Below are 230686 nucleotides of genomic sequence, written 5' to 3'. Positions count from 1 at the left end.
ATAGGCATCACGCCAAACGGGTAGGTCAGCCAATACAGATGTATGGAAACCATGCCCAATTTCATGTGCAATCGTTGCAGAATCATTGACTGATCCGGTAAATGTTGTAATGATTCTTGATTCATGAATATCAGGTACACTTTCCATCCAAGCCCCTGGTGTTTTGCCAGGACGGTTTTCAGCTTCAATCCATTGATTTTCAAAAGCGTGTTGCGCAAAAGCAGCCATTTTGGGTGAGTACTTACCAAAATTTTTAATAATAAAAGCAGCAGTTTCATCATAGGTCGTTGTTGTTGGCTTGTAGTTACCTAATTTTGTTATTGGTGCTGCTTGATCTTGCCAACCAATTTTTTCTAACCCCATTAATTGTGCTTTACGATCAAAATAGTTTGCAAACATATCTTTATTATCATCAACAACTTGCCACATCGTTGTCAGTGTATCACGTGACATTCGGTTTAATTCAAGGGGCTGTTCAAGAAAATCATGATAACCATGGGCTTTTTGTTCAGTCAAACGTGCGCCGGCAAGATGATTCAATGTATCAGCAGCCAAGTTTTCAGCACGACCCCACATGTTTTCATATTGATGCATGATATTAGCGCGGATATTGTTATTAGGATAATCATCGATTCGATTTAAGGCTTGTCCAGCAGATAAGGTTTGTTGTTGACCGTTTTCATCTATATAAGCCATTGTTAGACCAGCACTGATTGTATCGTAGTGCTCGGACCAAGCATTGAGGCCGTCTAAACGTAAGTGATTCAATAATGATTCAGTTTGATCATCTAATAAACGATCAGCTTGTTGGCGCAATTCAGTTAAATAAAATGCAACCGGCGCAACTGATTTTTCGGCTAACGCTGTTGCAAAATCTTCATCTGAGAATGTCGTTAATAATTTAGTAAAAGCATTCAACGGTGTTTGATAAGCAACAGCTAATTGTGCAACTTTATTTTGATACGAACGATATTCTGGATTTGTATAATCGGCAGCAGATAAGGCATTTACGAATAAACTAGCTGTTTGAAGACCTGAATCAATCACTTGATTATCAGCAACTAGCTTGGCGAATTTTTGATATTTGCTGTCGCTTTGTTGCTCGTAATGAGCAATGTTTGTACGTAGGTCAGTAATTTGCTGGCTTAACAAAGTTAGTTTATCGGCGAATTGTGGTGAGTGAATACCACCAGGGTAAATGGGATCTAAATCCCAGTTTAATGAATAGGTCATCTTAATACTCCATTATCTCATATTGTTCTAATCATTTTAGCATAACTCAATTAGATTATAAATGAACACGGATAAGCTGGCTATTAGATAATAGTTATCGTCCATACAAGATTAGTTCTACGAAAAATAAAGAGTGAGGATTAACTATTGAATAATGGAATAATGAATCTCTGATTGGCAAATCTGAGAATGAGTTAACGAAAATGAGTCGAATTGGTAAAATCACTAACAACAACAACAACAACAGCAGCAGCTTTGTTTATCTGGTATGAATCCTTATGCTATAATATTTTGAGTAAGTTTCGTAGGTATAGGGTAAGGTAAAAATGGCAAAACAACATAAAAAATGGACGACAAGACGAAAAGTGTGGACAACACTTGCCACGTTGATTGTGGTAATTGGTGCAGCCATTTTAGGCGCTGGTGGTTATTTCTTTCATGTGGCTGAAGTACGAGCAAAAAAAGACTTTGTCGGTAGTGGGTTAGTTAATCAGGACAATCCGTTATATTCGCAACAACAAAAGTGGTTGGCAGCGGACACAAGAACGTGGCATTTACAGGCAAAAGATGGGACAAAGTTAGTTGGTCATTATTTACCAGCTGCAAAACCAACAACCAAAACAGTCATTGTTATTCATGGATTTGGTGTGGATCATCGTGCGATGGCACCTTATGGTGAAATGTTTCATCGTTTTGGTTACAATGTGTTGATGCCTGATGATCGTGCTGCTGGACAATCTGGTGGTAAATATATTGGTTTTGGTTACTTAGATGCAAAAGATTATCAAGAATGGATCCAACAAGTTCTAAAAAAGAACGGTCAAAGTAGTCGCATCCTGATCATGGGGGCCTCAATGGGGGCTGCAACAACGATGATGTTATCGGGGATGAATCCGCCAAAACAAGTTGAAGCATATATTGAAGACTCAGGTTATACATCGGTTTCAGATGAATTACATTATGAAGCTGGTCATATGTACGGGTTACCAAAATGGCTAAGTAATATTTTAATTCCAGTCGTATCAGGCTATTCAAAAGTGTTTGCAGGTTATAGTTATGCGCAGGCTGATGCTGAAAAATTATTGGCAAAGAATACGCGTCCAATGTTATTCATTCATGGTAGTAATGATAAATTTGTGCCAACAAAATTTATGCAACCTGTTTATGAAGCTAGTAATGGTCCCAAAGAAAAGTACTTAGTGCCTGGTGCCTCACATGTTGAATCATATCGCACGAACCCAGCAAAATATGAGGCAACAGTACAAAAATTTTTACATCAGTATTTTAAATAATAATGAACGAGAAAGGAAAATGATGGCTGAACATTATTACACGGAAAATCCAACAACAGCACATGATGAGCATACGTGGACATTTTCTTTATTTGATCAATTGTTAACATTTACGACAGATACGGGCGTCTTTTCAAGAACCACAGTTGATTACGGGACACGTACCATGTTATCGGCTTTTCATCAATCGTTGCCAGCTGGAAAAATTTTAGACTTAGGTGCTGGGTATGGACCTGTTGCCATTAGTCTTGCAAAGGTGATGACTGAACGAACTTTTGTTGCAGCAGAAATTAATCAGCGTGCAGTTGACTTAATTAAGCGGAATGCACAAAGTAATCATGTCGCAGACCAGATTACTGTCGTGCAATCTGATCGTTATGAAAATATCCATGATAAATTTGCGGCGATTTTAACAAACCCACCAGTCCGAGCGGGGAAGCAAATTGTGACAGATATGATTGCGGGTGCCGTTGATCATCTTGTTGATGGCGGTACTTTAACCGTTGTTTTGCAAAAAAAGCAGGGTGCACCATCTGCAAAGAAATTAATGGCCGAATTATTTGGTAATGTGCAAATTATTGCCAAAGATAAAGGGTATTATATTTTGGAAAGTGTGTATGGTAACACAATTGACGAATGATCAAATCAATTATTTTATGGGACTAGCATTAGCTGAAGCACGTAAGGCAGCTAGTATTGGTGAAGTGCCAATTGGGGCAGTTGTTGTGCAAGATGGTCAGGTGATTAGTCGGGCGTTTAATTTGCGAGAACACTTTCAAGATGGTAGTCAACATGCTGAATATCAAGCGATTATTGAGGCTAATCGTCAATTACATTCATGGCGATTACCAAAGGCACAGTTATTTGTCACGTTAGAACCATGCATTATGTGTGCAGGTTTAATTCAACAGACTCGACTGATGGATGTTTATTATGGGGCTGATGATCCTAAAGCTGGTGGTGTGACATCAATGTACGAATTATTGACAGATAGTCGATTAAATCACCAGGTTAATGTACATGCTGGTGTACGAGCATCGGAAGCTAGTGCACTATTAAAACAATTTTTTAAAACTGTACGCGAACGAAAAAAGGCGGTTAAGCGTGCACAACGATTTGCTGAGGAAAAGACTGGTCAAAATGAAAAAGACTTGTTATAATGTAATTTGTGGGGCAAGTGTGCACTTCGAATCGTGTCAGGGTCGGAAGGCAGCAGCACTAAGGAGATCGTGCATTGTGCTTCACTTCTTAAGCATTTTATCAGAGGTTAGAACACATCGTTCTGACCTCTTTTTTTGAAATGTCAACTGTTATCAATTTGTATTTTCTGATATTATTGGTAAGGATAGTTACAAATAAATTAATAAAAAATAAATGATGAGAAAGGGGTCCCAAATCATGGCATATCAAGCGTTATATCGGACATGGCGTCCACAGAAATTTAGCGATATGATTGGTCAGGAAATTGTGACAAAGACATTGAAAAATGCCATTATTACTGGACAAACGACTCATGCGTATTTGTTTAGTGGACCCAGGGGAACAGGGAAGACTTCAGCGGCTAAAATTTTTGCGAAAGCGATTAATTGTTTGCATCCAGTGGATGGCGAACCAGATGGCATCTGTGAAATTTGTCAGGCAGCTGATGAAGGAACATTAGGTGATATCATCGAATTAGATGCGGCCTCGAATAATGGTGTGGATGAGATTCGTGAGATTCGTGAAGATGTGACTTATGCACCAACACGAGCAAAGTATAAAGTTTATATCATCGATGAGGTTCACATGTTATCAACTGGTGCGTTCAATGCCTTACTAAAAACATTGGAAGAGCCACCAGCAAATGTCATCTTTATTCTGGCAACAACGGAGCCACAAAAAATTCCGGCTACGATTATTTCACGTACACAACGTTTTGATTTTAAACGGATCAATGCGCAATCAGCCTACGAACGAATGGTTTATATTTTAGATCAACGTGGTAATACGTATGATGAAGCAGCACTTAAAGTGATTGCCAATGCTGCTGATGGGGGGATGCGTGATGCCTTGAGTATTTTGGATCAAGCACTATCGTTTGGCGATGGTCATGTGACCCTTGAAAATGCTTTGTTAGTCACAGGATCAGTGACACAAACACTGTTGGGAGAATATGTGCAATCGGTTGTTAAACAAGATACAAAAAGAGCCTTAGCAAAACTTTCTGAAGTTTTAGATGCAGGTAAAGATGCCAATCGCTTTGTTGAAGATTTGATTAGTTATGCCCGTGATTTGTTGTTGTATACTGAAGCACCAGAATTAGTGACGTTGGTACCCGATGAAACATTTACATCATTGGCTAAAGAACAATCAGCAACGAGTTGGTATCGGATGATTGATACACTAAATGAAACGCAACAACAATTGCGCTATACGAATCGACCAGCTATTTATTTGGAAGTGTTGACAGTGAAATTAAGTCAACCAATGACGCAGTCTGCAATAGTGACAACGAATCAGCAACCTCATGTGGCAAAACCACAAAATCAAACTGGAACATCGGTACAAACCAACACATCGGTTGAATCGGTAACAGCTCTTACTAATGCTCAAGCAACAACACAGCAACCAACAGCACCAAAACAACCAGTTGCGCAAAGGACACGGATCGCACCACAAGTCAGTGATGATCAAGCAGCGGTATTTACAGTTTTGGGCGAGGCGACTCGTGGTGATTTAAATCGTGTCACCACAATTTGGGCTGATATGATCAATATGTTGCCAGTACCTGAGCAAGCGATGTTGAATGTTGCTCGCCCAATTGCAGCTTCCAGTGATGGATTAGTGGTTGCTTTTGATTTTGATGTTATTCGTGTCAATGCCATGCATAAAGCAGATCTGCTACAAACGATGGTCACTCAAATACGCGAATTGACACAAGCTCAAAATGAACGACAATTGGTATTTATTACGGCTGATAGTTGGCCACAATTGCGTGCGAAGTTTGTGGCTCAGTTGCCAAAGCATCAGCAAACAACAACGCCGCCAATTAATCCTGAAGTCGAGGAAACTGAGGATCCACAGGTAGATAATGCTGTAGCAGAAGCAAGAAAAATTTTTGATGCAGACATTGTTGAAGAAATTGATGATTAAAATAAATGAAATGAGGAAAAATTAATGTTCGGTGGACAAAATATGCAACAAATGATGAAACAAGCTAAGAAGATGCAAAAGCAGATGGAGGATGAGCAAGCTGCTATTGCAAAGACTGATTATGTTGGTCATGCACCTTCTGATTTGGTTTTAGCAACTTTTAATGGTGATCGTGAGTTAAAAGATTTGCAAATTAAAGCTGATATCGTTGATCCAGATGATGTTGATAGCTTATCAGATATGGTCATTGTTGCAGTTAATGATGCCATGAAGCAAATTGAACAGGATCAACAAAAACGTTTGGGCCAATTTGCACCAAAAGGTATGTTTTAAAATGAAGTAGAAAGAAGGCGGTTGTATGCAGTATCCAGAACCAATTGCAAAATTAATTGATAGTTATACAAAATTACCAGGTATTGGAATCAAGACTGCAACACGATTAGCGTTTTATACGATTGATATGCCAGAAGAAGAAGTGACCAGTTTTGCCCAAGCGTTGATTTCCGCAAAGCGTGATTTACAGTATTGTTCGATCTGTGGCAATTTGACTGAAACGGATCCATGCGTGATTTGTTCAGATGATAGTCGTGATCAAAGTCAGGTATTAGTGGTAGCTGAAGTGAAAGATTTGATGGCTATTGAAAATACTGGTGAGTATCGAGGCTTATATCACGTGTTGCATGGGGTTCTATCACCGCTTGAAGGGAAAGGGCCAGATGATATCAATATTGAATCACTTGTTAACCGTCTTCAAAAAGATGAGACTATTCAAGAAGTAATCGTTGCAACGAATGCAAATGCTGAAGGTGAAGCAACGGCGATGTATTTATCGCGTTTATTGAAGCCAGCTGGACTAAAAGTCTCACGTTTAGCAACAGGATTATCTGTTGGTAGTGATATTGACTATGCCGATCAAATTACTTTAATTAAGGCAGTTGAAGGAAGGACGCAGTTATAATGTTCAAATTACACAGGAAGCGTTCGTCATTTAACAAGCAAGCTTATGATGAACGTTTATCAAAAGCGATCGAACGGGCAAAATATGACTATGAAAAAGCACGTTTGTCTGAAAATGCTATGTTTGAAAGCGATATTGCACCAAGAATGATAAAAGCTGAAACAGCTCGTGCGAAACAAAAATATTTCTTTTTATTACGAGCTGCCCGACAACGTGGTATGAAAGGCCATTGGTCAACAGCATTTGTTCATCCAGAATAATGTAAAATGTATATAAAAAGACGATTTTGTTAGTTAATTATTAAATAAGAGGTCGAAACTATTTTGTATCGGCTTCTTTTTGGTATAATGAGAAACATAGAATGATTAGAAAGCGGTGAATACATGCCAGGGAGATTTATTACATTCGAGGGACCCGATGGTGCGGGAAAAACATCGGTGTTACGAGCAATCATAAATCGATTGACGCCGTTACTTGGAGACAAATTGATATTGACTAGAGAACCAGGTGGTAAGGATAGTTCCGTTGCAGAAGCCATTCGTGATTTGGTATTGGATCCAAATTTACCGACTATGGATGCATGGACGGAAGCCCTATTATATGCGGCATCAAGACGACAACATCTGGTTGATACGATTTTACCAGCACTTGCTGCTGATAAAGTCATTATCAGTGATCGATATGTTGATAGTTCAATTGCCTATCAAGGTGGGGGTCGTCAACTTGGTATTGACGCTGTCACGAAAATTAATGAGTTTGCGATTAATGGCCTGATGCCAACTGCGACGGTATACTTAGACATTCGCCCAGAAGTAGGGTTACAACGGATTCAAGAAAATCGTCAAAACGAAATTAATCGTTTAGATGTTGAAACATTGTCATTTCATCAACGAGTGACAGATGCGTATCATCAATTAGCAAAACAATACCCAAAACGTTTTCTAATCATTAATGCTGAACAAGATTTGGCAGACGTTATTACAGACACATGGACAGCACTACGACCAGTACTTGGTATACAGAACGAGGAGGATTCCACATTATGAAAATGATTATTGCGATTGTACAAGATAAAGATGCGAATAAACTAGGTGGTAAATTTGTGAAAGCAAATATTCGTGCAACACGACTGGCAACATCTGGTGGATTCTTACGTTCAGGTAACACAACATTTATGATTGGTATTGAAGATGATCGTGTGCAAGAGGTGCTAGACCTTATCCATGATACGTCACATACGCGTAAGCAATTCATGACACCAGCAGTTAGTCTTGATGTTTCAATGGAATCAACAGCTGCAACGCCAATGGAAGTCCAAGTTGGTGGCGCAACAGTCTTTGTTCAAGATGTTGAACAATTTCATCGTTTTTAAGAGGTGCTCATGAACGCCAAAGAATTAATTGCGCGCGTTATGGCTTTACAGCCTCAGTTGATTGCGCAACTACAAAAGGCGTTAGCAAGCCATCAGCTTGCTCACGCTTTTTTATTTACTGGACCAGCTGGTCGTGGCCAAGAATTGGTTGCTGACTGGCTAGCGATGCGTTTGATGTGTCAACATGTAACAGCTGATGGTCAACCAGATGGTCATTGTGATCAATGCCAACGTATTGCGAAGCATGAACATCCAGATGTTATTGAAGTACAGCCAGATGGTAAAAGCATCAAAGTTGATCAAGTACGTTTTTTGAAAGATGAATTTAGTAAGACTGCGGTTGAAGGTCATCAAAAAATATTTATTATTGCTGGTGCTGATACAATGACAACTGGTGCTGCGAATGGGTTACTAAAATTTATTGAAGAGCCTGCAGCTGGTCAGACAGCCATTTTAATTGCTGAAAATCGTGCGCAAATCTTACCAACGATTATTTCCCGAACACAGGTTGTGGCATTTTCAGCAACCGGGCAAACACAGTTTAAAGATGAGCTTCTTGCAATGGGGTACCAAGAAAGTCAAGTATCATTAGTACAAGCTTTAACCGATAGTTCAACAATAGCTCAGGACTGGTTAGTTGATGATTGGTTTACTCAAGCAACGCGAGCAATTGCAGAATTAGTCACGGCTATTTTAAAAAATTCTGATCAAGCATTTACATTAGTGCACACTACCTTTATGCCCTTGGCGAATGACCCAACCAGGCATCAGGTGCTATTAATGATGTTTGCGCAAGCATGGCGTGACATTCTATTAACTAAAGCAACGGGTCAGACACACAATCATTTTTCACAAGATTGGACTGGAGCAGCCCAACGTTATCAGACTGATGTTATTTTGGCAGTCGTCCGTATTGTGTTAAAGGCATCACAACGGTTGCAAAAGAATATTAATTTCCAAACGACATTAGAAGCCACGATATTAGAAAGTCAATTTAAGTTAGCAGGTTTATCATGAAACAACAGAAAAGTTTTGGGACACAAACAACGGGTACTTTGTACTTAGTACCAACACCAATTGGCAATTTAGGTGATATGACACATCGATCAATCCAAGTGATGCAAATGGTAGCGCTGATTGCTGCGGAAGATACACGTCATACGCAACAGTTATTGAATCAATTTGATATCACAACGAAACAAATTTCGTTTCATGAACATAACAAAGAGACTCGGATACCAGAATTGATTGCACGATTACAAGCTGGTGATAGTATTGCTCAAGTATCAGATGCAGGGATGCCATCAATTTCTGATCCAGGTCATGAACTTGTTAAGGCAGCTATTTTAGCAGATATACCAGTCGTACCGATCCCAGGTGCTAGTGCAGGCATTACCGCATTGATTGCTTCTGGTCTAACGCCCCAACCTTTTTTGTTTTATGGTTTTTTACCGCGTAAACCAAAAGAGCAGCAACAAATATTGCAAACACTAAAAATGCATCAAGAAACAATGATTTTTTATGAAGCACCACATCGACTAGCAAAGACGTTACAATCCGTTGAAAAATCCTTTGGACCTGAGCGCCAAATCGTTTTAGCACGTGAATTAACGAAACGCTATGAAGAATTTTTACGTGGTACGGTGTCAGAATTAGCCAATTGGGCAACGACGCATGAAGTTCGCGGTGAATTCGTCATGCTTGTTAGTGGTAATGATCAAGTTGCTGAATTAGTCGATGAAGACCCATTGGCCGCATTGTCGCCCATTGAAGCAGTCCAAGCGTTAATAACGACGGGGTTAAAACCCACAGCAGCAATTAAGCAAATTGCAAAGCAACGATCACTTGATCGTCAAACACTTTATTTAGAATATCAAGGAGAAAAGAATTAATGGCTGTAGAATTTCGTATGCCACATGATGTGGTTTACTATGAAGCAGATGTAACTGGTAAATTGAGCCTGCCAATGATTTTTAATTTGGCAATTTTAAGTTCAACGCAACAATCAATTGATTTAAACATCGGTCCCGACTATACCCACGAAAAAGGATTAGGTTGGATCGTTTTACAACAAGAAGTTAAAATCAAGCGTCGTCCTAAAGATGGTGAAAAAATCATTTTGACCACAAAAGCAAAACAATTTAATCCTTTTTTTGCAAAGCGTGAGTATCGTTTGCTTGATCAAGTAGGCCAAGATTTAGTCGTGATGGACAGCTTGTTTTCAATGATTGATATGAACAAACGAAAATTAGCACGTATTCCTAAGGATATGTCTGAGGCATATCAACCTGAACATGTGCGCAAAATTCCACGTTCAACAGAAGTTATTGCTTTTGATGACACAAAAGCACCAGATTATGAGCAAGAATACGTTGTACGTTATCTAGATATTGATTCTAACCAACATGTTAATAATTCGAAATATGCTGATTGGATGACTGATGTGTTACCAGGGTCATTTTTAAAAACGCATGAACCAACTGCAATGAATATTAAATATGAACACGAAGTTTTGCCAGGTAATAAAATAAAGTCAGAAGTACAATTTGCTGATAATATGACAAAGCATCGGATTTGGTTTGGTGATGTGCTTTCAGCAGAAGCAGTGATTGAGTGGACGTTAGCAAAAAATTAAGCTAAACTAAGAGTAATTAAGACGATAAGGAGAATTGAAATGTCTGTATTAGTACTTGGGGGAGCTGGCTATATTGGTTCTCATATGGTTGCAACATTGTTAGCAGATCATCGGGATGTTGTCGTTGTTGATAATTTGTTAACAGGACATCGTGCGGCAGTGCCAGAAGGGGTGCCATTCTACGAAGTTGATATTCGTGATAAAGCAGCATTGTCAGAAGTTTTTGAAAAAGAAAATATTGAACAAGTGGTGCATTTTGCCGCATCATCAATTGTGCCAGAATCAGTTGAAAAGCCATTAATGTATTTTGATAATAACGTTTACGGTATGATCAATTTGCTTGAAGTGATGTTAGACTTTGACGTCAAGCAAATTGTTTTCTCATCAACGGCAGCTACATATGGTGTTGCAAAGGAAAATCCAATCAAGGAAACGACACCACAAAATCCAATTAATCCTTATGGTGAGTCAAAACTCCAAATGGAACATATTATGAAGTGGGCTGACCAAGCTTATGGTTTGAAGTGGGTCGCATTACGATATTTCAATGTTGCTGGTGCAAAGGCGGATGGTTCAATTGGTGAAGATCACCCAACTGAAACGCATTTAGTACCAATTATTTTACAAACAGCATTGGGTCAACGTGAAAAAATTATGATGTTTGGTGATGACTATAACACGCCAGACGGATTCAATGTGCGTGACTATGTGCATGTGATGGACTTGGCAGATGCCCATGTATTAGCACTGGATTACTTGGCAAAAGGTAATGAGTCTAATCAATTTAACTTAGGTTCAGCCAATGGCTTTTCAGTAAAGCAAATGGTTGAAGCTGCTCGTGAAGCAACTGGTCAACCAATTCCTGCAGAAGTTGGTCCACGTCGCGCCGGTGATCCTGATTCATTAGTGGCTTCATCTGCTAAAGCACGTGAAGTACTTGGTTGGGAACCAAAGTACGATGATGTTAAGGAAATTATTAGTACGGCTTGGAACTGGCTTCAAAAGCATCCAAACGGCTATGCCGATCGTTAAATATAATCAAAGAATCCATGTGATGTTGACTTGAAAATTTAGGTTATTGGTCAAATTGTACTGATAGCAGAATTATTTAATTAAATAGCTTAAACATTAAGCAGCTGAATTTTTCATAAATTTAGTTGCTTTTTGTCTGTAGCTTTGCGAATAAAAACTATCTTTGAAGGCAATTAATATGCGCAAACGAAACATTTTAAAGTTTCGAAAACCATAGGCAGTCCGTTTAATGGCTTTAATTTTGTTATTAGCCCCTTCAACGGGACCGTTTGAGAACGGGTAAATAAAACTGTTTTTAATTTCTGGTAGGTGCTTACGCAAGGTCCGTTGGGCCTTTTTCATAGTTTCTGGCAAATGTTGGAAACGAGTTTCTTGCGTATTTGTTGTAACAGCTATTTGCAGTTGTTCAAAATCTTTATATCGTACGGCGTAAAGGATGTCTTGATAAAAATTATAAGCTGAACGTAGCTCTGGTGATAAGGTTAATAATCGATCGATGACCTCTTGATCGGTTAAATAAGCATAACGATAGTTTCGACGCTTTCGAAAATCAGTATAATTCAAAGTGGTTTCATCTTTCAAAAGCAGTTTCCAATATCGCTTTAACTGGCGATAAGCTCGTGAATCTGTACCATAGGATTTCATCGTTTGGATACGTGTTTGGTTTAATGCACGGTAAACTTGTGTGACAACATGAAATCTGTCGGCGATGATTTGAGCGTGTGGAAACAAGTCATGAATTATATTGCGATAAGGACTAAATAAATCAACGGTAATGGTTTTAACAGCAGCACGCGCTGCTGCTGAATATTGCTCAAAGTAATGGCGAAGACTATGATCGCCACGTTCACGCATGATATCTAATACGCGGTAGGTTGTACTGTCCATTAAAATCATGCTCATACCACTATTTTCCGCAAAGTTACCAGACTTAAAATCATCAAAAGCAATATGCTGAGGTAGATAATGAAAACTTGTTTTGTTGTAAGTAAAGAGTCCTTGCGCTTGACGCATCACAGTGTGTGATGAAATGTTATAGGCTTGGGCGATATGTTTTTGGCTAACATTTTCACTTAACTCCATGGCAGCTGCTTGTTTAACATTCGTCATGATATGATCACCTGATTTAATATCAGAAAATTCAGCTAGTGCTGTTCGATGACATTGTGGGCAGATGTATTTTTGTTTGCGAATCGCTAGCTGATTAAATATATTGGCAGCACGAGAGGCGATATGTTGGACGAATTTCATGCCATTCTTATTCATTAAACAAGCACAATGTGGACAATAATTATCATAAGATAATTTCAAATGCCAAATTTGTTGTCGAACGCCATTTTTTAAGACCGTGGTCATCACCTCCGAGGCTTGATCATCTAATTCAATACGTGTGTCTTTAATTCCGAGTAAAATCTTGATATACTTATCCATGTTAGAGGTCCTTTCAAAGGGATTTTGTGAGACAGACTAGTGGCTGCTGGTCTGTTTTTTTGTGTTTATAAATGAATTATACAAAAACAACAAAAAAAGCACTAATGACTAATCTGTCAGATTAGCTATCAGTACCAAATATTGTAGAACCAAAATTTATTCAAGTTGCTGAGCAGGGGTTCTTTTTGTTTGGATTCAAACGATTAAATCTGTTGTTCTGATGAATTTGCGGTAAAATAAGTAATAGTATTCTACAAATAGAGGAGTCAGGTGATATGAAGACCATTGCTTTTGATACAAGCAATCAACCCTTAAGTGTGGCATTATTTGAAAATGATCAATTAATTGACCAACGTGAAACCAATGTGCGTCGTAACCATTCAACACAATTATTACCTTTTATTGATGAATTAATGAAGCAAGCTCATTGGACACCACAGGATTTAGACAATGTCATTGTTAGTCAAGGACCCGGTTCGTATACCGGTTTGCGAATTGCCGTAACAACTGCTAAGACACTCGCTTTTACGCTACGATTATCATTAACAGGTATTTCGAGCTTAGCGTTATTAGCAACCAATGTACAGGAAAATCACGTAACAATTGTGCCAATCATGGATGCTCGTAATCAAAATATTTATGCGGCCCAATACCAATGGCAGGATGAACACTTAGTTACGCTTCAAGCAGATAGTCATATGAATATTGAGTCCCTATATGCGGCGTTGGCAAAAACAACGCAGCCAATTATTTTTGTTGGGGAATGGCAACGTTTTGAAGAACAATTACGGACATTGTTACCGCAAGCAACTTTTGCAAAGGATAATTTACCACATGCAGCTAATTGTTTACGATTAGCAAAAGATGGTCAAACGTTGACTGATATGGCGGATATTCATCAATTTGTGCCAAATTACCATCGACTATCGCAGGCGGAGGCAGATTGGGCAAAACTGCATCCAGAAGATCGAGGTGGACATGCCTATGTGGAAAAAGTTTAGTCAATGGGCACATTGGTTAGGAAAATCGTTACCAGAAGAGGTACAACGCCATCAAACAATCGTTATCAAAGGGCTCGAATTTGACTTAATGCCAGCCAAGAAACAAGATTTAGAGGATATGGTCGCACTTGAGCAAGCGGCATATGATGGTCATGTTTTGTGGCCATTAGAAGCGTTTGCCGAAGAATTACATCGGACGCGTGACCGTCTCTATATAGTTGTACGCCAACCAGAAACTGGTTCTTTGGTTGCGTTAGTTGGGGCAGCTTTTCGACCGGGTATTCATGAAGTACATATTACAAACATCATGGTTGTACCACATTGGCAAGGACGTGGTATTGGCACATTTTTGGTAACCTACATGATGACCATTGCCCAACAAATTAATTTTCATCGTATTTCATTAGAAGTACGCGTCTCAAATAAACGTGCGCAGGCATTATATGAACGATTAGGCTTTCAAGTTATTCGTCGTAAAGTACATTATTATGGTGAAAATGGTGAGGATGCTTTTGATATGGCACAAATATTAGGAGACCAAATCAATCATGAACTTCTTATCTAAAGATGATATGACAGCTGAGCAATTGTATCAGGTAGCAAATAATGCTTACCAAGCTGGCTCACCTTGGCAATTGCGAACATTTGAAAAAGATTTAGCAAATGAATACACGCATTATATTGGTTTAGTTGTTGAGAATCAATTAATTGGGTTTGCAGGGGGCGTTTACCTAGATAATGTATTGGATATCAGTAATGTGGCCATTGTAAAAACACAACAAGGTCACCATTTTGGGGGACGCTTATTACAAGCTTGGTTTGATGAATTTCCTGATGAGACAACAGTATTATTAGAAGTTCGGACTGGTAATTTTGCTGCAAAACATCTTTATCAGCGATTTGGGTTTAAAATCTATCGTCAACGGCGGGCATATTATAAACAGCCGGTTGAAGATGCTGATTTAATGATGCAACAATTACCAGTCACGTTAAAGGAGTAAAAAATGACAGAAACACGATATATCATGGCGTTTGAATCAAGTGCTGATGAAACAAGTGTTGCCATAATTAAAAATGGTGTTGAAATCATTAGTTTAGAGACAGCGACACAGATAAAAAGTCATCAACGTTTTGGTGGTATTGTACCAGAAGTTGCTAGTCGTCATCATATTGAACAGGTTACTATTTTAGCGGACGCTGCACTAACTGATGCTAACTTAACTTATGACGATTTAACAGCGATTGGTGTGACGCAGGGACCAGGCTTGGTTGGAGCATTATTGGTCGGTGTGACTGCTGCGAAAACAATTGCGTGGGCACATCAATTGCCACTAGTGCCTGTCTTACATTTAGCGGGTCATATCAGCGCTGCAAATTTTGTAGAGCCGATTCAATATCCAGCATTGGCATTGATGGTTTCTGGTGGACATACAGAATTAGTGCTCATGCCACATGAGTATGAGTATGTCGTGATTGGTGATACGCGTGATGACGCAGCTGGCGAAAGTTATGATAAAGTTGGTCGGACAATGGGCTTAAAGTATCCAGCTGGTAAAACATTGGATGAGATGGCACATCGTGGTCAGCCAAACTATCAGTTACCAAGAGCATTGATTAACGATGATGCTTATGATTTTTCCTTTTCAGGATTGAAAAGTGCTGTCATTAATTTATTGCATAATGCGGATCAGCGTGGTGAATCAGTTGATCATGATGATCTGGCGGCTTCGTTTCAAGCAGCGGTCGTTGAAGTATTAGTCACAAAAACTGCGCGTGCATTAGATTATTATCCAGTGAAGTCATTTATCGTTGCTGGTGGTGTTGCTGCAAATCATGGTTTACGTGATGCATTAGCAAATATGATGGCAAAGCGTCCAGAAATAATGTTTATCCCTGTACCAATTAAGTTGGCTGGTGATAATGCGGCGATGATTGGTGCAGCAGTTGATATTGCGTATCGTCATGGTAAACGTGGTGATTGGACATTAAATGCGGACCCGGCACTTGAATTTGATTATGCTGAAGATGAATAATGAAAAGGACGCCCTTTATAAAAAGAGCGTCCTTTTTTGTGATTTTCTACTATATAAATAGTTAATTAATTTGCACGTTCTAATAGTGCTTCACTAATGGCAATTAATGTATCCTTTGCTTCACTATCGGGCAGTTTGTCTAAATAATCTAATGCGACAGTTGTATAGTCACTCGCAAGATTTGCAGCCTCGTCCACAGCACCAGTTGCCACAACTAAATCACGTAGTTGTAAGGCCTCTTCGTTAGTGATGAGTTCTTGCTTAGCTAAGAGTGCTTGGATATCATCATTATCTTGCATCGCAATGATGAGTGGTGCTGAATAAACGCCTTCGCGAACATCTTGTAAGGTTGGCTTACCGAGGTCTTGGTTGGTTGCTTGATAATCTAAAATATCATCCAATATTTGGAACGCCATCCCAACGTTAAAAGCAAATTCAGTGACAAGATCAACAAATTCTTCAGGGGCATCACCATTAGTTGCACCAAGTTGTGCTGATAAAACAAACAAGGCTGCTGTCTTGCCAGCAATTTGTTCTTTATAGTCAGCAAGGGTCGTGTGTCGATCATAGTGATTCGTTCGTTGTGTTAACTCACCAGTTAAAATATCATCTAATAATTTTGTTGCTTGGCGAACGATCGACATATCATCAGTATGATAAGCCAATGTTCTAAACGTGGCAGCAAAAAGGTAGTCACCAGCGTAGGCAGCAATGTCTTTACCAAAGCGTGCTTGGATACTTGGCGCATGGCGTCGTTCAGGAGAATCATCAATAATATCATCATGAACCAACGTTGCTGTGTGAAGCATCTCAACAGCTGCTGCAATATGGTTCAAATTTGACGTATTACCTGGATAGAATTGACCGATAATAACTGCGAAGGCTGGACGTAACATTTTGCCGCCGCCTCTGAACATATCCAATAATGCTTGTTCAACTTCCGCATCATTTGCATGCAGCGAATTTTGAATAATTAACAACACATCTTGGAGTTCCTTTTTAATTATTGGATAATTATCCCACATAGGGTGAATTTGCATAAGTGATTGTTTCATTAATTTGGAATTCCTTAAATCTACTATATTGTAAAACATAAATTGACATAACATCTTTTAAACTAATTTCTATTATATATTAAAAAAAGGTAATCGACAGGCAATTTTTCATCTATAAAAAATAATTAACAAATACAAGTGTTTATATTGGCAATTATTTTGAAAATTGTGTATGATAATAAACGTTGTGATGCAAAGTGCAGTAAAAAATATTTCAATGAATTGCGATAAAGTGCTTGCTTATCAAGTATGACTGCTGTATCATAAACAAGTACGCTAAAAGAAGGACAACATAACTGTGTCCCTCTGTTAGTGTGCGTTGACGAGCAATGATGTGGGAGGTTGCGACACACCCGGCAGCATTGCCACGAGGCCCATTGCCATGGAGCCTTGTGGGGCGTGTCGGTAGTTTCCACGGAGTTAGTTTCATATTCCAATATGGACGAAGGGAGAATTTATATCATGGCAAATAAGAAGATTCGTATCCGTTTAAAGGCTTACGAGCATAAGATTTTGGATTCATCAGCTGAAAAGATTGTTGAAACCGCAAAGCGTACAGGTGCTGAAATTTCAGGTCCTATTCCATTGCCAACAGAACGTACGATTTACACAGTTTTGAGTTCACCTCACAAGCACAAGGATGCACGTGAGCAATTCGAATTGCGTACACACAAGCGTTTGATTGACATCATGAACCCAACTGCTAAGACAGTCGATGCATTGTCAAAGTTGGAGTTGCCAAGCGGTGTTGATATCGAAATTAAGTTGTAATTCTTATAGCTTAGATTATAGATAATAAACTTGCCTGGTTATGCATCTAACTAACCGAAAATTAGATTTACTATTTGAAAAGGAGATAGTCATGACTACTAAGGGTATCTTAGGCCGCAAAGTCGGCATGACTCAGGTATTTACTGAGACTGGTGAACTTATCCCTGTAACAGTTATTGAAGCTACGCCAAACGTTGTTCTTCAAGTTAAGACATTGGAAAATGACGGTTACAGCGCAATTCAATTGGGTTACCAAGATAAGCGCCAAGTTTTGAGCAACAAACCTGAGCAAGGTCACGTTGCCAAAGCAAACACGACCCCTAAGCGCTACATTCGTGAAATCCGCGATGCTGAGGGAGAATTCAATGTTGGGGATGAAGTTAAGGTTGACATTTTCGCTGCTGGCGAAGCTGTTGATGTAACTGGAATCACAAAGGGTCATGGTTACCAAGGTAACATCAAGAAGGATGGCCAATCTCGTGGACCTATGGCTCACGGATCTCGTTATCACCGTCGTCCTGGTTCATTGGGTGCCATTATTAACCGTGTATTCAAAGGTAAGAAGTTGCCTGGACGCATGGGTAACAATAAGCGTACTGTACAAAACTTGCAAGTTGTTCGCGTTGATGTAGAAAATAACGTGATCTTGGTTAAGGGTAATGTTCCTGGTGCCAACAAGTCACTTGTTACTGTAAAGTACTCAAAGAAAGCTAAGTAATAAGGACGAAGGGAGGAAAATAACATGACTAAGGTTGCTTTGTTTAAGCAAGACGGTTCAAATGCTGGTGATATTGAATTAAATGATTCAGTATTCGGTGTTGAGCCAAACAACAATGTCATTACGGATGCCGTATTGATGCAACGCGCTTCAATGCGTCAAGGAACTCACGCCGTAAAGAACCGTTCAGCGGTTTCTGGTGGTGGAAAGAAGCCTTGGCGTCAAAAGGGAACGGGTCGTGCCCGTCAAGGATCAATTCGTTCACCACAATGGCGTGGTGGTGGAATTGTCTTCGGACCTACACCACGTTCATATGCCTACAAGATGCCTAAGAAGGCTTACCGTTTGGCATTGAAGTCAGTGTTGTCACAAAAGGTTTTGGATTCATCATTGGTCGTTGTTGATGCATTGTCATTTGACGCACCAAAGACAAAAGAATTTAAGGCAGTTTTGAACAACTTAAACGTAAATGAAAAGACGTTGGTTGTCTTGGACGATGATAATGCTAATGCAGCATTAGCAGCACGTAACTTAGAAAACGTGACTGTTATGACTGCTAAGGGTGTTAACGTGCTTGACGTAATCAACAACGATAAGTTGGTTGTTGTACAATCAGCTTTGGCACAAGTTGAGGAGGTTTTGGCATAATGGACGCACGCGATATCATTTTGCGCCCGGTCATCACTGAACAAACGATGAACGTTTTAGATGAGAAGCGTTACACGTTTGAAGTTGATGTTCGCGCCACTAAGCCACAAATTAAGCGCGCTGTTGAAGAAATTTTTGACGTTAAAGTTGAAAAAATCAACACAGCAAACGTACGTGGTAAGTTGAAGCGTCAAGGACGCTTTGCTGGTTACACTAAGAAGCGTAAGAAGGCAACTGTTAAGTTGTCTGCCGCTTCAAAGGACATTCAATTGTTCAACGAAAACTAATTAGGAGGAAATTAGCGTGGCTATCAAGAAGTACAAGCCAACCTCTAACGGTCGTCGTAACATGACGTCTTCAGATTTTTCTGAAATCACTAAGACGACGCCTGAAAAGAGCTTGTTGGAATCAAAGTCAAACACTGGTGCTCGTAATTCATACGGTCACATGACTGTACGCCACCGTGGTGGTGGACATAAGCGCCAATATCGTATTATCGACTTCAAGCGTACTAAGGATGATGTACCAGCTAAGGTTGTTGCGATCGAATACGATCCTAACCGTACTGCAAACATCGCTTTGCTACAATACACTGATGGTACTAAGGCATATATCTTGGCACCTAAGGGCTTGGAAGTTGGTATGACAGTTCAATCTGGAAAAGATGCTGATATTAAAGTAGGTAATGCTCTACCATTGGCAAATATTCCTGATGGAACTCAAATCCACAATATTGAATTGAAGCCAGGTCATGGTGGACAATTAGTTCGCTCAGCCGGAGCTTCAGCTCAAGTTTTGGGTAAGGAAGGAAAGTACGTACTAGTTCGCCTACAATCTGGTGAAGTACGTATGATCCTAGCCGTAAATCGTGCCACAGTTGGTGTTGTTGGAAACGAACAACACTCATTGATTAACTGGGGTAAAGCTGGTCGTCGTCGTTGGAAGGGTCAACGTCCACACGTTCGTGGTTCTGTTATGAATCCTAACGATCACCCTCATGGAGGTGGTGAAGGAAAGGCTCCTATCGGACGTCCATCACCATTGTCACCATGGGGTAAGAAGACAGCTGGTAAGAAGACTCGTAACGTTAAGGCTCGTTCATCGAAGTTTATCGTTCGTGGTCGTAAGAACAAATAAAATATAGTATCCAGCTATTATAAGTTTTTAAAAAACGAGAGGAGGACCTCGAAATGGGTCGTAGCCTAAAAAAAGGGCCATTTGCTGATGCTTCTTTGTTAAAGAAGGTTGAAGCTGCTAACGCTTCAGACAAGCATACTGTCATCAAGACTTGGTCACGTCGCTCAACGATTTTCCCTAGCTTCATTGGATTAACTTTTGCAGTTTACGATGGTCGTAAGCATATGCCAGTCTTAGTACAAGAAGACATGGTTGGTCACAAGCTCGGAGAGTTCGTTCCTACGCGTACGTTCCGCGGACACGCAGCAGACGATAAAGCAACTAAGCGTAAGTAATTAGGAGGACAATACAATGGCTGAACAAATCACGTCAGCACGCGCCACGGCCAAAATCGTTCGTGTCGCTCCACGTAAGGTCCGCCTAGTGCTTGACCAAGTTCGTGGTAAGTCTGTGGCAGAAGCATTTGCAATTTTGCAATTTATGCCTAACCACAGCTCAGAAGATGTATATAAAGTGTTGAACTCAGCAGTAGCAAACGCTGAGAACAACTTCTCATTAGATCGCGAAGATTTGGTAGTTACTGAAGCCTTTGCAAACGAAGGACCAACGTTAAAGCGTTTCCGTCCACGTGCCAAGGGATCAGCTTCACCAATCAACAAGCGTACAAGCCACATTACAATTGTGGTAAAAGAAAAGTAAGGAGGATTGAGTCATGGGTCACAAAATTAACCCAACTGGTATGCGTGTCGGCATCATCCGCGACTGGGATGCAAAATGGTACGCTAACAAGAAGGACTTCGCAACAACTTTGCATGAAGATTTAAAGTTGCGTGAGTACATCGAAGCTAAGTTGGCCGAAGCATCAATTTCACGTGTTGAAATTGAACGTACTGCTAACCGTGTTAATATCTCAATCCACACTGCTAAGCCAGGTATGGTTATTGGTAAAGGTGGATCTGAAGTTGATGCATTGCGTAACGAACTTGCTAAGATCGTTGCCAAAGGTGAACGTGTTCACATCAACATCATTGAGATTAAGAAGCCTGATTTGGACGCCCACTTGGTAGGCTCACAAATTGCAGCAGATTTGGTTCGCCGTGTGGCTTTCCGTCGTGCAATGCGTAGTGCTATCCAACGTGCAATGCGTGCTGGTGCCAAGGGTATCAAGACACAAGTTTCTGGACGTTTGAACGGTGCAGATATGGCTCGTATTGAGCAATATACAGAGGGTACAGTGCCTTTGCACACATTGCGTGCAGACATTGACTACTCATGGGATGAGGCAACAACTACTTATGGTCAAATCGGAGTTAAGACTTGGATTTACCGTGGTGATATCTTGCCAGAGAAAAAGTCAGTAAAGAAGCAAGGAGGCGAGTAACATGCTAGTTCCAAAGCGTGTAAAGTACCGTCGACCACATCGCGGTAAGATGCGTGGTGAGGCTAAAGGTGGTAAGACAGTAGCTTTTGGAGATTTCGGTTTACAAGCTACTGAATCACACTGGATTACAAACCGTCAAATCGAGGCTGCTCGTATTGCTATGACGCGTTACATGAAGCGTGGTGGTAAAGTATGGATCAAGATTTTTCCACACTTGTCATACACTTCAAAGGGTGTTGGTGTTCGTATGGGTAACGGAAAAGGTACCCCAGAAGGCTGGGTAGCACCTGTTAAGCGCGGCAAGGTATTATTTGAAGTTGCCGGTGTTCCCGAAGAGGTTGCCCGTGAAGCCTTGCGTCTCGCATCTAACAAGTTGCCAGTCAAGACGAAAATCTTGGCTCGTCAAGTGGAGGGTGAATAATGAAGATCAAGGATCAACAAAACGAAATCAAGGGTCTCAGCCAAGCTGAGCTGGTTGCCAAGGAAAAGAGCTACAAGGAAGAGTTATTCAACTTGCGTTTCCAATTAGCTACAGGTCAACTTGAGAACACGGCTCGATTGTCAGAAGTACGTAAGCAAATCGCCCGTATTAAGACGATCATTCGTCAACAAGAATTGAACAAGTAGACTAAGAGAGGAGACCGTTCGTTATGACTGAAGCTCGTAACACACGTAAGGTTTACCAAGGCCGCGTGGTTTCAGATAAGATGGATAAGACAATTACTGTTGCCATTAACACTTACAAGAACCACCCAGTTTATGGTAAGCGTGTTAAGTACACGAAGAAGTTTAAGGCTCACGATGAGAACAACGAAGCTAAAGCAGGTGATTTGGTACGTATCATGGAGACACGTCCAACGTCAGCTACAAAGCGCTTCCGTTTGGTAGAAATCGTCGAGAAGGCCGTTATTATCTAATCGTTTAATCTCGAATCTTACCAATAACGGAAGGAGGACAAAATCGTGATTCAACAAGAAAGTCGTTTAAAGGTTGCTGATAACTCAGGGGCACGTGAGATCTTGACTATCAAGGTATTGGGTGGATCTGGTCGTAAGTTCGCCGGAATCGGTGACATGATCGTTGCAACTGTTAAGCAAGCTATTCCTGGTGGAAATGTTAAGAAGGGTGACGTTGTTAAAGCCGTTATCGTTCGTACTGCTGCTAGTACTCACCGCGCTGATGGTTCATACATCAGTTTCGATGAAAACGCTGCTGTTATCGTTAAAGATGACAAGAGTCCTGTAGGTACACGTATCTTCGGACCTGTTGCGCGTGAATTGCGTGACAATGATTACATGCGTATTGTGTCATTGGCACCTGAAGTATTGTAATTACCATCATTAAATCAAGGAGGAAGCCTCGCATGTTTGTGAAGACTGGTGACAAGGTTAAGGTTATCGCCGGCAAGGACAAGGGTAAGGAAGGCGTAGTTGTTAAGACTATTTCATCACAAGACCGTGTCGTTGTTGAAGGTGTCAATATGGTTAAGAAGCACCAAAAGCCTAATAACCAATACCCACAAGGTGGAATTGTTGAGCTTGAAGCTCCAATCCACGTTTCAAACGTACAATTGCTTGACCCTTCTACTAACGAACCAACAAAAATTGGTTACAAAGTTGAAGATGGTAAGAAGGTACGTTTTGCTAAGAAGTCTGGAAAGACTTTGGCATAATTTTCTAGGTGAAAGGAGGAAATCATTATCATGGCAAATCGCTTGAAGGAAAAGTACGTCAATGAAGTTACACCTTCATTGGTCGAGAAGTTTGAGTACTCATCAATCATGCAAGCACCTAAGATCGAAAAGATCGTGCTTAACATGGGTGTTGGTGACGCTGTTTCAAACTCAAAGAACTTGGATGAAGCTGTTGCTGAATTGGAATTGATTGCTGGTCAAAAGCCAGTTATCACTCGTGCAAAGAAGTCAATCGCTGGCTTCCGTTTGCGTGAGGGTATGGCAATCGGTACAAAGGTTACTTTGCGTGGTGAACGTATGTACGACTTCTTAGACAAGTTGATCAACGTTTCATTGCCACGTGTTCGTGACTTCCGTGGAGTTTCACCAAAGGCCTTTGATGGCCGTGGAAACTACACGTTAGGAGTACGTGAGCAACTTATTTTCCCAGAAATTGATTATGATAAGGTTAATCGTGTCCGTGGTTTGGATATCGTTCTTGTAACGACAGCCAACACTGACGAAGAAGCTCGTGAATTGCTTACTCAAATGGGTATGCCTTTCTCAAAGTAATCAACACTGATTTACAGTAATTAATAATAGGAGGCAAATATCAATGTCAATGACTGACCCAATTGCAGATTTTTTGACACGCATTCGTAATGCGAACATGGTTCGCCACGACTCAGTTGAAGTTCCTGCATCAAAGATCAAGAAGGACATCGCCGAGATCTTGAAGAATGAAGGCTTTGTTCGTGACGTTGAATACATTGAAGATGATAAGCAAGGTATCATCCGTGTTTTCCTTAAGTATTCTGCTGACAAAACTCGCGTAATCACAGGTTTGAAGCGTATTTCAAAGCCAGGTCTACGTACTTATGTTAAGTCAGATGATGTACCTAAGGTATTAAACGGTTTGGGTATTGCAATCATCTCAACTTCTGAAGGTGTTATCACCGATAAAGAAGCTCGCGCCAAGAAGATTGGTGGCGAGGTATTGGCTTACGTCTGGTAAAAACAAAATTTAAATAAGGAGGTGTCAACCAATGAGTCGTATTGGTAATAAGGCCGTAACATTGCCAGCAGGCGTTGAAGTATCACGCGAAGGTGACGTTGTTACTGTTAAAGGACCTAAAGGTGAGCTATCTCGTACAGTTGCTCACGAAATCAATTTGACTGTTGATGGAACTGAGGTTTCATTCACTCGCCCATCTGATGATGGTCGTATGAAGGCACTTCACGGCACTACTCGTTCTATTGTTAACAACATGGTCGAGGGTGTTTCAAATGGTTTCAAGAAGACCTTGAAGCTAGTTGGTGTTGGATACCGTGCTTCAAAACAAGGCGATAAGCTTGTTTTGAACGTTGGTTACTCACATCCAGTAGAATTTGAAGCTCGTGAAGGATTAACTGTTGAAGTTCCTGACGCAACGACAATTACAGTTGCTGGAATCAGCAAGCAATTTGTTGGTGATTTCGCTGCTGAGATCCGTGCCGTACGTGCACCTGAACCATACAAGGGTAAGGGTATTCGTTACGAAGGTGAATACGTTGCACGTAAGGAAGGTAAGACTGGTAAGTAAGCTTAAGCCTTGTGCTTAAAATCGTAAGCAACGTTGCGATTTACTTATGAGTATATCTTTCGAATAATAAAAAAAGAGGTTACGAACATGATTACGAAGTCAGACAAGAACAAAGTGCGTCAACATCGACACACTCGCGTTCGTGGCAAGATTTCTGGTACTGCTGAGCGCCCACGCTTGAACGTTTACCGTTCTAACAAGAACATCTACGCGCAATTAATTGATGACGTAGCGGGTGTGACGCTTGCTAGTGCCTCAACATTGGATAAGTCAATTGAGGCTGCTCCAAAAACTGAACAGGCAGCTAAAGTTGGTGCTTTAATCGCAGAGCGTGCGAAAGCAGCTAACGTTGAAGGTGTTGTATTTGATCGTGGTGGTTACTTGTACCATGGTCGTGTACAAGCTTTGGCCGAAGCAGCTCGTGAAGCTGGCTTGAAGTTCTAAGGGAAGGAGGAAAGAAAACATGGCATTTATCGATGCAAATAAGCTCGGTGAGCTTGAAGAAAACGTTGTAGCCATCAACCGTGTTACCAAGGTTGTTAAAGGTGGACGCCGTTTGCGTTTCGCTGCTTTGGTAGTTGTTGGTGACCGTGACGGACATGTTGGTTTTGGTACTGGTAAAGCGCAAGAAGTTCCTGAAGCAATCCGTAAGGCTGCTGAAGACGCAAAGCGCAACATTATTAGTGTACCTACGGTTGGTACAACCCTTCCTCACTCTACATTGGGTGTCTACGCTGGTGGTCGCATCTTATTGAAGCCCGCCGTTGAAGGATCTGGAGTAGCAGCTGGTGGTGCTGCTCGTGCCGTTTTGGAATTGGCTGGTGTTGCTGACGTGACTGCAAAGTCATTAGGTTCAGCTACCCCAATTAACGTTGTACGCGCAACTTTCGATGCAATCAACTCATTGAAGAACGCTGAAGAAGTTGCTGAATTGCGTCAGGTCTCATTAGAGCACTTGGCAGATTAAGGAGGCAGAATATGGCTGAACAAGTTAAAATTACTCTTGTAAAGAGTGCTGCCCACCGTTTGCCAAAGCAACGTGCAATTGTGAAGGCCCTTGGTTTAAACAAGGTGCAATCATCAGTTGTATTGCCTGACAACGCAGCAACGCGTGGTGCAGTGTTCAAGATTGCTCACTTGGTTACTGTTGAAGTAGTTAAGTAAGAGCTTAATAATTAGATTGCATTGAAGGAGGTAAAACCCTAATGAAGCTAAATGAACTCCAAGTAGCTGAAGGTTCACGTAACGTCCGCAACCGTGTTGGACGTGGTGAGTCATCAGGTAATGGTAAGACTGCTGGTCGTGGTCAAAAAGGTCAAAAGGCTCGTGGTAAGACACGTCTAGGTTTCGAAGGTGGACAAATGCCATTGTTCCGTCGTATGCCAAAGCGTGGTTTCACGAACATTAACCGTAAGGAGTATGCTGTTGTCAACCTTGATATGTTGAACCGTTTTGATAATGGTACTGAAGTTTCACCAGCATTGTTGGTTGAGTCTGGTATCGTAAAGAACGAACTAAATGGTGTTAAGATCTTGGCAAATGGTCAACTAGAGAAGTCTTTGACTGTTAAGGCTAACAAGTTCTCAGCAGCAGCAACCGCAGCAATCGAAGCTGCTGGTGGTAAAGCTGAGGTGATCTAATGCTGAAAACCGTGCTCGATTCATTAAAAGAAAAAGATATTCGTAAGAAATTGTTTTTTACTTTATGGATTTTAATTGTTTACCGATTGGGTGCCTACATTACTGTGCCGGGAATTAATACGGCAGCGCTAACTGAGGTAGCAAATTCTGGGCTCGGCAGCATTTTGAATATGTTTAGCGGTGGTGGACTAACAAATTACTCATTATTTGCAATGGGAGTTTCACCATACGTTACTGCTCAAATCGTGGTACAGCTCCTACAGATGGATATTGTGCCACGATTTGTTGAATGGTCGAAACAAGGGGAAGTTGGTCGACGTAAGTTGAACCAAGTAACCCGGTGGTTGACCATTGTCCTAGCGTTTGTCCAATCAATTGGAATAACAGCTGGATTTAATCAACTGAGTCAAGTTAATTTGGTTAAAACACCAAATACAGAGACTTATTTGTTAATTGGTTTTATTCTAACGGCGGGTACAATGTTATCAGTCTGGTTAGGTGAAATGATTACAGAACGTGGTCTTGGGCAAGGTGTCTCAATGTTGATTTTTGCTGGTATAATTGCGCGTTTGCCAGCAGGTATTTACAAATTATTCAAGGAACACATTTTACAAGGTGACGACCCAGCGCGTGGGTGGGCATTCTTTATTGGTATCATGTTGATTTTCGTGATTGTTATTGCGTTTGTTACGTGGTTCAATCAAGCAATTCGAAAGGTACCAATGCAATATACACGTCGTTCTGTAGGTTCAGGAAATTCATCTTACTTACCACTACGTATTAATATTGCTGGTGTGATTCCTGTTATTTTCGCCTCATCACTACTTGTGACGCCACAAACTATTTTGCAGGCGTTTGCAACAAAGTTTGCTGATGCAGGTTGGTATAATACTGTTATGCAGTACCTTTCAATTCAAACGATGCAAGGTGGTATTGTGTACACACTATTAATTGTCTTGTTTACATTCTTTTATGCATTTGTTCAGGTTAATCCTGAAAAAGTGCAAGAGAATCTACAGAAGCAAGGTAGTTATATCGTAGGCGTCTGGCCTGGTCCATCAACTGAAAAGTGGATGTCAGGTCTGCTGATGCGTTTGTCAGTGGTCGGCGCATTGTTCCTAGGATTTGTCGCTTTAGCACCAATCCTAGCAACGCATATCCTTGGGTTGGATAGTAACCTTGCAATGTCAGGAACATCGATCTTAATTGTCATTGGTGTGGCAATTGACCTGATTCGCCAACTTGAAGGATTGATGATGAAGCGGCAGTATGTTGGATTTATTCGAGAAGGAGTCGTAGCAAAATGAGTTTGAACATCATGTTGTTGGGTTTGCCAGGTGTTGGTAAAGGAACCCAGGCTGCAAAGATCGTAGAGATGTACAACTTGCCACACATCAGTACGGGTGATATGTTCCGTGCGGCAATGGCCAACGAAACTGAACTTGGTATGAAGGCAAAGTCTTTCATGGATGCTGGTGATTTGGTCCCAGACGAGGTGACAAATGGTATTGTTGCTGAGCGGTTAGCAGAAGAAGATACGAAGCCAGGATTCATTTTAGATGGATTCCCTCGTAACTTAGAACAAGCTAAAGCATTGGAAGATATGTTAAGTAAGGAAGGACGTTCATTGGACGCTGTTCTTTACTTTACTGCTGATACACAAGTTTTGGTTGATCGTATGATGGCCCGTGGACGCGCTGATGATACGCCTGAAGTGATCAAAAATCGCTTAGACGTTAATGGAAAACTTACTGAGCCTATCGCTGAGTTTTATGACCAAAAAGGCATTTTAAACAAAATTGATGGTGCACGTGAGTTAGATATCGTGTTCGCAGATGTAAAGAAGTTACTTGATAGTTTGAAGAACGGCTAATTATGACGTAGATTTGTCTCTTTTCAAGGCAAATCTATCGTGTTATAATAACTTGTTACGTTCTCCAATGTCACAACTAAGGAGGCAGCAACGTGGCCAGTGATGTTATTGAAATTTCTGGTGTGGTAAAGGAAACTTTGCCTAATGCCATGTTTACCGTTGAACTGGAAAACGGCGCAGACATCTTAGCACACGTTTCTGGTAAGATTCGGAAGAATTTCATTCGTATTTTACCTGGGGATCGTGTAACAGTTGAGATGTCGCCATATGATTTGACGAAGGGCCGTATTACATACAGGTTTAAGTAAGCAGATCATACAAAAAATTCAAGGAGGTAAATATCATGAAGGTTCGTCCATCAGTTAAGCGTATGTGCGACAGCTGTAAAGTTGTCAAGCGTAATGGTCGTGTAATGGTGATTTGCTCTGCAAACCCAAAGCACAAGCAACGTCAAGGTAAGTAATGCTTACTTGGCGTAAAAATTAATTTATTATATAGAAAAAGGAGGTAATCGTAATGGCTCGTATTGCTGGTGTTGATTTGCCTCGCGATAAGCGTATCGTGATCGCATTAACATATGTATATGGAATCGGTAATTCTACTGCTCAAAAGATTTTGGCAGAAGCAAAAGTTTCTGAAGATGTCCGTGTTCGTGACCTAACTCCAGACCAAGAAGATGCTATCCGTGCCGTCGTTGATGGTGTTAAGGTAGAAGGTGACTTGCGTCGTGAAGTTTCAATGAATATTAAGTCTTTGCAAGAAATTAACTCATACCGTGGTATCCGTCACCGTAAGGGCTTGCCTGTTCGTGGACAACACACGAAGAACAATGCTCGTACTCGTAAGGGCCCAGCTGTTTCAATTGCTGGTAAGAAGAAGTAATTAAAAATTAAGTAGAAAGGAGATAACTTGATTATGGCAGGTCGTACTAATCGTAAGCGTCGTGTACGTAAGAATGTTGAGTCTGGTGTCGCACATATCCACGCAACATTTAACAACACGATCGTAATGATCACCGACGTTCAAGGAAATGCTGTTGCTTGGTCATCAGCTGGTGCACTTGGTTTCAAGGGTAGCCGTAAGTCAACGCCATTTGCTGCTCAAATGGCTGCTGAGGCTGCTGCCAAGAGCGCAATGGAAAATGGCATGAAGACTGTTGAGGTAACTGTTAAGGGACCTGGTTCAGGTCGTGAGGCTGCTATCCGTTCGTTAGCCGCTGCAGGTTTGGAAGTTTCATCTATTAAAGATGTTACTCCTGTACCTCACAACGGTTCACGTCCACCAAAGCGTCGTCGTGTCTAATTGCCGGTTGCAAATAGTGCACAACATGCTTTGAAAGGGGTAACAAACAGTATGCTTGAATTCGAAAATCCTAAGATTATGCTGGTTGAAGAGGATAGCAATTACGGTAAGTTTGTGGTTGAGCCGCTTGAACGTGGTTACGGAACTACTTTGGGTAACTCACTACGCCGTGTATTGTTGTCTTCATTGCCTGGTGCGGCAATCAATTCAGTACAGATTGATGGCGTTTTGCATGAATTTTCAACGGTCGAAGGTGTCGTTGAAGATGTTACGCAAATCATTTTAAACCTTAAAAAGGTTTCAATGCGCATCGACAGTGATGATGAAAAAACACTCGAAGTTAACGTAACCGGTCCCGCTGATGTGACGGCCGGTGATATAGCTGGTGATAGCGATGTGGAAATCTTGAATAAAGATCTTCATATTGCAACTGTTGCGGCTGGGGCTACCTTGCATATGACTTTGACGGCTGTTCGTGGTCGTGGTTATGTTTCAGGGGACCAGAATAAGGAATTGCATGATGAAATGCCTATTGGCGTTCTAGCAATTGATTCAATCTTTACCCCAATCGAACGCGTAAACTATCAAGTTGAAAACACTCGTGTTGGTCAACGTGATGACTTTGATAAATTAACTTTGGATGTTTGGACTGATGGTTCATTGACAGCTACTGAAGCTGTTTCTTTGGCTGCTCGTATTATGTCTGATCATTTGAATGCCTTTATTGATATGTCTGAACGCGCAATTACTGCACAAGTGATGGCAGACAAAGAAGAAGAGCCAACAACAAAACATGCAGATACACCAATTGAAGAGTTGGATCTGTCTGTTCGTTCTTATAATTGTCTCAAAAGGGCCGGGATTAACTCTGTGCAGGAGTTAACTGAGCGTACGGAGACACAAATGATGTCTGTTCGTAACCTCGGTCGGAAATCACTTGACGAAATCCAAGACAAGCTTAAGTTGCTCGGTTTAGGGTTCCGCAAGGAAGATTAGATTAAACGATAGAATACCAAGTAAAGGAGGACACACTCATGGGATACCGTAAGTTGGGACGTAACAGTGCACAACGTAAGGCTTTGTTGCGTGACTTGACAACTGATCTATTGATCAACGGTCGTATTACGACAACTGAAGCCCGTGCAAAGGAAGTTCGTCGTACTGCTGATAAGATGATTACATTGGGTAAGCATGGTGATTTATCATCACGCCGTAAGGCAGCTGCTTTCTTGCGTAACGTCATTGCAGATGTAAAAACAACTGATGATAACAAAGTACAAGTTGAAACAGCTTTGCAACACCTATTCAACGATGTTGCACCACGCTTTGAGGGTCGTGCCGGTGGTTACACTCGCATTTTGAAGACGACTCAACGTCGTGGAGACGCTGCTCCAATGGTTATCTTGGAATTGGTTGACTAATTTCATTGGTTAATTAATAAACACAATGAGATCTCTCATGTTATAAGGTATAAACTGCTAAGATGATGGCAATGGCCAAGTCTAGGTTGAAAGGCATTCGTGTCGCGCCTATAACGTGTGAGGTTTTTTTGTGCTTTTTTTTGCTTATATAGGGTAATTCCGATACGTCATATAAGCTATCAAAGTGCAAAAAGGACGATTGTATGAGCTATGAGATTGATTTTAAAAATGTGACAACAGTTGGGTTAGCAGAGGACTACCTATCACTAAAGAATTAACTGGTACGATGCGAGGTAGTTCTTTTAAGTTGCATAAAGGATGGTTATAAAAAAAGTCACGCAATGTTGGCATCCAAATTGAAGTGCCCCATAATTGTTAGACATAAAAATCTAACGATTATGGGGTATTTTTTATGACTAAATATTCAACTGATTTTAAAATTAATGCTGTGCAGCGTTACTTTGAGGAAAATCTTTCATTAAATGCACTTGCAGCAGAACTACACATGCCGGACGAGACTATACTTAGAAGATGGGTAATTACTGCACAGAAACAAGGTATTAGCGCATTAGCAGTTAAGCATCATAAAAGTAGTTATAACTTAGAATTCAAGTTAAAAGTGGTAGAATACTATCAAACTCACGATATGGGAATTAGTAAGGTTGCCGCTGTTTTTAACATATCAGATTCACAAGTCTATAGTTGGGATAGCGCTTTTAAACTAGGCGGGTTAGCTGCATTAATTCCTCGTCAAAAAGGCAGGTCTAGCTTAATGAAAAAGAAACCAGTCAAGTCTACACAGCCGTCAACACTGCCACTAAGTGAAAAACAAGCTTATGAAGAAGAAATATTACGTTTAAAAGCACAATTATTTCGAACAGAAATGGAACGAGATATATTAAAAAAATTGCCACCCCGGTCGGATCTCTCTCAAACAAAGCCAAAACACTAGCAGTTGATTTTGTCCGGGGAGATCGTAAGAATAGGTGCACAGTTAATGATTTACTAACATTTTTTAATTTGAAACGTGCGACTTATTATGATGAAAGAAAACGATTATTAAAGGCTGACAAGTATTTACGAATTAAAAGGATGATTCAAAATATTTTTACATCTAGTCACGTAGTCACGAAACCTACGGATATCGACGTATTTATTGCCAGCTTTTAAAGCAAGGAATTAAAATTTCCGCTAATACTGTACTGAAATTGATGCATGAACTGGGAATAAAAAATCATATCTATCATCGGCATACTAGTTCATATAGTTCATACAGGGGAAACGTTGGTATGAAAGCCCCTAATTTTTTAAAACAAACTTTTAATGCCACTCAGCCTTATACCGTCATTCATACGGATGTGACCCAAGTGCGGTTGACCAACCAACATTGGGCTTATATTTCAGCGATGACAGATGAAGCAACCAAGGAAGTGTTGGCGTTACAGATTAGTGCGCACCCAGATAAACAATTAATTATGAAAACAATTGACCAATTGTGTGTTCATTTACCAACTGGTACAAAGCCAATTATTCATTCTGATCAAGGCTGGCATTATCAACAGAAAGCTTATCAAGCAAAGCTAAAGACTATGCACTTTATTCCCAGCATGTCACGTAAAGGAAATTGTTTGGACAATGCGCCCATTGAAAGCTTTTTTAATCTGTTAAAACGGGAAAGTCTTAACCAACAACCTATTAAAGATATGGCAGAATTGCGCGTTATTGTCGATAAATATGTTCACTGGTTTAACCATAAGCGTATTTCATTGAAAACAAAAGGCCTGTCTCCGGTTGCATATCGGAAACAGGTCTTAGGTAATTAAAATTTATTTAAATGTCTAACTTTTTTGTGGCACTTCAAATTTTGGATTAAAGGTTGCGTGACTTTTTTATTTGGTTCTACAATATTTGGTACTGATAGCTAATCTGACAGATTAGTCATTAGTGCTTTTTTTGTTGTTTTTGTATAATTCATTTATAAACACAAAAAAACAGACCAGCAGCCACTAGTCTGTCTCACAAAATCCCTTTGAAAGGACCTCTAACATGGATAAGTATATCAAGATTTTACTCGGAATTAAAGACACACGTATTGAATTAGATGATCAAGCCTCGGAGGTGATGACCACGGTCTTAAAAAATGGCGTTCGACAACAAATTTGGCATTTGAAATTATCTTATGATAATTATTGTCCACATTGTGCTTGTTTAATGAATAAGAATGGCATGAAATTCGTCCAACATATCGCCTCTCGTGCTGCCAATATATTTAATCAGCTAGCGATTCGCAAACAAAAATACATCTGCCCACAATGTCATCGAACAGCACTAGCTGAATTTTCTGATATTAAATCAGGTGATCATATCATGACGAATGTTAAACAAGCAGCTGCCATGGAGTTAAGTGAAAATGTTAGCCAAAAACATATCGCCCAAGCCTATAACATTTCATCACACACTGTGATGCGTCAAGCGCAAGGACTCTTTACTTACAACAAAACAAGTTTTCATTATCTACCTCAGCATATTGCTTTTGATGATTTTAAGTCTGGTAACTTTGCGGAAAATAGTGGTATGAGCATGATTTTAATGGACAGTACAACCTACCGCGTATTAGATATCATGCGTGAACGTGGCGATCATAGTCTTCGCCATTACTTTGAGCAATATTCAGCAGCAGCGCGTGCTGCTGTTAAAACCATTACCGTTGATTTATTTAGTCCTTATCGCAATATAATTCATGACTTGTTTCCACACGCTCAAATCATCGCCGACAGATTTCATGTTGTCACACAAGTTTACCGTGCATTAAACCAAACACGTATCCAAACGATGAAATCCTATGGTACAGATTCACGAGCTTATCGCCAGTTAAAGCGATATTGGAAACTGCTTTTGAAAGATGAAACCACTTTGAATTATACTGATTTTCGAAAGCGTCGAAACTATCGTTATGCTTATTTAACCGATCAAGAGGTCATCGATCGATTATTAACCTTATCACCAGAGCTACGTTCAGCTTATAATTTTTATCAAGACATCCTTTACGCCGTACGATATAAAGATTTTGAACAACTGCAAATAGCTGTTACAACAAATACGCAAGAAACTCGTTTCCAACATTTGCCAGAAACTATGAAAAAGGCCCAACGGACCTTGCGTAAGCACCTACCAGAAATTAAAAACAGTTTTATTTACCCGTTCTCAAACGGTCCCGTTGAAGGGGCTAATAACAAAATTAAAGCCATTAAACGGACTGCCTATGGTTTTCGAAACTTTAAAATGTTTCGTTTGCGCATATTAATTGCCTTCAAAGATAGTTTTTATTCGCAAAGCTACAGACAAAAAGCAACTAAATTTATGAAAAATTCAGCTGCTTAATGTTTAAGCTATTTAATTAAATAATTCTGCTATCAGTACAATTTGACCAATAACCTTTTATTTAAGCAACTTGTTTTCTTCGTAGTAAATATTTTCTCAGTTCATTTAACAGAATCAATGGTAATGGCAATGCGATTAAGTAAAGCCAATCTCGTACGATTAGTGGTGTCGTGCCAAAAACAGACTGTAGGAGTGGAACGTAACATACAGCAATAAACAACAGTGCTTCGAAGACAATACCGGCATAAACTAAACCATTAGACCAGAAATTGTGGTGTGGATAGAATAGTGAGTTTAAGTCATAACGACAATTTAGCACAACTGCCATTTGGCAGAAGATAATGGTTCCCAAGGTTAGTGTCGTTGCCTGACGATAGTCAAAACCAGTAGCCACTAAGTTATTAAAAGTATGACCATTTAGATAATTACTAAAGAAGAATGCACCAGCTGACAAAATTGAGCTGAGGGCGCCATACCAGGCGAATGCTTTGAGAATGGTATTTTTAGTAATTAAATGTTCGGTCTTTTTTCTTGGATGTTGCAACATCACAGAGGATTCTGTTGGCTCGCGCCCTAGTCCCAAGGCCGGAATCATGTCTGTTCCGAGGTCAATTAATAAGATTTGCATGACAGTTAGCGCTAGTGGAATCTTTCCACCACTTAGTAGAAACAAAATCGATGGAAATGCTTCGGGAACATTTGAGCTTAAAATATACAGTAAGAACTTTCGAATATTACTGTAGACACCACGTCCCGCTTTAATAGCGGCAACGATGGATGCAAAATTATCGTCAGTTAGAATGACGTCAGCTGCTTCCTTGGCAACATCGGTACCAGATCTACCCATGGCAATGCCGATATCTGCGCGTTTCAGTGCAGGAGCGTCATTAACACCATCCCCAGTCACAGCAACGACATGGTCCATTTCTTGTAAACAAGCAATGATGCGATATTTTTGTTCTGAAGCCATACGGGCAAATAACACATCATCCTTTAAGGCAAGTTTCAATTCTTCATCAGATAGGGTTGTTAATTCACTACCAGTAATGACGCGTATTTTAGCATGATGTGAAACAATACCAATTTTACGGGCGATTGATTCAGCAGTAATACCATTATCACCAGTAATCATAATAACTTTAATGTGTGCGCGATGACAATCAGCAATAGCTTGAATCACTTGATCTCTTGGCGGATCAAACATGGCTGATAAACCAATAAACGTCATCTCTTGTTCTGCGGTTTTAAAATCAGTTGATTCATCAAGGTGACGACCCGAAACTGCTAAAACACGCAGTGCTTGAGAGGCATAGCCGTCGTTAGCGGCCATAATTTTTTGACGTACGTCATCAGTTAGTGGTTTAATTTCCATGTCGTTAGTTAAGTAGGTTGTACAGAGATCTAAAACTTTATTTGGTGCGCCTTTACTGTAAATGTTAAATGGCTCTGATGTTTGAGACTGTACTTTCACGGTCATCATTTTACGATTAGAATCAAAAGGTAATTCATCAACTTTTTTGTAGTTTTGACGAATGTCTTTGACAGGTAATCCGCCTTTTTGGGCAACGACTTCTAAGCAAGCTTCGGTGGGGTCACCAATAATTTGAAAGGTGTGATCAGAATTTTCTTTGATCATGGCATTATCTGTTAGTAAACCACCAAGTAATAGTTCATTTAGAATTGGGTTATCACTGCCTTTAACAGCTGTCCCACCACTGTAGATGTGACCATTCGGTTGGTATCCTTCACCAGTCACATGGTATGAATCAATACTTGTCCAGAGGTGAGCAACAGTCATGGCGTTTTGCGTGAGGGTACCAGTTTTATCAGAACAAATAACGGTAGCGGACCCAAGGGTTTCTACACTTGCTAATTTTTTAATCAAGGCGTGCTCGCGAGCCATGTTAGAAACAGCACCAGCTAAGGACAGTGTCACCGTGGGTAGTAATCCTTCAGGAATGAAAGCAACGATCATACCTAAGGCAAAGATGAATGAAGCCACAATCGGATAGTGAACGAAGAAGACGGCACAACAGAAAAAGATGATACCGATACCAACAGCTAACAATGAAAGTTGTTTGGTCAAAATGTTTAATTCTTTTTGTAGGGGGCTGAGTTTCTCGTGCACGGTTTGTGTTAATCGGGCAATTTTACCAAATTCTGTATTCATACCAGTTGTTACAACAACACCACGACCATGTCCTTGCATCAATGAGGTACCCATATAGACCATATTGCGAATGGCGGGATGATTGGAAATATCCGGTACCGTGGCTGTGTTTTTTGAAACAGGGTTTACTTCACCGGTTAGGGTCGATTGATCAACACGCATGCCAGTGGCATCAAGCAAACGGATATCAGCGGGGATACGATCACCTTCATTTAAAATGACGATGTCACCAGGAACGAGTTGTTCAGTGGGCACCGTTTTTTGTTGACCATTTCTTAGGACTAAAGTTTCTGTCGTCATTAGTTTATTTAGTGCAGCAGTAGCTTTACCAGCTTGAAACTCTTGCCAAAAGCTAAATACACCATTGATCAAATTAACGAGCCAAATGGCAATGCCTAATTCGGTCAAGCCAGCGACAAAGGCAATACCACCAGCAATCCAAAGTAATATGGCCATCATACTGGTGAAGTTTTGTAAGAATGTAATGATGAGTGGTGTTTGGTGTGCTTTTTCAAGAATATTCGGGCCGTATTGTTCTTGACGTTGTTTAACATCTTCATTGGTTAGACCATTGGCACTTGAAAGTAGTACGCTCAAAACCTTATCAGCATTACTTTTCAAAATTTCATCTAAATTAAAATCTACCTGCATAAGTCTCACCTTCTTAGTAAAGATAAATGAACAAAAATAATAGATGATATACGCTTTCGAGTTCATTATAATGCCAAAGTGTGTAAAAAGTTAATATGAATTTTGCAGAATCACATTAATTGTGCAAAGATGAACAAAACAAACAAATAATGACTTACGAACTGATAACGCTAGTATATACTAAAAAAGTTGTTTCAATGGGAAAAATGCAACAAAAACATCAAGTGAACACGACCGGTATGACAATACATCTAGCACCAAGTAACTCCACGTCAGATCGTATTTTGATTAATGGTCGTTATTTTCAATATCGAGGTATTGATTTAAATTTAGGGGATACCGTACGTATTCGACAACAAGTTGGTAATTTTGTTATTGTCGACAAAACATTGGGAAATTTATTATGCAATCAACAGATAAAAGTTAGGCATGAGATATAAGACGAGATGTGTTAATTGATGATAACAAAGCACAAGCTGAAACAGCTTTGCAACACTTGTTTAACGATGTTGCACCACGCTTTGAGAATCGCGCCTATAAAGTGTGAGGTTTTTTGCTATATTAGTAATCATTGCCTGTCAATTTTAAAAAAGTACCTAAGTTGTTAGAATATGAGCAAGGGTCGCATTAAATAATTTACGCGTGAGTACTGCTGGTATATACTAAAATAAAAGTTTATTTTGGGGGTAATAGCATGGCAAAGAAACGCAATACGAATACAACAGGAATGACAATTCATTTAACACCAAGTAATTTTACGTTAGATCGTATTTTGATTAATGGACGTTATTTTGAATATCGCGGTGTTGATTTAAAGATGGGGGATACTGTTCGTATTCGACAACAATTAGGTAAGTATGTGGTTGTTAATAAAGAACATACGATTGGCAAGAATTACTATGCAATATAATTTTGATAATCGTTTATTGCATACGACCATAAAATTATCAGAGAAAAATTTTTCAGATAATTTTATTCGTTTAAATGGGATTTATTACCAAGTAAAATCAAAACAAGATTTGAGTTGGGGCGATGAGGTAATGGTAATTGCTATTCAAGGGAACACGGTGTATTTAGAGAAGGGGCTAACGGATGACGATATTATCTAGCATTATCTTTTTGATTATATTTATTTTTATTATGTATGTCTTATTTTCAAGTATTCGTATCATTCCACAAAATATGGTAGGTATGGTATCGGTCTTAGGAAAATACAAGAATCAGATTACGCCAGGTATCCATTTTACTATGCCAGTGATTACACATGTTGATAAGGTTGACTTAGCACAAGTCCCACTTAGTTTAAGTGAACAAAGTGTTATTTCACAAGACAATGCGGAGGTTATTATTTCTCTGTCAATGAACTATCATGTGACAAATCCATATAAATTTACCTTTGAAAATGCAGATTCAGTTAAGTCGATGGTGCAACAATCGCGAGCACATCTTCGTGGTATTATCGGTACCATGGATTTGAATGATGTTTTGAACGGGACGGAACGTATTAATGCAGCACTTAGTCGTGAGTTAGGTTCAATTACTGACGCATATGGTGTTAATGTCGACCGTATTAATATAGATACGATTCAGCCAACGCCTGAAATTCAAGAATCTATGAATAAGCAGATTAATGCAACACGAGAACGTGAAGCTGCAATTGCAAAAGCTGAAGGAGAAGCTCGCTCAATTGAATTGACAACAAAGGCACAAAACGATGCTTTAGTTACGACTGCCGAAGCAAAAGCAAAGGCTGTGCGTTTGGCAGCTGATGCAGAAGCCTACCGTATTCAAATTGCTAATGATGCATTGGAAAAGGTTGATAATAATTACCTTGTTGCGCAAAATATTGATGCTTTTCGTGAAGTTGCGAAGGGTGATACAAATACGGTTGTCGTACCTAATACGGCAATTGATGCGTTAGGTAATTTAACGATTGCAAAAGAAATGTTACAAACAAAACCAATAAAGTAATAGCTATCATATAAAATTACAGTCAATAATGAAATTGTTGTCTATAAAAAGATCGTCAATCTAACGAGACTGACGATTTTTTTATTGTCATATGATATTATTTTGGTCGCATAATGTTAATTATGACGAGCATGTTTTGCTAAAAGATCACCAACAAATTGAATGATAACAATGAATAGCAAAATAATAATTGTTGCTAACCACATCACATCATTTTGGAAACGTTGGTAACCAGTAACGATGGCAGTTGTTCCAAGACCGCCAGCACCGATAGCACCAGCCATAGCAGTTAAACCAACTAAACTAATCAACGTCACTGTTGAAACACGGATTAATTCAGCGCGCCCTTCACGAAGATAAACATCAGTAATGATATCCCAATTCGTTGCACCAAATGATCGTGCGGCCTCTACCTTACCACTTTCAACACCAAGTAAGGCAACTTGTACTTGCCGGGCGTAGAAAGGAAAGACACCTAGTGACAGGGGAACAAGGGCAGCAGTTGTACCAATCGTTGTACCGACAATCAATTGTGTTAGGGGTGAGAAGGCAACAACCATGATAATAAACGGAATCGCACGACCAACAGAAACAACTTTATCTAAAATTTGAAAGACAGTCCGGTTAGGTGCAATGCCATCATCAGATGTTAAGACTAAACCAACACCGAATAAAAGACCGATAATACCACCAATGATAGCAGCACCGACTGTCATGTAGATGGTCTGCCAAATTGCAATACCCCAGCCATAGTCACCAGACCAGCCAAGTGCATAAACATTTGGTAAATGTTCTTCAATCCATCCAATCATTAATTCGCACCTCCTTGTAGTTCAGTGATTGCAACGCCATGATCTGTGAAACTAGCCTTTGCTGTTGCACGTTGCGATTCTGTTCCTTTAAAAATGGCAATTGCAATACCAACGGGCGTTTGTGTTAGTATTTCCATATTTGAATATAGAATATTTGTTGTGACACCATAATCGGCATAAATCGTTGAGAGTAATGGTTGGGCAGTATCCGCACCAACATAGCTGATTTTGATTAGTTCTTCATCATCAGATAGCGGTTGTGCTGACAATAGTTCATTAACTTTGATAATGGCTTCATCTAAGTTCGTTGCCGTATTGATAAAGTCTTTGGTCAATTGTTGTTGTGGGTTAGTAAAGATTTCTAGTAATGAGCCGCGTTCAATAATCGTACCATTTTCCATAACTGCTACTTTATTAGCAGCTTCTTTAATGGCTTGCATTTCGTGCGTAATGAGGACGATCGTTAGTCCTAATTCTTGATTTAACTTCTTTAGCAGAGCCAAGATTTGATTAGTTGTTCTAGGATCCAAAGCGGATGTTGCTTCATCAGAAATCAAAATCTCAGGATCATTTGCTAAAGCACGAGCAATGGCAACACGTTGTTTTTGACCACCTGATAATTGACTAGGATAGTTTTCTGCTCGGTCATCTAAGCCAACTAACGTCAATAATTTGTTGACTTTTTCTTTTTTGTCACTTTTTGACAAATCAGAATGCTTTAATGGTTGCGCAACATTCCCATAGATTGTCAGCTCATTCATCAAGTTAAAATGTTGAAAAATCATACCGATCTTTTTACGTTGGTCACGTAATGCTTTAGGTGATAGTGATAACATATCTGTTCCGTTGACAGTTACTGAACCACTTGTTGGACGTTGCAATAAGTTAATTGTCCGTACGAGTGTTGACTTACCAGCACCGGAATAACCGACAATCCCATAAATGTCCCCTTTTTCAACATCAAGCGATTCATTTTGGACAGCGACAATTTCACGTTTTTTCTGTTTAAACGTCACGTTAATATCTTTTAATGAAATAACAGCCATATTCTTCTCCTACTTTTGATATGTATTGAGAGGTCAGTGGTAACCTGGCACTCTCATAATAATGGTCGTGGCTTACTTTAACTTGATGTCCCAAGCAGGAATTTCGGCCTTACCCCAAGTATCCTTTAGATACTTTTTTGTTTGCTTGCTTTGGTAAGTTTTAACAACTTCTTTATATTCTTTCTTGTTTGCATCATTCTTACGAGCGGCAATAATGTTGATCCATTGCTTTGTCTTCTTGTTGATTGGCTCAACATAGATGGCAGAATTCAACTTTAACTTTGCCTCCTGGGCAAAATTGGTGTTGATGACCGCACCGTCAGTTGACTTTAGAGCAGATGGTCCTTGATCAGCAGCAACTTCCTTTAGCTTTAGATTCAACTTATTTGACTTAATATCTTTAATTGTTGGGAGACTGACATTCTTCTTCAAGGTGATCAATCCAGCTGATTGTAGTAATGTTAAGGCACGTGCTTCATTAGTACCATCGTTTGGTACGGCAATTGTATCACCCTTTTTAAAGTCTTTGACATCTTTGTACTTTTCTGAGTAAAGACGAATAGGGGTAATGAATGTCTTACCAATAGGCTTCAACTTGTTACCATTTGACTTATTCCAATTATTTAAGAAGTAGATGTGTTGGAACGCGTTCAAATCTAATGAACCATCAGCAACAGCTTTGTTTGGTTGGTTGTAGTCAGTGAACACCTTTGTTTTAACCGTCAAATTATATTTTTTTTGTGTTGTTTTGTTAATTTGATCCCATAATTTCTTATCACTTGTACCGACAATACCAACAGTCACTGTTTTTTTTGATGCGGCATTTGCTGTTATTGGTGCTAATGTGCCTGCTGCAAATGTACTAATTGCCAAAACGGCACCAATCTTTAACCCTTTACGCATAAGACTAACTCTCCTCATTTTATATAAAAATATGATTACCAAAGTGGTTGCAAGTATGTCAGAAAAAATAGGAATAAAAAAACTCGTCCCTATCTTGATTATGTGTATAATCTGATAGAAACGAGTCTCGTGTTACCATTCTACTTTATTTTAATCATTACTAATTAAAACCTTAGCAACGAGCGGGCAGTGAGCGATATGATGCTATGCCGATTCGTGTGTCTATTAACGTAGACCATTCCGTCGCTAATTTATAGACTTGCTACTCATTAACGCCAATCACAGGCCATTTTCAATCAACGTGTTTTCGAACAGCTCCCACCAAATACTGTCTCTCTAAACGATACACAATCAATTTACTTTCCTGATCAACTTGTTTATCTTTTCTGAAATACTTATTCGTATTTTAGATGATGTTATTAGAGCTGTCAACACTTTTTCTAAAGTTTTCTTCATGAATAATTAAAATAATAACAACAAGTACAAATAATGGTGCTATAAATAGGGCAGCTTGGTTAAATAAGTGGATTGCAAAATAAGCAATGATTGCTGAAAAGAAGAATGCTAAAATAACTGGTGCGACCCGACCAGCACGTTGTAGCGCTGTTGAGTCATGATATAACCAACCATTAGTTAAACCACTACCAAGTGTCCGTAAATTACCAGTACTCAAAATTGTCATATAAGGCATACCATGAATTTTATTAAAGGTATCTGCTTGAATGGCCATAAAGAAAGCTAATAAAGGTAAAATAATATTTGCTGAAAATGAATCGTACTCTAAAATAGCAATTAAAAATAGGCCCAAGCATTCAACGAGTAAGGCAATTAGCGTATGCGAGTATCGACGTTGATTTGCGAAAGCTTTTAAAATTTGATTACTTGCAGCACCCAGTAAAAAAGCAAAGACAGGCCAAAAATAAATAAACGCATGCGCCCATTTACCACCAGCAATATTTAAGCCGACTTGTAAAATATTACCACTTTGAAAACTAGCAAAACGCATGTCATGGGCAGAAAAAGTATATGAATCAATAAAACCGGCAGTCGCAGCAAGTAACATACCTGCGCGACGTGATTCTTTCATCGGATATGACCGATTAAGCATGGGATTGTATCCTTTCATGAGGTATTCTATTAAATATTTAATCAGTATACCACCTGTTAGAAATATAGAGCTGACTTTACACCCTTTAATTTGTGGTAAAATATTAATTAATAAAGAGATGAGGAGTAATTTGTTATGGCTTTAGCATATCCAGATGATAGCTTGGCACTACACACTGATGCATACCAATTATCAATGATGCAAACCTATTTTATGAAGGGTATCCATGAGCGTAAAGCAGTTTACGAAATGTATTTTCGTAAGATGCCTTTCGAAAATGGTTATGCAGTTTTTGCAGGTCTAGAACGGTTAGTTGATTTTTTGAATGACTTACATTTTTCTGACAGTGATCTTGACTATTTACATGCAACAGGAGAATTTAACGACGAATTTCTAAATTATTTGAAAAATTGGCGTTTTAAAGGGACAGTGCGGACACCGCATGAAGGAGATGTTGTTTTCAATAACGAACCAATTGTGCAAGTTGAAGCGACTGTTTTTGATGCCCAGTTAATTGAAACGCCATTATTAAATATTGTTAACTATCAAACATTAATTGCAACTAAGGCATCACGTATTCGTTCCGTGGTTGGTGATCAAACATTGATGGAATTTGGTTCACGTCGTGCGCAAGAAATGGATGCTGCGATTTGGGGAACTCGTGCCGCCTATATTGGTGGTTTTAATGCGACATCAAATGTGCGTGCAGGTAAGTTATTTGGAATTCCAATTTCAGGCACCCATGCACACAGTTTGGTACAAGTTTATCGTAACGATTATGAAGCCTTTAAAGCATATGCTGAAACGCATCACGATGTTGTCTTCTTGGTCGATACTTATGATACCCTAAGATCAGGTGTGCCAGCGGCAATTCGAGTTGCCAAAGAAATGGGTGACAAAATTAACTTTATTGGTGTGCGCATTGATTCAGGTGATTTAGCATATGTCTCAAAGGGTGTTCGCAAGATGCTTGATGAAGCTGGTTTTCCAAATGCATCAATTGTGGCTTCTAACGATTTGGATGAATCAACCATTAAGAGTTTGAAATTTCAAGATGCAAAGATCGATACTTGGGGTATTGGTACAAAATTAATTACAGCCTACGATCAAGCTGCTCTAGGTGGTGTTTATAAAGTCGTGTCAATTGAAGATGAAAATGGTGAGATGACCGATACCATTAAAATTTCAGGTAGTGCTGAAAAAATTTCAACACCTGGTCAAAAGCAAGTTTGGCGTATTACACGTAATTCTGATGGTAAATCACAAGGTGATTATGTGGCTTTGTGGGAAGAAAATCCACAAAACTTACCAGAAGGTTTATATATGTTCCATCCAAGTTATCCATATTTGAATAAAACGGTTGTTGACTATACTGCGCGACCAATTTTGCAAGATATCTTTGTTGACGGTGAGTTAGTTTATCAATTGCCAGCCTTAGATGATGTGCGTGCATTTGCAAAACGGCACATTGATTCATTATATTCAGAATATCGACGAGATATGAATCCACAAGAATATCCAGTTGATTTATCACAAGCAGCGTGGGATCATAAAATGAATCTGATTAAGGAAACACGTGATTACGTTGATCAAATCAATCCAACAGAATAAAGTTTTACGTTTCATAAGGAGGTTTTTTTATGCGACCATTGCAAGAAAAAATTATTAAAACGCTTGGTGTTCAACCAACAATTAATCCAGCATCTGAGATCAAACGATCGGTCACTTTATTAAAGGATTATCTTAAAGCAACAGGGCTAAAGTCCCTTGTGCTAGGTATTTCCGGTGGTCAAGATTCAGCACTTGCTGGTAAATTAGCGCAATTTGCTGTAGAGCAGTTACGTGAGGAAACGGGTGATGGTGAGTATCAATTTATTGCGATGCGCTTACCATACAATGAACAGTCTGATGAGTCAGATGCGCTAGCAGCCATTAAGTGGCAGGAAGCTGATAAAACAGTGACAGTCAACATTCAGGAATCAGTGCTAGGTGTTGTACACCAATTAGAAGCAGCTGGTGTTCACGTCACTGATTTTAATAAGGGTAATATCAAAGCTCGTGAACGGATGATTGCGCAATATGGTGTGGCAGCTGCCTATAAGGGTGTGGTCATTGGGACTGATCATGCTGCTGAAGCATTGGCTGGTTTTTATACGAAGTTTGGGGATGGTGCGGCTGATGTGACACCGTTGTACCGTCTGAACAAGCGTCAGGGTAAGCAACTATTAGCTTATCTTGGTGCACCAACGCGTCTTTATGAGAAAGTACCAACGGCTGATTTAGAAGAAGATCGCCCAGCATTGCCAGATGAACTCGCATTAGGTGTAACCTATGAAGCGATTGATGACTATTTGGAAGGTAAAACAGTTTCTGAAGCAGATGCTCAACAAATTGAGCGTCTATTTACATCAACGGAACACAAACGTCGTCAACCGGTCACTGTTTTTGATGAATGGTGGCGCTAATTAAAAAAATGACAGTCTGATAATTATGTCAATGAGGTGGATACCTCGTACCATGACATATTGTCGGACTGTCATTTTTATTGGAAATTATTTTGCTGCCCAATCAATAGTGGGTTGTGTCTGTAAAATTTGGTCAATTTGCTTTAATTCTGCCTCGCTAAAAGTCAAGTTATCAAGGGCTTTAACATTATCAACCAATTGTTCTGGCCGACTAGCGCCAACAATGACACTTGCAATTTCTGGTTCACGTAAATCCCAAGCTAAGGCCATTTCAGATAGCGTTTGCTGGCGCGCTTTTGCCACGTCATTTAGTCGTTGTACGGTTTGAATCGTTGCAGCAACTTGTTGTGAATGTAAGAAAGGACTGCTTGTTTTGGCAGCTCGTGAATTTTCAGGAATACCATGCAAGTACTTGTCTGTTAATAATCCTTGTGATAGTGGGCTGAAAACAGCCGCAGCTTTACCTGCTTGCCGTAAAACAGGGAGAAGATCTGTTTCAATACCACGATTGAACATGTTATAGCGTGGTTGATGGACGATAAAGGGTGTTTGTAAGTCATTGAAGATATCTAGAATGGCTTGTGTTTGATTACCAGAATAATTGGAAATACCAATATAGAGAGCTTTACCGGATTTAACTAATTGATCAAGGGCTAACGCTGTTTCTTCAACGGGTGTTTTTGGATCTGGTCGGTGCGAATAGAAAATATCAACATAGTCTAATTTTAAACGATGTAAACTTTGATCAGCGCTTGCAATGATGCTTTTCTTAGATCCCCAATTACCATAAGGACCTGGCCACATGTCATAACCAGCTTTACTGGCAATGACCATTTCATCACGGTACGCATGCATGTCACCATGTATGATCTGGCCAAAATTCTTTTCAGCACTACCTGGAATAGGACCATAATTATTAGCGAGATCATAATAAGTTATCCCTAAATCGAATGCCTGATGAATGATTGCTTGTTGATTTTCAAAAGGATCAACACTGCCAAAATTATGCCAAAGGCCCAAACCTAGCGCTGATAATTTTAAACCACTTTTGCCAACTCGGTTGTAAATCATGTGGTCATAGCGCGTTTTCTTTGCTTGATACATGTGTGAGAATCCTCCTAATTAAATGTTTGATGTATCCGTTTTCATTGTAGCGGTTAATCATCACTGTGTCCAAATTAGTTGACTGCTATTTTATGTTAAAATGTAAAAGATAACTCATTGTTTTAAAAAGAAAGGGACACGCATATGATTAAAATGTTTAATACGATGACACTGGCTAAGGAACCATTCCAGCCAATACATGAAGATACAATCAACATGTATGTCTGTGGTCCCACTGTATACAATTATATACACATCGGGAATGCGCGTTCAGCGATTGCTTTTGATACGATTCGTCGATATTTTGAGTATCGTGGTTATAAAGTCAATTATGTGTCAAATTTTACAGATGTTGACGATAAGATGATTAAAGCAGCTGATGAACAGGGCATCACTGTCTCTGAATTAGCAGATAAATACATTGCCGCTTTTAATGAAGATACAGCAGCATTAAATATTAAACCAGCAACAGTGCGGCCACGTGCAACTGAGCATATTCCAGAAATTATTGATTTTGTCGCTGACTTGATTGCGAAGGGTTATGCCTATGAATCAGCAGGTGATGTTTATTATCGTGCAAAAAAGTTTAAAAACTATGGTGCGTTAGCGCATCAAGACTTAGATGAAATGACGTCTAATGCAGCTGGCCGTTTGGATGATACCGAATTGGCTCGTAAAGAAGATCCTATGGATTTTGCAGTATGGAAAAGTGAAAATGGTGACGGGGCCATTTCATGGGAGTCACCATGGGGCAAGGGTCGCCCAGGATGGCATATCGAGTGCTCGGTGATGTCAACGAAATACTTAGGTAATCATTTTGATATTCATGGTGGTGGGATTGATTTAGCATTTCCACATCATACAAATGAAATTGCGCAAAGTGAAGTGCATACGGGTGAAAAATTTGTGAACGAATGGTTACATAATGGTTTTGTGACTGTTGGAGATGAGAATGAAAAAATGTCTAAGTCATTAGGTAATTTTGTGACGGTGCATGATTTATTACAACAAATTGATGATCCTATGGTATTACGCTTTTTTATGACGTCTACGCAATATCGACGTGCCATTGCATATTCAGATGATCATATGTCACAAGCAGCACAAAATTTGGCCCGTATTCGTACGGGATATCGAAACTTACAATTCCGTTTGGCAACAGCAGGTGTTGGTGATGATCAAACCATTGCTAATCAGGTTAAGACGTGTGTTGACCAGTTTGAAACGGCTATGGATGATGATTTTAATACACCGAATGCTTTAACAGCCATTTACGAGTTAGTCGATTTAGCAAATCAATATGCACAGGAAGAAATTGTATATCAAACATCTGCTAAGCTGATTTTGGATACTTTGGCAACTTTGATGAGCATCTTTGGTGTTGATGGTTTAGCACAAGATGAGTTGCTAGCAACGGATGTAGAAACGTTAATTAATGAACGTCATGAAGCACGAGCAAATAAGAATTTTGCACGCTCAGATGAGATTCGTGATATGCTTGCTGAGCAAGGGATTATCTTAGAAGATACGCCTCAAGGGACACGTTGGCACCGTCATTAGTTATTGATGATAAAAACAAAGAAATCTAATTTTATGGTTGACAGGCTAGTGAATAAGATTTAGCATAGCCATATCGACTGAGAAGAGATGGGTGTAACAAAATCATGTTTTAGAGAGTTAGTGGTTGGTGTAAACTAACAGATTGATTGTTGCCAGATGGTCTTGGAGTCATCATGACATGAGCAAATGACAAGTGCCATTCGGGGAACGTCCGTTAAAGCGTTTAGAGGATAAGTGAAACTTATTAAACTCGGGTGGTAACACGTGGTAACGTCCTGTAATCAGTGATGATTGCGGGACGTTTTTGTTTGATGTCGGCTGGTTAAATTTTAGGAAAGTACTAACGAGGAGGATTTTAACATGGCAGAAGTTGAGAGTTTTACATTAGATCACACAAAGGTACATGCACCATATGTACGTAAGATTGAAACACAACAAGGACCAAATGGGGGACAGATCGTAAATTATGATTTACGTTTGACACAACCTAATGAGACAGCAATTGAAACAGCAGGAATTCATACGTTAGAACATTTGTTTGCTAGTCTAGTACGTGATGAATTAGATGGTATCATTGATATTTCACCATTCGGTTGCCGCACGGGCTTTCACATCATTAGCTGGGTAGATTACTCACCAACTCAAGTTGCTGAAACATTTACCCGTGTATTACGTAAAATTCGTGATGAAATAACTTGGGATGATGTGCCAGCTACGACCGCTACAGAATGTGGTAACTTTAAGGACCATAGTTTGCATTCAGCAAAAGAGTGGGCCAACATTATTTTGTCACAAGGCTTTTCTGACGATCCTTATGTCCGTCATGTGGTTGAAGCTTAACAGTAAATAGAATCATTTATAAAAGTTGGTCAATACCTGGTATGTTGGGTGTTTATCAACTTTTTTAAGTATTGATCAAATGCAATTCAAGACCTTTAAGCTGAAAAAAGTTAGCATAAAGCATATAATATTAAAAAATTAGTAGTTTCTAATCGTTATTTTGATTTACTAGTTAAGAACGGGGGAAATGTGATGCCAAAAATTAGTGACGTTTTTCAAGAATACGGCTTTAAGGATGATCGTTTAACTTTACTAGCAGGGCCGTGTGCCATTGAATCATATGAAACATGTGCAACAGTTGCCGAGGAACTAAAGCAGATTACGGATGAACTAGGGATTAATTATGTTTTTAAGTCATCATTTGATAAGGCAAATCGTAGTGCGATTTCATCTGATCGTGGTGCAGGGATGAAAAATGGACTTAAAGTGCTACGTGAAATTAAAGAGACGTATCACGTCCCAATTGTGACAGATGTCCACGAATCTTATCAATGTGCGCCAGTTGCTGAGGTTGCTGATGTGCTACAGATTCCAGCTTACTTGAGTCGTCAGACTGATTTATTGTTAGCTGCTGCTAAGACCGGTCGCGTAGTAAATATTAAGAAAGCTCAGTTTATGGCACCCGAAGATATTCAGAGTGCAGTGAATAAGGTTGCTTCACAAGATAATGAGCATATTTTAGTTACTGAGCGTGGTACGATGTTTGGTTACCATCAATTAGTAGTTGATATGACGAGTTTAATCCAAATGCGTGAAACTGGTTATCCAGTCATTTACGATGCAACCCACTCAGTTCAAATTCCAAGTGGCTATGGTAATCATTCTGGTGGTAATCGTGATTACGTCTTTCCACTCATGCGTGCTGCGTTGTCAATTGGTATTGATGGTATCTTTGCGGAAGTGCACCCAAATCCACCCGAGGCAATCTCAGATCAAGATAGTCAACTTTATCTATCAAAGGCACGACCAATCTTAGAAGAAGCCAACAAATTATTCCAACAACAACTTGAGAATAAGGCGGTGTATGCGGATGAAAACTTATTATAAAGATGCGAAACAGACGTTTAATACAGAAATAGCAGCTTTAGAAAAAGTGCGTGATGCCTTAGATGATAGTTTTGATCAAGTTGTGACAAAAATTCTTCAGACCACGGGTCGATTGATTTTTATTGCAATCGGTAAGTCAGGTATCATTGCTGAGAAAATTGCGGCTTCGTTCTCTTCTATTGGGACACCCAGTTTCTTTATCGATGCAGGAAATGCTTTCCACGGTGATTTAGGACGTGTTGCTGCTGATGACTTGGTATTCTTTGTGTCAAATAGTGGTGAGACAGAAGAAGTTCTCCAAACATTTTTTGCACTGCAACAAATTCACGGTAAAGATTTACAAACAGTGGCGTTAACTGGTGATGCTGAATCAACACTTGCAAAGCAAGCGCTGTACCCACTAATTGTTGATGTTGCTGTTGAAGCTGACATAACGAAATTAGCACCCACAAGTTCGACAACAGCAACATTAGTCGTTGGAGATGCGTTATTGATTGCGATTGAAAAAGAAAAGAAGTTTACTCGTGATGACTTTGCATTGTATCATCCAGGTGGTTCAATTGGTAAATTGTTAATGCAGAATGTTAAAAATGTTATGCATACCAATATTCCATATGTGCAAACAGATACCCCAATCAATGATGTTATTTATCGGATCAGTGATTTTGGTATTGGTATGACGTTGGTAAAGGATGCTGATGAGCGCGTTATTGGGATTGTGACTGATGGTGATATTCGTAAGAAAATTTTGAATATTACAAAGGTCAAGTCATCGACTGCTGCGGATTATATGACCAAGGGCTTTATTAGTATTAATGTGAATAAGCGTAATAGTACTGCCTGGAAGAAAATGGCTTCGCATAATATTTCAAACTTAGTTGTTGAAGATGGTGATGAAGTCGTGGGTGTGTTAACGATTCATGATGTCCTCGATGAATAAATTAAAAATTTTTTTGCGTGTCATAGCAATACGTTAAACGATTTAACCAAAATATTTTAATAAGTAAACTGTTTACCAAGTGTGATGAACATGCTATATTAATGTTAATCATTAATAACCTTTAAATGTAGTCCAGTGAGGCTATCCAAGGTCATGTTAGTTGGTAAACAATTAGAAACAGGATAATTGTATAACCATTAAAAGAACAAGCCTTATGAATCACTGGATTCATAAGGCTTTTTTGTGTCAGCATCAGGTTAGGAGATCGTTATGCAACATTTTGTGAATCTAAATGATTTATCAACAACAACCATTATGTCACTCATCAAGACAAGCTTAGCTTATAAAACAGGGCAAAAACAAGTGCCACAACAGAAGCGCATGGTGGCTAATTTGTTTTTTGAGAACTCAACACGAACGGCTAGTAGTTTTCAAATGGCTGAAGCAAAAATGGGTTGGCAAAATATTTATGTTAATCCACAAACTAGTTCTACTCAAAAAGGGGAGACACTAAGCGACACGTTAAAAACACTTGGTGCCATTGGTGTACAAGTTGTGGTCCTTCGTCATAGTCAAAATAACTGGTATGCACCATTAATTGCCGAACAATCAGAACTAATGCCCCAGTTAGTGAATGCTGGGGATGGTAGTGGACAGCATCCATCACAAAGTTTACTAGATTTAATGACAATCTATGAACAATTTGGTCATTTTAAAGATTTAAAGATACGCATTGTCGGCGACTTGTCTCATTCACGAGTAGCACGTTCAAATGCTGAAATCCTTCATCGCCTTGGCGCAAAAATTAGTTTTGCGGGACCTAAAACATGGTATCCAACCGACTTTAATCAATTTGGTTCTTATCAGCCAGTTGATCAGGAACTGGAACAGTTAGATGTTCTGATGTTATTACGCGTACAACATGAACGATTGACGACAGGCGATACGCAACATTTTTCAACAAAGGATTACCATCAACAATTTGGGCTCACGCATGCACGCTATGCTAAGTTAAAAAAGACAGCGATTGTGATGCATCCAGCACCAGTTAATCGTGGTGTAGAAATTACCGATGAGTTGGTTGAAGCAAAGAAATCACGCATTTTTACACAAATGGCCAATGGTGTATATGCCCGAATGGCACTCTTAACAGCATTAATTGAGGAGAAATAACATGGGGCGATTATTAATTAAAAATGCACAGCACTTAATTCATGATAATCAATTAGTGATGCAGGATATTTTGATTGTGGATGGCAAAATTAGCGACATGGCCGATAACATTGTGGCAGCAGCTGACCGAATCATTAATGCGAATGGCGCCTTTGTCTCACCAGGACTCGTTGATGTGCACGTGCATTTTCGTGAACCAGGGTTTGCTTACAAGGAGACAGTTGCAACAGGGACACGAGCTGCTGCCCGCGGGGGTTTTACAACTGTTTTGGCAATGCCTAACTTAGATCCAGTACCAGCAACACCTGCAGCGTTTAATCAAGTTAAGGCAAATAATGATGCGAATAGTCTGGTACATCTGTATCAATATGCGGCTATTTCAGCAGGATTAACAGCAGCTGAAGTGAGTGATATGACAGCGTTAACTGAAGCGGGTGCCGTTGCTTTTACCAATGATGGTAAAGGGGTGCAGACAGCAGCAACAATGTTAGCCGCTATGAAAGCAGCCGTAAAAGTGCACCGACCATTAGTTGCTCACGTAGAAGATGAATCACTAGTTAATGGGGGTGTAATGAATTTAGGTCAACGGTCAGCTGAATTAGGCTTACCGGGCATCGACCCATTAGCAGAATCAGCGCAACTAGCGCGCGATTTAGTCTTGGCACAGGCAACAGGGGTGCATTATCATGTGGCTCATATTTCAACGAAAACGTCTGTTGAGCTTGTTCGCTTTGCAAAATCACAAGGGGTTCATGTGACGGCTGAGGTATCACCACATCATTTATTGTTAGACGAAACCCATATTACGGGTGATGATGCTTATTTTAAGATGAATCCACCTCTGCGAACACCTCATGATCGCATGGCACTGATTGCTGGGTTGTTAGACGGCACGATTGATATGATTGCAACAGATCATGCCCCCCACAGTATTGCCGAAAAACAACGTTCATTCATTGGTGCAGCGTTTGGCATTACTGGTATTGAGACAAGTTTTCAACTGATGTACACGCATTTGGTCAAATCGGGCATTGCAACACTTGAGCAGTTAATGAATTGGATGATTATTCAACCAAGTCAAGCCTTTCATTTACCTAATCCCCAACAACTTGTGGTCGGTGCACCAGCAGATTTGGCATTGTTCGACTTAACAACCGCCCACACAATTACTGCTGATGAATTTGCTTCAAAGGGCGTGAACACACCGTTTATTGGCGCAACTGTTTATGGGCAAACGATGTTGACTGTGGTTGACGGTACGATTGTTTATGAAGCATAGGAGGAAGTTATGCAACGCTATCTTGTTTTAGAAAATGGCTCAGTTTATACCGGTGAAAGTTTTGGTTCAGACAAGGCTGTGACAGGTGAAATTGTTTTTAATACGGGGATGACTGGTTATCAAGAATCATTGACCGATATTTCTTATTTTGGTCAAATTTTAATGTTTACATACCCATTGATTGGTAACTATGGCATCAATCGTGATGATTATGAATCACTAAAGCCAACCGCAACAGCGATTGTTGCCCATGAAATTGCTCGGCGACCATCAAACTGGCGTCAACAAATGTCAATTGCTGAATGGGCAGAAAAAATGGATTTACCAGGAATTACGAATATCGATACGCGTGCGTTAACTAAGGAAATTCGTGAACATGGGGTGATGAAAGCAGCAATTGTTGATGAAATAACGACAGAGACAGTCGCCCAGTTACAGGATATTCAACCAGTGACGAACGAAGTTGCAAGAATGACAACGAAGACAACCTATGTTAATCCAACAGAAGGGTTATCAATTGCCTTAATTGATTTTGGCTTAAAAAATTCAATCCTACGTTCACTTGCGAAACGCGGTGTCAATGTCATGGTGTTCCCAGCAGATGTTGACGCACAAACGATTTTAGACATGGCACCAGATGGTGTTTTGTTATCAAATGGTCCTGGCAATCCAGAATCGGTGGCTCATATTTTGCCTGTTATTCGTGAATTAGAAATGCAATTGCCTTTAATGGGTATTTGCTTAGGTCATCAATTATTTGCCCTCGCAAATGGCGCTGAAACGTATAAATTGAAGTTTGGCCATCGTGGCTTTAATCATGCTGTTCGAAACCTCGTGAAAGATCAAATTGATTTTACGTCACAAAATCATGGTTATGCTGTATCGGCAGAATCAATTATTGGGACAGATTTAGAGATAACGCATGAGGAAATTAATGATCATACGGTTGAAGGACTGCGCTTGAAGCATTTACCGGCCTTTTCAGTGCAATTCCATCCGGATGCAGCACCTGGTCCCCATGACGCTGAATACTTATTTGATGATTTTCTCGCAATGGTCGTTGCTAACAAGAAAGGACAAAAACAACATGCCTAGACGAACAGATATTCATAAAATTTTGGTGATTGGTTCAGGGCCAATTGTTATTGGTCAGGCTGCTGAATTTGATTATTCGGGGACTCAGGCCGCAATGTCCTTAAAAGAAGAGGGTTATGAAGTTGTCTTAGTGAACTCAAATCCAGCAACCATTATGACGGATAGTGAAATTGCTGATGAAGTCTATATTGAACCTTTGTCATTAGAATTTTTATCACGAATTCTGCGTAAAGAACGACCAGATGCTATTTTACCAACCTTGGGTGGCCAAACTGGTTTAAACCTGGCAAAGGAATTAGCCGAAGTAGGTATCTTAGATGAACTTGGTATTATTTTGTTAGGCACGAAATTATCGGCAATTGAAGAGGCTGAAGATCGCGAAGCATTTAAAAATTTGATGACGCGTTTGGATGAACCAGTGCCAGAATCAATGATTGCCGTTACTGTTGAACAGGCATTATCATTTGCTGAAACGAATGGTTATCCTGTGATTGTACGTCCAGCATACACATTAGGTGGTACGGGTGGTGGTATTGCCAATGATGAAGCTGAATTAAAAGCGATTACAACTAATGGTCTTGAATTGTCTCCTGTAACACAAGTGTTGATTGAGCAATCCATCGCTGGTTATAAAGAAATTGAATTTGAAGTTATGCGTGATGCTGCGGATAATGCCTTGATTGTGGCATCAATGGAAAATTTTGATCCTGTCGGTATTCATACAGGGGATTCGATTGTTGTTGCGCCTGTTCAAACGTTGTCTGATCGCGAATTACAAATGATGCGTGATGCTGCTTTGAAAATTATCCGTGCTTTAAAGATTGAAGGTGGCGTCAACATTCAAATGGCACTTGATCCGGATTCATTCAATTATGACATTATTGAAGTCAATCCTCGTGTATCACGGTCATCAGCACTGGCATCAAAGGCAACAGGTTATCCAATTGCTAAAATGGCTGCTAAGATTGCAGTGGGCTTGACATTAGACGAAATTATTAATCCAGTGACAGGGACAACTAAAGCAGCTTTTGAACCGGCGTTAGATTATGTTGTTGTCAAAATACCACGTTGGCCATTTGATAAATTTGCAACAGCAGATCGTCGCCTTGGTACACAAATGAAGGCAACAGGCGAAGTAATGGCCATCGGACGAAACATTGAGGAAGCGATGAATAAAGCGATCCGTTCGTTAGAAATTGGGGCGATTGGTTTACGTGATATTCATTTTGCTGACATACCAACTGAAAAATTGTTTGCTGATTTAATGCCAGCTCGTGATGATCGTTTGTTCATGATTGGTGAGTTGCTACGTCGTGGTGTTTCAGTAGATGAGATTCATGATCGGACTAAGATAGATTATTTCTTCTTGGATAAAGTATTACACCTGATTGAGATTGAACAAGCATTAGCACAACATGTGGGCGATGAACAAGTACTACAATTGGCAAAGCAAAATGGTTTTGCTGATCAAACCATTGCTGATATTTGGCACTGGACCACGGAACAAGTGGTCTCACGACGAATAGCAGCCGCTATTCAGCCTGTTTATAAGATGGTTGATACGGTTGCAGCTGAATTTGCTTCACAAACACCGTACTATTATGCAACTTATGAAACTGAGAATGAGTCGGTTGTTTCCAATAAACAAAGTATTTTGGTACTTGGTTCAGGACCAATTCGGATTGGGCAAGGTGTTGAATTTGACTATGCGACAGTGCATGCAGTGAAAGCCATTCAAGCTGCTGGTTATGAAGCAATTATTATGAATTCTAATCCGGAAACAGTTTCTACTGACTTTTCAGTATCTGACAAATTATATTTTGAACCATTAACTTTGGAAGATGTGCTGAATGTGATTCACTTAGAACAACCTCTTGGTGTTGTTGTCCAATTTGGTGGTCAAACAGCGATTAATTTAGCTGAACCATTGGCCAAAGCAGGTGTCAATATTTTAGGTACGAGCGTTACAAATTTGAATCGTGCAGAGGACCGTGAGGAATTTGATCAAGTCATTAAACAACTCACGCTTGCTCAACCTGTTGGTCAAACAGCAACGACGATTGCAGGGGCGTTACAAGCCGCAACAGAGATTGGTTATCCAGTTTTAGTTAGACCATCTTATGTGCTTGGTGGTCGCGCGATGGAAATCGTCAACAATGCCGATGAATTGCAGGATTATATGGGTCGTGCAGTGCAAGTTTCCCACGACCATCCAGTACTGATTGATTCGTATTTGGTAGGGTCTGAAGCAGAGGTCGATGTCTTGTCAGATGGTAAGACAGTCGTCATACCAGGAATTATGGAACATATTGAACGGGCTGGTGTGCATTCTGGTGATTCCATGTCTGTTTATCCAAGTCAGACGTTATCTGACAAAGTGAAACAAGAAATTATCGCAGCATCTATTGCCCTAGCGCAGAGTCTCAACACGATTGGATTAATGAATGTGCAGTTCGTTATTCATGAAGATACAGCTTATGTGATTGAAGTTAATCCACGTGCTTCACGAACAGTGCCTTTCATTTCAAAAGTGACACATTTGCAATTAGCACAATTAGCAACACGGGTGATGTTGGGTGAAAAACTAACCACAATGGGCTTTGAAACAGGTCTTGTTCCTGAGCCGAAGATGGTGTACGTGAAATCACCAATCTTTTCGTTTACAAAATTGCCCGCAGTGGACTCACTCTTAGGTCCAGAAATGAAATCAACGGGTGAAGTGATGGGTTCGGATAAGACTTTTGAAAAAGCTTTGTATAAGGCCTTTGTTGCTTCAAATATTAAAATCCCACATGCAGGAAATGTGCTATTTACGATTGCAGATGAAGATAAAGTTGAAGCACTGGCCTTAGCAAAACGTTTCAATGAATTGGGTTTCCAATTATTTGCGACAGCGGGGACGGGAAAATACTTTATGCAGCATGGACTACATGTGCAAGTGCTAGATAAAATCAGCGAGACTGATCACAATGCCGTTACTGCATTAAGCCAAGGCATGTTGCAACTCGTTGTTAATTCGACCCATCAAGATGTGGTTACAGTCAACGATAGTCGTTTGATTCGTAATGCTGCGATTGAAAATGCTGTGCCATTGTTTACAGCATTTGATACAGTGAAGGCATTGTTAAGCGTGTTGGAATCACAGGCATTTACAATTACCCCTGCATAGAATAGTAAAAAATTTTGTTGTCCCAATTTTATAGTGCTTATATAAGGAGATTTAACTGATGAATGACGAACGATACGCAGTGACATTACCAGGTTTGACGCTTAAAAATCCATTTATGCCAGCATCAGGTTCATTTTATTACGGATTGGACCATTTGGATGATTTTGATTTAAATGAACTAGGTGCATTGGTTCTAAAAACAACGACTGTTAAGCCTCGAAAAGGTAATCCACAACCTTGGATTATCAATACTAAAGCTGGTGTGTTGAATTCAGTTGGTTTAGCTAATCCAGGTATTGAAAAAGTCGTTTCAGACTTTATACCAGCATTAACAGATAAACTACCAGATCTACCCAAAATGCTATCGATTTCTGGTGCAACTGTTGGTGAATTTGTGCAGTTAGCAGAAACGATTGATGAATTACCAGCCATTCATGCGATCGAGTTAAATTTGTCATGTCCAAATGTTGATGAGGGTGGTCGTGCTTTTGGTGTGACTGAGGCAGGTGTTGTATCAGTGATTGCGGCAGTAAGATCAGTTACTGACAAAGCCATTTACGCAAAGTTATCACCGAATGTAACTGATATTAAGCCGCTAGCATTAGCGGCTGAAAAGGCGGGTGCTGATGGATTAACGATGATCAATACTTTGGTTGGCATGAGTTTGGATTTAACGACACGTTCAGCACGTTTATATCGTGGTAAAGGTGGCTTATCAGGAACGGCAATCCATCCTCTTGCCGTTGCATTAATTTGGGAAGCTGCTTCGGTTGTCAATATTCCAATTATCGGGGTTGGTGGTGTCTTAACCATTGATGATGCGCTTGAATTAATGTTAGCGGGTGCATCAGCTGTTCAAGTTGGTATTGGTAACAAAACTGACCCACAGTTCTTACAAAAATTAATCCAAGCGCTACCAGACGCACTTGACAAGTATCATTTTGATAAGGTCAGTGATGTCACAGGAGCATTACGCAAATTGCCAACTAGTGAATCTGAATAGACACAATTAAGTGAGGGATAGGTATGAATGATCAAGAACCAATCTTTATTGCATTAGATTTTCCAGATGCTAAAGTTGCCTGGCGTTTTTTGAAGTCATTTCCAAAAAAACAACCGTTAGCATTGAAAGTCGGCATGGAATTATTTTATCGGGAAGGGCCACGATTCGTTTTGGATTTAAAAGAACAAGGCTACACGGTTTTTCTTGATTTAAAATTGTACGATATTCCACATACTGTTGGTCAAGCAACCAAAAATTTGGCGCAACTTGGCATTGATTATTTAACATTACATGCAGCTGGTGGTGAACGCATGTTAGCAGCGGCTAAAGAAGCGACGTTATTGACGCATAGTCATGTGAAGCTATTGGCAATTACACAATTAACGTCATTTACAGCAGCTGAATTACAAAAGACGCAACAGTTAGCAGTGTCTTTGAATGATTCAGTGATTCATTTGGCAAAATTAGCTGCGAAATCGGGTATGGCAGGTGTGATTTCATCAGCCTATGAAAGTGAAGCCATTCATTTAGCAACGGATGAGACATTTCTGTCAATTACACCAGGTATTCGACTATTAGGAGATGATAAAGGTGATCAAAGTCGTGTGATGACACCAGCACAAGCACGCCACCGTGGGGCCAATGGCATTGTTGTTGGTCGTTCGATTACTCAAGCAGTGAATCCAGTTAATACTTATCAACAGGTTATGAAAGAATTTTATGAGGGATAAAACATGGTAAATTATCAAAATGACGTCGCGGCTGCATTGTTAGAGGTTGGAGCAGTAAAATTACAACCTAACGATCCGTTTACTTGGGCATCTGGTATAAAAAGTCCAATTTACACTGATAATCGCAAAACAATTTCATTTCCAAAAGCACGTCGTATCATTATTGCTGGTCTAGTGGCATTGATCAAAAAAAATTATCCGGACGTTGCTGTTATTGGCGGCGTTGCGACAGCTGGCATCCCACATGCGGCGTGGGTCGCTGAGGCATTAGCGTTACCAATGATTTATGTTCGCTCAAAGCCTAAAGATCATGGGACAGGTAAACAAATTGAGGGTTCGTTGACTGCTGGGCAAAAAGTTGTGCTTATCGATGACTTAATTTCAACAGGTGGCTCAGTATTAGGTGCGGTTGAAGCAACACGTGTCGCAGGTGGTGATGTCCTCGGTGTTGTTTCTATTTTTTCTTATGAATTGCCAGTAGCAGCAAAGAATTTTGCAGCAGCTCAAACAACATTTTCATCATTGACCAATTTTTCTAGTTTACTGCAAGTTGCACAACAACAAGGTAAAATTACGCCTGCTGAATTAAAGTTGATTAGAAAATGGCACCAAACTCTGGTATAACACGTGCTATCTTGATGAGTTTGTATCCATTTTCAGCACATAAAATGTTATGATAGGAAACATGAATGAAAAGATAAATTATGAACAACTTAATGGACTTGATTTGGCCTACTATGGGGATGCTGTCTATGAAGTTTATATTCGACAACACCTATTAGCAAAAGGTATTACAAAGCCTGCCAAGTTACAACGTGAATCAAAGAAATATGTTTCAGCCAAGGCACATGCCGCATTATATGCGTTAATTGAAGCAGAAGGGATTTATACTGAGACAGAATATCAGTATTTTAAACGTGGCCGTAATGCAAATTCGCATACCAAGGCCAAAAATACGGATGTGGTGACTTATCGTATTTCAACCGGTTTTGAAGCCGTGATTGGTTATCTTGGTGCAAGTGAACAAACAGCACGTTTGGAAGAACTTATTGCATGGATTTATGAACAAGTAGAAAGTGGGCGAACAGTTAATCATGGGACAACGAAATAATAGGCAACAAACAAATCACCGACCAAAGCACCAACGTGATAGTCAATCACATGAACAACAAGATGATGATCAAGTTGAATTTGTGTATGGTCATCATGCCGCTGTGGAAGCTTTAAAAGGTCGAACTGAGATTAATAAAGTTTGGTTGCAAAATGGTTTAGCTGATAAGGTTCGTCATGAAATCACAACGTTAGCGAAGAAAAAAGGATTAGTTATTCAAGAAACACCCAAAGCAAAACTTGATGAATTAACGAATGGTGAAAATCATCAAGGGGTTGTGTTATCAATTGCAGCATATGCATATGCAACGATTGATGATTTATTTGCGAAAGCTGCTGAAAAAGATGAAGCACCTTTTTTCTTAGTCCTTGATTCTATTGAAGATCCACACAACTTAGGTTCAATCATGCGAACGGCAGATGCTGCTGGTGTTCATGGTATCATTATTCCAAAACGGCGAGCTGTACAATTAACCTCAGTCGTTGCTAAAACGTCAACTGGCGCAATTGAGCACGTACCAGTCGCTCGTGTGACGAATTTAGTACAAACTGTTGCGCAATTAAAAGAGCGTGGTGTTTGGATTTTTGGTACTGATATGGATGGACAAGATTACCGTCGTTGGAATGCTCAAGGCGCAACAGCACTGATTATTGGTAATGAAGGCAAGGGTATTTCAACACTATTAAAGAAGTCTGTTGATGAAACCTTAACGATTCCGATGATTGGACATGTACAAAGTTTGAATGCTTCTGTTGCAGCTAGTTTGCTTATTTATCAAGGTTATAATAGTCGCCACCCATTGTCATAATTGCGTATGTTAAGACAGCATATTGGTTAGTTAACTAGCCTATTTGTTACAAATAAACATGGCAAAACAATGATTTGTTAGTATCCTTTTCTTACACTAATAAGGAAGGTGAACCATGTGCGTAAAAATCGAGCAAGTTTAATTCCATTAGCCCAAGCAGGTGATGACATCGCATTTCAAACGATTTTATGTGAATTTGAGGGATTGATTTGGAAGACTTATCAACAACAACGGTCACGACAACAGCCACTTGACTGGCGTCATGAATGTGGTGTTGTCCTTCATAAGACCTTACGTCTGTTACATAACCAAACATGGGCCGCATTGACATTGTATTACAAACAAGCGCTTCAAACGCATATCGTGCAATTATGGCGGTGTGAGTATCGGGTGTTAGATTTTCAAATTCCTGTGATGACTGATGACGTGTTGCCATATGTTGATCAACAAGCATGTGAACAATTTGTAACGAAGCAACAAGGATTGGCTAGTTTTATTTTAGAATGGTATGTCACGTTACCTGCTAAGGAACGTGAATTAGTGTTATTATTAGTACGTGGTTATGGTATGACAGAAGCGGCTCGACGAATCAAACGATCACGTTCTTGGTGTTATGGTATTCGTCGTAAATGGCAACAACTGTATGCATTAGAAATGAAAAATAACTAGTCGTTTCATCATAAAAGTGATACACTTTAAGTTACGAAAATAGAAATTAGGAAGAGCGGTGGCGCCAGATGGCAGTAAAGAAAGTCGCTTTAGCATGTAGTGTTTGTGGTTCACGAAATTATATGGTCGTTAAAAAGCCAACGCGCGTTGAACGACTACAGGTAAAAAAGTTTTGTAAGTATTGCGGTAATCACACGTTACATCGTGAAACAATGTAGGATAGCTAACAGAGGGTTACAGATGAAGTTTATAAAAAGTGTTATTAAAGAAATGCATACCGTTACTTGGCCAACATTTCGCGAAAATGTTCATAATACAACCATTGTTGTGGTTACCGGTCTAGCCTTTGCCTTGATATTTGGTGCAGCTGATTGGATATTCGAACAAGGGATTACTTGGTTGTCTAAGTAATGAAAATGCGCTATACTAAAGCTATTAATTGACAAGTAAAGCCCTCACTGATGAGGGTTTTTAATTTACAAAAATTTAGGTCAAACAGTCTGAGGAGGCAATCATGGCAACTGAGTCATTCGATAAGCAATGGTACGTTTTGCACACATATGCAGGATACGAGAATCGTGTGAAATCAAATTTGGAATCACGTATTGAAACAATGGGTATGACGGATTATATCTTCCGTGTCTTGGTACCAGAACAAGAAGTCGAAGTTGAAAAAGATGGCGAGACGAAGATCGTTAAAGAAAATGATTTTCCGGGTTATGCTTTAGTTGAAATGATTATGACCGATGAAGCTTGGTATGTTGTTCGTAATACACCAGGTGTGACTGGCTTTTTGGGATCTCACGGTGGTGGTTCAAAACCAGTGCCTTTGTTGCCAGAAGAAGTTGATGATATGTTAGCTCGTATGAATTTGGTTGAACGTAAGGTTGAACATTTGGATGTGACGATTGGTGATTCAGTTGATGTTATTTCAGGTAGCTTTGCCGGTCAAGAAGGCGAAGTCACAGCGATTGATGATGAACATCAAGAAGTTACTGTCTTAATGAACATGTTTGGTCGTGATACACCAACCCAGATTTCATTTAACGATATCAAGCCAGTGAAATAAAAATAAATGATGAAACTTGAACACTTAGCTTGCCAAGGGCTAGGTGTTTTGTTATTATAATACAGTATGTGTCATCATCAGATGCATATGTGGGAGGCGTAAATCGAAACGCGCCATTTACACCACAAACACGAAGGAGGAAACAATCGTGGCTAAGAAAGTTTCAAGTATTGTTAAGTTGCAGATTCCAGCCGGTAAGGCAACACCTGCACCTCCAGTTGGACCTGCTTTGGGTCAAGCTGGTGTTAACATCATGGGATTCGCAAAGGAGTTTAATGCTCGTACCGCTGATCAAGGTGGTTTGCTAATTCCTGTAGTTATTACTGTGTATGAAGATCGTTCATTCGAGTTCGTTACTAAGACGCCACCAGCAGCTGTTCTTTTGAAGAAGGCCGCTGGTGTTGAAAAGGGTTCTGGTGAGCCTAACACGAAGAAGGTCGCTACAGTTACTGCAGCACAAGTACGTGAGATTGCAGAAACTAAGATGCAAGATCTAAACGCAGCTGACGTAGACGCAGCTGTTCGCATGATTGAAGGTACTGCTCGTTCAATGGGCTTCACTGTTGAAGGCTAATTTAACAAGTAACGTACGGATCGCATAGGAAACTAAGCAAGATCAAGCGGGAGGTCAGTGACCATTTGACCGCATTTGCAAGGAGGAATAGCTACCATGGCTAAGTATGGTAAGAATTATTTAGCAGCTGCTGAAAAAGTTGACAGTGCTAAGTTATACACTGTTGAAGAAGCTGCTGCATTGGTGAAGAAAATTGACTTTGCCAAGTTTGATGCAACTGTTGAAATTGCATTTAATCTAAACGTTGATACGCGTCAAGCTGATCAACAATTACGTGGTGCCGTTGTTTTGCCTAACGGTACTGGTAAGGACCAAACTGTTGTGGTCTTTGCACAAGGTGATAAGGCGAAAGAAGCTGAAGAAGCAGGTGCTGATGTTGTTGGTGCCGCTGACTTAGTACAACGTATCCAGGGTGGCTGGTTAGACTTTGATGTTGCTGTTGCAACACCAGATATGATGGCACAAGTTGGACGTGTTGGACGTGTCTTGGGACCTAAGGGCTTGATGCCTAACCCTAAGACGGGTACTGTAACGTTTGACGTTGCAAAAGCCGTTTCAGAAGCAAAGTCAGGTAAGGTTACTTACCGTACTGACCGTGACGGAAACGTTGCTGTCCCAGTTGGTAAAGTATCATTTGATGCTGACAAGTTAGCAGGAAACATCAAGGCATTGTCTAATGTTATCTTGCGTTCACGTCCAGCCGCTGTTAAGGGAACATACGTACAACACGTATCAATTGCTTCAACATTTGGTCCTGCTGTGAACATCGATGTTGCCTCACTATAATTAGTTCATTCTAAAATAGTGTGCGTTAATATTGACACTTTCTCGACTACCTGATAAAGTAGTTTGAGTAATAAAACGATTCTACCTAAGACGCAGGTGTCGCAAGACTTAATATCCCGCCGAGGAAGTGAAAAACGCGTAAGCGACTTTTGACCCCCGGTGCCGCATGTACTAGGGGTCTTTTGGTGAGAATCAAAATCTAAACAGGAGGAACATTACACCATGAGTGAAGCAACCATTGCTATTAAAGCACAACAAGTTTCTGAAGTTGCTGACAAGTTCAAGAACGCAACGTCTGCCCTAGTTGCTGACGTTCGTGGCTTGACTGTTGAGGAATCAAACAAGTTACGTGCTGAATTACGTGGAGAAGGTGTTGAGCTACGTGTTATCAAGAACAAAGTCTTGGTTCGCGCTGCTGAAGCTGCTGATTTGAGTGAGTTGAACGACCTATTTGCTGGTCCTTCAGCAATCGCCTTTTCAAATGACGATGCAATCGCACCTGCACGCGTATTGAAGAAATATGCTGATGATATCGACGCCTTGGAAATCAAGGGTGGATTCATCGATGGTAATATCGTGTCTATTGATGAAATCAATAAATATGCGTCATTACCAGATCGCGACGGTTTGCTATCAATGTTGTTGTCAACATTGCAAGCACCTGTTCGCAACTTTGCCTATGCAGTTAAGGCTGTATCTGATGCAAAGGAAGAAGCTGAAGCCTAAGCGTCTTGCTTAGATTCGCATCTTAACTTCGGGCATTTGCCCACAAATTAATTGCAAATAACGCAAATATAAAGAGGAGATTATTTATCATGGCATTTGATAAGGATTCAATCATTGCTTCATTGAAGGAAGCTACGATCATGGACTTGGCTGACTTGGTTTCAGCTATTGAAGAAGAGTTTGGTGTTTCAGCCGCTGCTCCTGTTGCAGCAGCTGGTGCAGCTGGTGGTGACGCCGCTGCTAAGACTGAATTCGACGTTGAGTTGACTTCAGCAGGTACTGCTAAGGTTAAGGTTATCAAGGCAGTTCGTGAAGCAACTGGCTTGGGCTTGAAGGACGCTAAGGGTCTTGTTGACGATGCACCTTCAGTTATCAAGGAAGGTCTTTCAGAAGACGATGCTAACGAATTGAAGGCAAAGCTTGAAGAAGCTGGTGCCGTTGTAACTGTAAAGTAATTCAGTTCATTAGACAATAGTCAGAAATGACACAAAAAGCGACTTGTGTATGCAAGTCGCTTTTTTGTGTCATTTTGATTTTGCATTAATTAAGTTAGCAAGAATGAAAGCTGTCAATTACAAAATATCATTAAAAAAACTTTTGTCACATATGTTAATCGTGAGCGATTTCGCTAGGTATTGTTATTGTATGACGAGAGATAGTCGTGTTTAGCATGCCGATACGAGTTATTTAGGAAATAACGTTTTTTTGTTAAATAGTTTAGATAATTAATTAACATGATTGACTAAAACTTGTCGTATACTGTTATTTATGAATAATAAAAAACAAAGCGAGCAACGTTCACGTCAGAAGAACACAAAAACTAAAAAAATAAAACGATTATTATTAATTATTGTTACTATCTTACTAATAAGTATGATGGTCATTATTGGGGCATATCATAAGCAAATTATCAAAACCATTTCACCCACGATCAACCAAGCGAATCATGAAAAAAATTTAACGGCAGCTTGGCAAGAAACACTCAATGAAAGTGGGACAAATGTTGACATTGCGGTTTATGATGAACAGAATAAAAAATTGATCACAACACGGCAAAGTGATCGCAAAACTTTTCCAACTGCCAGTATTATCAAAGTTTCGGTATTAGGTAATTTATTAAGCCAACATGAAACAGAGGGGACACCCCTGTCAGATGATGAACAAGATCAAGCATCTCTAATGATTGAACAAAGTGATAACGATGCCACTACAAGTTTGTTGTATCAAATGGGCGGGTATGATGCACCAGATACGTTATTTGATCAATTAGGTATGAACCATTCAAAAATGAATGTTGAAGCGTGGGGTAGTTCAACAACGACAGCTACTGACCAAGTGACCTTATTACGGAATATTTTTTATGATAGTCAAATCTTTTCGCCAGATTCACAAAAATATGCCCGTAAATTAATGCGCCATGTTGAATCGGACCAACGATGGGGTATTTCAGCAGGTGTACCAAAGAATGCTCAAATTGCCTTAAAAAACGGCTGGTTACCTGATGACGATGATGATTGGATCGTTAATAGTATTGGTCATGTGAAAAATGATCATGCAAATTATGTTATTGCAGTGTTGACGAATGGGTCAGATACTGAAGATGATGGGATTGATTTGATTGAAAAATTATCAAAGCAGACATATCACGAATTAGCAGAATGATGCTTAAATTTTTAACGATGCAAAGCCACTAGATGTTGAAAAAATCTAGTGGTTTTTTATTTTGCTTTTATAAAATAAGTCAGTCGTAAAAGTTTTCTTTACATAATTGATATCAGTTTACAGTTATTTTTCATTTAAGAAAATATATTGATTAGTTTCATGAAATTTATTATGATAAATAAGTTGTTTTGAGAAAACAAAATATTTCAATCAACAAAAATATTTTATGAAATAGGAGACATATTTATGCTGCAAATCAACGACTTGACAGTCGCCTACAGCAATGTGCCTGTCTTTAAAGATTTATCTGTTGCTTTTTCATCAGGTAAAATCACTGGAATTATTGGTCCAAATGGTGCCGGAAAGTCAACACTGATCAAAGGTGCTTTAGGATTAGTTCGCCGTTCGGGAAATGCGACATTAGATGGTGTTGCCATTAATCAGGTTCGTTCGAAGATTGCTTATGTTGAACAACGTGCCGCCTTAGACTTAACCTTTCCGATCAGCGTTTTTGAGGTAGTTCTAACAGGGACGTACGGTAAGTTAGGATTATTCAAAAGCCCTGGTCATCAGGAAAAAGCGTTAGCCAAAGAAGCATTGGCACAAGTGAATTTGTCAGAATTCATTAATCGCCAAATTGGTGAATTATCGGGTGGTCAATTACAACGTGTGTTCGTTGCACGTGCGATTGTGCAACAGGCAGATGTGGTTATTTTAGATGAACCTTTTGTCGGTATTGATATGAAATCTGAAGAGGAAATCATGAATGTTTTACGTGGTTGGCGAAATGAAGGGAAAACGATCATTGTTGTTCATCATGATTTGAATAAAGTAGCTGCTTACTTTGATGATTTACTCATAATGAACCATGGTATGATTGCTCACGGTCCGGTTGCAACGGTTTATACTCAGGAAAATGTGCAACAAGCATTTTCAGCTGATTTAAGTGCCGTGCTGTTTAACAAGATGGCAGGTGCTTAATATGGCAAGTTTCGTAGAATTTATACATGCTTTAGGACATTACAATTTCTTACAAAGTGCTTTGATGGCTGCTATTATGGTTGGCATCATGTCAGGTATTATTGGTAGTTTTATTATTTTACGCGGGATGTCATTAATGGGTGATGCTATTTCACATTCTGTTCTGCCTGGGGTGGCTGTTGCTTACATGTTAGGTATCAATTTATTGATCGGGGCAACAGTATTTGGTGTTATCGCAGCTTTATTAATTGGTTTTGTGGCTTCAAATAGTAAGTTAAAAAATGATACAGCAATTGGTATTGTCTTTTCAGCATTTTTTGCCCTAGGATTCATCTTGATTTCAATGGCTGAATCATCAACGAACTTACATCATATTTTATTTGGCAATGTGTTAGCTGTATCAGACTCAGATTTGATTTCAACAGTCATTGTCTTAACGATTGTTGTGCTCTTCGTTGTTGCGTTATTCAAAGAATTACAAATCACATCATTTGATGAAGTTTTTGCGAAGTCATATGGTTTGAATACGAGCGTTATTCATTATGGTTTAATGATTATTTTGACATTAGTAACTGTATCAGCCTTGCAAACCGTGGGGATTATTTTAATTGTGGCGATGTTGATTACGCCGGCAGCCACAGCTTTCTTGTGGACAAATCGTTTGGTGTATATGTTGTTTTTGTCTTCTACCATTGGCGCAGTGGCATCAATCGTTGGTTTGTATTTGTCATACACGATGAATTGGGCATCTGGTCCAGCAATCGTACTCGTGGCTGCAATTATTTTCTTGATTTCATTCGTTGTTGCCCCAAAGCAAGGGTTTATTGCCAAATTAGGAGTTAAATATGTTAAAGAAGATTAGTATTACCTTAGCTGCCCTTATTTTGATCGGTGGTAGTGTGATTTGGTTTGTTAAGAGTCGCGGTGAGCAATCAACGATAAAGGGTCAGCAACTACGTATCGTTACAACTAATTCAATCTTAGAAGATATGGTTGAGCAAGTAGGTGGTAAGGATGTGAAAGTTTATAGTATTGTAAAACGTGGTACGGATCCTCATGAATATGATCCAACGACTAACGATATTGCAGCTGCAACAGAAGCAGATGTATTGTTCCATAACGGATTGAACTTAGAAACTGGTGGTAGTGGTTGGTTTAATAAGCTGACAAAAACAGCAAATAAACGTGATGATAAGGAAGTTTTTGCTGCATCAAAGCACGTGAAACCAATGTATTTAACGGCAGCTGGTAAAGAAAAGGAAACTGATCCACACGCTTGGTTAGACTTAAGTAATGGTGTGAAATATGTCCAAATGATTAGTCATGTGCTACAGGAAAAGGATCCAAAACATGCTAAAACTTATCAAAAACGAACAAATGCTTATGTGAAGAAACTACGAACATTGCACCAGGAAGCACAAAATAAGTTCGCTGATATTCCGGCAAAGCAACGCTTGCTTGTGACATCAGAAGGAGCCTTTAAGTACTTTTCGAAGGCATACGGTATTACCCCAGCATTTATTTGGGAAATCAATACAGAAGCTCAAGGAACACCTGAACAAATGAAACAAGTACTGGCAAAAATTGCGCAATCAGATGTTAAATCATTGTTTGTTGAAAGTTCGGTATCACCAAAGTCGATGAAGCAAGTTTCAAAGGAAACAGGCTTACCAATTTATTCAAAAATTTATACAGATTCTTTGGCCAAGAAAGGGACGCAAGGAGACACATACTACAGCATGGTGAAGTGGAATATTGATAAAATTCACGATGGCATGTTAGCAAAATAATTTATTGAAAGCGTATTTACAAGATTGATCTTAGTAAATACGCTTTTTACTGTATATTTATCCGATATTTATGATATTTTGATGATTATTTTCCTAAAAAATTGCTATAATGGAAGTGGCGAAACATTCTTATTAAAACGCTTTCATTTAACGTTTTGGGTAACTATGTTTACAAAGAAGAAATTCAACGATACAATATATCATTGGAATTATAAATTTTATTTGTTTTGTAGGAATTTTATTGAGGAGAACTTGGTATGTCTAGTAAAAATATCATTGTCGTAGGAGCGGGATTTTCTGGTGTATTTACTGCGCGTAAATTAGCTAAGAAATTAAAGAACACCGATTATCAAATCGTCTTGATTGATCGTCATTCATTTATGACTTATATGACGGAGTTGCATGAAGTTGCAACGAAGCGTGTTGAGCCAAAGCACGTCCAATTTGATTTGGGAACTTTGTTTAAGCACCAATCAAATGTAAAAATTGTCACTGCAAATGTTGAAGATATTGATAAGACGGCCAAGGTAATTAAGACTTCCGAAGGTGAATTTACGTATGAGAAGTTAGTTATCGCAACTGGTGGTACCACAAACACATTTGGTACACCTGGTGTTGAAGAATATGGGTACACCTTGTGGTCATTCGAAGAAGCCGTTAAGTTACGTGCACACATTGAAGAAACAATTCGTGAAGGTGCGATGGAGTCAGATCCAGCTTTGCGTGCAGCAAAGCTAACGATTGCAATTGTTGGATCAGGATTTACGGGTGTTGAGTTAGCTGGTGAATTGATTGATCAACGTCGTGAATTGGCACGCGCCAACAACTTGGACGAATCAGAAATTAAATTGGAAGTTATCGAAGCAGCGCCAACTATTTTGAACATGTTATCAGACCGTAAGTTAGCTGATAAGGGTGAGCAATACATGATCAATCATGGTATTAACTTGCGTAAGTCAGCAGGAGTCGTTGAAGTTAAAGAACATGCTGCTGTCTTGAAGGACGGTACTGAGGTGCCAACTGAGACTTTGGTATGGACTGCTGGTGTTAAGGCTAAGCCACAAGGTGCAAAGTGGGGCTTGCAACAAGGCCCTGGTGGTCGTTTCTTAGCTGATGAGTATTCACGTGCCCTAGGCGAGACAGATATTTATGTGGCTGGTGATGTGGCCGCTTATCAAGAGCCTGCCTTAGCAGACCCTGATAACCCACGTGCCGGTTGGACCCCACAAACAGTTGAAGGTGGTGAATCAGCTGCTAATACTGTTGTTCCTAACGTGGTCTATGATGTAACCGGTCAAACTGGTGATCGTCATGAATTTAAGGGTCACTACCAAGGTTATGCCGTTTCAATTGGTTCACACTACACAGTTGGTGTGGTACAACAAATTGGTAATATGAAGATTGGTAAAGAAGGTCTACCAGTTACTGGTTTCATTGGTAATATGTTCAAGCACATTATCAATTTCTACTTCTTTATGCAAATTACAAGTGGTTACCACATGTTCCAATATACATTGGATGAATTCTTCCGGACACCAAATGATCGTAACCCATTCTTTGGTTGGACATCACGTGTTGGTAACGTTTTGTGGTCAGTACCTTTGCGTATTGTCATGGGCATGACGTGGATTTCAGTGGGAGCAACCATCGGTGGTGGTGCTGGTATGTTAGCCGCTATCATTGGTTGGTTACTAGTCTTTGGTTTGTTGACATCATGGGCAGCCTTTGTTGGATTCATTTTTGGTTTGGTCATGGTCTTTGCTGGTACTGGTGTCAGTGTTGCCGCATTGTTACTACCATTTGCTTCACTAGCTTTGATGAACGGCGCTGGTCGCACAATTGGTTTGGATTACTGGGTAACACCACTTCTAGAGCGTACACTTGGTAAGTCATGGTACGGTAAGGCACGTTCACATTATAACGACATGCACAAATAATATATTAAAGAAATAAAAAATTACTGATGACTTTGCTAAAAAGTCACCAGTAATTTTTTTACGATTATTTTGGTTGATGTTGGGATGCATAAAATGCCGCAATCACACCGTGAGCAACACCAACATTGATTGAACGCACACTACCATATTGCGGAATGTAAACCATGGCATCGGCCGCAGCAATTAGCTCATCTGCTAAGCCTAGCTTTTCCTCACCAAATAAAAAGGCTGATTTTGCTGGGAAATGCATCTCATATAGTGATTGTGGTTCGTATCCTGGCGTGTTATCAACGGCATAAATGGTATAACCTTGTTTATGTAGTTGTGCAAAGATTGCTGGATAATCGGTGATGCGATGATGTTCAATATGTTCATAATTCTGTGTACCTAAGGAACCACGGCGATCCCATTTTTTAATGCCTTCTTTGGCATCAGGAATAGCTGGGTTTTCAGGATTTAAGAAAATCAATTTACGCATGCCAAATGCATTGCTGTTACGAACGGCAGATGCTTTGTTAAAGTCATGACTTAAATTTTGCATAATGGAAATCATATCACCACGGTGCATATCTAATGCAGTCCGAATTTCATCATCAGTTTTTCCTTTATAAAAATCAGTCACGTTACGGTAATCTGCGGAACGTGTTAAATCAATATCTGACATAAAAACTCCTTATTGATCAACTAGTGAATGACTAGCAAAAAGCGAATATAGTATGTTTTTATTCTAGCTGGGGGAATACAACGTGTCAAACGGGGTAAACACTGATAAAATAAGATGAATTGAACATTTCACAGCATATTGACCATTAATTTGTTATGATTATAGTTATGAGAAAATACAAAGGGGGCGCAGACATGACGCCAATTATTTCGTTGTCGCATGTGACTTACGCATATCCAAATAGTGATGTACCTGCCTTACGTGATTTGTCATTGACAATCAATCAAGGTGAGTGGGTGGCGATTATCGGACACAATGGTTCTGGTAAATCAACATTTGCAAAATTATTAAACTACTTATTAGCACCAACAGCTGGTGAAATTAAAATTAATGATGTGATTGCTAATGAAGAAAACATGTGGACGATTCGTGACATGGTTGGCATGGTTTTTCAAAATCCGGATAATCAATTTGTTGGGGCAACTGTTGCGGATGATGTCGCATTTGGGATGGAAAATCGTGGGGTGCCACGTGATGAAATGATAAAACGAGTGGATGCAGCGCTGGCAGAAGTTCAGATGAAGCCATTTGCTGATCGTGAACCAGCGCGTCTCTCTGGTGGACAAAAGCAACGTGTCGCGATTGCTTCCGTATTGGCGCTACAACCTAAAATTTTAATTTTAGATGAAGCAACAGCAATGCTTGATCCAAATGGGCGTCGTGAGATGTTAGCTTTAGTACGTGAGTTGAAAGAGCGTATGGGTGATGATTTAACAGTTATTTCGATTACACATGATATTGATGAGGCAGCGAGTGCCGATCGGGTCATCGTTATTAATGATGGCGAGCTCGTTGAAACAGGGTTACCAGCGGAAATTTTTGCAAATGCTGCACAATTACGTCGCTTTGGCTTGGCGGTGCCGTTTGCTGAACAATTAAAAGAACAATTACGTGAACGTGGTATTACCGTGCCAAATGAGTATTTGACAACAGAAGGGTTGGTGACATGGTTATGGCAATCAATTTCGACCAAGTAGGATTTACATATCAGCCTAATACACCATTTGCGACCCCTGGCTTGCATGATGTCTCGTTTGAAATGCCTGAGGGTAAATTTACGGCAGTGATTGGGCACACTGGTTCTGGTAAATCAACAATGGTACAACATTTAGATGGCTTGGTGTTACCAACGACAGGTCAGGTAACGGTTGGTAAGCAAGTTGTGACAGCTGATACAAAATTGAAAGAACTAAATAATATGCGAGCACATATTGGGTTAGTGTTTCAATTTCCAGAAGCCCAATTATTTGAACAAACTGTTATAAAAGACGTTATGTTTGGTCCTAAAAATTTTGGTGCATCTGAAGAAGTTGCTCGTGCTGCTGCTGAAGTGGCTTTGGAAAAAGTTGGTATTGCTTCTGAACTATATGAACGTTCACCGTTTGAATTATCAGGTGGTCAGATGCGGCGGGTTGCTATCGCTGGCGTTCTTGCTATGGAGCCAGATTTATTGATTTTGGACGAACCGACTGCTGGCTTAGATCCACAAGGACAACGAGAATTAATGACCTTGTTCACAGATTTACAGCATGAACGACAAATCACAGTTGTTTTGATTACTCATCAAATGGAATATGTGGCACAGTATGCTGACCATGTTGTGGTTTTTGAACACGGCACAGTGGTCAAATCAGGGACACCGACAGAAATCTTTGCTGATGAACAGTGGTTACACGAGAAACAATTAGATGTACCTGCAGCAAAGCAATTTGCAGATGCATTAGCGACAAAGGGTATTGTATTACATGATGTCTTAGATATTAATCAATTAGCAGATCAGTTAGCGGTACAATTAAGCAAGGAGGTGGATAATGTTCAGTAATATGATTATTGGGCGTTATATGCCTGGACATTCGTGGATTCATCGGCTTGATGCCCGTACAAAATTGGTGTTGAGCATTGCTTTTATCTTTGTGGTCTTCTTTGCAAATAATGTCATTGGCTATCTTTTAGCCGCAATATTTACCTTATTGGCTATTATGCTAACAGGACTCGGCGTAGGGGTGTTTCTACGAGGAGTACGTCCATTGATTTTATTGATGCTGATTACTACGTTATTGCAACTATTCTTCGTGCAAACTGGGGATGTGTTGGTTCATTGGGCGTTTATAACGATCACAACAGACGGTGTTATCAACAGTATTGTGGTATTTGTCCGTTTTATGTTGATTATTATGTTTTCAACGATCTTGACCTTGACCACGCAACCTTTGGCAGTAGCTGATGGGATGGAAAGTTTGTTAAAACCCTTTAAAAAAATTGGGTTACCAGTTTCTGAATTGGCGCTAATGCTATCAATTGCTTTACGATTTGTGCCAACATTGATGGACGAAGCACAAAGTATTATGAATGCGCAACGTGCACGTGGTGTGCGATTTAATGAAGGCGGTCTGATGGCACGTATAAAGTCATTTGTGCCATTATTGATTCCATTATTTGTGAATGCGATTAAACGGGCAATTGAGCTGGGAGATGCAATGGAAGCGCGTGGTTATCGTGGTGGTGACCAACGAACAAAATATCGCGTGTTAACATGGCATACGCAAGATACGATTGCTATTATTGGATTTATCATCTTTACTGTTGCTTTGATTGCAACACGTTGGATGATGTAGAAAGGATTTTAAACATGCCACGTTATAAAGCAACCATTGCTTATGATGGGACGGACTTCTTTGGCTGGCAGGTCCAACCAAATAAAAGGACAGTACAGGCTGAAATGGAATTAGTCGTTAATAAAATGGCAAAACATCCTGCTGAACATATTCGAGTACAAGGTTCTGGCAGAACTGATGCCCGTGTGCATGCAAAAGGTCAAGTCGCTCATTTTGATTTACCATTTGATATTCCAGCTGATGCTGTACGTAAGGGTTTGTCAACGATGTTGCCCTATGATATTGGCATTAAAAAAGTTGAAAAGGTTAGTGATGATTTTCATGCACAATTCAATGCGCATGATAAAACATACTTTTATCGTTTTTCAACGAGTGAATATATTGACCCATTTAAACGTAACTACACAGGTCATTGGCATCGGCGTTTAAAGCCGGAACTCATGCAACAAGCGATTGGTGACTATGTTGGTGAACACGACTGGTTGAGTTTTGTCGCTTCAGGTTATCAACAAAAAACGACCGTTCGCACAGTTTATTCAGCAAAAATGTGGGTCAAACCAGAGATTGAAGAAATTTGGTTTGAATTTTCAGGTAATGGCTTTTTGTATAATCAAATTCGTATCATGGTTGGTGTTTTATTAGAGATTGGTAATGGTGTGCGACCAGTAAATGACATTCAACGGTTATTTGCGGTTAAAGATCGGCAACAGGCCCAATTCACAGCACCTGCCCAAGGCTTATATTTAATGGATGTTAAATATTAAAAAAGATGAAAGATGTCAAGGACATTTCATTGACTATTCTCAAAAAACAAGATAAGATAGAACTCGGTATTGTTTACCAACCACAAATGGGAATGTCCTGGTACGACTTTTTAATTATTGGTAAAGTAAACAAACAGAAAACTGGAGGAAATTTTCCATGCGTACAACTTATATGGCAAAGCCAGGTGAGATCGATCGCAAGTGGTACGTCGTTGATGCAACTGATATTGCATTGGGACGTTTGTCAACTGTCGTAGCATCAATCTTGCGTGGTAAGAACAAGCCAACTTACACACCAAACATCGATACTGGTGATAACGTTATCGTTATCAATGCTGGTAAAGTCGCTTTAACTGGTAAGAAGGCCACTGATAAGATTTATTACCACCACTCAAATCACCCAGGTGGTTTGAAGATGCGTCAAGCAGGTGACTTGCGCGAGAAGAACCCACAACGTTTGATCGAACTTTCAGTTCAAGGTATGTTGCCAAAGGGTACTCTTGGTCACCAACAAGCTTTGAAGCTACATGTGTTTGCTGGTTCAGAGCACACACACGCAGCTCAAAACCCTGAAGTGTTGGATATCACCAACCTTATTTAATTTAACGAAAGGAGAATAGTTTAATCATGGCTCAAGTACAATACTCTGGAACTGGCCGTCGTAAGAACTCTGTTGCCCGTGTACGTTTAGTACCTGGTAATGGTGCAATCACGATCAATGGTCGTTCAGCAGAACAATACATTCCTTTCGCTAACTTGCGTGAGGTTATGGTGCAACCATTTAACGTCACTGAAACTCTAGGAAACTATGATGTTTTGGTTAATGTTGATGGTGGTGGTTTCTCAGGTCAAGCTGGTGCAATCCGTCACGGTATCGCCCGTGCCCTATTGACTGTTGATCCTGACTTCCGCGCTTCATTAAAGAAGGCTGGTCTACTTACTCGTGACCCTCGTAAGAAGGAACGTAAGAAGCCAGGTCTTAAGAAAGCTCGTAAGGCTTCACAATTCTCAAAGCGTTAATATTTACTATTACACTTTGCTGGGTTGTTAAAGATCCAAATACAAAAATGACTCCCAAGTTGGTTTTATCCAGCTTGGGAGTTTTTTGTATTGAAAATAATTAATGCTTCATCATGTGTGAAATCATGTTGATAATTTAAGATACTCCCAAAGCAACATATTGTTGCTTTGTATATTTTTTTGTTTTGCGATAATTAAATTATGGAACTACATAATTTAATAAAAATAAAAAGAGAAAAATTGGGATTAACTCAAGATGATATTGCATCTAAATTAAACGTCACAAGACAGGCAGTACAAAATTGGGAAAACGGTAAAAGAGCGATTTCTAATGATTTATTAGCAAAATATTTTGAAATATTAGACTTCAATGCTGAAGAAATATTAACAATATTTGGTTTTTTAACTGATGATAATTTAGAAATACAAGCAATTGATTATTCTACAGAAGGGATAAAAGATTTCCAAAGTCAAGCATCCAATTCAATGCTAACTAAATTTCCAACATTGTATTTAGGGGTTGGAAAAAAGAAAAATGAACATAACAATAAAACGAAACAATTGGCATATGTTGGTGAAGCTAACTCAATTGTCAGAAGGACAAATGAGCATTTAAACGCACCAAATGATAAATTGAACGCTATTAAAATTGATTCAGACAATCAAAAAGAAACACTATATATTATTGGTCATTCAAAATTTAATAAATCGGCTACTTTAGAATTAGAACAAATGTTTATGGATTCATTATTAGGGGATGAAAAATTTTCTAAAATTTACAATGGCCGTAATAATGGGTTATCCGCAGATTTTTATGAACGAAATGCGTATCGTCAGGGCGTATTTCCTGAAATTTGGAAACGACTATACAAAAAGGATGTTGTTTCAAGTTTGGAGGAAGTTCATAATTCTGCTTTATTTGCTAATAGTCCGTTTAAGTCATTGAGTAATAAGCAACTAAAAGCTAAAGAAATCATTGATGAAAAAATAGAAACAACTTTAGCAAATACGCAAGAAAATGCGGTTATAAAGATAGAGGGACTAGCAGGGTCTGGTAAAACAGTTTTAATGTCAAAGCTGTTTTATGATCTTTGGAAAAAGTCGACCGAAGATGTAGCCAATCATAAATCTGTGAGTTTGTTAGTACGTCATGAGCAGCAGCTTCGTGTGTATAAACAAATTGCTAAAAAGTTGAATATGGATAAAGATACTGTTATGGCTGTGCCAACTTTCATAAATAAAGGTCAAAAGGTAGATGTTTTATTAGTTGATGAAGCTCATTTATTATGGAGTGGAAATTATAGTCGAGTTAATAAGAAGAAATGGGAACCTGAATTGCAAGCCTTGCATAAATTAGCTAAGGTTTTGGTTCTAATATATGATCCAAATCAATTAACTTCTGCAAGATCTAAAATTTTTGACAATCCCCAATTGGAAAATATCATTAATGGAAAAGATACAATTACTGTTAGTTTGGATGAACAATGGCGAATTAATGCCAGTGAACAAACAGTTGCTTGGATTGAAGACTTTGCACATGGGAATGCTAATTCATTAGTAAATTTACCAGAAGATGATAAGTATGATATTCAATTTTTTGATAATGCAGCGAATTTTAAACAAGCTATTGAAATTAAAAACTTAAAATATGGGTTAAGTCGAATTGTTGCAACTTATGATTGGAAATATGCTCAAAAAGGTAAACCAAATAATGGTGAAAGATATTTTAATGTAACTTTTGGAAATGTTGTTATGCCTTGGAACTTAGAACTACCAGAGGTTCAAAAGAATCAACAAGAAGGTATACCTTGGCAAGAAATATCAGATAGTATTGGTGAAGTTGGTAGTGATTTTACGGTTCAAGGAATAGATTTGAATTACGTAGGTGTAGTCTTAGGGCCATCTGTTGTATGGAATAAAACAACAAATTCATTAGATATTGATGCTAATAAATCAAAAGATAAACAAAAAATGCGTAAAATCGATGGCACATATAATACTAAAGAGAATAAAAAATATTTGAAAAATGTTGTTAATGTGTTATTAACTCGTGGGGTACATGGTTTATATGTTTATGCGGTTAATGATGAGTTGAGAGAAAAGTTAATATCGTTAACAAAATAAGGTATACAATATAAATACTATTATTTAGAAAACGAGATGAATTTATGAAAGATATACGTAACTATTTTTCTGAACTAAATGAAACACAAAGAGATGTTTTAGAGTGGTTTTACAATAATCATAATACAGTACAAACGTTACCAACGAATTCAAAAACTGATATAGGTAATCAAATAGTCAGTCCAGCAGCGGGCATATTTAAACCTAAAAACACTAATTTCGTTATATCTGTAAAACAAACACTCAATGGTCCATATAAAGATTCAAATATAATTAAAAATAAAAAAGGAACGGGACTCTTTTTTTATCATCAAAAATCTGAAAGTAAGATTGATTCAGCGGACATTCACAGTATCTATTATGAGAAAAATAATGTAACAGAAAATATAGCATTAATGAATAATAAAAATAAAAATATACCAATTGGTGTTGTGATACAACAAAAAGAGAAAAAAGGAACTAGAAATGCATATAGATTTTTAATTGGTATGGTTTTATATTGGTATGAAGGATTTTTTATTATTCAGATTGCTAATAGCAATAAATTAATTAGCACTGATACAACTCTACAAGAAATAAGGAATTATTTGTATTCAGAGGATGATAATTCATTTAGTAAAGAATTGAACTTTAGTAATATTGTGGATGCAAGGGAAAAACAAAAAAGATCAATAGTAATTCGTCAAGGACAAACGACATTTCGTAATGAATTGCTTGATGCGTATAATAAAACATGTGCAATATCTGGTATTGATGTGGAACCAGTGTTGGAAGCAGCGCACATTTTTCCATATATGGGTACAGAAACAAATGTGGTTAATAATGGTCTTTTATTACGAAGTGATTTGCATTTGTTGTTTGATAAAAAACTAATTCGCATTAATAATAAATATATTGTTGAATTGTCACCGAATTTAAAAAATACAGTATACAGTAAATTTGATGGTGTAACATTGAATTTGCCGCATGATGTAAAAGATTATCCTGATAAAAAAGCATTGGCAAATCATTATGATTCTTGTGAATTTTAATAAAAATAACTATTTATTGTTTCCCTTGCAAAACCCCACCAAATCGAGTACCATTTTTATTAAATAACAATTAAAAATATACGTTGAAGAGTAGAGTAATTTTTAACTAACTTGTACAGAGAAGGTTGGTTGTTGAGAAAACCACAAGTGAGTGAAAACGAAAATGAACTTGGAGTACTAATAGTTATGCAAGTAGCTATTACGGATAGACACGTTATCGTCATAACTTATAAAGTATATAAGTTGCTAAGGTACTTTTTGTGAGAAAAGTACAAATTTAAGGTGGTACAGTGAAGCTTTCACCCTTTTGTTCAAAGGGCGTGGAAGCTTTTTCTATTGTTTTTAATTATCAATATTAGGGGATGTATTTTATCATGGAAAAAGCAGAGAAAATCAAAATTTTACAAGATTTAGTTACTATTAATACAGTCAATGGTCATGAAATTGTAGTTGCAAAGTATTTACAGAAGTTATTGGAAAATCATGGTATTGTAGCCAGCGTTGATGAATTTGATAATAATCGGGCGAACTTACAAGCATCAATTGGTAATCAAATTGCTGATGCTAAGATACTGGTTTTTTCAGGACATCAAGATACGGTATCAATTGATGACGAATCAGCATGGGAACATGGACCATTTGAAGCTTATATTGATGGTGATAAGTTGTATGGTCGTGGTGCAGCGGACATGAAAAGTGGTCTTGCTGCTGAAGTGATTGCATTAATCGAACTGCATGAAAATCCTGACGTAAATTTGAATGGTACGCTACGCTTGATTGTGACAGCAGGTGAAGAGTATGGTGCACAAGGGGCATATCGTTTAAATGAGCAACACGCAATTGATGATGCAGATGCCTTGGTAATTGGTGAAGCAACGGACGGACAAATTATTTATGCACATTCAGGCAGTTTTAATTATCGTATCAAGAGTTCTGGTAAAGCAGCACATAGTTCAACACCTGATCGTGGTATCAACGCTATCCAGGGATTAGTAAACTATATTAACGTAGAAAAAGATTTATTTAATGATGCACCAGAAGATCCGTATCTAGGTAAAGTACAGCATAGTATTACTGTTATTCGTGGGGGTGAACAGGTTAATACAATCCCTGCACAAGCTGAATTACAGGGAAATATTCGACCAACAGAAGCGTTTAATAATGCGAAAGTTATTTCGCGTATTCAAACAACAATTGATCAGTTGAATAAATTATATGATGCCAAACTTGAATTAGAAATTATTCATAATTTTGAGGCGGTTGAAACACAAAAAGATAACGATTTTGTCCAAATTGTGCAACAAGCAGCACAGACGGCTTTTGACGATCGACAAGTGGGATTAACCATTATGAATGGTGCGACTGACGCAAGTGTCTTTGTGAAAAATAATGTTGGCCTACCAACGGTGATTCTTGGACCTGATGGAGATACGGTCACTCATCAGTTGAATGAGTATACAACGATTAGTAGTTATTTGCGCTTGATTGATGCTTATCAAGGAATTGCTCGTAATTTTTTGAAGTAAATGAATGAGTAGATTCTTTATGGCAGGTGCTTTTATTCACCATTTTTTATATAATGAATTGATTAATATTAGAAACAGGTGGATTTTTTGATAAAGAAACATATTAGAAAACCAATTCGGTTTGGGTTTATTTTGGGGATTATTATTAGTCTTTTGGTAGCATGTGGTGTTGTGTTGATTTCACATCAAGTGAGTAACCAACATAGTAAAAACGAGTTAACACCTCAGACGAAAACGGTATCTCAGAAGACTTTAACTGTCAGATCTTTGACAAAAGAGAAGAAAATAGTCATGGTCAATTTAGGGTTATCTGAAATTTTAAATGAGAAACGGGCGACAAAGTTATTTGGTCAAAATATTTTTGGTACGAATCGTCAAAAAATTATGCAAGCTTCGTTTGACGCCGAATTAGGTGTAGATGGTAAGCATGTTAAAATAACAGCAATCGGTAATAATACTTATAAAATAGCGATTAAAAAGTTTATTTTTATTGGTTACAATAATCCTAAGTTTAAAGTATTGGACGAACATAATGGTATCTTTAGTTCATTTACGACGAATATTAGTGAAACAGATATGATTAATAAAGTATTAGATACAAAATCAAAACAGAAATATGTTGTTAAATATAATGATTTGTTGAAGCAATCAACCAAGGAATTCTATCAAAATATTGTTACTACAACCAACCCAAAAGCGAAGTTAATATTTGAATTTCCTAAAAAGTAATTAATAGGTGAATATGATTTAAATGGTTTATACTGTAGTTGTGGAGGGATAGTATGACTTGGAATAAAGAACAATTAGCATATTTTAAAGATCATGATGATTTTCATATTGCACCATTCCGTGCTAACGGGGTAGCAGGAACACCGACTTGGATTTGGTCTGTTGTTGTGGATGGACGTTTATTTGTTCGCGCTTATAATGGTGCAAATTCATCATGGTATCAGAGTGCAATGGCGCAGCAAGAAGGAAATATTGTATCAAATGAGGAACGTTTGGATGTTACTTTTCAATCAGAAAATGATCCAGCAGTTTTGGATAAAATTGACGAGGCATATCATTTAAAGTACGATCCTAGTCCATATGTTGCACCAATGCTTACAGAAAAAACAAGACATGCAACGGTTGAAGTTTTGCCTAAGTAAAAAATGGCTATATGTAGAATCGCTTGTTAAATAAATTTTTAAGTGTCACCCGGTAGTTAAAGTAAACATTTAACTGCTGGGTATTTTTGTAGTGGTAAAGTTCAATATAAGATAAGCATTGCACTGAAAATACGGCTTATTGATGTGTTATTTGCAATATGAGTTAATTTATTAGTTATTTTGAAAATGTTGGCGGCAATAAAGCGCTTTTTAAAATTACTATAATCATTTGTTAATAAAAATCAGGGATGACTATTTTTTATAAGCTTTATGCTTGTTTAATTTTTAAGTGCAATATATACTTTAACTAATTACTTTATAATCAAATTTTAATTTTATAATAAAGTAACCTACAAAATGACGTTTTTATAGCGGGATACATAAAGGGGTAAGTTCATGACAACAAAATATTTCGGGATGAAATCTGCGGTGGCAGTGTCCATTTTGATTGGTGGTATTGGCGTTACCAGTCAAACTGTGCATGCAAAAACATCTCAGGTTATTAGTACATATTCAAACACTGAAATTTCATCATTGGATACAGCTAAAGCAACTGAGACCAATGCATTTACACAATTAGATAATGTCACAGAAGGTTTGTATGTTTATGATAGCAATGGGAACCCAAAAAAGGCTTTAGCACAGAATACGAAGATTTCGGCTGATAAAAAAACTTATACAATTGATATTCGTCAAGGGGCTAAATGGAGTAATGGTGATACGATTACTGCTAATGATTTTGTTTATGCCTGGCGACGTGCAGTTAATCCCAAAACAGCGAGTGAGTATGCATACTTGTTCGACAATATTGAGAATGCTAAAGACATTGAAAACGGGACAAAAGATCCTAGTGAATTAGGAGTCAAAGCAACTGGTAAGTATCAGTTACAAATTCAGCTAGTGGCACCTCAATCATATTTCAAAATGATTCTGGCACGAGAAACGTTAGCACCATTGAATCAAAAGTTTGTGGAACAACAAGGTAGTAAGTATGGTACTTCTTCAAAGACGACGTTGTACAACGGTCCTTTTGTCAGCAAGGGTTGGTCAGGCTCAACAACGCAATGGACATTGAACAAAAATCCATATTACTGGGACAAGAAGCATGTTAAGTTAAGTAAGATTAATTATTCGGTGATTAAGGATCCGTCAACAGCATATAATTTGTATCAAACAAAGAAGTTAGATCAAATGACTTTGATTGGAGAACAAGCGCAAAAACTATCAAAACATAAAGATGTTGTTAAACGTCAATTAGCAGCAACTTCTTATTTGCAATACAATTTAAAGAGTAACTCTGGTGTCTCAAATACCAAAATTCGTCAGGCTATTTCGCTATCAATTAACCGTAAGCAATTAACAACACGTATTTTGAAGAATGGATCACAACCCGCAAATGGCTTTGTTCCTAGAAAGTTAGCGACTGATCCTAAGACCAATAAGGACTTTTACCAAGTATCAAAGGTTGCTAATACGACAAATTACAATCCAAAATTAGCTAAGAAGTTATTCGCGCAAGGATTGAAAGAATTAGGTAAGGATAAACTCAATGTGAAAATTATTACATCTGATGTGAGTTCATCTGAGCAAGTTGCCGTCTTTGTACAAGATCAATTAAAGAAAAATTTGCCTAAGTTACATGTTACTTTGCAAAAGGTACCAGCAAAGAGTCGTATTGAAACAGTTAATGCGGGCAATTACGATATTTCATTCCAAGGCTGGTCAGCTGACTTTGCAGATCCATATACTTTCTTGCAAATCTTCCCAAGTGATAGTGCGCAAAATCACACGGGTTGGTCAAACAAGGTTTATGATCAAGCAATTACAGATTCTCTAAATAAGGATGCTGCAAACAAGCAAGCACGTTTTGATGATTTGGTAACGGCTGAAAAAGAGTTGATGAAGAGTCAAGTGGTGACACCAATCTATCAAAGCAATACTGAAGATTTGGTAAATTCACATCTGAAGGGTATTTCTTATAATCGAATTAATGGACATTACAGCTATAAGACAGCTTATCTCAAATAATTAGCGGACAATAATTTTAATAAAAGGAGTGAATATAGTGAAAGAAGCAGCAGAGATTGAACTTATTAAAGATTTTTCAAATTTAAATGGTGTGCCAGGATTTGAAACTGAAGTTGCCCAATATTTTGAAAAGCGAGCAACGCCGTATGGAAAAGTTACGCGTGATGGTATCTTCAACAGTTATGTTGATCGTCCTGAAAATACGGGTAACAAACCGGTGGTACAAATTGATGCACACGCGGATTCGGTTGGCTTTATTGTACAAGCGATTCGTCCAAACGGGTTAATCAAGTTTGTGACATTAGGCGGTTGGGCACCAACTAATGTGCCAACGACACGCGTACGTGTACGTAATAAGGATGGTCAGTATATTAAAGGAGTTGTTGCTAGTAAGCCACCTCACTTTATGACTGAAGAAGAAAAGAAACAAGTGCCAAAGATTGCTGAAATGTCGATTGATGTCGGTACAACTAGTCGTGAAGAAACAATCCGTGATTTTAAGATCAATACAGGATGTCCAATTTTCCCTGATGTTGATTGTGAGTATTACCCAGCAACACGTCTGTTTTTTGGGAAAGACTTTGATAATCGTGTCGGCTCAGCTGCTTTAGTAGATGTTTTAGATCAAATTCATGATGATAACCTTAATGTTGATGTGGCTGTTGCTTTGTCAACTCAAGAAGAAGTTGGGACACGTGGTGCTAAAGTTACTGCCAATAAAATATCACCGGATTTAGCTATTGTTTTTGAGGGATGCCCGTGTGATGATACATTCGAAGAAGATTGGTTAATTCAAACAGGATTGAAGCGCGGTCCAATGCTAAGAGATATGGATACATCATTTATTGCTAATCCATTATTCGAGGAATATGCTGCTAAAATTGCTGATGAACATCATATACCATACACACGTTCTGTCAGGACCGGTGGTGGTGTCAACGGGGCACCTATTCAATACTGGAATGGGGCACCAACGATTGTCATTGGGATTCCAGTTCGTTATGAACATACAGCCTATAACTGGACATCTTTAGATGATTTCCAACATGCCGTTGCTTTAACAGTTGAAATTCTAAAAGATTTAGATGCTGCCAAGATTGCCAAATTCTTTGGTTGATTGTTAAAAAAGCGGTGGATCAATAACTAAAAATTAAATCGAGGATTCAAAAAAAGCTATCTCTATTTCAGATGAAAGGAGATAGCTTTTTTGCGTGTTGTTGGTTAAATCATTTACAAAATTTTTGCTGGCACGACGATTTTCTGATTGTCGATAGTTTCATGATTTAATTGTTTGAACATTAATTCAGCGGAAATGCTCCCCATGAGAAACGGATTTTGTGTAATTAATTTTGAATCTGGATTAATTGCATGGGCGGTATTCGTATCAGCAAATCCTGTAACTGTCACATTTTTATTATCAATCAGACCGTCAAATGTTAATAATGGTACAAATTCTAAGAACCAACGTTCCTTTAACGAGAAAATCAAAGTCTTCTCGTTATTTTTTTTAATCAATGTTTGAATTTCTTTATAAATTTTCTTTTTATTATAAGAATCTTCAGGTATTTCAACCATATCAATATTAGGCATGACGGACTGAATACCAAGAAAACGGTCTCGTCGGGTTGAAATGCTATCAATAGGTGATGTTAAAACAATGACATGTGAATACCCTTCATCTTTAAACATTTGTGTAGCAGTTTTCGCACTTTCAAAGTTATCAGTTAATACTTGGGGCCAGATAGATGTATCAAGATTGCGATCTACAATGACGATCGGTGTATCAGTATACATTTCAGAAAAAATATGTGACATGGTTGTGACATTTGGTTGGAAAATAATACCATCAAAATTATATGTACTGGTTGTTTTAATTATCTGGCTTTCCTTTTCATTACTCGCATTACTATCAAAAAGTACGGCTATATATCCTTTAGATTCTAAGAACGAGCTAGCTCCTTTAAATAATTCTGTTGAGAAGTAGTCATCAATATTTGACACGATGACGGCAATTAACTTACTTGAATTGGTCACCATTTGTCGGGCAGCAGCGTTTGGGATATAGTGTAATTTTTCAATTGCTTTTTTGATTGTTAAGGCTGTACCATTGGACATTTTATCTAAATTGCCATTTAAGAATCGTGAAACAGTCGTGGTAGATACACCTGCCAAATGAGCGACGTCTTTCATATTCGCTTTTCTTTTCTTTTTTTCGTCGACCATCGTTTTCCTCCATTACCTTTATTAAACGTTATTATAAATCAATTATAAAATACGGTCTAAAAAGATGTTTTTAATGATATAAAGATATCACAATTTATAGCAATGTTGTGAGAAAAATATACTTTTTTTTTAAACGTAAAAGTATTGAAAAAAGATGAAACAATTGTATCTATCCTGAATATAGTACGCCTTACTAGGGTAACGCTACACCAAAATAAATATTTTTCAATTAATTTAACGATAAATTGCTTTTTTAAAGCTAATAAAGCGCTTGCAAAAATTAGGGGTAGCGTTTAACATAGTGGTTGTGGGAAAACGTTACACCATTAAAAGGGGAGGAATAGTATATGGCATGATGAATTAACTTACTTAATAGTGAATGAGGGTTAGAAGATAAATTTATATTAGTTAAATAGACGATAATGGGGGTTATCATGACAGTAATTTTAAATACATGGATTTTTGAAAAAGACGTTAAGCAAGGTGTTAGCCAAGTACAACTTGTTGATCGTGTTAAGGCATTAGGTGCTGATGGTATTGAAGTTCGGCGTGAATACTTCAAAGATTTAGACAAAGAACTTGCACAAGTTGGGGAAAGTGCTCGTGAAGCTGGTCTGATCGTTAACTACAGTGTCCCAGATGTTGTCTTTTCTGAAGATGGTTCTGTTAATCCAAAGTTAATGGACTACTTCAAAGAAGGTGAAATTCTAGGTATTTCAAAGATTAAATTTAACACAGGCCATTTTGATAAGTTTGATGGTGATTTACAAGCAGCCTTTCGTAAGTTCCCATTAAATAAGATCGAAATGAATGTTGAAAATGACCAAACGATTCTGAGTGGTAAAGTTGCACCAATTAAGACGTTCTTAGATGCAGCTCATAAAGTTGGTTATACAGGTATTGGTTATGTTTATGATCTTGGTAATTGGGCATTTACGCATGGTGATGCCATTGCGAGTGCGGATGCGTTACGTGAATCAACAAATTATATTCATTTAAAGAATACAGTTAATGTTGATGGTGAATTAAGCACTTCAGATGATTTAGATAAGGGGATTTACGATTGGCGTGACATTTTGACACACTTACCACATAATGTGTCATTTGCTTTGGAATATCCAATGGATACAGATGAACAAATCAAGCAACAAATTCAGTTATTGAAAGCCGAGATAGGTGATTAAAATGAGTTCAACTATCATTTCAATACTATTATTAATATCTTTTGCAATCTTTATTTTCTACATTTTAAAAGGTGGAAACTTAGTCATTGGATTCTTTGTCATGGCTATCCTGTGGTCAATTATTGGTTTGGTACCATTTAATACAGCCATTCAAAAAGTTTTTGCTGAACCAGCATTGAATTATGGCCCAACGATTATTTATATCGTATTTGGTTCATGGTTTGGTCGCGTATTGGTTGATAGTGGGATTGCACCTGCTATTTCTGAAGCAACTAATAAGGTAGGGAAAAAGAAACCATTAATTGCAGCAATTCTAGTTATTATCGTAACCGCCTTTATCTTCGTTAGTGCTTACGGTGTTGGCTCTGTTATTGCAATTGGTGTTATCTTGCTACCAATTCTATTATCTGTTGGTGTGCCTCGTGAAATTGCCTTGACAGCTTTCTCATTGGCAATTGGGGCACCAATGTATGTCAACGTGGTTTTGTATAACCAAATTAAAGCATTCTTCCCCCATGCAGTTTATGGTGGTAAATACTTACAATTTGGATGGACTGCTGCATTAGTCCAATTGGCGATTGTTATTATTTTCTTAGTTTTGATGAGAAAGAAGTTTAAGCCACAAAATGCAGAGGAAAACTTAAAGATTATCGGTGCTAACTTCAGTGAAAGTGGCGAGACGGTTAAGAAAGTGCCTTATATCGCTTACATTGTGCCAGTTATTCCAGTTGCAATGAACATGTTATTCAAGTGGGATGCGATTCCATCACTTGTCCTATCTGTTATCGTTGCCATGCTCTTAACTGGTAAGATGAAGAGCTATAAGGAAACGGTCAACTTCATTAATAGTACTGTTGCACAAGCAATTAGTGATATTTCAGGTTTGATTATTTTCTTAATGGCCTTGATTATGTTCAGTGGTGCTGCAACATTAAATGCACAACACTTCGAACCATTATTTAATGCTATTTTGCCACATAGTCATTTGATTTTGGCCATCGCACTTGGTGTATTAGCACCATTAGCTTTGTTCCGTGGCCCATTACATGTTTGGGGTGCCGGTGCAGCAACAGCAGCCGTTTTGTCAGGTACCGGATTATTCAATGATGCATTCTTACTACCATTGCTTTACGTACCAACTTTGATGGCTGTTTCAACAGATATCACACAATCATGGAACGTTTGGGGATTAGATTACATGAAGGTTAAGTCGAAGGACTTCTTGAAGTATGGTGTTCCAGTGATGTGGCTAGTTTCAATCATCAACGAAGTGCTAGTATACGTATTCTTTGGTTAATTAAAATAAAAAAGAGGGAAAAAAGATGAGTGAGTTTATTACAATTGGAGAACCATTAGTGACATTTGCGTCAAAGGATGCAGATATTTCATTGGCTGATGCAATTAATTTTCATAAAATTATGGGGGGTGCTGAATTAAATGTCGCTATTGGCGTTTCGCGTTTGGGGCATAGTTCAGAATATATTTCACAAGTGGGTGCAGATCCATTTGGACAATTTGTGAAGAAAACAATATTGAGTCATAATGTTGGTACGACTTATATTTCTGAAGATGCTGACCATTTTACTGGTCACCAATTAAAGCAATTAGTCACACACGGTGATCCAGCAACTTTTAATTATCGTAAAGACTCTGCGGCATGCCATTTAACAGAAGCAGTCATTGATCAAGTTGATTTATCTGATGTGAAAATTGCACACATGTCAGGAATTTTCCCTGCCATTTCAGATATTGCTGAAAATACATTCCGGACATTGTTTAAGCGACTTATTGATAAGAATATTTTGACAACGTTTGATCCTAATCTACGACCAACGCTTTGGTCATCAAAAGAAAAAATGATTTCAACAATCAATGAGTTGGCTGGTATGGCAGATATTGTCTTACCAGGTATGGAAGAAGGAAAGATTTTGATGGGCTCAGATGATCCTGAAAAGATTGCTGACTTTTACTTACAAGGTGAGCGTACTAAGACCGTTATTGTTAAAATTGGACCTGCTGGTGCATATGTTAAGACACAAGATGGTGAAAGTTATACTGTCAAAGGATTTAAAGTTGAAAAAGTAGTCGACACCGTTGGCGCAGGCGATGGCTTTGCATTAGGTGTGATTACAGCCTTATTGGAAGGAAAGTCACTAAAGGCTGCTGTGTTACGTGGTAATGCAGTCGGCGCATTACAAGTTCAAACGCTTGGCGATAATGATGGCTATCCAACACCAGTTGGCTTAAAAGAATTTTATATTAAAGAAGGAGTATCCGAAGAGTAATGAAGTTACAAGTAGCGATTGATAGAGTGTCACTTGAAGAAGCAATGGCAATTGCCCATCGTTTGGATGGTAAAGTAGATATTATCGAATTAGGAACTTCTATCGTAAAAGATTATGGGTTAGAAGCACTTAAGAAAAATGCCTTTCATCTTGAAAAATCCGAACTTCTGATCGATTTGAAAACAATTGATGAAGGAGAATATGAATTTAAAAAAGGCTTTGAAACAACAGCTGACATTTTAACGGTCATGGGTAGTTCCTCAAATGGCACATTAAATCAAACCTATCAAATTGCACAAGATGCGAAAAAAGATATTTTTATTGATTTAATGGAAATCAATGATGATAGATTAAATGATATGCCCGAATTACCAAACGCTATTTTTGGATTGCATCATGCAAAAGATTCTGGTGAATCATTTGATGCGGTTGATACGATCAAACAATTTCATGAAAAGCACTCACAGATTAAACGGATAGCTGTTGCAGGGGGCATTGATATTGAACAAGCTAGCAAAATTGCCGCACAGGGCATTGCAGATATAATCATTGTCGGTAGTAAAATTGCTGGGACGTCTGATCCAGTTAATGCAGCACAAAAATTTATGGAGGCAATTAAATGAAGTTGATCGAAGAAGTTGTTAGTGAAGTTACTGAAGTGATGTCATTAGTTGATGAACACCAATTAGAACAGGCTGAAAAATTAATTGATAAGAACAAACGTATCTTTATTTTAGGGGCTGGACGTTCTGGACTAATGGCTAAAGGTTTTGCAATGCGCTTGATGCATATTGGTTACACTGTGTTTGTTATTGGTGAAACAATTACACCATCCATTCAAGCTGGTGATGTTTTAGTGTCAGTGTCTGGATCTGGGAAAACAGGTAGTGTTTTGAATCCTAGTAAAAAAGCAAAAGAAACTGGCGCAACTTTAATTGCCGTGACAAGTGACCATCAATCACCTTTGGGTCAGATTGGGGATGCAACAATCGTTGTACCTGGCGCAACCAAAACAGGTGATGGTGTGAAATCAATTCAGTTATTAAGTACGTTATTTGACCAGAGTGTTCACATTACATTAGATATTTTATGTTTAATGATTAGCCGACGTGATCATATTTCTAATGATTCTGCTAAAGCGACTCATAGTAACATGGAATAGTAAGATAAGAGGGGAGTGTCATGCAAAAAGTTGAAACATTATCACGTTTGGGGACCGCTGGTGTCGTATCAGTGGTGCGTGGTGAAACAAAAGAAATGGCGTATAAAACAGCGTTAGCATGTATAAAAGGTGGCGTTAAAGCGATTGAATTAACATTCACAGCACCTGCAGCTGATGAGTTAATTAAGCAAATCAATGAAGAATTTGCTGATGATCCAGAGGTAATTGTTGGTGCTGGGACAGTACTTGATGCGATTACTGCGAGAGTTGCTATTATGGCAGGGGCAAAATTCATTGTTAGTCCTGCATTTGATCGTGATACAGCATTCATTTGTAATGAATACCAGATACCATATTTGCCAGGTTGTATGACTATTAACGAGATTCAAACGGCTTTGCGTTATGGCGCTGATGTTGTAAAAGTCTTTCCTGGTAGTTCTGTCGGTAAAGGCTTTGTCAAAGCAATTAAAGCACCATTACCATTTGTTAATGTGATGCCAACTGGAGGTGTTAACTTGAATAATATGCACGAATGGTTTGAGTTAGGCGTTGTCGCAGTTGGTGCTGGTAGTGATTTGACTGGTGCGGCAGCAACTGGTGATTTTGATAGTGTGACGGCACGTGCCAAAGCATACCATAAAGAATATTTACGTATTAAAAATTAAATAAAATAATTTTCCAGATAAATAAATAAAGAAACAAAACTCCTGGATTTGATTTAACCCGTATCGTTACACCAAATCTAGGAGTTTTTCTTGTTTAAATTAGTTATTTTTTGGCATTCTTATGCTTCTGGAAGATGGTTGTACGAATATCTGTCAGTACTTGGTTCGCTTTTGAACCAAAGTGTTGGGCAGTCAAAGTATACAAACAATCATTAATTGCTAATTGTGAAGTAAGTGATAACAATGCTTCACTACGATACTTTGAATCTTCGGAAATCGAGAAGAATTTAACTTCTCCATAATCAGCCAATGGTGATTCAGGAAAACTGGTGATGACAATCATGGGCACTTCTTGCGCCCGTAATGTATCTGCTAATAATAATGTATCGGTATCATCACCTGTATGTGAAATAATAACAGCACAATCATGAGACGACATGCGAGCGGCTTGCATTAATGCCATATGATATTCACTATCATGAATGACATTGATTGGTACTCGTAGAAATTTATGATAAGCATCTAGTGCTGCAATATTTGAACCACCAAGGCCAAAGAATCCTAGTGTTTGTGATTGTGTGATCAGTGTGACAGCTTTACTCAAATCAGATTCAGCCATTAACTCGAACGTGTTATTTAATGATTTGATATTTGCTTGCAGTGTTTTTTTAGCAACAGTCTTAGGTGAGTCATCATCTTGAATGTCTGAAAGAGCGTACTTTTCATTCAATTCATTTGCAACTGACCATTTTAACTGAGCAAGGTTAGTATAGCCTAATTGTTGTGGTAAACGTGATACTGTGGCGATAGAGACATCACATTCTTTGGCAATTTGATTAACCGTTTTTGAACTGAAATTGGTTCCTTTTTTAAGGATATAATCGACAACTTTTTTACTTTGTTCACCTAAACTAGGGTAAATATTAGTGATTCTTTTTTTAACATTTGATGGCATAAGTATTCCTCTATTAAATTTTCACAATGTAAGGTAACTTTACCATAAATTTGTCAAGTTTGTAAAAATTTCATCATTGCAATGTAAGCGTTTTCGTTTATAATAGTATATGTAAAAACAAATCAAATAAATAGCTATAAAAATGATTGTAATTTACAGAAAGGAAGTGTTTTTATTGGTAGACGTTAAAATATTAAATAATGAAATTCAGTTAAAAGTTAATGCAACAGACTGGCAAGATGCCATTCAGGTTGCAGCGGCACCACTACTTAATGAAGGAAAAATTCATCAAGGGTATGTTGACGATATGATTAATTCGGTTAAGTCCTTAGGACCATATATCGTTATTGCGCCGGGGTTAGCATTAGGTCATGCACGACCATCTGAAGATGTACAAGAAACTTCATTTGCGATTGCAACATTAGATAAACCAGTGAAGTTTGGTAACAAAGATAATGACCCGGTTGATATTATTGTTATTTTAGCTTCTAAAACAGGTACCGATCACTTAGAACTATTACAAAAATTGGTTAAGTTTTTTGGTGAAGAGGACAACTTACAATTATTACGTCAAGCTCACACGGTTGAAGAAGCAAATCAGATTTCTAATTCAATTAATGGAGGGTAAATACTAATGCAAGTTATAAATTTTATTGTTTATCAGTTTTTAAGCAATGAGACAATTTTTCTAGGACTCGTTGCACTGATTGGACTACTTTTACAAAAGAAAAAGTTCCCACAAGTTATTGATGGTACTGTTAAGACTGTGATTGGGTTAACAGTCTTATCTTCCGGAGCTGGTATTCTAATTTCTTCACTATCACCAGTTGTCACAACATTAAATAAGACACTACATGTTAAAGGTGTTTTGCCAACAAACGATGCGGTCTTTGGTGTTGTTTTAAACTTTAGTTCGATTGCTAAGGGAACGGTCATCACTTTCCTACTAGCATTCTTCTTACATTTGTTACTCGTACGTATTACACCACAAAAGGATTTTAAAAATGCTTACTTAACAGCACATTTGATGTTGTATCATGCAGCATTTATGAATGTGACGTTACCAGTTGTTTTGCACACAAAGTTCTTTGGTACGGTGTTAGTTGGAACGATTCTTAATGCACTTTATTACACGTATTCACCAGCTATTCCACGTAAGTTAGCACGTAATTGGATGCACGATGTTTCAACTTTAGGATTTATGGATCAAGTTGGTTCACTTTTGGCCCACTTCATTGGTAAGTGGTTTGGAAGTAGTGATCCTTCACAAGATGCCGATAACATGAAGTTACCAAAGTGGGCATCAATGTTCCGTGATAATACCATTGTTTTGTTCTTCTTGATGCCAATTATTTTTGTTGGTATTGGATTGGCTGTTGGTAAGTCAGGTATTCAACACTTGGCTGGTACTGGTGCTGATGCAACTAATTGGATCTTATGGTTGATCTTACAAGGATTTACGTTTACTGCTGGTATTGTTATCTTGCTATCTGGTGTACGTATGTTCATTGGTTCAATTGTCCCAGCCTTCAAAGGTATTTCTGATAAGTTCTTACCAGGTGCTATTCCTGCCTTAGACGCACCAACAATTTTCCCATACTCACCAATGGGTGGTATGTTTGGATTCCTAGGCTCAACAATTGGCTGTATCATTGTCACTTTCGCAACGATTATCTTCCATTCACCAGTCATTGTCTTTCCAAGTCCAATTATTATGTACTTTGATGGTAATGTTATGGGTGTGTTTGGTAATAAAGCTGGTGGTTGGCGTGGTGCCTTAGCCGCTGGATTCTTTACTGGTATTATCTCATCAGCGGCTGTTATCCTATTCTATCCATTGACTGGTGCCGTTTATGGTAGTGGTTTGACTTGGTCAAATATTGATTACGCTGTTGTTTGGATGCCATTGATGTACTTGCTAAAGTTCCTACGTGGTTTGGTGCTAGGCATTTTCTAATGACTCATTATCAGTATTTTGTTAATTAATAAAAAATATATCAATCTATGGAGGATTTAATCATGAAAATTATTGCAGTATGTGGTTTAGGTGTTGGTTCAAGTGTTATCGCAAAGATGAATATTGAAAGTATTCTGTCCGAAGAAGGTCGTGATGAAATTGATGTTGATACGATTGATCTAGGTTCAGTTAGAAGTGCACCTGCTGATATTTACGTGACAACTCGTGAATTATTCGATGAGTTCCCAGAAGATTTAAAGGATAAAACGATTGTTTTGACAAACTTTGTGGACAAAAACAATATTAAGGAAAATATTGATCCAAGAATTACAGAACTTGAGGGAAAGTAATTAGTAATCAGTAGATAGGAGATGCCAATAGAAAATGACGCGAAAAGTTGATGAAATAACAGAAGACACTTGGGAAAAAGAGATTTTTCCGGAATGGGGTTCATGGCTAAATGAAGAGATTGAACAAACTCATGTTGAAAAGGGTAAATTCAATATGTGGTGGCTATCTAATATGGGACTTTGGATTAAGTCTGATGAACAAACTAATTTGGTAATTGATTTATGGAGTGGTACTGGTAAGCAAACACATCATAAGCCAGATATGTCACCTCGTCATCAATGGTCAAGATTAACTGGCGGTCGAAAGATTCAACCAAATCTTCGGGCAACACCAATTGTTATTAATCCTTTTAGAATCAAACATTTAGATGCCTTTTTAGTCACTCATTTTCACCATGATCATATTGATGAGAATGTTGCAGCTGCTGTTCTAAATAATGTCGAAGAAGAGGTACCATTTATTGGACCAAAGTATGTTGTTCAGCAGTGGATTGATTGGGGTGTTCCAAAGGATCGTTGCATCATTGTCAAGCCTGGTGATAAGCTCAAAATTAAAGATATCGAGATTTTTGTCACAGATTCATTTGATCGGTCAATCTTAATTACAGATCCAGATACTGATGAAACGGATATTCCTGCTGATGATCAAGTACCAGAAATGGATGATCGTTCGGTGAACTATGTGATTAAGACAACAGCTGGCACCATTTATGATGCAGCAGATTCACATTATTCAGCCTATTTTGCAAAGCATGGTCAAGACTTTGATATTGATGTTGCAACAGTTGCCTATGGTGAGAATCCAATTGGTGTCCAGGATAAAATGACGTCAGTAGATGTGCTGCGAACAGCTGAGGCACTACAAACAAAAGTTATTATTCCATTGCATTGGGATATCTGGTCAAATATGTTAGGAGATCCTTATGAAATTGAATTATTGTGGAAGTATCGTAAAGATAAATTGCAGTATCAATTTAATCCAATGACTTGGTTACCAGGTGGAAAGTTTACTTATCCAGATGATATTGGTAAGTTACAGTACTATCATCCACGTGGATTCGATGATCGTTATGCTAACGAAGTCAATGTACCATACAGGTCATTCTTATAAATTAATAAATACAGTACTAGATGAGTTTCTTTTTAGATGGCCTCAGAGGGTTTCGTGCTATAGTAAAAATTAATAAATGGAGGTTTGAAAAATCATGAAATTACAAGTTGCCATTGATCGTGTCTCATTATCTCAAGCAATCCAGTTATCAAAGCAATTAGATGGGTTAGTTGATATTATCGAATTAGGAACATCAATTGTGAAAGACTATGGTTTAGAAGCACTTAAAAAAGAGCATTTTCAATTAAAAAAGTCAGCACTATTAGTTGATTTAAAAACAATTGATGAAGGTGAATATGAATTTAAAAAGGGATTTGAAACGACTGCTGATATCTTAACAGTTATGGGTAGCGCATCTCGTGGGACAATAGAACAAACTTACGCTGTTGCCCAAGATGCTCATAAAGACATCTTTATTGATTTAACAGAAGTTGATGATCAACGCATTAGTCAAATAACAGATTTACAGTCAGCTATTTTTGGTATACATCACTCTAGAGATGCAGGGACTGACTTTAATGCGGTCGCACGAATTAAACATTTTCATGAACAGTTTCCAACGATTCAACGCATTGCTGTCGCTGGAGGAATTGATTTAAAACAAGCACAATTAATTGCACAACAGGGAATCGTTGAAACAATTATTGTCGGTGGTAAAATTACAACAGCTGATGACCCAGTGGCCATGGCGGAACAGTTTATGTCGGTTATTAAGTAAATATTCATAGCATAAAATGACGAATCAAGATGTTATCAACTTGATTCGTCATTTTTTATCGCCTGAAAGAAAGCGCTTTCTTTTTAATTAACGCAATGTTATAATTAACTCATTCGAATGAGTGTGAAAGAAAGGAGATTTGGGATGACATAGTAAAAGTTTAAGTTGAAAGGAAACGGGATGATGGTCATCGTTTATTGGATGAACGTCGTGACAGTATTTTTGGGAGGATCTGGGATGTCAAGTGAACAACGTGAACGACAACAGCAAAAACAAGCATTGAGTGTGAAGAGTATGGCGTTTAATCGTTTCTTGATATTCCGCTATGTAACGGCTGGCTTTTTTTTCGCTAATCTTTATTGGATGGTGTTGTTATTTGGGTCATCTGGTTGGTATTGGTTATTACCAGCAATATTATTCATTATTGATATTGCGATTAGTGTTGAACAAACACGGAAATATTGGCAACCAGATCATTCACTGACAATAACAAAAATTGGTTATTGGACACAGTTGGCATGCAATGTGGTGTTACTAGGTGCAACATTAGCGGGGGCGAGTCACCCATTTTATCCATTCATTAATGCACAAAGTCAATCCGCAATCTTAATGACATTATTCATCGGCATTATTTTTTGTATTTTACTTGAGCGACGGGCATGGTTAATTAGCCGTGATCAAGACCGTTACTTGCAACGTTTGCTAGATTTTAAAGCAAGTTTACAATAAAAGAAAAGAGAACATATTATGGACAATACTGATAACAAGATGTTTCAGTTCCTAAGCAAGCATCTAATGGGACCTATGGGTAAATTAGCTCAGTTCCGTATTGTACGAGGTGTTATGGCAGCTGGAATGGCATCGATACCGTTTACAATTGTTGGTTCAATGTTTTTGATTGTAAGTGTTATTCCACAAAGTTTTCCAGCTTTATCAGGTATTTGGGCAGCTTCGTTTGACAAAATTACGAATTTATATATGATTGCTAATACGGCAACGATGGGAATTTTAGCACTTTATTTTTGTTTGGTTTTCGGTTATGAATATACCCGTATTCAGGCACAAGAAGAAAAAGTTAATGTTAATCCGTTGAATGGTGCTTTGTTATCAATGATGGCTTTCTTCATGTGTGTCCCTGAATTGCTATTCAAAGATGGCACAATAAGTTTGATTAACATTGTAACAAAAGATCAAAAGATTATTGATGGCTGGGAGATGGGTGGTGGCGTCACTCGTTTAGGAACGACCGGTATTTTTACGGCAATCATCATGGGCATTATCGCAGTTAAAATTTACACGTACTGTGTTAAGAAAAATTGGACGATCAAGATGCCTGAAACAGTACCAGTGGGTGTCATTAATTCATTCGTTGCTTTGATTCCCACGGCCTTGATTGCTTTAACCGTTATCATTATTAATGGTGCTTTGGTGTTCTTACATACAGATATCTTTAAAGTTATTGCCGTGCCGTTTGGCTTTGTTACTAACCTAACTAATACTTGGGTAGGTCTGTTGGTGGTTTATTTTATCATGCACGCTTTGTGGATTGTTGGTATTCACGGTGCCACAATTGTGACATCATTTCTAACACCAATTGTGTTGTCAAATATGGCTGCTAATCAAGCAGGGGCTAATCTACCATTTGCAGGCGAATTTAACAATTCATTCGTTACAATTGGTGGATCAGGTGCAACTTTGGGGATGGTTATTTTTATTGCCTTTTTTGCTAAGTCAGCGCAACTGGGTGCGCTAGGTAAAGCAGCAATTGTGCCTGCATTCTTTAATATTAATGAGCCCATTTTGTTTGGTATGCCAGTGGTCTATAATCCATACACGGCAATACCGTTTTTCTTAGCACCAATGGCATCAATGTCAGTGGCCTACTTTGCCATTAAGTTACACATGGTTAATCCACCAATTGCTCAAGTCGCTTGGCCAACACCTGGTGGATTATCAGGATTCATTGGATCAGGTGGTGATTGGCGTGCCGCTGTTTTAGGTGTTGTCTGTGCTGTCGTTGCTTTCTTAATTTGGTATCCATTTATTAAGTTTTATGATGGTAAATTAGCTCATGACGAACAGGTTGTACCAGCAGCATAAAAAACTGGAGGATAAATCAATGAGTACTTTTTCAAAAGATTTTTTGTGGGGCGGTGCTGTCGCTGCTCATCAATTCGAAGGTGGTTGGCAATCTGATGGTAAAGGCGTTAGTTTAGCTGATGTTATGACAGCAGGAGATAATCACACAGTTCGCCATATTACTGATGGTGTTTTATCTGGTGAGAATTATCCAAATCATGAGGCCATTGACTTTTATCATCATTACAAAGAAGATGTGAAGTTGTTTTCTGAATTGGGATTAAAGGCGTTTCGTACTAGTATTGCTTGGACTCGTATTTTTCCAAATGGGGATGAAGATGAGCCTAATGAGGCAGGTCTAAAGTTTTATGATGATTTATTTGATGAATTAATCAAATATGGCATTGAACCAGTCATTACGTTATCTCACTTTGAAATGCCTTACTATTTGGTAACAGAATATGGTGCCTGGCGTAATCGTAAAATGATTGATTTCTTTACAAAATTTGCTCGAGTGGTCTTTGAACGTTATCAAGATAAAGTTAAGTATTGGATGACGTTTAATGAAATTAATAATCAATCAGCCATGTTAAATAACTGGGCATTGTTCACGAATTCTGGTTTAGTTGCAAAACCAGGCGAAAATATTGAGCAATTAATGTATCAAGCGAGTCATTATGAAGTTGTTGCAAGTGCGCTAGCTGTCCAAATTGGTCATGAAATTAATCCTAATTTTCAAATTGGTGCGATGCTTGCTTTGGGACCCGCTTATGCCGCTAGTCCTGATCCAAATGATGCGATGAAAGCGCTAAGAGAAATGCAAGTTAACACTTGGTACGCTGACGTCCAGTGCAAAGGAAAGTATCCCGCTTGGTTGAAAAAATATTTTGCCCGTCAAAATTATAATTTAGATATTACCCTGGCCGATGAAGATATTTTAAAAGCAGGAACTGTTGATTATATTGGCTTTTCTTATTATGCATCACATGTGGTGCAAGCAGTTGAGAATGAATCTGAAGATTTTACAACGCGTGATGAGCACACCGAAATCCCTAATCCAACATTGTCAGCATCTGACTGGGGTTGGATGATCGACCCAATTGGTCTACGTTATGTGTTGAATTGGTTAACTGAACGTTATGATTTGCCATTATTTATCGTTGAGAATGGGCTAGGAGCGTTTGATAAAGTTGAGGACGGGCAAATTCATGATGATTATCGTATTTCATATTTGCGTGAGCATATTCAAGAAATGGCTAAAGCAGTTAATATCGATGGGGTTAACTTAATGGGATACACCCCATGGGGGTTCATTGACTTAGTTTCGGCTGGTACTGGTCAAATGGATAAACGTTACGGTATGATTTACGTTGATAAAAATGATGCTGGTGAAGGTACGTTGAAACGATTAAAAAAAGATTCGTTCTATTGGTTCAATCAAGTCATTACATCAAATGGTGATGACCTATCATAAATATTTTTGAAGGGCTTGTTATATGTCTCATGGCATGAACAAGTCTTTTGTTTTACGTCGAATTCAGGCATAATGAAAGTAGTAAGAGGATGTTAAATATTTGTGAGTTAGGCTGTTAATCAGTGAAAGAGGCATACCATGGGACAACGAGCAAGCTCATCGGCTATTGATACATTAGTAAAGAAAATTATCACAGAGATTCAGGAGCAAACGATTGGTGACGAGGCTCATAAATTGCCATCAGAACCGGATTTAATGTCACGTTATGCAGTGACAAGATACACTTTAAGACAAGCACTAAAAAAATTAAGTAATATGGGATACACTTTTCAAGCGCATGGTATCGGAACATTTGTGCGACCACGTGCAGATCGTCATGCTATTTCTTTGCAAAATATGGTAGGAATGACTGATGAAGTTGCGCGTCAAGGTAGAAAATTAACGACATTGCATGCAACTATACACCCTACAACAGCAGCAAATGTTAATTTTTTACCATTAGGGACAAAATTAGCAGAGAAAACACCACTTTGGGCAGTCCATCGGCTACGTTACGCAGATGATGATCCGTTTATGTATGAGCAATCATATTATTTACGTCAGCATGTTGCTGAAATACCAGAAGAAGCTCTTTATGGGTCATTGTTTAAATTCATTGAAAATGATGATAATTTAAAATTAGGATTTCAGGATTCAACAATTGAAGCAGAAAAAATGACTGCAGATATGGCAAAGTTTTTTAAAAAAGATGAGGCAGCGCCAGCTTTAAATGTTTACGATGAAACTTATTTAAGCGCAGGTCAACTAGTTGCCTTTTCAAAACTAACTTACGATGCTGATTTGACAAAATTATTTATGTTTAAAAAATTGTAAATATTCAGTGAACACAAAATAACCGTTTCTTTCATGATTTAGAGAAACGGTTATTTTTTAGTATTTATCTAATAAATCCATTGCAGTTTGTTTATCAGTAATTAAAACATTTGCATAATGGCCACTTAAGGCACCGTGGATAGAAATGAGTTTCTTTTTTGCACCAGCGACTAAAATGGAATACTCCTTTTGACGTAAATGCTCTAAATCAATGCCAGTTGTTCGACTATTAAGGGCTGGATTAATGATATGACCATCCTTATCAATAAAGCGGGATACAATATCACCTACTGCAGAATGACGTAGTGCAGTAATTTCTTGTTCGCTTAAATAACCAAGGCTGAATAATTGTGTGTGGTCTTGAACAGTACCCGTTGTATAAATTGCAATATTACTTTGTATACCAGTTTCATAAATTTGATGAATAAATTTATCTTTAATGACAATATCCTTGGTGATGGCATTATCTAAAAAGGTAGGCAAGGGGAGGCTAATGGTATTCGTATGGAATGCTTGTGCGAATTTTTGATTAATGTCATTTGCATAATCACTCAAATATGATTCAGACATACTGCCTTTTAATTGGACAACTTTAATATTATTGTGTTCATTTGGTATTAAATGGTTGGCAACCGCAGTTAATGTGTGTCCCCAACTAATGCCAATAATATCGTTATCTTTCACAATTTTATTTAAATAACTTGCTGTCAATTTTCCGAGTTTATCGTTAATGATTTGGGAGTCGTCAACAAAATTTTCAGCAATTAGAACATCATTTAGTTGATATTTTTTTTTAAGTTGTGTTTGTAACAAATTCAAATCTTGTTTTGGGTCATTTATTTTAATTTGGACCATACCGTTTTCTTTTGCATAAGTTAATAAACGCGAAATCGTTGGTCGTGAAATGTTTAATTTTTTAGCAATGTCGTTCTGACTAAGGCCATCTTCGTAGTACAAATGACAAATTTCGAGTGCAATTTTATTTTTATTGGTAGTTGCTGTATTGACCATATAGTGTAATAACTCCCCTGTTTGATTTATGTAAATTATATCACAATTTAAAAGGCCTCCTTAGAAGTGTGAACATAATTTCAAATAAACTGTTTACATTTGTTCAGCATTCGGCTACAATGAGTTTGTTCATGAATAATAAAAATTATTAAAGAGGTTATTTAGAAATGAACTTAAATCAGTATTTTGATCACACAACGTTAAAACCTGATGCATCACAACAGGACATTGATCAAGTCATTAGAGAAGCGAGTGACAACCATTTTTCTTCGGGAGTTGTTACGCCAAAATGGATGTCATATGTTAGTCAGCAACTTTTATTATCAACAGTCAAAACGAATTGCATGACTGGTATGCCATGGGGAGAAAATTCGACTATCGAAAAGCTTGTTGAGGCAAATGTTGCCATTGGCGTTGAAAGTTTGGGGACTAGTGCAAGTATGGCAATTATTGGTAAACCATCATTAGGGTCGGTCAAACGACCTTTTAATTTTAATTAATAAGTAAGCGCTTGCACTTGCTTGAGGTGTATTATCAATTTTTGCGATATTGGTAAAAGTAGGATTTAACTTTTAAGGAGAAATTTTCATGGCAGACAGAACGACAGTTAATATTTTATGGTTTGATGAATTACATCGGTCTGATGTTGATTTAGTTGGTGGGAAATCAGCTTCACTTGGTGAATTAACTTCAGCAACAAAAATACCAGTACCTTATGGATTTGCAACAACAACCCATGCTTATCGTGACTTTATGATAAGAACTGGTATTAATCGTGAAATTAAAACACTTTTAAATCAAATTCATGATTATGAAAATGCAAATGAATTGCATGACGTTTGTGCAAAAATACGTCAACTAATCATTGGTAGTGATATGCCGACAGATTTAGCAGCTGAAATTAAACAGGCGTATGAAGACTTAGCGAAAAAAATTGGTGTCGTCAATCCTTTTGTTGCAATTCGTTCTAGTGCAACAGCGGAAGATTTACCAGATGCATCATTTGCTGGACAGCAAGAATCGTACCTTAACATTCAAGGATCAGATGATGTTGTCCAAAAAATTAAAGAATGCTATGCCTCATTATTTACTGATCGAGCAACTTATTACCGCCATAAGCAAAATTTTCCACATGAACAAGTTGCACTATCGGCTACCATTCAAATGATGGTTTTTTCTAAGGCTTCAGGCGTTATGTTTTCAATTAACGTGGGTAATGGAGATGATACGAAAATTATTATTGACAGTATTTGGGGACTTGGTGAGTACTTAGTGCAAGGAACAGTGACGCCTGATGACTTCATTGTTGATAAGGAGACACTAAAAATTGTCTCTAAAGATATTACGACAAAAAATATTGCGCTAAAGCGTCTACCAGATGGTGGTGTCACAGAACAACTGGTGCCAGATAAACAGATAAATGCGCCGTCATTAACTGATGAACAAGTTGTTGAACTAGCAAGATACGCAAAAATAATTGAAAATCACTATGGCTGTTATATGGATATGGAGTTTGCGCTTGATGAAAGAACAGACAAATTATGGCTCGTTCAAGCACGTCCAGAAACAGTTTGGTCACAAAAAAATAAAAAATTAGCAAATAAAAAAGAGGTAAAAACCATGACAACTGATCAAAAGATGACTGTTCTTGTTAAAGGATTACCAGCTAGCCCTGGGACAGCAAGTGGTATAGTGCATGTCATTGAAAATACAGAAGATATCGATCAATTTAAAGAAGGTGAGATATTAGTGACAAGTATGACTTCGCCAGATTGGGTACCGGTTATGAAAAAAGCACGCGCAATTATTACAAATAATGGTGGACGTACTTGTCATGCGGCTATTGTCTCTCGTGAAATGCAGATACCATGTATTGTTGGTACTGCTAGTCGTGGTGTTGCAGCAATGGACGTTTTGAAGTCAGGTGATACGATTACTGTAGATGCAAAAAATGGTATTGTGTATGCCGGTGAGGAGTCATCAATTTTGACTTCAAATACACAGAAAACAGCAATAAATAATAATACACCAGCGTCTACGGCATATTTTGCACCAACAGCGACAAGGGTCATGATGAATCTTGGCGACCCGGATCTCATTGAAAAATATGAACATTTACCAGTTGATGGGGTTGGTTTGATGCGGGAAGAGTTTATTTGGACAAGTTATATTCATGAACATCCACTTCACTTGATTAAGCACGGACAATCTGAAAAGGCAATTGATATGTTAGCTAATGGTATCAGTAAAGTGGCTCGTGCAATGAGCCCACGGCCTGTTGTTTTAAGATTATCTGACTTTAAGTCAACTGAATACCGTCATTTAAAAGGTGGCGAAGAATTTGAGCCGCATGAACCAGCAGATTTGTTAGGTTGGCGTGGTGCATCACGTTATTATGATCCAACGTTTATTGAAGCATTTAAATTGGAATTGGCAGCCGTTAAAAAAGTACGCGAAGAATTTGGGTTAACGAATTTGAATGTCATGTTGCCATTTGTTAGAACGGTGTCTGAAGCACAAAAGGTAACAGATATTATGGCAAAATCTGGTTTGGTTCGTTCGGCAGATTTTAAAATTTATATGATGGCTGAAATACCATCAAATATTATTTTGGCTGATCAGTTTAATCAGTTTATTGATGGTTACTCAATTGGATCAAATGATTTAACGATGCTATTATTGGGGTTAGATCGCAACAATGATACGGTATCATCGTTGTTTGATGAACGAAATTTGGCAGTAAAGCGTGCCATTGCCCATCTGATTAAGACAGCACATCAAGATGGCAAAACAGTATCAATTTGTGGTCAGGCACCTTCTCAGTACCCAGAATTTACAGATTTCTTAATTCAACAAGGAATTGATTATGTTTCTGTTAATCCAGATATGGTCAAAGCAACAAAGCAAAATGTTGCGCATTTTGAACAACGCATTCTACTGGATAAAGCGACTGGTAATGGGCGACAAGAACAAACCAATTATCAATGGTAATAACGATTTCAGTTTATTCTTGAATAGACGATGATTTCACAACACCTACAATCAAAGACATGACATAAACTTTCCAACTAAAATAAAAGGGGCTGAGAGATATGTCGTTATAATCAGCTGAAAAAGGCGCTAATCTATCAATTTTGATTGGTAGATTAGCGCCTTTAAACGTGTTCCAAAAGACTGAAGCCTTTGTACTGGTCCCCGTCAAGTTGACGGTAAAAATAATATAAGAATTAGTTAGGCGATTACTTCACCATAAATGGCTATATTCCGGAATTCTTCCGGAGTATGGCCATTTATTATTTCCGATCGTCTAACTTTGTTAAAGTAATCAATTCCTCGTTTAATTGCTTCAATTGCTTCTTGTAATGTGTCGCTGTGTTGTTTATCCCACCATTCAACTTTGAAATCATTCCAAAATTTCTCAATAATTGCGTTGTCATAGGGCGTTCCAGGCCGAGACATACTACGTTGTGCATGATGTTGACTCAAGATGTTTTTAAAAGCCCATGATGTATAAGCTGTTCCGCGATCAGAGTGCACTAAAACATTCGCTGGATTACCTGCGAATTGATAAGCTCTTTGAAGGGTTTGTACAGCTGATTGACTAGTCTCTGTTTTACTAACGTTAAACGATAAAACATATGTACCGTATAAATCAACGACTGCAGATAATCTTAATGTTTTTTCTAAATGTTCTCCAAATCTTAATTCAGTCATATCTGTTGCCCATTTTTGATTAGGCAATATTGTTTTAAAGTTCTGGTTCATTAGATTATCAATAATAAACTGTTCATTAGCTTTAATACGATTGTGACGTTTCTTGCGAATATCTGCACGGATATTTAAATAATGCATAAGTCGACGAACACGTTTATGATTTACACGATGATTGATTTCTTTATCCATGTTAAGGTACATCGTCATGCGTTTAACCCCTAAATTATGATGATGTTGCTTGTCTAACTTCTGTATTTTAATTTTCAATAATTCATTGAATTGATCATTAATCGATTTTTGTCGTTTCAACCACTTATAATAAGCCTGAAAAGATACGCCACTAAATTTAACTAATAGGCGGATCGGATATTCTCTTGGATTCTCTTCATGCATTATTTTAATGGTCTGGAACGCAACTTCATGGATAACACGACTAGTTATTACCTGCCTTTCTTGAGATTTTCTAGAAATTTTTTTGCGAATACTGCCTGTGCTTTGCTTGCTTTTAATTCTGCCTTTAATCGTTTATTTTCAAGTAACACTTTATCCATATCTGATAATTCGTTCTGCGATTTTTTTCGACCTCTACCATCTTTTAAAGCCTCAAAACCATTTTGATCAACTTTTAAAACCCACGTACGAACTTGTTGATAACTGACATCAAATTTTTGAGCAGTTTTCTGATAATCTCGATTATTTTCAATGGCATAAGTTGCGATTTTAACACGGTCTTCAAATGTTAGTTTTCGTGATGTCATAGGAATTCTCCTTGTATACCCGACTGAACGGGACGGTACTTTATTCCCATTATACTTTGAAACCCAATCACGTACTTGAGTAGAACTACGTACGCCGAATTTTATTGCCAATTGCTCCATTGAGCCAGCACCTTGTAAATAAGCTTGTACAACTTTACGTCTAAAGGCGGGTTTATATTTTTGACGTGTCTTTGGCGGACATAGTCCGTCGATACCATAATTATTATACAAATCTAACCATCGTTTGATGGACATATTATTTAAATGATGTTCTCTTTGAAACCTTCGTTCCGTTTGTCCTGATTCAAGGAATTCTTGTATTAATTCATATTTTTCCATTGCTGTAAATTTTATATTTGCCATAAAAAAGTCCCCTAAAGATTTATGAAAGAAATTTATATTATTTCTTTCGTCAACCTCTAGGAGACTATAGCACTTACTGTAACAACATCTTTTGTCACACTCTCTTGTTCTCTTGTCTTAAATAATCTTACCGTCGTAGATACGCGTTGCAATACTCATGAAATCAAATGTTGCTAATTCATCTGTTGAACGGACGTATGAAGCTGGTCCAATGGCAGGCATCAAATTGATTGGCTTATTGATCCAGTCACCATCAAAGAATGCAACTGATGGACGCCCTAAGGCATTAGCGTAGCCTAATTCAAAGGCAGTACCACTGTCTTCATTACCAGCAGTGATAATACCTAAAGTAACATCTGTATTTTGAATTGCAGTGATATCAGCGTTGTAAGTTGCGACAGCCCAAGTATAATCAGGATCAAAATCGCCATTCTCATCAAATGCTTGGCCACCAAATTGATTTAGTAAGGGAACATGTACATAGCTAATTGTCGAGTTATTGTTTAATGCTTGATAAGCAGCTAATAACATCTCAATTTGACGATCAGAAAACCAGCCAGCTCCTAAGTAAATTGACTTGGCACCAGGAACTTTTGTGATAGTTGATGATGCTTTTTTTATATCTTCTAGTTGTTTAATTAATTCATCCATACTTAGCATAATGATACTCCCAAAAATTTATTTCATATGACTACTATTATGACATGTTAGACAGGTAAATAGGAATACAAAAGAGAAATTTAATTGTTTTCGATGAACCGTGGCATTATCTTGTCAATGTTATGAGATTATTTACCAAACAACTAAGAAAAATTTACGCAATGAAGGTCATATCGATACAATGCTTTTATAAACTATTAAGTGTCGTTAGGGTGACACGCCATTGCTATGACTAAACCAATTGCTCAGTTACCCTGATGACTTATGTTGCCATTAACCACAAATAAAAGGAGTTTGTGATGAAAAAAGGAATATTCTTAGTGAGTGTTGTTGGAATAACGTTTGCAAGTGGGTTGATTGGAAATCAGATTGTTTCTGCTGATGCTGCAAAACAAGTGACAGCTGTGGGCTCAACAGCGTTACAACCCCTAGCCGCACAAGCAGCAGAAGAATTTAGTCAACAAAATCCTAAAATTACCGTTAATGTACAAGGTGGTGGTTCAGGTGCGGGACTAAGCCAAGTTGGTAAAGGTAATGTCACTATTGGAAATTCTGATATTTTTGCAGAACAAAAAGATGGGGTTAAGGCAAATCAGTTAAAGGATCATAAAGTTGCCGTCGTTGGTATTACACCCGTTGTCAATGCAGATGTTAAAGTGTCATCATTAAAAATGACTGAATTACGTGATATTTTTACGGGTAAAATTACTAATTGGCAAACGGTTGGCGGACAAGACGAAAAAATCGTGTTGGTCAATCGTGCACAAGGGTCTGGGACGCGATTTACTTTTGAAAAGGCAGTCTTGAATGGTAAGACTGCAAAAACGGCACAAGAACAGGATGATAACGGAGCAGTCCAAAAGATTGTCTCAAAGACACCAGGTGCTATTTCATACTTAGCATTTTCTTATACTGCAGGTGACCAAGCAAAAAATTTGAAACCAATTGCAATTAATAAAGTTAAGCCAACTGAAAAGAATGTACAATCTAATAAGTGGCCAGTTTGGGCTTATGAACATATGTACACGACCAAACATCCTAATAAACAAACAACCAAGTTTATTAAATTTGTTCAATCTCAGTCAATGAAAAGCACGATTAAGAAATTAGGATACATTCCTGTTTCAGATATGAAAGTCACCAAAAATGCTGACGGAGATATTGTTAAGAAATAATATGAAGTAAAGAAATATTAAATAGTAAAAAATCCGAAGCTACTTTTTTATAATGTGAAGCGCTTCGGATTTTTAACTTGTCCGGAAAGTTGGTTTATTTATAGAAAACGCTTACAATAAAACTATGCTTTAAAAAGAGGAGACAATAGTATGAAGAATGATGTGCGATGGGACAAAGCAATGTATACGACAGATACATATAATGAAGAAGGACTCAATGGGCATGCTTATGCTAAGGATGGACTTCGTGTGACAACCAGTAGTCCATTAAATGATGAGCCGGGAACGAATCCAGAACAGCTTTTAGGGATGTCATTATGTACATGCTTAGTTGGTACAATGACAGTTATTCTAAAAGAGCATAAGATTGACGTCCAAGCAAAGGCACATACTAAAGTATCGTATGTGAAGGGGAAAGGACGCTATGAATTTTTAGTTCATGCCCAAGTATGCGTACCAGGACAGACTTTATCACAAACGCGAGCATTAGTTAGTGAAGTTGAAAATCGTTGTTGTGTATCACAATTATTAAGTGGTAGTGACAATTATAGTATTGAAGCAGTTCTTGACTGGGATTAATCTGTTAATCAAAAATGACAGGGCTGACGAACATTTATGTCTATTGGTCATATTTGTTATTAATGACTATTTAAATTTGTCTACCACTTTTCCCGAAAAAAATAACTAAAAAATATGGTGACTTAGTTACAAATTAGGTGATTGTAGCAAGTTTTAAAAAATAACTCTGATGATTGAGCCTTTTTTCTCTGGTTATGCAAGTCATAGGAGGTGGTATGGTAACACAAAATACAACCCAAAGGAGTTTTTTATATGACTGAGGAATTAGGCAGTGTTTTGAACCAATATGAGTTAATGATTCGTGGTGTTTTGAAATTGGGACATGTATATCGTCAAAATGATAATTTTGAAGATTATCGGCAAGAATTACGCTTGTTACTATTAAAACGATTACTGGCTGGTGAACAGTTAACACCTCAAGACAATCCGATGTTATTTAAATGGTTATTATGGCGTTTACGAGACTTACAGCGGGGGAGTCAGCGTTATGAATCACGCCATATTTTTGCGACTGAAATACCAGAAATTGTGACAAGTGAATTAGCCTTTGAACAAATAGAGACGGTTGTAACGATTGATAAATTAATAAAAAAGCAACGTCAGTATCATGTATTACATGAATTAATGATGGATTTTATGCACTATCCGGATGACTTAATTACCCAACGGTGTATGCGTCTAAAAATTCATCGAATGACATATCATCGCCGGTTAAAATTATTACAGCAGATCATTAAACAAAATCGAACTGCGTAGTTTTAAATAAAGGAATGTAAAAAAATATGTCACAAACTATCGTGATATCAGACAAAGGATACTGTCAGGAAGTTCTTCGACAGATGACAGAAATTAGTGAGATTTGTCCCAATACGACGATGCTAATTGTTGCCGCACGTGATCGTTATCAACGTTCGGTTTCACGTGTTTACTATGAAGATGGTACTGTTGTTGATACCTTATTATCGACAAATCGGTTGATCAATAAATTAGAACATGTGTTAGGTGTCAGTCGTTGCAATCAAGTAGAAGCATACTATCGTTTGTTGCCCCCGTCTTTAAGTGGGCAAATGCGTAGCTGGGTGATGCAAAATCATGCGTTTGTACCGGTCACTAGTTATAAAAGTGGCCCAACAACATGGATTAATGTGCGTCATATCGTAGCGGTACAAACTCGGGGGTTACGGACAAATATTGTGTTAAGTGATGGATCAGTCATTCAAATTACAAAACATAAAGAAAAGTTTTTAAAACAGTTGTCTGCAACAAAAGTTGTTAGCTTATGGATGACACAATATGCTTTGGGTCATGGTGATCGATTTGATAAAATGGTATTATCTTGTGTTGATTGGCCAAGAGAAGCTAGTCAACATGTGGATCGACAACGATTACGTGATATGTTGCTTGTCATAACTTTAGAAGAACATCTTATTCACGTGACGGAGGCTAATGTCAAGAAAATGCTTCGAGGATTAATGGTGCATTTGATGCAACATATTGATAAAGAAAAAGATGTTAGGAAGGACTAGTAAGTATGCAGCAATATTCTCAAGTAATTGAAACGCCGTTAGGTAAGATGACCTTGTTAAGTGATGACAGCGCACTATTGGGTAGTTGGTTTGAAAATCAAAAACACTTTGGTGGCAAGTATGATTTAACACAGGCTATTGACAAGGAAACCCCTGTATTACGACAAGCTAAAAAATGGTTAGCAGATTACTTTGCCGGTAAGCAGCCCTTGCTGACAATGCCGATTAAGTTACATGTGACATCATTTCAAGAACAGGTGTTACACACGTTACAACAAATTGATTATGGGCAAACTGTTACTTACAAAGACATTTGTCAGCAATTAACGACAGATGAAGTATATGCTAAACATTTATCACGTGCTGTGGGACATGCCATTGGTACGAATCCGTTGTCGATTTTTTTACCTTGTCATCGGGTACTTGGTAGTAATGGTTTACTCACGGGTTACGCTGGGGGGATTGATCGCAAACGAGCGTTATTAGCTCTTGAACAGGGCACCCTTTAATTCACAAGCACCCCTTTTACTAACTTAAGAAAAGTATGATATGATGAAATTGAAATGAAGCGCTTGCTTCATCAATATCATACAATCAATCAAAAAGGGAGTACTAACATGACATTAGAATTTGCACACAAGTTAGGTTTAGGAACTAACAAGGTTGGTGGTCACAATTTATTTGATCATTTGGACGAACAAGATGGTTATGAATTAGTACGCGCCGCATTGGATGCGGGTATTAACGTACTTGATACTGCGTTTGTCTATGGTTTAGGTCGTTCAGAGGAAATTATTGGGGATGTTATCCAAGACTATGACCGTAGTAAGATTATTATTGCAACGAAGGGTGCTCAAAATCCAGATAAAGATTTGGCACCAGATAACAGTCCAGAATTTTTAGTAAAAACGGTGGAAGAGTCTTTGAAGCGTTTAAAGACAGATTATATTGATATTTTTTATATTCATTTTCCAGATGATACGTCAGATAAATTGGCTGCCGTTGAAGCGCTTGATAAGTTAAAGCAAGCAGGTAAGATTCGTGCGATTGGTGTTTCAAACTTTAGTTTTGATCAACTAAAGGAAGCTAATGCAACTGGTAAAGTTGATTTTGATGAAGATTACTATAGTCTGGCACATCGTGATGAGGAGCAAGAACGCTTCGACTATCTTCGTGAGCACGGTATTGGTTTTGTACCTTATTTCCCATTGGAATCTGGTCTATTAACTGGTCGTTATGGCAAGTCGGATCGTGAAAAATTTGATCGTTTAGATGATGCGAAATTTGATCAGATCATGACAGGTCTTGATGAATTACGTCAGATTGCGGATGCACACCAAACATCATTAACACATGTTGTTTTGGCGTGGTACATGGCAAATCCAAATATTAGTTTGGTGATTCCAGGTGCTCGTAATGCTGAACAAGCAACTGATTTAGCAAAGTCGTTAGATGTTCAGTTATCAGCTGATGAATATCATACAATTGATGAGGCTTTTAAAGCTTAGTATCATTTATTGAAAGAGTGAGGCAATCGGCTTCAGTCTTTTGGAACACGTTTAAGGGCGTTGATCTACCAATTTCAAATTGATAGATTGACGTCCTTTTTAGCTGTTCATAATGATCGATGGGCCAACCTTTTTTTGTTATTTGCGTAAACGCTTACATAATTGCTATACTGAAAGCGTAGATAATATTATTCAGGGGGGATTATTGATGACAAACATTGTACAAGGACAGCATTATCGATTCACATTACTAACGGATCGTTTAATTCGATTAGAGTATTCAGAATCAGGTAGGTTTGAAGATCGGCAAACGCAATTGGTTGTCAATCGTGATTTTGATGATGTTGATTATACAGTTAAAGAAGACAATGACGCACATCTTATAGAAATTGAGACAGCTTATTTCCATCTTTATTATGATGGTGGCGCCTTTGCAGGTAGTAACTTACGAATTGATTCAAAGTATCAATATCGATTACATGATAGTCGCTGGTATTTCGGTGAAAAAGAACCTGGTAATTTGGGTGGTACGATTCCAACATTGGATGTGGTTGATGGTGCGACACCACTTGAAAATGGTATTATGAGCCGTAATGGTTATGCCTATTTGGATGATACAGAATCATTTGCTTTAGCAGATAATGCCTTTGTGCCACGAGTACCTGAACAAACCGATGGCTACTTCTTTGCATATGGTCGTGATTATCGACAAGCATTAGCTGATTATTATCATCTGAGTGGTAAAACACCAATTTTGCCACGTTATGCATTAGGCAATTGGTGGAGTCGTTATTATAAATATACACAAGATGAATATTTAAACCTCATGGATCATTTTGAAGCAGAAGGTGTACCGATTAGTGTTTCGGTTATTGATATGGATTGGCATCGGACAAATGATGTGCCAGCACGCTTTGGTAGCACTTGGACTGGCTATTCATGGAATCGTAAATTATTTCCAAATCCTGAAAAATTTTTAGCGGAATTGAAAAAGAGATACAAGCATATTACAGTCAATACACATCCCGCCGGTGGTATTCGTGCTTTTGAGGATGCGTATCCAGCAGTCGCCAAACGTCTTGGCTTGGATACTGTTCATGAAGAACCAGCATCATTCGATTTTGATAATCCAAAATTCCGTGAGGCTTATTTTGAAGATGTTCATCATCCGCTTGAAAAGCAAGGATTGGATTTTTGGTGGTTGGATTGGCAACAGGGTTCTAGTCGTAGTAAGGATAAAGTGGAACCTTTGTGGAGTTTAAATCATTATCATTATTTGGATAATGCACAATCACATGATGGTGAAGGTTTGATTTTATCACGGTATGCTGGACCGGGTTCACATCGCTATCCAGTGGGCTTTTCTGGCGACACTGTCATCACATGGGCATCCTTAAATTTCCAACCATACTTTACAAATACGGCAACCAATATTGGTTATACTTGGTGGAGTCATGATATTGGCGGTCATATGAAAGGTAGCTTTGATCCAGAATTGGCATTACGTTGGGTGCAATACGGTGTATTCAGTCCAATCAATCGGCTACACAGTTCCGATAATCCATTTTCAGGAAAGAAACCTTGGAAATTCCGTGAGGACGTGCGCCAGTATATGGATCACTATTTGCGATTACGAAATCAATTAGTACCTTATTTGGATAGTGCAAACATTCAGACAAACTTAAACGATCGTGCATTAATTGAACCGCTTTATTATCGTTATCCTGATAATGAAGAAAGCTATTTATACAAGAACCAGTATTTCTTTGGTAACGAGTTGATGGTTGCACCAATTACGACGCCACAAGATAAGCATTTACATGTTGGCTTTGTAGATGCTTGGTTACCAAGTGGCGAATGGATGGATATTTTTACAGATCTTGTTTATCAAGGGGATGCGAATGAGGAGCAACCCCTAGTTTCAAGTACAATGTTGAATGGTCAATATAAGTCTGGCGCAACAACTGTTCGCTTCGGAAGAACCTTAGAAAATATACCAGTATTAGCAAGACTAGGGGCAATTGTGCCAATGACCAGTGATGCCATGCAATTAGCAGATGTCTTACCTGAAGATATTGATATCCATGTTTATGGTCAAAAAGATAATTCATATACAATGTATGAACATGTTGGCCATGCGATTGCACAAACTAAAATAACTGTGCAAGATGGTCAACTAACAACACATGTGATTGATCCAGATCACATTATCCCTATAAATCGAACAATGACCTTTAAGTTACATGCTTTCACAATTGATGGTCAATCTGAATTGGCACTGCATAATAATGACCAATATCATGGGCAGGCACAAACAGATACAAAACAAAGTCAACGTGCACGGCAACAATTATTAGATCAATTACAAGGTGCGGAAATGTCTTATGAAGAAAAACGTGAGATATTGAAAAAGGTTGATAATTCAGATATGACGGCTATGAAATTGGCAACTTATGCGCAAACATTGGATGATTGTAACCTACAATCAATGATTGTGGAATACGCAACATTGATTCAATAAATAATGAAAGTTCTTTTATTAAGTGAGATAGAGATGACTATCTCACTTTTTTTGTATGCTACAAAAAGTACTGCCAACGCGTGCTAATTCGTTAGCAGTACTTAATTATAGTTAGATCTATTGATTGACTTCAATCTTAAAAGAACTGATATCACCGCGATATTTTGATAAGGCATATTCTACAGGAATATCATCTTTGGTATAGGTGATAGTATGGAAGTAGAATAAGGGGTCATCTAATGGTATTTGTAATAATGCAGCAGTTGTTTCATCTGCACGCAAAAGTTCTAATGTTCGTGACGCATGGGTCATATTTAGATGATGTGCTTCAAACGTATGTAAAACAGATTCTGTTTCAAAGTTGTGATGATCAAAATCAGGTAAATATTTTGTTGGAATATATGAAGTTGTCAATAAAATAGGCTCATCGTCAGCATATCTTAATCGTGTTAAAGCAAAAATAGTATCATTAGTCGTCAACTGTAGAGCTGTTTGAATTTCTGGTGTGACAATCGTTTTTGTTAGACTAATGACTTTTGTTTTTGGAATAACCCCTTTTTCGTCCATCTCATCAGAATAGCTTTTAATCATATGGGTAAAGTTTTGCTCAATTTTGGTTGCTTTTACCCAAGTACCTAATTTTTTTCGACGAGCTAAATAACCTTCGTTGACAAGGACCTGAATGGCTTGCCGAATCGTTGGTCGACTAACCTGAAAATGATCAACTAAATCAATTTCCTTTGGAATAAAGCTGTTTAATGGATAGGTACCATCTTGGATACGAGTTAGTATTTGATTTGCAATAATGCGATATTTTGGTTGTGATTGTGTCATTATAAAACCTCTAAGAAAATAATTATGGCAAAATAAGTTGAAGCCTTATCAAAATATTATAAAATTTATTATAGTATATCGATTACAGCATTGCATAATATATATTCTGGTTACGCTAGTTTTATGTGTATTAAAACATAGTCATTAACTAGTTAGGATCAATTTATTAAATAGAAAAATAGTGATAATTCTTAGTATTTAATTCAAAAGGATTTGTTTGAAAATAAGTGAGCAAGTGTTATAATTTACTTGTAAAGTTTCACGTGAACATTTCACGAAATAACGAATTTATACGAGGTAAAGGTAATGGAAATCGGATTAGTTGGTCTTGGTAAAATGGGAATTAATCTTGCTCAAAATATGATTCGCAATGATAATAAAGTTGTTGGGTTTGATTTGAACGCTGATTTGGTAAAAGAGGCTCAAAGTTATGGTGCAAAAGGAGTATCTACACTAAAAGAAATGGTTGATACTCTTGAAAAGCCACGTTTGGTTTGGGTAATGGTGCCAGCAGGGAAGCCAACGGATGAGACTATTGCTAATTTAGGCGAGTTACTTGATGAAGGTGATTACTTAATTGATGGGGGAAATACTTTCTGGAAAGATAGTTTGCGTCATAATCGTTTGATTTCTGAGAAGGGAATTCATTATTTTGATGCTGGTTCTTCTGGTGGTTGGCGTGGAGCTTTAAATGGTGGTAATTTCATGGTTGGTGGTGATGATGCAGAATCATTTGAAGCAATTCGTCCATTATTTGAAGGAATTGCTCAAAAGGATGGATATCTTTATACTGGTAAAGCAGGTTCAGGACATTATTTAAAGATGGTTCATAACGGTATTGAATATGGAATGATGGAAGCTATTGGAGAAGGTTTTGAAGTATTGGAAGCTTCGAGCTTTAATTATGACAATGCTGCCGTTGCTAAGCTGTGGAATCATGGATCAGTAGTTCGTAGTTGGTTGATGGAGTTAGCAGAAGATGCATTTAAAGATGATGCACATCTTGATGGCATTTTGGGTCGGATGCATTCAAATGGTGAAGGTCAATGGACAGTTGAAGATGCAATGGATAATCAAGTGCCAACACCGGTTATCTATGCAGCGGTAGCAGCACGCTATCGTTCAATGCAAGATGATACTTTTACTGGTAAAGTTGTTGCTGCATTGCGTAATGGATTCGGCGGACATGCTGTTGATAAGAAGTAAATAATGATAAATTAGTTGTGCGTGGTATTTATGTAATATCACGCTTTTTTAATGAGGGGGATTAAAAAATGGATAGAGGGACTATTATAAATAGTTTAAAAAATAATGGAATAGTTGCAATTATTAGAACAAAAAATGAGGAGCAAGCCAGGAAAAGTATTGAAACCCTTGTGGATTCAGGAATTAAAAGTATAGAAATTACTTTTTCAGTGCCTAATGTTCTTAATATAATTCGTGAATATAATCAAAAATATTTTTATGATGAAATAGTTATTGGAGCTGGTACAGTATCTAATGTAACTACAGCAACATTGGCAATTATGGCGGGAGCGAAATTTATTGTGTCACCTTTTTTTGATAAAAAAATTGCCAAACAAGCAAATTTTTATCAAATTCCATATTTGCCCGGAGCAACAACTCCGTCGGAAATTAAACGAGCACTTGAATTTGGTAGTGAAATAATTAAGTTATTTCCAGCTTCTGAGCTTTCAACAGGAATTGTTAGATCTCTTGAAGGACCTATGCCACAAGCAATTTTGATGCCTACTGGTGGAGTGTCACTTGATAATGCTAAAAATTGGCTATTAGCAGGAGCAAAAATTATTGCAGTTGGAGGAGATTTAACTTGTTGGGGAGAAGATGAAAATTGGGAAATGATGAAAATAACGGCACAAAAGTATCTAAAATTGTTTGATTAACAAAACTACAAAAAAAAATAAAAAAGTATATTCTGAAAAGGATTTTTTTGTTATAATTAGTTTGTTCGAAGAACCAACTATATTATTTATTTTTTTTGGGGGGTCATATTATGACAGAAAAGAATCGAACAACAGCGGAGGCTGTTGCGATTAATTCGAAAATACGTCCAATTGGACATATTGGTTTTGGTGAAAAAGTAGGATTTGGTCTTGGGGACTTTGCTTGTAATTTAGTTTATGCAAGTTTGTCATCATATCTATTATTCTTCTATACTAATGTTTTTGGTTTGTCTGCTGGTGCAGCAGGTCTTATTTTCTTTGTAGTAAGAATTATTGATGCAGTCAGCGATCCTGTTATTGGGTTTTTTGTTGACAAAACAAATACTAAGTATGGTAAATATCGACCATTTCTACTATGGGGTGCAATTCCGTTTGCACTATTGGCTGTGCTATGTTTTACTGTTCCAAACTTTGGGGGAGCAGCAAAATTAGTTTACGCATACGTTACTTATATTTTATTGTCGGTATGTTATACGGCAGTAAACGTACCATATGGTAGTTTAACTTCAGCAATGACAAATAATCAGCAAGAATCTGTTAGTTTAACAACATATCGTACTTTCTTAGCAAATGTTGGTCAAGTTATTGTAGCTTATTTTGTGCCATTTTTAGCAGAGATATTTACTAAGAGTATGGGAGCAGCAAAAGGTTGGCAACTAGCTATGATTGTTATGGGTGTAATGGGCGGACTTCTTTTGTGGGGTTGCTTCTTTAGTACTCATGAGCGTGTTAAAGTTCCTTCATCTCATACAAAGGTTAGTGTTAAAGATGTTTTTGAACAACTTATTCATAATCGTCCTTTAATGGTATTGTGTGTGTTCTTCTTTGTTATCTATGGGGTTAAGTCGATAGTTAGTTCAACAGGTATTTATTATGTAACTTATTATGTTGGAAGAGAAGATTTAGTAAAATGGTATTCTCTTGCTGGAACACTTCCAGCACTTGCGTTTATTCCAATTATTCCATGGTTATCTGAACACATGACTAAATTCCAATTAATTATTTTATCAGTTGCTACGGATATTATTGGAATGGCAGGACTATTTTTTGCCCGACCAGAGTGGATTACTTGGATCTTTATTTCAAGAGGTATTGCTTCTGTTGGTAATGGTATGATCTCAGCTTATATGTGGGCTTTGGTGCCAGAAACCGTTGAATATGGTGAATACATGACTAATAAGAGAATGGGTGGTGTAATCTATGCAATTATTGGTTTTGTATTTAAATGTGGAAATGCCCTTGGAGGTATGATTCCAGGATTAGTTCTTTCTGCAACAGGATATGTGGCTGCCACAAGTCATCAAACACCAGGCGCTCTACATGGTATTGTGATTGCAACGACAGTTATTCCTATCATTATTTATTTCATAGCAATCTTTTCTATGAAATTCTATAATCTTGATAAAAAAACATATGAAAAAATTTCGTCTGAATTACAAGCACGTAATTTGAAGGAAATGGCTGAAGAGGCTGAAGGGAAGTAAACATGGCGATTATAAAAAATCCAGTATTAACAGGTTTTAATCCTGATCCAGTTTTATTTAAAGATGATAAACATTATTATCTAGCCGTTTCAACATTTGAATGGCTTCCTGGGATTAGAGTTTATGTATCTGATGATTTGGTTAATTGGAAGTATGAAACGTCTATTTTAAATGATCCTAAATTAGTTGATTTAAATGGAAAACCAACAGGAGGTTCAATTTGGGCTCCATTCATTAAATATCATAATGGTATTTATTATGCTGTTTATACAGTCGTAAATGCAACTAGAGTGCCATATAAAGATGTTGACAATTATATTACTAAAGCATCAGATATTCATGGCCCATGGAGTGAACCGGTATATGTTAACAGCTCAGGATTTGATCCATCATTATTTATTGACGATGACGATGAAGCGTACTTTATTAATGAGATATGGGATTATCGATTAAGTACTCATAATAAATCAGCAGGTGTTGTATGTCAGAAAATTTCGTTAGATGATTTTCACTTAGAAGGTACTTCTAAGAAAATATTTATGGGCACAAAACCACAGAAAACTGAAGCTCCACAAGTATATAAGCATGATGGTTGGTATTATTTGTTGTGTGCAGAAGGTGGTACTGGAGTAGATGAAGCACACCAAGAAACGGTAGCAAGAAGTAAAAATATATGGGGACCATATGAGGTGGATCCTAATAATCCAATGCTAACATCAAAGAATCATCCAGAAATAATTTTACAGTCTTCTGGACATGCTAGCTTAATGGAAACAAATGATCATGAGTGGTATATTGCTCATTTGTGTACAAGACCATTAGACGGAATATATCCAATTTTAGGTCGTGAGACGGCTATTCAAAAGGTTCAATGGACAGACTCTGGATGGTTAGAATTAACTACTGGTAAAAATATTCCTTCTGATGAGGTACAAGCTCCAAAATTCGTTGAAGAGAGTGGCGACCTAAATAACTCCTTTGAAGATTCATTGACAAGTAGTGACCCAATTAATCAAGAACATTGGAATGTACTACGAAATTTCAGTTCTAATGAATGGCTAGTACCAAGTGAAAAAGGGTTGACTATTAAGGGTGGCCAGTCACCACAATCAGCTTTTGAACAGCATATAATAGGTACCAGACAAACTGATTTTAAGTATCGTGCTTCAGTTAACATGTATTATAAAGCGAACAACTATTTACAATTAGCAGGAATGGCGCTTTATTTAGACTTATCTAATTTTATTTTGATAATGATAACTACTTCTGAAAAGGGAGAGCCGTGTGCGGTGTTGCAACAAGAAGTAAATGGTGAATTTGAACAAATTGGTACTTGTCAAATTGATAACCTTTATAATTATCAATTTGAAATTGTCGTAGATAACAACGAAGCTAAATTTACTATTCGAGATAGTAATTTAGTTAGACAACTTGGTAAGCTGGATATTTCTTTCTTATCAGGTGGATTTACAGGTAATTTCATTAGTTTAGATGTTATAGATATGGAACGAAGAAATAATAGTCAAGCGACGTTTACAAACTTTAAGTATGAAGTTATGTAGTTTGCTTAAAAATAATAGCAAGGAAGATAGTGGGATTTTTAAGTCTTTCTTGCTTTTTGGTTTTACAATATTTGGTACCGATAGCTAATTTGACAGATTAGTCATTGGTACCTTTGTTTTTGTATAATAATTTATGGAGAGAACAAAAAAGTATAAGCAGACCAATTGTAACTAGGCTACCAAACAAAATTTATCTAGAAAGGATCGCTAACATGGATAAGTATATTAAGATTTTACTTGTCATTTGAGATTATCTTACAATAATTACTTTCTGCACTATTCTTGTTTAATGAACGAAAATGGGACGAACCTAGTACAAATATGTCTTATTTCATACTGCTAATATATTTAATCAATTATTGATTCATTCATAAGTAAAAATATGGTTGTCCACAATGTCATCTGACAGCGTTAGCCAAGTTGTCAGATAGTACAAGTAATCATATTATGACTAATGTTAAACAAGCAGGTGTTATAAAATTAAGTGAAAATGTCAGCCTGAAGCATATTGCTCATGCATATAATTTTTTGCCTCATAATGTGATGTGGCAAATGCAAAGAGATTCACCTATAACAAAACGGGCGTTCAATATTTACTAAGCATATTGTCTTTAAATATCATTTCTACCCGTAAAATTACAAACAAAAAATAGCCAAATTTATGGGAAATTCAGCTATTCAATGGTTAATATATTTAATTAACTAATTTTGCTATCAGTGTGATTGAAACAACAGCCTTTTTTGAATTTCGTAGAACGACAAAGGAAATTTCATAATTTAATTTTTAATATGACATAATCAAAAAAATAAAATAATGATAACCTCAACTAAATTATTGATATTTAAGGATGGAGCGAGATGTTCTATTTCAATATTCCCCTAATTAATTGTTTAGATTCACAATATTTTCTTGAGAAATATTATAGTTATTTTCGTTATTTGAAAATACATCTGTTTTTAATCCATAGATATTAATATTACGAAGTTGTGCGTTTTTAGTATTTTTAAACCAAAAACCAGAATCAGCATATTTTTGGGAGTTATCAATCATCTCGGGTTCTTCTGCCGTAGCATTTTTCTTCATATAGATATTCATATTTGAAAGCCGTATTCCATTAACTGGTGATTCTGGAATACCATAAACAAAACCTGCTACTGAAGTAACACCAGTCGCTGTAACATCTGATATGGATATATTTTTAATGCTTGGTGTTGTTTTATCAATTGCTTGTTTTTCATCTGATAAATAAGAATCTTTTTGAGAACCGCTATGTCCATACATTGCATTAATAGCAAGTGGGGTCAATACTTTGTGCATTGTGATATTTGAAACGGATACATTTTTAATATAGCCACCTCTACCACGACGTGTCTTCATTCTTATACCACGATCAGTTTGGTCAAAAATATTATTATTAATTGTAACATCGGAAATTCCACCACTCATTTCACTACCAAAAGTAACACCACCATGGCCATGTTTCATTAAATTATTTGAAATAATTATATTTTTTGTTGGACTTTTCTTTTTAGTAGCCTCTGTACCAGATTTAATTGCAATACAATCATCACCATCATTAATTGTATTATTGATGATTTTTACGTTTTGAGAAGACTCTGGATCAATACCATCAGTATTGGGAGAATCGATAGGATTATTTATATTAACGCCTTGAATTAAAATGTTGTGACTTTCTAATGGATGAATTGTCCATGCAGGTGAATTTTTCAATGTAATACCCGATATGCGAACTTGAGAACTATTGTCGAATGCAACAAGGTATGGACGAGAATATTTAAAAGGAATTTTGTCTGCATTTTTTAAAGGCCCTTCTTTGGCCTTATTATACATCTTCCACCACTTGCCACCATTACCATCAATTGTACCAGATCCGGTAATGGCAACATTTTTAACATTTTTACCATAAATATCAGCATGTCGCATTTTTACGTTTTGCCCTTCATAACGCGTGGAAATTGCCGGAAAATCGCTAAATTTATTTGAAAAAATTATTTTAGACCCAGCGGATAAATGAATTTCAACATTGCTTTTTAAATCGAGATATTTTACGTTATATGTTCCAGCGGTAATATTAATTTTACCACCACCATTTTTAGATATTGAATTAATTTTAGTTTGAATAGCTTTTGTTGGATTGGATTTACTATTTTTTTCAGTGATGTTAAATTCAGTATTATTAGCACTAATTGGTTGGTTAAAATTCAATATTACTGAAAAGGCTATAAGAGACAATAGTACTTCTATTACGTTCAATTTATGTTTCATGTTTTCTCCTTAATAAAAATCTACACACTCTAGTTAGGACAAATAAGAAAATTATTAAAAATCTAAAAACAAATAAAAATGAATCATTTCACAATCTTAAAGATAGCGCTTTCAATAAATCGTGTCAATTTTAAAGATTATGAATCATTTTTAAATCAATAAGCAATGTTGACAAAAAAAAGAAGCAACACTAAAATGTAAGCGGTATCAATTATCTTGATTTTGCTTTAAATGTTCACGTGTGCATTAATGCAATATCCATTGGGGGTGTATTTATGTTTTTAAATAGTATTTCAGGATCCTGTGAAATGCTCATATTGATTTTTGTAGGTTTTTTAATAGGGCGATCCAAATTAGTAGGTGAAAATTTGAAAATAATCCATGGATTTATTCCTAAATTATTAACTTATATTGCATTACCATCTTATATGATTACAAATCTCACTCAAGATTTTACAAAAGACAAACTTATATTATTAATTCCCAAAATTTGGATTCCTGTTTTATCGATGGCTATTTTATACTTACTTTCATTGTTATTTGTACGTATTTTCAGTATTCCTGATAATCATAAGGGAACTTTTCAATCAATGTTTTTTAATTCTAATACAATTTTTGTGGGACTACCAATAAATATGGCGTTATTTGGGAGTGTTAGTTTACCTTACGTTCTAGTGTATTACATGGCTAATACAGCTATTTTTTGGTCATTTGGTGCTTATATGATTTCTAAAGATGGTAAGAATGCCTCTCAAAAAATTGATATTATGGATACTTTAAAAAAAGTATTTTCACCACCAATGTTAGGATTTATTTGTGGTGTTGTCCTTGTTATTTTAGGAGTTCAGTTACCCGCAATCTTTTCTAAAGACTTAACTTATTTGGGAAATATGACAACACCGTTGGCAATGATTTTTATTGGTTTAACAATGTCAAGTTTTTCAGCTGAGAGTAGCTTTAAATTCTTAAGTTTTGATAATATTGGCGTTTTACTTGGAAGGTTTTTATTTGCGCCAATTGTGACGGTATTATTAATGTCTTTAAGTTCAGGGGGAACTCTAATGAAGGATGTTTTTTTGATTCAATCTGCAATGCCGGTTATGACGAATGCACCGGTGGTCGCACAACTATATGGTGGGGATAGCGAATATGCCTCTACTTTAGTAGTAGAATCAACGTTACTAAGTATGTTTGTGGTACCAATTTTGTCAGTCTTTATTAGATAAAAAATAATTCAAAATAATGGTAGCGCTTTCAATAGTAACGTGATATTATGAATACGAGGGGAATTTTTATCATAAAATGTTCACGCGAACATTTTATGATAAAACCTGCTTGGCTGCAGTCTTATTTATTGTTGTGTACCCTTAAATGTTCACGTGAACATTTAAGGGCCGTCACCATCCATCGGAGGTATAAAAATGGCAGACGGAGTAGTGTCTTCTGGCAAAGAGGGGTCAGAGACAGAAGTGTTACTTAATGATTCATCAAAGCGTATTCCAAAAAAGCAACAAGTAGCGTATGGCTTTGGGGACATGGGAAATGGGTTTATGTTTGATTTAGGTCAAGCATATCTAACAAAGTTTTGGATTGATGGTACTGGTATTTCTGCTGGTATTGTTGGAGGAATTTTTGCCTTTACCAAAATATTTGATGCGATTATGGATCCAATTGTAGGAACTGTGATTGATAATCGTGAGGGCGGTAAGCATGGAAAATTCCGTCCTGTAATGATGTTTTCATCGATTTTACTAGCCATAATGACAGTGGTTACATTCACTATGCCAATGGGCTTGTCAGATTCGCAAAAAGTTATGTATGCGTTAATTACGTATATGATTTGGGGAGTATTTTATTCGATGACAAACGATCCCTATGGTTCGCTTGCGTCAGTAATGAGTAGAAATCTTGAAGATCGTAGTTTTATGTCAACAACTCGCCAGGTTGGATCGGTAGTTGCTCAATTGGTTGCTGGTGTTGCTTTTATTCCTTTGATGCAATTTACAAGTGGTGGTCATCCTTTACATGGTTATACCATTGCAGCTGCAATTTTTGGAATTATGGGTGTTTTAGGCTTTTTGGTCTGCTTCTTAGGAACGCGTGAAAATCTAAAGGTTAAGCGTGATAAAGCTGAAAAAGAATCAATGAAGGATTATTTCCGAGTAATCTTCACAAACGGTCCATTAGGAGCATTAATTTTAATGACGCTTTTCACAATTTCTGCCATGAATACAAATAATCAGATGATGGTATTCTATGCACAATATAATTTAGGAAATATCGGGCTTCAACCAATTATTAATTTTATTATGATGGGAAGTTCAGTTGTTGGTGTGTTTATGGTACCTAGTTTGACGAAGCATTTCGGTCAAAAGAAAACGGCGGTAGTTAGTCTATTTATTGGAGCTATTGCAAATACAATTAACTATTTACTACCAACAAATTTGTACACATTTATCATCTTTGTAACGATTGGCTATGTAGCTTTGGCAATTCCAAATGGGATTACTTGGGCGCTTGTTTCAAATGCAATTGACTATGGTGAGTGGCATACAGGTCATCGTAAAGAGGGAATTACATATGCTGCGTTTAATTTCTCACGTAAAATTGCACAATCCATTGCAGCATTGGTTTCTTCAGGATTGCTTGCAATGACAGGATATATAGCAAATCATGTTCAAACTGAAGCAGCCTTAAATGGAATTAAGATCGCGATGACCTTATATCCAGCTATCTGTTTGGCAGCTGCAGGAATTATTATTTGGTTCTTGTTCCGGCTTGATGATACTAAATTCAAAAATATTTCAGATGATTTAGATCATGGTCGTTGGGAAAATGGAACGCTATAAAGAAATAAGGAAATATTAGGGGGAATAAAAAATGTTATTAGAAAGTTTATTAAAAGATGTTAAAGCTTTAATTGAAGATTCTGAGGCTGAGGTTGATGAGAAGATATATAGACCATCAATACAAATTGATCGTCGTAATGTTTATTTTCTTTACAAAGAAGGTAAGAAAAAAACATTAGTGGTATATGAAAATGCTACTGATGTAAAGGATTTTCAAGCAACAGAAGTATTACAAGATGATGATTATGTATTAATTACAGGTGATTTGAATTTCTTTAATAATGTAGCTCTAGCAAAGCGCCTCCCATGGTTGAAACCTTCATCACGTCATGGCTATAAGTACACACTTGGTTTAGGTGATCGGCTTGGATTGGCCTCAAATGCACATTTGAAATTATTAAAAGGTCGTCATATTTTCCCAGTGCTTGCACAACAATCTATTAGGGAGTTGCTATTAAGTAATCGAACTTTTACTGATGTTATCCAAGCTGCTTCTTGGTCTGTTTTTGAAGAAGGCTATAAAGATGGTTGGGGTGCTGACGGAGATCACGTTAAGAGTTCTTATGAAATTGACTACGCAGTTCGTGCTGGAGCAACAATGATTACATTAGATTTAACAGAGCAAACTCGTACGGAATTTTTGGAATATTCTGACAAAGATTTAGATGCTGAATACAACAAGTTGTCTGCCAACACTCGTGAAGCATTTGAAAAAAAGTATTTAAATAAGACTTTTGAACTTGGGAATGGCATGCAAGTAACATTTTCAAGTCGTGATTTAAAAGAATCAGTATTAGTGTTCAATGAAGGTGTATTATTTGCTGAGTATATTGATAAGACCTATGTAAAGCCATTTGCATTAGATTATGAAATTTCGGTTGATGAGGCACCGGTTTCAACGACACCTGCACAACATTATTTCTTCGCTAATGAACTAGCAGATGCAGGTGTGACACCTGAAACTCTAGCACCACGTTTCTATGGTGAGTTCCAAAAAGCAATTGATTACATTGGAGATGAGGCACGATTTGAAAAGGAATTCTCTGAACATGAAGCAATTGCAGAGAAATTTGGATATAAGTTGAGTGTACATTCTGGTTCTGATAAGTTATCCGTTTACCCTATAATTGCTCGTTTAGCAAATGAACACGGTTGGCATGTTAAAACGGCTGGAACAAACTGGTTGGAAGCTTTACGAGTAGTAGCACAAGAAGATCCTGACTTTTTGATTGAATTGTATAAGTTTAGTTACGATAATTTGGATGACGTTAAGGACTTTTATGTATTTAATGCTCAAACTGATGGCAAGGCACCGAAGCCAGAAACGATTAATAAAGACAATGTTAGTCAATTATTGATTGATGATGATGCTCGACAAGTATTGCATACGATGTATGGATCAATACTAGGATACACAGTAGATTACAAGAAAATTTACAGGGATCGCCTTTATGACTTGTTACTAACGCATGCTGATGAATATGACAAGTTCTTGAATATTCATATGGCAGAACATGTTGATTTACTACAAGGTATTGAGGCAAGCAAAGAAGCAGTATTAGAAAAATATGAACCTAAGAATTAATCGAGGTGAAAATAATGAAGTTATTAGATGAAGATTTCTTACTTGAAGGGGAAACAGCAAAGCGTTTGTTTCATGAATATGCAGAAGATATGCCTATCATCGACTACCACTGTCATTTGAATCCTGAAGCAATTTACGAAAATAAAAATTATCCTAATATTAGTAGAATTTGGCTAAATGAAGGTACTTTTGGAGATCACTATAAATGGCGTTTAATGCGAGCAAATGGGGTGGATGAAGAGCTTATTACCGGAGATGGTGATGAATATGAGAAGTTTATGGCATGGGCTGATACAATCGAACATGCTTACGGTAATCCGTTATATGAATGGACGCATCTTGAACTTAAGAGATTCTTTGGGATTGATGAAGCACTGACTGTTAAGTCAGCACCATATATTTGGGAAAAAGCGAATGCTTTGTTGGCAACTGATGATTTCAAGCCTCGTAATTTAATTAAAAATGCACACGTGAAGCTTGTTGCTACAACTGATGATCCCGCTTCAGATTTGCGATTCCATAAGTTACTTAAAAGGGATGAGAAAAAGAATGGTTTTAAAACTATTCCAGCAATGAGACCTGATAAATTAATTCAGATTGAAAAACCTGGTTTTGGGGAATATTTGAAAGAATTGAGTGATATTTCAGGCATTGAAGTGAATTCATTTTCATCACTTAAAGAAGCATTGCGTCAACGCTTTGAATATTTTAAAACTTTGGGAGGAAAATTATCTGATCACTCATTGTTAAATTATCATTTTGTCGATATTACAGAAAAAGAAGCAGATCGTATCTTAACTAAAGCTGCATCGGGTGAAGCGTTAACAATGGTTGAACATGATGGTTATATCACTGCTTTATTGGAAGTCTTAATGAGACTAAATGATGAATTTGATTGGGTAATGCAATTCCATGTCAATTCCATTCGTGATTTAAATACACCAATGTATAACAGTCTTGGACCTGATACAGGTTATGATGCAGTTGGAACACAGCCAGATATTGTTGATGGATTACAAAAATTATTAACAAAAATGTCAGCAGAAGGAATTATGCCAAAGATTATTTTCTATTCTTTGAATTCAAATGATTGGATGGAGTTAGCAACTATGATGCAGGCTTTCCAAGGTGGTGGCACAAAACAGAGATTACAATTAGGTGCAGCTTGGTGGTTTAACGATACTGCTGAAGGAATGGATGACCAACTAAGAGTATTTGCACAACAAAGCTTACTACCAAACTTTGTAGGTATGCTGACTGATTCGCGTAGTTTCTTGTCATATCCGCGCCATGAATACTTCCGTAGAGTTCTAAGTAACTTCTTTGGTAAGTTATCAGATCAAGGTCGTGTACCAGAAGATATTGATGTTTTAGGTAAGGTTGTTCAAGATATTTCGTTTAATAATGCATATAAGTATTTTGGATTCTTTGATTAAAAAAGAAAGGGGTAATTATGGTAAAGCTATCAGATAATTACATTAACAATCGATTGGAGTTTGAAAAAGCAGGTATTAAGGTACCTAGTTATGATCATGAAAAGATCACTTTAAATGGCCTAAAGCACCCTCGTTGGATTCATTTTGGTGGTGGGAATCTTTTTCGAGGTTTCCATGCAGCAATTGCAGATAAGTTAATTGAAGATGGAGAACTTGATGCTGGTTTGATTGTGGTAGATACGTTCAGTAAAGAAGTTGTAGAAGATGTTTATCATAAAAATAATAATCAAGTTTTAAGAGTAATTACAAAAGGTGATGGTTCGTTAGAAAAAGAAGTGTTTGGGTCTATAGCCGATGCTGTATTTGATTCGGCAGAAGAACCAAATCAAGAATTGGTAAAAGATTTTGAAAATGAATCATTACAACTAGTAACATTTTCAATTACCGAAAAAGGTTATTCATTGACGGACGCACAGGGGAACTTTACAGAAATTGTTAAAAGTGATTTTTCTGAGGGCCCTAAAAATCCAAAAAATAATATTGCTCGTTTGACAAGTTTGTTATTTGGTCGTTTTAATGCTGGTGGGTACCCATTAACTTTGTTAAGTACAGATAATTTTTCACAAAATGGTGATCGCTTAAAGAAAGCTGTACTAACGATTGCAAATGCTTGGTTAAAGAACGGCTTTATTGATCATAACTTTGTTGATTACTTAAATAATACAAGTAAAGTATCATTTCCATTATCAATGATTGATCGAATTACCCCTAATCCTTCAAAGCGTGTTAGTCAAGAACTTTTGAAGGATGGAATTGAAGGAATGGATCTATTCAAAGCATCATATGGTGCTATGTTAGCATCATTTGCTAACACTGAAGAGACTCATTATTTGGTTGTAGAAGACGAGTTTCCTAATGGGCGGCCAGCTTTGGAGAAAGCTGGTGTTATCTTAACTGATCGCCAAACGGTTAATGATGTTGATGAAATGAAAGTAACAACTTGTTTAAATCCATTGCATACAGCTCTAGCAATTTTTGGATCTGTTCTGGGATATGATTCAATTTCTGAAGAAATGAAAAATGATGATTTAGTCACTTTGATTGAGCAGATTGGCTATGTTGAAGGGTTACCAGTTGTTAAAGATCCAAAGGTTATTAACCCAAAGAAGTTTATTGACGAAGTTGTCAATAAACGATTACCAAATCCGTATATTCCAGATACACCTCAACGTATTGCAACCGATACTTCACAAAAACTATCAGTTAGATATGGTGTTACAATTCAGCACTATCTTAACGATGAAGAATTAAATGCTGCTAGTTTAACCTTCATACAATTGACTATTGCTGCTTGGTTACGATACTTGCTAGGAATTGATGATAAGGGTGAGAATTTTGAACCTAGTCCTGATCCTCAATTAGAGTATTTACAATCACAACTTAAAGACGTCAAGTTAGGTTTTAGTGGCAATTTAACAGATGTAGTTAACCCAATACTTTCTAATAAGACTTTATTTGGAGTAAATCTAGTAGAAGAAGGATTATCAGAAGCTATTGTAAGTGATTTTCAAGAAATGCTAGCAGGTCCTGGAGCTATTGCGCAAACCTTGCATAACAAAATAGTTGAAGTCAATTAAGTATAGGAGAAAAAAATGTCAGATTACAAAATCGCGGTAGTTAATTCAAGCAGTTTTGGACAAGTTTTCAAGGAACATTGGAAACAATTGGAAACAATTGGTGATGTAAAACGTTTTATGTTTCCAACAGATATTGATGGTAAAACATTGGCGAAAGAATTAAACGGTTACAATATTATTATTGCGAGTGTTACACCTACTTTTAATGAAGAATTTTTTGCAAATAAAGATGAGTTATTATTAATTTCACGTCACGGAATTGGTTATAACAATGTGGATTTACAAGCTGCAAAGAAACATAAAACACTAGTAAGTATTGTATCACCATTAGTTGAACGTAATGCTGTAGCTGAAAACGTTCTAGCTAATTTACTGTCGTTAGTTCGTCAAAATGTTAATTCATCGAAAGCAATCAAAGATGATCATTATGAAAATCGTGCAAAATATATGGGTAACCAACTAAGTGGTAAAACATTTGGCGTTATTGGTGCGGGGAATATTGGTAGTCGAGTAGCTGAATTATTTAGTGTGTTTGGTGGTCAGGTTTTGATAACAGATCCAGACCCTAAGGCTCCAGAAGGTTGGTTAGAGAATACTAATGTTCAACGAGTATCACTAGAAGAATTACTAAATAAAGCGGATTATATTTCTCTGAGTGCTTCTTTAAATGAAGATAATATTCATATGATTAATGAAACGACACTAAGCCAAACAAAGAAGGGTGTTTACTTTGTTAACAATGGTAGAGGTGCATTAATTGATGAGCAAGCAATGTTGAGTGCTATTAATAGTGGTCAGGTATCTGGTTATGCTGCAGATACTGTAGAAATTGAACCTGTTCGTGCAGACCATCCTTTCTTAAAGAATGACCATATTTTGATAACACCACACACCTCTGCATATACGTATGAATGTCTAGAAGGTATGGGACTTAAGTGTCTTTCAGATGTTAAAGCTGTGGTGAGTGGTAAGACACCAGTACGCGAATTAACTATTGCTTTATAAATGAGGTTTTGCCATGAAGTATATCATTGGAATGGATATAGGAACAACAAGTACAAAAGCTGTTTTATTTAATTTAGATGGCAGCATTGTTGAAGTTGCACATCGTATGTACCCCATTATCAGAGAAAATGCAGATGCTGCTGAGGAAGACCCGGATGTTATATTTGATGCAACTCTAGAGGTTTTGAGGCAGGTTGTTAAAAAGATTGACTTTGACTCTAAAGATGAATTATTGGCTGTGTCTTTGAGTTCTCAACAGCACTCACTAATGGGAACAGATAATAATTTTAAACCTACAACTAAATTAGCTCTTTGGGCTGACAATCGTGCTGAAAAGTATGCACATGAAGCACAATTAGATGGTACAGGTTTGGATATGTATAATCGAACTGGTGTTCCGACTCATCCGATGTCGCCATATTACAAGTTGCAATGGTATAAGAACGAAAATGCAGCTGTTTTTCATAAAACAAATTATTGGATGAGTATTAAGGCATATGTCATTTGGAAATATTTTGGTGAGTTTCTTGAAGAACAACCTATGGCTGCAGCAACTGGTTTATTTAATGTTACAGAGATGACATGGGATAAAAAAGCATTGAAAAATTTATCCATTACTGAAAATCAGTTGCCTGAGGTTGTTCCTATAACTCAACAAGTCCATGGCATTAATGAAGAATATGCCGAGTTTATTGGTATTCCTAAGGATACACCCTTTGTTATGGGAGCATCTGATGGTGTTGCAACGACAATTGGTGTTGGTGCAGTTCGCAAGGGACAAATTGCAATTGATATTGGAACATCTGCAGCTGTTAGAACATTAGTTGATAAACCACAATTTGATCCTAAAGGTCGTATCTATTGTTATCCAGTTTTACCAGGTAAATGGATTATTGGGGGACCGATTAACAACGGTGGAGTTGTCCTTCGTTGGGCACGTGATCAATTTTTTACTTCTGAAAAGGTTACATCCGAGTTATTAGGACATGATAGTTATGATTTATTGACTAAGATTGCAGCTGAAGCACCAGCTGGTTCAAAAGGATTGCTATTCCACCCATTCTTGGGTGGAGAGCGAGCTCCAATATGGTCGGGAAATGCTCGGGGTTCATTCTTTGGATTGACACAAATGCATACTAGAGCTCATTTAATTCGTTCTGTACTAGAAGGAATTATATATAATCTATATACTGTTAATTTAGCACTTGAAGAAGTGATGGATGACGGACCACGACAAATACTAGGAACAGGTGGATTTGCTCATTCGGAGTTGTGGAAGCAAATTCTAGCTGATGTATTCGAAGAACCATTGGCCATTCCAAAATCAGTTGAAGGTGGTTGCATGGGCGCAATGATAATTGCTCAAATGAGTTTAGGATTGGCTGACGATATTACAAAAGTAGAAGAGTTTTTGGGTGGGGACATAGTGAGTTCATACGAACCTAATCCAGACAACTTTAAAGCTTATCGTGACATATTACCTATTTATATTCGTTTGTCACGACAATTGGAATCTGAGTATGATAGTATCGCAGAGTATCAGCGGACACATTAAATTTATATATTGATAATAATTTTTTAAGAAAGGAGGTGATTCTATAGGAATTAAGTGAATAAAGAATAAAATCTCTACAAAACAAATAAAAAATCACACAAAATCGGATTAGATGTTTATATCTAGGCGTATGGCTTCATTTTGTATCCTATTGGTACAAAATGAAGCCATTTTTATTAGAAATTTGAACGTGATATATTCATTTTATGAATTTATTTCAGATTCAATTAGTAGCTTTTGTAAGTGAATCGCGATAAATTATGGGCATGTCAAATCCTATTTGAGTGGGGACAGAACTAACATCTTCATGTGAAATCAATTTTTTTAAGGTATCAATCCCAAGTGAAGTCATTTCACCAATAGGACTATGTGCGGTAGTTAGTGACGGTGTAGTGAATGAAGCTAAAGATACGTCATCAAATCCAGAGATTGCAATTTGATGAGTAGTTGCATCAACTTCATGAATAGCATGTAAAGCTCCAATGGCCATATCATCGTTTTCAATAAAAACGTATTCTGGTAATGTAGTACGTTGTAATATTTTTTTCATAGCTGAATAGCCACCCTCAGCTGAATAGCCACCTTCTAGTGATGGTTGAATTGATAATTTATGGTCTGGAATGTCAAGCCATCGTTCTATTGCATCAAAGTATCCACGTGAACGATCTTCAGTAGAAGCGTAAGTATGATCACCATGAATAGATGTAATAGTTTTATAACCTTTATTTAGCGCATGCATTGTTAATTCACGTGCAGCAGTATAGTTATCTAGCCAATAATTATAAAAAGTGGGATTTTTAATGTATCGATTCAAAACCACTAAAGGAATATTATTGTTAGATACATCATTAATAAATTCTTGATCACTTTCAGATTGGCTAACAATAACAACACCGTCAAAAAAGCTGATTGTATCTGATTTTGAAATTGAATTAATTGATAATACATAATTATTAGGAAGACGGGTTCTAATATTAGTAATAATGCTAGTTAAAAATAAGCTTGAGGTACTATTTTCCAAATCAGTGAAAAATAAGCCTATTGTATAGGTACGTCCCTGGTTAAGACCGCGAGCGTTTAAATTAGGTACGTATTGTAGTGTTTGTGCAGCATCCAGAATTTTCCGTCTTGTATTTTCCTTAACTTTAGGACTCCCATTTAAAGCACGTGAGACAGTTGTATGGGAAATACCTAGATATTTTGCAATATCAATGATTGTGGTATTTTTTTTTCGATTCATAGAATTATAATCCTTCTTAATTAAACGTTTATTTAACAGAATACAATATAAATTAGTAATTTCAAAGTTACTATAAAAAAATTATGTAAATATTTTATAATATTAAAAAATTTCTGGATCTTTTTCACTTTTCTAAAAAAATAAAATGATTTTTAGTATAAATAAAAGTCTGATACTATTAATTTTCGGGACATTATGATTGAATATATTTAGAAAGATTAATTTGAATAATGGAGTAGTTGAATTAAATAGAAATGAGATAGAACAAAATGAAAGAAAGTACTAAAAAAGAATCTTTTCATCTTGGAAATTTAAAAAAGGTCTTACAACAAGTAATAAATAATGCACCAATTTCAAGAATTGAAATTGCTAGAAATCTAGGGATGAATAAGTCTTCTATAACTTCTTTATACAATGAAGTAGATGAGATGGGCTATCTTAGAGAAATAGGTAGTGGTGAGTCATCAAAAGTAGGTGGTAGAAAGCCAACTTTAGTTACCATAAACGATTCATATGGATATACAATTAGCGTTGATTTGGGGTACCGACATCTTCACATTATGTCTAATCTTTTAAGTGGGGAAAGTGTTAATTATCAACGTATGGAAATTAATAGTAGAGACATTTATGATCTAATTGATATTATTAATAAACAAATTAATAAAATTACTACCCAAATTGAAACAGAAAATGGATTATTAGGAATTGCCTTTTCAATACATGGGGTTGTGTATAATAACAAGGTTTTAAAATCACCATTTTGGGATTTAAAGAACGTTGATTTAAAAGAATTATTTGAAAAAAAATATCAGGTACCGGTAATCATCGAAAATGAGGCTAATTTATCAGCAGTTTATGAACGTGATTTTAATGCTGCTCAAAATGAAAAAAATATTTTAAGCGTTAGTATCCATAAAGGAATTGGAGCAGGAATCATCCTTGATAGAAACTTATATCATGGTTACAAAGGTGCAGCTGGAGAGATAGGAAGTTCATTAATATTTACTAATATTTTTGAAGAGAATCAGTATAAATTTGATAAGGTTGAGAATTTTTGTTCTGAAGATGCAATTATTGAAAGTGTTCAAAAACAAAAACGTATTACTGGTCTTGATCGTGAAGGACTTGAGAAATTATTACGAGAACATGATGAAGATGCCCAAAAAATCGTAGATATTTTTATTTCATCAATTTCAAGAGTTATTTATAATGCGGCAGTTTCTTTTTCACCTGAAAAAATATTTATTAATTCTCCTTTAATGGAGGATATTCCTGAAATATTTATAGCAATTCAAACGACTACTAAAGAATTAAAAATGGTGCCAGAATTATATATGACAAAACATTCAAACTATGCGACTCTTTTAGGAGCATGTTCAATTATTACTCATCATGTACTAGGATTAGATGAGTATGATTTAATGTTTTCACCAAATGAAAAAAATTAAAATATGTTAGTAATGATTCGTAGATTGTAAATTTTGGTTATTGGTCAAATTGTACTGATAGCAGAATTATTTAATTAAATAGCTTAAACATTAAGCAGCTGAATTTTTCATAAATTTAGTTGCTTTTTGTCTGTAGCTTTGCGAATAAAAACTATCTTTGAAGGCAATTAATATGCGCAAACGAAACATTTTAAAGTTTCGAAAACCATAGGCAGTCCGTTTAATGGCTTTAATTTTGTTATTAGCCCCTTCAACGGGACCGTTTGAGAACGGGTAAATAAAACTGTTTTTAATTTCTGGTAGGTGCTTACGCAAGGTCCGTTGGGCCTTTTTCATAGTTTCTGGCAAATGTTGGAAACGAGTTTCTTGCGTATTTGTTGTAACAGCTATTTGCAGTTGTTCAAAATCTTTATATCGTACGGCGTAAAGGATGTCTTGATAAAAATTATAAGCTGAACGTAGCTCTGGTGATAAGGTTAATAATCGATCGATGACCTCTTGATCGGTTAAATAAGCATAACGATAGTTTCGACGCTTTCGAAAATCAGTATAATTCAAAGTGGTTTCATCTTTCAAAAGCAGTTTCCAATATCGCTTTAACTGGCGATAAGCTCGTGAATCTGTACCATAGGATTTCATCGTTTGGATACGTGTTTGGTTTAATGCACGGTAAACTTGTGTGACAACATGAAATCTGTCGGCGATGATTTGAGCGTGTGGAAACAAGTCATGAATTATATTGCGATAAGGACTAAATAAATCAACGGTAATGGTTTTAACAGCAGCACGCGCTGCTGCTGAATATTGCTCAAAGTAATGGCGAAGACTATGATCGCCACGTTCACGCATGATATCTAATACGCGGTAGGTTGTACTGTCCATTAAAATCATGCTCATACCACTATTTTCCGCAAAGTTACCAGACTTAAAATCATCAAAAGCAATATGCTGAGGTAGATAATGAAAACTTGTTTTGTTGTAAGTAAAGAGTCCTTGCGCTTGACGCATCACAGTGTGTGATGAAATGTTATAGGCTTGGGCGATATGTTTTTGGCTAACATTTTCACTTAACTCCATGGCAGCTGCTTGTTTAACATTCGTCATGATATGATCACCTGATTTAATATCAGAAAATTCAGCTAGTGCTGTTCGATGACATTGTGGGCAGATGTATTTTTGTTTGCGAATCGCTAGCTGATTAAATATATTGGCAGCACGAGAGGCGATATGTTGGACGAATTTCATGCCATTCTTATTCATTAAACAAGCACAATGTGGACAATAATTATCATAAGATAATTTCAAATGCCAAATTTGTTGTCGAACGCCATTTTTTAAGACCGTGGTCATCACCTCCGAGGCTTGATCATCTAATTCAATACGTGTGTCTTTAATTCCGAGTAAAATCTTGATATACTTATCCATGTTAGAGGTCCTTTCAAAGGGATTTTGTGAGACAGACTAGTGGCTGCTGGTCTGTTTTTTTGTGTTTATAAATGAATTATACAAAAACAACAAAAAAAGCACTAATGACTAATCTGTCAGATTAGCTATCAGTACCAAATATTGTAGAACCTAAATTTTGAATTATTACTAACTTTTTTAATGTTCAACATAGTCATTTTTGTGTACACAAATATTAACATTTTACGTTAAAAAGTTGCTAAATTGTTAGATAACGTTTACAATAGTCTTTGTAAGTTGGTTGGTACAAAAAACAGACTAACCTAATGGGGTTAGAATTTATATTTAGGGGAACAAAAATGACTGAATTATACGATTTTCCAAAAGTTGAATATGTTGGTGGTAAGAAGGGTGTAGATTTTTTATCAACCAAGGGATATAACTATTACAATCCTGACGAAGAATTTACAATTAATGGTGAAACAAAGCCAATGAAGGATTGGTTGAAATTCTCAGTTGCCTATTGGCATACCATGGATCAGCGTCTTGTCGATCCATTTGGTGAAGGGACTGCAGTTCGTCCATGGGATGTGGACGGTGTAGATGATATGGAAGACATGGATCATGCTTTAGCAAAAGTTGATTACTTGTTTGAATTTATGGACAAACTAGGATTAGAATACTTTGCATTCCATGATCGTGATTTAGCACCACAAGGGAATACGTTGGCTGAAACAAATGCAAATTTGGATAAGGTCGTTGATAAGATTGAACAAAAGATGAAGGAAACTGGTAAGAAATTACTTTGGAACACATCGTCATTGTTCACAGATAAGCGTTTCTTAGCTGGTGGTGCAACGACACCATTTGCTGATGTTTTTGCTTACTCAGCTGCTCAAATCAAGCACTCACTAGAAATTGCCAAGCGCTTGGGTTCACAATCTTATGTTTTCTGGGGTGGTCGTGAAGGTTATGAATCACTACTAAATACCGACACAAAGCGTGAGTTAGATCATATCGCTGCATTCTTTAAGATGGCACGGGATTATGCTAAGGAAATTGGTTATACTGGTCAGTTGTTGCTAGAACCAAAGCCTAAGGAGCCAACGGATCACCAATATGATACAGATGTACAAACAACGATTTCATTCCTACAAACGTATGGTTTGGAAAAGGACTTCAAGTTGAATATTGAAGGTAACCATGCTTACTTGGCTGGTCATAAATATGAGCACGAGGCACGTTTTGCTCGTGAAGCTGGATTATTAGGTTCACTTGATGCAAATATGGGTGACAAGCAAACCGGTTGGGATATTGATGAATTCCCTAACGATATTTACGAATCAACATTGGTAATGTATGAATTCATTTTGAATGGTGGTCTACCAAAAGGTGGCTTGAACTTTGATGCTAAAGTACGTCGTGCATCATTTAAGCCAGAAGATTTATTCTATGCTCACATGGCAGGAATGGATACGTATGCAGCAGGGTTCCGTGTTGCGATGAAGATGTATGAGGATGGTTTCTTAGAGAATATTAAGCGCGAACGTTATGCCTCATTTGATGAAGGTATCTTTGCTGATTTTGAAAATGGTAAAGGTTCTTTGAAGACATTTGAAGACTATATTCTAAATAAGACGAATGATGAAATCTTTGATAAAGTTGAATCACAACACCTTGAGGCAATTAAGGCAACGTTAAATAACTATATTTATTCTGTTTTGGGTCCAACTTTTAACTAAATTTGAACAGAATACAAGAACAAAACGCCTCAATCTAATATTGATTGGAGCGCTTTTTTATATAAAAGAGATAGGAAAAAAATATGACAAAAGAAGTGGTTTTAGGTGTTGATCTAGGAACTTCAGCGGTTAAAGTATCAGCTGTAGATCATCAGGGAACAATTGTTGCACAAGAGGCTTATGATTATCCATTGTCACAGCCTGCACCAGGACATAGTGAACAAAATCCAGAAGAATGGGTTAGTGGGACAACCGTTGCCATTGTGCGGTTGATTTTAAATGACCAGTTAGCACCGGAACAAATTAAGGGTATCTCATTCTCAGGGCAAATGCACGGCTTGGTCTTATTAGATAAGGATCGTAAAGTGTTACGACCAGCAATGCTTTGGAATGATACGCGAACATCAAAACAAACACGTGAGATACATGAAAAAATGGGTGAAGAATTTGTTGCTGTGACGCGTAACAAAGCACAAGAAGGCTTTACCTTACCAGCAATATTATGGATAAAGGAAAATGAACCAGATATTTTTGCGCAGGTAGATAAATTTGTGACACCAAAAGATTATTTGCGTTATCGTATGACTGGTAAATTACAAATGGAAATATCTGATGCTGCTGGGACGGTAGCGTTAGATGTTGCTGCAGGTACATGGTCAAAGCGAGTACAGGAAGTGTTTGATTTACCAACAACAATGTTCCCTGAGATTATTCAATCAATTGATAATGTTGGACCAATTTCACAGGCATATGCAGAATTCTCTGGTTTAATGACAGATACGCAAGTCATTGGTGGTGCCGCAGATAATGCTGCTGGTGCCGTAGGATCGGCTATTCTAAAGCCTAATATGGTGATGTCATCAATTGGTACTTCAGGTGTTGTTTTGAAATATGAAGACACAGCAGATGTTGATTATCACGGTAAGTTAACTTTCTTTAATCATGCTATTCCTGGTAAATTTTACTCAATGGGCGTTACGCTTGCAGCAGGTTATTCATTATCTTGGTTTAAAAAGAATTTTGCGAGTGAAATTAGTTTCAATGAGATGGTTGAGTTAGCAAATTCGTCAACGATTGGTGCTAATGGGCTATTATTCACACCTTATATTGTTGGTGAGCGTGGAGATGGTGATATCCGTGGGTCGTTTATCGGTATTGATGGTACTCAAACCCGAGCAGATTTTGTGAGAGCGGTTTTAGAAGGCATTATTTATTCTTTTAAGGATATATTTGCTTTGTATGAAACAGCTGGTGCTGATTTTGATACAGTGGTTGCTATTGGTGGTGGTGCAAAATCAGCATTATGGTTACAAATTCAAGCGGACATATTTAATACAAAAGTGGTATCGCTTAAGAATGAGCAGGGACCAGGTATGGGAGCAGCCATTTTGGCGGCTGTTGGTCTAGGTTGGTTTGATAGTGTGCAAGAAGCCGCTGATACTTTTACAAGTTTTGGTAAAACCTATGAACCGATACCAGAAAATGTGTCACAATATCGTGAATATTATGAATTATATAAGCAAATTTATAGTCAAACAGCAAAATTATCACATGATTTATTGGCTTTGAGGCGCAAATAAACAAAAAGAATTGCCTGACATTTTTTCGTTTTGTCAGGCAATTCTTTTTTACTTAGTGAGAAACTGGGGAATACCGTCTATTGCTTGGCGAATATTTCGAGTAAATGACTCTATTGCAATGGGGGCGTCTTGTTTCTCCGTGGCGACAATATTGACAATGGCACTATCGATAATCACCCCATCAGTGATTTCAGCCATCAGCCGTGCTTGTTCTGGTGTGTGAACACCAAAACCAATTGCAGTTGGTACGTTAGTAGACTGATGAATGGTAGTCACTAATTCTTTTAAACTTTTGTAAAAGGCATCTCGTTCACTAGTGATATTAACTGATGTAACGACATAGATGAACCCAGTTGCGTTTTTGGCAATTTTAGCGATTCGGTGCCCAGATGTTGGTGCAATGAGTGGAATAATGTCAATATCATACGATGTCGCGATAGGAACGATTTCATTTCGACTTTCATATGACAGGTCTGGAATAACTAAACCGGCAATATGCAGTTGAGCACATCGCCTTAAAAAGGCATCATAACCGTATTTGAAGGGAATGTTCAGATACGTCAATAGCACGATTGGTACATCTGTTTTTTGTCGGGCAGCAGCGACAATATTAAATACCGTTTCGACGTGAACATTTGCTTGGAAAGCACGCAGACTAGCAGCTTGGATTATAGGACCATCAGCAACTGGATCTGAAAAGGGGACGCCTAGCTCAACAATATCAGCACCACCTTCGGCAAGTGCGATGATATTTTGTACCGTTGTATCAAAATCCGGATCATCAGCCATGACAAATGGCATAATTATTTTATGATTTTTAAAGATTTCAGTTAATTTAGTCATCAATAGCAACCCCTCTATACTTAGCAATACTTGCAACATCCTTGTCACCACGACCAGAAAGGGTGCAAATAATAATTTGGTTTTTGTTCATGGTTGGGGCAATCTTTTCCACGTAAGCAATGGCGTGACAACTTTCAATAGCTGCAATGATACCTTCTTGCTTGGCAATATATTCAAACGCTTGAACGGCTTCATCATCTGTAATGCCAACATATTCAGCACGGTTTGCTGCTGCTAATGCAGCATGTTCTGGACCGATACCAGGATAGTCTAAACCAGCTGAAATTGAATACACGGGATCGATTTGGCCATCATTGTTTTGCATGAATAATGATTTCATACCGTGAAAAATGCCAACAGATCCACGTTCGACTGTGGCGGCGTTTCTATTGGTGTCAATTCCTTTACCAGCAGCTTCTACGCCAACTAATTTAACACTGGGGTCATCAAGATAGTTAGCAAAACTACCGATAGCGTTACTACCACCACCAACACAAGCAACGATCATGTCAGGTAATTGGTTCTCTTGTGCTTGTAATTGTTGTTTTGATTCTTCTGAAATGACACTTTGAAAATATTTCACCATTTCAGGAAAAGGTGCAGGACCAACAGCTGACCCTAAGATATAGAAGGTATCATCACTTCGAGTAGCCCACTCTTGTAAGGTAGCGTTGACGGCATCTTTTAACACTTGTGATCCTGTTGTGACGGGATGTACCTTTGCACCGAGTAGTTCCATGCGATATACATTTAATTTTTGTCGTTCCGTATCTTCTTTACCCATGAAAATTTCACAAGACATCCCCAACAATGCGGCAATTGTTGCGGTTGCGACACCGTGTTGCCCAGCGCCAGTTTCAGCAATGAGTCTTTTTTTACCTAAATGCTTGGCAACAAGGGCTTGCCCAATCACATTATTGATTTTATGAGCACCTGTATGATTTAAATCTTCTCGTTTGAGATAAATTTTGGCACCACCAAGATCTTCAGTCATATTTTTGGCATAATATAATAATGAGGGACGGTTAGCATAATGACGTAATAAGTTTTGGAGTTCTGCGTTAAACTTGGGATCTGTTTGTAATTCCTTAAAAGCTTCACTCACTTTTTCAAGTTCTGACATCAAGGTTTCAGGAATATATTGACCCCCAAAACCGTTACCATATCGACCGGGTTGTTGTGTTGATTGTTCTTTTTCATCTTGTAAAGTTTTCATGATAAGACTCCTTTTGTGTATTTTGAATGAATTGTATAATTTTTTACGGTCTTTTTTCGACACCATTTGAAACATCCATAATCGCTGGTTGCATATTATCAGGCGTTAATCTGCCAGCAAGAATAAGTGGACGCTTAATATGGGGCACTTCATTTAAAGATAGTGGTTGACCACTGCCTTTACCACTATCAACCATGAGGTAGTCAGCCATTGAATGAAGATTGATCATTGTGACGAGTAATTTTTATTTTGATAATGTGTCTGCAATACCACCATCGTTTGATTTCAAGTGTTCGTATCATAAATATCCTCCAAGTGCACAAAAAAATCCGCCCATAACTGTCGATAGTTAAGGACGGATTTTTCCGCGGTGCCACCTTAATTTAATTAGTTGCATTGTTAGCCATAGACGAATACGATATTAGCTGACATGAACACCTAATTACCCTTAGCGAAGGACCAACATCCTTCCGGCAACTGACGTATGCCAACACGTTTCCCTGTACTCAAAAATTTTCGAAGGAACCCTCAGTGGTCCATTTAATCATCTGCGTTCGATTGCACTCTCACCAATGGCAACTCTCTTTGCGTGCACAATGATCTTGATCTCCACTTCATCGGTTTATTTGGACGAATTATTAATTGTTGCTATGTATATTAGAACATTTTAATAAAAGTGTCAATACTTTTAATTTTTCAAATAAATATTTTATAAGACATCATGATATCACTAAAACATGCGATGTTTAAAAATTAATGGCCATTGCAATGGACATTTAATTAAGAAAACGCTTACAACTTCAAGGATAAAATATAAATTGTAGAAAGGAAGTGAAAAAATGAGCACCAATAATTTGGAAAATAAAATATTGATGTTTTTGGGTCAACAAACAGATTTTGTTGACGCACAATTGATTTCACAGACTTTTGATGTGTCAAAAAAAACAGTCTATCGCATGATCAGTAAGTTGAATCAAACCGACAACGTGGTCGAGTCACAACGGGGACGGGGATATCGTTTGCGAGAAAATCGGTTTTCAACACCGATGACCGAACAAGATGAGCAACGACAGCTTGATTTAGCAATTAATTTATTACATTCGTTTCCACATGGTTTGAATCGATGGCGTTTATTAGAAAAAATGTACATTTCAGAATCAACTTTGCAGCGTGATTTAAGTATTTTAAATGACATGCTTCGTCCGTTTCACATCAGTATTGATCGATCTGCTGGTGAAGCTAAAGTTGTGGGGACTGAAATACAAGTTCGAAAAGCGTTAAATTATTTTTTGTTGGAGAATACTGTTACACAACAGGTTGTTGAAGGGTTATCAGGAATTTTTCCAAATATTTCAAAAACAGATCAAACGTTTGTTAGTGCACAGATGACATTGATTGAAAAAGAACTTGATGTAGAAATTTTAGATCCGTACACTGTCAATATTTTTTCACATCTCTACATTTTGTTAGACAGGGTGAGACAACATAATGGTGAATTAGATACACCAGTCGTGATGCATGAGCACTATGATGAATTATTATTGCGAGTTGCACGACAAGTTATTAATAACATCAGTGAGTATGCACATGTTCAAATTAATAGCCAAGAAATTGAAAACTTGATGTTATATTTGGTGGGGTTACGATATGACCGTACCTTGGATAATAGTCAGGAAAATGAAGCACGACGCTTGGTGGATTATTTAATTCATGGTTTATCTTTGCCATCACATGTTAATATCGAAAATTTACGTAATGCGTTAATTGGGCATGTACGACCGATGATTCACCGGATGAAAGAAGACATGCTGATTGTTAACCCATTACTGAATGATATTCGTTTTAGTTACCAAGAAACATTTTGTCGAGTGCAACAAGTGTTGGCACAAACACAATATGATGTCTCAGATGATGAAATTGGTTTTTTAACCCTTTATGTTGTGAGGGCGTTAGAAGAAGCCAATGTCAAAAAACGCGTCTTACTAATGTGTTCAACAGGCGTTGGTACGGCACAGTTATTGCAGACTAAAGTGCGACATGCGTTTCCTGATTTTGATATTGTTGGCACGATTTCGGCTCGAGATTATGAATTGAATCTCAAAAAATTTGAACAAGTCGACTTGGTTATTTCGACAGTTGCCATTCATTTTCAACCAGCGTCACCTGTTATTCAGGTTAGTGCGTTGTTTAACGAGAGTGATCGTCGCAAAGTTGAGGAAATGCTATATGGTTAAATTTAAATTTTTATCAACGTCGACACTGCCAACGATGGCTGTGATGGCCGAATATGTCGCCAACCAATTTGATTTAGATCAAAAAGAGGCTTTGACCGTGATGCAGGCGCGTGAATCGTTAGGCAGTACGGCTATTACGGCAGATATGATCATGCCACATGTTGAATTGCCAAACCTGACAAAGCAAGGTTTGTTATTAATTCAAAGCCCAGCAAAATCAGCTTTAGTTTTGACTATTGATAGTCAACTGCCTGACAATCAGTTGATTAGTTTATTAGGTGTACTTTTGCAGTCACAGCATTTAGCCAAATTGAAACAGATAGAGTCACAACAGGCTTTAGAAGAATTTATAAAGGAGGTGAGTTTAAATGCTATCAGATAAAATTATTTTACTTGACGAGAGTGCATCAGATAACCAAGCAGCTCTTAGAAAATTAGCTGATCAATTGATTGCTAGTGGGGCTGTTAAAGCGTCATACAAGCCAGCTATTTTAAAACGTGAAGTTGAATTTCCAACGGGGTTGGCCACGGAAGATATTGGTATTGCTATGCCACATACGGATGCGGAACATGTTAATTATGACCAAATAGGTGTTTTGCGCCTACGAGACCCGGTTACTTTCTTACAGATGGGGGATGGACAAGAAATTCAAGTCAAGTTCGTATTTATGTTGGCGCTAAAGGAAGCGCATGCGCAATTGGGTATGTTGCAGACACTAGTCGCTTTAATTCAAGATAAAGAAAAAATTCAGCAATTATTATTAGCACAAGATACAGAAGAAGTTATTGAAACATTAAAGAACGCAGGGATAGAATAAAAGGGGAAATATCATGGGTGTAATTAAATGGTTATTGGATGCTGGTCCAACCGTATTTTTACCACTATTACTATTTGTTTTTGGATTAATTTTACGGATTAAACCAGGTAAAGCTTTTAAAGCCGCATTGATGGTTGGAATTGGATTTACTGGGTTGAACTTAATTATCGGTTTGCTAACCGATAACTTAGGACCCGCTGCACAAGCAATGGTTAAACACTTTGGCTTATCATTGAATTCTATCGATGTTGGTTGGCCAGCAGCGTCAGCTATTTCATATGGGACAACATTGGGTAGTTTGGCAATTCCAATTGGCGTGGCACTAAACGTTGTGCTATTGGTAATTGGTTTAACTAAAACACTTGATGTCGATTTATGGAATTATTGGCATATTGCCTTTTCAGGCTCATTGGTTTACGCAGCAACTCACAATTTTGGATTAGGTTTGTTCACAATGATTGTTCACGCAATGTGGATTTACTTCTTAGCTGATTTGGCTGCGCCAACAATTCAAAAACATTATGGCTTAGAAGGTATTTCATTCCCACAAGGTGCATCAGCGCCAGGATTCGTATTGGCATTGCCAATCAACTGGGTATTAGATCGTATCCCAGGTGTTAAGAACATTCACTGGACACCTGAAACGATTCAAAAGAAGTTAGGTGTTTTTGGTGATTCAGCCGTTATGGGGTTGATTATTGGAATTGTGATTGGTGCTTTGGCACAATATAATTCAATTAAGATTTTAAATCTTGGAATTACAACATCAGCCGTTCTTATTTTGATGCCACGTATGGTTGCTATTTTGATGGAAGGTTTGTCACCAATTTCAGAAGCAGCTAACACGATGGTGCAAAAGAAATTCCCAGGTCGTGACTTGTATATCGGAATGGATTCAGCTCTAGCAGTTGGTCAAGAAGCTGTTCTTTCAGCATCATTGATTTTGGTACCAGTATCACTATTGATTGCGGTTATCTTACCAGGAAACCGTGTGCTACCATTCGGTGATTTGGCAACCATTCCATTTATGTTAGCTGTTATGGCAGCAGTCTTTGGTGGTAATGTCTTCCGAATCGTTGTCGGTGGTGTCATTGATTTGGCAGTGTCTTTGTATATTGCATCATGGATTGCGCCACTGCTAACATCAGCAGCTAAGTCGGCACATTTCGCTATGAATGGTGCCACATCAATTTCTGTTTTGTCAGATGGTGGTGCTTGGACGACATTGCTAATCGTCGGACTTGGTAAATTGATGTCATGGGGCGGTATGGCAATTGTCTTTGTTATCGTTCTTGGTTTGATGATTTGGTTAAATAAATTTAAAAAGACAGACAAAGTAGAAGAAGTTTAACTTTTAAAATAGTAAATAGATAAAAGAGGAGTTTATATTATGGCAAAGTCATTAATGGTAGTTTGTGGAACTGGTATTGCAACATCAACTGTTGCATCAGGAAAAATCAAAGATTATTTGGAATCAGTTGGTAAGGCAGATCAAGTGAAGTTTTTACAATCAAAGATTGCAGATGAAGTTAGTGCAATTGAGGATGGTGATTATGATATTGTTGTTTCAACGACAATGGTGCCTAGTGCCATCAAAGACAAGGTTATTAATGGGGTTGCTTTATTAACAGGTGTTGGTGTACAAAAAGTGTACGACCAAATTGAAGCAAAGTTATAATTAAGTCGATCATAAATTAAGAACGTGCCACAAAATCATTTTATGACACGTTTTAGCCGGAACAGAAGTAACTGTTTCGGTTTTTTTTAATTTTCTGGTAGGTCAGTAAATGCTAATTTTTGAATGATGACTTTGTGTTCTGGATATTGCTTGATTAGGGTAGCTTGTGTAAACAGTTCAAAATCACGATAATCAAAGCCAGGTGACACGACACAACTGACAACACTGTACGCTTGATCAACACTTGAGCCAAAAATAGTGTTTTTAGGAACAGTATAAGATAGTTGTTCACCTTCATCGACGTTTGGACCAATTTTAATCGCTTCATAGTGCCCATCAGAAAAAATACAATGTACAGTTAATGGGGCACCAGCATGATAAAACCAAGTTTCATCAGATGTTAAACGATGTAAATGTGATGGATTAGTTGCGGTTAGCAGGAAGATAATTGACGTATAAAGAGATCGAGTACTCTGTGGTAAATCAATTGTTTGGTCACTTTTTGCTGTTTCAATAAAATAACCACCTTCAGGATGGGGTGCAAGATTGAGATGATTAATCCAATAGTCCATATTTTTCATAAGAAAATTAGCTCCTTTATTTATTTTACGTATCATTATAACAGTTAAATGATTATGAACTGATACATTGTTATAAAAATGAGGATTATTGATGATCGTGATAAAATGGTTCTGGATAGTATGATGATTCAGGTACAACAATAAAAGAAGGTGATGTAAATGAGTGATTTGGCTATTAAACAGGCGATCATGGCAGATGAACAAAATAGACAATACACTGAACGAGGAATTGAACCGGTCTATCAAGTTGGTCCAGATGTTCGACTTCTAATCATCGGCCAAGCACCGGGTTTAAAAGTCGAACAAACGGGGGTGCCATTCAATGATAAAAGTGGTGACCGTTTACGCGAATGGCTAGGCGTAACTGCAGATGAATTTTATCGTAGTGGTAAAATTGGTAATTTACCATTAGATTTTTATTTTCCAGGTAAGGGTAAAAGTGGTGATTTGCCACCACGAAAGGGCTTTGCTGAGAAATGGCATCCCCGTTTGTTAGCGACTATGCCTAAAGTATCATTAATCATTTTAGTTGGCGCATATGCCCAAAGGTTCTATTTACCGATAAAAAAATCTGAAACAATGACAGCAGTTATTAAACGCTATCATGATTTTGGACCAAAGTATTTGCCAATTGTGCATCCTTCACCACGAAATAATATTTGGCTACGTAAAAATCCATGGTTTGAAGCAGACATCGTGCCAGTTTTACAAACAAGAGTACGTGAGCTAATGAATGAAGAATAAGTAAATAATATGAAAGAAAACACAGATGTAAGAACATCTGTGCTTTTTAATGTATTTATTTTAAACGTCAAAGCGATGTTTTATCAGCTCTTTTTAAACGCGATAACCAATCAGTCCGTCCAAAATAAGCCACAAATATGTCACACGCCTTCGCTGTGCTACGGCAGCATGCCAAATTTGCACCTTATTTTAAACGTCAAAACGATGTTTTATCAGCTCTCTTTTTAATCAAATTCTTCGTATTCATTGGGGTCTTGACCATCGATACGACCATCAGGACGATTTAGATCATTGATAGCGGCAATTTCGTTATTTTCTAATTCGAAATTAAAGATGTCAAGATTTTCTCGTTGGTGTGCTGGATTTGAAGAACGCAGTACTGGAATAATACCGCGGTCAATGTGCCAACGAGTGATAATTTGACTAGTTGACTTACCATATTTCTCCGCAATTTTTTGCACAACTGGTTCTTTCAATGCAGAACTACCACGACCAAGAGGACTCCATGCTTCAACTTTAATACCACGACGAAGATTTTCTAAGATATTATCTTCTTGGACCCAGTAAGGGTGAATTTCAATTTGATTAACAGCAGGTGTCACACCAGTCTCTTCAATAATCCGATCCAAGTGTTCTGGCTCAAAGTTTGACACACCAATTGAACGAATGAGACCTTGTTTTTGTGCATCTACTAAAGCTTGCCATGCTTCAACGTAAAGACCACGCTTAGGTAGTGGCCAGTGAATAATAAATAGATCAAAATAATCTAATCCCATTCGAGCCAAAGACTCTTGAATGGCATCACGGGCACTTTCATAATCATGATACTTACCTGGTAACTTTGAAGTAATAAAAAATTCTGAACGTGGTACACCAGAATGGCGAATTGCTTTACCCACAATACCTTCATTGTCATAATTGGTTGCTGAATCAATAAGACGGTAACCACTCTTAATGGCTGCTAACACCTGTTGAAAGCCTGAACCGCCTTTGAGTTGATAGGTTCCTAGTCCTAAACTAGGTAATTGATGACCATCATTTAATGTAACGTTTGGAATTGACATAAATAAACCCCTCCTTAGTAATCTATGACTACTGTCGCATTTAAAGTCATAATTTGCAAGCAGTTGTTATCGCATTATCAATGAAGTAAAGGTAACATAGTGATAGTGATCTTTTTGGAGGAAAAAAGAGTGAAAAAAAGAATGTCTTTCAGTAATTTAGTTTTGGTGCTATTCGCCTTGATGATGGGTGCTTTAGGTCTCTATTCATTATTTGATGTATTTACGCCTCAAATTATTTGGTACCACTTAATATTAATGATAATTTTTTTAACAGCATTATTTATGAAACGTTCACGGTTGCAATGGCTATTTTTGGCGATAGCAATCATTTGGTTTGTTAATGTCTTATGGGACGTTATTCGTTTGCTTTAAAGATAATTGTATAAGGAGAAAATATGATAACAATACCATTATCAAGTGAAACAGCTGTCTCAGCTGATCGGTTATTGCAACAACATTTATTGATTGTTGGGGCGACTGGTAGTGGCAAATCAACTAGTGCAATGACGATTCTACATGGCCTAATGATGCAAAATCAAACGACAATGATTATTGATCCAACTGGTGAATATACACATTTACCAAATGCAGTAGTTGCTAAGTTGGGGTACAATGCCTACATTGATTATGAACAATTAACAGGTCATGATTTAAATTTGTTATTTGGTGTTACTGATGCTGATATGCAAGAAAAAATGGCAGATGCTTTGGATAGTTTGAAGTTACAAAAGAATATTGTGCATGAACCCGGTATTTATCATAAAGTTAATCGATCATGGCAAGATTTTGAGCAAGACCGTCAGAAGTTATATCATTATCCGCAACCTGTTGAGTTAGGATTATTACCTGAACAGTTGCGCCAAGAATATGCGGTACCTGTCGATGATTTTGATTTGATTGGTCAACAAATAGACGAGACTAATTTTGCTAAATGTTTGCCCTTAATTCGACGTATTAAACGATTGACTAGTCAACAACGTTTTCAACGCTTATTTCATATGCCTTTACCAGAAGATGAACTTGTAACCACCAGTATGCAAACGGATGTCATGTATTTATTGCGTTTGTTTGCCAGTCAACGAAGCAATCATAAAATTTTAGTGATCGATTGTTCTGTTTTCGCAGATAATTTAGATTTAGGGAAAGTTATTGTTTCATTATTAACGACGTCATTATTACGTGAGAAGCAACAACTCAAACATAGTGTGCCAGTCACTTTATTGATTGATGAAGCCCATCGTTATTTGACGACGGATGAATTAGTCACTAATGGTATTTTTAGAATTACTCGTGAAGGACGTAAATCAGGCCTATTCTTAATGTTGACCACACAAAGTCCGCTTGATTTACCAGCGGCATTACTTGGTCAGTTTGGTAATTACTTGATTCATCGATTGAGTACATCTAGTGAATTAGCACAACTACCAATGATACAGAGTTATACAAAGCAGATTGTCAGTCAACACGTTGGTCATGCGCTATTAATAGGTGATCAGTTTATGCCACCAAAGTCATTGGCTGTATTATTAGTACCTGCAATGAATCATCAAACAAATACACCAAAATTTTTTTAAGCAAACATCATAAAAATCCTGTTGGGTAATGTTGTTTAACATTGGCCAACAGGATTTTTGAAAATAATTAGTGATGAGCTTTGCTTTCAGGTTCGGGAATGAAGGTATCGATTGCCGACCAAAAGGTAACGAGTGAAAAAACAATGACAAAGTGCCAAGCAATTGTAGTCCATGCGTTACCATAAACATTGGTGTAGGTATTAATTAATCGTTGCGCAAAAATAAGTGCAATAATCTCTTCAACTGCAATAACGAGCATTGTTAGTGCCGCTGCGGCAGCCAACACGGCACCAATTAATAGAATAAAGGATGCAATATGTTGAGCAATCCAGCGCAAAGACCATGCTTTAGCAGTCTTGTGATTCATGAGCTGACAACCTCCAATAATTAATAATATAACCATTATACGTGAAATTAGCTGTCATGGGAAAAATTCCATGAAATTCCATAGAAACATTTTGTTAAAATTAATGTTTTGATGCTTGATTAAGTTATAGCTAACAAAATGGTTGTCAAAAGGGGTATAATACAATTAGTTCAACTTAGATTAGAGGAGACATTTTATGGTCAACGATTGGATAAAAATTCATGGCGCACGCGCTCATAATTTGAAAAACGTCGATGTTGCTATTCCAAGAGATAAATTTGTTGTGATGACTGGTTTGTCTGGATCCGGGAAAAGTTCATTAGCTTTTGATACATTGTACGCTGAAGGGCAAAGACGTTATGTTGAAAGTTTATCTTCTTATGCACGTCAATTTTTAGGACAAATGGATAAACCAGATGTTGATGCAATTGATGGGTTAAGTCCTGCCATTTCGATTGATCAAAAAACAACATCAAAAAATCCGCGGTCAACTGTGGGTACAGTAACTGAAATCAATGACTACTATCGTCTGCTATTTGCACGTGTTGGTAAGCCTGATCCTGCTGCCGATGGCACGATTGTTATGAAGTCAATTGATCAAATGCTAAATGATTTATCAGAGCGTTTGCCTGAAGGCAGTCGTATGCAAATTTTGGCGCCAATTATTCGGCATAAACGTGGATCGCACGCAACGGCCTTTGAACGTATTCAAAAAGAAGGCTTTGTACGTTTTATTGTGGATGGTGAAATGCATGAAGTGACTGATGATATTGATTTAAATAAAAATAAGTATCATGATATTGCAATTGTTGTTGATCGTATTATTTTGAAAGATAGTTCGCGCGCCCGGTTATTTGAATCGTTTGAATCAGCGATGCGTTTAGCTGAAGGCTTGGTCATGGTAGATGTAATCAGAGGTGAACAGTTAACCTATTCAGATCATTATACTGGTCCATTGAAGAAATTTGCAGTTGGTAAATTAGAACCACAATTGTTTTCTTTTAATGCACCTTTAGGAGCCTGTCCAGTTTGCGGCGGATTGGGTATGACGTTAGAAGTGGATATAGATCGTGTGGTACCAGATGCTAGTAAAACACTAGCAGAAGGAGCCATCGATGCTTGGAATCCAATCTCATCATCTTACTATCCAGAGATGTTACGCCAATTTGCTGAAGCTTTTAACGTGCCAATGGATGTACCCTTTGAGAAACTAACTGATGAACAACAAAAATTAGTATTATATGGTTCTAGTGATCAGACATTCCATTTTCATTATGAAAATGATTTTGGGGGTGTTCGCGATGTTGATGTCCCATTTGAAGGCGTTATGAATAATATTGATCGTCGTTATCGTGAATCAAATTCAGATTTCACGCGTGAACAAATGCGAAGTTATATGGATGAATTAACTTGTAAAGCATGTCATGGCTACCGCTTAAATGAGGGGGCTTTATCCGTTAAAATTGGTGGTCAAAATATTGGACAAGTATCTGAAAAATCTGTTGATAAAGAATTGCTCTTTTTTGAAGAATTGTCTTTTGGTCAACAAGATCAAGAAGTTGCAGCACCAATTGTTAAGGAAATCAAAGATCGGTTACGTTTCTTAAAGAACGTTGGCTTAGATTACTTGACGCTCTCACGATCGGCTCGGACTTTATCAGGTGGTGAAGCCCAACGTATTCGTCTTGCAACTCAAATTGGTTCTAATTTATCGGGTGTGATGTATGTGCTTGATGAGCCTTCAATTGGATTGCATCAGCGGGATAATGATCGTTTGATCCAGTCTCTTCATCAGATGCGTGATTTAGGCAATACATTGATTGTTGTTGAGCACGATGAAGATACCATGCGAGCAGCTGATTATATTATTGATGTTGGTCCAGGTGCTGGTGAACATGGTGGTGAAATTATCGCAGTGGGAACACCAGCAGAAATTGAAGCAAATCCACGGTCATTGACTGGTCAATATTTGGTTGGTAAGCAATTTATTCCCGTACCAGATAAAAGACGTCCGGGTAATGGTAAAAAAATTACGGTGACAGGTGCTTCTGAAAATAATTTGAAGAATATTAATGTTGATTTTCCTTTAGGAAAGTTTACAGTGGTAACAGGAGTTTCAGGTTCAGGTAAATCAACGCTAGTCAATACCATCCTTAAGCGAGCTCTTAAAATGGAATTAAATCGTAACTCTGAAAAACCTGGGAAATATCGTCAATTAAAAGGGTATGATAATATCGATAAAATTGTGGATATTGACCAGAGTCCTATTGGTCGTACGCCACGATCAAATCCAGCGACTTATACAGGCGTGTTTGATGATATTCGAGCATTATTTGCACAAACAAATGAGGCCAAAATGCGTGGTTATAAAAAGGGACGTTTTTCATTTAATACGAAGGGTGGTCGTTGCGAAGCCTGCAAGGGTGATGGGGTCATCAAAATTGAAATGAATTTCTTACCAGATGTCTATGTGACGTGTGAAGTTTGCGGGGGGACCCGTTATAATTCGGAAACACTTGAAGTTACCTATCGTGGTTTGACGATTGCGGACGTCTTAAACTTGACGGCTGAGCAAGCAGTAGACTTTTTTGCGGCCATTCCTAAAATTCACCGTAAGTTACAAACAATGGTTGATGTAGGTCTGGGTTATGTGAAATTAGGGCAATCGGCAACGACTTTATCGGGTGGTGAAGCCCAACGAATGAAGCTAGCATCTGAACTACAACGTAAATCAACAGGTAAGACCTTCTATATACTGGATGAACCAACAACTGGGCTTCACGTAGCGGATATTGCCAGACTACTTGAGGTATTGCAACGTTTGGTTGATGGTGGCAATACTGTCCTGATTATTGAACACAATCTTGATGTGATCAAAACTGCTGACTGGTTGATTGATATGGGGCCTGAAGGTGGTGAAGGTGGTGGTAACATCTTAGTGACGGGTACGCCAGAAAAGATTGCTGCAACACCAAATTCATATACAGGTCAATATTTAGCACCAATTATGGCTCGTGACCGGCAACGTGCACTTGATCAAAAATCTTAATAACTTGCAATGTTGTTTTGTAGCGCTTATACTTATTATTTGTAAGCTATAATGATAGATGGAGAAGTGATAATCATGGCAGAAAAATTAGATGTTGCATCAGCTCGTCGTAAGATGAAAAGCCCAAATATTAAGACACGTAAGCGCGCGTTGAAGGCACTTCATGAAGCAAGTCGCCAAACAACAAAAAAGTAATTTTTAATGCTCCGTAATGATTAGATAATTAGTCTGACATTATGGAGCATTTTCAGTTACGAGCGACTCCCGAGTATATCGTAAAAATGATACAATAGATAGGATAAACTAGGAGGAGGATGACCAGATGGGCAAAAAAGAATTAGTGATTGTCACTGGTATGAGCGGTGCAGGAAAAACGGTTGCCATTCAAGCTTTTGAAGATTTAGGTTACTTTACTGTACAGAATTTACCCCCAGCAATGTTGCCCAAGTTTTGGCAAATGATTTCTGATGAAGATAATATTCAACGTGCGGCCGTCATGATCGACTTACGATCACAAAGTTTTTTTGAAGACTTAGATAATGAAGTGCGTCAATTAAGAAAGAATAGTCATGATAAGTATGATTTAAAAATTATTTATATTGATGCTTCAGATGAAGAACTTGTTGCACGCTATAAAGAAACACGACGTTCACATCCATTATCTGGTGAAGGAGGCACACTATATGGTATCCAGCTTGAAAGAGAAAAATTAGCACAAATCTATGATTTAGCGAGTGAAATTATTCATACAGATGATTATGCACCTCGTCAATTACGTAATTATATTCAAGAACATTTTGGTTCTAAAAGTGATCAAGCCGGCACATTTTCTGTGCAAATCATGAGTTTTGGTTTTAAATATGGTGTCCCGCTAGATGCGGATTTGATGTTTGACGTTCGCTTTTTGCCTAATCCCTATTATCAACAAACAATGCGACAAAAGACGGGGTTAGATAAGTTTGTGGCAGATTATGTTTGGCAATCTAATGATGCGCAAACATTTTATAAACGACTATATGAACAAATTGTTTGGTTATTGCCTAAGTATAAGACGGAAGGCAAAAGCACGTTAACAATTGCCTTTGGATGTACTGGCGGACAACATCGTTCAGTTGCTTTTGCCCATCGTTTAAGTGAAGACTTAAGCCAAGACTGGGTTATTAACGAACGTCATCGTGATATCGACCGTCGAAAGGAGAGCACTAATCGATCATGACTAATCAATATACTGTGAAACGAATGCCAAAGATTGTTGTCATTGGTGGTGGTTCTGGTCAACCGGTCGTGCTTGATGGTTTAAAAAAATATCCAAGTGATTTAACAGCAATCATTACTGTTGCAGATGATGGGGGCTCATCGGGAACGCTACGTGACTATCTGCAAATGGTACCGCCTGGTGACATTAGAAATGTCATTGCAACGCTATCTAATTTACCAGAAAGTATCATTGATATTTTTCAATATCGTTTTAAACCAGAAGATGATATGTTTGCACATCATTCATTAGGCAATCTTATTATTGCTGCAATGGCCGAAAAAGAACATGATATTTTTGATGGTGTGCAAGTGTTAACGAAATTAATGCGTGTGCAGGGGCACGTCTATCCAGTTGCAAATGAACCGTTGGTGTTGCATGCAGTCTTTTCAGATGGTACGGCATTAGCTGGAGAAGCTGAAATTACAGCGGCTCATAAAGTAATTGATCATATTTGGGTGACGCCGCAAGCTGATGAACAACGTCAAGTACAAGCACCAACGCAAGTCGTTAATGCTATTTTAGAAGCAGACATCGTTGTACTTGGACCAGGCAGTTTGTTTACTAGCATTCTGCCAAATTTGATGGTACCAAATGTTGCAGATGCTTTACGTGCAACGCGAGCTAAAATTGTTTACATTGCTAATATTATGACCCAAAAAGGTGAGACGGATAATTTCACCGATGCTGATCATGTTAGAGCGATCAATAACCATGTTGGGGAACGAATCGTTGATGCCGTTATTATGAATACTGGTAAAGTACCAGATGACTATATTGATTGGCAACGGTGGAATGAAATCTCATTCCAGGTTCATTCTGATCCAGCAGCTGTTCGAGCACAAGGTGCAGAGCCGTTGCTAGGTGATTTATTAGCATTGCGAGATGATGGTGCTTTTCATGATGGGGATGCGGTTGCTCAATTAATTATGCAATTAACGCATCAATCACCAAAATAAATGAAGTGGAGGTGGCAATAATGTCATTTGCAAGTGATGTTAAAAAAGAATTAACCACCTTAGAGATTAGTAATCCAGATAATGCGAAAGCGGAACTATCAGCATTACTACGAATGAATGGGTCATTAGGCTTAACTAATCAACATTTTACATTGAATGTGCAAACAGAAAATGCGGCCACTGCTCGGCGTATCTTAGGCTTATTACAACAATTCTATCGATTACCTTCCGAAATTTCAGTGCGTCGTCAAATGAAATTAAAAAAGAATAATTTGTACGTCGTAAGGATCACACAGGGCGTTAGTGAATTGCTAGATGATTTGCATATTTTTGAAGGGTTTGAACTATTACCGACAGTACCTGATGAGTGGTTAGCTTCAGAAGGAAAAGCACGATCATATTTACGAGGCGCCTTTTTAGCAGCAGGTTCCGTTAATAATCCAGAAACTAGTCGATATCATCTAGAAATATATTCTTTATATGAAGAACAAGCGATTCAATTGGCTGGTCTCATGAATCGTTTTGATTTGAATGCCAAAGTTGTTGAACGGCGTTCAGGATTTATTGTCTATCTAAAAGAAGCAGAAAAGATTGGCGATATGATGAAAGTGATTGGGGCAACGAATGCCATGTTTCGCATGGAAGATGTGCGTATTATTCGGGATATGCGTAATTCAGTCAATCGTTTAGTCAATGCAGAAAATGCTAATTTGGATAAGACAGTGAATGCCAGTCAAAAGCAAATTGATGATATATTATTCTTAGATGAAGAAATTGGCTTAGGCCGTTTACCAGAAAAGTTACGTGAAATTGCTGAAGTACGGTTGGCACATCGTGAAGAACCGTTATCCGCACTTGGTCAATATGTACCATCTGGTGAGATTTCTAAATCAGGAGTTAATCATCGGCTCCGTAAACTCACAAAAATGGCTGATGAAATGCGTGATACCGGCCGAGTACCTAAAGAATTACAGCAAAAATAGTTTATAAAAAATAAATTTTGACCATTCTTGACTTAATGTTAGAATGGTATTATGTTCTTGACTTTGAACATCAGGAGGAAAGTATAAATGACACCAATTCCATATGTTATTGAGCAATCATCACATGGTGAACGCTCATATGATATTTTTTCACGTTTGTTGATTGACCGGATTATCATGGTCAATGGTGAAATTGAATCTCAAATGGCAACGGCAATTATTGCCCAGTTGCTATTCTTAGATGCCCAAGATCCAGATAAGGATATTTACATGTACATTAACTCTCCAGGTGGAGAGGTTAATGCAGGTATGGCAATATATGACACAATGAATTTTATTAGTGCTGATGTCCAAACAATTACGATCGGTTTGGCAGCGTCAATGGCGTCAGTATTAGCCTCTTCAGGTGCGAAGGGTAAGCGATTCATTTTGCCTAATTCACAATTTATGATTCACCAACCATCTGGTGGTGCGCAAGGTCAACAGACTGAAATTGCAATTGCTGCGGAAGAAATTTTGAAGACACGTAAGAAGTTGAATCAAATTTTGGCAGATAATACAGGTAAGCCATTTGAAGAAGTTGAAAAAGATACCGAGCGCGACCACTGGTTAGATGCTGAGGAATCACTTGCTTATGGTTTGGTTGATAAGATTATGACTAGTGCAAAAGATAAGAGTTAATAATTAACTTTCGCTGAAAATTTAATATTGACAATGGGTGTCGTGACATGATTTAAAATTCATGTCACGACACCTTTTTTTCACAAAGTTTAAGAAAGCGCTTTCTTTATTGACATATAGCCCATTTAGAGCATATCATTAGGTATGGAAAGTATTTTTGATGGTTAAATAAATACTTTCCTATTGTGAACCTATGCACATTGTGTAAGCGCTTTTAATTAAAAATATGGATAATATTTTTGCTATTATTAAAGTGATTTGTCCCATATTGAAACGTTGAATATTGGTTCTACGTGTATTATATGTTGAATATTTCACAAATATATCTATAATTAAAAGTGTTAAGACATGCTTTGGAGGAAATAGGATAATGAAAATTTTTGCATATGGTATTCGAGAAGATGAGCAAGCCGCACTACGCGAGTGGGAGTCAACCCACCCAGAAGTAGAAGTAGACTTTACTGATAAGTTGTTGAATCCAGAGACTGCTAAGTTAGCTGAAGGCGCAGATGCAGTTGATGTATACCAACAACTATCATACACACCTGAAACGTTGACCGCTTTGCATGAATTGGGCATTAACAAAATGTCGTTACGTAATGTAGGTACAGATAACATTGACTTTGATACAGCTCGTCGCTACGACTTTTCAATTTCAAACGTTGCCGTATACTCACCTAATGCAATTGCTGAGCACGCTGCAATTCAAGGAGCTCGCGTGTTACGTCAGTCAAAGGCATTAGACAACAAGATTGCTAATCACGATTTGCGTTGGGCACCAACAATTGGTCGTGAAATGCGCATGCAAACATTTGGAATTATCGGAACAGGTCATATTGGACGTGTTTTGATTAATATTTTGAAGGGTTTTGGTGCTAAGATTGTTGCTTATGATGTATACCACAACGCTGAACTTGAAGCAGAAGGTGTTTATGTTGATACATTAGATGAATTGTATGCACAAGCTGATGTGATCTCACTTCACGTGCCAAGTTTGCCAGAAAATTACCACATGATTAACGCAGAATCAATCGCTAAAATGAAGGATGATGTTGTATTGATTAACGTTTCTCGTGGTGATTTGATGGATATTGATGCAATCATCGATGGCTTGGATTCTGGTAAGATTTTTGGTCTTGCAATGGACGTATATGAGAACGAAGTAGGCTTGTTTAATAAGGACTGGTCACACGAAGAGTTCCCTGATGCAAAAATTGCAGATTTGATTACACGTGAGAATGTTTTGGTAACGCCTCACACAGCATTCTATACAACTAAGGCTGTATATGAAATGGTTACACAATCAATGAATGCTTCACTAGCTTTTATCAAGGGTGAAGAGACACCTAATGAGGTGAAGTATTAATCAGTTTATTGTAATAATGATTGTGGGATTTCATTATTGCGGAGTAGGTATGTGATTACATCACATTAAATTAGAAAGGTAATTTAATATTATGGCTAGCGCAGTTTTTGACGGTTCTTATGAACTAAAGTTTAAAGATTTTTTCTTTAAAGTGTTGTCTGGGTCTGCTCAAGGTATCTTGATTGGTGTTCTACCATCAGCTGTTTTAAAATATGTTATTCGCCCATTCGTGCAAAGTGGAATGGGTTGGGCAGTTGATTTGAGTGCTATCTTGACACTGTTCTCATCATTTATTCCTTTGTTAATTGGTTTAGCAATAGCCATGCAATTTAACATGAAGGCTTTGGATGTTGGGGTTATGGCAATTGCGGTTGGTGTTGCCTGTGGTTCAATTAAGTGGGCTTCAGTGCCAGCTGGATTTGCGAATCCAGTAACTGGTGTAAAAACAGTTGCACCTAGTACCATATACATGGCAGCTGGTGCTGGAGATGTTATCAACGCCATGATTGTTGCAGCGATTGGGGTCCTTGTTATTTGGCTAATTGCTAAATACTTATGGGGCTTTGGTTCATTAGCAATTATCTTAAGCCCTATCGTTGTCGGTGGTGGTGTTGGTTTGATTGGTAAGGAAATTGCACCTTACGTTGGTGAAGTAACAACTTGGATTGGTAAGATGGTACAATTGGCAACTGATCTGCAACCATTGCCAATGACGATTATCATTGCCATGGCCTTTGCGGTTATCATTGTGACGCCAGTTTCGACAGTTGGTATTGCTTTAGCAATCTCATTATCAGGATTAGGATCTGCCGCTGCAGGTGTTGGTATTGTTGCAACAACTGTCGTATTATTGGTTAATTCAATCAAGGTTAACAAAGTTGGAACTTCAATCGCTATCTTCTTGGGTGCGATGAAGGGTATGATGCCTTCAGTCTTTAAGAAGCCGGTAACGTTGATTTCATTTATGGTTGCTGCTGGAATCTCAGCTATTCCAATTAGCTTCATGAACGTACAAGGAACACCGACATCAGCTGGATTTGGTTGGATTGGCTTTGTTTCACCTATTCAGTCAGTTGTTCGTGATGCTGCCGATAAGGCTTTCCAAACGAATACAATTGGTGTGATGCCAGCTGTTATCATTTGGGCAGTTGTTCCAATTATTGCCGGATTCTTAGTTGATTGGCTATTTACAAAGATTCTTAAGCTTTATAAGCCAACAGACTTTGAACAAGATATTTAATATTAAAAGAGCGTGTGACAAAAGACGGTTTGAAGCCGATTGTTACAGTAAGGCTTCAGTCTTTTGGAACACGTTTAAAGGCGCTAATCTACCAATCAAAATTGATAGATTAGCGCCTTTTTCAGCTGATCATAACGACTTATGTCTCAGCCCCTTTTTGTATGAATAGGGAAATACCTTAATGAAGAATGCTCAAAATTCCTGACCGACAAGCAATTGTTTAGGGGCTTATAACTTGTAACTTGTCGCTAACTAAAAAAACAGCGGATGATTTTAATCATCCGCTGTTTTAATAATCGTTTATTTTTATCTATAGCTAAATAGATTAATAAATGAGCTTACTTAGGTGAAACAACTTGCTTACCATTGTAAGTGCCATCTGCAGCAACGTGGTGGTTACGTACGTAAACACCATTTTCGTTCATGTGAATGGCTGGCGTCTTTAATCCGCCTTGACCGCCGCGACGAGTGCGCTTTGCGTGCTTTGAAACTTTACGTGCAGGAACTGCCATAGTTATATCCTCCCTTACACCGCCGTGTAGAAAGAAGGCAGTGCTTAATAATCTATTTTTTTCAACTGTTCTAAATTACATTATTTTACAGCGTTTGTCAAGTGCTACCCCTTGATGTGAGTGTGAATTAGAAAAGTAAAAGCGTTTGTAACTTTACATTTTATTGGGGTAGCTAGATAATGAGATATACCCAAATTAACATGTTTGTTAGTTATTTATTTGCTAATAAAGTATTATAGTCATTTAATACTTACAAATTGATTGTTTTGATAGCTTAGAATATTTGGGGGTTATTGGCAAAAGGGGCAACGGTAGGTTATTTTGCTTACTAGTTAGTATAACCAGTAATAGTATGATAGGAGAGTATAGATGGCAATTGGTAAACAATTCAAACACATTCTTGTCGCTGTTGATGATTCAAATTTAGGCCAAATGGCTTTAGTTAATGGCATTCACCAGGCACGTGAAGATAATGCGAAATTAACCATTATTTCAATTTTTGAAAAGGGACAGTTAAATGTTTTTGATTTCTTTTCAAAAGAGAGTACAACAGCTGCAGAAGATGATGTTCAACGTGCATTAAAGCGATATCGTGAAATGGCTTTAGAAAATGGTGTCACAGATGTCGATACGCGTATTGCAGAAGGGAAGCCCGGTGAGGTCATCGTTAAAGATGTTATTCCTGCTGTACAGCCAGATATGGTCGTGATTGGTTCACATTCACAACAAGGAACAGAAAAATATTTTGGATCACAGTCAAGTTACGTTGCAAACAACGCACCTGTCACAGTCATGATTGTTCGTTAATAAGAAACGATTCTTAGAGATTAGCCATTCGCGGGCTAATCTTTTTTTTCAAAAAAATTAGTCTGACACGGTGAAAATCGTTCGTTAAAATTATTTCTGTGACAAACAAAATGATTTTGGAGAAAAAAGATGACACTTGTGGCACAATATATTAATGCTTACTTAGCAACGTTAAAATATTTAAATGATACGGTTGCGGAACCGGCGGCGGTTTATGATCTGTCTTTTGAGCAATATTTAATTATGCGTAGTGTGGCGCAACATGATGGGCTAACTTTGACTGATATTGTTGCACGTCGTCAAGTGACGCGTGCTGCTATATCAAGGCAGATTCGTATGCTTCTACGGAAAAAATATATTTGGCAAGAAGCAGATATTACCGATCGTCGTCGCATGTTATTACATTTAACGATACATGGTTACACAGTTGAACAAGCTTTGAGTAAACAAATTGAAATGCGTTTTGAAAATTGGATTTTAGAAGTAGGTGATGAAAGGGCCAAAAAAATATTAACTTTCATGGAACGATTTGGTGAAAATATACCAACCAATATATAGGAAAAGTAAATTGACAAGCTAACTTTTTGGTTTGAATTGTATATCGTGAATATCTTTTTTGTTTGATTAGGCTTGAATTTGTGGTTAGTATGTTGTATGATTTAATAGTTGTTTTTGGGCATTAGCCAAGTGGTAAGGCAATGGTTTCTGGTGCCATCATGCACTGGTTCGAATCCAGTATGCCCAGTTTTACAGATGCGGGAAGCGTTAGTTATTCGTTAAGAATGGTTAACGCTTTTTGTTTATCATTATTTGTCAAAATCGTTAAAAAGATTGGTGACATTTAGAGTTGCAAAAAACAAAGTTAGTCGTTATGATAGTGGAGCAAGTTTGAGAAGATTATAAATAGCCAGATAGAGACGACCGTTTGTACGACGACCGCCCTTTTTGTTGTGTGTTGTTGCGACGGTGTCTTTGGTTATGACACTTTAATAATGGTTTCCATTATTGTCTATTTTTTGGAGGAATGAATTATGACACAACACCATCAAAAGGTTGTTTTGGTTGGCGATGGCGCTGTTGGTTCATCATATGCTTTTGCATTGATGCAACAAGGTATTGCTGAGGAATTAGTAATTGTTGATATTGACCAGAATCGAACGACAGGAGATGCTATGGATCTGGAAGATACAACTGCTTGGACATTTAATAAGCAGGTCTGGTCAGGGACATATGCAGATGCTCATGATGCAGACTTAGTTGTTATTACGGCTGGTGCGCCACAGAAGCCAGGTGAAACACGACTGGATTTAGTTGATAAGAATTTAAAAATTATGAAAGTCATTGTGTCAGAAATTATTGCCAGTGGGTTTAACGGTATCTTCTTAGTTGCTGCTAATCCAGTTGATATTTTAACGACTGCTGTACAAAAAATGTCGGGGTTTTCAAAAGAACGTGTCTTTGGCTCAGGGACGTCGCTAGATACAGCGAGATTACGAGTGGCATTGGGACGACGATTTAAAGTTGCTCCTGAAGCAGTGTCAGCATATATTCTGGGTGAACATGGCGATTCAGAATTTGCCAACTTTGATGAAGCGACCATTGGTGGTCGTCCATTGAAGGTATGGGCAACTGAAGCAGGAATGACAGCTGAAGATTTAGAACAAATCTTATTTGATACAGCACATAAGGCTTATGACATCATTGCGCGAAAAGGTGCAACCTTCTATGGCATCGGCGCATCCTTAGCACGTATCACGCGAGCAATTTTCCGTGATGAACGAATCATTTTACCAGTGGGTGCACCGTTGGATGGACAATACGGATTAAATGATTTGTATATTGGGACACCAGCTGTAATTGGTGCAAATGGTATCGAGCAAGTGATTGAAGTGCAATTATCAGATGATGAACAAGCAAAAATGCAAAAATCTGCTAAAATGTTGATAGAAATTTTGAATAAAAGTTTATAATAAATGAAAACGCTTTATATTCGATTATTATACGTATTGTGAAAAAATGAACTACCGTTATGTCTAAAATAATGGTAGTTTTTTACTACTAAATATTGCCAGAACGCGCTACAATATAGGCATTGATGCTTATTGGCAATATATTAAAGAGGTAGAGTACATGTCTGAAGAGAAGAAGACTGGTGCCGACTTAGTTGTCGACAGTTTAAATAACCATGGCGTTGACTTAGTGTTTGGTATTCCTGGCGCTAAAATTGATCGTTTGTTTGAAAAATTAGATCATCCTAGTGAAGGTAAGAAAGCGCCAAAATTAATCGTGACACGGCACGAACAAAATGCTGTTTTTATGGCACAAGCATTTTCACGTATCACTGGTAAAACTGGTGTCGTTGCAGTTACTTCAGGACCTGGGGTTGGTAATTTAGCTTCTGGTTTGATGACGGCGACTGCTGAAAATGATCCGGTTTTGGCAATTGGTGGTCAAGTACAACGTAAAGATTTATACCGTTTGACACATCAAAGTACACCATCAGCAACTTTGTTTGCACCAATTACAAACTATTCAGTAGAAATTCAAGATCCAAATAACATTTCGGAAATTATTTCAAATGCTTTCGCTGCTGCAAATGGTCCAAAGCCAGGTGCCGCATTTGTTTCGTTACCACAAGACGTTGATGAAGCTGAAGTAAATGCAACGGCATTGCCAGCAGTTAAGCCAGCACGTTATGGTGCTGCAGCTGCCGAAGATATTGCTTGGCTAGCAGAGCAAGTTAAAGCTGCGGAGCTACCAGTCTTGTTAGTCGGTGCACGTGGTTCAGATGATGCGACAACGGCAGCCTTGCATGCATTACTTGAACAAACAACATTACCAGTTGTTGAAACATATCAAGGTGCAGGTGTTATTTCTCGTGAATTAGAAGAAAAGACTTTCTTTGGTCGCATTGGTTTCTTCCGTAACCAAGTTGGTGACCAATTATTAGCCCAATCTGATTTGGTTATTACAGTTGGTTATGACGCAATTGAATATGAACCACGTAATTGGAACAAGAATGCTGATTTGCGTATTGCGGCAATTGATACACAAGCTGTTCAAATTGACAATAACTTTACGCCTGAACGTCAATTAGTTGGGACACTAGCTGATACTTTGAAAGCATTGCAAGAACAAATTGCAGGTTATGAATTACCAGTTGCTTCTCAGAACAAGTTGACTGAATTTAAGGCTGCTTTACATGCGGCAGAAGAACCAACGTATACACCAGCACAAGCAAATCTAAACCACCCATTGAACATTATTAAGTCATTACAAGCACACATGACTGATGAAATGACCTTATCATCAGATATTGGTTCACATTATTTGTGGCTTGGTCGTCATTTTAAGTCATATGTGCCACGTCATTTCTTGATTTCAAATGGTATGCAAACGTTAGGTGTCGGATTACCTTGGGCTATGGCTGCAGCAATGGTTCGACCAAATGCAAAGTCTGTCTCAGTATCTGGTGATGGTGGTTTCTTCTTTTCAGGTATGGAATTGGCAACTGCTGTTCAACTACACTTGAACACGGTGCACATTGTTTGGCAAGATAATTATCACTATGATATGGTTAAGTTCCAAGAGGAAGTTAAGTACAATGGTGAGTCAGCAGGTGTCAAGTTCTCAAATATTGACATTGTGAAGTTTGCTGAGTCAGCTGGTGCCAAGGGATTGCGTGTTGAAACACCTGACCAATTGGATGCGGTTATGGATGAAGCTTTTGCAACCGAAGGACCAGTTGTTGTTGAGATTCCAGTAGACTACTCACATAATTATGAATTAATGTCACAATTAATTGATGCAGAATAATATAAAAAAGCGTCCAGTTCACTGGGCGTTTTTTGTTAAAATACCATATTAGGAGGAAAATCATGGCAACAGTTTATCAACATAGTACATTAGAAGCTTTGATGGGGAAAGTGTTAGGTGGTACGGCCACTTTAGCTGAATTAAAAGAGCATGGGGATGCAGGTATTGGTACTTTCGATGGTCTTGATGGTGAGATGATTATGGTCGATGGTGAGGTTTATTATATGGACGGTGAAGGAACGATTCATCACGTGACAGATATGAACAAGACGGTACCATTTGCGACTGTTCATCATACTAGTGATCCATCAGAAAAAGTGACCTTCAGTGCTGGTAATATGAAAGAGATGGTTTCGCTTGTTCGTGATCGTGAATTAGAGAATACATTCTCAGGTGTAGTTTTGCGAGGTAGTTTTGATTATATGAAAGTTCGGTCGGCACCTAAGTCAGAACGACCATTTCCATCGTTATCTGAAATTACAAAAACACAACGCGAGTTTGAAAAACGCGATGTGACGGGAACATTAGTTGGTTACTATTCACCTGAATTGTATCAAGGTACTGTTGCAGCTGGTTGGCATGTTCATTTTTTGAGTGATGATCGTACCTTTGGTGGTCACGTACTAGGATTTGATGCGAATGAGCTTGAAGGTGATTTAACGATTTTTAATGATTATGCACTCCACTTACCTATTCAAGATAAAGATTTCCGTGAGCATCATGTTGAAATGGCTGGTCTGAAAGAAGGCGTTGCAGCAGCAGAAGGTTCACAAGATTAAGTATTTATACGATAGTAATGACAACAGCGAATAGCGTTGCCATTACTATTTTTTTTATAGTAGAGATAGTATCATATAAGTAGAGAAATAATGGGAAACATGACTTATTATAAGGGAGTGAATCATGACAGAAATGATGAAGGCGGTTGTAACAACAACGGACGCGAACAAACCATTGATAGATAAGAAAATTGAACGACCAAACATGTCGAATCATGATGTGTTGGTTAGAGTTGCAGCAGCAGGCATGAACCCAGTAGATACGAAACAATGGGAATTAGCTGCAGCAGCAGGTCAAGAACGTGTATTGGGATTTGATGCGGTTGGCGAGATTGTCGCAATGGGGGATGATGTGACAAAATTCGCGATTGGTGATCGTGTGTTTTTTGCCGGTGAATTAGGTCGGACTGGTTCTAATGCTGAATATGAAGTTGTTAGAGAAGCGTTGATTAGCGAAGCACCAAGTAGGTTATCGAATGTAGAAGCTGCTGCAATGCCGTTAACATTTTTAACAGCATATGAAATGCTTGCTGATAAATTTCAGATAGAAATGGTTGCCGATGGTGCTAAAGGTGAGACTCTATTAGTGATCAATGGTGCTGGTGGTGTTGGTTCAATGATGATCCAATTAGGCAAGTGGCTGGGAATGACAGTTATTGCGACCGCTTCACGTCAAGATACGATTGATTGGGTTAAAAAGTTGGGGGCAGATTTTGTGGTCAATCATCGTGATGATTATGTGACGGCGGTAAAAAAATTAGGGTTTACAACAATACCCTATATTGCCGTACTACATTCACTTGATCAACATTTTGAATCAGCTGCTAAGTTGGTTGATGTATTTGGCCATATTGGTGCGATTGTGCAATCAATGACACCACTGCCTGTTGGTTTGATTAAGAATCAAGCAGCATCACTTGATTGGGAATTTATGTTTGCAAAAACAAATGCTGATAAAAATGTTGCGACGCAGGGAGCCGCATTGACTTTGTTAGCTAAGTTAGTTGATGAGGGTGTTGTACAATCAACGTTAACCAAAACAATGACGGGGTTATCTGCAAAAACGATTTTAGCAGCACAGAGAGAAGTTGCTATTGGAAATATGATTGGTAAGTTAGTTATTGAATATTAAAATATAAGTAAATATATTCAAAAGAATGGACTTTTTATGAACAAAAATTCATTCTTTTTTTTATAAAAAAATCGCGTTTTTGACTTGCACTCTACGTATGAGAGTGCTAATATAGATAATGTAAGCAAGGTCAATAAAGGTCAAACAAACGGCAACTATTGTATCTATTGGGAATAATGAATATAAAAGAGATTGTAAGGAGGCTGGTAATATGGCACAAGATCCATTTGGTTTTTCAAATTTTGATGATATTTTTCGTATGATGAATAATGAAGCAACAAGGGCACAACAAGCACAACGTACCCAGCAAAGGCCCCGCCCACAAATGGGACAAGGTAATGGGGGCAATAATAATGGTCAAGGTGATAGTTTACTTGATCAATACGGTATTAATTTGACTGAAATGGCACGTAAGGGTAAGTTCGATCCAGTAATTGGTCGAGATGATGAAATTGCTCGTGTTATTGAGGTGCTTAACCGTCGAACAAAGAATAATCCAGTACTAATTGGTGAAGCTGGCGTTGGAAAGACAGCGGTTGTAGAAGGTTTAGCACAGGCCATTGTTAACGCAAAGGTACCTGGTAAGCTGCAAGGTAAAGAGGTGATTCGTTTAGACGTTGTCTCACTTGTTCAAGGAACAGGTGTGCGTGGTCAATTCGAAGAGCGTATGCAACAATTGATGGATGAAGTATCTAAACGTGAAGACGTCATCCTATTTATTGATGAAATTCACGAAATTATGGGGGCAGGAACAGCAGGTGAAGGTTCAATGGATGCTGGTAATATCTTAAAGCCTGCCTTAGCTCGTGGTGAGTTCCAGTTGATTGGAGCAACGACATTAAATGAATATCGTAAAATTGAAAAGGATGCAGCGATTGCTCGTCGTTTCCAAACAGTTCAAGTCAATGAGCCATCAACAGATGAGGCACTGCAGATTTTGAAAGGTATTCGTTCGCGCTATGAAGACTACCACAAGGTAAAGTATTCAGATGAGGCACTAGAAGCAGCTGTTAACTTATCAAATCGTTACATTTCAGAGCGTTTCTTGCCAGATAAGGCAATTGATTTAATTGATGAAGCGGGTTCTAAGAAAAACTTATCAGTTAAAATCGCTGATCCAAAAGAACTAGAAAATAAGATTCATTCAACTGAAGCTCAAAAACAATCAGCTATTGAACGTGAAGATTATGAGAAGGCAAGTAAGTTACGTGATCAAGTCAATAATTTGGAATTACAGTTAGAAGCTGTTAAGCAACAAGCACCACAAAATGAAGCTGCACAAACAGTAACAGTGGAAGATATTCAAAAAATTGTTGAGGAAAAGACTGGTATTCCTGTTGGTGAATTAGCAGAAACGGAACAGACACAATTACGAAACTTAGGTGATAATTTATCAGCTCATGTTATTGGGCAAGAAGAAGCCACTGAAAAGATTGCGCGTGCCATTCGTCGTAATCGTGTTGGCTTTAATAAAACTGGTCGTCCAATTGGTAGTTTCTTATTTGTTGGACCAACAGGTGTTGGAAAGACTGAGACGGCTAAGCAGTTGGCAAAGGAACTATTTGGTACAACTGATAGTATGATTCGATTCGATATGTCTGAGTACATGGAGAAACATTCTGTTTCAAAGTTGATTGGAGCACCAGCTGGGTATGTTGGTTATGAAGAAGCTGGTCAACTAACTGAAGCGGTTCGTCGTCGTCCTTATTCATTGATCTTACTTGATGAGGTTGAAAAGGCACATCCTGATGTGATGAACATGTTCTTACAAATTTTAGATGATGGTCGATTAACTGATGCACAAGGTCATGTGGTGTCATTTAAAGATACTATTATTATCATGACATCAAATGCGGGTACCGGTGTTAAAGAAGCAAAGGTTGGTTTTGACCCAGAAAACAGCCAAAGTGGTTCACAGCTACTAGAACGCCTCGCACCATATTTCAAGCCAGAGTTCTTGAATCGTTTTGACGGCATTGTTGAATTCAATGCACTTTCAAAAGAAAACTTATTGAAGATTGTTGATTTGATGATCAATGATATGAATGCTGCAATTGCAGAAAAGGATTTGCACATTACGATTACTGACGATGTCAAGCAAAAGATTGTCGAATTGGGATATAATCCTGAAATGGGTGCTCGTCCATTACGTCGTGTTATCCAAGAACAATTAGAAGATCAAATTGCTGACTTTTATCTAGATAATCCTGAAGCAAAACAATTAATTGCAAAGTTAGTTGATGATAAAATCACTATTGAAAAAGATGAAAAATAAGTTGAATAAAGTTGCTAAATTATTTAATAAAGTATAAATGATTTATAGGCGGTAGTTAGGACTACCGTCTTTTTTTGTACAATAATGATGCTCTGATTTTTTTAAATGCATTAAAAACGAACAAAATAAAGAAAAAATTAAGGATTTTGTGTTGTGTAACATAAATGAAACATTAAATGCATTTTTATGAAAAGTCTATAAAGTACAATAGTGCTTGTAGTAAAGATAAAGAAAACCTTAAGAAAAGTTCTCGTGGGCTATTTCTTAACATAATATAGGACAACAAATTTTTAGTTTTAAGGGGTACTTAATATGCACGCATCTGTAAAAAATACGCTATTAGCAACTGCCGGAGCAGCGGCTGCCTTGGCAGGTAGTTCAGTTGTCGCTTCAGCTGATTCTATCACTGTTAAATCTGGGGATACACTTTATGCATTAGCAGCTGCACACCACGTTACTGTTGATGATTTAGTATCAGCAAACAAAATTGCAAATGCAAATTTGATTCTTGTTGGTCAAAAGGTTGAAATACCTGGATCAGCTGCACCAAAGTCTGCAGCACAATCAGTTGCTTCTTCAGCTGCAACGAAGCATGTTGCTAGTGGGGCTACTTACACAGTTAAAGCTGGTGATTCATTGTGGGCAATTGCTAACGCTAATGGTATGACTTTGTCTGAATTGTTGTCAGTAAATGATGATCTTTCAGCTTCATCAATTATCTATGTTGGTGATACAATTAATCTTTCAGCTTCTGCACATCAAGTTGCTACTAGTGCAGCACCTGCATCGCAAGCTGCTAGTTCAGCCGCACCACAATCAGTTGCTACAACATCAACAGCAAATGTATCAGCAGCGAATGCGTCGGCTGCTGCCGCAAGTTCAGCCGCAGCACAATCAGCTGCAACATCAGCAGCAAACGCTTCATTAGCTGCTAGCCAAGCTGCCGCAAGTTCAGCTGCTGTTCAAGCCGCTGCAACGTCAACAGCAAATGCATCAGCAGCGAATGCGTCAGCCGCCGCAGCAAGTTCAGCCGCAGCGCAATCAGCTGCAACGTCAGCAGCAAATGCCTCATTAGCTGCTAGCCAAGCAGCTGCAAGTTCAGCTGCAGCACAAGCCGCCGCAACGTCAGCAGCAAATGCCTCATTAGCTGCTAGTCAAGCTGCTGCTAGCTCAGCTGCAGCACAAGCCGCTGCAACGTCAGCAGCAAACGCATCGGCTGCCGCAGCAAGTTCAGCCGCAGCACGACCACAAAACGTGTCAACGACATCTACAGCTTCTGCTGCCGCTACAACAACATCTACATCTGCTACGACGACAACATCAACAACGACTAATCATGTTTCATCAAACACGACTGGAAACACATACCCATATGGACAATGCACTTGGTATGTTAAGGGTGATTTGAGTTGGGTAGGTAATTACTGGGGTAATGCCTCATCATGGCCAGCATCAGCAACTGCTGCAGGTCATACTGTAAATTCAACTGCATCAGTTGGTTCTGTTGCGTACTTTGCACCTGGTGTTGGTGGTGCAAGTAGTTATGGACACGTAGCGGTCGTTGACTCTGTTAACTCAGACGGTACGATTACTATTTCTGAAGCTAACTATGCAGGTAAGCTATATAACGAACGTACAATTTCTACTGCTGGTGTTCAGTTTATTCACCAATAAAAAGCTATTATTAAAAAGACTCGTCCGCGAGTCTTTTTTTATACATTCAAGTAGAGGTAATGATAATGCCATTTAGAATAGAACCTGGACGTGTTGTTCACGTGAATGATTATGATGAAGCGGACGCTGAAATTATGTTTGAACCGCCAATTGCTGAAAAACCTGTGACGATTACTGCTTCAAATTTTGCTCGTAAAACAACGGGTGCTCGCATTCAGAGAACAATGATGAAAATGATTATGGAAAGCATATGCGAACCGTTATTAACGGTATTAAATGATGTACTTGATGTACCTTATCAGAAAGAAGGGCAAAATATTGATACTGGTTTTGATACTGGTGGATTAATTCAATATATGTATAATCGCATCGAAGGTGTTGGCTTTCCGCATGAGGTGAGCGAACAAATGCAAGCAGTGACACAATTTACGGTTTCTGAAGCGATGCCCGGAGATTTATTAGCTTGGGGTAGTCGTGTATTACCAACAACTGCAGGTATCTATATTGGTGGTGGTAAATTTGTTACGGTTGATTCTTTTTCCGAAAAAGTTAGTATCAAATCAATTTCGAATAAATGGTTACCAGATTTTGTCGGGGCACTTCGATAGTTTATAACCCATGGATATTTGAGATTCGGTTATAATGATACCAGGAGGTTTGATATGGAATTTATGTATGAACCTGGTCGTTTGTTTCACGAAACAAACGGTATTGTAGATGCAGAAATATTATTTCCAGCAATTCTTGGTGGCAAAGTTTGGTCGATTGATCATACCTATGTTGATCCGGAGTTGCGTGGTCAAGGAATTGCAGCACAGTTACTAGCAGAAGTCGTTGCACAAGCAGAGAAAGCACAAGTGCAACTAAAACCAGTATGTACTTACGCACGGCAAGCCTTTTTTAGACATCCAGAATATCAGAAAATCGCCTATAAAGGTTAAGTTTGTTTGAAAGCATGCGTGAATTTGACGTGTGCTTTTTTATTTTTCATGAAATTAAGTTATACTTATCTTTGATAATTTATTTGAAAGGAATAGTTATGAAACGAGGATTTGCTGTTGTTAAGAAATACGCAAACGCTAATTTAAATTTGCCAGTGCGCGCGACAGAACAAGCTGCTGGTTATGATTTTCAAGCAGCGGAGGATTTTACATTGCCTTCTATTTGGCGATTACCATTTTTGAAAATTTTATGGCAGATAAGGCATAATGAAACTCTAACATCAGAAAGTTATGAACAAGCATCTCGTACGATTAAACCACTGTTAGTGCCTACTGGTATAAAAGCTTACATGGGTGAGAATGAATATTTAATGATTGCTAATCGTTCTTCAAATCCTTTAAAGCGCGGGTTAATTTTGCCAAATGGTGTTGGTATCATTGATGCGGATTATGTTGATAATCCTAAAAATGAAGGTGAAATTTTTATTCAGATGATTAACTGGAGTGTGCGTGATGTCACGATTAAAAAAGGTGAACGAATTGGTCAAGGAATCTTCATGCCGTTTTTAACCACTGATAATGATCAATTACAAACCAAAAAGACGCGTCAAGGCGGTTTTGGTAGCTCAGGTGTAAAATAAAAAAGGGGGAAATATGGCAAAAACAAAAACGCAATTCGTTTGTTCAAATTGTGGTTTTGTCTCACAACGATATATGGGGCGCTGTGCAAACTGTGGTGCATGGGGAACATTTGTTGAAGAAGTCATGCAACCAGAAAAGGTTGACCGAAAGTCGCGGGTTAATTTAGCAGGTCAAGTTGCTAAAGTCGAACGATTGGATGATGTTAATATTGAAGAAACACCTCGTATTAAGACAGCGAACGCAGAGTTTAATCGCGTCCTTGGTGGTGGTATTGTACCAGGGTCAATGGTTTTGATTGGTGGTGATCCAGGAATAGGTAAGTCGACATTATTGCTACAAGTATCCGGTCAACTTGCCAATACTGGTCAAAAAATATTATATGTTGCTGGTGAAGAAAGTGCGTCACAAATTAAATTACGTGCGGAACGTTTGGGTGTCCGTGGCGATTCTGATTTTTTACTTTTTCCAGAAACAGATATGAAACAGATTAGACAAGCAATTGATGAAACCAAACCTGACTTTGTTGTGATTGATTCTATTCAAACAATGCAAGAACCTGATATTAGCTCGTCAGTTGGCTCTGTGTCCCAAATTCGTGAAACAACGGCCGAATTACTACAAATTGCTAAAACGAATAATATTACAATTTTCATTGTCGGTCATGTGACAAAAGAAGGTGCGATTGCAGGACCAAAAATATTAGAACATATGGTTGATACGGTGCTTTATTTTGAAGGTGATAATCAACGAAGTTTCCGATTGCTGCGTGCTGTTAAAAATAGGTTTGGTTCAACAAATGAATTAGGTGTGTTTGATATGCAAAACGGTGGGTTAATGGAAGTTGCAAACCCATCAGATTTGTTTTTGGAAGAGCGTTTGGCAAATGCTAGTGGGTCTGCTGTCGTTGTCGCAATGGAAGGTACTCGACCAATTCTGGTAGAAGTACAAGCTTTGGTTACGCCAACTGTATTCGGTAATGCACAACGCACAGCAGCAGGTATTGATCGCAACCGTGTATCGTTATTGATGGCTGTTTTAGAAAAAAGGGCAAATCTTTTGTTACAAAATCAAGATGCGTATGTTCGAGCTGCTGGTGGTGTTAAACTAGACGAACCAGCTATTGATTTAGCTGTCGCAATGGCGATTGCTTCAAGTTATAACGATGTTGAAACACAACCAACGGATGCGTTTGTTGGTGAAATTGGTTTAACAGGGGAAATCCGGCGGGTGCCAAATATTGTTGAACGTGTCACTGAAGCCAAGAAACTTGGTTTTAAACGTATTTTTGTACCAAAACACGTGACTGATCAATTGAACGGGATTAGTGACATTCAAATCATTGGGACAAAAACGTTATCAGAAGCATTACAAATTGCATTGGGATAATGCAGAAAGGAGAAATTAGTATGTTACGAAAGCGAATTATTCAGGGAATTTTTGTATTAGCTGGTGGCGCAATTGCTTTGACTTTATTACCAGTCATTTGGGATATTTTTAATCTATCTAAACATATCTGGATTAATAACGGTATTGTCAATTTTATTTTAGGTGCTATTATTTTTTATTTATTAAGTTTGTTGTTGTGGCGCCCAGTTGATCAAACGATACATCGTATTGAAAACTATCTAAATAAGCAATCACCACTATTACTGCTTATTGGATCATTAACAACTTTAATTGGTTTAGTGATTGCTGTCGTAATCACGGTACCTTTGCAACACATGAATAATTTCTTCCTAAGTGGGGTAGTACCAGTTATTGTGATGGCATTATTGGGTTATTTAGGATTTCGTTTAGGAACGACACGTATTGATGAATGGCGTAAGTTGATACCAACATTAACAAGCCGTACTAAAAAAGTACGACCTCAGCACGATGTTGGACAAGGCGATGTTTTAACTGAAGCAGAAACGAACTATCATCACTATAAAATTTTGGATACCAATATTTTAATCGATGGTCGTATTATTGACCTAGTGAAAACGGGATTCATTGAAGGTACTTTGCTAGTTCCTAACTTTGTGTTATATGAGTTGCAGTACATCGCTGATGCTGGTGAATCGCTAAAACGCGTGCGTGGTCGTCGTGGGTTAGACGTCTTAAATGAGTTGCGTGAAAGTGATTATGTTCCTTTGGAAATGTGGGAAGGTGATTACGAAGACATTACTGAAGTTGATGAGAAATTAATTCGATTAGCAGAGGAAGTAAATGGTTGCCTTGTAACAAACGATTATAATTTGAATAAAGTGACAAAGTTTCAAAATGTTCAGGTATTAAATATCAATGAACTGGCAGGTGCATTAAGACCACGGGTTGCAGTTGGTGATCATCTAACGGTATTACTAGTTAAAAATGGTACTGAACGACAACAAGCAGTTGGTTATTTGGATGATGGCACGATGGTTGTTGCCGAAGAGGGACGTAGTCATTTACAAGAGACGGTGACAGTAGAGGTAACTTCTGCATTGCAAACAGATGCCGGTCGCATGATTTTTGGAAACGTTGTTGACAATTAGGCTGTATTTTAAGAAATTAAGCACTTATTCAAGGGAATACATTGAAACGCACTGCAAAGCGCGGTATATTAGTAAACGGTATATTATTTAGAATTATAAAATAAAGAGGAGTGTCGATTAGCATGGCTGAGACTACCGAAAAGAAAGTTCGTGTGCGTTATGCACCATCACCAACAGGACATTTACATATAGGTAATGCCCGAACAGCATTATTTAACTGGTTATTTGCACGTCATCATAAAGGTGAATTTATTATCCGTATTGAGGATACTGACCAGACGCGTAATATTGCTGATGGTGAAAAGTCACAGTTGGATAATCTCGCTTGGCTTGGTCTGGATTGGGATGAATCACCAGCTAATCCAGGTAAGTATGGTCCTTATCGTCAATCTGAACGCCTATCAATTTATAAGCCATTGATTCAAGATTTACTAGATCGTGGTTTAGCTTATCGTTCTTTTAAAACATCAGAGGAGCTAGCCGCCGAACGTGAAGCACAGGTTGCTGCTAAACAAGCACCACATTACGTTTATGAATATGCAGGTATGTCTAATGATGAAATTGCAGCCTTTCAAGCAGATGCTTTAGCAAAAGGGTTGCCATACGTGGTTCGTTTCCGCGTACCTGAGAATAAAGATTATGCTTGGGATGATATTGTTAAGGGACACATTGAAATCAATTCATCGACAGTTGGTGGTGATTGGGTCATTCAAAAGGCCGATGGCATGCCAACTTACAATTTTGCTGTTGTTGTTGATGATCATAAGATGGAAATTTCTCACGTGTTACGTGGGGATGATCATGTGTCAAATACACCAAAGCAATTAATGATTTATGAGGCATTTGGTTGGGAAGCACCAATTTTTGGTCATATGACACTAATTATTAATGCTGATACTGGTAAAAAATTATCAAAACGTGATGAAACGGTATTGCAATTTATTGAACAATATCGTTCACTAGGCTATTTGCCAGAAGCTTTGTTAAATTTCATTGTTTTGCTAGGCTGGTCACCAGTTGGTGAAAAAGAAATCTTTAATAAGAAACAATTAGTTAAGATATTCGATGAAAATCGTTTGTCAAAATCACCTGCGAAGTTTGATAATAAGAAGCTTGAGTGGGTAAATAATCAATGGATTAAGACCGCTGATCAAAATATGGTGTTTGATAAATTGATTGAACAATTGGTTTATTCAAAGGTTGTTGATCCGACTGAATTAACAGCTGAAAAGATGCAATGGTTACGTTCAGTGATGAACGTATACATGGACGGTGTTTCATATACTGCACAAATTGTGCCATTGATCAAGCCTGTTTTCTTTGAGATGCCAGCTGCTGCTGATATCCCAGATTCAGCAAAAGAATGGATGAATGCAGATAATGTGCCTGCAATGTTGACGTTATTTGCAGATAAAATTGAAAAAATGCCAATCTTTACTGCCGCAGCTGTATTACGCGCTGTTCGTGAAATTCAATCAGAGATGGCTGTGAAGGGTCGTGCCCTTTGGAATCCATTACGTATTGCAACAACTCGTGAAGAACAAGGTCCTAATTTAGGTGAATTACTTGAATTATTAGGACGTGAGCAAACGCTTGCTAATATTCGTGAATTTCTATAATTAAAAACGAGAGATGATTTGATTACGGTTAGTAATTAGACCATCTCTCACTTTTTATATAGAAATCGTGTTACTATGACGTGCATTATGTTAGAATGTTAGTTAGTATAATTAGCTAGAAGTAGCTAATAATGACCGATGAGAGGGAAGATATAAATGGCTAATCCATTACGTAAAATTATTGAGAGTGATAAAGGGAAATTGCGTCGCTTAGGTCGCTTAGCTGACAAAGTAGAAGCATATGCCGACGATATGGCAGCCTTATCGGACGAGGAATTACAAGCAAAAACACCCTATTTTCGAGAATTATTGAAAAAGGGGAAAACGCTAGATGATATCTTACCAGAAGCATTTGCAGTGGTGCGTGAAGGTGCAAAACGCGTGTTAGGTTTATATCCATTCCGTGTGCAAATAATGGGATCTGCCGTTTTGCATGGTGGTAACATTGCCGAAATGAAAACTGGAGAAGGTAAAACATTAACTGCAACGATGGCAGTTTATTTAAATGCGCTACCACAAAAGGGTGTTCATGTTGTGACAGTGAACGAATATTTGTCACAACGAGATGGTGAGGAAATGGGCCAATTGTATAAATGGCTGGGTCTAACTGTTGGTATTAATTTAACGGAGATGTCACCAGACGAAAAGCGCCAAGCTTACTTGTGTGATATTACGTATACGACTAATTCTGAAATTGGTTTTGATTACTTACGTGATAATATGGTCGCTCGTAAAGAAGATCGTGTACAACGTGGTTTGAACTTTGCATTGGTTGATGAGACAGACTCCATTCTAATTGATGAGGCGCGCACCCCATTGATTATTTCTGGGGCACCTGCTCAAACAAGTACACAACTGTATATTCGTGCTGATCGTTTTGCAAAGTCATTAACAGAAGATGAAGATTTTAAGGTTGATCATGAATCTAAATCAGTTTTGTTAAATGATGAAGGAATTGCAAAGGGTGAAAAATACTTTAATTTGGATAATCTCTATGGTCCAGGTAATGTTGCATTGACACACCATATTGATCAAGCATTACGTGCGAACTACACGATGTTTAATAACAAAGATTATGTTGTTCGTGACGGTGAAGTTGTGTTAGTTGATGCTTTTTCTGGCCGTATTCAAGAAGGTCGGCGTTTCTCTGATGGGTTACATCAAGCTTTAGAGGCCAAAGAACAAGTTCAAATTCAAGAAGACAACCGTGCGATGGCATCGATTACTTATCAAAACTTATTCCGTCAGTACAATAAGCTGTCTGGTATGACTGGTACAGCAAAAACTGAAGCAGATGAATTCCGTGAGATTTATAACATGGAAATTACAACAATTCCAACAAATAAGCCCATTCAACGAGTGGATGAACCAGATTTGTTGTATCCTAATTTACGATCTAAGTTTAATGCGGTGCTACAATTGGTTACCCAATTACATAAAAAGGGACAGCCTATTTTAATTGGTACAGTTGCGGTTGAGACATCTGAGCTTATTTCAAAAATGTTAACCAAGGCAGGTATTCCCCACAACGTTTTGAATGCGAAAAACCATGCACGTGAAGCTGAAATTATCGCTAATGCGGGGCAACGTGGTGCTGTTACGATTGCTACTAATATGGCTGGTCGTGGTACTGATATTAAGTTAGGACCGGGTGTTGCTGATATGGGTGGCTTAGCAGTTATTGGTACTGAGCGTCATGAGTCACGTCGAATTGATAACCAATTGCGTGGTCGTTCTGGACGTCAAGGAGATAAAGGTTATTCACAGTTCTTCTTATCATTAGAAGATGATTTGATGATTCGTTTCGGTGGTGAGCGCATTAAAACATTGATGGAAAGTATGAACATGGGTGATGAAGATGCGGTTATCCGTAATCGCTTGATTACACGCTCTGTTGAATCAGCCCAAAAACGTGTCGAAGGAAATAACTACGACTCACGTAAGCATGTTTTGCAATATGATGATGTGATGTCACAACAGCGTAATACCTTCTATGATAATCGTAACCAGGTTATTGATGAGGAACATTCCTTACGAGATGTTTTGCTACCAATGGTTGAGCGGACAATTCACCGTGTGGTCAAAAATCAAACGGAAGGTAAGCCAAAAGAATGGCGCCTTGACGCGATTGTTGACTTTGCGCAATCAACGATTGTACCGGTTGATTCGATAACAGTTGCAGACTTAACAGATAAAAATGCGCAAGAGATTGAAAATGAGCTTTATCGTCGTGCGAAAATGATGTATGAAGAAAAACGGCATGCCTTAGGGGATGACGAAGAACGCTTATTGCAATTTACACGAGTAGTTATTTTACGAGTCGTTGATGCGCAATGGACTGACCATATGGAAGCAATGAATCAGTTACGTGATGCGATTCAATTACGTGGTTATGGTCAATTGAATCCATTAATTGAGTATCAAAATGAGGGGTTCCGTATGTTTGATGAAATGATTGCGGGTGTTGAATATGATGTGACCCGTCTCTTCATGAAGTCAGAAATCCGGCAAAATGTGCGTTAAAAACAATTATTAAACAAGTACTGTTGAGGTTGGGATGTAAAGATATATCTCAACCTCATTTTTAAATCAGGTAGGGAGGAAATCATGGAGTTAGCTGAAGCACGTCATAAATTAACTGATATGTCAGCGGAAATAAAAAAATTTGGTGAATCACTAGATTTAGAGGCATTGAATGATGAAATAGCTGCTAATGAAGCAAAAATGGTCGAACCAGATTTTTGGCAAGATAATGTTGCGGCGCAAAAAGTCATTGATGATAATAATGTCTTAAAAGGTCGTCGTGACGACTATTTAAAATTGACAGATGGTGTTGAAAATGTGGCAACAGCGATTGATTTGTTAAGTGAAGTAGACGATGAAGAAATGAATGCTGAAATGACAGCAGATTTAGAACAATTAAGTGAAAATCTATCAGCCTATCGTTTAACTCAATTACTAAACGAACCTTATGATAAAAATAATGCTATTTTGGAAATTCATCCAGGCTCAGGGGGGACAGAATCGGCAGATTGGGGGGCTAATTTACAACGCATGTATACACGTTGGGCTGAGCAACATGGCTTTAAAGTAGATGTTATGGATTATCATCCAGGTGATGTTGCGGGTATTGATTCAGCAACATTAATGATTACAGGTCATAATGCCTATGGTTACTTACGTTCTGAACGTGGTGTACACCGCTTTGTACGTATTTCACCGTTTGATTCGGCCGGCCGTCGTCACACGTCATTTGTGTCTATTGATGTGATGCCAGAATTGGATGATTCAGTAGATATTGATATTAATCCAGCTGACGTGAAGATGGATGTATATCGTGCATCAGGGGCTGGTGGACAGCATATTAATAAGACATCTTCAGCTGTACGTTTAACGCATATACCAACTGGTATTGTTGTTGCTTCACAGCAACAACGTTCACAATTCCAAAATAAAGATACCGCATATGCAATGTTACGAGCAAAATTATATCAATTAGAGATGGATAAAAAAGAGCAAGAACGAGCAGCAATTGCAGGTGATCATCTTGAAAATGGTTGGGGCTCACAAATTCGTTCATACGTTTTTCAACCATATCGTATGGTCAAAGATCATCGTGATGGCTTTGAATCAGGTAATCCACAAGCAGTCATGGATGGTGATTTAGATCCTTTCATTAATGCCTATTTGCGTTGGCGTTTGTCAGAACAAAATCCAGAATAAAAAAGGTGTGATAGTAACCTTTCAGTCTTTTGAAATACGTTTAAGGGCCGTGAATCTAACCATTTTAACTTGGTAGATTCACGGCCCTTAAACACATATAATAGTTTTTGTCTAACGCCTTGTTGCAAAAGCAAGTAGTTTAAATTTCTAGTCAGTTTTCATCCTATTTGCGAACTAATTCAGCATAAGCGTCTTCATCTAAGACCAAATCAATTTCACCAATATATTCACGTGGGTCTGCTTTAATAAATGTATGCTTAAAGACATATAGACCATCATCAGTTGATTGTGATGCAATTCCCCCCATATCATATAAATCAACACCTTCGTCTAATGCCCACTGAATCATGGCTGTTTGGACAGCATAAGGTGCATAATAAGTTGGCCCGTCATTTGAGCCAGCATACATATACCAAATTTTACGACCATACTTAAAACCAATACCCGTAGAAAGGAGATGGTCTTCACGTTCAGCGATGTAGACCCGCATAATACCATTATCACCAAAAGCATCACGCATCCGTTCAAAATAATCTTTTGGACGATAAGTAATACCATGGCGATTGGCCATATTAACGTAAGTTTCATAAAAAGCATCAATTGCGGCTGAATCGCTACCATAACGGACAGTGACACCATCACGCATTGGCCGCTTTAGCTTTGACTTGGTTTTAGAAGGGTATAAATCAAAAGTTTCTTTAGCATCGGGCTTAGTGGTTAAGTCTAATACCATGTTAAGCCGTGGTTGGATAGTCGCATGCATGCCTTCGTCAGCCACATTACGATTACGTGTTTCAAAACCATGTGCTTGTAGGGCGCTATTTAATTCATCAGAATAAGGTACTTCAGGATCCATTCTGATGACATAAGCGTCATCGTCTGCTAATGCACGTTTTGCTTCAATCATGAGTTGCTCTAGTAATGAGAAATCAGTAATATCCATGACTGGTCCCTTTGAAGCATAGGCAAATTTCTTACCTAATTTTGTTTGTGTTAGTAGCATTGAAATAGCAGCAATAATATTGTCATCATCATCAGTGACATAGGCGTACCGAGGTTCCCAATTATTTTTAATTTTTGCCCAACCCAAATCTTGCCCAACTTGGCCATAAGGTGACTGTTGGACAAACTCTTCATATTTATTGACAGCAGCCGTGTCACTTAAATCTAAAACTGGCATGTTATCCTTCTTTCTTTAGCAAATAGCAAATTTAAGTCTTATTACGAATTATAACATAAGCAATATAATTGTTTTTAGCGTATAATAAACTTTATGGAAACTATTAAATCAGTAAAAAATAATCGTGTGAAAACATGGCAAAAATTACAAACCAAAAAAGGTCGACAGGCAAGTCAAACATATTTGTTAGACGGTTGGCATTTAGTACAAGAAGCAATCCAACACAACGGTAAGCTACATGCAATTATTGGAACGCGTGAACAGCTAGATGAGCATCAGGAGGAATTACCTTTAGGTGTCCCCGTTTTCGAAATTACAACTGACATTGCAAAAAAGTTGTCAGATTTAACAACACCGCAAGGTATTTTTGCAGAAGTGTCATTGCCGACAACAACGCGTGAACCACAATTTATTCATGATGGTGCTTGGTTATTCTTGGATGCGATTCAAGATCCTGGTAATGTTGGTACAATGGTTCGTACAGCTGATGCAGCAGGTTTTACTGGCGTTGTATTTGGTCATGGGTCGGTTGATCCATATTCACCAAAGGCTTTGCGTGCGATGCAAGGTTCACAATTTCACTTAATGACAACTACCGGTGATTTGGCCGATTGGACGGCTTCTTTCACGCAAAATGGCATGAATGTTTATGGCACACAATTAGATCCACAGGCAGCAGAGGTTTTCACTATCCCAGCGCAAACGCAATTTGCCTTAATTATGGGAAATGAAGGTCAGGGGATGCAACCGGAACTGGCAGCAATGACCACTAAAAATCTCTATATTCCAATTACGGGACAAGCAGAATCCTTAAATGTTGCAGTTGCGGCAGGTATTGCGATGTTTGCATTAAAGGCTCGTTAAAGATTTTTAAAGTAATCTAAGATTGTGCGAGGGGGAAGAACAATGCTAGATTGGCAAAAAGATAAAGTATATAGTGATATTGTGAAAGACTTATTGGCTCATCCACAAGTACAAGAGATGGTAAATTATACACAACATCATCATTCTGATAGATTAACACATTGCATTACAGTTTCTTATGTTAGTTATCGCTTAGCGTTACGTTTTGGTTTGAATGCCACTGCGGTTGCTCGTGCAGGTGTATTGCATGATTTGTTTTTCTATGATTGGCGCGAAACCAAGTTTGAATTAGGCTCACATGCTTTTATCCATCCACGTGTTGCTTTGCGTAATGCAGAAAAAATAACCCATCTTTCTCCTATGGAAAAAGATATTATTTTAAAACATATGTGGGGTGCGACTAGTGAGTTACCACATTATCGTGAAAGTTTATTAGTCGATTTGGTTGATGATTATTTGGCAGTTGCTGAATTTTTCTCACCAGCTTCAGCTCGTATGAAACGACTATTTCATACAAATTAATAAAAATAGGAAACGAATTGAAATCGAAAGCTTCAATTCGTTTTTTTGTCACATTATATTACATAATAATTTAATTAAATAAAAATGAAAAAAGTAATTGTTTATAATGCTTTTTTGTTGAAAATACGTCACACAAAAAAATTAGATAATTTTCTGATAATTAAAATACAATATTAGTGCTTGTGTAATTGTATGCAATGTTGTATCCTCCCCTATGTTGAATTTTATATATTTTTTTATTGTGGAGGAAAGAAAAATGTCGATTTTAATCGCTTTAGTGCCTGCTCTGGCCTGGGGGTCAGTCGGTATTGTCACGACTAAAGCTGGTGGAACCGCTGCCCAGGGAATTATGGGAATGACAATTGGTGCGCTAATTTTAGGATTTGGTACACTATTTGCATTTGTTATTCCAAGTGCCGGGGCCGACTATGCTTTTAATGCAAGAATTTGGATTGTTGGTTTCCTATCGGGATTAGTTTGGGCTATTGGTCAAGTTGGTCAATTAATTGGCTTTAAGAAGTTAGGCGTATCAATTGGTAATCCATTGTCAACTTCTGGTCAAATTATTGGTAATGCTTTGATGGCTGCTGCCGTTCTAGGGGAATGGCATACTGGCCGGATGTGGTTCTTTGGGATCTTGTCAATTGCATTGGTAACAGTGGGTGCTTTATTTACAACAGTCAGTGATAAAAATGCGCCAAAAGATCTGAATCCAGAACGTGATTTTAAGGGTGGTATAACAGCAGTCATTATATCAACACTTGGATTCATGGCCTATTTTGTTATTCCTAACTTGTTGAACAAGTGGGGTTACATTTCAAATGCCATTCATAATCAAAACAATGGTTTGGATTATATGACTGCCATTGTGGCACCACAGTCACTTGGACAAATTTTAGGTGCAATCCTAATTGTCATCTTTTTCTTTAAAGAGACTGATGATATGTTTAAGTCAGGTACGTGGCGTCAAGTGATTACTGGTTTGGTTTGGGCACTAGGAAATGTGTTCATGTTTATCTCAACGGGTAATCCTCATGTTGGTCAAGCAACGGCAACAACGTTGTCACAAACTGGTATTATCGTCGGAACGTTTGGTGCCATCTTTATTTTGAAAGAGAAAAAAACAAAACGTCAAATGGGCTTCATCCTTGTGGGTGCCATTATGGTTGTTATTGGAGCTATCTTAATTTCTAAGTTAGCAGAGTTATAATATAAAACAAAATAAATAAGCGTGAGACAAAGGATTGAAACCTGTTGTCTCACGCTTATTTATTTTGTCTTAAATCAAGCAGAAATTTTACGACCATGAATAAAATAGTAAAGCACAATACCAATGAGAGCAATCACGGCCATTATCAAGAACAGATTTTGATAACCAAGCATTGGTTGAATAAAACCAATGATAGAAGGACCAAAACCTAGTGAAAATTCGTAACAAATGAAATAAGTAGCGGTTGTTTGGGTTAAACGATTAGCGGGTACCATTTGGGTTGTTGTTGACTGAACAGCTGATTGAAAATTTCCAAAACCTAAACCGATTAAAACAGCAGCCAATAACATCATCCAACCATTAGTCATTTTGCCTAAAACAAATAGTCCAATGGCTAAAATAATTAAGGCTGGATAAATGACGAAATTTTCATTTTTATGATCCATTAGTCGACCAACGACTGGTCGTGAAATAAGAATGGCAAAAGCATAAACTAGGAAGAAATATGAGGCAAATGTAACCAAATGGAGATCACTAGCATAGAAGTCTAATTCAGATTGTAAGGCAGCGTAGCCAAATGTGACAAATCCCAGTGTTAGTGAAATTCCTAGGACCTTTGGTTCAATTAATGTCCGTAAACTAAAATTCGTTTTTACTGGTGCAGACTTAATGATAACTTTGTTGGCATCAATTAGGAATGAAGCAATTAATGCGATAAGACCAGTGAAAAATTCTAGCCAAAATAAGATGGTATACGAATAATGTTGTTCAATTAATAAAGCAAAAAATGGGCCAAAAGCAGTACCAAGAATAGTTGCTAGTGAAAAGTAAGCTATGCCTTCAGCGCGTCGTTCATGAGGAATAACATTAACAACGGCAGTATTGGTAACTGTACCAGTTAAACCCACGGCTAATCCTTGAATAAAACGAATTAATAGTAGATAAAGTATACCACCATGATATTGGTAAGCTAATAAGATGGGAACCAAAATAACCATACTAATAATGGTCAGTTTTTTTGCACTGAACCTGGCAGTCATCACACCAGCGCTAAAACGAGCAATCATTGTACCAATAATCGTCATACCAGTGATGAGACCAGCCATTGTTGTACTAACATGATATGTATGTACTGCATACGGACCAATAATGACAAAGAGACTATAAAAAGTCATCATACTTAAAATTTGAATAATGAATAATTGAATAAAAGTAGCATTAAAAATGCTAGGGGAATCTTGATTTGACGTCATACGACACCTGTCTTTCTAAAAAAATAACCTAAATAAGTATACACCGCTTGTCAAATTATTCTTTGCGAGTGCAGAAAATAAGGATATAATGTTAGTTATGAAATTTAAAAGTTATTTCGTGCATTTTTTGTAAGTAAAGCATAAAATAAAAGTACGAGAAGAGAAACCAACAAGTTAAGGAGAATATATTATGGCAGTTGTCACTGAGAATACAGCCGATATGACCGAAGTATGTGAAAATAAGTTATGCGATAAGTTTATCGCAACGTTTGATATACTTGGGCGTAAATGGAATGGCATGATTATTGAAACATTACTGATCAATGGCCCAGTTCGTTTTAAGGATCTCGCACAATCTGTTTCAAAATGTTCAGATCGTGTGTTAGTTGAAAGATTGAAGGAACTTGAAGGGGCTGATATTGTTGAGCGTCGTACTTATGATGATTCTTCATTAATTGAATATGCCTTAACCACACGTGGTGAGTCAATGCGTGAGATGATGACAGCGATTCATGAGTGGTCAGACAAATGGCAATGTACCGACAAATAGAAACTTGCTAATTTAAAATAAAATTTGTACAATGGAGCAAGAAACAATGAATGACCTAGTAAGTATCCGCTTAAGTTTAGCGAGCAGGAAGTGGTGAAAGCCTGCCTTTTAGGATATTGAATTTCAGTCAGGAGTTCGTCAATAAAAAGTTGATGCGGTTTATCACCGTTAACAGATAACCGAGGGTAGTCTGTCTAAGACTACTGAATTTTTGGGTGGTACCACGTTAATGAGCGTCCCTTCGATAATGATTATCGAAGGGACTTTTTATTTAAAAAGTTTATTAGTAAAAGGAGAAGAAACATGAGTTTACAAGATGAGCTCACGACATTGCGCGATGAAGCATTAGGTCAGATTAATGCTGCTGCCGATGTTAAGGCATTAAATCAGGTACGAGTACATTGGTTAGGAAAAAAGGGACCATTGACTGAAGTACTTCGTGGCATGAAAGATTTGGCACCAGAAGAACGACCAGTAATCGGTGCATTAGCCAATGATGTCCGTGATACTTTAAATGCTGCCATTAGTGAACGTCAAACACATTTAGAAGCTATTGCTCTTGATGCACAATTGGCTGTAGAGACGATTGATGTCACATTACCTGGTCGTGCAGTTAAGCAAGGACAACCACATGTCTTACAGCAAATTATTGAAAGCTTGGAAGACCAGTTTATTGGGATGGGTTATCAGGTGATTGAAGGACCAGAGGTTGAAGAAGATCAATATAATTTTGAGCGCATGAATTTGCCAAAAGATCATCCAGCACGTGATATGCAAGATACGTTTTATATCACACCCGATATCTTGATGCGCACGCAAACTTCACCAGTGCAAGCGCGCACAATGGAAGCACATGATTTTAGTAAGGGACCATTAAAGATGGTTTCACCAGGCCGTGTTTATCGTCGTGATACTGATGATGCAACGCACTCACATCAATTCCACCAAATGGAAGGACTTGTGATTGATAAGCATATTACGATGGGTGATTTAAAAGGAACTTTATTAGCAGTCGCTCACAATTTATTTGGTGAAGCGCATGATATTCGTTTACGTCCATCGTACTTTCCGTTTACGGAACCATCTGTAGAAGTTGATATTTCATGGAATGCGGTGACACCAGATATGGCACCAGAAGATATTGAATGGATTGAAGTACTGGGTGCTGGTATGGTTCATCCAAATGTTTTGCGTAAGTCTGGTATTGATCCAGACGTTTACGGTGGTTTTGCCTTTGGATTAGGACCTGATCGTTTCGCCATGTTGAAGTATGGCGTTGAAGACATTCGTAATTTCTATTTGAACGATGTTCGTTTCTTAACGCAATTTGATCAGAAAGGATAAAACAAAATGAAAGTTTCAGTAAATTGGTTACGTGATTATTTGCCAATTGCATTACCTGCAGCACAGTTAGCAGAAAAAATTTCGCGTACGGCTGTTGAAGTTGAGGGGCAATATCAACCAAAAGGCAATATGAAGAAAATTGTCATTGCAAAAGTGTTGTCTGTTGTGCCACATCCTGATTCTGATCATATGGTGATTACACAATTAGACGCAGGTGAAGATGAACCAATCCAAGTTGTGACTGGCGCACCAAATGTGGCTGAAGGTCAAACGGTTATTTTGGCAAAACATGGCTCAATTATTGGTGACAACAAAAAAATTCGTAAAGGCAAGTTACGTGGTGAAGTTTCTAATGGTATGTTAGCAGCTTTGCAAGAGCTTGGCTTTGAAGATAAAGTTGCACCAAAAGATTTTGAAGACGGTATTTGGGTATTTAACGACGTTGATGCAGCTGAGTTACAACCGGGTGAAGATGCATTAGCTGTTTTAGGTTTGGATGATGATATTTTAGAAACGGGTATTACACCTAATCGTGCAGATTTGTTCTCAATGAACGGGACTGCTTGGGAAGTTGCAGCTATTCTCTCTGAAGAGCCAACATTACCAACATTTGAGCTACATGAAACGACGGAAGCAACCAGTGACATTATCCAAGTGACGGCACCTGCGGAGTTAGCATCGAAGTATGCTGTACGTGTGGTCAAAAATGTCACGGTGAAAGATTCACCATTGTGGTTGCAACGTCGTTTATGGACAATGGGGATTCGACCTATTTCAAATATTGTCGATATTACAAATTACATGTTATTAATGTATGGTCAGCCAATGCATGCTTTTAACTTGAATGCATTACCACAGCCAGAGGTACATGTTCGTCGTGCTCATGACAGGGAAGTTATCAAAACTTTGGATGGGGTTACCCGCGAAGCTTCTGCTGAAGATATTGTGATTGCTTCAGGAGATGAAGCGTTGATGTTTGCTGGTGTGATGGGTGGTGAATCAACAGAAGTGACTGCTGAAACAACCGATATTGTATTAGAAGGTGCAATCTTTGAGCCAAAGTCAATTCGTCACACGGCTCGTGACCAAAACTTACATTCAGAAGCATCGATGCGTTTTGAACGTGGCGTTAATGTTGAGGATACATTTACAGCACTTGACCATGCAGCTGCTTTGGTAGCTGAATTAGCTGGTGGTCAAGTTACTACGGGACGAGTTGTTGCACAGGACTTTGACTATGAAGCACCTGTTGTTCAGGTAAGTGTGGCACATGTCAATCATGTGCTTGGTACAAACATCACGACAGCAGAGATTGCAGCTATTTTTGATCGTTTATTCTTTGATTACGAAGAAACAGACGGTTTATTTTCAGTAACTATTCCAGCACGTCGTTGGGATATTACGATTCCTGCTGATTTGATTGAAGAAATTGCTCGTCTATATGGTTATGATAATTTACCAGCAACATTACCAGTTGGTGAAATGACACCAGGTAAATTAACAGCTAAGCAACGCCTTGTACGAGCAAGCCGACACGCTTTGGAAGGGCTTGGCTTGAACCAGGCCATTTCATATGTGTTGACAACGCCAGAAAAGGCAAATCGTTTTAAATTACATGATGGCGAACCTGTTCAATTAGACTATCCAATGTCACAAGATCATCAACAAACTCGTAGTAGTTTGTTGACTGGTTTATTAGATGATGTTGCCTATAACGTGGCACGTAAGCAAACCAATGTGGCTTTATATGAGCAAGGACGCGTTTTTGTTTCAGATGGTGATTTAACGAAACAACCACAAGAAGTTGAGCACTTGGCAGGAGTATTAACTGGTAATATTACTGAGCGGACATGGAATCAAAAGGCACAAGTAGCAGATTTCTATGCGTTAAAAGGTATCGTGGAACAATTGTTGGTTAATTATGATTTTGTAGAGCCTGTACATTTTGTAGCGAATACAATACGTGACGATATGCACCCAGGTCAGACAGCAGATGTTTATGTTGGCAACACCTTTATTGGTTTTGTTGGTCAAATTCATCCATTAATTGCAAAAGAATATCGGATTAATCAGACATTTGGATTTGAATTAGATTTAGACGCAATGATCGCTTTGCCAAAGCATCAGGGACGTTACGAAGCCATTTCACGTTATCCAGCAGTCTCACGTGATTTAGCAATCTTAGTCAATCGTGATGTTGCTGCATCAAGCATTGAAGAGGCTATCCAACAAGCAGGTGGTAAATATCTGCATGATATTGTTATCTTTGATGTTTATACAGGTGACAATGTTCCAAATGATATGAAATCAGTGGCATTTGGGTTGACTTTTATAAACCCTGAACAAACGATGTTAGATGATGAAACAAATCAACTTGTTGATCATATTGCTGGTGCATTAGCAGAGCAATTTGGTGCAGAAATTCGTTAAGATTAATTAAAAAAACGATTAAATAGTCGTTATTACTGATATACTCAAAGTAATAGCGACTATTTTCGTTATGGATTAAAGATAAGTCTAGGAGAAATAAGTATGAAAAACGGTCATAGCGTAAGAAGGAAAAGGCGCAACCGGCGAGGAAAAGGGCGGTTATTAGTGATCGTTATTATTTTGATAGCCATTATTGTTGGTGGCATTAGCTTTGTTACTAGCTATCAGGATAAGCGCGATTATTCTGCTTTAAATAGCCAAGACAAGAAAAATAAACAGGTTAAAATTAAAGAAGGTGCGGAAACTGATGAAATTGCAGATAAATTAGATTCTGCTAAGGTTATACGATCAAAAAAGGCTTTTATGCATTACTTGTCATCGCACCATATTTCTAATTTAAAATCAGGATATTATCTGTTTTCACCCTCTGATACAGTTGGCGAAATTGTGAAGACGCTTCGTCAAGGTGGTGCATCATCACCATTAAATAACCAAGATACAGTGACGGTTCGTGAAGGTGAAACCATTGACGATATTGCGACTGAAGTTGGTCAAAAGACGAAATTTACACGTGCTGAGTTTTTGAAGGCAGTTAATGATAAAGCATTTTTTAATCGTTTGAAAGCTGCGTACCCAGGATTGCTTGACTCAGAAGCTTCAAGTAAGCAAGTGAAAGATATTCGTTATCGGTTAGAAGGTTATTTGTATCCAGCGACCTATAATTGGAAGGATACTAATAATGCACGTGAGTTAGTTAACCAGATGGTTGCGCAATCTTATGCACAATTAAAAGATAAGTTTACAGCTATCAAGGATGCTGGTCTGACGGTTCATGAGACACTCACATTAGCTTCGTTAGTCGAACGAGAAGGTATCGATCAAGATAGTCGTCGAACGATTGCAGGCGTTTTCCTCAATCGTATTGACGACAATATGCCATTGCAATCCGACATTGCCACAAAGTATGCCTTGAAGACAAATAAAACGAATTTGTCTAATAAAGATGTTCAGAGTACAAATCCTTATAACTTATATAAATACTCAGGCTATGGACCAGGACCATTTAATAACCCATCAGCTGAATCTATCGAAGCGGTATTGAATCCAAAAGACCGTGATAAGAAGTATTTGTACTTTGTTGCTAATTTGAAAACTGGTAAGGTTTACTATTCAGCAACATACGACCAACATCTTGGTAAGTCTGGTGATTTAGAAGACACGAATAATGCAGTTGGTAGTAGTGCAGACAATAGTAATTAATTGATTGGTCATATGTTATGCGATATTAGCTCTAACATGTGGCTTTTTTATTGGACAAACGATGACTTCTAAAGGAGGTATCATGCAATCAGCATTGGAAACGTTAAGACAATCATTCGGCTATGATAATTTTCGTGAAGGTCAGGCGGAAATTATTGCAGCTGTGCTAGCTGGTGAACGAACGTTAGGCATTATGCCAACCGGGGGTGGCAAGTCAATTACCTATCAAGTGCCAGCATTAATGTTGCCAGGTATTACAGTTGTGATATCACCGTTAATTTCGCTTATGAAAAATCAAGTTGATGAATTAACTGCTAATGGCATTGATGCGGTTACTTTGAACTCTACACAAGACGAAGTGGCATATCATCATGCGATAAATCATCTACTGAACGGACAAGCAAAATTATTGTATTTAGCACCGGAACGTTTAAAAAGTGAGGGAACCTATTCCTTATTAAATCGTTTAGATATTTCATTGGTTGTGATCGATGAAGTGCATGTCTTATCACAATGGGGTCATGATTTTCGTCCAAGTTATTTAGAGGTAGTTCATCTAATCAATAATTTCGTTTCTGCGCCCCGAATGATGGCATTAACTGCAACGGCAACGAAGCGTGTGCAAAATGATTTAGTTGAACGACTAGCCATTGATCATACCGTTCGTACGAGTGTTGTCCGTGATAATTTGACGATTCGTTTAGAAACAGGGCTGAAAAAGAAAGAAAAAGATGATTATATAACACATTATTTGCAAAATCATTTGACAGATGCAGGGATTATCTATGTACCCACGCGAAAATTAGTCACGAGTTTAACTGATCATTTAAGACGTCAACATTTGTCAGTTGTTGGTTATCATGCAGGTATGACTGATGAAGAACGAGTGCAGTCACAGGATGATTTTTTGTTTGACCGCGCAAACGTTGTTGTGGCAACAAATGCTTTTGGCATGGGCATTAATAAATCCAACGTGCGTTTTGTCATTCATTATAGTATTCCTGGATCGATTGAAGCATATTATCAAGAAATTGGGCGTGCCGGTCGTGATAATTTACCAGCGGAAGCCATTTTACTATATGCTGCGGCAGATTTGCAGACGCAACGGTTTTTCATTGAAAATAGTGACAATCAAACACCAGAGTATCAGCGTTTACAGAAAAATAAGTTACAAGAAATGGCAAATTACGGGGCAACCACGGTTTGTCTGCAACAGTATATTACGCGTTATTTTGGCGAAGAAACTTTACCATGTGGTCATTGTACAAATTGTTTAGATGAACAGTCGGCAGTTGATATCACGACAGATGCACAGAAAGTTTTAAGTCATGTGGTGAGAATGCGGAACGCACGTCATAATCAAGATGCCTTTGGTAAAATGGTGACAGCTGATACTTTACGGGGACATGTTCCTGAAAAATTTAAATGGGCGCATTTTGACGAATTAACAACGTTTGGCTTAATGCAGGGTGTGCCTCGCGTACGAATCGCATCACTTATTGATTTTTTATTGGCAGCAGGTTATTTACAGATTACAGGTGAATATCGAGGCTTAATGGTTTCAAAAACAGGATTACAAGTTTTACAAGGTAAGCATCGGGTTTTAAGACGACAAACCGTGCAATCAATAACAGAACGAGTGGCAACAGATTCACCACTAACACAAGATGATTTAACTGATGAAGAGAAAGTCATATTTGCTAAGTTGCGGCAATGGCGTTTGGCTTTATCTAAAAAGACAGAAGTGCCATCTTTTATCATTTTTAATGATCGAACATTAGTTGATTTAGCACGACAACAACCCACGACAATACCTGCACTACTTCATATTTCAGGTATTGGACAGGCGAAGGCAGACAAGTATGGTCAAGAAGTGTTAAGTGTCATTTCGCAAGTAAAAAAAGAATGATTTTTATTTGATTAGATAACAATTTGAGATCATTTATTGTGACAGATTTAATAGAGGTTGGGACAAAAGAAAATGTTCCAACCTCTTTTTGCTAAAATTGTTTGAATTATAAGCCTGTCATTTTTATAGCATAAACGCGTTCACAAAGACTGGATTCTCAATGTAACGGATTTGCCCGCTTCACGGTCCGACGACCGCAAAACGGCCAAACGACGTTACACACCGAATCCAAAGCGTCTTTGTTCTCGCTCTCTTTGTTGTCTATCACTAAATGAATAACTTAACAATTTCACTGAGTATTCTTTTACTGTGTATTTAATTTTAGATTAACTTTGATTTAACTTATTTCTATTAAATCTCTTTTAGAATAAACCTATTCAATTAGGAGGTAAAAAATATTATTGTTTTAAATAGTGCACTGACAACATTTTTGTAGAATTTGGTGATCGTGCTTATAAAACAAATACTAGTGAGTATTAAGTTATTCTTAAGCAATATTATTTTATTTAGACTCACAGAAATAAGAGGTGAAATTTGTGAAAGTAAAAATAAATCATCGGGTTGATTGGTACTTTGTAGCAATTTTAGTACTTAGTGCCTTTCTATACGGTTGGGGAATTTGGGATGCTGGTAGTGCCAATAGTTATTATACGGCTGCTATTACATCAATGACGAAAAGTTGGTCAAATTTCTGGTACGGCGCTTTTGATCCAGCTGGTTTTATCACCGTTGATAAGCCACCTGTCGCTTTATGGTTTATGGCGATTTCAGCTAAAATTTTTGGTGTTCATGGCTGGTCAGTCGTGTTACCCAGTGTTTTCGCTGGCATTGGGTCAGTTTGGTTAATGTATAAACTGATCATACCAAAATTTGGTGTCTGGCCAGGACGTGTTGCAGCGTTAATTATGACATTGACACCGACAGTTGTTGCCAATAGTCGAACAAATAACATGGATGCCATTTTGGTATTTTTCCTACTATTAGCTATTTTTGTTTTACAAAAGGCGGTTAGCAAGAAAAATATTTGGTTAGTATTATTGAGTTTTGGTTTGGTTGGTGTTGGCTTTAATATCAAGATGTTACAAGCATTTATGATTTTACCAGCGATGTTAATTTATTATTGGATTGCAATAAAAATACCCTGGAAAAAGAAAGTTGCTTGGTTGTTAGCTGCAGTTGCTTCGCTAATGATATTTACATTAGCTTATCCAGTTGCTGTTGATTCAGTTAGCAAGACAAGTCGACCATATATCGGTAGTTCACAAAAAAATTCTTTGTTAGAATTAGCATTTGGTTATAACGGTACGGAGAGATTATTAGGCCAATCAACTGGTACTGGCGGTGCCTTTCCAGGCATGGGCAATACAAAAAAGGGTGCTGGTAAAGGCATGACTGCTCCTAAAGCCAAAGGTAAACAGCCTAATGGGAAAACGAGGATGGGTAAACCTAGTGGTCAGGTGAAAGCAGGTCAAGCAACGGGTGCCGGCGCTGGTAAGCAACCAGGTAGTACGACAAAGGGTATGACTGGTAAGCAACCAGGTGGTACGACAAAAGGTATGACTGGTAAACAACCAAGTCGTAAAGGCATGACTGGTAAGGCTACCAAAAATCGGATGCCAAATAAAAAGACCGGTACGAAAATGGCGAAAAATCAAATGCCAGGTGGTCAAAAAATGGCTGGTAAAATGGGACAAGGTCAAGGCGGTGGTAATAGTGCCTTTGCTATCGGTACAGCTGGACCATTCAGACTGTTCCAGTCAGATCTTGGCTCACAAATTGGCTGGTACTTGCCATTAGCTATTATTGGTTTGTTAGCAGGATTATTTGGTTTCAAGCGTCGTGGTAGCAAGTGGTATCAGATATCAGATGAACAACAGGATGTCATTTTGTGGGCTGGTTGGTTTGTGCCCGTTTATGGTTTCTTCTCAGTTGCAAGTTTCTTCCACCCTTATTACACGATTATGTTAGCACCAGCCATCGCTGCTTTGACAGCAATTGGTGTCGGTGCTGTGATGAAACTGGCAAAAGAAGATGGTCGAAAGCCATTCATTGCCCGAATTTTAATTAGTTTGGCGATTGTGACGACTGTTGTGCTACAAGCTTATTATGCTTGGTCATATTACCCAATCATTAGTATTATCTTAATCATTGTGGCGATATTGCTAGCAATTTGGTGGCTATTACCGCAACAGAAGTATCAGATGGTTAAAATTATTTTATCATGCATTAGTATACTGACCTTAGCTGGCTGGTGGTCATTAACGCCAACCTTAGCGCATGATTCGTCTGCGATTCCAGCTGCTGGTCCGTCATTACTTAGCCAAATGGGTGGCGGTAATAGTATGGGTGGCGAAGCTGACACGCAGCTACTTAGCTACACAGAAAAGCATCAAGGTAGTGCAAAGTACTTATTTGCAACAACCGATTCTAATTCAGCATCTGGATATATTATTAAATCTGGTAAGGCGGTAATGGCAATTGGTGGTTATAACGGTACTGATCCAACGATGACATTGTCAGAATTTAAGCAATTAGTAAAGTCGGGTCAATTGAAGTACTTTGTGATGGGAAATAGTAATAAAGCAACAAGTGGTCAAATTGGTAAGATTTTGACTTGGGTGAAGAAGCACGGTACGACTGTCAAATATTCGACGACGTCAACCAGTGCAACACAAAAGACAAAGTCACCGATGCAATCAATGGGCATGCAGTCACAAAATGCAACCCTATATGATTTGTCGACGATTTATCAATAAGAAAGGAGATCAATCATATGTCATCAGGAAAAATTAAACCAAGATTAGGCTTGGTGTTGCCAGCATATAATGAACAAGAAGTTCTACCAACAACATTGGCAAAATTACATGATATCAAATTAGATTTAATTAAAAATAATCTTATTAGTTTAGATAGTTTTATTCTTGTTGTAGATGATGGTTCCGATGATGAGACTTGGCATATTCTACAACAACAAGAGTTAACACATGCAGAATTAATCAGTGTGAAACTTTCCCGAAATTGTGGTCATCAACCGGCACTTCTGGCAGGAATGACTGAAGCAGTGAAGTTAGCAGATATTATCATTACCTTGGATGCGGATTTGCAAGATAGTCCCGATGTTATTAAGAATATGATTTTGAAATATAATGAAGGTAATGAAATTGTTTATGGTGTACGTTCAAGTCGAACTGAAGATACTTGGTTTAAACGAAATACAGCCTTGGCTTTTTATAAAATAGCAGCCTTGTTAGGTGTTGAAATGATACCTAACCACGCTGATTTTCGATTAATGAGTCACATTGCTGTTCAAGAGCTGCTTAAAATGCCAGAGCGAAATGTTTTTTTGAGAGCAATGGTGCCGCTAGTTGGCTATCAGTCAGCGCAAGTATTTTATGAACGACATGAACGCCAAGCGGGGACATCAAAGTATCCGTTGAAGAAGATGCTTAGTTTTGCAATTGATGGTATTACGAGTTTCAGTGTTGAACCGATTCGTTTATTGTTCGGTATTGGGGCAGTTATTTTAAGTATTGCTGGTATTGAAATTGTGTATACTTTATTTGCTAAATTGCTAGGTAATGCAGAAGCTGGTTGGTCATCATTAATGATTTCAATTTGGTTGCTTGGTGGTATTAATATCACCGCAGTTTCGGTTGTTGGTGTTTATATTGGCAAAATATTTACCGAAGTGAAGCATCGACCACTATTCCATATTGAAGATGAGACAGGTACCTTTGTAAAAAAAAGGAAACGGGTCAGCTAACAACTCATGTCAGCACGTTAGATGATTGACATGACATAAGTAAGTTATAAAAAAGTGGCGAGAGAAATGTATATACATTTCTTTCGCCACTTTTTTACGTTAATTAAGCGACTTCAACAGATAAGATCTTGACATCCATGTTAAAGCCGTTTGGTAAAGTAACAGATACAGTTTCACCAACTTTATGACCAATTAAAGCGGCCGCAATCGGTGATTCATTTGAAATTTTACCCTCTGATGGATTGGCTTCCACGGCACCGACAATGCTGTATGATTCAGGTTCTTCATCGGGTAATTCCTGGAAGGTGACCTTCTTACCAACCGCAACTTCATCGGCTGCTATTTCTGATGAATCAATTATCTCAGCATTATCGAGCATGTTTTGTAAAGTCTTGATACGACCTTCGACGAATGCTTGCTCATCTTTTGCTGAAGCATATTCAGAGTTTTCTGATAAATCACCAAAGCTACGTGCTAATTGAATGCGACCAGTAATTTCAGCACGTGTTTCCGTGATTAATGTGTTTAATTCCTCTTCGATTTTGGCTTTTCCCTCGAGAGTCATTGGAAATGTTTTTTCTTCAGCCATGACAATGTTCTCCTGTACATGTAATAATATTTGTTCAAAATAATGGTTATCCCCAAAGTTTCAAGATTTACATTACCACGCGGTGTGGTGTGTGTAAAGAGTTTTCGAGATTTTAAAATAATGTATGACGTCTTTTTTTACTTTCTGACCATTTCAAGCCAATGATGACGAGCAAAATACCCACTGAAATAATTAGACCAATTTTGACAAATGGTGTTTTGAATTTAAACGTTACCTGATGTTTACCAGGCGTTAGTGGCACACCAATAAAGAATTTACCAATGGTTACCGTATTCGCAATGTGACCATCAACAGATACTTGCCAACCAGCTGATTTTGGAATAGTTGTTACCATTAGACTATCCTTTTTTGGTATTGTAATCGTTCCTGATATTTTAGTTGGTGACTGATGTGATAACTTGTATGGATGTTGTTGCAATTGTTTTGCTTGTTGATTAATGAGTTGCCTATTCGCCTGATACAATGACACATTCTGCAACCAGACGTCTTTTTTCTTGAGTGTGAATGTGAGTTCTTGTGGTTGACCCTTAGTGTAAGCTGGCAAAGGGACAATAATTGTATGGCGATGGCTCGGAATTGCTGGTAATGTTTGACCATTCAATTGGATGGTCAGATTATCATTTGTAACAGCGTTACCTAATGTTAAATAATAAGGATTATTTGACGTCGGTATGTAAGTTAGTGTGAGAGATGCATCCATATCGGGTTGGTCTTTCTCTAAGTAGGCACCTGTAATTGTCGTAGGTGCTTGAAGATTACTAACATTGGATTTTGAAAAATTAACGCTGGTAAAGATAGGTTTCTGATTGTAGCCAATTAAACTTTCCCATAAAACATTTTGGTTGCGTAAGGGATCGTTTTCTTTAAATGTCACATTACGACTATTTGCGTTTGCTGCAAAACCAATTGGCAGTGCATTTGGATTTTGAGATAGCACCACTTGTTGGGTTTGCTTAACTAAACGATACGTGCCATTAGTATCAGAACGTGAGTAAGTTTGCATATTTGTTGGTGTACCACTCACGGTTGGTTCAGTACCTGTTGGTTGTAGCAAATAGCGCATTCCCAATAGCGCGTCTGTCACAAGTGTCCCGCTCGAATATGAAATATAGTTGTCACCTTCAGGCTGACCAAGTGCAGCCATTAGATCACTTTGTTGATGTTCGAGTGCGGAACTAAAAGTAGAGGCGCCGTGATAATTGCCTTGTAGCGGATCCCCTTTTGTCCGTTGAAATGATTGGGCAACACGATAGAAGTCATGGTCACTTTGCGGTAAATGATGAGTGATTTTATTCAAACTTCGAATATAAGTTTGATATTCCGTATTAGTCAAATAACTAAAATTATTGAGTGTCCAGATAGTACTTGTCGTCATTTCACCAATCACAATAAGCGTTACAATTGGTAACCAGAATTTTAACTTAGCAGGAATGATGTGCAATAACAATAAAATGATGAAGAAACCACAACCAATATACAACTGACCGGTCGTTAAGAAATTTAACTTGTCAATTCGTTCAAAGAGGTAGATAAACACGCCACCAGCCAAAATGAGTAGGCTCAGAAATTGCCACCAAGAAAGCCGTAAATAAGGCGACCACACAGAAGCAATGATCCAAAGTACCCAAAAACTAAATAAATATGAAAAACGATAAGGATACCAAACTGGAAATTGAAAACCATGCCATAGTAAGTTTAACGGTGCGTACATCATTGAGACAACCAAAAAGGCTGTAATAATAAAAGCAGTTAATCGTGTTTGCCAGCGAATATTAGTGTAAGTAAAAAAGAACCATAAAATAATAATTGGTAGGCTACCAATAAAAATATTTGGTAGTCCAGTGGGCATTTGTTCAAAGTTAAATGTGCCTAGGAACAATTTACCTAAAATATCAGCAGGTTGATAATCAAATTTCCAGCTGAGATTATTTAACATGTGCTGACCTTTACTATTCATTAAGGTGAACGCAGTGGGCAACCAAACAACGGTCGCTAAGCCAATACTGATGATGCCACCAGTCACAAAACGACGCAGCATAGTCAAACGCTCTTGCCAACGATAAGACTGCCAAGTTAAACGCCAAATGAAGTAAAGAATTAGAAAGAGACCAATCATGTAAGCCATGTAGTAGTTAATGATAATAACGGCAGTTAACGCTACCACAAATGGCCAACTTTTTTCATGCGTTAGATAAAATTCTAAACCAGTCACGATCAAGGGTAATAAAATGGCAGCGTCTAACCAAAGTAAATTTAAATCATTTGCAACAAACCATCCCATCATTGCATATGACACTGCAAAAAGTGGTAAGCGCCAACCAAGTTGCCAGTGCATTTTACGAATGGCAAAAGCAAAACTCCAACCAGCTAAACCATACTTTAAAACGGTTAGTAACAGAATCGCTGCAGGCAGATGGACATTTGAAAATGGTAATAGCAAAAAGTTCGTTGGACTCAATAAGTAGTAAGCCCAATCACCATATGTTTCACCACCTAGACCCTTTGAAAAATCGTAAAAAATACGCAAAGGATCGTGTAAAATTGTTTGGCGAAATCCGGCAAAAAAATCAATATATTGTTGTCCAAGATCGACGGTCAAAATAGAGCTCGATCCAAAAGGAGCCATGTGACGACTAGCAAAATAAATCAGCATAATCATTGCTGGTAATAGAAAACTTATCCATAATGCTTTGGTTGAAGTACGCCACTTGAAGGGATTAAAATTTGTGATCATAAAATTATTCTCCAAGTTATTTCAATTACTACTATTAAAACACAAAACAACAGTATGCTCGACTGTGATTTAAATCGCTTGAAAAATTTTTAATTAGTAAATGAGTTGATTAAGGCATCAGTACTCTGTTTTATGCTACAATGAGTAGATTAGAGTATGAAGGAAAGGGTTTAGATTTATGCGATCTCCTAAGCGTCATGGTAACCGACGGAAAATCAAAAAAGGTTCAATGTCAAGGATACCAGTTCGGCTAAATGTTTTAATGGGTATTGTGATTTTAATGCTAGTGGCATTAGGGTGGCGATTAGTTAATTTACAAATTACAGATAGTGCCAAATATAAAACAGAGGTAACAAGCTCTGAATCCAGTGTTGAAAAAACCAATGTGCAACGTGGCTTGATTTATGATAGTACAGGTAAAGTATTGGTGACAAATAAGGGTTCGCAGGCAATTACTTATACAAAACCGAAAACAATCACCAATAAACAAATGTATAATATTGCCAATCATGTTGGTCAATATTTGAAAGTTGATACAGACCAACTTTCAGATGCAAACTTTGCGTTGTATTATATTCAATCAACGAAACGTGCTGAAAAGATTGCTAAGAAGATTGGTACCAGTGCAGCACCAGGTACGGATGCCTATGTGGATGTTTTAACGAAATATGTTGTAAAGCATCGTGATCAGTTAACTTTAAGTGCTTCACAAAAAAATAAAGCGATGATTTTTCAAAAAATGGCGAATGCTTATGCTTTGTCAACTGTCTATTTAAAGGAAAGTGATGTGTCACAAGCTGAAATTGCCAATATTGGTGAACGCCAGTCTAAGATGCCTGGTGTTCGAGTTGGTATCTATTACACACGTGATTATCCAGGTGGTCAGGATATCAAAGCCTTAGTTGGTGCAACGTCAACTTCAAAAAGTGGACTACCTTCTGACTCAGTGAATGAGTTGTTAACGAAGGGTTATTCACGAGATGATATTGTGGGAACATCATATTTAGAGAAACAATATGAGGATACTTTAAAAGGATCAAAGGGCCAAGTTAAAGTCACAACGAACAAAAATGATAAAACAACTGAACACACACTTTATGCTGGTCAAGCTGGTGGTAATTTGAACTTAACGATCAATAATAAGTTTCAAAGTGATGTTGAGCAGATTTTGAAAGATAATATTCCTAGTGGTTATACAACCGGCGCTTATGCCGTTGTTTTGAATCCGAAAACAGGTGGTGTTTATGCGACTTCTGGAATCAATCGTGATTCGTCGACCGGTACGTTGACCGCAGATGCTTTGTCAACTGTTAACCAGGCTAACGTTGTTGGATCTGTTGTTAAGCCAGCGACGATTACGACCGGATTGATGAATAATGTGATTACACCACAAAATAACACCTTAACAGACCAACCAATCAAGGTTGCTGGTACATCAGCAAAAACATCATGGTGGAATCAAAATGGTAGTGGTAACATGGCTTTGACTGCAGATAAAGCTTTGATGATGTCATCTAACACGTATGTTATGCAAGTCATGTTGAAACTAGGTGGCTTGAATTATTATGAAGGCATGTCATTGGCAGCGCTGCCAACAAGTGTTTTTCAAACGATGCGTGACGGCTTTTCTCGCTTTGGGTTAGGTGTTAAAACGGGTATTGATCTGCCAGGTGAAATTACTGGTATTAAAGGATCAACATCACGGTCAGATATTGGTAAAGCATTAGATGAGTCGTTTGGTCAATATGATACGTATACAACGATGCAACTTGCCCAGTATGCAGCCACTGTTGCTAATGGGGGTTACCGTGTTCGACCACATATTGTTGAATCAATTACTACACGTGATCGGAATAATCATAAGGTGACGACGACTATTCCAACTGAAGTAATGGGAACCGTTAATTGGACAGCAGCACAACGCCAATTAATTTGGGATGGTATGAACGAAGTTGTTCACAGTAGTTCAAGTTATGCGACTGGAACTGGCTTAAAAGATGTTAAACCAGCTGTCTCGGCAAAAACAGGTACTGCAGAGACATTTACAGATGGTCAATCAACTGTGACAAGTTCTTTGATTTCTTTTGTTCCAAATTCGGATGTCGCAATGGCTGTTGTCGTACCTGGTGTATCACAAGCTAATGAAAATGTTAATCAAAAGATTGCAAAAGCCATCTATACTGCATATTGGAAAGATGTACAGAATTCGGGTTCTGCAACAAAATAGTTTATAATGAAAGCACTAAATGAATCCAATTTGAAAAAGGGTGACATTTAGTGCTTTTACTATATGGAGGCAGTATGATAACGAAAGAAGATATCCGCAAGCAAGCATTGGCAAATTTAGCTGCATTATCTGAAAATGAACGTTGTTATTTGATGCAAATGATGGTTAAAAAGGTGAGCCGTTTAACGGCGTGGCAACAAGCAAAAATGGTAGCTTTGACCATGTCACAGGGGGATGAACTAGTAACGAAATTATTAATCGAAACAGCATTATTACAACATAAAGTGGTTGTTTTACCTCGAGTGTTACCCAAAAGACAGCTGTCCTTTATGACGATTGATCATGAGACAACGTATGAGCAACATCGATTTGGTATGTTAGAACCTGTTGGTGGTCGGGTGGTTTCACCAACTGAGATTGATTTCGTGTTAGTACCTGGCGTTGCGTTTTCAGATCAAGGTGATCGGATTGGCTTTGGTGGTGGCTATTACGATCGCTGGTTACCGCATGTACAAGCAGTTCGTGTTGCGGCGACGATTACAAATAATTTGTATCATCACCCAATTTGGCCAGTTGAAAACACTGATCAATTGGTAGATCAGATCCTTTTGTTAGATAAAGAATAGGGGGAAATTGTGAGTTTTAAAAACATTTGGCGACAAGCACCGGTAACGGTAACTTTAGTCAGTTTAATGACTGTTATTTTTGTTGTGCAATCATTTATTAGTGGTCAATTAAGCATTTCAACACAGTCACTTTATCAGTCAGGTGCGATGTTTTCACCAGCTGTCATCATATTAGGCCAATGGTGGCGCTTATTAACTGCCGGATTTTTACATGTCACTTTTATGCATTTGGTATTAAACATGGTGACGCTATACTATCTCGGTCGTTTGATGGAAGGTTATTTAGGGAGCTTCAAATATTTATTAGGTTATTTGGTAGCCGTCATTATTGGTAATTTAAATTTTCTGGCATTTGGGGCTGGTAACACTGTTTCAGCGGGAGCCTCAGGTGGTATTTTTGGTTTATTTGGCATGATTTTTTTGTTAGGTGTATTGGATAGACAAGGCTATTGGCAAGCACAAGCTAAGAATCTGGGGTTATTTGTTATTTTGTCATTAATTCCAGTATTTTTAGGATCGCATATTGCGATTAGTGCCCATATCGGTGGCCTAATTGCGGGCTTTTTGATAACGCCAGTTTTGTTACAAAAAGGTCAGGCGACACCAAAACAAATTTGGGTTGGTATCAGTACGTTAATCTTGTATATTGGTGTATTAGTAGCCGTTATTTTTTTACGTCATTAGAATGAGGGATGCATAATGAGAACATTTTTAGATGTATTGCAATTGCTAAAGAAATACGATATTTATATCCATTTAGGCAATCGTTTGTGGGATATTGAATTAGCAGCTATTGAGATTGATAATATGTACAAAGCAGGATTATTAGAAAATAAACGCTATGCACAAATTAAATTAGTATTAACACATGAACATGAGTTAGAGGAGCGACGGCAACAAGAGACAACACACAAGTGATTTGGAACCGGTTTCATACTTGTGTTGTGTAATCGTTTGTTTATCGGTATAATAGTACAGAAAGTGATGAAGATTTTATCATATATTTTTTGAAAAAGAGGTTTTAAATCATGGCGAAAGATAAGCTGATTGGTATTGATTTAGGTGGTACGACCATTAAATTTGCTATTATGACTGCAACTGGAGAAATTCAACAAAAGTGGTCAGTTCAAACAAATATCTTGGATGAAGGTAGTCATATCGTGCCAGATATTATTGAATCAATTAATTATCATCTTGATTTATATCAATTGGATAGAGAGCGAATCATTGGTGTTGGTATGGGAACACCAGGAACTGTTGACCAAAAAACAGGAACTGTTCAGGGTGCCTTTAATCTAAATTGGAAAGAACCTCAAAATGTGAAGGCTGATTTAGAAGCTGGGTTAGGCTTTTCTGTGGCCATTGATAACGACGCAAATGCGGCAGCCTTAGGAGAGCAATGGCGTGGTGCTGGAAATAACCAACCTGAAGTTGTCTTTGTGACACTTGGAACAGGTGTTGGTGGTGGTCTTGTTAATGATGGTAAATTGATTCATGGTGTCAAAGGTGCTGCTGGTGAAATTGGTCATATGATTGTTGAATCGGGTGGTTATCTATGTACTTGTGGTAACTATGGATGTTTGGAACAATACACTTCAGCAACTGGTATTGTACACTTAGCACATGATTATGCAGATGCCTACGCTGGTGATTCAAAACTAAAAGCCTTAGTTTCAAATGGTGAAGAAATCACATCAAAAATTGTTTTTGATTTGGCTAAAGAAGGTGACTATCTTGCTAATGAAGTTGTTGATAAGGTCTCATTCTATCTTGGTTTGGCAACTGCAAACATTGCCAACATGTTAAATCCATCAGCCATCGTTATCGGCGGTGGGGTATCAGCAGCCGGTGACTTCTTGTTAAACAAGGTCAAAAAGAATTTTGATGATTTTGCTTTTAAGATGACACGCCATGTGACAGAAGTAAAGTTAGCAGAATTGGGAAATGATGCAGGCGCATATGGTGCTGCATCACTTGCATTACAAGCACAAGCCTAAAAAAACATTGAATGATTTGTAACAAATTGTTACAAATTATTTTTTTGTAAAGTTTCATTAATTTCTTAAAGGAAACTTCATAAATGGGCATAATCACTGCTATGACAATGTTTTTAAGTGTTTTATAAGCTGGTAATTAACAAGTGAACCCTAAAGCTTTATTAAAATACTGTTATATCAATGTAACTCGGATGTTAAATCAACTTGTTATGATAAACACATCATTGATAGAGCAAACATAAATCAAGGGGAATGTAAACAAATGACTTCAAACACACAACGTTCAAACAAAAGCTGGCTTATTGCGGCAGCAACGGCAGCAGCCGCAGCTGTTTTGCCAATGACACACACAACCACTGCATCTGCTGATGAAACAAAAGATAACCAAGATACGCAAGCTTCTTGGCGAGCAAAGACAGTTGATGATGTAAAAGCTGTGCTATTAACAGCTGGTAAAGAATATACAGTTCAAGAGGGAGATACACTATCAACGATTGCCTCTGCAACTGATTTATCAGTTGATGATATTGCCAAGGCAAATGGTGTGTCAGATGTTAATACGATTCACGTTGGTGAAGTGTTGAAGTTAGATGCTTCAGCAAATACATCAGATAACAAGACAACGACTAATACTAACGCAGAGACAACAGCGACTTCACAAAATGTTGAGAAGACGACTGCACAAGCAACAACAACGACTGCAGCACCAACATACAGTACGGCAGGTAATTCATATCCTGCTGGTCAGTGTACATGGTTCGTCAAGAATGCTTTGTCATGGGTTGGTAACAACTGGGGAAATGCTTCTAATTGGGGTGCATCAGCAGCCGCAGCGGGTCGTGTGGTTAATGGTCAACCAGCTGTCAACTCAGTTGTTGTCTTTGCACCAGGTGTACAAGGTGCTGGTGCATTAGGTCACGTTGCTGTTGTTAATGCAGTTAATGGTGATTCAATTACAATTTCTGAAGGTAACTATGCTGGCTTGGCATATCACACACGTACGATTTCAGCTTCAGGTTTGACATTCATTCATTAATTATTACCCTTAAATAATAATTGAGAAATAACTTTCAGAGGTTAGGATGTTTTCCTAGTCTCTGTTTTTGTTTGCTGATCATATTGGATACTGAGAAGTTTAAAAGATTTCTGGTAAGATTTCTGATATGATATTATAAGTATGAGTTAAGAAATGAGGAATTATAGCATGTGGATAACGCTATTTACGATTATTTTACTTTGGTTATTGTGGATTGTTGGTAACAGATTATGGACTAATTATTTACTAAAAAAATCTGCAACGGTGCTTTCATCTGAAGATTTTGAAACACAAAGTCATGGGCATGACATTGTGGATATTCGTGAGCCGGCTAAGTTTAAGTCAAAACATGTCTTTGGCGCACGTAATATTCAATATATGATGTTAAAAGACAATCATACTGCTTTACGTAAAGACAAGCCGGTTTTCTTGTACGATGAGAATATGCAATTTGTTTCTCGTTTAGCAAAGGCTTTAAAAAAAGATGGGTACGATCAAATTTACGTATTGAAGAATGGTTTTACAGATTATAAAGGTAAAGTAAAGTCAAATCAGTAAAATAAAAACCAGCTAGACAATGTGATATTAGCCGTTGATAGATAATTTATCTATGAAAGCTAATCGTTCCTCTAGCTGGTTTTTTGATATGATATAGGCAGTTAGAAACGGCTACCATGTGATTGGGCAGCTTTACGAGCGGCTTTACGCTCGGTCTCCTCAAATTTTTCTTCTTCATCGGTGATTGGTTTCACAGCAACTCTGTGAAAAGTAACAGCTGCAGTTGCAGCTGCGGCAATTGTGCCAGCAACGCCAGTTAGAATTCCAGCCCCAAATTTTTTCATACGATGTTCCTCCAAATACTTATTAAGATTATTCTAACATATTTAACAGCATTTAATAAATAGAGGTATTTAAAATGCACTTACTTAAAAAAACAATTATTGCTCATCGTGGTATGCATGACCATGACGTACAAGAAAATTCATTAATTGCTTTTCAACGAGCGATTGATCATGGTGCTGAAGGGCTAGAAGTTGACGTACAACTGGCTAATGGTCGCTTAGTGTTGAAACATGATGTTAATCAAGATGATACTTCGGTTTTACCAGTATTTACTGACTTTCTAACGGTTATCCAACAAACTCATTATCAAGGTTTCTTACTCATTGAATTAAAGGGTAATCATGGAGCCAAAACATTATATCAACAATTAAAAGCGGCAGCATTGTCTAATCCAGTCATGTTACAATCATTTCAAGAAAAGCCATTGCGAGAATGGCGCTCTTTGGATAAAGAGATACCAATTGGTTATTTACGTCATTATCCAAATTTGAAGTGTTGGCAGTTAGCCAGGGAAAAGATTATTCAACAAGTTAATTTAGATTACCGCTATATGCCACTACGTATTTTATTACCATGGTGGTTACCAACTTATTGGTGGACTATCAATCGACCAACAGTGACATGTGTACTCATGCATGTACCAGTTGCTGCAGTTATTACCGATGATATTATACAGGCAACGAAGTATCGAAAAAGGATATAAAAAGTTATGCAGAAGATTGTAGTTATTGTTGGTCCAACAGCAGTGGGTAAAACAGCATTATCAATTGACATTGCCCAAAAATTTAATGGTGAAATTATTTCGGGTGATTCAATGCAAATTTATCGCCATTTAGATATTGGTACAGCAAAAGCAACACCAACAGAACAAGCCGCTGTACCACATCACTTGATTGATATAGCTGAACCCACTGAGAATTATTCAGTTGCAAAATTTGTTTCAGCAGCGCAACAAGCCATTACGGCTATATGTGAACGTGATCATTTACCAATTTTGGTTGGTGGGACTGGTTTTTACGTTCAAGCCTTACTAGGTGATCGACCATTGGCAGTTATTCCCGATGTTGATGATCCAGAGTTTGTGCAACATTGGCTAACTGTGGCTCATGAACAAGGAGAACAGGTTGTTCGTGAGGCTTTAAAAAAAGTCGATCAAGTGAGTGAAAAAAGAATCTTGCCAGGACAGATTCGACGACTCGTGAGAGCATTACTTGTAACAACGCATACACAGCAACCCTTTTCATCGTTACAACCACAACCTCACCGACGGTATGATGCAGACATTATTGGTTTAACGACTGAACGTACTATCTTATATGAAAGAATCAACCAACGTGTTGATCAAATGATGGTGTCAGGAATTTTAGCAGAAGCCCAAATGGTGTTAGATTTACCAGATGATAGTACTGCCAAACGTGCGATTGGGTATAAGGAATTATTTCAGTATCTTGAAGGAACGGAATCTTATGAGGTGGCAGTTGCAAAATTAAAGCAAGCATCACGGCGCTATGCGAAACGTCAAATGACCTGGTTTAATAATCAATTTAATGATATCCATTGGTATGACCTGGTGAAACAACCTGCACAACTAGACCAAATTATGGACCAATTATCAGATTTCATGTTAGAATAGCTGACATTTATAAACATATCGCTGTCAGAGAGTGGTAATATGCTAGTCATAAGGGAGGTCAGTAAGATGAGTGGACGAGAATTACGACGTGATTTAGCTGTCTTACCGATGAGTGTTGTCAGAGAATTAACAGGCTTATCAGATCGCCAAATTCGTTATTATGATCAGCAAGGTTTGATTGAGCCACTAAGAGGGGCCGGCAAGCAACGACGCTTTTCATTAAACGATGTTGATCGTCTACTTCAGATTGCTGAATATTTGGATGCTGGTTATTCTGTGGCTGAGATTCGCGAAGTTGATCAAAAACAGCAAAGAAAGCATCCAGGTGAACCTTCAGAAGAAAGTTTGCGTCATATGTTAGCTGATGAATTATTAAATATTGGACGATTTAACGGACAACAGAAGTTTTAAAGCATGTTTAGGATAAAGGAGAATTGAACAAATGGTACGCAGAGCATATACAAAAGATGATATTCGACAGAAGATTGCAGATGAAAATGTTGAATTTTTACGTTTACAATTTTCAGATGTTTTTGGCACAATAAAAAATGTGGAAGTGCCCGTTTCTCAATTGGAAAAAGTCTTAGCTAACAAATTAATGTTTGATGGTTCATCAATTGAAGGTTTTGTTCGTATTGAAGAATCTGACATGTATCTTTATCCTGATTTGTCAACGTTTATGATTTTCCCCTGGGCAACTGATGAGCATGGTGGTAAAGTCGCACGTTTGATTGCAGACGTTTATACAGCTGATCGTGAACCATTTGCTGGTGATCCACGTAATAACTTGAAGCGTATTCTAAAGCAGATGACTGATGATGGTTTTACTACTTTCAATATTGGTACTGAACCTGAATTCTTCTTACTAAAAATGGATGAAAATGGTAAGCCAACCATGAACTTGAACGATAAAGGTGGTTACTTTGACTTAGCACCATTGGATATGGGTGAGAATACTCGTCGTGAAATTGTGCTTGAGATGGAAAAAATGGGCTTTGAAGTCGAGGCAGCGCATCATGAAGTTGCTCCTGGACAACATGAAGTTGATTTTAAGTATGCTGATGCGTTAGATGCCGCAGATAATATTCAGACATTTAAGATGATCGTTAAAACAATTGCACGTAAGCATGGGTTGTATGCCACATTCTTGCCAAAGCCAATTTCAGGTATTAATGGTAATGGTATGCACACAAACATGTCTTTGTTTACCGAATCAGGAAATGCCTTCTATGATGAAGATGGTGAACTACAGTTATCTGAAACAGCCTATCGTTTCTTAGGTGGTATTTTGTCACACGCAGCCAACTTCACAGCAATTACTAACCCAACAGTTAATTCGTATAAGCGTCTAACGCCAGGTTATGAGGCACCTGTGTACGTTGCTTGGTCAGGTTCTAACCGTTCACCAATGGTACGTGTGCCAGTTTCTCGTGGTAATTCAACACGTTTGGAATTACGTTCTGTTGATCCAACAGCTAATCCATATCTAGCATTTGCGGTTATTTTGGCAGCAGGATTAGATGGTATTGAAAATAAGCTGGAGCCAAGACATGCAGTAGATCGCAACATTTACTTAATGGATGAAGCTGAACGTCGTCGTGCCGGTATTACTGATTTGCCAGATACGCTTCTAGAAGCAATTAATAAGCTGGGTGATGATGAAGTCGTCATGGATGCGATTGGCGAACACATGGGTCGGACTTTTGTCGATGCTAAGCGTCTTGAATATCAAGCTTATCGTCGTGAAGTTTCACAGTGGGAAATTGACACATATCTAGAACAATACTAAAATTTCTTAAAAACTTATAAAAACAACGCTAACTTGACCCTGAGTAGCGTTGTTTTTTAAGTTAACGATGTATGATAGTAGTAGGCCATATTTTAAGAGCCAAATCTAATAGCATTTATTAATTTTATAAAGTAGGAGGGGTTGAGATGGAAAGTACGCCATACATTCAGACAGATCTACCGTCAAATCAATCCGTATTACAACAAAAGTTACAAACAAAGTTGGATTATTTGACAAATATTCAATCAGCGGTTGTCGCAGGAGATGACCGGCAAGTTTATGAGTTGCTAGATAGTCAAAAGTATGATTTAAAAGTACGTCAAAAGTCAGAGGCTGAGACAAATCGTCCACTAGCGGTATTGGTTGATGATATGCAAGATGAACTAAGTCATCATTTAGGGCAAAAATTAATTAGTTATTTATCTGAGAAATTTCCGTTTTTTTATTATGAGGAAACACAATTAGGCGTTTTTCAGTTGTTCTTTGGTAATTGGTGGGATCGTCGTCATTTCGGTGTATTAGATCCGCTAGCTGTGAAATTTATTTTTAACGATGATGAGTATGAAAAACTAGTTAAAGCAGTCGAACTATCCGCAAAGGGACAGCGTTATAATGCCGAAGTGATTGAAGATACAACCCGCGCTAATGAGACATTACAGAAAATCGTAGACGAACAAAATCAACGTGATGTTGAACGGACACAGTTGTTGGCACAATTGTCAGCTTCTGAAGAACGTGGGGGGTTATTTGGCAATCGTGGCCAATCTGAGCAACGTGAGGTGTTAAAAGAACGTTTGAAGCATTTAGATGCGGCAGATGCAAAGGCACAAACGGTACCAGCATTAATTGCTGAAAATAACACACAAATTCTAAATTACTCAAAAGAAGATACCATTCTAATTTATGAGCAACGAGCTATTACAGATACGTTTGGAACATTTGAAAACTTCCAACAAGCTGTTGGTAGCTTATATGAAAGTTATGTAGGCGGGTTAGCAGCTACTTCCGAAAAGGAAGGTGTTTAATATGACTGAACATTTACAGAAGCGCGTTGATTCATATATTAATATTTTGGCGGATGATATTGGTCGTATTCAACAATTACTTGCTCAGGTGAATGAGCTAACCAATGCGACTGATTCTAATAAAGTACATTTATTAGCACAGCAATTGACAACAGCAATTTTGGACACTGAATGGGTTGTGGTACCACGACAATATTCGCAAGCTGATTGGTACATGTTAGCTTTAGATCGGTTTCTGAGTTTTGCGAACGTCACTGGTTATGATGTATTAACGCCAGCAGATCGTGAAGAACTAACATTAGTTTTTTCGGATTTAGATGAGCCAGCAACTTTTGAGTTTGAAATTAATCATGATCATAATGGCGGTGCATACTTTAAAGAATTAGGAACTGATAAGCGATTGTTTTACTGGTCACTAACACGTAAGCAGATATATTTTAATGCGCAGGCCATTACTGATTTATTGGTTGGTAATTTTCGAAAGAAGACGACAGCAGCACGGATTCGACCAATTGCGATATTGATGACCACTTTTGGTCGTTATATGGAACAAACGTTTGGATATCAAGTTGACTATAATATTTTGGAAACAAAGGATGATTTTTTGTATCCATTACAACAAAAAGAGATGCCAGCGGGTATTTTAGATCGGTTATTTGTTTTATCAGCTGATTCTGATTATTTCTTACAAGCTATTCCAAATGGTGCTGGCTTGATGCTGGAAAACAATGTTGAAGTTCGGATTTTTTATGTGAATGATGCGACGGCAACAGATGCTCAGCGTTGGCATTTCCAAGTTATTGATGGTCAAGACAATATTTCATGGTTAGATGTTTTACTAGACTATGATTTTATTGGTGCTTGGTATCTTGTTGAAAGGCAATATATTGAAGTAGAAAGTGCACCATTAGTATTTGAACAAATGACACCAAAGCCAGGTGAAGACGAACAGCCAAGCGTTGAAAAAAAGGTGATTGAACCAGAGGTCTTATCACCACAATCAATGGCAACTTCTGAGGAGTCTGAATAGTATGACTGAGTTAGACATTGCAAAATATTTACGACAAACACGAAACATGCTACCTGAAGTCAGTGTACAATGGGCAACACCGATTGGACCGAAACAGATATTATTAAATGATTATCTTAATTTAGATGTCACTTTAAGTCAGTTGATGTTACAGACGCAGGCAGTCTTAGTAAATGTTCCTAGTGAACAAATCACTGGTCCACATGAAGAAATAATAACGACATATGCTCGGGCATTCGTACAATTTCTAGCCGTAAGTTTGAAAGCACAATGGACACACTTGATGGTAATGACAGATGATGATATTGCGCAATTCGAACGTTTCCCACAACGACATTTGGCGCATCAATTTATGGGGATTAAGACGATGCTCTTGAATAGTTATCACCAAAAACGCCAAGATGATTTTTCACATGCCTGGCGTTCTTTCTTGAAATTAGGTCTTATAGAATTAAATTTGTCACAGTATGATTTACATGTGGCAATTCAAAAAAATTTTAATGCGAACTTTGCTTGATTCATTATGCAAATAAACGTACAATAGATGAGGCGGATGCATATTTGCTCCATCTATTTGATATGCAACTGTAGCACAACTGGATAGTGCACTCGGTTTCTACCCGAGCGGTTGTGGGTTCGAGTCCCACCAGTTGCATTTAGGCACATTTTAATAGATTTTATTGATAACCCTTGTTATACCGGCTTAAACGTTGATGTATCAAGGGTTTTCTCTTGCTTTTTCACTCTTTTTAAGTGTCGTAAAGTATCGCAAAATATCGTAAAATATCACACGATTTACTACAAATTTGCTACTAAGCTTATTTTTGTAGCACTTTTGTAGCACTTATTTTAGGTAATCAGTTTGTTATCATTGAATTTGGTCAATGATTAAGTTATAATTATATACGTTGTGTTTGTGGAATCTCACAAACTGCAACCACTCATGTCCTGTATTAAGTGATTCAATGAATCCGCGGGTATTGGTGAGTCTAAGTTTTTTACAAAATTTTTTATGGAGGTCTACAGACTCATGGCAGCATATGCAATCATTGAGAACGGTGGAAAGCAATACAAGGTTTCTGCTGGTGACGTTATTTACGTCGAAAAATTGGACGCCGCAGAAGGTGACAAGGTTGTCTTTGACAAAGTTGTCTTCGCTGATGGCAAATTAGGTGCACCTTACGTTGAAGGTGTTACTGTTTCTGGAACTGTTGAGAAGCAAGGTAAGGAAAAGAAGGTTGTTACTTTCAAGTACAAGCCAAAGAAGCACTCACACGCTAAGCAAGGTCACCGTCAGCCTTATACTAAGGTTGTCATTGACTCAATTGCCTAAGCCATCGGATAGGAGGATTTAAATCATGCAATTAAATTTGAATAACTTGACGATGCTTGCTCACCACAAAGGTGGTGGTTCATCAGCCAACGGTCGTGACTCAGCTGGTCGTCGTCTAGGTACAAAACGTGCTGACGGTCAAGACATCAAAGCTGGATCAATCATTTACCGCCAACGTGGTACTCACATCTACCCAGGTGTAAACGTTGGTCGTGGTAACGATGATACATTGTTTGCTTTGACTGATGGTGTTGTAAAGTTCGGTCGTTTAGGCCGTGACAAGCGCCAAGTATCAGTTGTATCTCGTGAAGAATACAAAGAAATTATTGCTAAGTAATTAGCTGATAAAATGACCTTACTAATTTCGATTAGTAGGGTCATTTTTTATATTTTTATGAAATTTGTTTAAAAAAAATATGTCGATATTTTGAAAAGTTTTAGATGGAATTATTAATATCAATAAAATACGAAATAAATTTAATTATATATTTTATAAAAATAGTTGTTTTTTTTGTGAAATAATAATGACAAAAAAACGTTTACATTCCCAAATATCAGACTTAAAATAACAAAAGAGCCATAATAAGATACTATGGACACAATAAATTTCAGGAGATAATAATCATGAAAATTAAGTCAGCAGTTTTAAATGGTGTGAATGAAGAATTTCAGTTAACAGATATGATTTTGGATGAACCTCAGTCTGGCGAAGTGTTAGTGAAAATTGTCGCTTCAGGTGTTTGTCATACGGATGCGACGGTAAAAGATGGGACGCTACCAATGCCATTTCCAGCAGTTCTAGGACATGAAGGTTCCGGAATTATTGAGCGTGTTGGTGAGGGCGTTACTAATTTTAAACAGGGTGACCACGTTGTTGTTGGCTTTGCTTCATGTGGTGAATGCCAGTTTTGTCGTGCAGGCATGCCAGGTGCCTGTGAACGTTTTAGTGAGTTGAACATGGGTGGTGCTATGCGTGACGGTTCACACCGTATTCACACCGTCGATGGTGATGATGCCAGTGTATTCTTTGGTCAATCATCATTTTCAACATATGCAATCGTTCAAGAAAACAACTTAGTGAAAGTTGATAAAGATATGGACTTACGGATTCTAGGTCCTTTGGGTTGTGGTTTCATGACAGGAAGTGGTACAGTTTTGAATTCTTTGCAACCAGAACCTGGTTCAACATTGGTTGTCTTTGGTACAGGAGCTGTTGGTTTGGCTGGTATGATGGCTGGTGTTATTTCTAATGCATCACATGTTATTGCCGTTGATATTAATGCTGAACGTCTAGAAATTGCTAAGAGCTTGGGTGCAACTGAAACAATTAATAGTGCTGAAGTAGATCCAGTGAAAGAAATTATGAGCATTACTAATGGTAAAGGTGCACAGTACGCTTTGGATACGACTGGTGTACCAGTTGTTATTAATAGTGCCATTAAAAGTTTAGCAATAAAGGGTGAATTAGCAACAGTTGCCGTTGGTAAGAAGCCAGTTTCAGTTGATTTTACAAATGACATTGTAACTTTCTCACGCACAATTAAGGGTGTTATTGAAGGCGACGCTATCCCACAAGAATTGATTCCTAAGCTGGTTGATTTCTACCACAAGGGTCAGTTTAAGATTGATGAATTGAGTAAGTTGTACGCCTTTGAAGATATTAATCAAGCATTTGAGGATTCAAAGAATGGAACAACTATTAAGCCAGTCCTTGTCATTGATGAGTCATATACGGCTTAACCAAATAAGTATAAAATAGCTTAACTTTTAGAACTCGTGTTTATGTCAGTTTAACAAGTAGATTGATTTGGCATCATTTTTATTATTAGCAGATGCAAATGTTATCAATTGAATTGAAAATTAACTCATCATTTATGGCACATTTTTGTGTCAATAAATGATGGGTTATTTTTTTGTCGTTGGTCTAATATTTTAAAAAAGTGAGTGCGACAAAAGACGTTTAAAGGGCGTCAATCTACCAATCAAATTGATAGGTAGATTGACGCCCTTTTAGCTGGTTACAACGACTGCTGTCCAACCCGCATTTAATAATGATATAGTCATTATTAAATTAATTTACATAAAGCCGACGGAATTCAGTGACGTAGTCATTTGGCAAACCAATTCCTTCTTGTAGATAATGATTAAAGCTACCATAGTTTTTAATAATCGTTTCTTTAGCATGCGTTAGATAATCACTGTCAACGTTTAAAGCAACAGCCAACGCATCCCTCTTATCATGACTGACGCGCTTCAAAATAGCTTCATTGGCTGCGTGACGTAATTTGTTTGTCTTTAAATAATCTGTCATGATTTGTTGTTCAGTGGCACCGGCAATTTTTAAAATAATTGCAGCCGCAAAACCTGTTCGATCTTTACCAGCAAAACAGTGAAATAATATCGGTTGTTTGTTAGCAATAATATCTTCAAAGAAAAGGCGATAGTTTTCTTGTGCAGAGGGTGTCATGACTAATTCTTCATAGGTTTTTAACATACCAAGACGGACATCAATGTTACCATCAGTGATATTATTCATATTTGCGAGATTTTGAGAAGCTGATTGTAAAATATCTAAATTTTCGATTGTTACAAGTGGTAACGTTGTATCCGGCATGCGAGTAACTTCATTTTTACTTCTGAAATCGTACACCTTGCGGATACCACATTGATTGGTTAAAAAATGAACAGTTTCAGATGATAAATTTAGTAATTGGCCGCTACGATAAAATATACCTGGTACCAAGTGATGATCATTAACTGAGATACCACCAATATCGCGAAAATTTACAGGTAATTGTTCTGACATATGTTCCTCCATTCATGATCCTATAAAATAGGGGCTAAGTTAATGTGTTATATCGGCTAAATAATTATAATCATTAAAAGTGCAAAGTATCAATAATAATTTAAAACTAATCAAAAAAATTAACTTTATTTGATAAATATAACAATTTCATCCAATATATGATGTTGCTAACTTAAGTTTCATTTGAGCCTTATTTAACCTCTATGAAAGTTCGTATACATAGAATATAAATATTCGCAATGTAGAAATTATTCGTGAAGTGAGGAACAATATATTATGAACTTTGTTAAACGGGCAGGGATTACCCTGTGGGCTCGAAAAGGTCGCACCATTCTTTTGATAATTACTGCCAGTATCATCTTAATGTTTGTGATGGCTGGGTTGATTATTCAAAACGCTGCGTTAACATCAGCTAAAACAGCAACAAATACGATTGGATCAACAGTCTCTTTGTCACAAAATCGTGAAAAGATGATGAAAAAAATGCAACAACAGATGGCATCATCATCTTCGAATACAAAAAAGCCGGCAATGACGCAAGTGACAACGACAGTTACAAAAGTTAAAAAAATTGCATCATTGTCTAATGTTGCGTCTTATAATATTTCAACAAGTACATCTGTTAATGCAAGTGGTTTTAATACAGTTTCGACAACGTCATTATCAAATAAGAAAGGTTTTGGTGGTGGCAGTTTTGGTAGTTCTTCAAGTATAGGTAACATTCAAATCAACGGTGTTAGTACCACAAATGGATCATCTAATTTTTCAGATGGTACTGCAAAAATTGTTAGTGGGCGTGGCATTAAAGCTACTGATGAAGGGACTAACAATATTGTTATCGAATCTGAATTGGCATCATCTAACAAACTAAAAGTGGGTGACAATATTAAGGTTGCGGCTGTTTCTAATTCATCAAAGAAAACAACAATGAAAATTGTTGGTATTTATAAAGCGACAACGACGACAGATGGCTTTTCACAGCAAGATCCCTCAAATACAATTTATGCCTCATATACGTTATCAAATCAGTTAGCTGGTACTGAAGGTAAAGTGTCAAATGTCACTTATACAATGGCGGATTCTTCCAAGACAAAAGCATTTATAGCGACTGCTAAGAAAATTTTGAATGATTCAAATATGACATTAACAAGTGATGCTTCATCATATAAAGCTGTCGCAAAACAAATGAAAGGCGTTGCTAGTTTTGCTTCAAAGATTGTTTGGGTAGTTGCTATTGCTGGTATCTTAATTCTTGGTCTAATTATTTTGTTGATGACGCGTGAACGTCGTCGCGAAATTGGTATTTTAGTCTCTCTTGGTGAAACAAAAGGCAAGGTCATTGCACAATTATTTACTGAATTATTAATCGTGTTAGTTGTCGCACTTGGTATTGCAACTGCAGCAGGAACAGCCGTTTCAGGATCGATTTCGGATAAGCTAGTGCAACAACAACAAAATTCACAACAATCTGCGATGGGTCAGGGAGCACCAGGCGGTCGGATGAATAAGTCCGGCGGTCAAGGCAGTGGTGCACCTACTGGTGGTGATATGCATAATGGTCGTATGACACAAACAACCGCAAAATCAGCAACGATTAACACGGTCTTAACGCCTGCATCTGTTGCTGAATTAGGTGGTATGGCCATATTGATTGCGTTGCTATCGGTTAGCGGTGCGGGATTTACTATTCTACGGATGAAACCAAAACAAATTTTGCAAGCTGATTAGTGCAAGAACGGAGAAAATATATGACATTAACAATTAAAAATCTAACACATTGGTATACGGATGAATCAAATATGCTATATCGTGATGTTAATCTTGAATTTGAAGCTGGCCAGTTTTATGCCATTGTCGGTGAATCTGGTTCGGGAAAAACGACAATCTTGTCTTTTTTAGCTGGGTTGGATTCTCCGCGAGCAGGAGAAATTGCGATTGATGGTGAATCAATTAATAAAATTGGGTTAACGAAGTATCGTCAACGTTATGTGGCGACTATTTTTCAATCATATAACTTGTTAACATCAATGACAGCATATCAAAACATTGAAACAGCATTAGCAGTGACTAATTCTTCACATAAAGGTGATCGTCAATATATTTTAGAGCAATTAGCGAAGGTCGGCATTAATGAAGAAAAAGCTTTGAAAAATGTGCAGAAGCTGTCTGGCGGCGAACAACAACGTGTTGCCATTGTTCGCGCTTTACTAGTTGATGCGCCAATTGTTGCTGCTGATGAAGCAACTGGTAATTTAGACCATGAAAATTCCGAGTTAATTGTGACGTTATTTAAAGAATTAGCACATAAGTATGGTAAAACAGTTATTTTAATCACACATGATCGTGAAGTTGCTAAAGAAGCAGATGTTCAAATTGTGTTGAAAGATCATCAATTTACAGTCAGTGCACCATGATTATCACAGAAATAAAATAAATAGCGATTAGATTAAGCAACGCAACTTTTAAATCAGTTGCGTTGCTTTTTATATGCCGTAAACGATACGAGAGAGAATGTGTGATTAATTTTGAATAACCTATCTTAATAATCATTTATAATATTGTGCACTGAAGTTCATATCATAATTAGCCCAGTGCTAAGTTAAAAATCACTTATAAAAAATGAAGTGTTGATTATAATAAAAAACTTTTTTAGCCACAATGAATAAAAAGGTGTACAATAAAAAATGGCTTAAAAGAAAGGTGGTAATTTAATGAATATGCAAGAGCCAGCTATTGAAAAAAAGCACCATTTGATACAGTACGCAAATGGTCCCTCTCTAGAGGAAATTAATGGTACTGTTGAAGTGCCTAAGGGTAGAGGCTTCCTTAAGACACTATTTATGTATTCAGGACCTGGCGCTTTGGTGGCGGTCGGATACATGGATCCCGGAAATTGGTCAACTTCGATTACGGGTGGGCAAAACTTCTCGTATCTACTAATGTCTATCATTCTAATGTCGAGTTTAATTGCAATGTTGCTACAATATATGGCAGCTAAACTGGGCATTGTAAGTCAGATGGATTTAGCGCAAGCAACTCGGGCGCGCACAGGGAAAACGCTTGGTTTTATTTTATGGATAATGACTGAGCTAGCAATTATGGCTACTGATATTGCCGAGGTTATTGGTGGCGCGATAGCACTTTATTTGTTATTCAATATTCCGCTAGTCTTAGCTGTTTTCTTAACGGTATTTGACGTCCTATTGTTACTACTGTTAACTAAAATTGGGTTCAGAAAAATTGAAGCAATCGTTGTTTGCTTAATTTTAGTGATATTAGGGGTATTTATTTATCAAGTCGCTTTATCTAATCCATCATGGGGTGCAGTGTTTAAGGGATTGATACCTACTGGACAGACATTTTCGTCATCACCAGAAGTTGCTGGTATGACCCCAATTACAGGAGCGTTAGGAATTATTGGTGCAACTGTGATGCCACATAATTTATACTTACATTCTGCTATTTCACAGACACGTAAAGTCGATCATAACGATGAACAAGATTTAGCACGAACTGTTAAATTTTCTACATGGGATTCAAATATTCAATTATCATTAGCCTTTGTGGTTAATTCATTGCTTTTGATCATGGGTGTGGCCGTCTTTAAGTCTGGTTCAGTTCAGGATCCTTCATTCTTTGGTTTATATGATGCTTTATCAAATACATCAACTTTGAGTAATGGTATTTTAATTCATGTTGCCAAGTCAGGTATCTTGTCAGCATTATTTGCGGTTGCCTTACTTGCTTCAGGACAAAATTCTACGATTACTGGAACTTTAACGGGACAAGTTGTTATGGAAGGATTCGTACATATGAAGATGCCCCTTTGGGCTCGACGACTAGTGACACGTTTAATCTCCGTTATTCCAGTGCTAATTGCTGTTGTGACAACAAGTGGTGAGAGTGAAATTAAACAACATGTGGCCATAAATAACTTGATGAATAATTCGCAAGTCTTCCTAGCTTTTGCCCTACCATTTTCCATGATTCCATTATTGATGTTGACAAATAGTAAAACTGAAATGGGTGATCGTTTTAAAAATAGATTATGGGTCAAGATTTTAGGGTGGATTTCTGTTCTTGGATTGATCTTCTTAAATATGAAGGGGTTGCCAGATTCTATCGCAGGCTTCTTTGGTGACAATCCAACTGTTGCCCAAACAAATTTGGCAAATACAATTGCTTATATTTTAATTGGATTAATTGTTATTTTACTGATTTGGACGATTTACGATATTTATCGTGGTGATAAGCGCTTGGCAGAAGCACAACAAGCAGTTAATGATAATTAATAAAGAGGGGAATAATGAATGATAGATGATGCTGTTAATAGAACTTTTAAAAAGGTATTGGTGGGAACAGACGATTCACAGGACGCACAATTAGCATTTCAATATGCAATTTCATATGCGAAGTCAATTGATGCAAAATTATTTATTGTGTCTGTTCTTGAAGAGGATACGATGAATGTGTATCAAGCTTTAGATGATGATTACATTCATGGTGAAAGAAAAGATCTTGAAGAACATTTGCTTAAATACAAACAAATTGCGGAAGATGCCGGTGTTCAGCAAGTAGAAACGGTCATTGGTGAAGGCGATCCTGGTAAAACGATCGTTCATGATGTTATGCCACAAATACAACCAGATTTGTTGATTATTGGTTCGTTTGATAAGAAAGGTGTTGCACGTCATTTTGGTAGTCAAGCAGCTTATATGGCGAAATATTCGCCAATTCCTGTTTTGATTATGAGATAGTCATTAATAAAATTTGTTGTATAGTTAATTAATTAATCAGGGTCTTACGAAAAATCTTCGTAAGGCCCTGATTTTTTTACGCTTATAAAACACCTGTACTGAGGTAGTGCAAAGTGATTTCAGCCATTTGTTTAGGTGATTCTTTTGTACCAGAAAGAATCCATTCGGAAATGATGCTAAATATGGCACCAATTATTACATATAGGCGATATCGCTCAATCGAATTGGCTGGCATATCACCAATTGTTGTAATGATTTGATCGGAAAGTAATTGATAAAAATAATCTGAAAGACCATTTTTAAGTAGCAGTTTAATATGATTTTTTTCATTATAAATGAGTTCAAAACTTTCCTGAACGCCAGGCAAATCATTTTGTTTATTTAACAATGGATTACCTTTGGGTGGGTATTGACGATTATTTTGTAGTCGTTGGAAATAATAAATCAGAATGTCTTCGATATTACTAAAATTACGATAATAACTTGCTCTAGCGACATGTGCAGTTTTGATTAATTCGGTTACTTTGATGCTAGAAAAAGATTTTACTTGTAATAAATCAAATAATCCATCAACTATTTGATTTTTAACACGTAAATTTTCTTGTTGACTATGGTTCATGGCATTCCTCTCTGATACAATACGACGCTTCTTGTTTCACTGATACATATTGTATCACGATTGATTCAATGTTAGTATGTAAAATGTTGACTGAGACATTATGTATCAACAGATTAATGAACTGAGGAGAGAAGAAATGAAAGTAGATCAGCATGGTAATCGCTATAATCGAACAGTTGTGTTGATTGTGATGATGATTGCAGCAATGTCTGGTGGGTTAATGCAAACATCGTTAGGAACGGCATTACCCACGTTAATGCAGGCATTTGATATTAATTTGGCAACGGCACAGCAAGCAACAACATGGTTTTTGCTTATGAATGGCATGATGGTGCCCTTGTCTGCTTATTTAGCAAATCGATTTTCAACAAAATATTTACACGTTATATCATATAGTTTGTTAACGATTGGGGTATTAATGAGTATGTTAACACCCGAAGACGCAGATTATTGGTGGCTATTTGTTGCAGGTCGAATTGTGGCAGCAATTGCAGTAGGTGTGATGTTGCCATTGTTACAAGTTGTCATTGTGAATATGTATGAACCTAAAGAGCGTGGTGTCGCAATGGGATTAATGGGGTTAGTGGTTGGAATGGCACCTGCATTTGGACCAACACTAACTGGTTTAATCCTAAATAAGGATCACACAATTTTTGGATTGACCATTTCTAATAATTGGCAATCAATTTTTATTCTGCCATTAATCTTAATTATTATTGCCACAATATTATCGCCGTTCTTTATTCGTGATGTTTTGAAAAATAGATCAGTAAAATTGGATTTGATTTCTATTTTGACATCGACAATTGGTTTTGGCTTATTCCTCTGGGGTTTTACGAATGTTAGTTCAGAAGGTTGGGGTGACTTAAGCCAAGTTATTTTACCAATCATCATAGGAATCATTATTTTGTTAATTTTTGGCTGGCGACAGTTAAAATTACCTGTACCGTTTCTAGATATTCGTGTCTTTTTAAAGAAGGATTTTACAATCCCAACGATTGGCCTGTTACTCGTAACAATGGCAATGTATGGTGTTGAAATGATGTTGCCTACATACTTACAAAATGTGCGCGGTTTATCACCATTAGATTCGGGATTGACACTATTGTGGGGAGCCTTATTTATGGGATTTGTTAGTCCCATCGCCGGTGTTTTATATAATCGTGCAGGTATTAAGCGACTATCATTTGTTGGTTTCTTTATTTTGTTTTTAGGAACCTTACCATTTATATTCTTAACTGAACAAACGCCAACTGTGATTATCACTGTTTTGTATGCTTTGCGGATGGTTGGTATTGCTTTGTTAATGATGCCGTTAACAACGGCTGCTATGGATGCACTACCTGATGAGCGAGCTGCAGATGCAACAGCAGCAAATAATACGTTACGACAAGTTTCTAGCTCAGTTGTCGTCGCATTAATGACGTCAATTGTTCAAAATGTGATTAATAACAACACACCAAGTAACGCATTGAAGCAAACAGCACCTTTAAAATATGCAAAACGGGTGTTAGATGCATCCTTAGATGGTTTTCAATGGGCATTTATTATTAGTTTAGGTTTTGCTATTTTGGGATTGATCTTTGTTTTCTTTATGCAAAATAAAAAGGAGGCATAAACATGATTCTTTGGATAATTGTTATTTTAATGGTATTAACTGTTGTCAGTTTGTTATTAATTAAAAAAAAGGTCATTCGTTACGGATTGGGTGGCATATTTGCCATATTATTAATCGGATCAGTGGTGGCCTTATCGGCTAATATGTCTAATCACTTTGGTATGAAGAAATTGACAAATACAAACACAAAGCAGATTTATTCAGCAGCCCCTCAAAATTTGCCCGTGAATATATTGATTGTTAAAAAAATTGAAAATCATCATTATGTTCTTATCTATAAAGATTCAGCAAATGCTAAACAAGCTACTGCCCATTTTGCACCTAACAAAGATGATATGATCAATAGTTTGAAAAAATCAGCAACTTTTAAAAAGTCGTCTGATACGCAAGCAACAGTATTAATCAAAACAACAAAATGGCAATATTCATCCGATTTTACTGCGTGGTTATTTAAGTTTAAAAATGAAGATAGACTCGTGGAAGAAAAGGCTGTTGCTCATGTACCACAAACTTGGCAGATTGTTGAAAAGTAATATGATGTACAGGTGTTGTCATAATTAACGGTCTGACATTGCAGAATTGTACTGTCTCAGCAAGTGTGACTAATTAAACAAAAATAAAAAATTAATTAATCTCGACAAGCTAATTAAAGCTATTTTATTTAAAATTAACCAGTAGCGAAATAAATGAGGTAAGATAGAAGTAATATTTCTGCTGGAGGGAAAATAGATGGTTAATTTATGGGCTCATCTCGTGACTTGGCTAGTATTAATTATTGTGGCATCTTTGGCAATTTTTAATTCAAATAAAAAAGTGCGTATGATTAGCATGATGATTGCTCGTCTGTCGTATATTGTCGCAATTGTAACTGGTATTGGCCTATTTCATTATGCATACCAAGAACGACCAATACTAACAATTATTAAAATTGTGTTGGCTATATTGTTGATTGGTATAATTGAAATGGCATTTGCTAAGAAAAATAAACAACGGTTAAACAGGAATCTTGGCATCATCATCATTGTATTGATTCTTTTGCTTGGTTTATTTGGATTGTATCTAGCAAGTGGTTTCCCAATCTAACTTAATATGATTGAAAAAAGATTATCGAAAATTGTTGATAAATTGTACAACAATTTTCGATTTTTTTATGTTTTATGTCAAATATGTTTTGTAAAAACGACGATTCAACATGGTGTGCATATTGTATACTAGAATTATGAAAAATTCTGCGATTGAAAAATTTAATGTTGATCAATTAACAGCTGATCAAAGACAACAATTAACGGCAATTGAGAATTATGTACAACGACAATTGCCAAAAGCGACTGCCAGTGTGGCGGTACTTGAAGGAGTTGCTGGGACTGGTAAAAGTGTAATATTAACAAAATTATTTGAAAAATTACAGGCTGGTACAAAGGATCCTGTAAGCCCATATTATGGTTTGAAAAATAAGTTTACTGTGAATCATCCCGAATTATTGAAGGTTTATCAAGAGTTATCACAAACGATACCAAGTTTGAAAAAGGGTGATTATGTTCGACCAACGACTTTAATTAATCAGGCACACAAAAATCATGAATACTATGATGTTATTGTGGTGGATGAAGGACATTTATTGTTATCAAAACCAGAACCCTATATTCGCTTTAAACAAGATAATCAATTAAGTGAATTAATTAAAATTGCGAAAGTTGTGATTGTTGTTTTTGATTTTCAACAAGTGATGCAAAGTAAAATGTATTGGGATCGATCATTACTGGCACAATGTTTAGCACCATATGAACATCAAACATTTACATTAGCGATGCAGTATCGCATGCAAGCACCACTGAGTGTACAAAATTGGATTCAGGCACTGTCGATGGGAAAATTGTTACCATTACCAGTGGACACTGGTAATTATGAATTAAAAGTGTATAGTCGTGCAGCAGATATGTATGAAAAAATCAAAGAACGGCAGGCGACAGCAGGTTTGTCACGCATGTTAGCAACAACAGGTTTTGAACGGCGTACACCAACTGAACATCATGTTTATTTGGATGATTTTGATTTACCTTGGGATGAATATGACGTCCAAAAGACACCCTGGGCAGAAAGACCAAATTCAATTAACGAAGTAGGATCTATTTATACGATTCAAGGATTTGATTTAAATTATGCGGGTGTCATTTTGGGACCGCCATTTCGATACGATAAGAAACATGATTGTTTATTTATTGATACAACGAAAGTAACACATCGTGAAATATATAAGAAAACGCCTCGAGTGACAAATCAGGACGATTTGCAACAAATGCAGCAAGATTTGATGTTTCATGTTTTGAACGTTTTACTAACACGTGGTGTGAAAGGCTTATATTTAACAGCAGCCGATGATGCTTTGCGAACACGATTATTAGAACTAAGTAAAAAAGACTAAGAAAAATCCATTCTTAGTCTTCTATGCTTTGGATACAGGCAAACAGTTGGGGTATGACACCACTGTTTAACCTGTATCTTTCAGTATACGCTAAAGATTGTTCAAAAGGTAACAAATTACAGATTTTAAATGAGAAAATCGTTTCAATAGTGAGACAATTTAAAATTGAGATGGAGGACAAAGATGAATTCCTGGCATGAAGAAGACTTACAACGTGCTTTTGCATTAGCTAATGATGCTGTCTATTTTGCAACAGCTGATGGGCAAACGAAATATTATGCTTATGGTAAACAGGCTGAGCTAATGGGAGGAACGTTTCAAGAGGTTCAAAAATGGTTATTACAGCGACAAGCAGTAGAAAATATACCAATTTTTGGTGGCATGGCATTTGATGGCCAATTAATGCCGGACACACAATTAATGAATGGTTATTTCATACAACCAGCCGTTGTTTATGATGTGAATCACCGGAAAATGATTGGGCAACCAATTGATTTTGTTCGTCAAAATTTCGCTGGGACATCAATGATTAAGACCGTGCAGGATGAAACGGATTGGACAATTAGAATTCAAAGTGCAATCGATGATATGCGTGAAAATCAACGACATGAAAAAGTCGTATTAGGACGTCAACGACAGATTAATTTATCTGCGCCATTAAATGAACTCACTTTGTTAAAAAGTCTACAAGCAACACAACCACATAGTTATCATTTTGTTTTGAAACACGCTGGGGAACTCTTTGTCTCAGCAACGCCAGAACGTCTGGTAAAGGTTACTAACGGTAAATTAGCAACAGCAGCAGTTGCTGGGACAATTAAGCGTGGTTCAGATGCTGTCACAGATCAAACATTATCAGATGCATTATGGCATGATCAAAAGAATCGCCTTGAACATCAGACAGTTGTGACAACGATCAAAGAACGTTTGCAGGCTGCAAATGTTCATCATTTAAAGATGCCAACAGAGCCACAAATTATGAAAAATCCGCAAGTACAACATTTGTATACACCAATTACAGGGGATTTAACTTCAAATGTTAATGTATTAAATCTTGCGGAACAGTTACATCCAACACCAGCACTGGGTGGTAAGCCGCAAGCATGGGCGCTTACCACAATTAAACAAATTGAAAACAAGCCACGTGGCTTGTTTAGTGGACCAGTTGGTATGATTCTACCGAATGGTGATGGTGAATTTATTGTTGGCATTAGATCAATGTGGTACCGCGACCAGTTAGCAACTTTATTTGCAGGAGCAGGTATTTTAGCGGAGTCTGATGCAAAAATGGAATATCAAGAAACAGACTTAAAATTATTACCAATGATGAAATTATTAAAGGAGCAGTCAAACAATGACCGATAATTTGACAAACAATCTCAAACATTTATTAATGGCTCTAGTGTTACAAGGCGTTCATGATTTTGTGGTTTCACCAGGTTCTAGAACAACGCCCGTTGCTTTATTATTGGCAGAAATGCAACAAATTCGTGAGGATGTACGTGTCACAGTTGATGTTGACGAACGTTCGGCTGCTTTTTTTGCGTTAGGCATTGCAAAAACGACGCATCAACCAGTCGCTTTATTAGCAACCTCAGGGACAGCAACTGGTAATTATTTACCAGCCATCATGGAAGCTAGTTTATCGCATATTCCTTTAATTGCATTAACAACTGATCGCCCAGAAGAGTTGCAAGATGTTGGTGCCCCACAAACAGTTCATCAAAATAATTTATATGGTGTGCATACAAAATCATTTACAGCGATTGCCATGCAAGATGATCATGAGGATGTGACGGCATACATTGACTATCATGTACAAGAATTAGTTGGTCTTGCAACGACTCAACCAATGGGACCAGTACAAATTAATCTACCCTTGCGGAAACCCCTAATGCCAGAGTTAGGTATTTCATGGCCAACAGTAACACCGCAAAGAATTTTAGTTGGTCAGCGACAAGCGAGCTGGCAAAATATTCAAGCAATTGCCTCATTATTACGTAAACGTAAAGCAATGATTTTGTTAGGGCCAGATGAAGTTGGCTGGGATATTGAAAAGCTGCAACAATTAGCTGCGCATTATCAACTACCAGTGTTGGCGGACGTTCTCAGCAATTTCCGACCAAGTGAGTTTGCAATCAATGGTATCGATAGTTTGTTAGCAGCTGGTGTGATCAATCATGATTTCGTACCAGAAATTGTGTTACGTTTTGGTGGAACACCAGTGTCTGCGAAGGTAGTTGCGTGGTTAAAAGACCAAGCAATTCCAGTTATTCAAGTTGGGCAAGAACACGCAGGACATGATCATGGACGCCATGCACATACAACGCTGCTTGCAGATGTTGATGCAGTGGTTGCTGATTTATTAGCAGAGCCAGGTGTCAAAGATGCCACTTTCTTAAACCAGTGGCAACATTTATCACAACAGTTAATGGCGTTAGTTGCAAAAGAACAACCAACGATGACGGAGTATCAACTACCATTAGCATTAGCTAACTTGCCTGAGAATGCACAATTATTTATTGCGAATTCAATGCCTATTCGGGACATGGATAATTATTTTGTGCCACAACATGCCGTTCAAATTGCAGCTAATCGAGGTGCTAATGGTATTGACGGGACAGTGTCATCAGCATTCGGTATGGCCATGTCCGGTCAACCAACAACATTACTTACGGGAGATTTAACATTGTTTCACGATATGAATGGCTTAATGTTAAGCCATCAGGCCCATGTTCCCATGACGATTGTTGTTATTAACAACCAAGGTGGGGGTATCTTTTCGTTTTTGCCACAAGCGCAAGCAAAAGCGTATTTTGAACCAATGTTTGGCACACCCCTACCAATTGTCGTTGAACGAGTGGCACATTTATATGATGCT

At 37.7% G+C, this 230686-nt stretch carries 232 protein-coding genes, 2 tRNA genes, 1 other RNA gene, 2 pseudogenes and 5 other annotated features (2 of these 242 running past the window's edge); of the genes and pseudogenes, 203 read left to right on the top strand and 34 right to left on the bottom strand.

Annotated features, from left to right (window positions below; all coding sequences use genetic code 11):
* On the bottom strand, positions 1-1233 hold the 5' portion of the coding sequence (locus AC3B5D_RS07345) for a M3 family oligoendopeptidase (protein WP_489840686.1). 573 nt of this gene lie to the left of the window's left edge; the window shows 1233 of its 1806 coding nt (coding positions 1-1233); its start codon is at positions 1231-1233; the stop codon falls past the left edge of the window.
* Positions 1234-1559: 326 nt separating this feature from the next.
* Here AC3B5D_RS07345 and AC3B5D_RS07340 point away from each other — a divergent pair, with 326 nt between their 5' ends.
* From AC3B5D_RS07340 to galE, 14 genes are all read left to right on the top strand, one after another.
* On the top strand, positions 1560-2525 hold the full coding sequence (locus AC3B5D_RS07340) for an alpha/beta hydrolase (protein ID WP_489840687.1): 966 nt from the start codon (positions 1560-1562) through the stop codon (positions 2523-2525).
* 22 nt (positions 2526-2547) lie between these two features.
* Positions 2548-3165, top strand: a complete 618-nt coding sequence (locus AC3B5D_RS07335) for a class I SAM-dependent methyltransferase (protein WP_489841184.1) — start codon at positions 2548-2550, stop codon at positions 3163-3165.
* On the top strand, positions 3143-3685 hold the full coding sequence (locus AC3B5D_RS07330; RefSeq protein ID WP_489840688.1) for a nucleoside deaminase: 543 nt from the start codon (positions 3143-3145) through the stop codon (positions 3683-3685). The genes AC3B5D_RS07335 and AC3B5D_RS07330 overlap by 23 nt, the downstream gene beginning before the upstream one ends.
* Positions 3686-3690: 5 nt before the next feature.
* An RNA gene (gene ffs, locus AC3B5D_RS07325) (signal recognition particle sRNA small type) lies at positions 3691-3776 on the top strand.
* A gap of 147 nt (positions 3777-3923) precedes the next feature.
* A complete protein-coding gene (dnaX, locus tag AC3B5D_RS07320; protein ID WP_489840689.1) occupies positions 3924-5657 on the top strand; it encodes a DNA polymerase III subunit gamma/tau in 1734 nt (577 codons plus the stop codon).
* A 24-nt stretch (positions 5658-5681) separates the two neighbouring features.
* Complete coding sequence (locus tag AC3B5D_RS07315) at positions 5682-5990, top strand: YbaB/EbfC family nucleoid-associated protein (protein ID WP_489840690.1); 309 nt, start codon at positions 5682-5684, stop codon at positions 5988-5990.
* 25 nt (positions 5991-6015) lie between these two features.
* Complete coding sequence (gene recR / locus AC3B5D_RS07310; protein ID WP_489840691.1) at positions 6016-6615, top strand: recombination mediator RecR; 600 nt, start codon at positions 6016-6018, stop codon at positions 6613-6615.
* A complete protein-coding gene (locus AC3B5D_RS07305; RefSeq protein ID WP_489840692.1) occupies positions 6615-6875 on the top strand; it encodes a YaaL family protein in 261 nt (86 codons plus the stop codon). The genes recR and AC3B5D_RS07305 overlap by 1 nt, the downstream gene beginning before the upstream one ends.
* Positions 6876-6998: 123 nt before the next feature.
* Positions 6999-7661, top strand: a complete 663-nt coding sequence (tmk, locus tag AC3B5D_RS07300; protein WP_489840693.1) for a dTMP kinase — start codon at positions 6999-7001, stop codon at positions 7659-7661.
* Positions 7658-7987: a cyclic di-AMP receptor DarA gene (darA, locus tag AC3B5D_RS07295; RefSeq protein ID WP_489840694.1), complete on the top strand. Its 330-nt coding sequence runs from the start codon at positions 7658-7660 to the stop codon at positions 7985-7987. The genes tmk and darA overlap by 4 nt, the downstream gene beginning before the upstream one ends.
* 9 nt (positions 7988-7996) lie before the next feature.
* Positions 7997-9004, top strand: a complete 1008-nt coding sequence (holB, locus tag AC3B5D_RS07290; RefSeq protein WP_489840695.1) for a DNA polymerase III subunit delta' — start codon at positions 7997-7999, stop codon at positions 9002-9004.
* Positions 9001-9879 carry a 16S rRNA (cytidine(1402)-2'-O)-methyltransferase gene (gene rsmI / locus AC3B5D_RS07285; RefSeq protein ID WP_489840696.1) on the top strand — a complete coding sequence of 293 codons (879 nt, stop codon included), beginning with the start codon at positions 9001-9003 and terminating at the stop codon, positions 9877-9879. The genes holB and rsmI overlap by 4 nt, the downstream gene beginning before the upstream one ends.
* The gene (locus AC3B5D_RS07280) at positions 9879-10622 is read left to right on the top strand and encodes an acyl-[acyl-carrier-protein] thioesterase (protein ID WP_489840697.1); all 744 of its coding nucleotides are present in this window, start codon (positions 9879-9881) and stop codon (positions 10620-10622) included. Before rsmI ends, AC3B5D_RS07280 begins: the two co-directional genes overlap by 1 nt.
* 39 nt (positions 10623-10661) lie before the next feature.
* Positions 10662-11654 (top strand): UDP-glucose 4-epimerase GalE, encoded by a 993-nt coding sequence (gene galE / locus AC3B5D_RS07275; protein ID WP_489840698.1) that lies wholly within the window; start codon positions 10662-10664, stop codon positions 11652-11654.
* 96 nt (positions 11655-11750) lie between these two features.
* Here galE and AC3B5D_RS07270 read toward each other — a convergent pair whose 3' ends face one another.
* Positions 11751-13085, bottom strand: a complete 1335-nt coding sequence (locus AC3B5D_RS07270) for an ISL3 family transposase (RefSeq protein WP_489839388.1) — start codon at positions 13083-13085, stop codon at positions 11751-11753.
* 275 nt (positions 13086-13360) lie between these two features.
* Here AC3B5D_RS07270 and tsaB point away from each other — a divergent pair, with 275 nt between their 5' ends.
* The 4 genes from tsaB to tsaD are packed head-to-tail and all read left to right on the top strand — an operon-like array spanning position 13361 to position 16119.
* Positions 13361-14086: a tRNA (adenosine(37)-N6)-threonylcarbamoyltransferase complex dimerization subunit type 1 TsaB gene (gene tsaB / locus AC3B5D_RS07265; RefSeq protein ID WP_489840699.1), complete on the top strand. Its 726-nt coding sequence runs from the start codon at positions 13361-13363 to the stop codon at positions 14084-14086.
* Positions 14070-14651 (top strand): ribosomal protein S18-alanine N-acetyltransferase, encoded by a 582-nt coding sequence (gene rimI, locus AC3B5D_RS07260; protein WP_489840700.1) that lies wholly within the window; start codon positions 14070-14072, stop codon positions 14649-14651. Before tsaB ends, rimI (AC3B5D_RS07260) begins: the two co-directional genes overlap by 17 nt.
* On the top strand, positions 14635-15087 hold the full coding sequence (gene rimI / locus AC3B5D_RS07255) for a ribosomal protein S18-alanine N-acetyltransferase (RefSeq protein WP_489840701.1): 453 nt from the start codon (positions 14635-14637) through the stop codon (positions 15085-15087). Before rimI (AC3B5D_RS07260) ends, rimI (AC3B5D_RS07255) begins: the two co-directional genes overlap by 17 nt.
* 3 nt (positions 15088-15090) lie before the next feature.
* On the top strand, positions 15091-16119 hold the full coding sequence (tsaD, locus tag AC3B5D_RS07250; protein WP_489840702.1) for a tRNA (adenosine(37)-N6)-threonylcarbamoyltransferase complex transferase subunit TsaD: 1029 nt from the start codon (positions 15091-15093) through the stop codon (positions 16117-16119).
* Between the two features lie 65 nt (positions 16120-16184).
* On the opposite strand, the gene AC3B5D_RS07245 is transcribed toward tsaD, so the two are convergent.
* On the bottom strand, positions 16185-17174 hold the full coding sequence (locus AC3B5D_RS07245; RefSeq protein WP_489840703.1) for a polyprenyl synthetase family protein: 990 nt from the start codon (positions 17172-17174) through the stop codon (positions 16185-16187).
* A 462-nt stretch (positions 17175-17636) separates the two neighbouring features.
* Between AC3B5D_RS07245 and rpsJ the strand changes: the two genes are divergently transcribed.
* The 31 genes and pseudogenes from rpsJ to AC3B5D_RS07090 all read left to right on the top strand — a co-directional run bounded on the left by rpsJ (position 17637) and on the right by AC3B5D_RS07090 (position 34701).
* Positions 17637-17945, top strand: coding sequence for a 30S ribosomal protein S10 (rpsJ, locus tag AC3B5D_RS07240; protein ID WP_489840704.1), 309 nt, complete (start codon positions 17637-17639; stop codon positions 17943-17945).
* Positions 17946-18036: 91 nt separating this feature from the next.
* Complete coding sequence (gene rplC / locus AC3B5D_RS07235) at positions 18037-18663, top strand: 50S ribosomal protein L3 (protein ID WP_489840705.1); 627 nt, start codon at positions 18037-18039, stop codon at positions 18661-18663.
* A gap of 24 nt (positions 18664-18687) precedes the next feature.
* Positions 18688-19311 (top strand): 50S ribosomal protein L4, encoded by a 624-nt coding sequence (gene rplD / locus AC3B5D_RS07230; RefSeq protein ID WP_075270321.1) that lies wholly within the window; start codon positions 18688-18690, stop codon positions 19309-19311.
* Positions 19311-19598 (top strand): 50S ribosomal protein L23, encoded by a 288-nt coding sequence (gene rplW, locus AC3B5D_RS07225; RefSeq protein WP_489840706.1) that lies wholly within the window; start codon positions 19311-19313, stop codon positions 19596-19598. Before rplD ends, rplW begins: the two co-directional genes overlap by 1 nt.
* Positions 19599-19614: 16 nt before the next feature.
* Positions 19615-20448, top strand: a complete 834-nt coding sequence (gene rplB, locus AC3B5D_RS07220; protein ID WP_489840707.1) for a 50S ribosomal protein L2 — start codon at positions 19615-19617, stop codon at positions 20446-20448.
* Between the two features lie 53 nt (positions 20449-20501).
* On the top strand, positions 20502-20783 hold the full coding sequence (gene rpsS / locus AC3B5D_RS07215) for a 30S ribosomal protein S19 (protein ID WP_489840708.1): 282 nt from the start codon (positions 20502-20504) through the stop codon (positions 20781-20783).
* A 16-nt stretch (positions 20784-20799) separates the two neighbouring features.
* A complete protein-coding gene (gene rplV, locus AC3B5D_RS07210; RefSeq protein WP_489840709.1) occupies positions 20800-21147 on the top strand; it encodes a 50S ribosomal protein L22 in 348 nt (115 codons plus the stop codon).
* A 13-nt stretch (positions 21148-21160) separates the two neighbouring features.
* A complete protein-coding gene (gene rpsC, locus AC3B5D_RS07205; RefSeq protein WP_489840710.1) occupies positions 21161-21829 on the top strand; it encodes a 30S ribosomal protein S3 in 669 nt (222 codons plus the stop codon).
* Position 21830: 1 nt separating this feature from the next.
* Complete coding sequence (gene rplP, locus AC3B5D_RS07200) at positions 21831-22250, top strand: 50S ribosomal protein L16 (RefSeq protein ID WP_002827982.1); 420 nt, start codon at positions 21831-21833, stop codon at positions 22248-22250.
* Positions 22250-22456 carry a 50S ribosomal protein L29 gene (rpmC, locus tag AC3B5D_RS07195; RefSeq protein ID WP_489840711.1) on the top strand — a complete coding sequence of 69 codons (207 nt, stop codon included), beginning with the start codon at positions 22250-22252 and terminating at the stop codon, positions 22454-22456. The genes rplP and rpmC overlap by 1 nt, the downstream gene beginning before the upstream one ends.
* Positions 22457-22479: 23 nt before the next feature.
* The gene (rpsQ, locus tag AC3B5D_RS07190) at positions 22480-22746 is read left to right on the top strand and encodes a 30S ribosomal protein S17 (protein WP_489840712.1); all 267 of its coding nucleotides are present in this window, start codon (positions 22480-22482) and stop codon (positions 22744-22746) included.
* A 45-nt stretch (positions 22747-22791) separates the two neighbouring features.
* The gene (rplN, locus tag AC3B5D_RS07185; protein ID WP_002827979.1) at positions 22792-23160 is read left to right on the top strand and encodes a 50S ribosomal protein L14; all 369 of its coding nucleotides are present in this window, start codon (positions 22792-22794) and stop codon (positions 23158-23160) included.
* 32 nt (positions 23161-23192) lie between these two features.
* Complete coding sequence (gene rplX / locus AC3B5D_RS07180) at positions 23193-23501, top strand: 50S ribosomal protein L24 (protein ID WP_489840713.1); 309 nt, start codon at positions 23193-23195, stop codon at positions 23499-23501.
* Between the two features lie 30 nt (positions 23502-23531).
* Positions 23532-24074, top strand: a complete 543-nt coding sequence (rplE, locus tag AC3B5D_RS07175; protein WP_002827977.1) for a 50S ribosomal protein L5 — start codon at positions 23532-23534, stop codon at positions 24072-24074.
* Positions 24075-24117: 43 nt separating this feature from the next.
* Positions 24118-24516: a 30S ribosomal protein S8 gene (gene rpsH / locus AC3B5D_RS07170; RefSeq protein WP_489840714.1), complete on the top strand. Its 399-nt coding sequence runs from the start codon at positions 24118-24120 to the stop codon at positions 24514-24516.
* 31 nt (positions 24517-24547) lie between these two features.
* Positions 24548-25084, top strand: coding sequence for a 50S ribosomal protein L6 (rplF, locus tag AC3B5D_RS07165; protein ID WP_489840715.1), 537 nt, complete (start codon positions 24548-24550; stop codon positions 25082-25084).
* Positions 25085-25171: 87 nt separating this feature from the next.
* The gene (rplR, locus tag AC3B5D_RS07160; RefSeq protein ID WP_489840716.1) at positions 25172-25528 is read left to right on the top strand and encodes a 50S ribosomal protein L18; all 357 of its coding nucleotides are present in this window, start codon (positions 25172-25174) and stop codon (positions 25526-25528) included.
* A gap of 19 nt (positions 25529-25547) precedes the next feature.
* Positions 25548-26051, top strand: coding sequence for a 30S ribosomal protein S5 (rpsE, locus tag AC3B5D_RS07155; RefSeq protein ID WP_002827973.1), 504 nt, complete (start codon positions 25548-25550; stop codon positions 26049-26051).
* A gap of 11 nt (positions 26052-26062) precedes the next feature.
* Positions 26063-26248 (top strand): 50S ribosomal protein L30, encoded by a 186-nt coding sequence (gene rpmD / locus AC3B5D_RS07150; RefSeq protein ID WP_002827972.1) that lies wholly within the window; start codon positions 26063-26065, stop codon positions 26246-26248.
* A 41-nt stretch (positions 26249-26289) separates the two neighbouring features.
* Positions 26290-26724, top strand: coding sequence for a 50S ribosomal protein L15 (rplO, locus tag AC3B5D_RS07145; protein WP_489840717.1), 435 nt, complete (start codon positions 26290-26292; stop codon positions 26722-26724).
* On the top strand, positions 26724-28031 hold the full coding sequence (gene secY / locus AC3B5D_RS07140) for a preprotein translocase subunit SecY (protein ID WP_489840718.1): 1308 nt from the start codon (positions 26724-26726) through the stop codon (positions 28029-28031). The genes rplO and secY overlap by 1 nt, the downstream gene beginning before the upstream one ends.
* A complete protein-coding gene (locus tag AC3B5D_RS07135) occupies positions 28028-28597 on the top strand; it encodes an adenylate kinase (protein ID WP_489840719.1) in 570 nt (189 codons plus the stop codon). Before secY ends, AC3B5D_RS07135 begins: the two co-directional genes overlap by 4 nt.
* 92 nt (positions 28598-28689) lie before the next feature.
* The gene (gene infA / locus AC3B5D_RS07130) at positions 28690-28905 is read left to right on the top strand and encodes a translation initiation factor IF-1 (RefSeq protein ID WP_002827967.1); all 216 of its coding nucleotides are present in this window, start codon (positions 28690-28692) and stop codon (positions 28903-28905) included.
* Positions 28906-28940: 35 nt separating this feature from the next.
* Positions 28941-29060 (top strand): 50S ribosomal protein L36, encoded by a 120-nt coding sequence (rpmJ, locus tag AC3B5D_RS07125; protein ID WP_040760535.1) that lies wholly within the window; start codon positions 28941-28943, stop codon positions 29058-29060.
* A 53-nt stretch (positions 29061-29113) separates the two neighbouring features.
* A complete protein-coding gene (gene rpsM / locus AC3B5D_RS07120) occupies positions 29114-29479 on the top strand; it encodes a 30S ribosomal protein S13 (RefSeq protein ID WP_489840720.1) in 366 nt (121 codons plus the stop codon).
* 33 nt (positions 29480-29512) lie between these two features.
* Complete coding sequence (gene rpsK / locus AC3B5D_RS07115) at positions 29513-29899, top strand: 30S ribosomal protein S11 (RefSeq protein ID WP_489840721.1); 387 nt, start codon at positions 29513-29515, stop codon at positions 29897-29899.
* 51 nt (positions 29900-29950) lie between these two features.
* The gene (locus tag AC3B5D_RS07110; protein WP_489840722.1) at positions 29951-30895 is read left to right on the top strand and encodes a DNA-directed RNA polymerase subunit alpha; all 945 of its coding nucleotides are present in this window, start codon (positions 29951-29953) and stop codon (positions 30893-30895) included.
* 38 nt (positions 30896-30933) lie between these two features.
* A complete protein-coding gene (rplQ, locus tag AC3B5D_RS07105) occupies positions 30934-31320 on the top strand; it encodes a 50S ribosomal protein L17 (protein WP_460251868.1) in 387 nt (128 codons plus the stop codon).
* Positions 31321-31732: 412 nt separating this feature from the next.
* The gene (locus tag AC3B5D_RS07100; RefSeq protein WP_489840723.1) at positions 31733-32272 is read left to right on the top strand and encodes a helix-turn-helix domain-containing protein; all 540 of its coding nucleotides are present in this window, start codon (positions 31733-31735) and stop codon (positions 32270-32272) included.
* Positions 32273-32453: 181 nt separating this feature from the next.
* Positions 32454-33143 (top strand): annotated as a pseudogene (locus tag AC3B5D_RS07095) (IS3 family transposase); the annotation flags it as partial.
* Positions 33144-33366: 223 nt separating this feature from the next.
* Positions 33367-34701, top strand: a complete 1335-nt coding sequence (locus AC3B5D_RS07090; RefSeq protein ID WP_489839388.1) for an ISL3 family transposase — start codon at positions 33367-33369, stop codon at positions 34699-34701.
* 61 nt (positions 34702-34762) lie between these two features.
* Here the strand turns inward: AC3B5D_RS07090 and AC3B5D_RS07085 are convergent, their stop codons facing one another.
* Positions 34763-37522: a cation-translocating P-type ATPase gene (locus tag AC3B5D_RS07085; protein WP_489840724.1), complete on the bottom strand. Its 2760-nt coding sequence runs from the start codon at positions 37520-37522 to the stop codon at positions 34763-34765.
* Between the two features lie 197 nt (positions 37523-37719).
* Between AC3B5D_RS07085 and AC3B5D_RS07080 the strand changes: the two genes are divergently transcribed.
* The 4 genes from AC3B5D_RS07080 (at position 37720) to AC3B5D_RS07065 (ending at position 39493) form a co-directional block, all read left to right on the top strand.
* Positions 37720-37962: a hypothetical protein gene (locus tag AC3B5D_RS07080; protein WP_489840725.1), complete on the top strand. Its 243-nt coding sequence runs from the start codon at positions 37720-37722 to the stop codon at positions 37960-37962.
* A gap of 254 nt (positions 37963-38216) precedes the next feature.
* Complete coding sequence (locus AC3B5D_RS07075; RefSeq protein ID WP_489840726.1) at positions 38217-38432, top strand: hypothetical protein; 216 nt, start codon at positions 38217-38219, stop codon at positions 38430-38432.
* On the top strand, positions 38422-38631 hold the full coding sequence (locus tag AC3B5D_RS07070) for an NfeD family protein (protein WP_489877066.1): 210 nt from the start codon (positions 38422-38424) through the stop codon (positions 38629-38631). The genes AC3B5D_RS07075 and AC3B5D_RS07070 overlap by 11 nt, the downstream gene beginning before the upstream one ends.
* A 31-nt stretch (positions 38632-38662) precedes the next feature.
* On the top strand, positions 38663-39493 hold the full coding sequence (locus AC3B5D_RS07065) for an SPFH domain-containing protein (protein WP_489841185.1): 831 nt from the start codon (positions 38663-38665) through the stop codon (positions 39491-39493).
* Between the two features lie 116 nt (positions 39494-39609).
* Here AC3B5D_RS07065 and AC3B5D_RS07060 read toward each other — a convergent pair whose 3' ends face one another.
* From AC3B5D_RS07060 to AC3B5D_RS07045, 4 genes are all read right to left on the bottom strand, one after another.
* Positions 39610-40305: a methionine ABC transporter permease gene (locus tag AC3B5D_RS07060; protein WP_489840728.1), complete on the bottom strand. Its 696-nt coding sequence runs from the start codon at positions 40303-40305 to the stop codon at positions 39610-39612.
* Positions 40305-41351: a methionine ABC transporter ATP-binding protein gene (locus AC3B5D_RS07055; protein ID WP_489840729.1), complete on the bottom strand. Its 1047-nt coding sequence runs from the start codon at positions 41349-41351 to the stop codon at positions 40305-40307. The genes AC3B5D_RS07060 and AC3B5D_RS07055 overlap by 1 nt, the downstream gene beginning before the upstream one ends.
* 72 nt (positions 41352-41423) lie before the next feature.
* Complete coding sequence (locus AC3B5D_RS07050) at positions 41424-42254, bottom strand: MetQ/NlpA family ABC transporter substrate-binding protein (RefSeq protein WP_489840730.1); 831 nt, start codon at positions 42252-42254, stop codon at positions 41424-41426.
* A gap of 113 nt (positions 42255-42367) precedes the next feature.
* Positions 42368-42635: a binding site (T-box leader), on the bottom strand.
* Positions 42636-42660: 25 nt separating this feature from the next.
* Positions 42661-43362: a YoaK family protein gene (locus AC3B5D_RS07045; protein WP_489840731.1), complete on the bottom strand. Its 702-nt coding sequence runs from the start codon at positions 43360-43362 to the stop codon at positions 42661-42663.
* Between the two features lie 135 nt (positions 43363-43497).
* Between AC3B5D_RS07045 and AC3B5D_RS07040 the strand changes: the two genes are divergently transcribed.
* Positions 43498-44973 (top strand): nicotinate phosphoribosyltransferase, encoded by a 1476-nt coding sequence (locus tag AC3B5D_RS07040; protein ID WP_489840732.1) that lies wholly within the window; start codon positions 43498-43500, stop codon positions 44971-44973.
* A gap of 29 nt (positions 44974-45002) precedes the next feature.
* Positions 45003-45827, top strand: a complete 825-nt coding sequence (gene nadE / locus AC3B5D_RS07035) for an NAD(+) synthase (protein WP_489840733.1) — start codon at positions 45003-45005, stop codon at positions 45825-45827.
* A gap of 87 nt (positions 45828-45914) precedes the next feature.
* Here nadE and AC3B5D_RS07030 read toward each other — a convergent pair whose 3' ends face one another.
* The gene (locus AC3B5D_RS07030) at positions 45915-46931 is read right to left on the bottom strand and encodes an aldo/keto reductase (protein ID WP_489840734.1); all 1017 of its coding nucleotides are present in this window, start codon (positions 46929-46931) and stop codon (positions 45915-45917) included.
* Positions 46932-47075: 144 nt separating this feature from the next.
* On the opposite strand from AC3B5D_RS07030, the gene cysS reads away from it, so the two are divergent.
* The 26 genes from cysS to AC3B5D_RS06900 all read left to right on the top strand — a co-directional run bounded on the left by cysS (position 47076) and on the right by AC3B5D_RS06900 (position 71881).
* Positions 47076-48491 (top strand): cysteine--tRNA ligase, encoded by a 1416-nt coding sequence (cysS, locus tag AC3B5D_RS07025; protein WP_489840735.1) that lies wholly within the window; start codon positions 47076-47078, stop codon positions 48489-48491.
* A gap of 360 nt (positions 48492-48851) precedes the next feature.
* Positions 48852-49331, top strand: a complete 480-nt coding sequence (locus tag AC3B5D_RS07020) for an S-ribosylhomocysteine lyase (RefSeq protein WP_489840736.1) — start codon at positions 48852-48854, stop codon at positions 49329-49331.
* Positions 49332-49523: 192 nt separating this feature from the next.
* Positions 49524-50378 carry a 3-deoxy-8-phosphooctulonate synthase gene (gene kdsA, locus AC3B5D_RS07015; protein ID WP_489840737.1) on the top strand — a complete coding sequence of 285 codons (855 nt, stop codon included), beginning with the start codon at positions 49524-49526 and terminating at the stop codon, positions 50376-50378.
* Positions 50362-51318 (top strand): KpsF/GutQ family sugar-phosphate isomerase, encoded by a 957-nt coding sequence (locus tag AC3B5D_RS07010; protein WP_489840738.1) that lies wholly within the window; start codon positions 50362-50364, stop codon positions 51316-51318. The genes kdsA and AC3B5D_RS07010 overlap by 17 nt, the downstream gene beginning before the upstream one ends.
* A gap of 270 nt (positions 51319-51588) precedes the next feature.
* A complete protein-coding gene (locus tag AC3B5D_RS07005) occupies positions 51589-52491 on the top strand; it encodes an aspartate carbamoyltransferase catalytic subunit (RefSeq protein ID WP_489840739.1) in 903 nt (300 codons plus the stop codon).
* 1 nt (position 52492) lies between these two features.
* Entirely contained in the window at positions 52493-53770 is a 1278-nt protein-coding gene (gene pyrC / locus AC3B5D_RS07000) for a dihydroorotase (RefSeq protein ID WP_489840740.1), read from the top strand.
* Positions 53771-53779: 9 nt separating this feature from the next.
* A complete protein-coding gene (locus tag AC3B5D_RS06995) occupies positions 53780-54865 on the top strand; it encodes a carbamoyl phosphate synthase small subunit (RefSeq protein WP_489840741.1) in 1086 nt (361 codons plus the stop codon).
* Positions 54858-58034, top strand: a complete 3177-nt coding sequence (carB, locus tag AC3B5D_RS06990; RefSeq protein WP_489840742.1) for a carbamoyl-phosphate synthase large subunit — start codon at positions 54858-54860, stop codon at positions 58032-58034. The genes AC3B5D_RS06995 and carB overlap by 8 nt, the downstream gene beginning before the upstream one ends.
* Positions 58035-58092: 58 nt before the next feature.
* The gene (locus AC3B5D_RS06985) at positions 58093-59037 is read left to right on the top strand and encodes a dihydroorotate dehydrogenase (RefSeq protein WP_489840743.1); all 945 of its coding nucleotides are present in this window, start codon (positions 58093-58095) and stop codon (positions 59035-59037) included.
* Between the two features lie 23 nt (positions 59038-59060).
* Positions 59061-59768, top strand: a complete 708-nt coding sequence (gene pyrF / locus AC3B5D_RS06980) for an orotidine-5'-phosphate decarboxylase (protein WP_489840744.1) — start codon at positions 59061-59063, stop codon at positions 59766-59768.
* Positions 59769-59771: 3 nt separating this feature from the next.
* Complete coding sequence (gene pyrE, locus AC3B5D_RS06975; RefSeq protein WP_489840745.1) at positions 59772-60392, top strand: orotate phosphoribosyltransferase; 621 nt, start codon at positions 59772-59774, stop codon at positions 60390-60392.
* 61 nt (positions 60393-60453) lie between these two features.
* Positions 60454-60879: a Mini-ribonuclease 3 gene (locus tag AC3B5D_RS06970; RefSeq protein WP_489840746.1), complete on the top strand. Its 426-nt coding sequence runs from the start codon at positions 60454-60456 to the stop codon at positions 60877-60879.
* Positions 60863-61687 (top strand): 23S rRNA (guanosine(2251)-2'-O)-methyltransferase RlmB, encoded by an 825-nt coding sequence (gene rlmB, locus AC3B5D_RS06965; RefSeq protein WP_489840747.1) that lies wholly within the window; start codon positions 60863-60865, stop codon positions 61685-61687. Before AC3B5D_RS06970 ends, rlmB begins: the two co-directional genes overlap by 17 nt.
* Before the next feature lie 117 nt (positions 61688-61804).
* Complete coding sequence (locus AC3B5D_RS06960) at positions 61805-62356, top strand: hypothetical protein (protein WP_489840748.1); 552 nt, start codon at positions 61805-61807, stop codon at positions 62354-62356.
* A 68-nt stretch (positions 62357-62424) separates the two neighbouring features.
* Positions 62425-62574 (top strand): 50S ribosomal protein L33, encoded by a 150-nt coding sequence (gene rpmG, locus AC3B5D_RS06955; RefSeq protein WP_489840749.1) that lies wholly within the window; start codon positions 62425-62427, stop codon positions 62572-62574.
* A 22-nt stretch (positions 62575-62596) separates the two neighbouring features.
* Positions 62597-62767 carry a preprotein translocase subunit SecE gene (gene secE, locus AC3B5D_RS06950; protein ID WP_489840750.1) on the top strand — a complete coding sequence of 57 codons (171 nt, stop codon included), beginning with the start codon at positions 62597-62599 and terminating at the stop codon, positions 62765-62767.
* A gap of 103 nt (positions 62768-62870) precedes the next feature.
* Positions 62871-63425: a transcription termination/antitermination protein NusG gene (gene nusG / locus AC3B5D_RS06945; RefSeq protein ID WP_489840751.1), complete on the top strand. Its 555-nt coding sequence runs from the start codon at positions 62871-62873 to the stop codon at positions 63423-63425.
* Between the two features lie 148 nt (positions 63426-63573).
* A complete protein-coding gene (rplK, locus tag AC3B5D_RS06940) occupies positions 63574-63999 on the top strand; it encodes a 50S ribosomal protein L11 (protein WP_002827926.1) in 426 nt (141 codons plus the stop codon).
* Between the two features lie 96 nt (positions 64000-64095).
* On the top strand, positions 64096-64785 hold the full coding sequence (rplA, locus tag AC3B5D_RS06935) for a 50S ribosomal protein L1 (RefSeq protein WP_489840752.1): 690 nt from the start codon (positions 64096-64098) through the stop codon (positions 64783-64785).
* Positions 64786-64851: 66 nt separating this feature from the next.
* Positions 64852-64978: a sequence feature (ribosomal protein L10 leader region), on the top strand.
* A gap of 29 nt (positions 64979-65007) precedes the next feature.
* Complete coding sequence (gene rplJ / locus AC3B5D_RS06930; protein WP_489840753.1) at positions 65008-65511, top strand: 50S ribosomal protein L10; 504 nt, start codon at positions 65008-65010, stop codon at positions 65509-65511.
* 89 nt (positions 65512-65600) lie between these two features.
* Positions 65601-65966, top strand: coding sequence for a 50S ribosomal protein L7/L12 (gene rplL, locus AC3B5D_RS06925; RefSeq protein WP_489840754.1), 366 nt, complete (start codon positions 65601-65603; stop codon positions 65964-65966).
* Positions 65967-66279: 313 nt separating this feature from the next.
* Entirely contained in the window at positions 66280-67173 is an 894-nt protein-coding gene (locus tag AC3B5D_RS06920) for a serine hydrolase (protein WP_489840755.1), read from the top strand.
* A gap of 246 nt (positions 67174-67419) precedes the next feature.
* Positions 67420-68154 (top strand): metal ABC transporter ATP-binding protein, encoded by a 735-nt coding sequence (locus AC3B5D_RS06915; RefSeq protein ID WP_489840756.1) that lies wholly within the window; start codon positions 67420-67422, stop codon positions 68152-68154.
* A gap of 1 nt (position 68155) precedes the next feature.
* Positions 68156-69016: a metal ABC transporter permease gene (locus AC3B5D_RS06910; protein WP_489840757.1), complete on the top strand. Its 861-nt coding sequence runs from the start codon at positions 68156-68158 to the stop codon at positions 69014-69016.
* Positions 69000-69944, top strand: a complete 945-nt coding sequence (locus AC3B5D_RS06905; RefSeq protein ID WP_489840758.1) for a metal ABC transporter solute-binding protein, Zn/Mn family — start codon at positions 69000-69002, stop codon at positions 69942-69944. The genes AC3B5D_RS06910 and AC3B5D_RS06905 overlap by 17 nt, the downstream gene beginning before the upstream one ends.
* 257 nt (positions 69945-70201) lie before the next feature.
* Positions 70202-71881, top strand: a complete 1680-nt coding sequence (locus AC3B5D_RS06900) for an NAD(P)/FAD-dependent oxidoreductase (RefSeq protein ID WP_489840759.1) — start codon at positions 70202-70204, stop codon at positions 71879-71881.
* Positions 71882-71945: 64 nt separating this feature from the next.
* Here the strand turns inward: AC3B5D_RS06900 and AC3B5D_RS06895 are convergent, their stop codons facing one another.
* Positions 71946-72545, bottom strand: a complete 600-nt coding sequence (locus AC3B5D_RS06895; protein WP_489840760.1) for a TrmH family RNA methyltransferase — start codon at positions 72543-72545, stop codon at positions 71946-71948.
* 194 nt (positions 72546-72739) lie between these two features.
* Between AC3B5D_RS06895 and AC3B5D_RS06890 the strand changes: the two genes are divergently transcribed.
* The 13 genes from AC3B5D_RS06890 (at position 72740) to AC3B5D_RS06830 (ending at position 85981) form a co-directional block, all read left to right on the top strand.
* Positions 72740-73582, top strand: a complete 843-nt coding sequence (locus AC3B5D_RS06890) for an energy-coupling factor ABC transporter ATP-binding protein (protein WP_489840761.1) — start codon at positions 72740-72742, stop codon at positions 73580-73582.
* Positions 73558-74427, top strand: a complete 870-nt coding sequence (locus tag AC3B5D_RS06885) for an energy-coupling factor transporter ATPase (RefSeq protein WP_489840762.1) — start codon at positions 73558-73560, stop codon at positions 74425-74427. The genes AC3B5D_RS06890 and AC3B5D_RS06885 overlap by 25 nt, the downstream gene beginning before the upstream one ends.
* Positions 74417-75220, top strand: coding sequence for an energy-coupling factor transporter transmembrane component T family protein (locus AC3B5D_RS06880; RefSeq protein WP_489840763.1), 804 nt, complete (start codon positions 74417-74419; stop codon positions 75218-75220). The genes AC3B5D_RS06885 and AC3B5D_RS06880 overlap by 11 nt, the downstream gene beginning before the upstream one ends.
* Positions 75221-75234: 14 nt before the next feature.
* On the top strand, positions 75235-75984 hold the full coding sequence (truA, locus tag AC3B5D_RS06875; RefSeq protein ID WP_489840764.1) for a tRNA pseudouridine(38-40) synthase TruA: 750 nt from the start codon (positions 75235-75237) through the stop codon (positions 75982-75984).
* A gap of 157 nt (positions 75985-76141) precedes the next feature.
* Positions 76142-76585 (top strand): 50S ribosomal protein L13, encoded by a 444-nt coding sequence (gene rplM / locus AC3B5D_RS06870; protein ID WP_002827909.1) that lies wholly within the window; start codon positions 76142-76144, stop codon positions 76583-76585.
* A 26-nt stretch (positions 76586-76611) separates the two neighbouring features.
* Positions 76612-77004, top strand: coding sequence for a 30S ribosomal protein S9 (rpsI, locus tag AC3B5D_RS06865; protein ID WP_002827907.1), 393 nt, complete (start codon positions 76612-76614; stop codon positions 77002-77004).
* Positions 77005-77205: 201 nt separating this feature from the next.
* Positions 77206-79128 carry a DNA/RNA helicase domain-containing protein gene (locus tag AC3B5D_RS06860; protein ID WP_489840765.1) on the top strand — a complete coding sequence of 641 codons (1923 nt, stop codon included), beginning with the start codon at positions 77206-77208 and terminating at the stop codon, positions 79126-79128.
* Between the two features lie 44 nt (positions 79129-79172).
* Positions 79173-80159 carry an HNH endonuclease gene (locus AC3B5D_RS06855; RefSeq protein WP_489840766.1) on the top strand — a complete coding sequence of 329 codons (987 nt, stop codon included), beginning with the start codon at positions 79173-79175 and terminating at the stop codon, positions 80157-80159.
* A 374-nt stretch (positions 80160-80533) separates the two neighbouring features.
* Positions 80534-81685: an ArgE/DapE family deacylase gene (locus tag AC3B5D_RS06850; RefSeq protein ID WP_489840767.1), complete on the top strand. Its 1152-nt coding sequence runs from the start codon at positions 80534-80536 to the stop codon at positions 81683-81685.
* Positions 81686-81772: 87 nt separating this feature from the next.
* Positions 81773-82414 (top strand): hypothetical protein, encoded by a 642-nt coding sequence (locus tag AC3B5D_RS06845; RefSeq protein WP_489840768.1) that lies wholly within the window; start codon positions 81773-81775, stop codon positions 82412-82414.
* A 53-nt stretch (positions 82415-82467) separates the two neighbouring features.
* Positions 82468-82836: a DUF2255 family protein gene (locus AC3B5D_RS06840; RefSeq protein ID WP_489840769.1), complete on the top strand. Its 369-nt coding sequence runs from the start codon at positions 82468-82470 to the stop codon at positions 82834-82836.
* Between the two features lie 396 nt (positions 82837-83232).
* Positions 83233-84864 carry a peptide ABC transporter substrate-binding protein gene (locus AC3B5D_RS06835; RefSeq protein WP_489840770.1) on the top strand — a complete coding sequence of 544 codons (1632 nt, stop codon included), beginning with the start codon at positions 83233-83235 and terminating at the stop codon, positions 84862-84864.
* 37 nt (positions 84865-84901) lie between these two features.
* On the top strand, positions 84902-85981 hold the full coding sequence (locus AC3B5D_RS06830; protein ID WP_489840771.1) for a M42 family metallopeptidase: 1080 nt from the start codon (positions 84902-84904) through the stop codon (positions 85979-85981).
* Positions 85982-86094: 113 nt separating this feature from the next.
* On the opposite strand, the gene AC3B5D_RS06825 is transcribed toward AC3B5D_RS06830, so the two are convergent.
* Positions 86095-87087, bottom strand: a complete 993-nt coding sequence (locus AC3B5D_RS06825; protein ID WP_489840772.1) for a LacI family DNA-binding transcriptional regulator — start codon at positions 87085-87087, stop codon at positions 86095-86097.
* Positions 87088-87521: 434 nt separating this feature from the next.
* Here AC3B5D_RS06825 and AC3B5D_RS06820 point away from each other — a divergent pair, with 434 nt between their 5' ends.
* The 6 genes from AC3B5D_RS06820 to AC3B5D_RS06795 are packed head-to-tail and all read left to right on the top strand — an operon-like array spanning position 87522 to position 92383.
* Entirely contained in the window at positions 87522-88271 is a 750-nt protein-coding gene (locus AC3B5D_RS06820) for a sugar phosphate isomerase/epimerase family protein (protein WP_489840773.1), read from the top strand.
* 1 nt (position 88272) lies between these two features.
* Positions 88273-89568: a gluconate:proton symporter gene (locus tag AC3B5D_RS06815; RefSeq protein ID WP_489840774.1), complete on the top strand. Its 1296-nt coding sequence runs from the start codon at positions 88273-88275 to the stop codon at positions 89566-89568.
* Positions 89569-89593: 25 nt separating this feature from the next.
* A complete protein-coding gene (locus AC3B5D_RS06810; protein ID WP_489840775.1) occupies positions 89594-90556 on the top strand; it encodes a sugar kinase in 963 nt (320 codons plus the stop codon).
* Positions 90556-91179 (top strand): orotidine 5'-phosphate decarboxylase / HUMPS family protein, encoded by a 624-nt coding sequence (locus tag AC3B5D_RS06805; protein WP_489840776.1) that lies wholly within the window; start codon positions 90556-90558, stop codon positions 91177-91179. Before AC3B5D_RS06810 ends, AC3B5D_RS06805 begins: the two co-directional genes overlap by 1 nt.
* Positions 91176-91718 carry a 6-phospho-3-hexuloisomerase gene (gene hxlB / locus AC3B5D_RS06800; RefSeq protein WP_489840777.1) on the top strand — a complete coding sequence of 181 codons (543 nt, stop codon included), beginning with the start codon at positions 91176-91178 and terminating at the stop codon, positions 91716-91718. The genes AC3B5D_RS06805 and hxlB overlap by 4 nt, the downstream gene beginning before the upstream one ends.
* A 20-nt stretch (positions 91719-91738) precedes the next feature.
* Positions 91739-92383, top strand: coding sequence for a bifunctional 4-hydroxy-2-oxoglutarate aldolase/2-dehydro-3-deoxy-phosphogluconate aldolase (locus tag AC3B5D_RS06795; RefSeq protein WP_489840778.1), 645 nt, complete (start codon positions 91739-91741; stop codon positions 92381-92383).
* Positions 92384-92486: 103 nt separating this feature from the next.
* On the opposite strand, the gene AC3B5D_RS06790 is transcribed toward AC3B5D_RS06795, so the two are convergent.
* The gene (locus tag AC3B5D_RS06790) at positions 92487-93338 is read right to left on the bottom strand and encodes a MurR/RpiR family transcriptional regulator (protein ID WP_489840779.1); all 852 of its coding nucleotides are present in this window, start codon (positions 93336-93338) and stop codon (positions 92487-92489) included.
* Positions 93339-93513: 175 nt separating this feature from the next.
* Between AC3B5D_RS06790 and AC3B5D_RS06785 the strand changes: the two genes are divergently transcribed.
* From AC3B5D_RS06785 to AC3B5D_RS06745, 9 genes are all read left to right on the top strand, one after another.
* Positions 93514-93966 carry a PTS sugar transporter subunit IIA gene (locus tag AC3B5D_RS06785; RefSeq protein ID WP_489878283.1) on the top strand — a complete coding sequence of 151 codons (453 nt, stop codon included), beginning with the start codon at positions 93514-93516 and terminating at the stop codon, positions 93964-93966.
* 6 nt (positions 93967-93972) lie between these two features.
* The gene (locus tag AC3B5D_RS06780; RefSeq protein ID WP_489840780.1) at positions 93973-95295 is read left to right on the top strand and encodes a PTS ascorbate transporter subunit IIC; all 1323 of its coding nucleotides are present in this window, start codon (positions 93973-93975) and stop codon (positions 95293-95295) included.
* 62 nt (positions 95296-95357) lie between these two features.
* Positions 95358-95645: a PTS sugar transporter subunit IIB gene (locus AC3B5D_RS06775; protein WP_489840781.1), complete on the top strand. Its 288-nt coding sequence runs from the start codon at positions 95358-95360 to the stop codon at positions 95643-95645.
* Positions 95646-95679: 34 nt separating this feature from the next.
* Positions 95680-96756 (top strand): L-ascorbate 6-phosphate lactonase, encoded by a 1077-nt coding sequence (gene ulaG / locus AC3B5D_RS06770; RefSeq protein WP_489840782.1) that lies wholly within the window; start codon positions 95680-95682, stop codon positions 96754-96756.
* Between the two features lie 94 nt (positions 96757-96850).
* Complete coding sequence (locus AC3B5D_RS06765; protein ID WP_489840783.1) at positions 96851-97474, top strand: orotidine 5'-phosphate decarboxylase / HUMPS family protein; 624 nt, start codon at positions 96851-96853, stop codon at positions 97472-97474.
* 237 nt (positions 97475-97711) lie between these two features.
* Positions 97712-98203 carry a hypothetical protein gene (locus AC3B5D_RS06760; RefSeq protein ID WP_489840784.1) on the top strand — a complete coding sequence of 164 codons (492 nt, stop codon included), beginning with the start codon at positions 97712-97714 and terminating at the stop codon, positions 98201-98203.
* 18 nt (positions 98204-98221) lie between these two features.
* Positions 98222-99574: a PTS cellobiose transporter subunit IIC gene (gene celB / locus AC3B5D_RS06755; RefSeq protein WP_489840785.1), complete on the top strand. Its 1353-nt coding sequence runs from the start codon at positions 98222-98224 to the stop codon at positions 99572-99574.
* A gap of 19 nt (positions 99575-99593) precedes the next feature.
* Positions 99594-101027: a 6-phospho-beta-glucosidase gene (locus AC3B5D_RS06750; RefSeq protein ID WP_489840786.1), complete on the top strand. Its 1434-nt coding sequence runs from the start codon at positions 99594-99596 to the stop codon at positions 101025-101027.
* 138 nt (positions 101028-101165) lie between these two features.
* Positions 101166-101900 (top strand): GntR family transcriptional regulator, encoded by a 735-nt coding sequence (locus AC3B5D_RS06745; protein ID WP_489840787.1) that lies wholly within the window; start codon positions 101166-101168, stop codon positions 101898-101900.
* Positions 101901-101957: 57 nt separating this feature from the next.
* Here AC3B5D_RS06745 and AC3B5D_RS06740 read toward each other — a convergent pair whose 3' ends face one another.
* A complete protein-coding gene (locus AC3B5D_RS06740) occupies positions 101958-102911 on the bottom strand; it encodes a sugar-binding transcriptional regulator (RefSeq protein ID WP_489840788.1) in 954 nt (317 codons plus the stop codon).
* A gap of 167 nt (positions 102912-103078) precedes the next feature.
* Here AC3B5D_RS06740 and AC3B5D_RS06735 point away from each other — a divergent pair, with 167 nt between their 5' ends.
* On the top strand, positions 103079-103411 hold the full coding sequence (locus AC3B5D_RS06735) for a hypothetical protein (protein ID WP_489840789.1): 333 nt from the start codon (positions 103079-103081) through the stop codon (positions 103409-103411).
* Between the two features lie 88 nt (positions 103412-103499).
* The gene (gene ppsA, locus AC3B5D_RS06730; RefSeq protein WP_489840790.1) at positions 103500-105902 is read left to right on the top strand and encodes a phosphoenolpyruvate synthase; all 2403 of its coding nucleotides are present in this window, start codon (positions 103500-103502) and stop codon (positions 105900-105902) included.
* Positions 105903-106142: 240 nt separating this feature from the next.
* Here the strand turns inward: ppsA and AC3B5D_RS06725 are convergent, their stop codons facing one another.
* The 3 genes from AC3B5D_RS06725 to AC3B5D_RS06715 form a co-directional block, all read right to left on the bottom strand.
* Positions 106143-107051: an IS3 family transposase gene (locus AC3B5D_RS06725; RefSeq protein ID WP_489840597.1), complete on the bottom strand. Its 909-nt coding sequence runs from the start codon at positions 107049-107051 to the stop codon at positions 106143-106145.
* Positions 107052-107065: 14 nt separating this feature from the next.
* Positions 107066-107746 carry a transposase gene (locus tag AC3B5D_RS06720; RefSeq protein WP_489839876.1) on the bottom strand — a complete coding sequence of 227 codons (681 nt, stop codon included), beginning with the start codon at positions 107744-107746 and terminating at the stop codon, positions 107066-107068.
* Positions 107747-107863: 117 nt separating this feature from the next.
* Positions 107864-108406 (bottom strand): nucleoside 2-deoxyribosyltransferase, encoded by a 543-nt coding sequence (locus tag AC3B5D_RS06715; RefSeq protein WP_489840791.1) that lies wholly within the window; start codon positions 108404-108406, stop codon positions 107864-107866.
* Positions 108407-108705: 299 nt separating this feature from the next.
* On the opposite strand from AC3B5D_RS06715, the gene AC3B5D_RS06710 reads away from it, so the two are divergent.
* The 7 genes from AC3B5D_RS06710 (at position 108706) to AC3B5D_RS06680 (ending at position 115715) form a co-directional block, all read left to right on the top strand.
* Positions 108706-109581, top strand: coding sequence for a phosphate ABC transporter substrate-binding protein PstS family protein (locus tag AC3B5D_RS06710; RefSeq protein WP_489840792.1), 876 nt, complete (start codon positions 108706-108708; stop codon positions 109579-109581).
* Positions 109582-109731: 150 nt separating this feature from the next.
* Positions 109732-110160, top strand: a complete 429-nt coding sequence (locus AC3B5D_RS06705; RefSeq protein ID WP_489840793.1) for an OsmC family protein — start codon at positions 109732-109734, stop codon at positions 110158-110160.
* A 252-nt stretch (positions 110161-110412) separates the two neighbouring features.
* Positions 110413-110916: a hypothetical protein gene (locus AC3B5D_RS06700; RefSeq protein ID WP_489840794.1), complete on the top strand. Its 504-nt coding sequence runs from the start codon at positions 110413-110415 to the stop codon at positions 110914-110916.
* Positions 110917-110999: 83 nt separating this feature from the next.
* Positions 111000-111686, top strand: a complete 687-nt coding sequence (locus AC3B5D_RS06695) for a competence protein ComK (RefSeq protein WP_489840795.1) — start codon at positions 111000-111002, stop codon at positions 111684-111686.
* A 5-nt stretch (positions 111687-111691) separates the two neighbouring features.
* Positions 111692-112195, top strand: a complete 504-nt coding sequence (locus AC3B5D_RS06690; RefSeq protein WP_489840796.1) for a methylated-DNA--[protein]-cysteine S-methyltransferase — start codon at positions 111692-111694, stop codon at positions 112193-112195.
* Positions 112196-112303: 108 nt separating this feature from the next.
* A complete protein-coding gene (locus AC3B5D_RS06685; RefSeq protein ID WP_489840797.1) occupies positions 112304-113194 on the top strand; it encodes an aldo/keto reductase in 891 nt (296 codons plus the stop codon).
* A gap of 208 nt (positions 113195-113402) precedes the next feature.
* The gene (locus tag AC3B5D_RS06680; RefSeq protein WP_489840798.1) at positions 113403-115715 is read left to right on the top strand and encodes a glycoside hydrolase family 31 protein; all 2313 of its coding nucleotides are present in this window, start codon (positions 113403-113405) and stop codon (positions 115713-115715) included.
* A 117-nt stretch (positions 115716-115832) separates the two neighbouring features.
* Here the strand turns inward: AC3B5D_RS06680 and AC3B5D_RS06675 are convergent, their stop codons facing one another.
* The gene (locus tag AC3B5D_RS06675; RefSeq protein ID WP_489840799.1) at positions 115833-116549 is read right to left on the bottom strand and encodes a GntR family transcriptional regulator; all 717 of its coding nucleotides are present in this window, start codon (positions 116547-116549) and stop codon (positions 115833-115835) included.
* Positions 116550-116855: 306 nt separating this feature from the next.
* Between AC3B5D_RS06675 and gnd the strand changes: the two genes are divergently transcribed.
* From gnd to AC3B5D_RS06655, 4 genes are all read left to right on the top strand, one after another.
* Positions 116856-117755 (top strand): phosphogluconate dehydrogenase (NAD(+)-dependent, decarboxylating), encoded by a 900-nt coding sequence (gene gnd, locus AC3B5D_RS06670; protein WP_489840800.1) that lies wholly within the window; start codon positions 116856-116858, stop codon positions 117753-117755.
* A 68-nt stretch (positions 117756-117823) separates the two neighbouring features.
* Positions 117824-118453, top strand: coding sequence for a bifunctional 2-keto-4-hydroxyglutarate aldolase/2-keto-3-deoxy-6-phosphogluconate aldolase (locus AC3B5D_RS06665; protein WP_489840801.1), 630 nt, complete (start codon positions 117824-117826; stop codon positions 118451-118453).
* Between the two features lie 110 nt (positions 118454-118563).
* On the top strand, positions 118564-119997 hold the full coding sequence (locus tag AC3B5D_RS06660; protein WP_489840802.1) for a glycoside-pentoside-hexuronide (GPH):cation symporter: 1434 nt from the start codon (positions 118564-118566) through the stop codon (positions 119995-119997).
* A 2-nt stretch (positions 119998-119999) separates the two neighbouring features.
* The gene (locus AC3B5D_RS06655; RefSeq protein WP_489840803.1) at positions 120000-121559 is read left to right on the top strand and encodes a family 43 glycosylhydrolase; all 1560 of its coding nucleotides are present in this window, start codon (positions 120000-120002) and stop codon (positions 121557-121559) included.
* An 883-nt stretch (positions 121560-122442) separates the two neighbouring features.
* Here the strand turns inward: AC3B5D_RS06655 and AC3B5D_RS06650 are convergent.
* Entirely contained in the window at positions 122443-123846 is a 1404-nt protein-coding gene (locus AC3B5D_RS06650; RefSeq protein ID WP_489840804.1) for a glycoside hydrolase family 28 protein, read from the bottom strand.
* Between the two features lie 275 nt (positions 123847-124121).
* Here AC3B5D_RS06650 and AC3B5D_RS06645 point away from each other — a divergent pair, with 275 nt between their 5' ends.
* The 7 genes from AC3B5D_RS06645 to AC3B5D_RS06615 all read left to right on the top strand — a co-directional run bounded on the left by AC3B5D_RS06645 (position 124122) and on the right by AC3B5D_RS06615 (position 133913).
* Positions 124122-125072, top strand: a complete 951-nt coding sequence (locus AC3B5D_RS06645; RefSeq protein ID WP_489840805.1) for an AEC family transporter — start codon at positions 124122-124124, stop codon at positions 125070-125072.
* 195 nt (positions 125073-125267) lie between these two features.
* Complete coding sequence (locus AC3B5D_RS06640; RefSeq protein ID WP_489840806.1) at positions 125268-126695, top strand: glycoside-pentoside-hexuronide (GPH):cation symporter; 1428 nt, start codon at positions 125268-125270, stop codon at positions 126693-126695.
* A gap of 31 nt (positions 126696-126726) precedes the next feature.
* Positions 126727-128280 carry a tagaturonate epimerase family protein gene (locus tag AC3B5D_RS06635; RefSeq protein WP_489840807.1) on the top strand — a complete coding sequence of 518 codons (1554 nt, stop codon included), beginning with the start codon at positions 126727-126729 and terminating at the stop codon, positions 128278-128280.
* A gap of 14 nt (positions 128281-128294) precedes the next feature.
* The gene (gene uxaC, locus AC3B5D_RS06630) at positions 128295-129716 is read left to right on the top strand and encodes a glucuronate isomerase (RefSeq protein ID WP_489840808.1); all 1422 of its coding nucleotides are present in this window, start codon (positions 128295-128297) and stop codon (positions 129714-129716) included.
* A gap of 17 nt (positions 129717-129733) precedes the next feature.
* Positions 129734-131353, top strand: coding sequence for a mannitol dehydrogenase family protein (locus AC3B5D_RS06625; protein ID WP_489840809.1), 1620 nt, complete (start codon positions 129734-129736; stop codon positions 131351-131353).
* Positions 131354-131368: 15 nt separating this feature from the next.
* Positions 131369-132358: a D-isomer specific 2-hydroxyacid dehydrogenase family protein gene (locus tag AC3B5D_RS06620; protein WP_489840810.1), complete on the top strand. Its 990-nt coding sequence runs from the start codon at positions 131369-131371 to the stop codon at positions 132356-132358.
* Between the two features lie 13 nt (positions 132359-132371).
* Positions 132372-133913, top strand: a complete 1542-nt coding sequence (locus AC3B5D_RS06615; protein ID WP_489840811.1) for an FGGY family carbohydrate kinase — start codon at positions 132372-132374, stop codon at positions 133911-133913.
* Between the two features lie 223 nt (positions 133914-134136).
* Here the strand turns inward: AC3B5D_RS06615 and AC3B5D_RS06610 are convergent, their stop codons facing one another.
* Positions 134137-135153: a LacI family DNA-binding transcriptional regulator gene (locus tag AC3B5D_RS06610; RefSeq protein WP_489840812.1), complete on the bottom strand. Its 1017-nt coding sequence runs from the start codon at positions 135151-135153 to the stop codon at positions 134137-134139.
* A 269-nt stretch (positions 135154-135422) separates the two neighbouring features.
* Between AC3B5D_RS06610 and AC3B5D_RS06605 the strand changes: the two genes are divergently transcribed.
* A complete protein-coding gene (locus AC3B5D_RS06605) occupies positions 135423-136601 on the top strand; it encodes an ROK family protein (protein WP_489840813.1) in 1179 nt (392 codons plus the stop codon).
* Positions 136602-136691: 90 nt separating this feature from the next.
* Here AC3B5D_RS06605 and AC3B5D_RS06600 read toward each other — a convergent pair whose 3' ends face one another.
* Positions 136692-138026 (bottom strand): ISL3 family transposase, encoded by a 1335-nt coding sequence (locus AC3B5D_RS06600; RefSeq protein ID WP_489839388.1) that lies wholly within the window; start codon positions 138024-138026, stop codon positions 136692-136694.
* A 338-nt stretch (positions 138027-138364) separates the two neighbouring features.
* Here AC3B5D_RS06600 and xylA point away from each other — a divergent pair, with 338 nt between their 5' ends.
* Positions 138365-139747 (top strand): xylose isomerase, encoded by a 1383-nt coding sequence (gene xylA / locus AC3B5D_RS06595; RefSeq protein ID WP_489840814.1) that lies wholly within the window; start codon positions 138365-138367, stop codon positions 139745-139747.
* An 83-nt stretch (positions 139748-139830) separates the two neighbouring features.
* On the top strand, positions 139831-141327 hold the full coding sequence (gene xylB, locus AC3B5D_RS06590) for a xylulokinase (protein ID WP_489840815.1): 1497 nt from the start codon (positions 139831-139833) through the stop codon (positions 141325-141327).
* A gap of 48 nt (positions 141328-141375) precedes the next feature.
* On the opposite strand, the gene trpA is transcribed toward xylB, so the two are convergent.
* From trpA to trpF, 3 genes and pseudogenes are all read right to left on the bottom strand, one after another.
* Complete coding sequence (gene trpA, locus AC3B5D_RS06585) at positions 141376-142170, bottom strand: tryptophan synthase subunit alpha (protein WP_489840816.1); 795 nt, start codon at positions 142168-142170, stop codon at positions 141376-141378.
* A complete protein-coding gene (gene trpB / locus AC3B5D_RS06580) occupies positions 142163-143386 on the bottom strand; it encodes a tryptophan synthase subunit beta (protein ID WP_489840817.1) in 1224 nt (407 codons plus the stop codon). The genes trpA and trpB overlap by 8 nt, the downstream gene beginning before the upstream one ends.
* Positions 143387-143432: 46 nt before the next feature.
* A pseudogene (trpF, locus tag AC3B5D_RS06575) lies at positions 143433-143612 on the bottom strand (phosphoribosylanthranilate isomerase); the annotation flags it as partial.
* 122 nt (positions 143613-143734) lie between these two features.
* Positions 143735-144013: a binding site (T-box leader), on the bottom strand.
* Between the two features lie 212 nt (positions 144014-144225).
* Here trpF and AC3B5D_RS06570 point away from each other — a divergent pair.
* From AC3B5D_RS06570 to AC3B5D_RS06550, 5 genes are read left to right on the top strand one after another with little or no spacing between them, the layout of a single operon-like run.
* Entirely contained in the window at positions 144226-145620 is a 1395-nt protein-coding gene (locus tag AC3B5D_RS06570) for a BglG family transcription antiterminator (RefSeq protein ID WP_489840818.1), read from the top strand.
* Entirely contained in the window at positions 145613-146002 is a 390-nt protein-coding gene (locus tag AC3B5D_RS06565) for a hypothetical protein (RefSeq protein ID WP_489840819.1), read from the top strand. Before AC3B5D_RS06570 ends, AC3B5D_RS06565 begins: the two co-directional genes overlap by 8 nt.
* Positions 145989-146438 carry a PTS sugar transporter subunit IIA gene (locus AC3B5D_RS06560; RefSeq protein ID WP_489840820.1) on the top strand — a complete coding sequence of 150 codons (450 nt, stop codon included), beginning with the start codon at positions 145989-145991 and terminating at the stop codon, positions 146436-146438. The genes AC3B5D_RS06565 and AC3B5D_RS06560 overlap by 14 nt, the downstream gene beginning before the upstream one ends.
* 13 nt (positions 146439-146451) lie before the next feature.
* Positions 146452-147789 carry a PTS galactitol transporter subunit IIC gene (locus AC3B5D_RS06555; RefSeq protein WP_489840821.1) on the top strand — a complete coding sequence of 446 codons (1338 nt, stop codon included), beginning with the start codon at positions 146452-146454 and terminating at the stop codon, positions 147787-147789.
* A gap of 39 nt (positions 147790-147828) precedes the next feature.
* Positions 147829-148116 carry a PTS sugar transporter subunit IIB gene (locus AC3B5D_RS06550; protein WP_489840822.1) on the top strand — a complete coding sequence of 96 codons (288 nt, stop codon included), beginning with the start codon at positions 147829-147831 and terminating at the stop codon, positions 148114-148116.
* Between the two features lie 86 nt (positions 148117-148202).
* Here AC3B5D_RS06550 and AC3B5D_RS06545 read toward each other — a convergent pair whose 3' ends face one another.
* On the bottom strand, positions 148203-148697 hold the full coding sequence (locus AC3B5D_RS06545; protein WP_489840823.1) for a cupin domain-containing protein: 495 nt from the start codon (positions 148695-148697) through the stop codon (positions 148203-148205).
* 159 nt (positions 148698-148856) lie between these two features.
* On the opposite strand from AC3B5D_RS06545, the gene AC3B5D_RS06540 reads away from it, so the two are divergent.
* On the top strand, positions 148857-149441 hold the full coding sequence (locus AC3B5D_RS06540; RefSeq protein WP_489840824.1) for a uracil-DNA glycosylase family protein: 585 nt from the start codon (positions 148857-148859) through the stop codon (positions 149439-149441).
* A 224-nt stretch (positions 149442-149665) separates the two neighbouring features.
* Here AC3B5D_RS06540 and AC3B5D_RS06535 read toward each other — a convergent pair whose 3' ends face one another.
* Positions 149666-150505 carry an aldo/keto reductase gene (locus AC3B5D_RS06535; RefSeq protein WP_489840825.1) on the bottom strand — a complete coding sequence of 280 codons (840 nt, stop codon included), beginning with the start codon at positions 150503-150505 and terminating at the stop codon, positions 149666-149668.
* A 129-nt stretch (positions 150506-150634) separates the two neighbouring features.
* Here AC3B5D_RS06535 and AC3B5D_RS06530 point away from each other — a divergent pair, with 129 nt between their 5' ends.
* Positions 150635-150877 carry a hypothetical protein gene (locus AC3B5D_RS06530; protein ID WP_489840826.1) on the top strand — a complete coding sequence of 81 codons (243 nt, stop codon included), beginning with the start codon at positions 150635-150637 and terminating at the stop codon, positions 150875-150877.
* 23 nt (positions 150878-150900) lie between these two features.
* Positions 150901-152079 carry an ATP-binding protein gene (locus tag AC3B5D_RS06525; protein WP_489840827.1) on the top strand — a complete coding sequence of 393 codons (1179 nt, stop codon included), beginning with the start codon at positions 150901-150903 and terminating at the stop codon, positions 152077-152079.
* A 67-nt stretch (positions 152080-152146) separates the two neighbouring features.
* Here AC3B5D_RS06525 and AC3B5D_RS06520 read toward each other — a convergent pair whose 3' ends face one another.
* Positions 152147-152446 (bottom strand): hypothetical protein, encoded by a 300-nt coding sequence (locus AC3B5D_RS06520; protein ID WP_489840828.1) that lies wholly within the window; start codon positions 152444-152446, stop codon positions 152147-152149.
* Positions 152447-152642: 196 nt separating this feature from the next.
* On the opposite strand from AC3B5D_RS06520, the gene uvrA reads away from it, so the two are divergent.
* The 8 genes from uvrA to AC3B5D_RS06480 all read left to right on the top strand — a co-directional run bounded on the left by uvrA (position 152643) and on the right by AC3B5D_RS06480 (position 161979).
* Positions 152643-155495, top strand: a complete 2853-nt coding sequence (uvrA, locus tag AC3B5D_RS06515) for an excinuclease ABC subunit UvrA (RefSeq protein WP_489840829.1) — start codon at positions 152643-152645, stop codon at positions 155493-155495.
* Positions 155496-155570: 75 nt separating this feature from the next.
* Complete coding sequence (locus AC3B5D_RS06510; RefSeq protein WP_002827852.1) at positions 155571-155690, top strand: putative metal homeostasis protein; 120 nt, start codon at positions 155571-155573, stop codon at positions 155688-155690.
* A 127-nt stretch (positions 155691-155817) separates the two neighbouring features.
* On the top strand, positions 155818-156711 hold the full coding sequence (rapZ, locus tag AC3B5D_RS06505; RefSeq protein ID WP_489840830.1) for an RNase adapter RapZ: 894 nt from the start codon (positions 155818-155820) through the stop codon (positions 156709-156711).
* Positions 156708-157709 carry a gluconeogenesis factor YvcK family protein gene (locus tag AC3B5D_RS06500; protein WP_489840831.1) on the top strand — a complete coding sequence of 334 codons (1002 nt, stop codon included), beginning with the start codon at positions 156708-156710 and terminating at the stop codon, positions 157707-157709. The genes rapZ and AC3B5D_RS06500 overlap by 4 nt, the downstream gene beginning before the upstream one ends.
* 20 nt (positions 157710-157729) lie before the next feature.
* Entirely contained in the window at positions 157730-158692 is a 963-nt protein-coding gene (whiA, locus tag AC3B5D_RS06495) for a DNA-binding protein WhiA (protein ID WP_489840832.1), read from the top strand.
* Between the two features lie 87 nt (positions 158693-158779).
* Positions 158780-159373 carry an ATP-dependent Clp protease proteolytic subunit gene (locus AC3B5D_RS06490; protein ID WP_489840833.1) on the top strand — a complete coding sequence of 198 codons (594 nt, stop codon included), beginning with the start codon at positions 158780-158782 and terminating at the stop codon, positions 159371-159373.
* A gap of 370 nt (positions 159374-159743) precedes the next feature.
* On the top strand, positions 159744-160739 hold the full coding sequence (locus AC3B5D_RS06485) for a D-2-hydroxyacid dehydrogenase (RefSeq protein WP_489840834.1): 996 nt from the start codon (positions 159744-159746) through the stop codon (positions 160737-160739).
* A 91-nt stretch (positions 160740-160830) separates the two neighbouring features.
* A complete protein-coding gene (locus tag AC3B5D_RS06480) occupies positions 160831-161979 on the top strand; it encodes a PTS sugar transporter subunit IIC (protein ID WP_489840835.1) in 1149 nt (382 codons plus the stop codon).
* Between the two features lie 338 nt (positions 161980-162317).
* On the opposite strand, the gene rpmF is transcribed toward AC3B5D_RS06480, so the two are convergent.
* Positions 162318-162491: a 50S ribosomal protein L32 gene (gene rpmF / locus AC3B5D_RS06475; protein ID WP_002827844.1), complete on the bottom strand. Its 174-nt coding sequence runs from the start codon at positions 162489-162491 to the stop codon at positions 162318-162320.
* Positions 162492-162860: 369 nt separating this feature from the next.
* On the opposite strand from rpmF, the gene AC3B5D_RS06470 reads away from it, so the two are divergent.
* From AC3B5D_RS06470 to prfB, 17 genes are all read left to right on the top strand, one after another.
* Entirely contained in the window at positions 162861-163298 is a 438-nt protein-coding gene (locus AC3B5D_RS06470; RefSeq protein ID WP_489840836.1) for a universal stress protein, read from the top strand.
* A 129-nt stretch (positions 163299-163427) separates the two neighbouring features.
* The gene (locus AC3B5D_RS06465) at positions 163428-163856 is read left to right on the top strand and encodes a MarR family winged helix-turn-helix transcriptional regulator (RefSeq protein WP_489840837.1); all 429 of its coding nucleotides are present in this window, start codon (positions 163428-163430) and stop codon (positions 163854-163856) included.
* Positions 163857-163971: 115 nt separating this feature from the next.
* Positions 163972-164043: transfer RNA gene (locus AC3B5D_RS06460), tRNA-Gln, on the top strand.
* Positions 164044-164329: 286 nt separating this feature from the next.
* Positions 164330-165268, top strand: coding sequence for an L-lactate dehydrogenase (locus tag AC3B5D_RS06455; protein ID WP_489840838.1), 939 nt, complete (start codon positions 164330-164332; stop codon positions 165266-165268).
* A 160-nt stretch (positions 165269-165428) separates the two neighbouring features.
* On the top strand, positions 165429-167114 hold the full coding sequence (gene alsS / locus AC3B5D_RS06450) for an acetolactate synthase AlsS (RefSeq protein ID WP_489840839.1): 1686 nt from the start codon (positions 165429-165431) through the stop codon (positions 167112-167114).
* 62 nt (positions 167115-167176) lie between these two features.
* Positions 167177-167893 (top strand): acetolactate decarboxylase, encoded by a 717-nt coding sequence (gene budA, locus AC3B5D_RS06445; protein ID WP_489840840.1) that lies wholly within the window; start codon positions 167177-167179, stop codon positions 167891-167893.
* A gap of 124 nt (positions 167894-168017) precedes the next feature.
* Positions 168018-169025: a zinc-binding alcohol dehydrogenase family protein gene (locus AC3B5D_RS06440; RefSeq protein ID WP_489840841.1), complete on the top strand. Its 1008-nt coding sequence runs from the start codon at positions 168018-168020 to the stop codon at positions 169023-169025.
* A gap of 211 nt (positions 169026-169236) precedes the next feature.
* Positions 169237-171300 (top strand): ATP-dependent Clp protease ATP-binding subunit, encoded by a 2064-nt coding sequence (locus AC3B5D_RS06435; RefSeq protein ID WP_489840842.1) that lies wholly within the window; start codon positions 169237-169239, stop codon positions 171298-171300.
* Positions 171301-171612: 312 nt separating this feature from the next.
* The gene (locus AC3B5D_RS06430) at positions 171613-172974 is read left to right on the top strand and encodes a LysM peptidoglycan-binding domain-containing protein (protein ID WP_489840843.1); all 1362 of its coding nucleotides are present in this window, start codon (positions 171613-171615) and stop codon (positions 172972-172974) included.
* Positions 172975-173039: 65 nt separating this feature from the next.
* On the top strand, positions 173040-173582 hold the full coding sequence (locus AC3B5D_RS06425; protein ID WP_489840844.1) for an NlpC/P60 family protein: 543 nt from the start codon (positions 173040-173042) through the stop codon (positions 173580-173582).
* Positions 173583-173636: 54 nt separating this feature from the next.
* Complete coding sequence (locus tag AC3B5D_RS06420; protein ID WP_489840845.1) at positions 173637-173915, top strand: GNAT family N-acetyltransferase; 279 nt, start codon at positions 173637-173639, stop codon at positions 173913-173915.
* 98 nt (positions 173916-174013) lie between these two features.
* Positions 174014-174556 carry a dCTP deaminase/dUTPase family protein gene (locus tag AC3B5D_RS06415; RefSeq protein WP_489840846.1) on the top strand — a complete coding sequence of 181 codons (543 nt, stop codon included), beginning with the start codon at positions 174014-174016 and terminating at the stop codon, positions 174554-174556.
* A gap of 13 nt (positions 174557-174569) precedes the next feature.
* Positions 174570-175943 carry a DNA repair protein RadA gene (gene radA, locus AC3B5D_RS06410; protein ID WP_489840847.1) on the top strand — a complete coding sequence of 458 codons (1374 nt, stop codon included), beginning with the start codon at positions 174570-174572 and terminating at the stop codon, positions 175941-175943.
* Positions 175944-175963: 20 nt separating this feature from the next.
* A complete protein-coding gene (locus AC3B5D_RS06405) occupies positions 175964-177073 on the top strand; it encodes a PIN/TRAM domain-containing protein (protein WP_489840848.1) in 1110 nt (369 codons plus the stop codon).
* A 122-nt stretch (positions 177074-177195) separates the two neighbouring features.
* Positions 177196-178692 carry a glutamate--tRNA ligase gene (gene gltX / locus AC3B5D_RS06400; RefSeq protein ID WP_489840849.1) on the top strand — a complete coding sequence of 499 codons (1497 nt, stop codon included), beginning with the start codon at positions 177196-177198 and terminating at the stop codon, positions 178690-178692.
* 156 nt (positions 178693-178848) lie between these two features.
* Complete coding sequence (gene secA / locus AC3B5D_RS06395; protein WP_489840850.1) at positions 178849-181215, top strand: preprotein translocase subunit SecA; 2367 nt, start codon at positions 178849-178851, stop codon at positions 181213-181215.
* 84 nt (positions 181216-181299) lie between these two features.
* Positions 181300-182415 (top strand): peptide chain release factor 2, encoded by a 1116-nt coding sequence (prfB, locus tag AC3B5D_RS06390; RefSeq protein WP_489840851.1) that lies wholly within the window; start codon positions 181300-181302, stop codon positions 182413-182415.
* Positions 182416-182578: 163 nt separating this feature from the next.
* Here prfB and femX read toward each other — a convergent pair whose 3' ends face one another.
* Positions 182579-183595, bottom strand: coding sequence for a UDP-N-acetylmuramoylpentapeptide-lysine N(6)-alanyltransferase (femX, locus tag AC3B5D_RS06385; RefSeq protein WP_489840852.1), 1017 nt, complete (start codon positions 183593-183595; stop codon positions 182579-182581).
* 93 nt (positions 183596-183688) lie between these two features.
* Here femX and AC3B5D_RS06380 point away from each other — a divergent pair, with 93 nt between their 5' ends.
* From AC3B5D_RS06380 to AC3B5D_RS06370, 3 genes are all read left to right on the top strand, one after another.
* Complete coding sequence (locus AC3B5D_RS06380) at positions 183689-184459, top strand: TrmH family RNA methyltransferase (protein ID WP_489840853.1); 771 nt, start codon at positions 183689-183691, stop codon at positions 184457-184459.
* A gap of 42 nt (positions 184460-184501) precedes the next feature.
* On the top strand, positions 184502-184981 hold the full coding sequence (locus AC3B5D_RS06375) for an HD domain-containing protein (protein WP_489840854.1): 480 nt from the start codon (positions 184502-184504) through the stop codon (positions 184979-184981).
* A gap of 256 nt (positions 184982-185237) precedes the next feature.
* A complete protein-coding gene (locus AC3B5D_RS06370) occupies positions 185238-186191 on the top strand; it encodes a GRP family sugar transporter (protein ID WP_489840855.1) in 954 nt (317 codons plus the stop codon).
* Between the two features lie 74 nt (positions 186192-186265).
* On the opposite strand, the gene AC3B5D_RS06365 is transcribed toward AC3B5D_RS06370, so the two are convergent.
* On the bottom strand, positions 186266-187444 hold the full coding sequence (locus AC3B5D_RS06365; protein ID WP_489840856.1) for an MFS transporter: 1179 nt from the start codon (positions 187442-187444) through the stop codon (positions 186266-186268).
* 190 nt (positions 187445-187634) lie between these two features.
* Between AC3B5D_RS06365 and AC3B5D_RS06360 the strand changes: the two genes are divergently transcribed.
* The 7 genes from AC3B5D_RS06360 to AC3B5D_RS06330 all read left to right on the top strand — a co-directional run bounded on the left by AC3B5D_RS06360 (position 187635) and on the right by AC3B5D_RS06330 (position 198700).
* On the top strand, positions 187635-187994 hold the full coding sequence (locus AC3B5D_RS06360) for a winged helix-turn-helix transcriptional regulator (RefSeq protein ID WP_489840857.1): 360 nt from the start codon (positions 187635-187637) through the stop codon (positions 187992-187994).
* A gap of 37 nt (positions 187995-188031) precedes the next feature.
* Positions 188032-188238 (top strand) — a binding site (T-box leader).
* A gap of 59 nt (positions 188239-188297) precedes the next feature.
* Entirely contained in the window at positions 188298-189338 is a 1041-nt protein-coding gene (gene pheS / locus AC3B5D_RS06355; RefSeq protein ID WP_489840858.1) for a phenylalanine--tRNA ligase subunit alpha, read from the top strand.
* Positions 189339-189344: 6 nt separating this feature from the next.
* Positions 189345-191768, top strand: a complete 2424-nt coding sequence (gene pheT, locus AC3B5D_RS06350; protein WP_489840859.1) for a phenylalanine--tRNA ligase subunit beta — start codon at positions 189345-189347, stop codon at positions 191766-191768.
* A 102-nt stretch (positions 191769-191870) separates the two neighbouring features.
* Entirely contained in the window at positions 191871-193028 is a 1158-nt protein-coding gene (gene mltG, locus AC3B5D_RS06345; RefSeq protein ID WP_489840860.1) for an endolytic transglycosylase MltG, read from the top strand.
* An 82-nt stretch (positions 193029-193110) separates the two neighbouring features.
* Positions 193111-194937 (top strand): DNA helicase RecQ, encoded by a 1827-nt coding sequence (gene recQ / locus AC3B5D_RS06340; RefSeq protein ID WP_489840861.1) that lies wholly within the window; start codon positions 193111-193113, stop codon positions 194935-194937.
* 536 nt (positions 194938-195473) lie between these two features.
* Positions 195474-197693, top strand: coding sequence for an ArnT family glycosyltransferase (locus AC3B5D_RS06335; RefSeq protein ID WP_489840862.1), 2220 nt, complete (start codon positions 195474-195476; stop codon positions 197691-197693).
* Between the two features lie 17 nt (positions 197694-197710).
* The gene (locus AC3B5D_RS06330) at positions 197711-198700 is read left to right on the top strand and encodes a glycosyltransferase family 2 protein (RefSeq protein WP_489840863.1); all 990 of its coding nucleotides are present in this window, start codon (positions 197711-197713) and stop codon (positions 198698-198700) included.
* 103 nt (positions 198701-198803) lie between these two features.
* On the opposite strand, the gene greA is transcribed toward AC3B5D_RS06330, so the two are convergent.
* Positions 198804-199289 (bottom strand): transcription elongation factor GreA, encoded by a 486-nt coding sequence (gene greA, locus AC3B5D_RS06325; protein WP_489840864.1) that lies wholly within the window; start codon positions 199287-199289, stop codon positions 198804-198806.
* 112 nt (positions 199290-199401) lie between these two features.
* Positions 199402-202044: a YfhO family protein gene (locus AC3B5D_RS06320; RefSeq protein WP_489840865.1), complete on the bottom strand. Its 2643-nt coding sequence runs from the start codon at positions 202042-202044 to the stop codon at positions 199402-199404.
* 229 nt (positions 202045-202273) lie between these two features.
* Between AC3B5D_RS06320 and AC3B5D_RS06315 the strand changes: the two genes are divergently transcribed.
* The 7 genes from AC3B5D_RS06315 to AC3B5D_RS06285 all read left to right on the top strand — a co-directional run bounded on the left by AC3B5D_RS06315 (position 202274) and on the right by AC3B5D_RS06285 (position 208488).
* On the top strand, positions 202274-204271 hold the full coding sequence (locus AC3B5D_RS06315; RefSeq protein ID WP_489840866.1) for a peptidoglycan D,D-transpeptidase FtsI family protein: 1998 nt from the start codon (positions 202274-202276) through the stop codon (positions 204269-204271).
* Between the two features lie 74 nt (positions 204272-204345).
* The gene (locus tag AC3B5D_RS06310; protein WP_489840867.1) at positions 204346-204897 is read left to right on the top strand and encodes a 5-formyltetrahydrofolate cyclo-ligase; all 552 of its coding nucleotides are present in this window, start codon (positions 204346-204348) and stop codon (positions 204895-204897) included.
* A gap of 9 nt (positions 204898-204906) precedes the next feature.
* Positions 204907-205581 (top strand): rhomboid family intramembrane serine protease, encoded by a 675-nt coding sequence (locus AC3B5D_RS06305; RefSeq protein ID WP_489840868.1) that lies wholly within the window; start codon positions 204907-204909, stop codon positions 205579-205581.
* A 15-nt stretch (positions 205582-205596) separates the two neighbouring features.
* On the top strand, positions 205597-205815 hold the full coding sequence (locus AC3B5D_RS06300) for a YqgQ family protein (RefSeq protein WP_489840869.1): 219 nt from the start codon (positions 205597-205599) through the stop codon (positions 205813-205815).
* Between the two features lie 110 nt (positions 205816-205925).
* Complete coding sequence (locus AC3B5D_RS06295) at positions 205926-206894, top strand: ROK family glucokinase (protein WP_489840870.1); 969 nt, start codon at positions 205926-205928, stop codon at positions 206892-206894.
* A gap of 262 nt (positions 206895-207156) precedes the next feature.
* The gene (locus AC3B5D_RS06290; protein ID WP_489840871.1) at positions 207157-207930 is read left to right on the top strand and encodes a COG3942 and LysM peptidoglycan-binding domain-containing protein; all 774 of its coding nucleotides are present in this window, start codon (positions 207157-207159) and stop codon (positions 207928-207930) included.
* Positions 207931-208098: 168 nt separating this feature from the next.
* On the top strand, positions 208099-208488 hold the full coding sequence (locus AC3B5D_RS06285) for a rhodanese-like domain-containing protein (RefSeq protein WP_489840872.1): 390 nt from the start codon (positions 208099-208101) through the stop codon (positions 208486-208488).
* Between the two features lie 101 nt (positions 208489-208589).
* Here AC3B5D_RS06285 and AC3B5D_RS06280 read toward each other — a convergent pair whose 3' ends face one another.
* Positions 208590-208772, bottom strand: a complete 183-nt coding sequence (locus AC3B5D_RS06280) for a DUF3042 family protein (RefSeq protein ID WP_489840873.1) — start codon at positions 208770-208772, stop codon at positions 208590-208592.
* A 74-nt stretch (positions 208773-208846) separates the two neighbouring features.
* Between AC3B5D_RS06280 and AC3B5D_RS06275 the strand changes: the two genes are divergently transcribed.
* The 11 genes from AC3B5D_RS06275 (at position 208847) to AC3B5D_RS06225 (ending at position 217323) form a co-directional block, all read left to right on the top strand.
* A complete protein-coding gene (locus AC3B5D_RS06275) occupies positions 208847-209476 on the top strand; it encodes a glycerophosphodiester phosphodiesterase (protein WP_489840874.1) in 630 nt (209 codons plus the stop codon).
* Between the two features lie 6 nt (positions 209477-209482).
* On the top strand, positions 209483-210406 hold the full coding sequence (gene miaA, locus AC3B5D_RS06270) for a tRNA (adenosine(37)-N6)-dimethylallyltransferase MiaA (protein ID WP_489840875.1): 924 nt from the start codon (positions 209483-209485) through the stop codon (positions 210404-210406).
* 66 nt (positions 210407-210472) lie between these two features.
* On the top strand, positions 210473-210817 hold the full coding sequence (locus AC3B5D_RS06265) for a MerR family transcriptional regulator (RefSeq protein ID WP_489840876.1): 345 nt from the start codon (positions 210473-210475) through the stop codon (positions 210815-210817).
* Between the two features lie 31 nt (positions 210818-210848).
* Positions 210849-212195, top strand: coding sequence for a type I glutamate--ammonia ligase (gene glnA / locus AC3B5D_RS06260; protein ID WP_489840877.1), 1347 nt, complete (start codon positions 210849-210851; stop codon positions 212193-212195).
* Between the two features lie 146 nt (positions 212196-212341).
* On the top strand, positions 212342-213220 hold the full coding sequence (locus AC3B5D_RS06255; protein WP_489840878.1) for a hypothetical protein: 879 nt from the start codon (positions 212342-212344) through the stop codon (positions 213218-213220).
* Between the two features lies 1 nt (position 213221).
* Positions 213222-214250 carry a hypothetical protein gene (locus AC3B5D_RS06250; protein ID WP_489840879.1) on the top strand — a complete coding sequence of 343 codons (1029 nt, stop codon included), beginning with the start codon at positions 213222-213224 and terminating at the stop codon, positions 214248-214250.
* Between the two features lies 1 nt (position 214251).
* Positions 214252-214767: a dUTPase gene (locus AC3B5D_RS06245; protein ID WP_489840880.1), complete on the top strand. Its 516-nt coding sequence runs from the start codon at positions 214252-214254 to the stop codon at positions 214765-214767.
* Between the two features lie 64 nt (positions 214768-214831).
* Positions 214832-214905: transfer RNA gene (locus AC3B5D_RS06240), tRNA-Arg, on the top strand.
* 270 nt (positions 214906-215175) lie between these two features.
* Positions 215176-215251 (top strand) — a sequence feature (ribosomal protein L21 leader region).
* A gap of 29 nt (positions 215252-215280) precedes the next feature.
* Positions 215281-215583 (top strand): 50S ribosomal protein L21, encoded by a 303-nt coding sequence (rplU, locus tag AC3B5D_RS06235; RefSeq protein ID WP_489840881.1) that lies wholly within the window; start codon positions 215281-215283, stop codon positions 215581-215583.
* Positions 215584-215608: 25 nt separating this feature from the next.
* Complete coding sequence (gene rpmA, locus AC3B5D_RS06230; protein ID WP_002827793.1) at positions 215609-215920, top strand: 50S ribosomal protein L27; 312 nt, start codon at positions 215609-215611, stop codon at positions 215918-215920.
* 287 nt (positions 215921-216207) lie between these two features.
* Complete coding sequence (locus tag AC3B5D_RS06225; protein WP_489840882.1) at positions 216208-217323, top strand: NAD(P)-dependent alcohol dehydrogenase; 1116 nt, start codon at positions 216208-216210, stop codon at positions 217321-217323.
* A gap of 331 nt (positions 217324-217654) precedes the next feature.
* Here AC3B5D_RS06225 and AC3B5D_RS06220 read toward each other — a convergent pair whose 3' ends face one another.
* Positions 217655-218389: a tyrosine-protein phosphatase gene (locus AC3B5D_RS06220; protein WP_489840883.1), complete on the bottom strand. Its 735-nt coding sequence runs from the start codon at positions 218387-218389 to the stop codon at positions 217655-217657.
* Between the two features lie 276 nt (positions 218390-218665).
* On the opposite strand from AC3B5D_RS06220, the gene AC3B5D_RS06215 reads away from it, so the two are divergent.
* The 4 genes from AC3B5D_RS06215 to AC3B5D_RS06200 all read left to right on the top strand — a co-directional run bounded on the left by AC3B5D_RS06215 (position 218666) and on the right by AC3B5D_RS06200 (position 223146).
* Positions 218666-220117, top strand: coding sequence for an ABC transporter permease (locus tag AC3B5D_RS06215; protein WP_489840884.1), 1452 nt, complete (start codon positions 218666-218668; stop codon positions 220115-220117).
* Between the two features lie 20 nt (positions 220118-220137).
* On the top strand, positions 220138-220803 hold the full coding sequence (locus tag AC3B5D_RS06210; protein WP_489840885.1) for an ABC transporter ATP-binding protein: 666 nt from the start codon (positions 220138-220140) through the stop codon (positions 220801-220803).
* Between the two features lie 297 nt (positions 220804-221100).
* The gene (locus tag AC3B5D_RS06205; RefSeq protein WP_489840886.1) at positions 221101-222681 is read left to right on the top strand and encodes an Nramp family divalent metal transporter; all 1581 of its coding nucleotides are present in this window, start codon (positions 221101-221103) and stop codon (positions 222679-222681) included.
* A gap of 18 nt (positions 222682-222699) precedes the next feature.
* Positions 222700-223146, top strand: coding sequence for a universal stress protein (locus AC3B5D_RS06200; protein WP_489840887.1), 447 nt, complete (start codon positions 222700-222702; stop codon positions 223144-223146).
* A gap of 82 nt (positions 223147-223228) precedes the next feature.
* Here the strand turns inward: AC3B5D_RS06200 and AC3B5D_RS06195 are convergent, their stop codons facing one another.
* Positions 223229-223765, bottom strand: coding sequence for a TetR/AcrR family transcriptional regulator (locus tag AC3B5D_RS06195; RefSeq protein WP_489840888.1), 537 nt, complete (start codon positions 223763-223765; stop codon positions 223229-223231).
* A gap of 136 nt (positions 223766-223901) precedes the next feature.
* Here AC3B5D_RS06195 and AC3B5D_RS06190 point away from each other — a divergent pair, with 136 nt between their 5' ends.
* The 6 genes from AC3B5D_RS06190 to menD form a co-directional block, all read left to right on the top strand.
* Entirely contained in the window at positions 223902-225383 is a 1482-nt protein-coding gene (locus AC3B5D_RS06190; protein ID WP_489840889.1) for a DHA2 family efflux MFS transporter permease subunit, read from the top strand.
* A 2-nt stretch (positions 225384-225385) separates the two neighbouring features.
* The gene (locus AC3B5D_RS06185; RefSeq protein ID WP_489840890.1) at positions 225386-225916 is read left to right on the top strand and encodes a DUF4811 domain-containing protein; all 531 of its coding nucleotides are present in this window, start codon (positions 225386-225388) and stop codon (positions 225914-225916) included.
* 196 nt (positions 225917-226112) lie between these two features.
* Positions 226113-226466 carry a YisL family protein gene (locus AC3B5D_RS06180; RefSeq protein ID WP_489840891.1) on the top strand — a complete coding sequence of 118 codons (354 nt, stop codon included), beginning with the start codon at positions 226113-226115 and terminating at the stop codon, positions 226464-226466.
* Between the two features lie 121 nt (positions 226467-226587).
* Positions 226588-227805, top strand: a complete 1218-nt coding sequence (locus tag AC3B5D_RS06175) for a DUF2075 domain-containing protein (protein ID WP_489840892.1) — start codon at positions 226588-226590, stop codon at positions 227803-227805.
* Positions 227806-227988: 183 nt separating this feature from the next.
* Positions 227989-229170: an isochorismate synthase gene (locus AC3B5D_RS06170; RefSeq protein WP_489840893.1), complete on the top strand. Its 1182-nt coding sequence runs from the start codon at positions 227989-227991 to the stop codon at positions 229168-229170.
* Positions 229160-230686, top strand: partial view of a 2-succinyl-5-enolpyruvyl-6-hydroxy-3-cyclohexene-1-carboxylic-acid synthase gene (gene menD, locus AC3B5D_RS06165; protein WP_489840894.1) — the 5' portion only. Its footprint extends 153 nt past the window's final position; 1527 of the gene's 1680 nt are visible here — the first part of the coding sequence; its start codon is at positions 229160-229162; its stop codon lies off the right edge, out of view. The genes AC3B5D_RS06170 and menD overlap by 11 nt, the downstream gene beginning before the upstream one ends.

It is taken from the genome of Weissella sp. ESL1177 (assembly GCF_058107185.1).
This window is presented reverse-complemented; position numbering and strand designations above follow the sequence as displayed.

What these genes read in the sequence shown, in the direction of transcription:
- AC3B5D_RS06915 (WP_489840756.1), top strand. Translation starts at nt 67,420, where the DNA reads ATGCTGCAAATCAACGACTTGACAGTCGCCTACAGCAATGTGCCTGTC.
- AC3B5D_RS06635 (WP_489840807.1), top strand. Translation starts at nt 126,727, where the DNA reads ATGTTATTAGAAAGTTTATTAAAAGATGTTAAAGCTTTAATTGAAGAT.
- AC3B5D_RS06265 (WP_489840876.1), top strand. Translation starts at nt 210,473, where the DNA reads ATGAGTGGACGAGAATTACGACGTGATTTAGCTGTCTTACCGATGAGT.
- femX (WP_489840852.1), bottom strand. Translation starts at nt 183,595, where the DNA reads ATGCCAGTTTTAGATTTAAGTGACACGGCTGCTGTCAATAAATATGAA.
- AC3B5D_RS06295 (WP_489840870.1), top strand. Translation starts at nt 205,926, where the DNA reads ATGGCGAAAGATAAGCTGATTGGTATTGATTTAGGTGGTACGACCATT.
- AC3B5D_RS06300 (WP_489840869.1), top strand. Translation starts at nt 205,597, where the DNA reads ATGAGAACATTTTTAGATGTATTGCAATTGCTAAAGAAATACGATATT.
- AC3B5D_RS06465 (WP_489840837.1), top strand. Translation starts at nt 163,428, where the DNA reads ATGACACTTGTGGCACAATATATTAATGCTTACTTAGCAACGTTAAAA.
- AC3B5D_RS07075 (WP_489840726.1), top strand. Translation starts at nt 38,217, where the DNA reads ATGGCAAAGAAACGCAATACGAATACAACAGGAATGACAATTCATTTA.
- AC3B5D_RS06570 (WP_489840818.1), top strand. Translation starts at nt 144,226, where the DNA reads ATGAGCACCAATAATTTGGAAAATAAAATATTGATGTTTTTGGGTCAA.
- greA (WP_489840864.1), bottom strand. Translation starts at nt 199,289, where the DNA reads ATGGCTGAAGAAAAAACATTTCCAATGACTCTCGAGGGAAAAGCCAAA.
- AC3B5D_RS06895 (WP_489840760.1), bottom strand. Translation starts at nt 72,545, where the DNA reads ATGTCAGATATTGATTTAACACGTTCCGCAGATTACCGTAACGTGACT.
- AC3B5D_RS06310 (WP_489840867.1), top strand. Translation starts at nt 204,346, where the DNA reads ATGATAACGAAAGAAGATATCCGCAAGCAAGCATTGGCAAATTTAGCT.
- AC3B5D_RS07110 (WP_489840722.1), top strand. Translation starts at nt 29,951, where the DNA reads ATGCTTGAATTCGAAAATCCTAAGATTATGCTGGTTGAAGAGGATAGC.
- miaA (WP_489840875.1), top strand. Translation starts at nt 209,483, where the DNA reads ATGCAGAAGATTGTAGTTATTGTTGGTCCAACAGCAGTGGGTAAAACA.
- AC3B5D_RS06520 (WP_489840828.1), bottom strand. Translation starts at nt 152,446, where the DNA reads ATGAATCACAAGACTGCTAAAGCATGGTCTTTGCGCTGGATTGCTCAA.
- rplM (WP_002827909.1), top strand. Translation starts at nt 76,142, where the DNA reads ATGCGTACAACTTATATGGCAAAGCCAGGTGAGATCGATCGCAAGTGG.
- AC3B5D_RS06655 (WP_489840803.1), top strand. Translation starts at nt 120,000, where the DNA reads ATGGCGATTATAAAAAATCCAGTATTAACAGGTTTTAATCCTGATCCA.
- AC3B5D_RS06205 (WP_489840886.1), top strand. Translation starts at nt 221,101, where the DNA reads ATGAATATGCAAGAGCCAGCTATTGAAAAAAAGCACCATTTGATACAG.
- AC3B5D_RS07245 (WP_489840703.1), bottom strand. Translation starts at nt 17,174, where the DNA reads ATGAAACAATCACTTATGCAAATTCACCCTATGTGGGATAATTATCCA.
- AC3B5D_RS06675 (WP_489840799.1), bottom strand. Translation starts at nt 116,549, where the DNA reads ATGACACAATCACAACCAAAATATCGCATTATTGCAAATCAAATACTA.
- AC3B5D_RS06255 (WP_489840878.1), top strand. Translation starts at nt 212,342, where the DNA reads ATGGAAAGTACGCCATACATTCAGACAGATCTACCGTCAAATCAATCC.
- truA (WP_489840764.1), top strand. Translation starts at nt 75,235, where the DNA reads ATGCCACGTTATAAAGCAACCATTGCTTATGATGGGACGGACTTCTTT.
- AC3B5D_RS06360 (WP_489840857.1), top strand. Translation starts at nt 187,635, where the DNA reads ATGGCAGTTGTCACTGAGAATACAGCCGATATGACCGAAGTATGTGAA.
- AC3B5D_RS06775 (WP_489840781.1), top strand. Translation starts at nt 95,358, where the DNA reads ATGAAAATTATTGCAGTATGTGGTTTAGGTGTTGGTTCAAGTGTTATC.
- recQ (WP_489840861.1), top strand. Translation starts at nt 193,111, where the DNA reads ATGCAATCAGCATTGGAAACGTTAAGACAATCATTCGGCTATGATAAT.
- AC3B5D_RS06660 (WP_489840802.1), top strand. Translation starts at nt 118,564, where the DNA reads ATGACAGAAAAGAATCGAACAACAGCGGAGGCTGTTGCGATTAATTCG.
- AC3B5D_RS06190 (WP_489840889.1), top strand. Translation starts at nt 223,902, where the DNA reads ATGAAAGTAGATCAGCATGGTAATCGCTATAATCGAACAGTTGTGTTG.
- AC3B5D_RS06290 (WP_489840871.1), top strand. Translation starts at nt 207,157, where the DNA reads ATGACTTCAAACACACAACGTTCAAACAAAAGCTGGCTTATTGCGGCA.
- rapZ (WP_489840830.1), top strand. Translation starts at nt 155,818, where the DNA reads ATGGGCAAAAAAGAATTAGTGATTGTCACTGGTATGAGCGGTGCAGGA.
- rpsS (WP_489840708.1), top strand. Translation starts at nt 20,502, where the DNA reads ATGGGTCGTAGCCTAAAAAAAGGGCCATTTGCTGATGCTTCTTTGTTA.
- AC3B5D_RS06700 (WP_489840794.1), top strand. Translation starts at nt 110,413, where the DNA reads ATGACTGAGGAATTAGGCAGTGTTTTGAACCAATATGAGTTAATGATT.
- secA (WP_489840850.1), top strand. Translation starts at nt 178,849, where the DNA reads ATGGCTAATCCATTACGTAAAATTATTGAGAGTGATAAAGGGAAATTG.
- whiA (WP_489840832.1), top strand. Translation starts at nt 157,730, where the DNA reads ATGTCATTTGCAAGTGATGTTAAAAAAGAATTAACCACCTTAGAGATT.
- AC3B5D_RS06615 (WP_489840811.1), top strand. Translation starts at nt 132,372, where the DNA reads ATGAAGTATATCATTGGAATGGATATAGGAACAACAAGTACAAAAGCT.
- gnd (WP_489840800.1), top strand. Translation starts at nt 116,856, where the DNA reads ATGGAAATCGGATTAGTTGGTCTTGGTAAAATGGGAATTAATCTTGCT.
- AC3B5D_RS06680 (WP_489840798.1), top strand. Translation starts at nt 113,403, where the DNA reads ATGACAAACATTGTACAAGGACAGCATTATCGATTCACATTACTAACG.
- AC3B5D_RS07050 (WP_489840730.1), bottom strand. Translation starts at nt 42,254, where the DNA reads ATGCGTAAAGGGTTAAAGATTGGTGCCGTTTTGGCAATTAGTACATTT.
- AC3B5D_RS06760 (WP_489840784.1), top strand. Translation starts at nt 97,712, where the DNA reads ATGTCAAGTGAACAACGTGAACGACAACAGCAAAAACAAGCATTGAGT.
- AC3B5D_RS06435 (WP_489840842.1), top strand. Translation starts at nt 169,237, where the DNA reads ATGGCACAAGATCCATTTGGTTTTTCAAATTTTGATGATATTTTTCGT.
- rlmB (WP_489840747.1), top strand. Translation starts at nt 60,863, where the DNA reads ATGGGACAACGAAATAATAGGCAACAAACAAATCACCGACCAAAGCAC.
- rplE (WP_002827977.1), top strand. Translation starts at nt 23,532, where the DNA reads ATGGCAAATCGCTTGAAGGAAAAGTACGTCAATGAAGTTACACCTTCA.
- AC3B5D_RS06970 (WP_489840746.1), top strand. Translation starts at nt 60,454, where the DNA reads ATGAATGAAAAGATAAATTATGAACAACTTAATGGACTTGATTTGGCC.
- AC3B5D_RS06705 (WP_489840793.1), top strand. Translation starts at nt 109,732, where the DNA reads ATGAAGAATGATGTGCGATGGGACAAAGCAATGTATACGACAGATACA.
- rplO (WP_489840717.1), top strand. Translation starts at nt 26,290, where the DNA reads ATGAAGCTAAATGAACTCCAAGTAGCTGAAGGTTCACGTAACGTCCGC.
- AC3B5D_RS06810 (WP_489840775.1), top strand. Translation starts at nt 89,594, where the DNA reads ATGAGTGAGTTTATTACAATTGGAGAACCATTAGTGACATTTGCGTCA.
- AC3B5D_RS06500 (WP_489840831.1), top strand. Translation starts at nt 156,708, where the DNA reads ATGACTAATCAATATACTGTGAAACGAATGCCAAAGATTGTTGTCATT.
- AC3B5D_RS06685 (WP_489840797.1), top strand. Translation starts at nt 112,304, where the DNA reads ATGACATTAGAATTTGCACACAAGTTAGGTTTAGGAACTAACAAGGTT.
- rimI (WP_489840700.1), top strand. Translation starts at nt 14,070, where the DNA reads ATGTGGAAAAAGTTTAGTCAATGGGCACATTGGTTAGGAAAATCGTTA.
- rplF (WP_489840715.1), top strand. Translation starts at nt 24,548, where the DNA reads ATGAGTCGTATTGGTAATAAGGCCGTAACATTGCCAGCAGGCGTTGAA.
- trpB (WP_489840817.1), bottom strand. Translation starts at nt 143,386, where the DNA reads ATGAAAACTTTACAAGATGAAAAAGAACAATCAACACAACAACCCGGT.
- AC3B5D_RS06985 (WP_489840743.1), top strand. Translation starts at nt 58,093, where the DNA reads ATGAATGACGAACGATACGCAGTGACATTACCAGGTTTGACGCTTAAA.
- AC3B5D_RS06910 (WP_489840757.1), top strand. Translation starts at nt 68,156, where the DNA reads ATGGCAAGTTTCGTAGAATTTATACATGCTTTAGGACATTACAATTTC.
- AC3B5D_RS07030 (WP_489840734.1), bottom strand. Translation starts at nt 46,931, where the DNA reads ATGTATCAAGCAAAGAAAACGCGCTATGACCACATGATTTACAACCGA.
- tmk (WP_489840693.1), top strand. Translation starts at nt 6,999, where the DNA reads ATGCCAGGGAGATTTATTACATTCGAGGGACCCGATGGTGCGGGAAAA.
- AC3B5D_RS06540 (WP_489840824.1), top strand. Translation starts at nt 148,857, where the DNA reads ATGAGTGATTTGGCTATTAAACAGGCGATCATGGCAGATGAACAAAAT.
- AC3B5D_RS07305 (WP_489840692.1), top strand. Translation starts at nt 6,615, where the DNA reads ATGTTCAAATTACACAGGAAGCGTTCGTCATTTAACAAGCAAGCTTAT.
- AC3B5D_RS06365 (WP_489840856.1), bottom strand. Translation starts at nt 187,444, where the DNA reads ATGACGTCAAATCAAGATTCCCCTAGCATTTTTAATGCTACTTTTATT.
- rplJ (WP_489840753.1), top strand. Translation starts at nt 65,008, where the DNA reads ATGAGTGAAGCAACCATTGCTATTAAAGCACAACAAGTTTCTGAAGTT.
- AC3B5D_RS06720 (WP_489839876.1), bottom strand. Translation starts at nt 107,746, where the DNA reads ATGGCAAATATAAAATTTACAGCAATGGAAAAATATGAATTAATACAA.
- secY (WP_489840718.1), top strand. Translation starts at nt 26,724, where the DNA reads ATGCTGAAAACCGTGCTCGATTCATTAAAAGAAAAAGATATTCGTAAG.
- AC3B5D_RS06815 (WP_489840774.1), top strand. Translation starts at nt 88,273, where the DNA reads ATGAGTTCAACTATCATTTCAATACTATTATTAATATCTTTTGCAATC.
- AC3B5D_RS06710 (WP_489840792.1), top strand. Translation starts at nt 108,706, where the DNA reads ATGAAAAAAGGAATATTCTTAGTGAGTGTTGTTGGAATAACGTTTGCA.
- rpsE (WP_002827973.1), top strand. Translation starts at nt 25,548, where the DNA reads ATGGCATTTATCGATGCAAATAAGCTCGGTGAGCTTGAAGAAAACGTT.
- rplV (WP_489840709.1), top strand. Translation starts at nt 20,800, where the DNA reads ATGGCTGAACAAATCACGTCAGCACGCGCCACGGCCAAAATCGTTCGT.
- AC3B5D_RS07010 (WP_489840738.1), top strand. Translation starts at nt 50,362, where the DNA reads ATGAAAACTTATTATAAAGATGCGAAACAGACGTTTAATACAGAAATA.
- rpmC (WP_489840711.1), top strand. Translation starts at nt 22,250, where the DNA reads ATGAAGATCAAGGATCAACAAAACGAAATCAAGGGTCTCAGCCAAGCT.
- prfB (WP_489840851.1), top strand. Translation starts at nt 181,300, where the DNA reads ATGGAGTTAGCTGAAGCACGTCATAAATTAACTGATATGTCAGCGGAA.
- xylA (WP_489840814.1), top strand. Translation starts at nt 138,365, where the DNA reads ATGACTGAATTATACGATTTTCCAAAAGTTGAATATGTTGGTGGTAAG.
- AC3B5D_RS06415 (WP_489840846.1), top strand. Translation starts at nt 174,014, where the DNA reads ATGAAACGAGGATTTGCTGTTGTTAAGAAATACGCAAACGCTAATTTA.
- recR (WP_489840691.1), top strand. Translation starts at nt 6,016, where the DNA reads ATGCAGTATCCAGAACCAATTGCAAAATTAATTGATAGTTATACAAAA.
- AC3B5D_RS06560 (WP_489840820.1), top strand. Translation starts at nt 145,989, where the DNA reads ATGCTATCAGATAAAATTATTTTACTTGACGAGAGTGCATCAGATAAC.
- AC3B5D_RS06425 (WP_489840844.1), top strand. Translation starts at nt 173,040, where the DNA reads ATGCCATTTAGAATAGAACCTGGACGTGTTGTTCACGTGAATGATTAT.
- AC3B5D_RS07065 (WP_489841185.1), top strand. Translation starts at nt 38,663, where the DNA reads ATGTATGTCTTATTTTCAAGTATTCGTATCATTCCACAAAATATGGTA.
- AC3B5D_RS06480 (WP_489840835.1), top strand. Translation starts at nt 160,831, where the DNA reads ATGGCTAGCGCAGTTTTTGACGGTTCTTATGAACTAAAGTTTAAAGAT.
- AC3B5D_RS07340 (WP_489840687.1), top strand. Translation starts at nt 1,560, where the DNA reads ATGGCAAAACAACATAAAAAATGGACGACAAGACGAAAAGTGTGGACA.
- nadE (WP_489840733.1), top strand. Translation starts at nt 45,003, where the DNA reads ATGCGACCATTGCAAGAAAAAATTATTAAAACGCTTGGTGTTCAACCA.
- AC3B5D_RS06185 (WP_489840890.1), top strand. Translation starts at nt 225,386, where the DNA reads ATGATTCTTTGGATAATTGTTATTTTAATGGTATTAACTGTTGTCAGT.
- AC3B5D_RS06735 (WP_489840789.1), top strand. Translation starts at nt 103,079, where the DNA reads ATGAACTTAAATCAGTATTTTGATCACACAACGTTAAAACCTGATGCA.
- AC3B5D_RS07270 (WP_489839388.1), bottom strand. Translation starts at nt 13,085, where the DNA reads ATGGATAAGTATATCAAGATTTTACTCGGAATTAAAGACACACGTATT.
- rplL (WP_489840754.1), top strand. Translation starts at nt 65,601, where the DNA reads ATGGCATTTGATAAGGATTCAATCATTGCTTCATTGAAGGAAGCTACG.
- AC3B5D_RS06535 (WP_489840825.1), bottom strand. Translation starts at nt 150,505, where the DNA reads ATGTCAATTCCAAACGTTACATTAAATGATGGTCATCAATTACCTAGT.
- AC3B5D_RS06605 (WP_489840813.1), top strand. Translation starts at nt 135,423, where the DNA reads ATGAAAGAAAGTACTAAAAAAGAATCTTTTCATCTTGGAAATTTAAAA.
- darA (WP_489840694.1), top strand. Translation starts at nt 7,658, where the DNA reads ATGAAAATGATTATTGCGATTGTACAAGATAAAGATGCGAATAAACTA.
- rplQ (WP_460251868.1), top strand. Translation starts at nt 30,934, where the DNA reads ATGGGATACCGTAAGTTGGGACGTAACAGTGCACAACGTAAGGCTTTG.
- AC3B5D_RS06665 (WP_489840801.1), top strand. Translation starts at nt 117,824, where the DNA reads ATGGATAGAGGGACTATTATAAATAGTTTAAAAAATAATGGAATAGTT.
- AC3B5D_RS06210 (WP_489840885.1), top strand. Translation starts at nt 220,138, where the DNA reads ATGACATTAACAATTAAAAATCTAACACATTGGTATACGGATGAATCA.
- rplD (WP_075270321.1), top strand. Translation starts at nt 18,688, where the DNA reads ATGACTAAGGTTGCTTTGTTTAAGCAAGACGGTTCAAATGCTGGTGAT.
- AC3B5D_RS06850 (WP_489840767.1), top strand. Translation starts at nt 80,534, where the DNA reads ATGGAAAAAGCAGAGAAAATCAAAATTTTACAAGATTTAGTTACTATT.
- AC3B5D_RS06225 (WP_489840882.1), top strand. Translation starts at nt 216,208, where the DNA reads ATGAAAATTAAGTCAGCAGTTTTAAATGGTGTGAATGAAGAATTTCAG.
- xylB (WP_489840815.1), top strand. Translation starts at nt 139,831, where the DNA reads ATGACAAAAGAAGTGGTTTTAGGTGTTGATCTAGGAACTTCAGCGGTT.
- AC3B5D_RS06405 (WP_489840848.1), top strand. Translation starts at nt 175,964, where the DNA reads ATGTTACGAAAGCGAATTATTCAGGGAATTTTTGTATTAGCTGGTGGC.
- AC3B5D_RS06250 (WP_489840879.1), top strand. Translation starts at nt 213,222, where the DNA reads ATGACTGAACATTTACAGAAGCGCGTTGATTCATATATTAATATTTTG.
- pyrF (WP_489840744.1), top strand. Translation starts at nt 59,061, where the DNA reads ATGAATGATCAAGAACCAATCTTTATTGCATTAGATTTTCCAGATGCT.
- AC3B5D_RS06370 (WP_489840855.1), top strand. Translation starts at nt 185,238, where the DNA reads ATGTCGATTTTAATCGCTTTAGTGCCTGCTCTGGCCTGGGGGTCAGTC.
- AC3B5D_RS06835 (WP_489840770.1), top strand. Translation starts at nt 83,233, where the DNA reads ATGACAACAAAATATTTCGGGATGAAATCTGCGGTGGCAGTGTCCATT.
- AC3B5D_RS06215 (WP_489840884.1), top strand. Translation starts at nt 218,666, where the DNA reads ATGAACTTTGTTAAACGGGCAGGGATTACCCTGTGGGCTCGAAAAGGT.
- AC3B5D_RS07055 (WP_489840729.1), bottom strand. Translation starts at nt 41,351, where the DNA reads ATGGCTGTTATTTCATTAAAAGATATTAACGTGACGTTTAAACAGAAA.
- rpsC (WP_489840710.1), top strand. Translation starts at nt 21,161, where the DNA reads ATGGGTCACAAAATTAACCCAACTGGTATGCGTGTCGGCATCATCCGC.
- AC3B5D_RS06855 (WP_489840766.1), top strand. Translation starts at nt 79,173, where the DNA reads ATGAAAGATATACGTAACTATTTTTCTGAACTAAATGAAACACAAAGA.
- AC3B5D_RS06420 (WP_489840845.1), top strand. Translation starts at nt 173,637, where the DNA reads ATGGAATTTATGTATGAACCTGGTCGTTTGTTTCACGAAACAAACGGT.
- AC3B5D_RS07085 (WP_489840724.1), bottom strand. Translation starts at nt 37,522, where the DNA reads ATGCAGGTAGATTTTAATTTAGATGAAATTTTGAAAAGTAATGCTGAT.
- rpsM (WP_489840720.1), top strand. Translation starts at nt 29,114, where the DNA reads ATGGCTCGTATTGCTGGTGTTGATTTGCCTCGCGATAAGCGTATCGTG.
- trpA (WP_489840816.1), bottom strand. Translation starts at nt 142,170, where the DNA reads ATGACTAAATTAACTGAAATCTTTAAAAATCATAAAATAATTATGCCA.
- AC3B5D_RS06920 (WP_489840755.1), top strand. Translation starts at nt 66,280, where the DNA reads ATGAATAATAAAAAACAAAGCGAGCAACGTTCACGTCAGAAGAACACA.
- rpmG (WP_489840749.1), top strand. Translation starts at nt 62,425, where the DNA reads ATGGCAGTAAAGAAAGTCGCTTTAGCATGTAGTGTTTGTGGTTCACGA.
- glnA (WP_489840877.1), top strand. Translation starts at nt 210,849, where the DNA reads ATGGTACGCAGAGCATATACAAAAGATGATATTCGACAGAAGATTGCA.
- holB (WP_489840695.1), top strand. Translation starts at nt 7,997, where the DNA reads ATGAACGCCAAAGAATTAATTGCGCGCGTTATGGCTTTACAGCCTCAG.
- AC3B5D_RS06620 (WP_489840810.1), top strand. Translation starts at nt 131,369, where the DNA reads ATGTCAGATTACAAAATCGCGGTAGTTAATTCAAGCAGTTTTGGACAA.
- AC3B5D_RS06825 (WP_489840772.1), bottom strand. Translation starts at nt 87,087, where the DNA reads ATGGTCGACGAAAAAAAGAAAAGAAAAGCGAATATGAAAGACGTCGCT.
- uvrA (WP_489840829.1), top strand. Translation starts at nt 152,643, where the DNA reads ATGGTCAACGATTGGATAAAAATTCATGGCGCACGCGCTCATAATTTG.
- AC3B5D_RS06550 (WP_489840822.1), top strand. Translation starts at nt 147,829, where the DNA reads ATGGCAAAGTCATTAATGGTAGTTTGTGGAACTGGTATTGCAACATCA.
- AC3B5D_RS07090 (WP_489839388.1), top strand. Translation starts at nt 33,367, where the DNA reads ATGGATAAGTATATCAAGATTTTACTCGGAATTAAAGACACACGTATT.
- AC3B5D_RS06745 (WP_489840787.1), top strand. Translation starts at nt 101,166, where the DNA reads ATGGGACAACGAGCAAGCTCATCGGCTATTGATACATTAGTAAAGAAA.
- AC3B5D_RS06285 (WP_489840872.1), top strand. Translation starts at nt 208,099, where the DNA reads ATGTGGATAACGCTATTTACGATTATTTTACTTTGGTTATTGTGGATT.
- AC3B5D_RS06880 (WP_489840763.1), top strand. Translation starts at nt 74,417, where the DNA reads ATGTTCAGTAATATGATTATTGGGCGTTATATGCCTGGACATTCGTGG.
- carB (WP_489840742.1), top strand. Translation starts at nt 54,858, where the DNA reads ATGCCTAGACGAACAGATATTCATAAAATTTTGGTGATTGGTTCAGGG.
- gltX (WP_489840849.1), top strand. Translation starts at nt 177,196, where the DNA reads ATGGCTGAGACTACCGAAAAGAAAGTTCGTGTGCGTTATGCACCATCA.
- ppsA (WP_489840790.1), top strand. Translation starts at nt 103,500, where the DNA reads ATGGCAGACAGAACGACAGTTAATATTTTATGGTTTGATGAATTACAT.
- dnaX (WP_489840689.1), top strand. Translation starts at nt 3,924, where the DNA reads ATGGCATATCAAGCGTTATATCGGACATGGCGTCCACAGAAATTTAGC.
- rpsK (WP_489840721.1), top strand. Translation starts at nt 29,513, where the DNA reads ATGGCAGGTCGTACTAATCGTAAGCGTCGTGTACGTAAGAATGTTGAG.
- AC3B5D_RS06490 (WP_489840833.1), top strand. Translation starts at nt 158,780, where the DNA reads ATGACACCAATTCCATATGTTATTGAGCAATCATCACATGGTGAACGC.
- rplW (WP_489840706.1), top strand. Translation starts at nt 19,311, where the DNA reads ATGGACGCACGCGATATCATTTTGCGCCCGGTCATCACTGAACAAACG.
- budA (WP_489840840.1), top strand. Translation starts at nt 167,177, where the DNA reads ATGGCAACAGTTTATCAACATAGTACATTAGAAGCTTTGATGGGGAAA.
- rplP (WP_002827982.1), top strand. Translation starts at nt 21,831, where the DNA reads ATGCTAGTTCCAAAGCGTGTAAAGTACCGTCGACCACATCGCGGTAAG.
- AC3B5D_RS06275 (WP_489840874.1), top strand. Translation starts at nt 208,847, where the DNA reads ATGCACTTACTTAAAAAAACAATTATTGCTCATCGTGGTATGCATGAC.
- AC3B5D_RS06610 (WP_489840812.1), bottom strand. Translation starts at nt 135,153, where the DNA reads ATGAATCGAAAAAAAAATACCACAATCATTGATATTGCAAAATATCTA.
- AC3B5D_RS06200 (WP_489840887.1), top strand. Translation starts at nt 222,700, where the DNA reads ATGATAGATGATGCTGTTAATAGAACTTTTAAAAAGGTATTGGTGGGA.
- rpsQ (WP_489840712.1), top strand. Translation starts at nt 22,480, where the DNA reads ATGACTGAAGCTCGTAACACACGTAAGGTTTACCAAGGCCGCGTGGTT.
- celB (WP_489840785.1), top strand. Translation starts at nt 98,222, where the DNA reads ATGGACAATACTGATAACAAGATGTTTCAGTTCCTAAGCAAGCATCTA.
- AC3B5D_RS06995 (WP_489840741.1), top strand. Translation starts at nt 53,780, where the DNA reads ATGCAACGCTATCTTGTTTTAGAAAATGGCTCAGTTTATACCGGTGAA.
- AC3B5D_RS06780 (WP_489840780.1), top strand. Translation starts at nt 93,973, where the DNA reads ATGCAAGTTATAAATTTTATTGTTTATCAGTTTTTAAGCAATGAGACA.
- uxaC (WP_489840808.1), top strand. Translation starts at nt 128,295, where the DNA reads ATGAAGTTATTAGATGAAGATTTCTTACTTGAAGGGGAAACAGCAAAG.
- pheS (WP_489840858.1), top strand. Translation starts at nt 188,298, where the DNA reads ATGAGTTTACAAGATGAGCTCACGACATTGCGCGATGAAGCATTAGGT.
- alsS (WP_489840839.1), top strand. Translation starts at nt 165,429, where the DNA reads ATGTCTGAAGAGAAGAAGACTGGTGCCGACTTAGTTGTCGACAGTTTA.
- AC3B5D_RS07280 (WP_489840697.1), top strand. Translation starts at nt 9,879, where the DNA reads ATGGCTGTAGAATTTCGTATGCCACATGATGTGGTTTACTATGAAGCA.
- AC3B5D_RS06455 (WP_489840838.1), top strand. Translation starts at nt 164,330, where the DNA reads ATGACACAACACCATCAAAAGGTTGTTTTGGTTGGCGATGGCGCTGTT.
- rsmI (WP_489840696.1), top strand. Translation starts at nt 9,001, where the DNA reads ATGAAACAACAGAAAAGTTTTGGGACACAAACAACGGGTACTTTGTAC.
- AC3B5D_RS07005 (WP_489840739.1), top strand. Translation starts at nt 51,589, where the DNA reads ATGCAACATTTTGTGAATCTAAATGATTTATCAACAACAACCATTATG.
- AC3B5D_RS06470 (WP_489840836.1), top strand. Translation starts at nt 162,861, where the DNA reads ATGGCAATTGGTAAACAATTCAAACACATTCTTGTCGCTGTTGATGAT.
- AC3B5D_RS07045 (WP_489840731.1), bottom strand. Translation starts at nt 43,362, where the DNA reads ATGCTTAATCGGTCATATCCGATGAAAGAATCACGTCGCGCAGGTATG.
- AC3B5D_RS06375 (WP_489840854.1), top strand. Translation starts at nt 184,502, where the DNA reads ATGCTAGATTGGCAAAAAGATAAAGTATATAGTGATATTGTGAAAGAC.
- rimI (WP_489840701.1), top strand. Translation starts at nt 14,635, where the DNA reads ATGAACTTCTTATCTAAAGATGATATGACAGCTGAGCAATTGTATCAG.
- AC3B5D_RS06650 (WP_489840804.1), bottom strand. Translation starts at nt 123,846, where the DNA reads ATGAAACATAAATTGAACGTAATAGAAGTACTATTGTCTCTTATAGCC.
- rplU (WP_489840881.1), top strand. Translation starts at nt 215,281, where the DNA reads ATGGCAGCATATGCAATCATTGAGAACGGTGGAAAGCAATACAAGGTT.
- rpsJ (WP_489840704.1), top strand. Translation starts at nt 17,637, where the DNA reads ATGGCAAATAAGAAGATTCGTATCCGTTTAAAGGCTTACGAGCATAAG.
- nusG (WP_489840751.1), top strand. Translation starts at nt 62,871, where the DNA reads ATGGCAACTGAGTCATTCGATAAGCAATGGTACGTTTTGCACACATAT.
- hxlB (WP_489840777.1), top strand. Translation starts at nt 91,176, where the DNA reads ATGAAGTTGATCGAAGAAGTTGTTAGTGAAGTTACTGAAGTGATGTCA.
- AC3B5D_RS07330 (WP_489840688.1), top strand. Translation starts at nt 3,143, where the DNA reads ATGGTAACACAATTGACGAATGATCAAATCAATTATTTTATGGGACTA.
- AC3B5D_RS06380 (WP_489840853.1), top strand. Translation starts at nt 183,689, where the DNA reads ATGGAAACTATTAAATCAGTAAAAAATAATCGTGTGAAAACATGGCAA.
- AC3B5D_RS06840 (WP_489840769.1), top strand. Translation starts at nt 82,468, where the DNA reads ATGACTTGGAATAAAGAACAATTAGCATATTTTAAAGATCATGATGAT.
- rplA (WP_489840752.1), top strand. Translation starts at nt 64,096, where the DNA reads ATGGCTAAGTATGGTAAGAATTATTTAGCAGCTGCTGAAAAAGTTGAC.
- AC3B5D_RS06430 (WP_489840843.1), top strand. Translation starts at nt 171,613, where the DNA reads ATGCACGCATCTGTAAAAAATACGCTATTAGCAACTGCCGGAGCAGCG.
- ulaG (WP_489840782.1), top strand. Translation starts at nt 95,680, where the DNA reads ATGACGCGAAAAGTTGATGAAATAACAGAAGACACTTGGGAAAAAGAG.
- rpsI (WP_002827907.1), top strand. Translation starts at nt 76,612, where the DNA reads ATGGCTCAAGTACAATACTCTGGAACTGGCCGTCGTAAGAACTCTGTT.
- AC3B5D_RS06600 (WP_489839388.1), bottom strand. Translation starts at nt 138,026, where the DNA reads ATGGATAAGTATATCAAGATTTTACTCGGAATTAAAGACACACGTATT.
- AC3B5D_RS06545 (WP_489840823.1), bottom strand. Translation starts at nt 148,697, where the DNA reads ATGAAAAATATGGACTATTGGATTAATCATCTCAATCTTGCACCCCAT.
- pyrE (WP_489840745.1), top strand. Translation starts at nt 59,772, where the DNA reads ATGGTAAATTATCAAAATGACGTCGCGGCTGCATTGTTAGAGGTTGGA.
- radA (WP_489840847.1), top strand. Translation starts at nt 174,570, where the DNA reads ATGGCAAAAACAAAAACGCAATTCGTTTGTTCAAATTGTGGTTTTGTC.
- AC3B5D_RS06805 (WP_489840776.1), top strand. Translation starts at nt 90,556, where the DNA reads ATGAAGTTACAAGTAGCGATTGATAGAGTGTCACTTGAAGAAGCAATG.
- AC3B5D_RS06485 (WP_489840834.1), top strand. Translation starts at nt 159,744, where the DNA reads ATGAAAATTTTTGCATATGGTATTCGAGAAGATGAGCAAGCCGCACTA.
- mltG (WP_489840860.1), top strand. Translation starts at nt 191,871, where the DNA reads ATGAAAAACGGTCATAGCGTAAGAAGGAAAAGGCGCAACCGGCGAGGA.
- rpmJ (WP_040760535.1), top strand. Translation starts at nt 28,941, where the DNA reads ATGAAGGTTCGTCCATCAGTTAAGCGTATGTGCGACAGCTGTAAAGTT.
- rplX (WP_489840713.1), top strand. Translation starts at nt 23,193, where the DNA reads ATGTTTGTGAAGACTGGTGACAAGGTTAAGGTTATCGCCGGCAAGGAC.
- AC3B5D_RS07070 (WP_489877066.1), top strand. Translation starts at nt 38,422, where the DNA reads ATGCAATATAATTTTGATAATCGTTTATTGCATACGACCATAAAATTA.
- AC3B5D_RS06740 (WP_489840788.1), bottom strand. Translation starts at nt 102,911, where the DNA reads ATGGTCAATACAGCAACTACCAATAAAAATAAAATTGCACTCGAAATT.
- AC3B5D_RS06220 (WP_489840883.1), bottom strand. Translation starts at nt 218,389, where the DNA reads ATGTCAGAACAATTACCTGTAAATTTTCGCGATATTGGTGGTATCTCA.
- AC3B5D_RS06315 (WP_489840866.1), top strand. Translation starts at nt 202,274, where the DNA reads ATGTCAAGGATACCAGTTCGGCTAAATGTTTTAATGGGTATTGTGATT.
- AC3B5D_RS06795 (WP_489840778.1), top strand. Translation starts at nt 91,739, where the DNA reads ATGCAAAAAGTTGAAACATTATCACGTTTGGGGACCGCTGGTGTCGTA.
- rplR (WP_489840716.1), top strand. Translation starts at nt 25,172, where the DNA reads ATGATTACGAAGTCAGACAAGAACAAAGTGCGTCAACATCGACACACT.
- AC3B5D_RS06890 (WP_489840761.1), top strand. Translation starts at nt 72,740, where the DNA reads ATGACGCCAATTATTTCGTTGTCGCATGTGACTTACGCATATCCAAAT.
- rpmD (WP_002827972.1), top strand. Translation starts at nt 26,063, where the DNA reads ATGGCTGAACAAGTTAAAATTACTCTTGTAAAGAGTGCTGCCCACCGT.
- AC3B5D_RS06715 (WP_489840791.1), bottom strand. Translation starts at nt 108,406, where the DNA reads ATGCTAAGTATGGATGAATTAATTAAACAACTAGAAGATATAAAAAAA.
- AC3B5D_RS06555 (WP_489840821.1), top strand. Translation starts at nt 146,452, where the DNA reads ATGGGTGTAATTAAATGGTTATTGGATGCTGGTCCAACCGTATTTTTA.
- AC3B5D_RS06510 (WP_002827852.1), top strand. Translation starts at nt 155,571, where the DNA reads ATGGCAGAAAAATTAGATGTTGCATCAGCTCGTCGTAAGATGAAAAGC.
- AC3B5D_RS06245 (WP_489840880.1), top strand. Translation starts at nt 214,252, where the DNA reads ATGACTGAGTTAGACATTGCAAAATATTTACGACAAACACGAAACATG.
- AC3B5D_RS06900 (WP_489840759.1), top strand. Translation starts at nt 70,202, where the DNA reads ATGTCTAGTAAAAATATCATTGTCGTAGGAGCGGGATTTTCTGGTGTA.
- kdsA (WP_489840737.1), top strand. Translation starts at nt 49,524, where the DNA reads ATGCCAAAAATTAGTGACGTTTTTCAAGAATACGGCTTTAAGGATGAT.
- AC3B5D_RS07335 (WP_489841184.1), top strand. Translation starts at nt 2,548, where the DNA reads ATGGCTGAACATTATTACACGGAAAATCCAACAACAGCACATGATGAG.
- AC3B5D_RS06750 (WP_489840786.1), top strand. Translation starts at nt 99,594, where the DNA reads ATGAGTACTTTTTCAAAAGATTTTTTGTGGGGCGGTGCTGTCGCTGCT.
- AC3B5D_RS06820 (WP_489840773.1), top strand. Translation starts at nt 87,522, where the DNA reads ATGACAGTAATTTTAAATACATGGATTTTTGAAAAAGACGTTAAGCAA.
- galE (WP_489840698.1), top strand. Translation starts at nt 10,662, where the DNA reads ATGTCTGTATTAGTACTTGGGGGAGCTGGCTATATTGGTTCTCATATG.
- AC3B5D_RS06765 (WP_489840783.1), top strand. Translation starts at nt 96,851, where the DNA reads ATGAAATTACAAGTTGCCATTGATCGTGTCTCATTATCTCAAGCAATC.
- AC3B5D_RS07100 (WP_489840723.1), top strand. Translation starts at nt 31,733, where the DNA reads ATGACTAAATATTCAACTGATTTTAAAATTAATGCTGTGCAGCGTTAC.
- AC3B5D_RS06860 (WP_489840765.1), top strand. Translation starts at nt 77,206, where the DNA reads ATGGAACTACATAATTTAATAAAAATAAAAAGAGAAAAATTGGGATTA.
- AC3B5D_RS06320 (WP_489840865.1), bottom strand. Translation starts at nt 202,044, where the DNA reads ATGATCACAAATTTTAATCCCTTCAAGTGGCGTACTTCAACCAAAGCA.
- AC3B5D_RS06195 (WP_489840888.1), bottom strand. Translation starts at nt 223,765, where the DNA reads ATGAACCATAGTCAACAAGAAAATTTACGTGTTAAAAATCAAATAGTT.
- AC3B5D_RS06625 (WP_489840809.1), top strand. Translation starts at nt 129,734, where the DNA reads ATGGTAAAGCTATCAGATAATTACATTAACAATCGATTGGAGTTTGAA.
- tsaD (WP_489840702.1), top strand. Translation starts at nt 15,091, where the DNA reads ATGACAGAAACACGATATATCATGGCGTTTGAATCAAGTGCTGATGAA.
- pyrC (WP_489840740.1), top strand. Translation starts at nt 52,493, where the DNA reads ATGGGGCGATTATTAATTAAAAATGCACAGCACTTAATTCATGATAAT.
- tsaB (WP_489840699.1), top strand. Translation starts at nt 13,361, where the DNA reads ATGAAGACCATTGCTTTTGATACAAGCAATCAACCCTTAAGTGTGGCA.
- secE (WP_489840750.1), top strand. Translation starts at nt 62,597, where the DNA reads ATGAAGTTTATAAAAAGTGTTATTAAAGAAATGCATACCGTTACTTGG.
- AC3B5D_RS06905 (WP_489840758.1), top strand. Translation starts at nt 69,000, where the DNA reads ATGTTAAAGAAGATTAGTATTACCTTAGCTGCCCTTATTTTGATCGGT.
- rpmA (WP_002827793.1), top strand. Translation starts at nt 215,609, where the DNA reads ATGCAATTAAATTTGAATAACTTGACGATGCTTGCTCACCACAAAGGT.
- AC3B5D_RS07020 (WP_489840736.1), top strand. Translation starts at nt 48,852, where the DNA reads ATGGCAGAAGTTGAGAGTTTTACATTAGATCACACAAAGGTACATGCA.
- AC3B5D_RS06645 (WP_489840805.1), top strand. Translation starts at nt 124,122, where the DNA reads ATGTTTTTAAATAGTATTTCAGGATCCTGTGAAATGCTCATATTGATT.
- AC3B5D_RS06525 (WP_489840827.1), top strand. Translation starts at nt 150,901, where the DNA reads ATGATAACAATACCATTATCAAGTGAAACAGCTGTCTCAGCTGATCGG.
- AC3B5D_RS07135 (WP_489840719.1), top strand. Translation starts at nt 28,028, where the DNA reads ATGAGTTTGAACATCATGTTGTTGGGTTTGCCAGGTGTTGGTAAAGGA.
- AC3B5D_RS07060 (WP_489840728.1), bottom strand. Translation starts at nt 40,305, where the DNA reads ATGATTGGATGGATTGAAGAACATTTACCAAATGTTTATGCACTTGGC.
- AC3B5D_RS06180 (WP_489840891.1), top strand. Translation starts at nt 226,113, where the DNA reads ATGGTTAATTTATGGGCTCATCTCGTGACTTGGCTAGTATTAATTATT.
- AC3B5D_RS07040 (WP_489840732.1), top strand. Translation starts at nt 43,498, where the DNA reads ATGGCTTTAGCATATCCAGATGATAGCTTGGCACTACACACTGATGCA.
- AC3B5D_RS06565 (WP_489840819.1), top strand. Translation starts at nt 145,613, where the DNA reads ATGGTTAAATTTAAATTTTTATCAACGTCGACACTGCCAACGATGGCT.
- rpmF (WP_002827844.1), bottom strand. Translation starts at nt 162,491, where the DNA reads ATGGCAGTTCCTGCACGTAAAGTTTCAAAGCACGCAAAGCGCACTCGT.
- cysS (WP_489840735.1), top strand. Translation starts at nt 47,076, where the DNA reads ATGATTAAAATGTTTAATACGATGACACTGGCTAAGGAACCATTCCAG.
- AC3B5D_RS07080 (WP_489840725.1), top strand. Translation starts at nt 37,720, where the DNA reads ATGGGAAAAATGCAACAAAAACATCAAGTGAACACGACCGGTATGACA.
- rpsH (WP_489840714.1), top strand. Translation starts at nt 24,118, where the DNA reads ATGTCAATGACTGACCCAATTGCAGATTTTTTGACACGCATTCGTAAT.
- AC3B5D_RS06790 (WP_489840779.1), bottom strand. Translation starts at nt 93,338, where the DNA reads ATGCCATCAAATGTTAAAAAAAGAATCACTAATATTTACCCTAGTTTA.
- AC3B5D_RS07315 (WP_489840690.1), top strand. Translation starts at nt 5,682, where the DNA reads ATGTTCGGTGGACAAAATATGCAACAAATGATGAAACAAGCTAAGAAG.
- AC3B5D_RS06330 (WP_489840863.1), top strand. Translation starts at nt 197,711, where the DNA reads ATGTCATCAGGAAAAATTAAACCAAGATTAGGCTTGGTGTTGCCAGCA.
- AC3B5D_RS06440 (WP_489840841.1), top strand. Translation starts at nt 168,018, where the DNA reads ATGACAGAAATGATGAAGGCGGTTGTAACAACAACGGACGCGAACAAA.
- pheT (WP_489840859.1), top strand. Translation starts at nt 189,345, where the DNA reads ATGAAAGTTTCAGTAAATTGGTTACGTGATTATTTGCCAATTGCATTA.
- AC3B5D_RS06170 (WP_489840893.1), top strand. Translation starts at nt 227,989, where the DNA reads ATGAATTCCTGGCATGAAGAAGACTTACAACGTGCTTTTGCATTAGCT.
- AC3B5D_RS06640 (WP_489840806.1), top strand. Translation starts at nt 125,268, where the DNA reads ATGGCAGACGGAGTAGTGTCTTCTGGCAAAGAGGGGTCAGAGACAGAA.
- AC3B5D_RS06690 (WP_489840796.1), top strand. Translation starts at nt 111,692, where the DNA reads ATGCAGCAATATTCTCAAGTAATTGAAACGCCGTTAGGTAAGATGACC.
- AC3B5D_RS06695 (WP_489840795.1), top strand. Translation starts at nt 111,000, where the DNA reads ATGACAGAAATTAGTGAGATTTGTCCCAATACGACGATGCTAATTGTT.
- AC3B5D_RS06280 (WP_489840873.1), bottom strand. Translation starts at nt 208,772, where the DNA reads ATGAAAAAATTTGGGGCTGGAATTCTAACTGGCGTTGCTGGCACAATT.
- AC3B5D_RS06885 (WP_489840762.1), top strand. Translation starts at nt 73,558, where the DNA reads ATGGCAATCAATTTCGACCAAGTAGGATTTACATATCAGCCTAATACA.
- rplC (WP_489840705.1), top strand. Translation starts at nt 18,037, where the DNA reads ATGACTACTAAGGGTATCTTAGGCCGCAAAGTCGGCATGACTCAGGTA.